Genomic DNA, 194352 nt, shown 5'->3' on the forward strand with positions numbered 1-194352 from the left:
CACCGCAGACCAGCATGATCAGCCGGAGCCTGCGGTCGCGTTCCTTGCGGATGTGCGAGGCGGCCAGGCAGTGCTCCACCACCGTCTGCGGATCCGCGCCGAAGGACTGGATCAGCGGCTTGCGGCCGCCCCCGAGCGTGCGGGCCTCCACGGCGCGGCAGAAGGCCTCGCCGAGGCTGGGCTCGAAGAGGGAGATCTTCGGGGGCTTGACCGTCGCGGGGTGGTTCTCGTTGTTGGCGGTGAGTATCTTCTCGAGCTTGCTGTCCTTGCCGCCGTCCCGGTAGGCGGCCGAGGCGAGGGCGTTGGTCGCCGCCGTCTGCCCCCCGCCGCCCAGCAGCGGAACCTGCGCTCCGGGCCTGAAGTCGAATCCGTCGTCCGCCACCGCTGCCCCACCCCCATCGCCTTGCGTCCCTGCTCTTTTGGTGCGCCGACGAGCCTATCGGCGGATCCCGCCCCATGGTCATGGGACAGGGAAATGCCGCCCACCGCAAGCTGGTTGGGTGGGCGGCCGACCCGGTGCTACGTCAATCAGCTTCCCTTCCCGGCCTGTTCGCGCACCTTTTCCGCGATCTGCGGCGGCATCGGTTCGTGCCGGGCGTACGCCCTGGCGAAGCGGCCGGTGCCGTGCGAGACGGAGCGCAGCTCGACGGCGTAGCGGCCGATCTCGATCTCCGGGATCTCGGCGCGCACCCGGGTACGCCCCGGCTCCGCCTGATCGGTGCCGACGACGCGGCCGCGGCGGCCGGCGAGGTCGCTCATGACCGGGCCGACGTACTCGTCGGGGACGACGACGGCGAGCTCGGCGACCGGTTCGAGGAGGTCGATGCGGGCCTCGGCGGCGGCCTCGCGCAGGGCGAGGGCGCCGGCCGTCTGGAAGGCGGCGTCGGAGGAGTCCACCGAGTGCGCCTTGCCGTCGAGGAGGGTGATGCGCACGTCGACCAGCGGGTAGCCGGCGGCGACCCCGCGGGCGGCCTGGGTGCGCACGCCTTTCTCCACGGACGGGATGAACTGGCGGGGCACGGCGCCGCCGACGACCTTGTCGACGAACTCGATGCCGCTGCCGGGCGGGAGCGGCTCCACCTCGATCTCGCAGACGGCGAACTGGCCGTGGCCGCCGGACTGTTTGACGTGCCGGCCGCGCCCGGCGGCCTTGGCGCCGAAGGTCTCGCGCAGGCTCACCTTGTGGGGGACGGGGTCGACCTGGACGCCGTAGCGGGTGCGCAGCCGCTCCAGGGCGACGTCCTGGTGGGCCTCGCCCAGGCACCACAGGACGACCTGGTGGGTGTGCGGGTTCTGCTCCAGCCGCATGGTCGGGTCCTCGGCGACGAGCCGGGCCAGGCCCTGGGAGAGCTTGTCCTCGTCGGCCTTGCTGTGGGCCTCGATGGCGAGGGGGAGGAGGGGGTCGGGCATGGTCCACGGCGCCATGAGGAGCGGGTCGTCCTTGGCGGAGAGGGTGTCGCCGGTCTCCGCGCGGGTGAGTTTGGCCACGCAGGCCAGGTCGCCGGCGATGCACCGGGTGAGGACGCGCTGCTGTTTGCCGAAGGGGGAGGAGAGGCTGCCGACCCGCTCGTCCACATCGTGGTCCTCGTGCCCGCGGTCGGCGAGGCCGTGCCCGCTGACGTGCACGGTCTCCTCGGCCTTCAGGGTGCCGGAGAAGACGCGTACGAGGGAGACCCGGCCGACGTAGGGGTCGGAGGAGGTCTTGACGACCTCGGCGACGAGGGAGCCGTCGGGATCGCAGGTGACGTCCGGGCGGGCCGAGCCGTCGGGGCGGGTGACGGCGACGGCGGCCCGCTCCAGGGGGGTGGGGAAGCCGCCGGTGACCAGTTCGAGGAGTTCCACGGTGCCGAGGCCCTGGCGGGCGCCGTCGGCGGCGGGGGCGGCCATCAGGACGGGGTGGAAGGTGCCGCGCGCCACCGCCCGCTCCAGGTCGTCGACGAGGGTCTTGAAGTCGATCTCCTCACCGCCGAGGTAGCGGTCCATGAGGCTCTCGTCCTCGCTCTCGGCGATGATCCCCTCGATCAGGCGCGAGCGGGCCTCGGTGATGAGGGCGAGTTCGGCCGGGTCCGGGTCGCGCTCCACGCGCTCGCCCGAGGAGTACTCGTAGACGCGCCGGGAGAGCAGGCCGAGCAGCCCGGTGACGGGGGCGTGCCCGTCGGGGCCGGCCGGGCCGTGCAGGGGGAGGTAGAGGGGGATGACCGCGTCGGGGTCGTCGGCGCCGAAGATCTCGCCGCAGACGGTGGCCATCTGCGTGTAGTCGGAGCGGGCGGCCTCCAGATGGGTCACGACGATGGCGCGCGGCATGCCGACGGCCTCGCACTCGTCCCAGACCATGCGGGTGGCGCCGTCGATGCCGTCCGAGGCCGAGACGACGAAAAGGGCCGCGTCCGCTGCGCGCAGACCGGCCCTGAGTTCCCCGACGAAGTCGGCGTATCCGGGGGTGTCCAGGATATTGATCTTGATTCCGCCCCATTCGACGGGGACGAGGGACAGCTGGACGGAGCGCTGCCGGCGGTGCTCGATCTCGTCGTAGTCGGAGACGGTGGCACCGTCCTCGACCCGGCCCGCCCGGTTGACCGCTCCAGCGGTCAGGGCGAGGGCTTCGACCAGCGTGGTCTTGCCGGATCCGCTGTGGCCGACCAGCACGACATTCCGGATGGAAGAGGGCCGGTCGGCCGTCAGTGCCCTGCCGGCGGCTCCGGCTTGGTGTGATGTGGCTCCCATGATGCTCGTGCCTCCCGGTGGTGACGGTGAGGAGGGTCGGGTGGTGTGGGGGATCGGTGTCCTGATCGGTGTCCCGGCGGCCTCCCCGGAGGAGGAATGCGGGATTCTTCGAGCTTTGCACTGGTGTCACACCACGTCCATACGTCGTTCCGGGGAGGTACCCGAAGACGCGCCCGGAGCCCGCCGGAGGCGGTCCACGGCGTGAAGTACGTCTTACGTGGCACGAACCGGTGGGTGCGCGGCGTCCGGGCGGTGGCGTGCTGGCTACGATGGGCCAGCCGGTGGCCGTGGTGGCCGTGCGGCCCAGCGACCCTCCGGGAAGGCCATGCTGAACAAGTACGCGCGTGCATTCTTCACGCGTGTTCTCACGCCATTCGCCGCTTTTCTGCTCCGGCGGGGGGTGAGCCCGGACGCGGTCACCCTGATCGGCACGGCCGGAGTGGTGGCCGGAGCGCTGTGGTTCTTCCCCCGAGGCGAGTTCTTCTGGGGCACGATCACCATCACCCTCTTCGTCTTCTCCGACCTGGTGGACGGGAACATGGCCCGCCAGGCCGGTGTCTCCAGCCGGTGGGGGGCCTTCCTCGACTCCACCCTCGACCGGGTCGCCGACGCGGCGATCTTCGGCGGCCTCGCCCTCTGGTACGCGGGCAGCGGCAACGACAACGCGCTCTGCGCGGTGGCGATCTTCTGCCTGGCCAGCGGCCAGGTGGTCTCGTACACCAAGGCGCGCGGCGAGTCGATCGGGCTGCCGGTCGCCGTGAACGGGCTCATCGAGCGGGCCGAGCGACTGGTGATCTCGCTGGTCGCGGCCGGCCTGTCCGGCCTGCAGACCTTCGGCGTGCCGTCCTGGATCGGCGTGCTGCTCCCGATCGCGCTGTGGATCGTGGCGGTGGGCTCGCTCGTCACCCTGATCCAGCGGGTCGTCACCGTGCGCCGCGAGTCGGCCGAGGCCGACGCCGCGGAGGCCGCGGCCGAAGGCGGCACGGCCTGATGGGAGCACTGCAGGACAAGCTGGTCGACTCGCTGTACGGGCTCGGCTGGGCCGGGGTCAAGAAGCTGCCCGAACCGGCCGCCGTGGCCCTGGGCCGGCGCATCGCCGACTTCGCGTGGAAGCGGCGCGGCAAGAGCGTGCTGCGCCTGGAGTCGAATCTGGCCCGGGTGGTGCCCGACGCCGGTCCGGAGCGGCTGCGCGAGCTGTCGCAGGCGGGCATGCGCTCGTACATGCGGTACTGGATGGAGTCCTTCCGGCTGCCGACCATGGACCCGAAACGGTTCAGCACGGACGTCGGGTTCACGGACGAGCACATCCTGCGCGAGGCACTCGACTCCGGCCGCGGAGTCATCGTCGCCCTGCCGCACCTCGCCAACTGGGACCTCGCCGGGGCCTGGGCCATCGGCCACATGAAGGCGCCGTTCACCACGGTCGCCGAGCGGCTCAAGCCCGAGACCCTCTACGACCGCTTCGTGGCCTACCGGGAGAGCCTGGGCATGGAGGTCCTGCCGCACAGCGGCGGCGCCGCCTTCGGCACCCTCGCCCGGCGGCTGCGCTCCGGCGGCATGGTCTGCCTGGTCGCGGACCGGGACCTGTCGGCCTCCGGCGTCGAGGTGGACTTCTTCGGTGCCACGGCGCGCATGCCGGCCGGGCCGGCGCTGCTCGCCCAGCAGACCGGGGCGGTGCTGCTCCCGGCGACCCTGCACTACGGCGACACGCCGACGATGTACGGCCGGATCCACCCCGAGGTGGAGGTGCCGAAGACCGGCACCCGGACCGAGAAGACCGCCCTCATGACCCAGGCGGTCGCGGACGCCTTCGCGTGGGGCATCGCCGAGCACCCGGAGGACTGGCACATGCTGCAGCGGCTGTGGCTGGACGACCTGGAGGAGCGCCCGTAGTGAAGATCGGCATCGTGTGCCCGTACTCGTGGGACGTGCCCGGTGGCGTCCAGTTCCACATCCGGGACCTGGCGGAGCACCTGATCCGGCTCGGCCACGAGGTGTCGGTGCTCGCTCCGGCGGACGACGACACCCCGCTGCCGCCGTACGTGATCTCGGCCGGGCGGGCGGTTCCGGTTCCGTACAACGGCTCGGTGGCCCGCCTGAACTTCGGCTTCCTGTCGGCGGCCCGGGTACGGCGCTGGCTCCACGACGGCACCTTCGACGTGATCCACATCCACGAGCCGGCCTCGCCCTCGCTGGGCCTGCTGTCCTGCTGGGCGGCGCAGGGGCCGATCGTGGCGACCTTCCACACCTCGAACCCCCGCTCCCGGGCGATGATCGCGGCGTACCCGATCCTCCAGCCGGCCCTGGAGAAGATCAACGCGCGGATCGCGGTGAGCGAGTACGCGCGGCGCACGCTGGTGGAGCACCTGGGCGGCGACGCGGTCGTCATCCCCAACGGCGTCGACGTGGACTTCTTCGCCAAGGCCGAACCCAACCCGGAGTGGTCCGGGCAGACCCTGGGCTTCATCGGCCGGATCGACGAGCCCCGCAAGGGGCTGCCGGTGCTGATGGCGGCCTTCCCGAAGATCGTGGAGGCCTGCCCGGAGGTACGGCTGCTCGTGGCGGGCCGCGGCGACGAGGAGGAGGCGGTGGCCTCCCTGCCCGCGGATCTGCGCAAGCGGGTCGAATTCCTCGGCATGGTCTCGGACGAGGACAAGGCGCGGCTGCTGCGCAGCGTCGACGTGTACGTCGCCCCGAACACCGGAGGCGAGAGCTTCGGCATCATCCTGGTCGAGGCCCTGTCGGCGGGTGCGGCCGTGCTCGCGTCGGACCTGGACGCCTTCGCGCAGGTCCTGGACCAGGGCGGCGCGGGCGACCTCTTCGCCAACGAGAACGCCGACGCCCTCGCGGCGGCGGCGATCACCCTGCTGCGGGACCCGGAGCGCCGCGCCGAGCTCAGCGCCCGCGGGTCGGCGCACGTCCGCCGCTTCGACTGGTCCACGGTCGGGGCGGACATCCTGGCGGTCTACGAGACGGTGACGGACGGCGCGGCGGCGGTGGCCACGGACGAACGCGTCCCGCTCCGCACCCGCCTCGGCTTCTCGAAGGACACCACGTCGTCCTGAGGCGTCACCACCCGGCGGAGACGACCTGGTCGGGCCGTCCGCCGGGGGCGACGGTCACCTCGTGGACCACGCCGCCCGAGGTGGTCAGGCGGATCCGGTCGGGGGCCGTCCATACGGCCTCGCGGAGCTCGTTGTCGGTGGCGTCGCCGTTGAAGTAGCCGACGGCCCAACGGCGCTCCCGGGGCCAGCTGCCCTGCTGGAGGTACACGTACCACAGCGGGTCGATCATGGCCGAGCCCTCTTCGACGACCAGGCGACGGTCGTCCCGGCCGGGGGCCGTCAGACTCTGCGTCTGTTCCTGCCCACCGGCCAGCATGGCCAGCATGGTGGCGAGGCTCATGACCATGACTCCGAGAATGGCCACCGGGAGTCCCAGGGCGAGGCGCGTCGCCGTCTTCCGTGCTCCCAGCAGGATCCCGCCGACCAGGGCGACCAGCGTCACCCAGCCCATGCCGACGAAGTGGCCGTGCACCTGGTTCATCACGACGAGCCCGCCGTTTGAACCGCCCCAGAAGGAGGCGGCCAGGGCCGCCGCCGCGAGTGCGGCGGCCACCGCGAGCAGTGCGCGTGCCGTTGTTCTGCGGTGCGACTTCATGTGTCCCGTCCCCCCGATGTTTATGGATCATGGACCTTACTGGTCCGGGAGCGGCCCGGGCCAGGGCCGATGGGGGTCGGGGGCGCGTGGAGCGGTAGGGTCGCGCAGCGTGATCGAAACCCTTGTCTGGATCGCCCTGGCTCTCGGAGTCATCGGGGTCTACCTCAGCTGGACCGCCGGCCGGCTCGACCGGCTGCACTCGCGGATGGACGCCGCGCGGGCCGCGCTCGACGCCCAGCTCGTGCGACGGGCCTCCGTCGTGCTGGAGGTGGCCACCTCCGGGGTGCTCGACCCCGCCTCCTCCCTGGTGCTGTACGAGGCCGCGCACGCCGCCCGGCAGGCCGAGGAGGACCACCGTGAGGTGGCCGAGAGCGAGCTCAGCCAGGCGCTGCGGGCGGTCTTCGCCGACGCCGACCAGGTCGACGTGCTCAAGGCGGCCCCGGGCGGGGCGGAGGCCACGGAGGAGCTGGCGGCGGCCGTCCGCCGGGTGCCGATGGCCCGGCGCTTCCTCAACGACTCGGTACGGGCCGCCCGCGCGCTGCGCAGGCATCGCAAGGTCCGCTGGTTCAGACTGGCGGGACACGCGCCCTTCCCGCTCGCCTTCGAAATGGACGACGAGCCGCCGGTGGATCTTGCGGAACGGCCGGTCTAGGCGCTCCCAAGGGCCGCGAGGGACAAATCAAGGGGCCACGGGCTCCATATTGGCCCTTGTAGTGGACTGAACCCCTGGGGTTTCCTCAGCCGAGTAGTACGAGCAGTACCCCGTCTTCCTTCCGAGTGAGGTCAATCCGTGAGCACGCTTCCCACCTCCCCCCAGTCCGCCGAGTCGGCGATCGGCACCTCGCGCGTCAAGCGCGGCATGGCCGAGCAGCTGAAGGGCGGCGTGATCATGGACGTGGTCAACGCCGAGCAGGCGAAGATCGCCGAGGACGCCGGCGCCGTGGCCGTCATGGCCCTGGAGCGGGTTCCGGCCGACATCCGCAAGGACGGCGGCGTCGCGCGCATGTCCGACCCGAACATGATCGAAGAGATCATCGAGGCCGTCTCGATCCCGGTCATGGCCAAGTCCCGCATCGGCCACTTCGTCGAGGCCCAGGTCCTGCAGTCCCTCGGCGTCGACTACATCGACGAGTCCGAGGTCCTGACCCCGGCCGACGAGGTCAACCACTCCGACAAGTGGGCGTTCACCACCCCCTTCGTCTGTGGCGCCACCAACCTGGGCGAGGCCCTGCGCCGCATCGCCGAGGGCGCGGCCATGATCCGCTCGAAGGGCGAGGCCGGCACCGGCAACGTGGTCGAGGCCGTCCGTCACCTGCGCCAGATCAAGAACGAGATCGCCCGCCTGCGCGGCTACGACAACAACGAGCTGTTCGCCGCCGCCAAGGAGCTGCGCGCCCCGTACGAGCTCGTCAAGGAAGTAGCCGAGCTCGGCAAGCTCCCGGTCGTGCTGTTCTCCGCCGGTGGCGTCGCCACCCCGGCCGACGCCGCGCTCATGCGCCAGCTCGGCGCCGAGGGCGTCTTCGTCGGCTCCGGCATCTTCAAGTCGGGCGACCCGGCCAAGCGCGCCGCCGCCATCGTGAAGGCCACCACCTTCTACGACGACCCGAAGATCATCGCGGACGCCTCCCGCAACCTGGGCGAGGCCATGGTCGGCATCAACTGCGACACCCTCCCCGAGTCCGAGCGCTACGCCAACCGCGGCTGGTAATCGGTCATGACGAACACCCCCGTGATCGGTGTCCTGGCTCTCCAGGGCGACGTACGGGAGCACCTGATCGCCCTGGCCGCGGCGGACGCCGTGGCCAGGCCGATCCGGCGTCCCGAGGAGCTCGCCGAGGTCGACGCCCTGGTGATCCCCGGCGGCGAGTCCACCACCATGTCGAAGCTCGCCGTGCTGTTCGGCATGCTGGAGCCGCTGCGCGAGCGCGTGGCAGCCGGCATGCCCGTGTACGGCACCTGCGCCGGCATGATCATGCTGGCGGACAAGCTCCTGGACGGCCGTGACGACCAGGAGACCCTGGGCGGCATCGACATGATCGTCCGCCGCAACGCGTTCGGCCGCCAGAACGAGTCCTTCGAAGCGAAGATCGACTTCGCGGGCATAGCGGGCGGCCCGGTCGAGGGCGTCTTCATCCGCGCACCCTGGGTCGAGTCGGTCGGCGCCGCCGCCGAGGTGCTCGCCACGTACGACGGCCACACCGTCGCCGTGCGCCAGGGCAACGTCCTGGCGACCTCGTTCCACCCCGAGCTGACCGGAGACGACCGCGTTCACGCGTACTTCGTCGACATGGTGCGCGCGGGGCTGTAACGGGCTCCCGGTAGGATCGGAGACGAACACTGTTGGTGACGCGAAGGAGACAGGCAGATGTCCGGCCACTCTAAATGGGCTACGACGAAGCACAAGAAGGCCGTGGTTGACGCCAAGCGCGGCAAGCTCTTCGCGAAGCTGATCAAGAACATCGAGGTCGCGGCCCGGATGGGCGGCGCCGACATCGATGGCAACCCGACGCTCTTCGACGCCATCCAGAAGGCCAAGAAGAGCTCGGTCCCGAACAAGAACATCGACTCCGCGGTCAAGCGCGGCGGCGGTCTCGAGGCCGGCGGCGCCGACTACGAGACGATCATGTACGAGGGCTACGGTCCGAACGGCGTCGCGGTGCTCATCGAGTGCCTCACCGACAACCGCAACCGTGCCGCGTCCGACGTGCGCGTCGCCATGACCCGCAACGGCGGCTCGATGGCCGACCCGGGCTCGGTCTCGTACCTGTTCAACCGCAAGGGTGTCGTCCTCCTGCCCAAGGGCGAACTCTCCGAGGACGACGTCCTGGAGACGGTCCTCGACGCCGGCGCCGAAGAGGTCAACGACCTCGGCGAGAGCTTCGAGATCATCAGCGAGGCCACCGACATGGTCGCGGTCCGCACCGCGCTCCAGGCGGCCGGCATCGACTACGACTCGGCCGACTCCAACTTCCTGCCGACCATGCAGGTCGAGCTGGACGAAGAGGGCGCGCGCAAGATCTTCAAGCTGATCGACGCGCTGGAGGACAGCGACGACGTGCAGAACGTCTTCGCCAACTTCGACGTCTCGGACGAGGTCATGGAGAAGGTCGACGCCTGAGCGGCGTCCACCGCTCACAGCACAGGGCAGCGGGCCGGCGGGGACACACCCCGTCGGCCCGCTGCTTTGTCAGTGCCACCCGATAACCTGCGAAGCTGCACGTACAGGAGAGCGAAGAAGGGGGCGGGGTGCGGGTACTAGGCGTTGACCCGGGGCTGACCCGATGCGGTGTCGGCGTGGTCGAGGGAGTGGCCGGCCGCCCCCTGACCATGCTCGGCGTGGGGGTCGTACGGACGCCCGCGGACGCCGAGTTGGGCCACCGGCTCGTCGCCGTCGAGCAGGGCATCGAGGAATGGCTCGACACGTACCGGCCCGAAGTCGTCGCCGTGGAGCGGGTGTTCAGCCAGCACAACGTCAGCACCGTGATGGGCACCGCCCAGGCGAGCGCCGTCGCGATGCTGTGCGCCGCCCGCCGCGGGATACCGGTCGCCCTGCACACCCCCAGCGAGGTCAAGGCCGCCGTCACCGGAAGCGGCCGGGCCGACAAAGCCCAGGTCGGCGCTATGGTCACCCGGTTGCTCAGGCTGGACGCACCGCCCAGACCGGCGGACGCCGCCGACGCCCTCGCCCTCGCCATCTGCCACATCTGGCGGGCCCCCGCCCAGAACCGCCTCCAGCAGGCGGTCGCCCTGCACGCCTCGAAAGGCCGTACCCGATGATCGCCTTCGTCAGCGGCCCGGTCGCCGCACTCGCCCCCACCCTGGCCGTGATCGAGGTCGGGGGAGTGGGCATGGCCGTGCAGTGCACGCCCACCACCATCTCCGGCCTGCGGGTGGGGGAGCAGGCCCGGCTGGCCACCTCCCTGGTCGTACGGGAGGACTCACTGACCCTGTACGGCTTCGCCGACGACGACGAGCGGCAGGTCTTCGAGATCCTGCAGACCGCCAGCGGGGTCGGGCCGAGGCTCGCCCAGGCGATGCTCGGCGTGCACAGCCCCGACGCGCTGCGCCTGGCCGTCTCCACCGGCGACGAGAAGGCGCTGGTGGCGGTGCCGGGCATCGGCAAGAAGGGCGCCCAGAAACTACTCCTCGAACTGAAGGGCAAGCTGGGAGCCCCGCTGGGCAGCAGCGGCCTCGTGGGCGCCCAGCGTGCCGCGGCCTCCGGGCCCGCGCCGTGGACCGAGCAGCTCTCCGCCGCCCTGATCGGCCTCGGCTACGCCTCGCGCGACGCGGAGGACGCGGTCGCGGCGGTGACCCCGCAGGCCGAGGCCGCGATCGCCGCCGGCGGTTCGGCCCCGGTCCCGCAGCTCCTGCGAGCCGCCCTCCAGTCCCTCAACCGCGCCCGCTAGCCGAGCCGCCCGGCCTCCCGGGCGGCTCCGCCCCGGACCCGGACCCGGAGCCGGACCCGGGGCCTCGGACGCGGGCGGGCCCGGAGGGGCGCGGCTCCGCCCGGGGGCGCCAGACCACCGTACGAACCGAGAAGGCAGACTGACAGCGTGAACTGGGAAGACGAGAGCGACGACCGGATCGTGGCGGCCGCCGCCGACGGCGAGGACACCGCCGTCGAGGCGGCGCTGCGTCCCAAGGACCTCGGGGAGTTCGTCGGCCAGGAGAAGGTCCGCCAGCAGCTGGACCTCGTCCTCAAGGCGGCCCGCCAGCGCGGAGCCACCGCCGACCACGTCCTGCTCTCCGGCGCGCCCGGCCTCGGCAAGACCACCCTGTCCATGATCATCGCGGCCGAGATGGGGGCGCCCATCCGGATCACCTCGGGCCCCGCCATCCAGCACGCCGGCGACCTCGCCGCGATCCTCTCCTCCCTCCAGGAGGGCGAGGTCCTCTTCCTCGACGAGATCCACCGCATGTCCCGGCCCGCCGAGGAGATGCTCTACATGGCCATGGAGGACTTCCGCGTCGACGTGATCGTCGGCAAGGGCCCCGGGGCCACCGCGATCCCGCTGGAGCTGCCGCCCTTCACCCTGGTCGGCGCCACCACCCGGGCCGGACTCCTGCCCCCGCCGCTGCGGGACCGTTTCGGCTTCACCGGGCACATGGAGTTCTACGCCCCCGAGGAGCTGGAACGCGTCATCCACCGCTCCGCCCGTCTCCTCGACGTGGAGATCGACACCGCCGGCGCCGCCGAGATCGCCGGACGCTCCCGCGGCACCCCGCGCATCGCCAACCGCCTGCTGCGCCGCGTGCGCGACTACGCCCAGGTCCGGGCGGACGGGGTGATCAACCGCGAGGTCGCCGGTACCGCCCTCCAGGTGTACGAGGTGGACGGGCGCGGCCTCGACCGACTGGATCGCGCCGTTCTCGAAGCCCTGCTCAAGCTGTTCGGCGGCGGACCCGTGGGCCTGTCCACGCTCGCCGTGGCCGTCGGTGAGGAGCGGGAGACCGTGGAGGAGGTCGCGGAGCCGTTCCTGGTCCGTGAGGGCCTGCTCGCGCGGACCCCCCGGGGGCGGGTGGCGACGCCTGCCGCATGGGCCCACCTGGGGCTCGTACCGCCGCAGCACGGCGGGAGCGGATCAAGCGGACAACAGGGCTTGTTCGGGGCCTGACGGCGCGGAGGTTCGACCCCTCAGGAACTGCGGTGCCATGCTGGGCGTTGTTCCATCGGTGCGGACTCGCCTAGACTCCGCCGATGCCGACCCTTCGGGTCGGTGTGCCCACCCCCGTAGAAAAGGCCGCCGTCCGCGTGCGGTCGTGCGAAGGATCTCCGTCCCGTGAATCTCGTGACACTCCTCCCGTTCATCGTGCTCATCGGGGCGATGTTCCTGATGACCCGCTCCGCGAAGAAGAAGCAGCAGGCAGCCGCGCAGATGCGCGACCACATGGCGCCCGGCACCGGGGTCCGCACCATCGGCGGCATGTACGCCACGGTGAAGGAGATCGGTGACGACACGGTCACTCTTGAGCTGGCCCCCGGCGTCCACGCGATCTTCGCGAAGAACGCCATCGGTGCCGTTCTGGAGGACGCGGAGTACAACCGCATCGTCCACGGCATCGACGACGACGAGGCGACCGACACGCCGGTCGTCCCGGACGACGCCTCCTCGCTGACCGAGGACGAGGCTCCCAAGCTCGACCTGGGCAAGAAGGACGAGGACGCGCCCAAGGGCGACGACGAGCCCAAGGACGGCAAGTCCGACGGCGAGGCCGGCGCGAAGTAACGCTCGGCGGGGGACCGTGGAGGCGCCCGACCGGCGACCGGCACGGTCCCCGTCTGTGACACTTCTGCGGGGGGCAGGGGTCCCCACCACACATTTCGTGGCCGTCCCCGCGCTGACCCGGCGCGGGACGGTTGGACAGGGAGAAACGACAAGGTGGCAGCACCGAAGAAGGGCCGGCGGCCCACGGGGGCTCAGGGGAGGCCGGGGCGCGCCCTGGCGGTCATCCTGATCGCGATGGTGGCGCTCACCGCGGGGATGTTCATCTCCAAGCAGACGACTCCCCGGCTGGGCATCGACCTCGCCGGCGGCACGAGCATCACGCTCAAGGCCAAGAGCGAACCCGGCAAGGAAAGCGCCGTCAACGAGACCAACATGAACACAGCGGTCGGCATCATCGACCGCCGCGTCAACGGTCTCGGCGTGTCCGAGGCGGAGGTCCAGACCCAGGGCCGCGACCACATCATCGTGAACATCCCCAAGGGGACGAACGAGCAGCAGGCGCGCGAGCAGGTCGGCACCACCGCCCAGCTGTACTTCCGCCCGGTCATCGCCTTCGCGGACGGCTCCCCGGCCGCCCCCGAGGCCACCCCGAGTGCGAGCCCCTCCGCGAGCGGCTCCGAGGCTCCCAAGGCCGGAGACGGCAAGACCAGCCCCTCCGCCGCTCCGTCGTCCAGCGCCACTTCCCAGGGCCGCGCGCTCAGTGAGGCCCTCAAGGCCCCGGCCGCCCCCACTCCCTCGCCCTCGGCGAGCGAGTCGAAGAAGGCAGACGACACCAAGGCTCCGTCGCCCTCGGCCTCCGCCTCCGCGCCGGCGACCGGCGACGACGCCGCCGCCGCGGCACTCCAGGCCAAGTTCGCGGCGCTGGACTGCACCGACGAGGCGCAGCGCGCCGCCGCCGGCAAGGGCGCCAAGCCCGAGGAGCCGATCATCGCCTGCGGCCAGCGCGGAGACGCCTGGGGCAAGTGGGTGCTCGGCCCGGCCCAGGTCAACGGCCAGGACGTGAAGGAAGCCAAGGGAGTCATCGACCCCCAGCGCGGCCAGTGGATCGTCACCATGCAGTTCACCGACAAGGGCGCCGACAAGTTCGCCAAGATCACCGGTGAGCTCGCCACCAAGCAGATGCCGCAGAACCAGTTCGCGATCGTGCTCGACGGCCAGGTCATCTCCGACCCGTCCGTGAGCCAGGCGCTGACCGGTGGCAACGCCGAGATCTCGGGCGGCTTCACCCAGCAGTCCGCGCAGGACCTGGGCAACATGCTCTCGTACGGCGCCCTGCCGCTCTCCTTCACCGAGGACAGCGTCACCACGGTCACCGCCGCGCTCGGCGGCGAGCAGCTGAAGGCCGGCCTGATCGCCGGCGCCATCGGCCTGCTCCTCGTGGTGATCTACCTGCTGGCGTACTACCGGGGCCTGGCGTTCATCGCCATCATCAGCCTCCTGGTCTCCGCGATCCTGACCTACACGATCATGGCCCTGCTCGGAAAGGGCATCGGCTTCGCGCTGAACCTGCCCGCCGTCTGCGGCGCGATCGTGGCGATCGGCATCACGGCGGACTCGTTCATCGTGTACTTCGAGCGCATCCGCGACGAGATCCGCGAGGGCCGCACCCTGCGTCCGGCCGTCGAGCGCGCCTGGCCGCGTGCCCGGCGCACGATCCTGGTCTCCGACTTCGTTTCGTTCCTGGCCGCGGCGGTGCTGTTCATCGTCACGGTGGGCAAGGTGCAGGGCTTCGCCTTCACACTGGGTCTGACGACCCTGCTCGACGTGGTCGTGGTGTTCCTCTTCACCAAGCCCGTCATGACACTGGTGGCGCGTACGAAGTTCTTCGCCAGCGGTCACCCGTGGTCCGGGCTGGACCCGAAGCGGCTGGGCGCCAAGCCTCCGCTGCGCCGGTCCCGCCGTACCGGTTCCGCCCCCGCCCCCGTCGACGCAAAGGAGGCGTGAGAGATGTCGAAGCTTGGAGATCTCGGCGCCAAGCTGTACCGCGGTGAGGTCGGCTACGACTTCGTCGGCAAGCGCTTTCTCTGGTACGGCGTTTCCATCCTGATCACCATCACGGCGATCGTCGCCCTGGCCGTCCAGGGCCTCAACATGGGTATCGAGTTCAAGGGCGGTGCCGTCTTCACCACCGCGAAGACGACCGTCTCCGTGGCCAAGGCCACGGAGGTCGCGGAGAAGGCCTCGGGCCACGACGCGATCGTCCAGGAGCTCGGCACCGGCGGCCTGCGGATCCAGATCTCGGGTGTGGACACCGACGCCGCCACCGACGTGAAGAAGCAGCTCGCCACCGATCTCAAGATCGACCAGGCCAGCATCAACGCCGACCTCGTCGGTCCCAGCTGGGGCGAGCAGATCGCCAACAAGGCCTGGACCGGTCTCGGCGTCTTCATGGTCCTCGTGGTGATCTACCTGGCCATCGCCTTCGAGTGGCGGATGGCGGTCGCGGCGCTGATCGCGCTGATCCACGACCTCACGATCACCGTCGGCGTGTACGCGCTCGTCGGCTTCGAGGTCACCCCGGGTACGGTCATCGGTCTGCTGACGATCCTCGGTTACTCCCTCTACGACACCGTCGTCGTCTTCGACGGTCTCAAGGAGGGCTCGAAGGACATCACCAAGCAGACCCGCTGGACGTACAGCGAGGTCGCCAACCGCAGCATCAACGGCACCCTGGTCCGCTCGATCAACACCACGGTCGTCGCGCTGCTCCCGGTCGCCGCGCTGCTGTTCATCGGCGGTGGCTTCCTGGGCGCCGGCATGCTGAACGACATCTCGCTCTCGCTGTTCGTCGGCCTCGCGGCCGGTGCGTACTCCTCGATCTTCATCGCGACCCCGCTGGTCGTGGACCTCAAGGAGCGCGAGCCGGCGATGAAGGCGCTCAAGAAGCGGGTGCTCGCGAAGCGGGCGGCCGCGGCGGCCAAGGGCGAGTCCCCGGACGAGGCCTACGCGGCCGAGGACGAGCCGCAGGTCGTGTCGCAGGGCCGGTCGGGGCGGCGGCGTTGACCGCGCCGCTGTCCGACGACGCGCGGACCCTGCTGCTCAGCCGGATCAAGGACGTGCCGGACTACCCGAAGCCGGGCGTGATGTTCAAGGACATCACCCCGCTGCTGGCCGACCCCGAGGCGTTCGCCGCGCTGACGGACGCGCTGGTGGAGCTGGCCGGGCGGTACGGCGCGACGAAGATCGTCGGCCTGGAGGCGCGCGGGTTCATCCTCGCGGCTCCGGTCGCGGTGCAGGCCGGTATCGGCTTCGTGCCGGTGCGCAAGGCCGGAAAGCTGCCGGGCGCCACGCTCGCGCAGTCGTACGAGCTGGAGTACGGCACCGCGGAGGTCGAGGTCCACGCCGAGGACCTGTCGGCCGGTGACCGGGTCATGGTCATCGACGACGTGCTGGCCACCGGCGGTACCGCTGAGGCCTCGCTCTCGCTGATCCGGCGGGCCGGAGCCGAGGTCGCGGGTGTGGCGGTGCTGATGGAGCTGTCGTTCCTGCCGGGCCGCGTGCGGCTGGGCGAGGCGCTGGGCGAGGCTCCGCTGGACGCGCTGATCGTGGTCTGACCTCTTCGCTTGCCGAGCGGCGGGTATCCGGGAGCTCCCGGATACCCGCCGCTTTCGTGTGCGGCGCCCGGCCGCTGCCGGGGGCGCCGCACACGGACCCCCGCCTCTCGGACGCCGGCGGGGCCGGGGCCGGATGCGGGGTGGAGGCTGGGGGAACGGGGTGGGCCAACCCTCGCTACCATGGGTTGTCCGGACCGGACACGGGCACCGGATCTTCCCCCAGGCTCCGTCCGGGGGCCCCCGTGAGGAGCGCTCTTGCCAGACGAGGTCCAGCCAATCTCCGCCGCGCAGCCCGACCCGCAGGCCGAGCAGACCACGGCGGCCCCGGCCACGCCCCCGCCGGCCCCGCCGGTCAAGCCCGCGCCGACGAAGTCCGCCGGGTCCTCCAACCGGGTGCGCGCCCGGCTCGCACGGCTCGGCGTGCAGCGCTCGAACCCGTACAACCCGGTACTGGAGCCGCTGCTCCGTATAGTCCGCAGCAACGACCCGAAGATCGAGACGTCGACGCTGCGCCAGCTGGAGCAGGCCTACCAGGTGGCCGAGCGCTGGCACCGCGGCCAGAAGCGCAAGAGCGGCGACCCGTACATCACCCACCCGCTCGCGGTGACCACCATCCTCGCCGAGCTCGGCATGGACCCCGCCACCCTGATGGCCGGTCTGCTGCACGACACCGTCGAGGACACCGAGTACGGCCTCGAAGACCTGCGCCGCGACTTCGGCGACGCGGTGGCCCTGCTCGTCGACGGCGTCACCAAGCTCGACCGGGTGAAGTTCGGCGAGGCCGCCCAGGCGGAGACCGTCCGCAAGATGGTCGTGGCCATGGCCAAGGACCCGCGCGTCCTGGTCATCAAGCTCGCCGACCGGCTGCACAACATGCGCACCATGCGCTACCTCAAGCGGGAGAAGCAGGAGAAGAAGGCCCGCGAGACCCTTGAGATCTACGCCCCGCTGGCTCACCGGCTGGGCATGAACACGATCAAGTGGGAGCTCGAAGACCTCTCCTTCGCGATCCTCTACCCGAAGATGTACGACGAGATCGTGCGCCTGGTCGCCGAGCGCGCGCCCAAGCGCGACGAGTACCTCGCCGTCGTCACCGACGAGGTGCAGGTCGACCTCAGAGCCGCCCGCATCAAGGCCACCGTGACGGGCCGCCCCAAGCACTACTACAGCGTCTACCAGAAGATGATCGTCCGCGGCCGTGACTTCGCGGAGATCTACGACCTGGTGGGCATTCGCGTCCTCGTCGACACCGTCCGGGACTGCTACGCGGCCCTGGGCACCGTGCACGCGCGATGGAACCCGGTCCCCGGCCGGTTCAAGGACTACATCGCGATGCCCAAGTTCAACATGTACCAGTCGCTCCACACGACGGTCATCGGACCCAGCGGCAAGCCCGTCGAGCTGCAGATCCGCACCTTCGACATGCACCGCCGCGCCGAGTACGGCATCGCCGCGCACTGGAAGTACAAGCAGCAGACCGTCGCCGGCACCTCCAAGGTGCGCACCGACGTCCCGCAGGCCGCCAAGGGCAGCGCCGGCCAGGACACGGTCAACGACATGGCGTGGCTGCGGCAGCTGCTCGACTGGCAGAAGGAGACCGAGGACCCGGGCGAGTTCCTCGACTCGCTGCGCTTCGACCTCTCCCGCAACGAGGTCTTCGTCTTCACGCCCAAGGGAGACGTCATAGCGCTCCCGGCCGGGGCCACCCCCGTGGACTTCGCCTTCGCGGTCCACACCGAGGTCGGCTACCGGACCATAGGGGCGCGGGTCAACGGGCGGCTCGTGCCGCTCGAATCGACCCTCGACAACGGCGACCTGGTCGAGGTCTTCACCTCCAAGGCCGAGGGCGCGGGCCCGTCCCGCGACTGGCTCGGCTTCGTCAAGTCCCCGCGGGCCCGCAACAAGATCCGCGCCTGGTTCTCCAAGGAGCGCCGCGACGAGGCCATCGAGCACGGCAAGGACGCCATCGCCCGGGCCATGCGCAAGCAGAACCTGCCGATCCAGCGCATCCTGACCGGCGACTCCCTCGTCACCCTCGCGCACGAGATGCGCTACCCCGACATCTCCTCCCTGTACGCGGCGATCGGCGAGGGCCACGTGGCCGCGCAGGGCGTCGTACAGAAGCTCGTGGCGGCCCTCGGCGGCGAAGAGGCGGCCAACGAGGACATCGAGGAGTCGATCCCGCCGGCGCGCGGCCGCAAGCGGCGCAGCAACGCCGACCCGGGCGTCGTCGTCAAGGGCGTCGACGACGTGTGGGTCAAGCTGGCCCGTTGCTGCACCCCGGTACCGGGCGACCCGATCGTCGGGTTCGTCACGCGCGGCAGCGGCGTATCGGTTCACCGCGCGGACTGCGTCAACGTGGACTCCCTCTCCCAGGAGCCCGAGCGGATGCTGGAGGTCGAGTGGGCGCCCACCCAGTCCTCGGTCTTCCTCGTCGCCATCCAGGTCGAGGCGCTGGACCGGTCCCGGCTGCTGTCGGACGTCACCCGGGTCCTCTCCGACCAGCACGTCAACATCCTGTCGGCGGCCGTCCAGACCTCGCGCGACCGCGTGGCCACCTCCCGGTTCACCTTCGAGATGGGCGACCCCAAGCACCTGGGGCACGTCCTGAAGGCCGTACGGGGCGTCGAGGGCGTCTACGACGTCTACCGCGTCACCTCGGCCCGCAGGCCGTAACGGAAAGAGCGAGGGCCCCGGTACGGAGATCCGTACCGGGGCCCTCGCCTTGTCCGCGGGCGGCCCGAGTCAGCCGCCGAACTCCTCCAGGCCCTTCAGCGCCTGGTCCAGCAGGGCCTGGCGGCCCTCCAGCTCGCGCGAGAGCTTGTCGGCCTTGGCGTTGTTGCCCGCCGCGCGCGCCGCGTCGATCTGCTCACGCAGCTTGTCGACGGCCGCCTGCAGCTGACCCGTCAGACCGGCCGCACGGGCCCGCGCCTCCGGGTTCGTACGACGCCACTCGCCCTCCTCGGCCTCCTGGATCGCCCGCTCGACCGAGTGCATCCGGCCCTCGACCTTCGGCCGGGCGTCCCGCGGCACGTGGCCGATGGCCTCCCAGCGCTCGTTGAGGGAGCGGAACGCGGCACGGGCCGCCTTCAGGTCCGTGATCGGGACGAGCTTCTCGGCCTCGTCGGCCAGCTCCTCCTTCAGCTTCAGGTTCTCGACCTGTTCGGCGTCACGCTCGGCGAAGACCTCGCTGCGGGCCGCGAAGAACACGTCCTGAGCACCGCGGAAACGGTTCCACAGATCGTCCTCGGACTCGCGCTGCGCCCGGCCTGCGGCCTTCCAGTCGGCCATCAGCTCGCGGTAGCGCGCCGCCGTCGGACCCCAGTCGGTCGACTTCGACAGCGACTCGGCCTCCGCGACCAGCTTCTCCTTGACCTTGCGGGCATCCTCGCGCTGCGCGTCCAGCGAGGCGAAGTGCGCCTTGCGGCGCTTGGAGAAGGCCGAACGGGCGTGGGAGAACCGGTGCCACAGCTCGTCGTCCGATTTGCGGTCCAGGCGCGGCAGGCCCTTCCAGATGTCCACCAGGGCGCGCAGCCGCTCACCGGCACTGCGCCACTGGTCGCTCTGCGCCAGCTGCTCGGCCTCGACGACCAGCGCGTCCTTGGCCGCACGGGCCTCGTCCGTCTGCTTGGCCTTGGCGACCTTGCGCTCCTCGCGCCGGGACTCCACGGTCGTGACCAGCTTGTCCAGCCGCACCCGCAGGGCGTCCAGGTCACCCACGGCGTGGTGCTCGTCGACCTGCGTGCGCAGGTGGTCGATCGCCGTCTGGGCGTCCTTGGCGGACAGATCAGTGGTCCGCACCCGCTTTTCGAGGAGGCCGATCTCGACCACAAGGCCCTCGTACTTGCGCTCGAAATAGGCCAGGGCCTCCTCAGGGGTGCCGGCCTGCCACGATCCGACGACCTGCTCGCCATCGGAAGTACGCACGTACACGGTGCCCGTCTCGTCGACTCGGCCCCACGGGTCGCTGCTCACAGCGCCTCCTCCACCTGATGCCTTGCGAGGGGTTCACCCCCTGGGCATCGTCCACAGTTTCCTGGGGCGGGCAGCGCCCGCCCTGCACAACGCCAACATAGGCGACCGCCGGGCCGGCTGTCCGCATCCCGCACGACGGAATATCGGCGTGCGGGCGGCGGGCCGGCCGGGCCCGGGGTCGGCGCACCACGTCAGTTCTGGGTGACCGTGCCCTTCTCGATCTTCACCTCGGTCTTGGGCGCGCCGTCCTGGCCGCCGTCGACCGTACCGGCCTTCGCGATGTCTTCGAGGACCTTCAGGCCGGCCGCGTCGATCTTGCCGAACGGCGTGTACGTCGGCGTCAGCGGGCTGTCCTTGTAGACCAGGAAGAACTGGCTGCCGCCCGAGCCGGGCTGACCCGTGTTGGCCATGGCGACCGTGCCCGCCGGGTAGACGACCTGGCCCTGCTCGTTGGCCTTGCCCAGCGAGTCCAGGTTCTCGTCCGGGATGTTGTAGCCCGGGCCGCCGCGGCCGGTGCCCTCGGGGTCACCGCACTGGAGCACGAAGATCCCGCTGGTCGTCAGCCGGTGGCACTTGGTGTTGTCGAAGTAGCCCTTGTCGGCGAGCGACTTGAACGAGTTCACCGTCTGCGGGGTCTTCGCCGCGTCCATCGCGAAGTTGATGTCACCCGCGCTGGTCTTCAGCGCGAAGGTGTACTTCGCCTTCTGGTCGATCGCCATCTCCGGCGAGGGGGACTGCTTGGGTGCGGGCTCGGACGCCGAGGCCGACGGGTTCGCGGACGGGTCCGCGGCCTGGTCCTTCTTGTCCTTGTCGAAGACACCGCCGACGATCAGGCCCACCAGGGTCGCGACGACGACGGCCACCGCCGCGCCGATCACGGCCGCGCGCTGACGCGACTTCCGCCGGGCCTCGGCCCGGCGCTTCTGCTGGCGCTCGTACTTCTCCTTGGCGAGCTGTCGCCGTCGCTGATCGCTCGTGACCACCGGGTCGTCTCCTTGTGCGTGTCTGCTACTGCTGTCCGGGCTGGGATAGGCCGTACCGTATATGGGTTCGCTGTGTAATGAGCGGCGCCGGTAGGCTCTGAGCAGCAGCATTCCTGTCTGCAGCCTCCCGCCGGACGACGATTGAGGACGAACGTGCTGATTGCCGGGTTCCCCGCAGGCGCTTGGGGCACCAACTGCTACGTGGTCGCCCCCGCCGCCGGTGAGGAGTGCGTCATCATCGACCCGGGCCATCAGGCCGCCCAGGGTGTCGAGGAGACGCTGAGGAAGCATCGGCTCAAGCCCGTCGCGGTCGTGCTGACCCATGGACACATCGATCATGTGGCCTCGGTGGTCCCGGTGTGCGGAGCACACGACGTACCGGCCTGGATCCACCCCGAGGACCGCTACATGATGAGCGACCCGGAGAAGGCCCTCGGCCGCTCCATCGGGATGCCCCTCATGGGCGAGCTGACCGTGGGGGAGCCGGACGACGTCCGCGAGCTGGCCGACGGCGCCGCCCTGAAATTGGCCGGAATGGACTTCTCCGTGGCGCACGCGCCGGGGCATACCAAGGGGTCGGTGACCTTCCGGATGCCCGAGCTGGCCGACATCCCGCCGGTCTTCTTCTCGGGTGACCTGCTCTTCGCCGGCTCCATCGGACGCACCGACCTGCCCGGCGGCTCCCACGCCGAGATGCTCGAATCGCTGGGCCGCGTGTGCCTGCCGCTCGACGACTCGACCGTGGTGCTGTCCGGCCACGGTCCCCAGACCACCATCGGCCGCGAGCGCGCGACCAACCCGTACCTCCGGGAAGTCGCCGCCGGGCTCGGAGACGGCACCGCCGCTCCACGACGAGGAATGTGACGAAAACTCCGTGGCTACTTTCAAGGCCCCCAAGGGCACGTACGACCTGATCCCGCCGGTCTCCGTGAAGTACCTGGCGGTACGCGAGGCCATCGCGGCCCCGCTCCGCAACTCCGGTTACGGCTACATCGAGACCCCCGGCTTCGAGGACGTGGGCCTCTTCGCCCGCGGCGTCGGCGAGTCCACCGACATCGTCTCCAAGGAGATGTACGCCTTCGAGACCAAGGGTGGGGCACAGCTGGCCCTGCGCCCCGAGGGCACGGCCTCGGTGCTGCGCGCGGCGCTGGAGGCCAGCCTGCACAAGAAGGGCAACCTGCCGGTCAAGCTCTGGTACTCGGGCTCGTACTACCGCTACGAGCAGCCGCAGGCCGGACGCTACCGCCACTTCTCGCAGGTCGGCGCCGAGGCGATCGGCGCCGAGGACCCGGCGCTGGACGCCGAGCTGATCATCCTGGCCGACCAGGCGTACCGCTCGCTCGGCCTGCGCGACTTCCGGATCCTGCTGAACTCGCTGGGCGACAAGGAGTGCCGCCCGGTGTACCGGGAGGCCCTGCAGTCCTTCCTGCGGGGCCTCGACCTCGACGCGGAGACCATGCGCCGCGCCGAGATCAACCCGCTGCGCGTCCTCGACGACAAGCGGTCCGACGTCCAGAAGCAGCTCGTCGGCGCCCCGGTGCTGCGCGACTACCTGTGCGACGCGTGCAAGACGTACCACGAGCAGGTCCGGGTCCTGGTGACCGCGGCCGGCGTCGCCTTCGAGGACGACGACAAGCTGGTGCGCGGCCTGGACTACTACACCCGCACCACTTTCGAGTTCGTCCACGACGGCCTGGGCATCGCGGTCGGCGGCGGCGGCCGTTACGACGGCCTGTCCGAGATGATCGGCGGACCGGCGCTGCCGTCGGTGGGCTGGGCGCTCGGCGTGGACCGCACGGTCCTCGCGCTGGAGAAGGAGGGCGTCGAGCTCGACATCCCCGCGTCGACCTCGGTGTTCGCCGTAGCGCTGGGTGAGGCCAAAGCGACCGTGTTCGGGCTCGTGACGCAGCTGCGCAAGGCGGGCGTCGCGGCGGACATGTCGTACGGCGGCAAGGGCCTCAAGGGCGCCATGAAGGACGCGAACCGCAGCGGTGCCCGCTTCGCGGTCGTGGTGGGCGAGCGGGACCTCGCCGAGGGCGTCGTCCAGCTCAAGGACATGGAGTCCGGCGAGCAGACGGCCGTGCCCGTCGACGAGCTGGTCGACACCGTCCAGGCCCGCCTCGCCTGACGGCAGCGGCACGGGAGCGCACGGGACGGGGCCGGGGATCTTTCCCCGGCCCCGTCCGTTCACAGGCTCGTACGGCACAATGACCCGTGCTTGATCACCTGGCAGATGTGGAGCGGGCGGTATGACGACACGAAGCGCGGACGCGGACACCGCCCGGGGCAGGACCGTCGGAGGAAGCCGGGCCCTGGCCCTGCTGCTCGTCATCACCGGAGCCGCGGGTCTGCTCGCCGCCTGGGTGATCACGATCGACAAGTTCAAGCTGCTGGAGGACCCGACCTTCAAGCCGGCCTGCAGCCTCAACCCGGTCGTCTCCTGCGGCAACATCATGACGAGCGACCAGGCGTCGGCCTTCGGCTTCCCGAACCCGATGCTCGGACTCGTCGCCTACGGCATCGTGATCTGCGTCGGCATGAGCATGCTGGCCGGGGCCTCGTTCCGCCCCTGGTACTGGCTGACCTTCAACGCCGGCACCCTCTTCGGCGTCGTCTTCTGCGCCTGGCTCATGTACCAGTCGCTGTACAACATCAACTCGCTCTGCCTGTGGTGCTCCCTCGCCTGGGTCGCCACGATCTTCATGTTCTGGTACGTCACCGCGCACAACGTCCGCGAGGGGCTGCTGCCCGCCCCGGGCTGGCTCAAGTCCTTCCTCGACGAGTTCACCTGGGTCCCGCCCGTCCTGCACGTCGGCGTCATCGGCATGCTGATCCTGACCCGCTGGTGGGACTTCTGGACCTCCTGAGCGCGGGCGGCCCTGTCGGTGGGCTCGCATAGGCTTCCCGTGTGGAACCAGACCTGTTCACCGCAGCTGCCGAAGAACGCCAGGAGAAGGACCCCGCGAGCTCCCCGCTCGCCGTCCGGATGCGCCCGCGCACCCTGGACGAGGTCGTCGGCCAGCAGCACCTGCTGAAGCCCGGCTCACCGCTGCGCCGGCTCGTCGGGGAAGGGGCCGGCGGCCCGGCCGGTGCGTCCTCGGTGATCCTCTGGGGCCCGCCGGGCATCGGGAAGACCACCCTGGCGTATGTGGTCAGCCAGGCCACCCAGAAGCGGTTCGTGGAACTCTCCGCGATCACGGCGGGGGTCAAAGAGGTACGGGCCGTCATCGAGGGCGCCAAGCGCGCCGCCGGCGGCTACGGCAAGGAGACCGTCCTCTTCCTCGACGAGATCCACCGCTTCAGCAAGGCGCAGCAGGACTCGCTGCTGCCCGCCGTCGAGAACCGCTGGGTGACGCTGATCGCGGCCACCACGGAGAACCCGTACTTCTCGATCATCTCCCCGCTGCTGTCGCGCTCGCTGCTCCTGACGCTGGAACCGCTGACCGACGAGGACCTGAGCGCCCTGATGCGCCGCGCCCTCGCCGAGGAGCGGGGACTGGGCGGAGCCGTCTCCCTCCCGGCGGACGCCGAGGCGCACCTGCTGCGGATCGCCGGCGGCGACGCCCGCAGGGCGCTGACCGCGCTGGAGGCGGGCGCCGGGTCGGCCATCGCCAAGGGCGAGGACGAGATCACCCTCCAGACCCTGGAGGAGGCCGTCGACCGGGCTGCGGTCCGCTACGACAAGGACGGCGACCAGCACTACGACGTGGCCAGCGCGCTGATCAAGTCGATCCGCGGCTCGGACGTGGACGCCGCGCTGCACTACCTGGCCCGGATGATCGAGGCCGGCGAGGACCCCCGGTTCATCGCGCGCCGTCTGATGATCTCCGCGAGCGAGGACATCGGCCTGGCGGACCCGACGGCCCTGCCGATCGCGGTGGCCGCCGCCCAGGCGGTGGCCATGATCGGCTTCCCGGAGGCGGCGCTGACCCTCTCGCACGCCACGATCGCGCTGGCCCTTGCCCCGAAGTCGAACACCGCCACGACCGCGATCGGCGCGGCGCTGGCCGACGTACGGGCGGGCCTGGCGGGCTCCGTCCCGCCGCACCTGCGGGACGGCCACTACAAGGGCGCGGCGAAGCTGGGGCACGCGCAGGGGTACGTGTACCCGCACGACGTGCCGGGCGCGATCGCCGCGCAGCAGTACGCGCCGGACGAGATCCAGGGCAAGCGGTACTACGAGCCGACGCGCTACGGCGCGGAGGCCCGCTACGCGGACGTGGTCGAGAAGGTCCGCGAACGGCTGCGGGGCAGCACCCCCTAGCGCTCACAGCTGCCCCGGCGTGGCCGCGCCGGGGTGGGGGCGGCGGATTCTAGGCTCCCCGCATGCGTTCGTCCCGGCCGCTCGCCGCCGTCCTCGCGCTCGCCCTCGCCGGGCCCGCGGCGGCCGGGTGCCACCACGACGACGCCGCGACGGCCCGGGCCAGCGCGGCGGCGCTGGTCGGGCGGGTGCCGCCGGCCGGTGCGGGGTTCCCGCCGGGCGCGGCCGCCGCGAAGGCGCAGCTGGCCGGGCTCAAGGTCGAGCGGGGCCGCCACTGGGAGACGTACAAGCGCGAGAACTTCGGCCGGTACTGGTCCGACGAGACCGACGCCGTCGGTGGGCGCAACGGCTGCGACACCCGTGACGACGTGCTGCGCCGGGACCTGACGGAGCTGCGCGAAGGGGACCGGAACCCGTGCGTCGTGCTGTCCGGCACGCTGCACGATCCGTACACCGGCAAGGTGCTGCCCTACACCTACCGGCGCGCCTCGCAGATCCAGACGGACCACGTGGTCGCGCTCGGCGCCGCCTGGCGGGCCGGCGCGTACGCGTGGACCCCGCGGCGCAGGCTGGAGTACGCCAACGACCTCGACGTCCTGCTCGCCGTGGACCAGCAGACCAACCACGACAAGGGGAGCAGGACGGCCGACAAGTGGCGGCGCCCGAGAAGCTCGCGCTCCAGGACATGCTGGCCACCTGCACCCCGTGAGGCCGTGAGGCCTAGTACGAGGCGGCCGAGAGCAGGGAGTGCATCGCCCGGCGCAGGCCGCAGATGTCCGCGACCGGCTCCGGGAAGTCGAAGCGGGCGTCGAAGGAGCCGGCCGGGCCGCCGGTGAAGCGGACGCGCAGGCCGAGACGGTCCAGGGAGAGCGGGACGGCGGTCATGCCGCGGGCCTCGCGGGCGCCGAGCAGGCCGCCCAGCTCGCCGAGCCGGTCGCCGTGGGCGGAGTGCAGGTGCTGGAGCAGCTCGCTCTCGTGCGCGACCATCGGGTCCGGCTCCGCCGCGGCCAGGTCGTCCGGGTCCACGTGCTCGGCGCCCCAGAGGTCGTCCACCGAGATCTCGCCGACCTCCAGGCGCAGCATCATCCAGGCCGGACGCCCGGCGTGGGGGGCGTCGAGGGACTCCCGCATGCCCAACAGCTCGCCCACCGGATGCCGCTCCGCGAGGAGCGCGGCGCAGACCGCGCGGTCGTCCCCGCGCACCGGCGTCAGCCAGCCGGCCAGCCAGGCGCGACCTCGGATACGATGTGGGACGGACACCGGCGCCACATCCGTGATCTCGATCACGGCGGTGAGGTCGTCGTCCTGGGCGTGAGCGGCTGCCCTGGCAGCCGCGGATTCCCCTGAGACAAGGAGAATCACGTCCCCGTCCGGGGTGACGGTCCGTGCGACCGGCAGCCCTGTCCCGAACTCCTCGGACTCGTGACTGTCACGAGCACCGATCAGCGTGAGGGATACTGAGGCGTTGGACTCTACGAGGGTTCGTACGCGTTCGGCTCCGGTGAGCTGCCGAACGCCTTCCCTGGGACGCGGCTGACCTTGCTTATCGTCGGCGCAAGCGGATTCTGTTTCGTCTGAATCCGAACTGCGCTGCGCACTGGGCAGGGGGATCCCATGTGGTCGAGACATTACGTCCTCCTCGCTAAGGTAAGCCTCACCTAACTTACATGGAGGTAGGTTCCCCGTGAACCAGAAGCGACCCAAGGTCAAGAAGTCGCGTGCCCTCGGCATTGCGCTGACCCCGAAGGCCGTCAAGTACTTCGAGGCCCGCCCCTACCCGCCGGGCGAGCACGGCCGTGGCCGCAAGCAGAACTCGGACTACAAGGTCCGTCTGCTGGAGAAGCAGCGTCTGCGCGCTCAGTACGACATCTCTGAGCGTCAGATGGCCCGCGCGTACGACCGCGCCAAGAAGGCCGAAGGCAAGACGGGCGAGGCGCTTGTCGTCGAGCTCGAGCGTCGCCTCGACGCCCTGGTTCTGCGTTCGGGCATCGCCCGCACCATCTACCAGGCCCGCCAGATGGTCGTTCACGGCCACATCGAGGTCAACGGCGACAAGGTCGACAAGCCGTCGTTCCGTGTCCGTCCGGACGACGTCATCACCGTGCGCGAGCGCAGCCGCGAGAAGGTTCCGTTCCAGGTTGCCCGTGAGGGTGGCTACGCAGGCGAGGGCGAGACCCCGCGCTACCTGCAGGTCAACCTGAAGGCCCTGGCCTTCCGCCTGGACCGCGACCCGAACCGCAAGGAAATCCCGGTCATCTGCGACGAGCAGCTCGTCGTCGAGTACTACGCCCGCTGATGCAGGCCTAGTCTCACCGACTGGTCAGCCCGCCGTCCCCTCCATGGGGCGGCGGGTTTTCCTTTGCCACGGCCCGCCCGCCACGGCCGCCCCGCTACGGCTGGTCCGCCGCCGCCCGGGTCGACCTCCGGGAGCCGCGCGGGCCGCCGCCCGCCCGGCCCGTCCGCCGGAGCACCCCGCCGCCGCGCTCCTGCGGATCGCTCAGCGCCCGACCGACCAGCGCCTCCCGGCTCAGCTCCCGCCCCTCGGCCTCGTACGCCGCGTAGCGCTCGGCGCCCAGCAGCTCGCCCGCCCGCTCCCGGCACATCAGCCGCGGGGCGTTGAAGTACCCCGAGCCGAACAGCTGCAGCCCCACCCCGCCCCACATCGGCTCCGCCGCGCCCTGGAGCACCGCCGCCTCCGCGGCGTTCCCCTCCGCGACCGTGACCAGCGCGAGCAGCTCCAGCGCGAGCACCAGGCCGACCAGGTCGTGGAAGAGGTGGTTGACGGCCACGCACTCGGTCAGCAGCCGCCGCGCCTCCCGCGTGCGCCCCGCGTCGAGAGCCGCGTACGCGAGGACGTACAAGGCGTACGACTTCGTCCAGCGCTCGCCGCGCTCCTCGCAGATCTCCCGGACCTCCCCGCACAGCGCGAGCGCACCCGGCAGATCGCCGAGGAACGCCAGCGCCATCCCCAACTCCACCTGGCACATCAGGACGTTGCTGTTCAGCTCGCCGGCCGCCCGGTACTGCTCCAGCGCCGACCCCAGCAGCTCCCGGGCCCGCGCCATGTCGTCCGAGACCAGCGCCAGGCAGCCCATCCGGTGCACCGCGTACGCCGCCGCCACCGGGTTCCCGCTCTGCGCCGCCCCGTCCCGGCACTCGTACAGGGCGCTCATCGAGGCCGCCGCGTCTCCCTGCAGGGCGGCGACGTAGCCCAGCACCCACAGGGCCTTCAGCCGCGAGCTCTCGTACTCCACCGCCTGGTCCACCGGCTCCAGGCTCCGCTCCAGCCAGTGCCGCCCCTCGGTCAGCCGCCCGCAGCCCGCCCAGGCGAACCACAGCGTCCCCGCCAGGTACTGCCCCAGGTGCGCCTCGTCCGGCTCGTCCAGGCAGCACTCCAGGGCGAGCCGGACGTTCGGCAGCTCCACCTCCACCAGCGCGGCCACCTCCTGCTGGCGCGGGCTGAACCAGTCCAGCTCGCACCACGTCACCAGCCCCACGTACCAGTCCCGGTGGCGCCGCCGCAGGCGCCCGGCGTCGCCCAGCGACTCCAGCCAGCCCGCCCCGTACATCCGTACGGTCTCCAGCATCCGGAACCGCACCCCGGCGGGCGTCTCCTCCCGGACCAGCAAGGACTGGGCCAGCAGCTCCCCGACCAGATCCAGCACCTCGTCCACCGGCAGATCCGGGCCCGCGCACACGTATTCGACGGCGTCGAGGTCGAACGGCCCCGCGAACACCGACAGCCGCGCCCACAGCAGCCGCTCCGCGGGCGTGCACAGCTCATGGCTCCAGCCGATGGCCGTCCGCAGCGCCCGGTGCCGGGCCAGCCCGCCGCGCGCGCCGCCCGTCAGCAGCGCGAAGCGGTCCTCCAGCCGGGCCAGCACCTGCGCGGGGGACAGCGTCCGCAGCCGGCCCGCCGCCAGCTCCAGGGCCAGCGGGATCCCGTCGAGCCGGGCGCACAGCTCCACCAGCGCGGCCCGGTTGTCCGCGGTCACCTCGAACGCCGGGTCCGCCGCGCAGGCCCGCTCCGTCAGCAGGGCCAGCGCCTCCTCCGGGACCGGCGGGGCCAGCGGGAAGGCCAGCTCCCCGTCCAGGGCCAGCGGGCGCCGGCCCGCCGCGAGGACGTGCAGGCCGGGGCAGCGCCGCAGCAGCTCCCGCACCAGGCCGGCACACTCCTCGACCAGCTGCTCGAAGCCGTCCAGGACCAGCAGCAGCCGCCGCCCGGCCAGGTGCTCGGCCAGGACGGTCCGCGGCGGGCGGGTGGTGTGGTCGGTCAGCTCCAGCGCCTCGGCGAGGGCCAGCTCCAGCAGCGCGGGGTCCCGCACGGTGGCCAGCTCGGCCAGCCAGACCCCGTCGCGGTGGCGTTGCCGCGCCCCCTCGGCGGCGGCCCGGGCCGCCGCGAGCACGAGCCGGGACTTGCCCACCCCGCCCACGCCGGTCACCGTCACGAGCCGCGAGGACTCCAGGAGCCGCCCCAGCTCGGCGAGTTCGCCACCCCGCCCGATGAACCGGCCGAGCTCCGAGGGAAGATTGCCCCCGGCGGTACTTCGAAGGGGTCCTTGTCCCATGGGACACGGAGGGTACTGGTCCGGATGCGCTGCGTTCAAGGCGGGTCCCCTCCTCCCCGATTTCCGGTACGGCCGGGGATCTCCGGCGCGATAGGGTCGGAGGGCGAATAGTCCTGCGGTTCAGGTACAGACAGAGAGCGGTGTGACGTGTCCGGTGTAGAGGTGGCCGGGATCATCGTGGCCGTCTTCTGGGCCATCCTGATCTCCTTCCTCGCCGTGGCCCTGGTGCGGCTGGCCCAGGTGCTCAGGGCGACCACCAAGCTGGTGGCCGACGTGACCGACCAGGCGGTCCCGCTGCTCGCCGACGCCTCCACCACCGTCCGCTCCGCGCGCACCCAGCTCGACCGGGTCGACGCCATCGCGAGCGACGTGCAGGAGGTCACCTCCAACGCCTCCGCACTGTCCTCAACCGTGGCCACCGCCTTCGGCGGGCCGCTGGTGAAGGTCGCGGCCTTCGGCTACGGCGTCCGCAAGGCGCTGGGCAAGGGGGATGCCGCGACGTCGGGCGGCACACCGCCGAAGGCATCCCGACGAACCGTGATCGTTGGACGTACGGTGCCGGCCGCCCGGCGCCGCAAGCAGAAGGGCTGAGACCGCCGATGTTCCGCCGAGCCTTCTGGTTCACCGCAGGCGCAGCCGCCGGCGTGTGGGCCACCACCAAGGTCAACCGCCAGCTGAAGAAGCTGACGCCGGAGAGTCTCGCCGCCCAGGCGGCCGACAAGGCCGTGGAGGCGGGACACCGCCTCAAGGATTTCGCCCTCGACGTCAAGGCGGGAATGTCCCAGCGCGAGGACGAGCTGAACGACGCACTGGGGCTCCACCAGGATCCCGACCGGCCCGACAACGTCACGGCCCTCCCCGGGCCCCGGCGGCTGCGGGCCATCGAGAACAGCAAGACCACCTACCGACCCAATTTTTCGTACGACCGGAATGAGGACCACTGATGGAGTCGGCTGAGATTCGCCGCCGCTGGCTGAGCTTCTTCGAGGAGCGCGGTCACGCCGTTGTCCCTTCGGCGTCGCTCATCGCGGACGACCCGACTCTTCTGCTGGTCAACGCGGGCATGGTGCCCTTCAAGCCGTACTTCCTCGGCGAGACCAAGCCCCCGGCCCCCCGCGCCACCAGCGTGCAGAAGTGCGTCCGGACGCCGGACATCGAAGAGGTCGGCAAGACCACCCGCCACGGCACGTTCTTCCAGATGTGCGGCAACTTCTCCTTCGGCGACTACTTCAAGGAAGGCGCCATCAAGTACGCCTGGGAGCTGCTCACCAGCTCCGTGGCGGACGGCGGCTACGGCCTTGAGCCCGAGAAGCTCTGGATCACCGTCTACCTCGACGACGACGAGGCCGAGACGATCTGGCGCGAGAAGATCGGCGTCCCCGCCGAGCGCATCCAGCGACTGGGCAAGAAGGACAACTTCTGGTCCATGGGCGTCCCGGGCCCCTGCGGCCCCTGCTCCGAGATCAACTACGACCGCGGCCCCGAGTTCGGCGTCGAGGGCGGCCCGGCCGTCAACGACGAGCGCTACGTGGAGATCTGGAACCTGGTCTTCATGCAGTACGAGCGCGGCGCCGGCGACGGGAAGGAAGACTTCCCGATCCTCGGTGACCTGCCGTCGAAGAACATCGACACCGGTCTCGGCCTCGAACGCCTCGCGATGATCCTGCAGGGCGTGCAGAACATGTACGAGACCGACACCCTGCGCGTGGTCATGGACAAGGCCACCGAGCTGACCGGCGTGCAGTACGGCGCCGCCCAGGGCACCGACGTGTCGATGCGCGTGGTCGCCGACCACATCCGCACCTCCGTCATGCTCATCGGCGACGGCGTCACCCCCGGCAACGAGGGCCGCGGCTACGTGCTGCGCCGCATCATGCGCCGCGCCATCCGCAACATGCGCCTGATGGGCGCCACCGGTCCCGTCGTCCAGGACCTCGTCGACGTCGTGATCAACACGATGGGGCAGCAGTACCCGGAGCTCGTCACCGACCGCAAGCGCATCGAGACCGTCGCCCTCGCCGAGGAAGCCGCCTTCCTCAAGGCCGTCAAGGGCGGCACCAACATCCTCGACACCGCCGTGACCGAGACCAAGGCCACCGGTGGCACGGTCCTCTCCGGCGACAAGGCGTTCCTGCTCCACGACACCTGGGGCTTCCCGATCGACCTCACCCTCGAGATGGCCGCCGAGCAGGGCCTGACCGTGGACGAGCCCGGCTTCCGCCGCCTGATGCAGGAGCAGCGCGACCGCGCCAAGGCCGACGCCAAGGCCAAGAAGACCGGCCACGCGGACATGTCCGCCTACCGGGAGATCGCCGACGGCGCCGGCGCCACCGAGTTCACCGGGTACGCCACCAACCAGGGCGAGTCCACCATCGTCGGCCTCCTGGTCAACGGCGTCTCCGCGCCCGCCGCCTCCGAGGGCGACGAGGTCGAGGTCGTCCTCGACCGCACCCCCTTCTACGCCGAGGGCGGCGGCCAGCTCGCCGACCAGGGCCGGATCAAGCTCGACTCCGGCGCCGTCATCGTCGTCCGCGACGTGCAGCAGCCGGTCCCGGGCGTCTCCGTGCACAAGGGCTCCGTCCAGGTCGGCGAGGTGACGGTGGGCGCCTCCGCGTACGCCGCCATCGACGTCCACCGCCGCCGGGCCATCGCCCGCGCCCACTCGGCCACGCACCTGACCCACCAGGCGCTGCGCGACGCCCTCGGCCCGACGGCCGCCCAGGCCGGTTCCGAGAACAGCCCGGGCCGCTTCCGCTTCGACTTCGGCTCCCCGAACGCCGTCCCCGGCTCGGTCCTCACCGACGTCGAGCAGAAGATCAACGACGTGCTGTCGCGCGAACTGGACGTCACCGCCGAGATCATGAGCATCGACGAGGCGAAGAAGCAGGGCGCCATCGCCGAGTTCGGCGAGAAGTACGGCGAGCGCGTGCGCGTCGTGACCATCGGCGACTTCTCCAAGGAGCTGTGCGGCGGTACGCACGTCGGCAACACCGCCCAGCTGGGTCTGGTGAAGCTGCTCGGCGAGTCCTCCATCGGCTCCGGCGTGCGCCGCGTCGAGGCCCTGGTGGGTGTGGACGCGTACAACTTCCTCGCCAAGGAGCACACGGTCGTCGCCCAGCTCCAGGAGCTGGTCAAGGGCCGTCCGGAGGAGCTGCCGGAGAAGATCGCCTCCATGCTCGGCAAGCTGAAGGACGCCGAGAAGGAGATCGAGAAGTTCCGCGCGGAGAAGGTCCTCCAGGCCGCCGCCGGGCTCGCCCAGAACGCGCAGGACATCAAGGGCGTCGCCCTCGTCGTCGGCCAGGTGGCGGACGGCATCGGCGCCGACGACCTGCGCAAGCTGGTCCTCGACGTCCGCGGCCGCATCCCGGGCGACCGCCCGGCCGTCGTGGCCCTGTTCACCGTGGCGAACGACCGCCCGCTGACCGTGATCGCCACCAACGAGGCCGCCCGCGAGCGCGGCCTCAAGGCGGGCGACCTGGTGCGTACGGCCGCCAAGACCCTCGGTGGCGGCGGTGGCGGCAAGCCGGACGTCGCCCAGGGCGGCGGCCAGAACCCGGCCGCCGTGCCGGAGGCCATCAGCGCCGTCGAGCGCCTCGTCGTCGAGACGGTCTGACGATGACTCTGCGCCGCGGCCGCCGGCTCGCGATCGATGTCGGTGACGCCCGCATCGGGGTCGCCTCGTGCGACCCCGACGGGGTGCTGGCCACACCGGTGGAAACCGTTCCGGGCCGGGACATCCCCTTCGCCCACCGGCGGCTGCGGCAGCTCGTCGAGGAGTACGAGCCCCTCGAAGTCGTGGTCGGCCTTCCCCGCTCGCTCAGCGGGCGGGAGGGGCCGGCCGCGGCCAAGGTGCGCGTCTTCGCGAACGAACTCGCCAAGGGCATCAAGCCGGTGACGGTCCGGCTGGTGGACGAGCGGATGACCACGGTCACCGCCGCCCAGGGGCTGCGGGCCTCCGGGAAGAACGCCAAGAAGGGCCGGTCGGTCATCGACCAGGCAGCCGCTGTGGTGATCCTTCAGAACGCTCTTGAGACCGAACGGGTATCAGGTAATCCGCCTGGTGAGTGCGTCGAAGTGGTTGTCTGATCGCGATACGGTAACGTTCCGCGCGATGAGACGGCATTCGAACAGCCGTCGCCCACCGTCAAAGAGGCGGAACCGGGTGCCACGGACGACGGAGTCCGTGGCCTCCGTCTCGCGGCTCTAGGGGACCGATGACTGAGTATGGCCGGGGCCGTGGCCCCGAAACCTGGCACCCTGAGGACCCCCTGTACGGGGACCCGGGGTGGACCGGGCACCAGACCCAGCAGGGCCAGGTGCCTTACGGCGGTGCCCCGCAGCAGGAGTACCCGCAGGAGCCGCAGTACCAGCAGGAGTACCCCCAGCATCCGCAGTACCAGCAGTACCCGGAGTACCAGCAGCAGCAACAGCAGTACCCGCAGCAGCAGTACCCGCAGGGGCAGCAGTACCCGCAGCAGGGGCAGCAGCCGCAGCAGTATCAACAGCAGGCACAGCAGCCGCAGCAGCCCCAGCAGTACCCGCAGGGCCAGTACCCGCAGCAGCAGTACGCCCAGCAGCAGCAGGCACAGCAGCCCCAGCCGCAGCAGCCCGTGTACGACAGCCAGGGCTGGGACACCGGCCAGGGCCAGTACGCGGCGCCCGCGCAGGCGGACCAGTACGCGGGCGTGGACCCCTACACCCAGCAGCCCGTGGCGGGCTACCCCGGTGAGGCCCCCGACCTCTACAGCACCGAAGACGCCTACGCGCCGCCGCAGCCCCCGGGCCGGCGTCACCTGGAGCCGGAGCCCGTCGAGGAGCCGGAAGCGGCGGAAGAGCCGGAGAAGGACCTGCCCACCGCCGACGGAGGCCGCGACGACGACGGGGCCGACGACGGCGACGGACGCCGGGGCGGCCGCTCCAAGAGCGACAAGCCCAAGAAGCGCAGCGGCACGGCCTGCCTGGTCGCCGCGGTCGTCATCCTCGGCGTGGTCGGCGGTGGCGGCTACTACGGCTACAACTACATCAAGGCCAGGTTCAGCTCCGCCGAGGACTTCGCGGGCGACGGAACCGGCGAGATCGTCGAGGTCGAGATCCCCAAGGGCTCGGGCCTCCTGCAGATGGGCCTGATCCTCAAGAAGGCGGGCGTCGTCGCCAGCGGGCAGGCGTTCGCCGACGCCGCGGCCAAGCTGCCTCCGGGCAAGGCCATCCAGGCCGGTGTCTACCCGCTCAGGAAGAAGATGTCGGCGGCGTCCGCCGTCGAGGTGATGAGCGACCCCACGAAGCTGAACGTCGTCACCGTCACTGAGGGCATGCGCAACACCGCGGTGTACGCGGCGATCGACAAGAAGCTGGGCCAGCAGGAGGGCACCACCGCCGAGATCGCCAAGCGCGAGATCAAGAACCTCGGCCTGCCGGCCTGGGCGAACAACAACCCGAAGCTCATCGACCCGCTCGAAGGCTTCCTGTACCCGGCGCGCTACGACCTCAGCAAGGACAGCACTCCCGACTCCCTGCTGAAGCAGATGGTCAAGAACGCGACCGACAAGTACGCGGAACTGGGCATCGAGGGCAAGGCCAAGGAACTGGGCCTGGAGAATCCGCTCCAGGTGGTCACGGTCGCCAGCCTCGTCAACGCCGAGGGCAAGAACCACGACGACTTCCGCAAGATGGCCGAAGTGGTCTACAACCGCCTCAAGAAGACCAACGACGTCACGAACCAGAAGCTCCAGTTCGACTCGACGTACAACTACGTCAAGAACCAGAGCGAGATCAACTTCAACCTGAAGGAAGCCCAGGCCTTCGACCACCCCTACAACACGCACTTCGTCAGGGGACTGCCCACCGGCCCGATCAACAACCCGGGCCTGGACGCGCTGACCGCTACGCTCAACCCGGACCACGGTGGCTGGATGTTCTTCGTGTCGGTCGACGGCAAGACCACGACCTTCACCAAGACCTACGAAGAGCACACGAAGCTGGCCAACGAGTTCCAGGAACGGCAGAAGCAGAAGAACGGCGGATAGCAGGACATGTCACGCATAAGGGCCGCGGTGTTGGGTTCGCCCATCGAGCACTCCCTCTCACCGGTGCTGCACCGCGCCGCTTATCAGGAGCTCGGCCTCGACGACTGGTCGTACGACCGCTTCGAGATCGACGAGGCCGCGCTCCCGCAGTTCGTGGCAGGACTCGGCCCCGAGTGGGCCGGGCTGTCCCTGACCATGCCGCTCAAGCGGGCGATCATCCCGCTGCTGGACGGCATCAGCGACACGGCCGCCTCCGTCGAGACGGTCAACACGGTCGTCTTCACCGAGGACGGCCGGCGCCTCGGCGACAACACCGACATCCCCGGGATCGTCGCCGCGCTCCACGAGCGCGGCGTCGAGAAGGTGCCCTCCGCCGCCGTTCTCGGCGCGGGGGCCACCGCCTCCTCGGCGCTCGCCGCCCTCGCGCGGATCTGCTCCGGCGAGGTCACCGCGTACGTCCGCTCGGCGGCCCGCGCCGACGAGATGCGGCAGTGGGGCGAGCGCCTCGGCGTACCCGTCCGCACGGCCGACTGGTCCGAGGCGGCCGCGGCGCTGTCCGCGCCCCTGGTGATCGCCACCACCCCGGCCGGTACCACCGACGCCCTGGCCGCGTCCGTACCCGAAGGGGCGGGCACCCTCTTCGACGTCCTGTACGACCCCTGGCCGACCGCGCTGGCCGCCGCCTGGTCGCGCCGGGGCGGCCAGGTCGTCGGCGGACTGGACCTCCTCGTCCACCAGGCCGTGCTCCAGGTCGAGCGGATGACGGGCCGGACCCCGGGCCCGCTCGCCGCCATGAGGGCCGCAGGAGAGCGGGCGCTGGCCGCCCGTTAGGCTTTGGGCCTACTTGTTCGCGGGGGGCGGCATGGACGGCATGGACGGAAACGGCACCGACGAGGTACTCGCGTCGAAGTGGGACCTCCCCTTCGTCGTCTTCGCCATGGCCAGAGTGACCTTCGGCGGCCTGCCCCTGTGGGCCAAGGCCCTGATCATCGGAATCCTCGGTTCCGTCATTCTCTGGTACGGGATCACCTGGCGGCGCGAGCGCGGCCGGCGGGCCCGCTGACGTCCCGCAACGTCCGATAGCTGGACCGGGGCCCGATAAACCCCTCCGGACATGGGAGGATCGGGTGAGGCGGGTCCGGGCCGCGCACCCGATCGCGCCGTCGCTGTACCAGGCGCGAGCATGAGGAGCATCGTTGAGCAGGTTGCGTTGGCTGACCGCAGGAGAGTCGCACGGACCGGCACTGGTCGCGACGCTGGAGGGCCTTCCCGCCGGCGTCCCGGTCACCACCGAGCTGGTGGCCGATCACCTGGCCCGGCGCCGGCTCGGCTATGGCCGCGGTGCCCGGATGAAGTTCGAACAGGACGAGATCACCTTCCTCGGCGGCGTCCGCCACGGCCTGTCCCAGGGCTCCCCGATCGCGGTCATGATCGGCAACACCGAGTGGCCCAAGTGGGAGACCGTCATGTCGGCCGACCCGGTCGACCCCTCGCTGCTCAAGGAAACCGGCCGCAATGCGCCGCTGACCCGTCCGCGCCCCGGCCACGCCGACCTCGCGGGCATGCAGAAGTACGGCTTCGACGAGGCTCGGCCCATCCTGGAGCGCGCCAGCGCCCGTGAGACCGCCGCCCGCGTCGCCCTCGGCGCCGTCGCCCGCTCCTTCATCAAGGAGGTCGCCGGCATCGAGATCGTCTCGCACGTGGTCGAACTGGCCGCGGCCAAGGCCCCGTACGGCGTCTACCCGACCCCCGCCGACGTCGACAAGCTCGACGCCGACCCGGTGCGCTGCCTCGACGCGGACGCGAGCAAGGCGATGGTCGCGGAGATCGACCAGGCCCACAAGGACGGTGACACCCTCGGCGGCGTCGTCGAGGTGCTGGCCTACGGAGTCCCGGTCGGCCTCGGCTCGCACGTCCACTGGGACCGCCGGCTCGACGCCCGCCTCGCCGCCGCCCTCATGGGCATCCAGGCCATCAAGGGCGTCGAGGTCGGCGACGGCTTCGAGCTCGCCCGCGTGCCCGGCTCCAAGGCGCACGACGAGATCGTCTCCACCCCCGAGGGCATCAAGCGCACCTCCGGCCGCTCAGGCGGCACCGAGGGTGGTCTGACCACCGGCGAACTGCTGCGCGTACGCGCCGCGATGAAGCCCATCGCGACCGTCCCGCGCGCACTGGCGACCGTCGACGTGGCCACCGGCGAGGCGACGGTGGCCCACCACCAGCGCTCCGACGTGTGCGCCGTGCCGGCCGCCGGCATCGTCGCCGAGGCCATGGTCGCCCTCGTCCTGGCCGACGCGGTCGTCGAGAAGTTCGGCGGGGACTCCGTCCCGGAGACCCGCCGCAACGTCCAGGCGTTCCTCGACAACCTGCAGATCCGGTGACGGCCGGACCGCTCGTCGTCCTCGTCGGCCCCATGGGGTCCGGCAAGTCCACGGTGGGGGCGCTGCTCGCCGAGCGGCTCGGCGTCCGCTACCGGGACACCGACGCCGACATCGTCGCGGCCCAGGGCAGGCCGATCTCCGACATCTTCGTCGACGAGGGCGAGCCGTACTTCCGTGAGCTGGAGCGGGAGGCGGTCGCCACCGCCGTCGCCGGGCACACCGGAGTCCTCGCCCTCGGCGGCGGCGCCGTCCTCGACGAGGGCACCCGCGGGCTGCTGGCCGGCCTGCCCGTCGCCTATCTGTCGATGGACGTCGAGGAAGCCGTACGGCGCGTGGGCCTCGGCGCCGCGCGCCCGCTGCTCGCCGTCAACCCGCGCCGCCAGTGGCGCGAGCTGATGGAGGCCAGGCGCCCCCTGTACACCGAAGTCGCGCGCGTCGTCGTGCCCACCGACGACCGCACACCCGAAGAGGTCGCCCAGGCGGTCCTCGACGCTCTGGAGTTGAAGGACGTATGACAGACCAGGTGACGCGGATCCACGTCGGCGCGAGCGCCGGACACGACGCGTACGACGTGCTGGTCGGGCGGCAGCTGCTCGGCGAGCTCGGCTCCCTGATCGGTACGAAGGCCCAGCGGGTCGCCGTGATCCACCCCGAGGCGCTGGCCTCGACCGGTGAGGCACTGCGCGACGACCTGGCCGAGCAGGGCTACGAGGCGGTCGCCATCCAGGTGCCGAACGCCGAGGAGGCCAAGACGGTCGAGGTGGCCGCCTACTGCTGGAAGGCCCTCGGCCAGTCCGGCTTCACCCGCACCGACGTGATCGTCGGCGTCGGCGGCGGAGCCACCACCGACCTCGCGGGCTTCGTCGCGGCCAGCTGGCTGCGCGGGGTGCGCTGGGTCGCCGTACCGACCACCGTCCTCGCGATGGTGGACGCGGCCGTCGGCGGCAAGACCGGCATCAACACCGCCGAGGGCAAGAACCTGGTGGGCGCCTTCCACCCGCCGGCCGGTGTGCTCTGCGACCTGGCGGCCCTGGACTCGCTGCCGGTCAACGACTACGTCAGCGGCCTCGCCGAGATCATCAAGGCCGGATTCATCTCCGACCCGGTGATCCTCGACCTGATCGAGGAGGACCCGGCGGCGGCCCGCACGCCCGAGGGCCCGCACACCGCCGAGCTCATCGTGCGCTCCATCCAGGTCAAGGCCGACGTGGTCTCCAGCGACCTCAAGGAGTCCGGACTCCGCGAGATCCTCAACTACGGCCACACCCTCGCGCACGCCATCGAGAAGAACGAGCGCTACAAGTGGCGGCACGGCGCGGCCGTGTCCGTCGGCATGGTCTTCGCCGCCGAGCTCGGCCGCCTCGCGGGCCGCCTCGACGACGCTACGGCCGACCGGCACAAGGCGGTCCTCGCCTCCGTCGGGCTGCCGCTGACCTACCGCGGCGACCAGTGGTCCAAGCTGCTCCAGACCATGCAGGTCGACAAGAAGTCCCGTGGCAACCTGCTGCGCTTCATCGTCCTCGACGGGCTGGCCAAGCCGACCGTCCTGGAGGGTCCCGACCCGGCGCACCTGGTCGCCGCGTACGGCGAGGTGTCGGCGTGAGCCGCCGCGTGCTCGTGCTGAACGGCCCGAACCTGGGCCGCCTCGGTTCGCGCGAGCCCGATGTGTACGGGGCCACCTCGTACGCGGGCCTGGTGGAGAGCTGCCGTTCGCTGGGCGAGGAGCTCGGCTTCGACGTCGAGGTCCGCGAGACCAACGACGAGGGCGAACTGATCCGCTGGCTGCACGAGGCGGCGGACGGGAAGATCCCCGTGGTCATCAACCCGGGGGCCTTCACGCACTACTCGTACGGCATGCGGGACGCGGCCGCGCAGCGCACGGCGCCGCTGATCGAGGTGCACATCTCGAACCCGTACGCCCGCGAGGAGTTCCGCCACACCTCGGTCATCGCCTCGGTGGCGACCGGGACCGTGGCGGGCTTCGGCATCGGTTCGTACCGGCTGGCGCTGCGCGCACTGGCGGACGAGATCTCCGCCTGACACCCTGCCTGACGATGCTGGTGGACGGCCGGACCCCGGCAGTCATATAACGTTCTCGCATCAGTCGCCGGAACGAGACGGAGTGGCAGCGGATGCAGCACGGAGTGGGGAACGGGGGCGCGGCCTGGGGGCAGCCGGGACCGCGTCCGGCGGCGCCCCCGCAGCCGCCGATACCGCCGGCGCAGGGCTGGCCGGGGTCACCCCCGCCGCAGTCTCCGCACCAGCCGCCCCACCAGCACCATCAGTCGCAGCCGGTGCCCGCCGTGCCGGAGGCCACCGGGCACATCCCGCTGCCTCCCGCGGGGCCGGGCACCGGCGGGGCGGTCCTCGCCGTCCTGCTGATCGGCCCCGCCGGCGCGGGCAAGACCACCGTGGCCCGGCACTGGGCCAGCACCCGGCCCGTACCGACCGCGCACGTGAGCCTGGACGACGTCCGGGAGTGGGTCTGCTCCGGCTTCGCGGACCCCCAGGCCGGCTGGAACGAGCACTCCGAGGCCCAGTACCGGCTCGCCCGCCGCACCTGTGGCTTCGCCGCACGCAACTACCTGGCGAACGGCATCTCCTGCATCCTGGACGACGCCGTCTTCCCCGACCGGCCCGTGGTCGGCCTCGGCGGCTGGAAGCGGCACGTGGGCCCCACGCTGCTGCCGGTGGTGCTGCTGCCCGGCCTGGAGATCGTCCTGGAGCGCAACGCGGCCCGTTCCGGCAACCGCCGGCTCTCCGACGAGGAAGTCGCGCGGATCCACGGCCGGATGGCCGGCTGGTACGGCTCCGGCCTGCCGATCATCGACAACTCCCACCTCGACGTCGAGGGCACCGCCCGCGCCCTCGACGAGGCCCTGGCCCGCGCCCTGGCCGCCCCCGGCGGCTGGCCCGGGTAGGGGGTGTCCGGCGGATCAGGGCCGGGGCCCGTCCGGACGCGCTCGCCGGGCCGGATCGGCGGGGCGCTCGTACGCTCGAAGACATGTCAGACGTGTACGCCGCCCGCAGGGACCTGCTTCGCGACCGATGCGCCGCCGCGGGGAACGCCGCCGCACTGATCACGCGTCCGGCGAACGTCCGCTACCTCTCCGGGGCGTCCCCGCTCGGCGCGGTGCTGCTCGTCGGCCCCACCGAGGACATGCTGTTCTGCGCCGGCGCGCCCACCGGCGAGGTCGACGAGGGCCGCCTCGACGACCACCTGAACGTCTCCGTCCTGGGCAGTCCCGGCGGCGACCCGGCCGTCGCGGCCGCCGACCTGGCCGCGTCCCGGCGGGCCGACTCGCTCGCCGTGGAGGAGCACCACCTCACCGTCGGCCGGCACCGGGCCCTGCGCTCCGTCGCGCCCAGACTGCGCCTCGCCGACCTCGGCACCGCCGTCGAGCAGCAGCGCCTCGTCAAGGACGAGGAGGAGATCGCCTGCCTGCGGATCGCCGCGGAGATCGCCGACCAGGCCCTCGGTGAGCTGCTGGAGTCCATCCTCGTCGGGCGCACCGAACGGCACCTCGCCCTGGAGCTGGAACGGCGGCTCGTCGACCACGGGGCGGACGGCCCCGCGTTCCCGACCTCCGTCGGCACCGGCCCGCACTCCGGCCGCTCCCGGCACCGGCCCTCCGACCGCAGGGTGGAGGAGGGTGACTTCCTCACGGTGTGCCTGGGCGCCAACTACCGCGGCTACCGCTGCGAGATCGGCCGGACCTTCGTGATCGGCACCAGCCCGGCCGACTGGCAGATCGAGCTCTACGACCTCGTCTTCACGGCCCAGCGGGCCGGGCGCGAAGCCCTGCTGCCGGGGGCCGCGTACCGGGACGTGGACCACGCCGCACGCTCCGTCCTGGACTCCGCGGGGCACTCGGAAGCCCTCGCTCCGTGGACCGGACACGGAGTGGGCCTCGAAATCGACGAGGACCCGCAGCTTGCACCTACGGCAATGGGTAAACTGGACGCTTGCGTGCCGGTCACCGTCGAACCGGGGGTTCACCTCCCGGGCCGGGGAGGTGTCCGGATCGATGACACGCTCGTCGTACGCCCCGAGGCGGACGGCGGTCCCGAGCTACTCACCATTACGACCAAGGAGCTGCTCGCGCTCTAGCCGGTTCTGCCGGGCTGTGCGCGCACCCGTGGTCTTCCAGTGCAGGAGATTCCGCAACCGTGGCTTCCACGAACGACCTCAAGAACGGCATGGTGCTGAAGCTCGACGGGGGCCAGCTCTGGTCCGTCGTCGAGTTCCAGCACGTCAAGCCCGGCAAGGGCCCGGCCTTCGTGCGCACCAAGCTCAAGAACGTGCTCTCGGGCAAGGTCGTCGACAAGACCTTCAACGCCGGCGTCAAGGTCGACACGGCCACCATCGACCGCCGCGACATGCAGTTCTCGTACATGGACGGCGACTACTTCGTCTTCATGGACATGGACACCTACGACCAGCTGATGGTCGACCGCAAGGCCGTCGGCGACGCCGCCAACTTCCTGATCGAGGGCTTCACCGCCTCCGTCGCCCAGCACGAGGGCGAGGTGCTCTACGTCGAGCTCCCGGCCGCGGTCGAGCTCAAGATCCAGCACACCGACCCGGGCGTCCAGGGCGACCGCTCCACCGGTGGCACCAAGCCCGCCACCCTGGAGACCGGCTACGAGATCCAGGTCCCGCTCTTCATCACCACGGGCGAGACGGTCAAGGTCGACACCCGCACCAGCGACTACCTCGGCCGGAAGAGCAACTAACCCGTGGCTGCTCGGAGCAATGCGCGCAAGCGCGCCTTCCAGATCCTTTTCGAGGCCGACCAGCGCGGGGTGCCCGTACGCGAGGTCCTCGCGGACTGGATCCGCCTCGCGCGGTCGGACGACCGGCAGCCGCCGGTCAGCGCCTTCACGATGGATCTCGTCGAGGGTTACGCCGAAAAGGTGAACCGCATCGATGATCTGATCATCACCTACGCCGTGGACTGGGAGCTCGACCGGATGCCGGTCGTGGACCGGAACATCGTGCGGCTCGGTGCCTACGAGCTGATCTGGGTGGACGACACCCCGGACGCCGTGGCCATCGACGAGGCCGTCCAGCTGGCCAAGGAGTTCTCGACGGACGAGTCCCCCTCGTTCGTGAACGGGCTGCTCGCCCGCTTCAAGGACCTGAAGCCGAGCCTGCGGCGCAGCGAGAGCTGACCGCACGGCCCAGCGCCGGCACCGCCATACGGAAGGGCCCGCAACGCACGCGTTGCGGGCCCTTCCGTATGGCGGTGCCGGGCAGCGGAACGAAAAAACCGGCGGGCGCCGGACCCCCGCAAGGGTCCGGCGCCCGCCGGTAAACGTTTCTGCTGGTCCGGAGGCCGGGACTCAGAGTTCCTCGTGCGCCACCGCGCGACGGGCATCCGCGTCCAGCACGCCCCAGCTGATCAGCTGCTCGGTCAGCACCGAGGGGGACTGGTCGTAGATGACGGCCAGGGTGCGCAGGTCGTCCTGGCGGATCGACAGCACCTTGCCGTTGTAGTCGCCACGCTGGCTCTGGATCGTCGCCGCGTAACGCTGCAGCGGACCGGCCTTCTCGGCCGGGACGCCGGCCAGGCGCTCCAGGTCGAGGCGCAGCTTCGGCGGCGGCTCGGCGGCCCCGCCGGGAGTCGTACCCGGCAGCAGCTCCTGCACCGGAACCCCGTAGAAGTCCGCCAGCTCGGCAAGACGCTGGACGGTCACGGCGCGGTCCCCGCGCTCGTAGGAACCGACCACCACGGCCTTCCACCGACCCTGGGACTTCTCCTCGACACCGTGGAGGGAAAGGCCCTGCTGGGTGCGGATGGCGCGGAGCTTGGCCCCGAGCTGTTTGGCGTATTCGCTGGACATAACGCTCCCGGACGCTGTGACGCTGTGACTGGTGGACACTGCGACTACGTAACTACGTGCGGCTCCGCCGCGCGGCTGGTAACTCACTGTGAGGTTACGCAGCGTTACTTGGATGCGTCAAGCCGAATGGTCTTCGTCGCCCCCCAGGGGGTCCCTCCCGGCAGCCCTGTGCGAGCCGTCCCGTACCGGCCCGGTCCGAGCCACCGGCGTCTCCCTGGTACCGTGTGAGGCGTACATCAGACGTCCTTTAAGGTCCGTCCCGTGAGGCGGAGAAGGAGGTCCTTTTCATGGACACCCAGCAGAACCCCGATTCCACGCGCCCGGTACTCGAAGCGCAGGACATCGCCCGGGTCCTGACCCGCATCGCCCACGAGATCGTCGAACGCGCCAAGGGCGCCGACGACGTGGTGCTCCTCGGCATCCCCACCCGCGGTGTCTACCTCGCCCGCCGGCTGGCCGCCAAGCTCGAAGAGATCACCGGCACGAAGATCCCGGTCGGCTCCCTCGACATCACCATGTACCGCGACGACCTGCGGATGAAGCCCGCCCGCGCGATCGGTCGCACCGAGATCCCCGGCGACGACCTCGACGGCCGCCTCGTCGTCCTCGTCGACGACGTGCTCTTCTCCGGACGCACCATCCGCGCCGCCCTCGACGCCCTCGGCGACCTCGGCCGCCCCCGCGCCGTGCAGCTCGCCGTCCTCGTCGACAGAGGCCACCGCGAACTGCCGATCCGCGCCGACTACGTCGGCAAGAACCTCCCCACGTCGCTGAGGGAGACCGTCAAGGTCCAGCTCCAGGAGGAGGACGGCCGTGACGCCGTGCTGCTCGGCCAGCGGACCGCCCAGGCCGCAGGGCAGTAGACCGTCCGAGTGACGGGCCCCGGCGGGGCCCGCGCCGAGCCCTGCCCTGCCCGCCCGCCCCCTGCAGCCCGTCTGCCCTCTCCCGACCTACGGAGCCATCCAGATGAAGCGCCACCTCATCTCGGCCGCCGACCTCACGCGCGACGACGCCGTCCTGATCCTCGACACCGCCGAGGAGATGGCCCGTGTCGCGGACCGGCCGATCAAGAAGCTGCCCACCCTGCGCGGCCTCACCGTCGTCAACCTCTTCTTCGAGGACTCGACCCGCACCCGGATCTCCTTCGAGGCGGCCGCCAAGCGGCTCTCGGCCGACGTCATCAACTTCTCCGCGAAGGGTTCGTCCGTTTCCAAGGGCGAATCCCTGAAGGACACCGCGCTGACCCTGGAGGCCATGGGCGCCGACGCGGTCGTCATCCGCCACCACGCTTCCGGTGCCCCCTACCGGCTCGCGACCTCCGGCTGGATCGACTCCGCCGTCGTCAACGCCGGCGACGGCACCCACGAGCACCCCACGCAGGCCCTGCTGGACGCCTTCACCATGCGCCGCCGCCTGGTCGGCCGCGACGCCGGCCTCGGCAAGGACCTGAACGGCCGCCGCATCACCATCGTCGGCGACGTCCTGCACAGCCGCGTGGCCCGCTCCAACGTCCACCTGCTGCACACCCTCGGCGCCGAGGTCACCCTGGTGGCCCCGCCCACGCTCGTCCCGATCGGCGTGGAGACCTGGCCCTGCGAGGTCTCGTACAACCTCGACGAGGTGCTGCCGAAGTCCGATGCGGTGATGATGCTGCGTGTGCAGCGCGAACGCATGAACGCCGCCTTCTTCCCGACCGAGCGCGAGTACTCCCGCCGGTACGGGCTCGACGGCGACCGCATGGCGAAAATGCCCGAGCACGCCATCGTGATGCACCCCGGCCCGATGAACCGCGGCATGGAGATCACCGCCCAGGTCGCCGACTCCGACCGCTGCACGGCCGTCGAGCAGGTCGCCAACGGCGTCTCCACCCGGATGGCCGTCCTGTACCTGCTGCTCGGAGGCTCCGAGCCCGCCGTCACCACCACCCCCGCCGCCGCGCGTACCGAGGAGAGCAAGTAACCATGAGCAAGATCCTTATCCGTGGCGCGAAGGTACTCGGCGGCGAGGCGCAGGACGTCCTGATCGACGGCGAGACCATCGCCGAGGTCGGGCCGAACCTCTCCGCCGAGGGTGCGACCGTCATCGAGGCCGAGGGCCAGGTCCTCCTCCCCGGCCTCGTCGACCTCCACACCCACCTGCGCGAGCCCGGCCGCGAGGACTCCGAGACCGTCCTCACCGGCACCCGCGCCGCCGCCTCCGGCGGATACACCGCCGTGTTCGCCATGGCGAACACCTTCCCGGTCGCCGACACCGCCGGCGTCGTCGAGCAGGTCTGGCGCCTGGGCAAGGAGTCCGGCTACTGCGACGTGCAGCCCATCGGCGCCGTCACCGTCGGCCTGGAGGGCAAGCAGCTCTCCGAGCTCGGCGCCATGCACGAGTCCGCCGCCAACGTCACCGTCTTCTCCGACGACGGCAAGTGCGTCGACGACGCCGTGATCATGCGCCGTGCCCTGGAGTACGTGAAGGCCTTCGGCGGCGTCGTCGCCCAGCACGCCCAGGAGCCCCGCCTCACCGAGGGCGCCCAGATGAACGAGGGCATCGTCTCCGCCGAACTCGGTCTCGGCGGCTGGCCGGCCGTCGCCGAGGAGTCGATCATCGCCCGCGACGTCCTGCTCGCCGAGCACGTCGGCTCCCGCGTCCACATCTGCCACCTCTCCACCGCCGGATCCGTCGAGATCGTCCGCTGGGCCAAGTCCCGCGGCATCGACGTCACCGCCGAGGTCACCCCGCACCACCTCCTCCTCACCGAGGAGCTCGTCCGCTCGTACAACGCCGTCTACAAGGTCAACCCGCCGCTGCGCACCGAGCGCGACGTCATGGCCCTGCGCGAGGCGCTCGCCGACGGCACGATCGACATCGTCGCCACCGACCACGCCCCGCACCCGCACGAGGACAAGGACTGCGAGTGGGCCGCCGCCGCCATGGGCATGGTCGGCCTGGAGACCGCGCTGTCCGTCGTCCAGCAGACGATGGTCGAGACCGGACTGCTCGACTGGGCGGGCGTCGCCGAGCGGATGTCCTTCGCCCCGGCGCGCATCGGCAGCCTGGCGGGCCACGGCCGTCCCGTCTCGGCAGGTGAACCCGCGAACCTGACCTTGGTCGATACCTCGTACCGTGGTGTCGTGGACCCCGCACACTTCGCCTCCCGCAGCCGCAACACGCCTTACGAGGGCCGTGAGCTGCCGGGGCGCGTCACTCATACCTTCCTGCGGGGCCGGGCAACGGTCGTGGACGGGAAACTGGCGTGACACCTGCAGTAATCCAACTGGCCGCCGAGGCCGCCGAACGACAGTCGGCGGAGGTGACCAGCTTCGGTGCCCGCATGGCGTGGGTGATCGGCCTGGCCGTCTTCGTCGCGTTCGTCTACTGGCTGATGCGGCAGGGCTGGAAATGGCGCGGCGCCCTGCAGAACGATCTGCCGGAGCTGCCCGCCGCACCCGACGGTCTTCCCGAACACCGGCTGGCCCTGACCGGCCGGTACCACGGCTCCACCACCGCCGGACAGTGGCTCGACCGGATCGTCGCCCACGGCCTGGGCCTGCGCAGCCGCGTCGAGCTCACGCTCACCGACGCGGGCCTGGACGTCGTCCGACCGGGGGCAGGCGACTTCTTCGTACCGGCCACGCAGCTGCGCGGCGCCCGCCTCGACAAGGGAATCGCGGGCAAGGTACTCACCGAGGGCGGTCTGCTCGTCGTCACCTGGGCGCACGGCGACAAGCTGATCGACTCCGGATTCCGCTCCGACCGGGCGGCCGAACACGCCGCCTGGGTCGAAGCCATCAATCTCATGAACTCATCCATCACGACGGAAGGCGCCGAACGATGACGACCTCCACCAGGGGAGCAGCCAAAGCTCCCGCCGTACTCGTCCTGGAGGACGGTCGGATCTTCCGCGGCCGCGCCTACGGCGCTGTGGGGGAGACCTTCGGCGAGGCCGTGTTCTCCACCGGCATGACCGGCTACCAGGAGACCCTCACCGACCCGTCGTACCACCGGCAGGTCGTCGTGATGACCGCCCCGCACGTGGGCAACACCGGCGTCAACGACGAGGACCCCGAGTCCTCCCGCATCTGGGTGGCCGGCTACGTCGTCCGCGACCCCGCCCGCGTCCCCTCCAACTGGCGCTCCCGGCGCTCGCTGGACGAGGAGCTCGTCAAGCAGGGCGTCGTCGGGATCTCCGGCATCGACACCCGCGCCCTGACCCGCCACCTGCGCGAGCGCGGCGCCATGCGCGTCGGCATCTTCTCGGGCGAGGCCTGGACCGGCGTCGGCGACGAGGCCCTGCTGGCCAAGGTCACGGCGCAGCCGCACATGAAGGGCGCGAACCTCTCCGCCGAGGTCGCCACCCAGGAGGCCTACGTCGTCCCCGCGATCGGCGAGAAGCGCTTCACCGTCGCCGCCGTCGACCTCGGCATCAAGGGCATGACTCCGCACCGCATGGCCGAGCGCGGCATCGAGGTGCACGTACTGCCCGCCACCGCCACGGTCGAGGACGTGTACGCGGTCGAGCCCGACGGCGTGTTCTTCTCCAACGGCCCGGGCGACCCGGCCACCGCCGACGGCCCCGTCGCCGTCATGCAGGGCGTGCTGGAGCGCAAGACCCCGCTCTTCGGCATCTGCTTCGGCAACCAGATCCTGGGCCGCGCGCTCGGCTTCGGCACCTACAAGCTGAAGTACGGCCACCGCGGCATCAACCAGCCGGTCCAGGACCGCTCCACCGGCAAGGTCGAGATCACCGCGCACAACCACGGCTTCGCCGTCGACGCGCCCCTCGACAAGGTCTCCGAGACCGCCTACGGCCGCGCCGAGGTCTCCCACGTCTGCCTGAACGACAACGTCGTCGAAGGCCTCCAGCTGCTTGACCAGCCGGCCTTCAGCGTCCAGTACCACCCCGAGGCGGCCGCCGGCCCGCACGACGCCGCGTACCTCTTCGACCGTTTCGTATCCCTGATGGAGGCCGAGCGTGCCTAAGCGCACCGATATCCAGTCCGTCCTGGTCATCGGCTCCGGCCCGATCGTCATCGGACAGGCCGCCGAGTTCGACTACTCCGGCACCCAGGCCTGCCGCATCCTCAAGGCCGAGGGCCTGCGGGTCATCCTGGTCAACTCCAACCCCGCGACGATCATGACCGACCCGGAGATCGCCGACGCCACGTACGTCGAGCCGATCACCCCCGAGTTCGTCGAGAAGATCATCGCGAAGGAGCGCCCCGACGCGCTCCTCCCGACCCTCGGCGGCCAGACCGCGCTCAACACCGCGATCTCCATGCACGAGCAGGGCGTGCTGGAGAAGTACGGCGTCGAGCTCATCGGCGCCAACGTCGAGGCCATCAACAAGGGCGAGGACCGCGACCTCTTCAAGGGCGTCGTCGAGGCCGTCAACGCCAAGATCGGCCACGGCGAGTCCGCCCGCTCGGTCATCTGCCACTCCATGGACGACGTCCTGGCCGGTGTCGAGACCCTCGGCGGCTACCCCGTCGTCGTCCGCCCCTCCTTCACCATGGGCGGCGCCGGCTCCGGCTTCGCCCACGACGAGGACGAGCTGCGCCGCATCGCCGGCCAGGGCCTCACGCTCTCCCCGACCACCGAGGTGCTCCTGGAGGAGTCCATCCTCGGCTGGAAGGAGTACGAGCTGGAGCTGATGCGCGACACCAAGGACAACGTGGTCGTCGTCTGCTCCATCGAGAACTTCGACCCGATGGGCGTCCACACCGGCGACTCGATCACCGTCGCCCCGGCGATGACGCTGACCGACCGCGAGTACCAGCGGCTGCGCGACATCGGCATCGCGATCATCCGCGAGGTCGGCGTCGACACCGGCGGCTGCAACATCCAGTTCGCGATCGACCCGGTCGACGGCCGCGTCATCGTCATCGAGATGAACCCGCGCGTCTCCCGCTCCTCGGCGCTCGCCTCGAAGGCCACCGGCTTCCCGATCGCCAAGATCGCCGCCAAGCTGGCCATCGGCTACACGCTCGACGAGGTCCCCAACGACATCACCGAGCAGACGCCGGCCTCCTTCGAGCCGTCCCTCGACTACGTCGTCGTCAAGGCCCCGCGCTTCGCCTTCGAGAAGTTCCCGCTGGCCGACGCCACCCTCACCACCACCATGAAGTCGGTCGGCGAGGCCATGGCCATCGGCCGCAACTTCACCGAGGCCCTCCAGAAGGCCCTGCGCTCCCTGGAGAAGAAGGGCTCGCAGTTCACCTTCGTCGGCCCCACCGGCGACAAGGACGAGCTCCTCGCCACCGCGGTCCGCCCGACCGACGGCCGCATCAACACCGTCATGCAGGCCATCCGCGCCGGCGCCACCCAGGAAGAGGTCTTCGAGTTCACGAAGATCGACCCCTGGTTCGTCGACCAGCTCTTCCTCATCAAGGAGATCGCGGACGAGCTCGCCGCCGCCGAGAAGCTCCAGCCCGAGCTGCTCGCCGAGGCCAAGCGCCACGGCTTCTCCGACGCGCAGATCGCCGAGATCCGCGGCCTGCGCGAGGACGTCGTCCGCGAGGTCCGGCACGCCCTCGGCGTCCGCCCGGTCTACAAGACGGTCGACACCTGCGCCGCCGAGTTCGCCGCGAAGACCCCGTACTTCTACTCCTCGTACGACGAGGAGTCCGAGGTCGCGACCCGCACCAAGCCCGCGGTGATCATCCTGGGCTCCGGCCCGAACCGCATCGGCCAGGGAATCGAGTTCGACTACTCCTGCGTCCACGCCTCCTTCGCCCTCAGCGACGCCGGCTACGAGACCGTGATGGTCAACTGCAACCCGGAGACCGTCTCCACCGACTACGACACCTCCGACCGCCTGTACTTCGAGCCGCTCACGCTCGAAGACGTGCTGGAGATCGTCCACGCGGAGTCGCTGGCCGGCCCCATCGCCGGTGTCGTCGTCCAGCTCGGCGGCCAGACCCCCCTCGGTCTCGCCCAGGCCCTCAAGGACAACGGCGTCCCCGTCGTCGGCACCCCGCCGGAGGCCATCCACGCCGCCGAGGACCGCGGCGCCTTCGGCCAGGTCCTCGCCGACGCCGGCCTGCCCGCCCCCAAGCACGGCACCGCCACCACCTTCGCGGGTGCGAAGGCGATCGCCGACGAGATCGGCTACCCGGTCCTCGTGCGCCCGTCCTACGTGCTCGGCGGCCGCGGCATGGAGATCGTCTACGACGAGGCCCGCCTCGAGTCGTACATCGCCGAGTCCACCGAGATCTCCCCGACCCGCCCCGTGCTGGTCGACCGCTTCCTCGACGACGCGATCGAGATCGACGTCGACGCCCTCTACGACGGCCACGAGCTCTACCTCGGCGGCGTCATGGAGCACATCGAGGAAGCCGGCATCCACTCCGGCGACTCGGCCTGCGCCCTGCCCCCGATCACCCTCGGCGGCTACGACATCAAGCGCCTGCGCGCCTCCACCGAGGCCATCGCCAAGGGCGTCGGCGTCCGCGGCCTGATCAACATCCAGTTCGCGATGGCCGGGGACATCCTCTACGTCCTGGAGGCCAACCCGCGCGCCTCCCGGACCGTCCCCTTCACCTCGAAGGCCACCGCGGTCCCGCTCGCGAAGGCCGCCGCCCGCATCTCGCTCGGCACCACCATCGCCGAGCTGCGCGCCGAGGGCCTGCTGCCGAAGACCGGCGACGGCGGCACCCTGCCGATCGACGCGCCGATCTCCGTCAAGGAGGCCGTCATGCCGTGGTCGCGCTTCCGCGACATCCACGGCCGCGGCGTGGACACCGTCCTCGGCCCGGAGATGCGCTCCACCGGCGAGGTCATGGGCATCGACGCCGTCTTCGGCACCGCCTACGCCAAGTCGCAGGCCGGCGCCTACGGCCCGCTGCCCACCAAGGGTCGCGCCTTCATCTCCGTCGCCAACCGCGACAAGCGCTCGATGATCTTCCCGGCGCGCGAGCTCGTCGCCCACGGCTTCGAGCTGATGGCCACCTCCGGCACCGCCGAGGTGCTGCGCCGCAACGGCATCAACGCCACCGTGGTGCGCAAGCTCAGCGAGGGCGAGGGCCCGAACGGCGAGAAGACCATCGTCCAGCTGATCCACGACGGCCAGGTCGACCTGATCGTCAACACCCCGTACGGCACCGGCGGCCGCCTCGACGGCTACGAGATCCGCACGGCGGCCGTGGCCCGCAGCGTCCCCTGCCTGACCACGGTCCAGGCGCTCGCCGCCGCCGTCCAGGGCATCGACGCGCTCAACCGCGGCGACGTGGGCGTCCGCTCCCTCCAGGAGCACGCGGAGCACCTGATCGCGGCCCGCGACTGACCCAGGCAGTACAGCCAGCCCGGACACGGGGAGGGGGACACCGGTTTCACGACGGGTGTCCCCCTCTTCACGAGCGCAGAGGGATTTTCCGACGATGTACAAAACCTTCTTCAACCTGGTCTTCAAGCGGATGGACCCGGAACAGGCCCACTACATGGCCTTCCGCTGGATCCGCCTCGCCGCCCGCACGCCCGTGCTGCGCACCTTCGCCGCGGCCGCCCTGGCCCCGCGCTACGAGGAGCTCCGCACCGAGGCCCTCGGCCTGCGCATGCACGGCCCCTTCGGCCTCGCGGCGGGCTTCGACAAGAACGCCGTCGCCATCGACGGGATGTCGATGCTCGGCTTCGACCACGTCGAGATCGGGACGGTCACGGCCGAGGCGCAGCCCGGCAACCCGAAGAAGCGGCTCTTCCGCCTCGTGCCGGACCGTGCGCTGATCAACCGCATGGGCTTCAACAACGAGGGCTCGGCGGCCGTGGCGGCCCGCCTGGCGGCCCGTGAGGCCGTCTTCAGGACCGTGGTCGGCGTCAACATCGGCAAGACGAAGGTCGTGCCCGAGGAGGAGGCCGTGGGCGACTACGTCACCTCCACCGAGCGTCTCGCCCGGCACGCCGACTACCTCGTGGTCAACGTCTCCTCGCCGAACACCCCGGGCCTGCGCAACCTCCAGGCCACCGAGTCGCTGCGCCCGCTGCTGACGGCGGTGCGCGAGGCCGCGGACCGCACCGTCACCGACCGCCGGGTGCCCCTGCTGGTCAAGATCGCCCCCGACCTGGCGGACGAGGACGTCGACGCGGTCGCCGACCTCGCCCTGGAACTGGGCCTCGACGGCATCATCGCGACGAACACCACCATCGCCCGGGAGGGCCTCGGCCTGAAGTCCTCCCCGTCCCTGGTGAAGGAGACCGGCGGACTCTCCGGCGCCCCCGTCAAGGAGCGCTCCCTGGAGGTCCTGCGCCGCCTGTATGCCCGTGTGGGGGACCGCCTGGTCCTGGTCGGGGTCGGCGGCATCGAGAACGCCGAGGACGCCTGGCAGCGGATCCTGGCCGGCGCCACGCTGATCCAGGGCTACAGCGCCTTCATCTACGAGGGCCCGTTCTACGCCCGCGCCATCCACAAGGGCCTCGCCGCGCGCCTGGCCAACAGCCCGTACGCGACGCTCGCCGAAGCGGTGGGCGCCGAGACCCGAAAGGCCACCAAGTGACTGTGACCCCGTTCGGCACCCGCCTGCGCGCGGCGATGGACTCCCGGGGCCCGCTGTGCGTGGGCATCGACCCGCACGCCGCCCTGCTGGCCCAGTGGGGCCTCCAGGACGACATCGCGGGCCTGGAGCGGTTCTCCCGTACGGTCGTCGAGGCGCTCGCCGAGTCGGTCGCGGTCTTCAAGCCGCAGGCGGCCTTCTTCGAGCGGTTCGGCTCGAAGGGCGTGGCCGTCCTGGAGCGGGCCGTCGCGGACGCCCGGGCGGCCGGGAGCCTGGTCGTCATGGATGCGAAGCGCGGCGACATCGGCTCGACCATGGCGGCGTACGCCTCGGCCTTCCTCGACCCGGCCTCGCCGCTGTTCTCGGACGCGCTCACGGTCTCCCCGTACCTGGGCTACGGCTCGCTGAAGCCGGCCGTGGACCTGGCCCGTGCATCGGGCGCCGGACTGTTCGTCCTGGCGCTCACCTCCAACCCGGAGGGCGCCGAGGTCCAGCGGGCGGTCCGCGAGGACGGCCGGACGATCGGCGCGACGATGCTGGCGCACCTGGCGGCGGAGAACGCGGGCGCCGTCCCCATGGGCTCCTTCGGCGCGGTGGTCGGTGCCACGCTGGGCGATCTGTCCACCTTCGACCTGGACATCAACGGGCCGCTGCTGGCCCCCGGCATCGGCGCGCAGGGCGCGACGGCGGCGGACCTGCCGGGCGTGTTCGGCAAGGCCGTGCGCAACGTCGTCCCGAACGTCTCGCGCGGGGTCCTGAAGCACGGCCCGGACGTCAGCGCCCTGCGCGACTCGGCGCGGCGCTTCGCCGACGAGATCCACGAGGCCGTCACCGCGTAATCGCTCACCTGCGGAGGCCGTCCGCACCTCCGCGGCACGGCCTCTCGCACTTCTTGGCGAAACTCGAACGCTCTTCATCGGACAAAACCGGGGTATTTTGTCCGTGATGTACGGTTCAGTGGAGGCTGACCAGGACTTTTCGTCCGTTCTCGCTGACTGGAGCGGTGTTGGCCGCTAGTCTCCGACCAGAGTGAACGCGCAGCGAACGAGTTCCATCGCTGTTCGGGAGCTCGCCAGGTGGGGTGCCCTCGGGTTACCCACCGGTCCGTATCCGACAGTTCGACATCCGAGGTGACGTAGGCGTGGCTCTTCCGCCCCTTACCCCTGAACAGCGCGCAGCCGCGCTCGAAAAGGCCGCCGCGGCTCGCCGGGAGCGGGCCGAGGTCAAGAATCGACTCAAGCACTCCGGTGCCTCGCTCCAAGAGGTCATCAAGACGGGCCAGGAGAACGACGTCATCGGCAAGATGAAGGTCTCCGCCCTGCTGGAGTCTCTGCCCGGCGTGGGCAAGGTGCGCGCCAAGCAGATCATGGAGCGTCTCGGCATCTCCGAGTCCCGGCGTGTCCGAGGTCTCGGTTCCAACCAGATCGCCTCTCTGGAGCGTGAGTTCGGCAGCACCGGCGCCTGAGGCGTCGACTGAAGTTCTCCCGGCGTTCTCAGGCAGTCCCGAGAAGCTGGATAATCGCTCTATGGCAGCAGAGGTTCGTCCGCGGCTGACCGTGCTCTCCGGCCCCTCAGGGGTCGGCAAGAGCACGGTCGTCGCGCATATGCGCAAGGTTCACCCCGAGGTGTGGCTCTCGGTGTCGGCCACCACCCGCAAGCCGCGGCCCGGTGAGCGACACGGAGTCCACTACTTCTTCGTCAACGACGACGAGTTCGACAAGCTGATCGCCAACGGCGAGCTGCTGGAGTGGGCCGAGTTCGCGGGCAACCGCTACGGCACACCGCGCGGCGCGGTGCTGGAGCGCCTGGACAACGGCGAGCCGGTACTGCTGGAGATCGATCTCCAGGGCGCACGACTCGTCCGCGAGTCCAAGCCCGACGCCCAGCTGGTCTTCCTGGCACCGCCGAGCTGGGACGAACTGGTCCGCCGGCTGACCGGCCGGGGTACCGAATCGGCCGAGGTCATCGAGCGTCGGCTGGCCGCCGCCAAGATCGAGCTCGCTGCCGAGTCCGAGTTCGACACCACCCTGGTCAACACCTCCGTCGAGGACGTAGCCCGTGAGCTGCTAGCCTTGATGGCAGTTGTCTGATCGTTGATCGATCTTTTTGATTCGGTCGATTCCAGGACGGCCCAATCTTTCACCCATCTTCGGAAGGTAGAGCGTGTCCTCTTCCATCACCACGCCCGAGGGCATCATCAACCCGCCGATCGACGAGCTGCTCGAGGCCACTGACTCGAAGTACAGCCTCGTGATCTACGCGGCCAAGCGTGCGCGTCAGATCAACGCGTACTACTCGCAGCTCGGTGAGGGCCTGCTGGAGTACGTCGGCCCGCTGGTGGACACCCACGTCCACGAGAAGCCGCTTTCGATCGCGCTGCGCGAGATCAACGCTGGTCTGCTGACCTCCGAGGCCATCGAGGCCCCGGCCCAGTAAGGCACCAGAAGTCCTTTCACCACAGGCCCGGCAGAACATCTGCCGGGCCTGTGGTGTGTCATGGGTGGGTACGACGACGATCAGGACCGAAGGCGGTCGGACACGTCGGACACGTCGCGCAGTCAAAAGGGGTGTGTGTGGATGGATAAGCCGAAGGTCGTACTGGGGGTCAGCGGCGGGATCGCCGCCTACAAGGCGTGCGAGCTGCTGCGCCGGCTGACCGAGTCCGGCCACGACGTGCGGGTGGTGCCCACGGCGGCCTCCCTGAACTTCGTGGGGGAGGCCACCTGGTCCGCCCTCTCCGGGAACCCGGCCTCCACCGAGGTGTGGGAATCCGTCCACGAGGTGCCGCACGTGCGCATCGGGCAGTCCGCCGACCTCGTCGTCGTCGCCCCGGCCACCGCCGACCTGCTGGCCAAGGCCGCCCACGGGCTCGCCGACGACCTGCTGACGAACACCCTGCTCACCGCCCGCTGCCCGGTGGTCTTCGCCCCCGCGATGCACACCGAGATGTGGGAGCACCCCGCCACCCAGGAGAACGTGGCCACGCTGCGCCGCCGCGGCGCCCTCGTCGTCGAGCCCGCCGTCGGCCGGCTCACCGGCAAGGACACCGGCAAGGGCCGGCTGCCCGACCCCGAGGAGATCTTCGAGGTGTGCCGCCGGGTACTCGCCCGCGGGGCGGCCGAGCCGGACCTCGCCGGGCGCCATGTGGTGATCAGCGCCGGCGGCACCCGGGAGCCGCTGGACCCGGTCCGCTTCCTCGGCAACCGCTCCTCCGGCAAGCAGGGCTACGCCCTCGCCCGTACCGCCGTGGCGCGCGGGGCCCGGGTCACCCTGGTGTCGGCCAACACCGCGCTGGCCGACCCGGCCGGGGTGGACGTCGTACGCGTGGGGACGGCCGTGCAGCTGCGGGAGGCCGTGCTCAAGGCCGCCGCGGACGCCGACGTCGTGGTGATGGCCGCCGCCGTGGCCGACTTCCGGCCCGCCGTGTACGCGGGCGGAAAGATCAAGAAGAAGGACGGGCAGGACCCGGCGCCGGTGGCGCTCGTACGCAATCCGGACGTTCTGGCGGAGATCTCGGCCGATCGTGCCAGGGCCGGACAAGTGGTCGTGGGATTCGCCGCGGAGACCGACGACGTCCTCGCGAACGGCCGGGCCAAGCTCGCCCGAAAGGGCTGTGACCTTCTCGTCGTGAACGAGGTCGGGGAAGCCCGGACCTTTGGTTCCGAGGAGAACGAAGCGGTCATCCTGGCCTCCGATGGATCTGAGACCCAGGTGCCCTATGGTCCGAAGGAAGCACTGGCCGAGGTCGTGTGGGACCAAGTGGCGGCTCGACTTTAGTCGCGACGCGCCTGCGTCGATTCCCCTTCTCCAGGTCACCTCCGTGCGTAAGAATGGGAGTGCCGCAGGTCACACGGCTCCCATAAGGCGAGACGGGTGGTCCAACAAACGTCGGCGACCGATAAACTGCATCCGGAACGTGATCGGGCGCAGCCCCCGATGCGGTTCCGCCAAATGATCAGCCAGCAGCCGCTGCAACCCCAGGGAGCGTTGTGTCCCGTCGTCTGTTCACCTCGGAGTCCGTCACCGAGGGCCACCCCGACAAGATCGCTGACCAGATCAGCGACACGATCCTCGACGCGCTCCTCAGCGAGGACCCGACCTCTCGCGTCGCCGTGGAGACCCTCATCACCACGGGTCTCGTGCACATCGCGGGAGAGGTGACGACGAAGGCCTACGCGCCGATCGCGCAGCTCGTCCGGGACAAGATCCTGGAGATCGGCTACGACTCCTCGAAGAAGGGCTTCGACGGCGCCTCCTGCGGCGTGTCGGTGTCCATCGGCGCCCAGTCCCCGGACATCGCGCAGGGTGTCGACACCGCCTACGAGAAGCGTGTCGAGGGTGACGAGGACGAGCTCGACAAGCAGGGCGCCGGCGACCAGGGCCTGATGTTCGGCTACGCCTGCGACGAGACCCCCGAGCTCATGCCGCTGCCGATCCACATCGCGCACCGGCTGTCCCGCCGGCTCTCCGAGGTCCGCAAGAACGGGACCATCCCGTACCTGCGCCCCGACGGCAAGACCCAGGTCACCATCGAGTACGACGGTGACAAGGCCGTGCGCCTGGACACCGTCGTGGTCTCCTCGCAGCACGCCTCGGACATCGACCTGGACTCGCTGCTCGCTCCCGACATCCGCGAGTTCGTCGTCGAGCACGTCCTGGCCCAGCTCGTCGAGGACGGCATCAAGCTCGACACCGAGGGCTACCGCCTCCTGGTGAACCCGACCGGCCGCTTCGAGATCGGCGGCCCGATGGGCGACGCCGGCCTCACCGGTCGCAAGATCATCATCGACACCTACGGCGGCATGGCCCGCCACGGTGGCGGCGCCTTCTCCGGCAAGGACCCGTCGAAGGTCGACCGCTCCGCCGCCTACGCCATGCGCTGGGTCGCCAAGAACGTGGTCGCCGCCGGCCTCGCCTCGCGCTGCGAGGTCCAGGTCGCGTACGCCATCGGCAAGGCCGAGCCCGTCGGCCTCTTCGTCGAGACCTTCGGCACCGCCAAGGTCGAGACGCAGAAGATCGAGGACGCGATCGGCGAGGTCTTCGACCTGCGCCCGGCCGCGATCATCCGCGACCTCGACCTGCTGCGCCCGATCTACGCCCAGACCGCCGCCTACGGCCACTTCGGCCGTGAGCTGCCGGACTTCACCTGGGAGCGCACCGACCGCGTGGACGCGCTGCGCGCGGCCGCCGGCCTGTAGCACTCCTCGTCCACGGACGATCGCCGAACGGCCCCGGACCACGTGGTCCGGGGCCGTTCGCATGCCGTGCCTGTCAGTGGACTTTGGTAAGAATGCTGATGTGAGCAGCGCGAACGATTCCCAGCCGGAGCAGCTCGCACTGATCCGGGAAATGGTGGCCGAGGCGAAGGCCAAGGCCCCCAAGGCGAAGCCGCGCACCTGGCGCGGCGCCGCCCTGGCCGACGAGCTGCCCGTCGCCCGCGTCCTCGTGAACAAGGGCGTGCTCCACCTCGACCGGACCTTCGACTACGCCGTACCCGCCGAGCTCGCCGAGGCCGCACAGCCCGGGGTCCGCGTCCGCGTCCGCTTCGGCGCGGGCTCCCACCACGTGCGCGGCGGCCGCCGCGAGGGCGGCAGCCTGATCGACGGGTTCATCGTCGAGCGCCGCGCCGAGTCCGACTACAACGGGGCCCTCGCCGCCCTCGCCCAGGTGGTCTCGCCCGAGGTGGTCCTCAGCCCCCGCATGCTCGCCCTGGCCCGGGCCGTCGCCGACCGGTACGCGGGCAGCCTCGCCGACGTGCTCCAGCTCGCCCTGCCCCCGCGCAACGCCAGGGCCGAGGCCAAGCCCTCCCCGGAGCCCCTGCCCCCGCCCGCCGCCCCCGAGCCCGCCGGCTGGGAGCGGTACGGAGCCGGCCCCGGCTTCCTGCGCGCCCTCGCCACCGGCGGCGCCCCCCGCGCCGTATGGACCGCACTGCCCGGCCCCGGCTGGGCCGACGAACTCGCCCGCGCCATGGCCGCCACCCTGGCCTCCGGACGCGGGGCGCTCGCCGTGCTCCCCGACGGGAGGACCGCCGCCCGCGTCGACGCGGCCATGACCGCCCTGCTGGGCGAAGGCCGGCACGCGCTGCTGACCGCCGAGTCGGGCCCCGAGAAGCGCTACCGCCAATGGCTCGCCGTGCACCGGGGCTCGGTGCGGGCCGTCGTCGGCACCCGGGCCGCGATGTTCGCCCCCGTACGGGACCTCGGACTGGTCGCCGTCTGGGACGACGGCGACTCCAGCCACAGCGACACCAACGCCCCCTTCCCGCACGTCCGGGAAGTACTGGAACTGCGCGCCGTCAACGACGGCTGCGGCTTCCTCGCGGGCGGTACGAGCTGCACCGTTGAGGCCGCCCAGCTCGTCGAGTCCGGCTGGGCCAGACCCCTCACGGCCGACCGCGAGACCGTACGGGCCTGCGCGCCCCGGATCCGGACCGTCGGCGACGAACTGCTCGCCCGGGACGAGGCCGCCCGGGCCGCGCGCCTGCCGAGCCTGGCCTGGGAGACCGTACGGGAAGGCCTGAAGACCGGACCCGTGCTGGTCCAGGTACCGCGGCGGGGCTATGTGCCCCGGCTGGCGTGCGAGCGCTGCCGTACCCCCGCCCGCTGCACGGCCTGCGCGGGACCGCTGGAGGCCCCCGACGAGCGGGACCTGACGTGCGGGTGGTGCGGGCGGGGCGAGCCGTCCTGGCACTGCGAGGAATGCGGATCGTTCCGGCTGCGGGCCCAGGTGGTCGGCGCCCGGCGCACCGCCGAGGAACTGGGCCGGGCCTTCCCGGCCGTGGCCGTACGGACCTCCGGGCGCGACCACGTCCTGGACGAGGTACCGGACCGGCCCGCGCTCGTCGTGTGCACCCCGGGCGCCGAACCGGTGGCGGCGGGCGCCGGGTACGCGGCCGCGCTGCTGCTCGACGGCTGGGCCATGCTGACCCGGCCCGACCTGCGGGCCGGCGAGGACGCGCTGCGGCGGTGGATCGCGGCCGCCTCCCTGGTCCGGGGCGACGGCCAGGTCGTGGTGGTCGCCGAACCGACGCTGCGGCCCGTCCAGGCGCTCGTACGGTGGGACCCGGTGGGCCACGCCGTACGGGAGCTCGCGGAGCGGTCCCAGCTCGGCTTCCCGCCGGTGTCCCGGATGGCGGCGGTGGCCGGTCGGGGCGAGGCGGTGGAGGCCTTCCTGGCCGGCGCCGGGCTGCCGCCCGACGCGGAGATCCTGGGACCGGTGCCGCTCCCGGGACGGCGCGGAGAACCCTCCCCCGGAGAGCGGGCACTGGTGCGGGTCCCGCCGGGCAGCGGAGCCGCCCTGGCGGCCGCCCTGAAGTCGGCGCAGGCCGCCCGGCTGGCGAAGGGGGTCCCGGCGGCGGAGGCCGTCCGGGTCCGGATCGACCCGCCCGACATCGGCTGAACAGGCCGCACCGACCCGGTGCGCCCGGAACCGCGGCCGAACGCCGAAACCCCCGGTGGGGCGACCCGTACGGTCGTCCCACCGGGGGCGGACTCAGGCGTGACGCGCCGGAGCGGCCGGCCGTCGGGTGTCGGCGTCCCGGCGGCGGGACGCCGCTCAGCCGTTGCGCGGACCCGGGAAGGCGGGGGCGGGGGAGCGGGGAGCCTCTCCGAGCCCCCGTACGGGAACGCCCCCGGCCGCGGCGGCGGCCTGGACCTCCTCGCGCACCGGCTGCGGCGGCATCGACCGGGCCGCCGGGACGGTCGGCAGCGGCCCCAGGGTCCGGGTGGTCGTCCCCTCGGCCAGCGGCTCCGCGGACTCGGCGGACTGCGCCCGCCGGGCCCCGTAACGGCGGTGCACGGCCTGCTTGGTGACACCGAGCGCGGAACCGACCGCGTCCCACGAGAAGCCGAGCGAGCGGTCGAAGTCCACCGCCGCGGTGACCAGCGTCTCGACGCTGTCCCGCAGCTCCTGGGCGAGCCGGACGGTCGGCGCGGGCGCCCGGCCGTAGACGACGAAGCCGGTGGAGGGACCCGACCGGCGCGGGCGGTACACGTTGCCGAGCTGGGCGGTGAGCGTACGCAGGGCATCCACCTGCCGGCGAACCCGCTCGATGTCCCTTACCAGGAGGTGCAGGCTGGCCCGGGCTTGAGCGTCGTGGGTGGCGTGGTCGGCCATGAAGAAGCCTCTCGAACCGGTGCTGAAGGGCGGATCGGGCCGCAGACACCGTTCGCACGCGGCCCGTTTTGGTCAATCTCTCTTGACCAACGCGCCACCCGTCGCCCAGGTCACGCTGTGGGGGCGTGTCGGCATATGCGAGGGGCGCGCGCATGTGCGTACGCCCCCTCAACACCACAGGTGGGCGGCCCGACCGTCGCCCCATAGACTGGTGCGCTGCTGACAGCCGAGATAGCGAGGTAGTCCCCCAGTGAAGCTCGTCTTCGCAGGCACCCCCGAGGTCGCCGTACCCGCCCTGGACGCCCTGATCGCCTCCGGGCGGCACGAGGTCGCCGCCGTCATCACCCGGCCCGACGCACCGGCCGGCCGCGGCCGCCGCCTCGTCGCCAGCCCGGTCGCCGAACGCGCCGAGGAGGCGGGCATCGAGGTGCTCAAGCCCGCCCGCCCCCGCGACCCCGACTTCCAGGCCCGGCTGCGCGAGATCGCCCCGGACTGCTGCCCGGTCGTCGCCTACGGGGCCCTGCTCCCGAAGAGCGCCCTCGACATCCCGAAGCACGGCTGGGTGAACCTGCACTTCTCGCTGCTGCCCGCCTGGCGCGGAGCCGCGCCCGTCCAGCAGTCGATCATCGCGGGCGACCAGGTCACCGGCGCCTCCACCTTCCGTATCGAGGAGGGCCTGGACACCGGCCCCGTCTACGGCATCCTCACCGAGGAGATCCGGCCCACCGACACCAGCGGCGACCTGCTCACCCGGCTCGCCTTCGCCGGGTCCGGACTCCTCGCCGCCACCATGGACGGCATCGAGGACGGCACCCTGCGCGCCGTCGAACAGCCCCACGACGGCATCTCCCACGCGCCCAAGATCACCGTGGAGGACGCCCGGATCGACTGGACCGCCCCCGCGATGCGCGCCGACCGCCTGGTGCGCGGCTGCACCCCGGCCCCGGGCGCGTGGACCGTCTTCCGCGGGGAACGGCTCAAGCTGATCTCGCTGGGCCTGGTGCCCGACCGCACGGACCTGGAGCCGGGCGCGCTGGCCCCCGCCAAGAACAACGTGTACGCGGGCACCGGCTCGCACGCCGTGGAACTGCTGTGGGTGCAGCCGCAGGGCAAGAAGCCGATGCGGGCCGCCGACTGGGCCCGCGGGGTGCGGATCGCTCCCGGCGAGCGGCTCGGCGGAGCCGACGTAGGCTGATCGGTGGAGGCGTCCGAGCACGGACGCCCCCGCCACGGCGCGCCGGCCGCGGACCCGCAAGCCCCGCGAGGCCGGCACGGCTCGCGAAGCCGGCGAAGCCCGCAGGGCCGGCACGGCTCGCAAGACCGGCGAAGCCCGCAAGGACCGCAGGACTCGTAGCACCTGAAGCACCTGAAGCACCTGAAGCACCTGAAGCACCCGAAGTACTCGTAGCACTCGTAACCCCGGAGCACCTTTCACGTGAGCGATCAGCCCCGTCAGCCCCGTCGCAAGCCCGCCCCCGCGGGCGCGGGTGGCAAGCAGGCCAAGCCGTACCGCCGGCCCCAGAAGGACCCCGTCCGGATGCTGGCCTTCGAGGTGCTGCGGGCGGTGGACGAGCGCGACGCCTACGCCAACCTCGTGCTGCCGCCGCTGCTCAGGAAGGCCCGCCAGGACGAGAACTTCCAGGCGCGCGACGCGGCGCTGGCCACCGAGCTGGTCTACGGGACGCTGCGCCGCCAGGGCACGTACGACGCCGTGATCAAGGCGTGCATCGACCGGCCGCTGCGGGAGGTGGACCCGCCCGTCCTGGACGTGCTCTCGCTCGGCGCCCACCAGCTGCTCGGCACCCGCATCCCCACGCACGCCGCCGTCTCGGCGAGCGTGGAACTGGCCCGGGTGGTGCTCGGGGACGGGCGCGCCAAGTTCGTGAACGCCGTCCTGCGGAAGATCGCCGCGCACGACCTGGACGCCTGGCTGGAGCGCGTCGCCCCGCCCTACGAGGACGACGCCGAGGAACACCTCGCGGTGTACCACTCACACCCCAGGTGGGTCGTCAGCGCCCTGTGGGACTCGCTGGGCGGCGGGCGCGCGGGCATCGAGGACCTGCTGGAGGCCGACAACGAACGGCCCGAGGTGACCCTGGTGGCCCGCCCGGGCCGGTCCACGCCGGAGGAACTGCTGGAGGCGGTCGGCGAGGACTCGGCCCTGCCCGGCCGCTGGTCGCCGTACGCCGTGCGGATGGCCGAGGGCGGCGAACCGGGCGCGCTGGAAGCGGTCCGCGAGGGCCGCGCGGGCGTGCAGGACGAGGGAAGCCAGCTGGTGGCCATGGCCCTCGCGGCCGTACCGGTCGAGGGCCGCGACGAGCGGTGGCTCGACGGCTGCGCGGGCCCGGGCGGCAAGGCGGCGCTGCTCGCGGCGCTCGCGGCGCAGCGCGGGGCGTTCCTGCTGGCCTCGGAGAAGCAGCCGCACCGGGCCCGGCTCGTGGAGCGCTCGCTCGCGGGCAACCCGGGCCCGTACCAGGTCATCGCGGCCGACGGCACCCGCCCGGCATGGCTGCCGGGCTCCTTCGACCGCGTCCTGATGGACGTCCCGTGCTCGGGCCTGGGCGCGCTGCGCCGCCGCCCGGAGGCCCGCTGGCGCCGCCGTCCGGAGGACCTGGAAGGCTTCGCGCCGCTCCAGCGAGGGCTGCTGCGCGAGGCGCTGTCGGCGGTGCGCGTGGGCGGCATCGTCGGCTACGCGACGTGCTCGCCGCACCTGGCGGAGACCCGGGTCGTCGTGGACGACGTCCTGAAGGGCCGCGGCGCGGGCGCGTCGCCGGTGTCCGCGGAACTGATCGACGCGAGGCCCTTCATGTCGGGCGTCCCGGCCCTGGGCGACGGCCCGGACGTCCAGCTGTGGCCCCACCTGCACGGCACGGACGCGATGTACCTGGCGCTGCTGAGGCGGACGGCGTAGCGGGAGCGACGGCTGAGCCCGAGTGACACCTGGGCGGCCGGGGTCGGGAGGTACGGCGTGGGCTCCGGCGCGCGGGCCCGGCTGGGCGGTGGCTCCGGCGTGCGGGAGCCGGACGGGCGGGGTCGGTTGGTGGGGCGGTGCTCCGGAGGGGCTGTTCCGCTGGGGCGGTGGCCAGAGTGGCGTATGGGGGTTTCCCGTCAGTCTCATCGTCTCTCCGTGTCGGGCCGGTCCCTCAAGGGCGCTCGTTCCTCGCGTCGCTTCGCGATGGCCTTCGGCCACCCTTGACCGACCGTCCCGCCCCGGAAATCCGAAGACTGCCGAGAAGCCCCCAAAAGAACGAGCCGGTCCAGGCTCTAAGGGACGGGGTAGTCGGAGATGCCCTGCCCGGTCGGGGGTGGGGACGACCGACAGGCGGGGCCCATGGCAGCGGCCTGCCGGGTCGGGTGAGGCGCGCCACATCGCTACGCGCTCCCCATCTCTCAGCGTCTCCAGTCCGTCTTGGGCTGGACATAGGCCGCCCACGGTCTCAATCCGACACTCGACCTGCGTCCGACGACCGGCCGGGGCTGGGCATAAGCCGCCCACGACCCCGGTCCCCCCCGTCGACGCGCGTCCGACGGCCGTCCGGGGCCGGGCACAAGCCGCCCACCACCCCTTCGCTTCTCCCAGACTGCGACCGACGGCCGATTTCGTGCTGAAGAGAGCTGCTGAGAGAGACTGACGGCCGGTACCTCGCCTATTCCGTCGTGGAACCGGGTCAGTGAGACCACGACACCACAAACCCACCCCCAAACAGGGGTAATTGGGGCAAGCTGGCGGCCTTCTGGGCTCCCCACATGCGCTGACCTGTATCCACGACGAAATAGCCGCAGTCCCACGTCTTTTCACCCCGGGCGACGGCCAGACGCAGCCAAAGAGGAACGTCCGAGCGTCCTGGGCGGCCTATGGCCAGCCGCAGACGGTCGTCGGCCGCCGTCAGGGAGAAGCGCGTGGATGGTGGGCGGCCTATGTCCAGCCCTGGACGGTCGTCGGACGCAGGTCGCGGGTGGGATCAGGGCCTTGGGCGGCCTATGTCCAGCCGAGGACGGTCGTCGGACGCTGAGAGGTGGGGAGCGCGTAGCGATGTGGTGCGCTACCCCCGGTCCGGGCCGGGGTCTGGATGGGCCCCGCCTCGGGAACGTCCCTACCCCCGTCCGGGCAGGGGGTCTCTGACTACCCCGTCCCTTAGAGCCTGGACCGGCTCGTTCTTTTGGGGGCTTCTCGGCAGTCTTCGGATTTCCGGGGCGGGACGGTCGGTCAAGGGTGGCCGCAAGGCCATCGCGAAGCGACGCGACGAAGGAGCGCCCTTGAGGGACCGGCCCGACACGGAGAGACGATGAGACTGACGGGAAACCCCCATACACATCACTGACCGCCGCCCGAGCGGCTCCCGCCCTCTGGTGCTCCTGCCGAGCTTTCTGGCTCCGGTCGGGTTGCTTCGGCGTACCGCAACTGCTGCCGTGCGTCCCGGTTCCGGCCGTGCGGCTGCCGCCGTGCGTCCCGGCTTCGGTCGGCCGGTTGCCGCCATGGGAGCCCCCGCCGCGTCACCCGGCCCGGCCCCGGCTTCCGTCGCGTCCTCCACGCCGCCCCGCGGCGCCAGGGTGCGGCCGGATCCTGTTCCCCCGGGGCGCTTTCGTACCACCGGGTCCCGGCTGTACCGGGCCCGGTCGTTCCGTCCTGCCCCGGGTGGGGAGACTTGCGGGGTCGTGGCCGGAACCCGGTGGGGGCATGGCAGGCTTGGGGCATGGCCGCTCAGATTTATCCCAGCATCCTGTCCGCCGACTTCGCCCGACTCGCCGAGGAGGCGAAGGCCGTCGAGGGGGCCGACTGGCTGCATGTCGACGTCATGGACAACCACTTCGTCCCGAACCTGACCCTCGGTATGCCGATCGTGGAATCCCTGAGCAGGGCCACGGACATCCCGCTGGACCTCCACCTGATGATCGAGAACCCGGACCGCTGGGCTCCCCAGTACGTGGAGGCCGGCGCGGGTTCGGTCACCTTCCACGCCGAGGCCGCCGCCGCGCCCGTGCGGCTCGCGCGGGAGATCCGGGCCAAGGGGGCGCGCGCCTCGATGGCGCTCAAGCCCGCGACGCCGATCGAACAGTACGAGGACATCCTCCCCGAGCTCGACATGCTGCTGATCATGACGGTCGAGCCGGGCTTCGGCGGCCAGCCCTTTCTCGACATCATGCTCCCGAAGATCCGCCGTACCCGGGAGCTGATCGCCAAGCACGGTCTGGAGCTGTGGCTCCAGGTCGACGGCGGGGTCTCGGCCTCGACCATCGAGCGGTGTGCCGAGGCCGGCGCGGACGTCTTCGTGGCGGGCAGCGCGGTCTACGGGGCGGTCGACCCGGCCGCCGCCGTGCGTACGCTGCGTGAGCAGGCGGGTACGGCGATCGCGGCCGCGCCGTGGGCTTGCGACCACTGAACCAAGGGTTGATGAACAGCTCGGTGAACGGGAGCTGTCCAGGCTGATCAACGGCCGTCGGATCTGACAGGATGAACGGCGAGTCGAGAGTGTGAACAGCAGTGAGGAGAACGCGGTGTCTGCAATGTCGGCGGGACGGTCAGCCCTGCGGATGGGACCCGCGGAGCTGGTGCAGGCGGCGGCCATGGCGCGCCGCTTCTACCTGGAGGGCAAGTCCAAGATCCAGATCGCCGAGGAGTTCGGCGTGAGCCGCTTCAAGGTGGCCAGGGTCCTGGAGACCGCCCTCGAACGTGACCTCGTACGGATCGAGATCCGGGTTCCGGCCGAGCTCGATGCCGAGCGGTCGGACGCGCTCCGGGCCCGGTACGGGCTCCGGCACGCCGTCGTCGTGGAGTCGCCCGCCGACGCCACCGAGGACGCGCCCGACCCGGAGAACCTGGGCGCGGTCGCCGCCGATCTGCTGGGCGAGCTGGTCAACGAGGGCGACGTACTGGGCCTGGCGTGGGGGCGGTCGACCATTCACATGGCCGCCTCGCTGCACAGGCTGCCGCAGTGCACCGTGGTGCAGCTGACCGGCGTGTACGACGCGGGGACCGCTGAGCGCGGTTCGGTCGAGGCCGTACGCCGGGCCGCCCAGGTCTCGGGCGGTGACGCGCACCCGATCTACGCGCCGATGCTGCTGCCCGATCCGGCGACCGCGGCCGCGCTGCGCAGCCAGACGGGGATCGCGCGGGCCTTCGAGTACTTCGACAAGGTGACGGTCGCGGCCGTGTCGATCGGTTCGTGGGAGCCGGGCATCTCGACCGTGCACGACATGCTGACCGACGAGGAGCGGGAGCACTACGCCTCGCTGGGTGTGGCGGCGGAGATGTCCGCGCATCTGTTCGACTCCGAGGGGCGTCGTGTCGGCCGGGACCTCGGTGAGCGGTGCATCACCGTGGAGGCGGACCGCCTGCGGCGGATCCCCGAGGTCGTGGCGATCGCGGGCGGGCTGCGCAAGGCCTCCGCGATCGGGGCCGTACTGAGGTCGGGGCTGGTGACCAGTCTCGTCACGGACACGGCGGTCGCCGACTACCTCCTCACTGAGTCGGCCCCAGGGCTGCGTCCGGCGTTGGACCGGGCCGACCCGGACGACTGATGCGGTCTGACCGGGCCTGACGGGCGTCGGCGGCCGTTGTCGTGGCCGCCGGTGCGGATGGTGCTGGAATTGAGATCCGAACGGCGGGCCGCGCGGCGGCCCGCTGGGCGCATACTGGTTCCAATGACAAAGTCAGCAGTACCTCGCCGCCATTTGCCGTCCAGCCCGTTCAAGGCCCCCGTGGAACAGCCCATCCGGCAGTTCAACGTCGGCGACCGGGTTACTCACGACGAGCACGGCCTCGGCCGTGTCGTCGGAATCGAGGAGGGGATCGCTGTTCTCGTCGACTTCGGTTCGGTCCAGAAGCGAATCCTGAGTCCCTACACCAAGATGGCCGCCCTCTGAGGCCAGCAGGCGATTCGCTAGCGAATCGGATATTTGGCACGATCGGTGCATGATCTTTCGGAACGTGCCCCGATCGTTGCTGCGTTTGCTGGGGGCCCTGTTCCTGTGTGCCGCGCTGGTCGGTGCGGTGGGTTGCGGCGGGCAGCAGCCCGTGCCTTCCGCCGCCGCCAGCGCGAGTGTCTCCGCCGTCCCGGAGTGGGCGAAGGGGATGCGCACCGTACGGGCCGACGGGCTGCCGCAGCAGGCCCGTGACGTGCTGGCGCTCATCGACAAGGGCGGGCCGTACGCCTACCGGCAGGACGGCACGGTCTTCGGGAACTTCGAGAAGGTCCTGCCCAGGCAGAAGCGTGGCTACTACCACGAGTACACCGTGCGGACGCCGGGAGAGCGTGATCGCGGAGCCCGGCGGATCGTGACGGGTGAGGGTGGGGAGTTCTTCTACACGGACGACCACTACGACACCTTCAAGGCGGTTCTCCGATGAGCCTGGACCCGCAGCCGCTCGCCCCGGCACTGGAGGCCGCCGCAGCCGCGGGCCGTACGGTCGTACGGCTGGACCTGAGCGGTGTACGGGGCAAGGCCGAGCTGATGCGGCGGTGCGGGGATGCCTTGCGGCTGCCGGAGTGGGTCGGCGGGAACTGGGACGCGCTGGCCGATGCGCTGCGGGACCTGTCGTGGGTGCCGGGTGCGGGTGCGGGTGCGGGTGCCGGTGCGGGTCCCGGTGCCGGGGGGTGGCTGTTGGCCGTCAGCCAGTGGCGTGGGTACGCCGGGGCGCGGCCGGGGGAGTGGGAGACGTTCGTCGAGGTGCTGGAGGAAGCGGTGGGCTTCTGGCGGGAGCCGGGGCCGGAGCCGGGGCCGGAGCTGGTGGTGGTGCTGGCCGACACCGACACCGGGCCCGGGCCGGTTGCCGGGGCTCCGCCCCGGACCCCGCGCCTCAAACGCCGGCGGGGCTGAAGTATCGGGGCTCCGCCCCGGACCCCGCGCCTCAAACGCCGGCGGGGCTGGTCGTGTGCGGCGGGGCTGAAGAATCGGGGCTCCGCCCCCGGCCCCGCGCCTCAAGCGCCGGCGGGGCTGGTCGTGTGCGGCGGGGCTGGTTGTGGCGGCGGGGGCGGGCCGGGGGCTCGCCCCCGCTTGGGTCAGGGCTTGGGAGGGGTCGGGATCCAGGGTGGGGTCTGGCCCCAGGACCAGACCGGGATCTTGGCCGCGTCGACCGGGGGCGGGTTGGGGCCCGAGTAGATCAGGGCCATGCGGGTGCCCCACTCGATGTAGTAGGCGAACACTCCGCGGAATTCCGGGTCCGTCGGGAGGCCGACCTCGTCGGCCGTGTCCATCAGCAGGTCCACCCAGCGGCGGCGCTGCCGCTCGGTGATCGCCCGGCCCAGGTGCTTGGTGGCCATGTGCTGGTGGCCGCCGTGGTGGGCGGTGTAGTCCGCGGGGCCGCCGAAGACCTCCGACAGCCAGACCGCGACGTGCTGCGGGTGTTCCGAGTCCATGCCGGCGAAGACCGGGGCCAGGATCTCGTCCTGCAGGGCGTGGGTGTAGAAGGCGTCCGTGAGGCGGCTCATCGCCTCCGCTCCGCCCATCCACTCGTAGATGGTGGGTGTGGTGCTCATCGTTCTCAGGCGGCCTTTCCCGTGCCCACGACGCCCGTCACGAGGTAGTGCTGCATCTCCTCGATGGCCGTCACGTACGGACGGATCGCGTTGAAGAACGCCGGGAAGTGCTCGCCCTTGCGGAAGCCGCCCAGGTGGTCCTCGATCGAGGTCCAGCGGATCCGGAGGATGTAGCGCTCCTTCTCCTCCTCGCAGCGGGCCAGTTCGTAGTCGATGCACTGGGGCGAAGCGGCCAGGGACTCGGCGGCCCGGGCGTACGCGTCCTCGAAGGCCGACTGGTCGTCCAATGCGATCCGGTAGCGGATGTATTCGACGGTGGTGGTCATGGGTGCGTGCCTCTCCCTGGGTGTAGGTCGTCGCCAGCCTTACGCGATCACGCGCCGCCGTGGGGCGAAATCGTCATTCGGACTCCGACTTCATGGAGTCGGTCGGTTCGGAGACGTCGGGGCCCTGGTTGCGGACCCGCTGGACCTCGTCCAGGGAGTCGCGCAGCTCGGTCAGCCACTCGTCCGTGTTGCGGCCGACGAGCCGCACGCACCAGGCGAGGGCGTCGGCCCGGCTGCGGGCCACGCCGCCGGCCACCAGGGTGTCGAGGACCTGGCGTTCGGACTGGCGCAGGCGGGTCATCACCGGGACGGCGAGGTGGGTGAAGAGGGTCGTCTCCTCACCCACCCGCACGCCCCAGGCGACCTTCCGGCGGTAGAGCTCCTCGGCCTCGCGGGCCACCTCGATGCGCTGTTCGCGGGTGCGTTCGCGGAACTCCTTGACCGTTTCGGCCGCCGGTACGACGCCGACGACCGTGATCTCCTCGCGGTCGAGGGTGACCGAGTCCAGGGACTCGTAGACATCGACCGGCAGGCGCTCGGCGAACCACGCGCGGAGCTGTTCGCTCTGTTCGGCTGTAATCATGTAATCAACGTTGCATCCGTTGTGGCCTTGATCGCAAGGCTCGCGCTGTTCGCTCTCAGCCCATCGAGCGGTAGCGGTGGATCAGGGAGACGGCCATCGCCCCCTCGCCCACGCCCGAGGCGACCCGTTTCACCGAGTGGGCGCGGACGTCGCCCGCCGCGAAGACGCCGGGGACGCTCGTCTCCAGGGGGTAGGGGGCGCGCTCCAGGCTCCACTCGGCCGGGAGTTCGCCGCCGTTCGAGATCAGGTCCGAGCCGGTGAGGACGAAGCCGTACTCGTCCCGTTCGACGACGCCCGCGAGCCAGTCGGTGTGCGGGCGGGCGCCGATGAAGGTGAACATGAAGCGGGCCGGGATCTCGGTGTCCCCGCCCGTGTCCGCGTCGTGGAGGGTGAGGCGTTCGAGGTGTTCCTCGCCGTCCAGCCGGACCACCGTCGTGCGGACCTTCACCTCGATGTTCGGGGTGCGGTCGATCTCGTCGATCAGGTACCGGGACATGCTCGCGTCCAGCGAGGCCGCGCGGACCAGGATCGTCACGCGGGCGGCGTACTTGGCGAAGTGCACCGCCGCCTGGCCCGCGGAATTGGCCCCGCCGACGATGAACACGTGCTGCGAGATGCAGGCCGAGCTCTCCGTGGTGGCCGCGCCGTAGTAGAGGCCGGCCCCCTCGAAGCGGTCCGCCCCGGGGGCGTCGAGGCGGTTGTACGAGACCCCGGTGGCCAGCAGGACGGTCTCGGCGGAGATCTCCGTGCCGTCCGCCAGGGTCAGGATCTTGGCCGGGTCGTCCCGGGTCAGCGAGACGACCTCCACCGGGTGCAGGATCTCGGCGCCGAACCGGGAGGCCTGGATGGTGGCCCGGCGGGTCAGGTCGCCGCCCGAGAGGCCCGAGGGGAAGCCGAGGTAGTTCTCGATCAGGCTGGAGGTGCCCGCCTGGCCGCCCGGGGCGCGGGAGTCCAGCATGAGGGTGGAGAGGCCCTCCGAGGCCGAGTAGACGCCGGCCGCCAGACCCGCCGGGCCCGCACCGACGATGACGCACTCGTAGTGCGGCCGGGAGGCGGTGGTGGCCAGGCCCAGGCGCTGGGCGAGCTGGGTGTCGGTCGGGGACGAGAGCACCGAACCGTCCGGGAAGCGGACGAGGGGGAGCGCCGCGTCGGGCTGGGCGGCGATCAGGGTCAGCGCCTCGGGGTCCCGCTCGACGTTGAGGAAGCGGAACGGCTGGCCGTTGCGGGTGAAGAAGTCCCGGACGGCGTGGGTGCCGGGGGAGACCAGGTGGCCGGCGACGATGATCCCGTCGTACGCCGGACGGTAGGTGGCCAGCCAGTCCGACAGCAGGTCGTCGAGGACAGGGAAGAGCCGCTCGTGCGGCGGGTCCCAGGGCTTGAGCAGGTAGTAGTCCAGCCGGACCCGGTTGATGGCGGTGATCGCGGCGTCGGTCTCCGCGTAGGCCGTCAGCAGGACGCGGCGGGCGTCCGGGAAGCGGCTGACCGCCTCCAGCAGGAACTCGACGCCGGTCACGTCCGGCATGCGCTGGTCCACGAGGAACAGCGCCGGGTCGTGGCCGCGTTCGTCGAGCGAGTCCAGGATCTTCAGGGCGTCGGCGGCCGAGGAGGCGCCGAGCACCCGGTACCGGTCGCCGTAGGCGCTGCGCAGGTCGCGGCGGACGGCGCGCAGCACCTGAGGGTCGTCGTCGACGGCGAGGATGACGGGCTTCCTGTGCTCCGCGCGTTCGGCGGCCGCGGCCGTCGAGGTGGCGGAGGCCGTCGAGGTGGCGGTGGTCGCGGCGGAACTCTCCCGGGCCGCGCTCATGCCGGGTCCAGCATCAGCTGGTCGGCGTAGCACCAGGCCCAGTCCTCGCCGGGCTCGTGGGAGGCCGCGATCGCGTGCTCGGTGGTCCGGTAGTGCCGGGTGGCGTGACGGTTCCTCGACGAGTCGCAGCATCCGACGTGCCCGCAACTGAGGCACATCCGCAGGTGCACCCAGGTGTCGCCGGCGATGAGGCACTCCTCGCAGCCCACGGCCGTGGGTTTCACCGGACGTATCTGATCGATGTGTGTGCACAACAGGTCCATCGTCATCGTCCCCGTCCCTCTCCTCGTGCTCTTGCCCGTGCTGTCGCCCGCGCTGTCGCCCGTTCGACGCGGCTCGTACGCCCGTGATTCACGGCGCGTCCAGACCATAGGGCGGAGCCACCGGAACGGTTCATCGATTCGGCCGAAGTCAGGTAGTCCTGAAGCTACTTCCTGATGTCGCCGACGACTTCCTGAGGTGCCGCCACGACCTGTCCCGCTACCTCACGAAGTCGCATACCAGCGCTTTGACGAAGCCCCTGGGCGCGGCCAGTGTGGGGGACGCCAACGACAACAGGCGGCGCCTGGAGGAATACGTGAGCAGAAAGATTCTGGTCATTGTCTCCGAACACGGTTACTGGGCCGAGGAACTGATAGGCCCCGTGTCGAAGTTCGACGAGCGGGGCTACGAGGTCATATTCGCCACGCCGACCGGAAAGCGTGCACACGCTCTTCCGCCGAGCCTCGACGCGAACTACATCGATCCCCCGCTGGGGCGCTCGGTCACCACCGAGGAGAACGCCCGGCTGGGGCGGGAGTTCGAGCAGTCGAGCCGGCTGGACTCGCCGCTCGACATCGAGGCGTGGGTCCCCGAGCGTCCGTACACGAGCGACGAGGGCTACCTGCACAAGCTGGAGCAGTACCACCGCGATCTCGACAAACTCGACGCCGACATCGCCGGGTACGACGCGGTCCTCATCGTCGGCGGCAGCGGCCCGATCGTCGACCTCGCCAACAACGAGCGCGTGCACGCCCTGATCCTGGCCTTCGAGAAGGCCGGCAAGGTCGTCGCCGCCGAGTGCTACGGCGTCGCCTGCCTGGCCTTCGCCCGGGACTGGGGCGACCGCAGGAGCATCATCCGGGGCAAGCACGTGACCGGCCACTGCAAGGAGTACGACTACAAGGACGGCACCGGATTCCTCGGTACCGACTTCAACATGGGGCCGCCGCCGTATCCGCTGGAGTACATCCTGCGCGACGCGACGGGCCCGCGCGGCGCGTACCACGGGAATTTCGGCAAGCCGGTGTCGGTCATCGTCGATTTCCCCTTCGTCACCGGACGTTCCACCCCCGACTCCTATCTCACGGGGCAGAAGATCGTGGAAGTCCTGGAGGACGGTCTCACCCGATACGGCTGGTGATCCCGGAGGGTGCAGGGAAATCGGAGAGTCGAGGGGGAATTCATGGAAGCCACTCCCGGACGGGAAAGGCTGATCGAGCAGTTCAAGGCCGACGGTCTGCATGTGATGTTCGGAAATCCGGGGACGGTGGAACAGGGATTCCTCGACGCGGTGGACGCGGCGGCGGACTTCCACTACGTCCTCGCCCTCCAGGAGACCGTGGCCGCCGGCATCGCCGACGGGTACGCCCGGGCGACCGGCGGCGCGGCCCTGCTCCAGCTGCACTCCGGAGTCGGCCTGGGCAACGGCATCGGCATGCTCTACCAGTCGCTGCGCGGCCACACCCCGCTCGTCGTGGTCGCCGGTGACGCCGGGGTGCGCTACGACGCCATGGACGCGCAGATGGCGTGCGATCTGGTGGCGATGGCCAGGCCGGTGACCAAGTACGCGACCCGGGTCACCGACCCGCGGTCCCTGCTCCGTACCGTCCGGCGGGCCGTGAAGATCGCGCTCACCCCGCCCCGGGGGCCCGTGTTCGTGGCGCTGCCCATGGACGTGCTGGACGAGCTCAACTCCGAGCCCGTCCTGCCCTCCACGGAGGTGTTGACCGACGTGTCGCCCTCACCGGCCTCGGTGGGGCGGGCGGCCGAGCTGCTCGCCTCCGCCGAGCGGCCGATCGTCCTGGTCGGGGACGGGGTCGCGCTCTCCGGGGCGCAGCACGAGCTGGTCGCCGTCGCCGAGCTGCTGGGCGCCGACGTGTACGAGGTCGACTCGTCCGAGGTGAACATCGCGGCCTCGCACCCGCTGCGCCGCGGCCAGACCGGGCACATGTTCGGCCCGCACAGCAAGGAGATCGTCGGGGACGCGGACGGGGTGCTGATCGTCGGCACCTATGTCTTCCCGGAGGTGTTCCCCGAGCTGGACAGCCCGTTCCGGGCGGGCGCCAAGGTCGTCCACATCGACCTCAACGCCTACGAGATCGCCAAGAACCACCCGGTGGACCTGGGCCTGGCCGCGGACCCCAGGCAGGCGCTGCGCGCGCTGGCCGGCGTACTGGAGCGGCGCCTCGGCCCGCACCGGCGGGCCGCCGCCGCCGCGCGTCTCGACGTACGGACCCGGGAGCGCGCCCGGGAGGCCCGTACGGCGGTGGAGGACGGCACGCCGATGGCCGTCTTCCTGAAGACCCTGGCCGAGCGCACCGGCGGGGACCTGATCGTCTTCGACGAGGCGCTGACCACCTCGCCGCTGGTCACCCGGTACCTGCCGGCGGAACGGCCCGGCGACTACCACCTCACGCGGGGAGGCTCGCTCGGCGTGGGCTTCCCGGGCGCGGTCGGGGCCAAGCTGGCCCGGCCGGAGCGGCTGGTGGTGGGCTTCGCGGGCGACGGCGGGTCCATGTACACGTACCAGGCGCTGTGGACGGCGGCCCGCCACGGCATCGACGCCAAGTTCGTGGTGTGCAACAACCGCAAGTACCGGCTGCTGGACGACAACATCGCCCAGTACTGGCGGGAGCGGGACATCCCGGAGCACGGCTTCCCGGGCTCCTTCGACCTCTCCCACCCCGAGATCGACTTCGCCGGGCTGGCCCGGTCGCTCGGTGCCGGCGGGATGCGCGTGGAGAAGCCGGACGAGGCGGTCGCCGCCGTGGGCCGGATGCTGTCCCACCCCGGACCGTTCCTCGTCGACATCCAGATCTGACAGCCATCCGAACGCAAGGCCCCGTACGGACAGGAGGAGACCGCATGCCCGCCGAGCGGCAGCTGACCGAGGACGCGATCCGCAGTTTCGCCGAGAACTGGTACGTGGCGCTGGACCAGCACGTGGGTCTGGACGACGTGCTCGCCCTGATCACCGAGGACCTGGAGTTCAAGGTCCCCGAGGACACCTTCCTCGGACACGAGGGGTTCGGCCGCTGGTACGCGGCCGTCACCCACCGCTTCTTCGACGAGGTGCACACCGTCACGAAGGTGGAGCCCGTCATCGAGGGCGACCGGGCCGTCGTCCGGGTCCTCGTCAACTGGCAGGCCAAGATCTGGGACCCGCCGGCCGCCCGCAGCCAGTGGCTCGGCTTCGACGCCGACCAGACCTGGACGGTCGTGGCCGGTCCGGACGGACCGCTGATCAAGCAGTACACCGTCAACGACCTGGCGCCGATGCCCGGTTCCGGCTCGCTCTGAGCGCCGGCGAAGGAGAAGCGACGATGACCGAAGTGACACGGGAGCGGGTCGAGGCGGCCTACGCCGCCCTCGGCTCCGGCGACCGGGCGCGCATCCTGGAGTACTACTCCGAGGACCTGCGCTGGCTGGTGCCGGGCAGCCATCCGCTGGCCGGCTGGTACGAGAGCCTGGACGCCTTCCTGGAGCTGATGGGGCAGACCCACAAGCTCACGGGCGGCACCTTCCGGATGGACATCCAGGCGGTCCTCGTCGGCGAGGACTGCAGTGCCGACGTGTGCCGCAACGTGGCCCTGCGGGACGGCGCGGACGAGACGAGCACCTCCCCGTACGAGCGGATGGACTATCCGGTCTTCCACTTCATGCGGTGGCGGGGCGGCCGGATCGTCGAGGGCCGGGACGGTCTCTTCGGGGACTCGGCGACCGCCTTCAGCCAGTTCTGGGCGCCGTTCGCGCCGGACGGAACCCGCAGGGACCGATAGGGGGATGAGCGCGATGGACACGCACGAGACCCACACCGAGATCCTTCGGAAGTACTACGAGTACGCCAATGCCGGGGACTGGGACCGCTGGTGCGACCTGTTCGCCGACGACCAGGTGATGGACGAGCAGCTCGCCGGCCACATCGAGGGCCTGGAACTCCTGCGCTCGATGATGAAGGGCATGGGCACGATGTACCGGGTCTTCCGGAACGAGCCCGTTCATTTCATCGTCGACGGCGAGAAGGCCGCGGCCGTCTCGCACCTGACCGCGGTCAGCGCCTCCGGCGAGGCCATCGAGGCCGAGGTCATGAACTTCTTCCGGATCGTCGACGGAAAGATCGCCTACATGGCGAACTACCACGACACGGTCCCCTTCCAGGTGCTGGGCCAGGACTGAGGGGGACCCATGAGCGTCGAAGAGTACGACTACATCGTCGTGGGCTCCGGCACCGCCGGCAGCGTCCTGGCGGACCGGCTCTCCGAGGACCCGGAGGTCTCCGTCCTCGTCCTGGAGGCGGGCGGCGCCCGCATCCCGCCCGAGGTGGACGACCCGTCCTCCTGGTACAAGCTCCTCGGCGGGCCGGTGGACTGGGGCTACACCAGCACCCCGCAGCCCGGACTCGACGGCCGGCGTACGTACGAGCCGCGCGGCAAGGCCCCCGGCGGGAGCAGCAACCTCTACATCATGATGCACATCCGGGGCCACGCCTCGGACTTCGACAACTGGGCCTACCAGGGTGCCGCCGGCTGGTCCCACGAGGACGTACTGCCCTACTTCGCCCTGCTGGAGAGCCAGGAGGACGCCACCGCCGCCACCACGGGCACCCGCGGCAGGCAGCGGATCACCAACGCCGGGCGCCACGGCCCCAACCCGGTCTCCCGCGCCTTCATCGACGCCGCCGTCGAGCTGGGCCACCAGGAGATCGAGGACTTCAACACCGACGGCCCCCGGCGCGGCCTCTTCGGCACCGGCTGGCACCACATCGACGTGGCCGACGGGCGCCGCCAGGGCGTCCTCGCCGCCTACCTGGAGCCGGCGCTGCGGCGCCCCAACCTGACCCTGCGCACCAACGCGCAGAGCACCCGGCTGCTGTTCGGCGGGGACACCTGCACGGGCGTCGAGTACGTCCAGCTGAAGGCCCCCGCCGACGTCCCCGGCAGGACCGTCCGGGACGGCCACAGCGGCGTCGCGACGCCCGGGCTCCACACCGTACGGGCCCGCCGCGAGGTGATCGTGGCGGCCGGGGCGATCGAGTCCCCGAAGCTGCTGCTGCTCTCCGGCATCGGCCACCCCGAGCAGCTGCGCGAGCACGGCATCGGGGTCACCGCGGCCCTGCCCGGGGTCGGCGAGAACTTCCACAACCACGTCCTGACCGGGCTGATGGCCGAGGTCACCCAGGAGCTCCCGCCGGCGGCGCAGAACCTCTCGGAGAGCGCTCTATTCCTGTCCTCGCAGCCCGGGCTGCCCGCCCCCGACCTGCAGATCGCCTTCGTCCACGTGCCGTTCGACGTGATCGTCGGCCAGGACCACCCCGACACGGTGTCCATCCTGCCGGGCGTCGTACGGCCCGTCTCGCGCGGCTGGATCAAGCTGGCGAGCGCCGACCCGCTGGCCCACCCGCTGATCAACCCGAACTACCTGGGCGACCGGTGGGACCTGGAACGGATGGTGCAGGGCGTCAAGATCGCCCGGGAGATCTTCGCGACCTCCGCCTTCTCGCCCTGGTACAAGCAGGAGCTCCAGCCCGGCCCCGGCTACGCGAGCGACGAAGAGCTGCGGACCTTCGTGAGGCAGAAGGCGGAGAGCTACCACCACCAGGCCGGCTCCTGCCGCATGGGCATCGACGACCTCTCCGTCGTCGACCCCGAGCTGCGGGTGCACGGCGTACGGAACCTGCGCGTGGTCGACGCGAGCGTGATGCCCGCGGTCCCGTCCGGCAACTGCCACACCGCCATCGCGATGATCGCCGAGCGCGCGGCGGACTTCCTGAAGGGGGTCTCCCGTGTCTGACGGGGTCCTGCGCGAAGGCGCACTGTCCGGGACCCGGATCGCGGTCCTGGTCGAGAGCGACTACTACGAGCCGGAGATCTTCTACTACCAGCGCCGCTTCGCCGAGGAGGGCGCCGAGGTCGACTTCCTGACCCGGCTGTGGGGCAACGACTCCATCACCTTCACCGGACACGAGTACCGGGCGCCCTTCACCGCCACGCAGTCCCTGGAGGGGCTGAGCGACGCGGAGCTGCGCCGGTACGCGGCGCTCATCGTGCCGTCCGGCATGGTGGCCGACCGGCTGCGCTACACCGAGGACGTGGACGTCCTCGCCCCGGCGACCGAGCTGCTGCGCCGGGCCTTCGAGGAGCCGACGGTCCTCAAGGGGATCATCTGCCACGGCATGTGGCTGGCCTCCTCGATCCCGGACAAGATCCGCGGCCGCAAGGTGGTCTGCCACAACAACCTCATCGGTGACGTCCGGAACATGGGCGGCGAGTACGTCGACGAGGACGTGGTGGTCGACGGGGACCTGGTCACCGGCCGCACCGGAGCCCACCACCACCTGTTCGCCCGCCGGATCATCGAACTGATCGCGGCCGGCCGGGGCCGGGGAGCCGGCTGATGGCCGCCGGGCTGCGATGGTCCCACGTGGGCCTGAACTGCGGGGACCAGAAGACCACCGAGGAGTTCTACACCCGGTACTTCGGCTTCACCCGGGCCCGGGTGGTCGACCTCGGGGAGACGCAGATCGTGTTCCTGCGCAAGGGGGACGCGTACCTGGAGCTCTTCGCGGCCGGCGACACCGAACCGGCCCGCCCGGCGAACGGCGACGGCCCGCAGGCCCCCGGCCGGATGCGCCACCTGGCCTTCCAGACCGACAGCGTGGACGCGTTCCTGGCCGAGCTGGGGGACGCGGCGGAAGTGACCCTGGGACCAATGGACTTCGACGACTTCATCTGCGGCTGGCGGACCGTGTGGGTCCGCGATCCCGACGGGGTCGTCGTCGAGGTCAGCCAGGGATACGAGGACGACGGCTCTCACGACAAGGACGGTGCGTGACCCATGGCTGACGCCGTGACCTTCTCCTTCTCCGACACGATCGCGGGATACGTCACCCGCTTCGACTCCGGGACCCGGCTGCTGAGGCTGAAGACCTCCGACGGGCGCGAGTTCGACGTCTCACTCGCCGGTGACCCCAGCGCCGAGCTCGTCCGCAACCTCGACGAGCCCTACATCGACGCCTCCGGGCACATCGACGAGATGCTCTCGCCCGGCCGGTTCCTCTTCGTCTACGGGGTCCACTACCCGGAGAGCGGCGGGAGCTTCGACGCCAAGCGCCTGGTCTTCCTCGGCCGCGGGTCCGAGGACTACCGCTTCGAGGAGCCCAGCTGGTGGATCAAGCAGATCGAATCGCTGGCCGACTTCTACAAGCGGGCGCAGTTCGGCGACGGGCCGGTGGACTTCACCGAGTACCGCACCGAGATCCGGCTCGGCGGTGACAAGACCGCCAGCCACGTCCAGGAGACCGACACGATCTCCCGCCTGGTCTACGGCATGGCCTCGGCCTACCTGCTGACCGGCAAGGACGAGTACCTGGAGGTCGCCGAGCGCGGCACCGAGTACCTGCGCAAGCACATGCGGGTCGTGGACAGCGAGGAGGACGTGGTCTTCTGGTACCACGGCATCAGCGTCGACGGGGACAGCGAGCGCAAGCTCTTCACCTCGGAGTTCTCCGACGACTACGACGCGATCCCGATGTACGAGCAGATCTACGCGCTGGCCGGCCCCATCCAGACGTACCGGGTCACCGGTGACGTCCGGATCAAGAACGACGCGGACGCCACCATCCGGCTGTTCGACAAGTTCTTCTTCGACCCGGAGCAGGGCGGCTACTACTCGCACATCGACCCGATCCTCTTCAGCGCGGACCACGAGTCCCTCGGCGAGAACGCCGAGCGCAAGAACTGGAACTCGGTCGGCGACCACGCGCCCGCCTACCTCATCAACCTGTACCTGGCGACCGGCGTCCAGAAGTACGCCGACTTCCTCGAGTACACCTTCGACACCATCGCGGACAAGTTCCCGGACTACAAGAACAGCCCCTTCGTCCAGGAGCGCTTCTTCCGCGACTGGTCGCACGACACCGCGCACAGCTGGCAGCAGAACCGCGCGGTGGTCGGCCACAACCTGAAGATCGCCTGGAACCTGATGCGGATGAACTCGCTGAAGGCCAAGCCGGAGTACGAGCAGCTCGCCAAGAAGATCGGCGAGATCATGCCGGCGGTCGGCAGCGACGTGCAGCGCGGCGGCTGGTACGACGTCGTCGAGCGGATCAAGGGCGGCGACCAGGAGGCGTACCGGTTCGCGTGGCACGACCGCAAGGCCTGGTGGCAGCAGGAGCAGGCGATCCTCGCCTACCTCATCCTGAACGGCACGGTCGGCGGCGACGCGAACCTGCGCGAGGCCCGCCAGGCCCAGGCCTTCTACAACACCTTCTTCCTCGACCACGACGAGGGAGCCGTCTACTTCAACGTGCTCGCCAGCGGTACGCCGTACCTGCTCGGCACCGAGCGGCTCAAGGGCAGCCACTCGATGTCCATGTACCACTCGGCGGAGCTCTGCTACCTCTCCGCCGTCTACAACAACCTGCTCATCAACGGCCGGGAGATGGACTTCCACTTCCAGCCCGACCCGACGAACCTGCCCGACCGCATCCTGCGCGTCTCGCCCGACCTGCTTCCCGCCGGTTCGGTGCGGATCGCGTCCGTGGAGATCGACGAGAAGCCGTACACCGACTTCGACGCCGATGCCCTCACCGTACGGCTGCCCGACGTGCAGAGCCGGGTGAAGGTCAAGGTCCGGCTGCGTCCGGTCGCCAAGAAGTAGCGCTCAACGGGGGGCGCCCCAACCAGAGGGGAATGCAATGACTCTCAACGTCAAGGAACGCCGGAACAAGACGGGCACCGTGCTCGTCGCCACCGGCGAGATCAACAGCGAGACATCCGGCTCGCTGCTCCAGGCCCTGCTGCCGCTGGTCCGCGAGGGCAAGCCGCTGAAGATCGACCTCACGGCGGTCACCTACGTCTCCAGCGCGGGCCTGCGCACCCTGCTCGTGGTCTACCGGGAGGCGCAGCACGCCGGCGTCGCGGTCACCCTCTACGGGGTGAGCGAGGAAGTCCGGTTCGTCATGTCGGCCACCGGGTTCCTCGACTTCTTCGAGACCGGCGAGGCCGTCGCGGCGGCGGCCAAGGCCAAGGCGAAGGCCAAGGCAGCGCGATGACCGAGACCCGGTCCGAGCAGGTGCTGCGCGTCGACGCGTACCCGACCCACGAGGTGGGCGGGTACCGCGTCCGCGCCGGCAAACCGTTCCCCTTCGGGGCCAACGTGGTCCCCGGCGGGGTCAGCTTCTCCGTCTTCTCCGACCAGGCGACCACCATGACCCTGGTCATCTTCAAGCGCGGAGAACCCGAGCCGATGGCCGAACTGGAGTTCCCCGAGGAATTCCGCACCGGCAGCGTCTTCGCCATGACCGTCTTCGGCCTCGACCACGAGAACATCGAGTACGGATACCGGGCCGACGGCCCCTACGACCCGGTCACCGGCCACCGCTTCGACGCCCGGCAGGTGCTCTCCGACCCGTACGCCCGGCTGATCGCCGGCCGTGACGTGTGGGGCGTGGAGCCGGACCGCAGCCGCGGATACCAGTACCGCTCCCGCGTCTGCCTCCAGGACTTCGACTGGGGCGACGACACCCCGCTGGGCATCCCCGCCGAGGACCTCGTCGTCTACGAGACCCACGTACGCGGCTTCACCCGGCACCCCTCCTCGCAGGTCACCGCACCCGGCACCTTCGCGGGGCTGCGCGAGAAGATCCCGTACCTGAAGGAACTCGGGGTCAACTGCATCGAACTGCTGCCGGTGTTCGAGTTCGACGAGAGCGACAACCCGCGCACCAACCCGGAGACGGGCGAACAGCTCTTCGACTACTGGGGCTACAACACCGTCTCGTTCTTCGCGCCCAAGGCCGGCTACGCGGCCACCGGACGCTACGGCATGCAGGGCGACGAGTTCCGCACCCTGATCAAGGACCTGCACGCGGCCGGCATCGAGGTCATCCTCGACGTCGTCTTCAACCACACCGCCGAGGGCAACGAGCAGGGCCCGACGATCTCCTTCAAGGGGCTCGACAACGCCACGTACTACATGCTCACGCCCGAGGGGTACTACTTCAACTTCAGCGGCACCGGCAACACCGTCAACTGCAACCACCCCGTCGTGCGCAACTACGTGCTCGACTGCCTGCGCCACTGGGTCGCCGACTACCACATCGACGGCTTCCGCTTCGACCTCGCGGCCATCCTCGGCCGGGCCCTGGACGGCACCCCGCTGCCCAACCCGCCGCTGCTGGAACTGCTCGCCTACGACCCGGTCCTGCGGCACACCAAGCTCATCGCCGAGGCGTGGGACGCCGGCGGCCTCTACGAGGTCGGCAACTTCCCGGCGTACGGCCGATGGGCCGAGTGGAACGGCAAGTACCGCGACACCGTACGCAGCTTCCTCAAGGGCGACCCCGGTGTCACCGGCGAACTGGCCACCCGGATCGCCGGCTCGCCCGACCTGTACGCCACCCGCGGCACCGCGGCCTCGGTCAACTTCCTGACCGCGCACGACGGGTTCACCCTCGCCGACCTGGTCTCCTACAACGACAAGCACAACGACGCCAACGGCGAGAACAACAACGACGGTGCCAACGACAACAACAGCTGGAACTGCGGCGCCGAGGGACCCACCGACGACCCGGAGATCAACGCGCTGCGCACCCGGCAGATGAAGAACGCCCTCGCGATCCTCTTCACCAGCCAGGGCATCCCGATGCTCCTGGCCGGGGACGAGGTCGCACGCACCCAGCAGGGCAACAACAACACCTACTGCCAGGACAACGAGCTCTCCTGGTTCGACTGGGACCAGGTCGACGACAACGCCGAACTGCTTCGGTTCACACGGGAGATGATCGCCTTCCGCAAGCACCACCGCGAGCTGCGCTCCACCGCCCACCCCACCGGCCAGGTCCGCGAGCACCTGGGCCTGCCGGACATCAGCTGGCACGGGGAGCGGGCCTGGCAGCCCGACTGGTCGTCCGAGAGCCGGCTGATCGCGGTGGCCCGCTGCGGCACCGGGGACGACGACGTGGTGTACGTGGCCATGAACGCCCACTGGGAGCCGCACGACCTGGAACTGCCCGCCCTGCCGGGAGGCCGCAGCTGGCACCTGTTCGCCGACACCGGGGCCGAAGCACCGTACGACATCCGCACCCCCGGAGCCGAGCAGGAGCTGGACAACGCCGGGAAGTACCTGATCGGCCCGCGCTCGGTGGTGATCCTGGTGGGCCGCACGAACGATCCCGACGACCTCGACACGCCCTGACCGAAGGAGACCTGACATGCCGCTTTCCGTGTCCCTGAGCATCGAGGGCGACACCACCGTGATCGAACTGACGGGCGAGCTGGACGCCAAGACCGCGCCGGACTTCCACCGGACCATCGAGAAGGCCGCCGGGCACGGCACCACCACCGTCGAGATCAGGATGGCCGGCGTCGGCTACATGGCCAGCGCCGGACTGCGCTCCCTGGTCTTCGCCCAGCAGAAGGTCGCGAACGACGTCACCATCAAAGTGGTCGGAGCCATCGAGCCCGTGTCCCGGACCATCCGGACCGCGGGGCTCGACCGGAGCATCCTGCTCTCCGATGAGTGAGCACCGTGACTGACATGGTCGAACTGGCGAGGAAGTCCTGCGTGCTGGAAGTGCCCGCAACGGTGGGGGCACTGGGCGAAATCGCCGCGTTCGTACTGCGGCTGGCCGGAGCGGCGGGCTTGGACAAGGGCGCCACCTACCGACTCCGGCTGGCCGTGGACGAACTGGCCACGAACGTCGTGATGCACGGGTACCGGGGCGGCGACGGACGGATCACCGTCCGCGGCCGCTCCGGCCCGGGCGGGGTGCAGATCGTCATCGAGGACTCCGCACCCCCCTTCGACCCCGTCGAAGGCCGCCTGCCGCCCGCCCCCGGGGTCCCTCCCGAGGAGCGGCGGATCGGCGGCCTCGGCATCCACCTGGCACTGACCAGCGTGGACGAGTTCGGCTACGCGCACAGGGACGGCCGCAACACCAGCACCCTGACTGTGAAGGCTGAGGGGACGGACCCATGCCCTCCACGACCGTGATCATCCTCGACGCGTACCCGCCACCGCCGCCCGAGCTGCTCGACGCTCTGCGGACGATGGACGCGGCACTCGTCACCCGCTCCCTGACGGAGCTGCGCGAAGGCGCACTGGAACTGCTGCCCGTCGCGGACGTGCTGCTCGCCCCGGCCGAGTCCGACGGGGAGGCCGTACGGATGGCCGTACGCCGGCTGCGCCGCTGGGCCGGGGCCCCCATCGTGGTCGTCTGGACCGTGACGGAGTTCGCCGCCCTGGAGGAGCACGTACGGATCGGGCACGACTACCTCGTACCGCCCTTCCTGCCCGCCCTCGTCGGGGCCCGGCTGCACAGCTGCTCGGAGCGCGCCGGACTCGGCCGCACCCTGCGGGAGGCCGACGCCCGCGCCGAACTCATGGGCTACGAGAAGGAACTGGAGATCGGCCGGGAGATCCAGGCGGGCTTCCTGCCCGAATCGATGCCCGTCCCCGACGGCTGGGAGATCGACGTGCGGTTCCGTCCCGCCCGGCAGGTCGCCGGTGACTTCTACGACGTCTTCGAGCTCTCCCGCGGCCGCCGGCTCGCCTTCGTTGTCGCCGACGTCTGCGACAAGGGGGTCGGAGCAGCGCTGTTCATGGCGCTCATCCGCTCCCTGCTGCGGCACACCGCGCAGAACAGCGGCCTGCAGCACCTGGTCGCCGGACGCGCCGGCGGCAGCCGGCGGATCCCGGTCGTCGGCGCCACCCCGCTGCTCAACGCGGTCACCGCCACCAACGGCTACCTCACCCGCAACCACCTGCGGCAGGGCTACTTCGCCACCCTGTTCTTCGGGGTGCTCGACCCGCTCACCGGCAGCCTCGTCTACATCAACGGCGGCCACAACCCGCCCCTCCTGCTGCCCGCCGACGGCAGCCCGCCCGTCGCCCTCCACATCACCGGCCCGGCCGTCGGCATCCTGCCCGACTGCGTCTACACCCTCGGCTACGCCCAGCTCGACCCGGGCGACACCCTGTTCGCGTTCACCGACGGAGTCCCCGAGGCCCGCTGTCCGAACGGCAGCTTCCTCGGCGACGACCGGATGCTGGAACTGCTCGCCGGACCACCGGTCAGCGGCAAGGACGTGGTCGACCGGATGGACCTGGCGGTACGCGAGCACACCGGCACCGCCGAACAGCACGACGACGTCACCATGCTGGCCCTGCACCGGCCACGCGCGGCGCGGGGGCCGCGCGCGGGCGGCACCGGCACCCGGGTGGTGGCCTAGATGACCCGCACCGTCGTCGTGCACTCGCACCGCGGTGGGACGGGAAAGTCCTCGGTACTGGCGAACCTCGCGCTGCTCCTCGCGGCCGAGGGACGCCGGGTGGGGGTGGTCGACACCGATATCCAGTCACCCACCCTGGACCTGCTGTTCCGGCTGGGACCCGGCCCCTCCCTGACCGACTACCTGCTCGGCCGCTGCGAGATCGAGGCCACCGCCCAGCAGGCGGGCGCCGTTCCCGGCCAGGGGGCCCTGTACGTCGTACCGGCCCGGACCGGGACGGCCGCCCTGCGCGAGATCATGGGCGGGGGCTACGACGTGGGCCTGCTGCCGGAGGGCTTCGACCGGCTGGCCGCGCACCACGCCCTCGACGTGCTGCTGCTCGACACCCACGCCGGGCTCAACAACGAGTCGGTGACCGCCATGGCGAGCGCCGACGTACTGATGATCATGGCTCGGGCCGACCGGATCGACCTCTCCGGGGTCGAGGAGACCATCGCCCTCGCCGGTCGCCTGACCTGCCGGCGGACCCTGGTACTGAGCATGGCCCCCGAAGGCATCGACCGGGACGCGGCCCGCCGGCGCTCCGAGGCGGTCTACGGAGCGCCGCTGGCCGGAATCCTTCCCTACTCGCCGGAAATGGCGGCTCTGTACGGGGAACGCATATTTGCCGAAGCCCACCCCGACCACCCCCTGGTCGGTGAATTCCGCACCATCATCTCGGCGTTGGACGCACGTGACGAAGTATCGCGGGCCTGACGTCGTCCCCCTTACGCCCCCTGCGGGTGGCGTGTTGAATCGGCAGCGAATCCAGAACAAGGAGAGAATCATGAAGATTCTCGTCGTCATGACGGCCAAAGCCACACTGCATCTGCTCGACGGTGAACAGCACCCCTCGGGATTCTGGGCCGAGGAATTCGTCGTGCCCTTCTCGCTCTTCGAAGCGGCCGGCCACGACGTGGACGTGGCGACGATCGGAGGCAGGGCGCCGACGGTCGACCAGACGAGCGTCGACCCCCAGTTCCTCCAGTGGGTCCGTCCCCAGGGTTCGCCGGACGAGGACGCGGCCAACGCCGCCGAGTACGTCCGGGTCATCGCGAACACCCCCCAGCTGAGAGCCCCCATCGCGCTGGAGACCCTCACCGAGAAGGACATCGCGGACTACGACGGCGTGTACGTCAGCGGCGGCCACGGAGCCATCGGCGACCTGCCCAAGTCCGACGAGCTCGCCCAGATCCTGCGCTGGGTCATCGCCCAGGACAAGCCGCTCGCCACCGTGTGCCACGGCCACACCTCGCTGCTCGCGCTGCGCGACGGCGAGGGGCGCTGGCCCTTCGAGGGCTACCGGATGACGGCCTTCTCGCACAGCGAGGAACTGGTCACCAACATGGCCGGCCGGCTCCCGCTGATCCTGGAGGTCGAACTGACCCGGCTCGGCGCCCGCTACGAGAAGGCCGAAGCCATCTGGGACTCGCACGTGGTCGTCGACCGCAAGCTGACGACCGGCCAGAACCCCTACTCCTCCAAGGCCCTCGCCGAGACCTTCTTACGGCAGCTCGCGAAGGGCTAGTACCGCCCCCCGCACCCGACACCGGAAGGCAGCCATGACCAAGCGTGAGCTGAGCGGCCAGCCCCTCGCCAACCCCGGGAAACTGTTCATCGGCGGCGCCTGGGTCCCGGCCCAGGACGGCCGTACCGAACCGGACATCAGTCCCGTGGACGGGCAGGAGATCGTACCGGTGGCCCAGGCCGCCGCCGCCGACGCGGACGCGGCCGTCGCCGCCGCCCGCCACGCGTACGAGGAAGGCCCCTGGAGCAGACTCTCCGCCCAGGAGCGCGCGCTGCGGCTGAACCGGGTCGGTGAGCTCATCGAGCGCGACCTGGAGGAGATCGCCCTGCTGGAGACCGTGGACATGGGCAAGCCGTTCGCGTTCTCCAGTACGGTCGACGCCCCCATGGCCGCCCAGCTCATGCACTACTACGCCGGGGCCGTGACCCGGGTCGACGGCTCCTCGCGCGCCCCGGCCGGCGGCCAGCTCGCCTACACCCTGCGCGAACCGCTGGGCGTGGTCTGCGCCATCACCCCGTTCAACTTCCCGCTGCTGCTGTCGATGACGAAGATCGCGCCGGCGCTCGCGGCGGGCAACACGGTGGTCCACAAGCCCTCCCCGGCCACCCCGCTGACCGCCCTGAAGATCGCCGAGCTCTTCCAGGAGGCGGAGATCCCCGACGGGGTGCTGAACGTCATCACCGGTCCGGGCGTGGAACTGGGCGAGACCCTCACCGGCCACCCCGACATCGACAAGATCGCCTTCACCGGCTCCACCTCGGTCGGCCAGACGATCATCCGCAAGGCGGCCGGCACGCTGAAGAAGGTGACGATGGAACTCGGCGGCAAGTCCGCCAACATCGTCTTCGCCGACGCCGACCTCGACGCGGCCGAGGAACTGGCCTTCTTCGGCATCTACTACAACAAGGGCGAGATCTGCACCGCCGGGTCCCGGCTGCTGCTGCAGCGCCCCGTCCACGACGAGATGGTCGAACGCCTGGTTCGCCGGGCCGCCGGCCTCAAGCCCGGCGACCCGCGCGACCCGGCCACCCTCTTCGGGCCGCTGGCCCACCGCGGACAGTTCGACAAGGTCAGCTCGTACATCGAGGTCGGCGAGAAGGAAGGCGCGATCCTGCGCACCGGCGGCAGCGGCTGGACCCCCGAGGGCGCCTCCAGCCAGGGCCTGTACTTCCTGCCGACGATCTTCACCGGCGTCGACAACGGCATGCGGATCGCCCAGGAGGAGATCTTCGGCCCGGTCCTGTCGATCATCCCCTTCGACACCGAGGAGGACGCCGTACGCATCGCCAACGACAGCGCGTACGGCCTCGCCGCCGGCGTCCACACCAAGGACCTGCGGCGCGCCCACCGGGTCGCCTCGCAGATCAAGGCCGGCACGGTCTGGGTCAATTGCTACAACCAGTACGACCCGGCCGTGCCCTACGGCGGCTACAAGGCCTCCGGCTACGGACGCGAATGCGGCCCCGAGTCGCTGGAGAGCTACACCCAGACCAAGTCGGTCTGGATCGGCATGGACTGAGAGCGCTACCGAGACCGACCGAGACCTCCATTCCCGAGGAGCGGCAATGCGGACAGGCATCATCGGCACCGGGCGGATCGGCTCGACCCTGGCCAGGATCCTCGTGGCGGCAGGCCACCAGGTCGTCCTCGCCAATGCCCGGGGCCCGCAGACCCTCGGCCCCCTCGTGGCCGAGCTGGGCCGGGCGGCCTCGGCGGCGCACCCCGCCGAGGCCGCCGACCGGGCCGAACTCCTGGTGCTGATGGTGCCCTTCGAACGCGTCCGCGGCCTGCTCCCGCCGTACGCCGTGCAGGACAAGGTGCTGGTGGACGCCACGAACGCGTTCGGCGGGACCGGCACCCCCGCCGACCTCGGCGGGCGCGGCTCCAGCGACCTGGTCGCCGAGTGGTACCCGGACGCCCAGATCGTGAAATCCCTGAACACCATGCATTTCGAAACCCTCGCCGTCGCCGGCACCGCGCCCGGAGAGCGCCTGGCACATTTCACCGCGGGCGACGACGTGAAAGCCAAGGAAATCGTCGCGGGAATCATCACGGATCTGGGATTCGCACCCGTGGACACCGGCCCGTTGCACTCCGGAGGAATTCTCCAACAGCCCGGCGGGCCCCTTTTCAACCGGCCGCTCACGGAAGCGCAGGCGCTGGCATGGATATCACACTGAATGTGAACGGAAGACCCGAGCAGTTCTCGGCGCAGCCGAACGAACTGCTCGTGGAACGGCTCCGCGACGGCCTCGGGCTGACCGGCACCAAGGTCGGCTGCGACACCGGCCAGTGCGGCACCTGCGTCGTCCGCCTCGACGGCAGGTCCGTCAAGAGCTGCCTGGTCCTGACCGCCTCCGCCGCCGGCGGCGAGGTGGCCACCATCGAGGGCGAGACCACCCGCGGCGGTGAACTGTCCGGCCTCCAGGAGGCACTGCGCCAGGAGCACGGCACCCAGTGCGGCTTCTGCACCCCCGGCATGGTCATGGCCCTCGGTGAACTCGTCGAGAACACCGCGGACCGCGAGGCGCCGACCGAGCCCGAGATCCGCGAGTGGCTCACCGGCAACCTGTGCCGCTGCACCGGCTACCACAGCGTCGTACGGGGTGTGCAGCGCGCCTGCGCGACCGCCCGCTCCGCCGCCGGACAGGAGGTGTGAGGGACATGACCGCAGTGACGGGGGAGGCCCCGGCCACGGGGAGCGGCGTCCTCGGACAGCCGCTGGACAGCCGCGAGGATCCGCAGCTGCTGCGCGGCGAGGCCACGTACGTGGCGGACATCGACCTGCCGGGCACCGCCCACATGGCCATCCTGGGCAGCCCGGTGGCGCACGCGAGGATCCTGTCCATCGAGACCAAGGCCGCCGAGCAGCTGCCCGGCGTGCTCAAGGTGGCCACCGCCGCCGACTTCACCGACGTCATGCCGCTGCCCTGCATCTGGATCCCCGGCGGCGTCGAGAGCCACTTCCCGCCCCACCCCTACGGACTTCCCGGCGCCCGCCCGGTCCTCACCGGCGACACCGTCCGGCACGTGGGCGACCCCATCGCCGTGGTCGTCGCCGAGACCCCGCGCCAGGCCACCGCGGCGCTCGCCGCGATCTCCGTCGAGTACGAGCCGCTGCCCGTGGTCACCCGCGCCGACGAGGCGCTCGCCGAGGGCGCGCCCCAGCTGCACGAGGCCGTCCCCGGGAACCTGAACGCGTACTGGACCTGCGGCGACAAGGACCGTACCGACGCGGCCATCGCCGCAGCCGAGGTCACCGTCGAGCTCGACCTGGTCAACCAGCGCACCATCAACAGCCCCATCGAGCCGCGCGGCGCGGTCGGCGACTACAACCCCGTCACCGGCGAGTACACGCTCTACGCCACCACGCAGGGCCCGCACAACCACCGCTTCCTGCTCTCCGCACTGGTCCTCGGCATCCCCTTCAACAAGCTCCGGGTGATCGCCCCGACCGTCGGCGGCAGCTTCGGCACCAAGGGGTACCTGTACCCCGACATGCCCCTGGTGCTGCTGCTGTCCAAGGCGCTCGGCCGCCCCGTGAAGTGGGTGGACACCCGCACCGGGCTGATGAACTCCACCGTCCAGGGCCGCGACCACCGCCAGCACGTGACGCTCGCCGGCACCCGCGACGGCCGGATCACCGCCGTGCGCTGCACCAGCTACGCCAACCTCGGCGCGTACCCCTCCACGATCGGCCCCGGTGTCGCCACCGCCCTGATGGGCCGCTCCATCAGCGGCATGTACGACATCGACGCCGCCTTCTGCGAGGTCTACGCCGCCTTCACCAACACCGTCCCGCTCGGCGCCCAGCGCGGCAGCGGGCGGGCCGAGGCCGCCTTCCTCATGGAGCGCCTCGTCGACCGGTACGCCGGCGAGATCGGCATGGACCCGGCGGCCGTCCGCCGCAAGAACCTGGTGCCGAAGGAGAAGTTCCCGTACGACAACGGCCTCGGCTGGACCTACGACTCCGGGGACTACCGGCTGAACTTCGACAAGGCCGTCGAGCTGTCGGGCTACGCCGACATGCCCGCCCGCAAGGCCGAGGCCCGCACCCGCGGCAAGCGCCTCGGGGTCGGCCTCGCCACCTACGTCGCGATCTGCGGCGTCGGCCCCTCCACCCGGATGTCCCAGGAGGGCATGCTCGGCGGCACCTGGGAGAGCGCGAACATCCGCGTCCACCCGACCGGCGAGGTCACCGTCATCGTGGGCTCCGCCTCCACGGGCCAGAGCCACGGCACGGTCTTCGCACAGGTCGCCGCCGACGAGCTCGGCATCGACCCGGACACCGTCCAGGTCCTGGAGGGCGACACCCAGAAGGCCCCGTACGGGCAGGGCACCTACGGTTCCCGCTCCTACAGCATGGCCGCGCCCGCCGTCGCCCTCACCGCCCGCAAGATCAAGAGCAAGCTGATCCGGGCCGGCGCCGTCTTCCTGGGGATCCCCGAGGACAAGGTGGTCTACGCGGGCGGCGGCGTCCACGAAGAGGGCAACGAACAGAACGCCAAGACCTTCGCCGAGCTGGCGATGTCCATGTGGTACGGCTGGGGGCTGCCCGCGGAGATCGAGCCCGCGCTCGACGAGACCACCCACTTCGACCCGCCGGAGTTCAACTACCCGTTCGGGACGCATGTCGCCGTCGTCGAGATCGACGAACTGACCGGCGAGACGGAGGTGGTGGCCTACACCGCCGTCGACGACGCCGGCCACATCGGCAACCCCAAGATCGTCCTCGGCCAGATCGAGGGCAGCATCACGCACGGCCTGGGCCAGGCGCTGATGGAGGCCGCCGTCTACGACGAACAGGGCCTGCTCATCAGCTCCGACCTGACCACCTACGCCCTGCCGCGCGCCGCCGACGTGCCGTTCTTCACGCTCGACAAGACCGTCACGCCCAGCCCGAACAACCCGCTCGGCGCCAAGGGCGCCGGCGAGATCGCCACCGTCCCGCCCGCCGCCGCCGTCGTCAACGCCGTCGTCGACGCCCTCGCCGACCTGGGCGTCCAGCACATCGACATGCCCCTCACACCCGAGAAGGTCTGGCGCCGCCTGAGAGGGGAAGCGCAGTGATCCTCACCGAGTTCGACTACGTCCGGCCCGCCGGCCTCGACGAGGCACTGACCCTGCTGTCCGGGACGCGCGGCGCCCGGGTCCTGGCCGGAGGCCAGAGCCTGCTGCCCGACCTGCGCGCGGGAGCCGACCGCGCCGCGCTGCTGGTCGACATCCGGCAGCTGGCGGAGCTGCGCGGCGTCACGCGCACGCCCGACGGCACCCGGCTGCGGATCGGGGCCCTGACCACGCTCGCCGAGCTCGCCGCCGACCCGCTGGTGCTCGGGCAGGCCCCGGAGCTGGCCGCCGCGGCCCGCGCCAACGGCGACCCCCAGGTCCGCAACCTCGGTACCGTCGGCGGCAACCTCGTCGCCACCGGGCGGGCCACCGACCTGCCCGTCGCCGCCATGGCCGCCGACGCCGTGGCCGAACTGGCCGGCCCCGGCGGGCGGTCCACCGTACCGGCCGAGGAGCTCGCGGCCGGACCCGTACCCGCCGGTACGGTCCTCACCGCACTGCTGGTGCCCGCCGCCGGGCCGGCCGCCGCCTTCGAGAAGACCGCCGACCGGGCCACCCGCTACCCGGTCTGCGCCACAGCCGTACGCGTCACCCCCGGCGGGCCGCGCATCGCCGTCACCGGGGCCACCTCCCGCGCACTGCGGCTGCGCGGCGTCGAGGACCGGCTGCGCGGGGGTCCGTACGGCACGGAGGCCGTGCTCGCGGCCTTCCGCGCCGAACCCAGGGAGCTCTTCGTCCCCGGGCGCGGCACCTCGGCCGAGTACCTCGGTCATCTCGTGGGGGTCCTCACGGCACGAGCCTTGCAGAGGGCCGAGCAGGCTCTCGCCCGATAGCCCGAGACGTGCACGCCACGGGGCCCGCCGCGGGCCCCATCACGGGGGAGTTGAGTGACGCAGTGGCCGACACATCCGAGACGACCACGGGGGTAACCGTGCACCCAGCCGCGCCCGCGGCCAGTGCGCCAAGAGGCTCCGGCTTCTGGGTGGTGGGCGCGGTCCTGGTCCTGCTGATGCTCTCCTCCTCCGTGCCCTCCGCCCTCTACGTGCTCTACCAGCAGGAGTGGGGGCTGTCCTCCGGCACCATCACGGTCGTCTTCGCCCTGTACGCGGTCACCGTGCTGGCCGGGCTCCTGCTGTTCGGCTCGCTCTCCGACACCCTGGGCCGGCGCCCGGTCCTGGGCGGTGCGCTGATCCTGGCCATGGTCTCGATGGTCCTGTTCGCCGGGGCCCAGGGCCTCGGACTGCTGCTGGCCGCCCGCGCCGTCCAGGGGCTCGCCGTGGGCCTGGCCACCGGGGCGATGGGCGCGGCGCTGCTGGAGCTCAGCCCCGCGTCCAGACCCGCCCTCGGCGCCCAGGTCAACAGCGCGGGCCCCACCGTGGGCATCGGGCTCGGCGGGCTCGGGGCCGGACTCCTCGTCCAGTTCGCGCCCGCGCCGACCGTGCTGAGCTACCTGCTGCTGGTCGGCGCGTTCGCCGTGACCCTGGTGGGCGTGGTCCGGATGCGGGAGAGCGCTCCCGGCGCCGGCGGCCGCTTCCGGGTGGTCCCGCACCGGATCCGGGTACCGGCGGACGCCCGGGGCCGCTTCACCGTCCTCGTCCTGACCATCGTCGCCGTCTGGTCGGTGGGCGGCTTCTACCTCTCCCTCGGCCCGCACCTGGCGCTGTCGCTGCTGGAGTCCACCAACTACCTCGTCGGCGGGGCCACGGTCGCCCTGCTCGCGGGCGCCGCCACCGCCGCCCAGCTGATGCTCGGCCGCACCGAGGCGCTGCGCACCGCCGTGCTCGGCCTGTTCGGCCTCCTCGCCGGACTCGGGCTGGTGCTGCTCGCGCTGGGGATCCGCTCGGCGGCCGTTTTCCTCGTGGCCACGGCCGTCCTCGGCAGCGGCTGGGGGGCCGCCTTCCTCGGTTCCTTCCGCGCGCTGAGCACCCTCGCGCAGCCGGCGCACCGCGGCGAACTGACCGCCGCCGTATACGTCTTCGCGTACCTCGCGATGAGCGTGCCGGCGGTCCTCGCCGGGATGCTCACCAACATCCACGGGTTGCACCGGACTTCGGTCGGCTTCATGGCCGCGGTGGCCGGCGTGTGCGCGCTGGCCCTGCTGGCCACCCTGCGACTGGCCGCCCGTACCCGGGCCGAGGGGAGGACCGCGTGAGCGCGGCGGACATGACGGGCCCACGACTGCGGTCGGCCCTGCGCGGACTGGAGATCTTCGCCGGGATCACCGAGGAGCAGCTGGACTGGCTGGTCTCGGTGTCCGAGCCCCGGATCCTGGCCGACGGCGACGTCCTCTTCCGGGACGGCGAGGAGGCCACCGGCTTCCACGTCCTGCTCTCCGGCGGGCTGGTCGTCACCAAGGTCGTCGACGGCCGGGAGGAGGTGCTCACCCGGCACTCGACCGAGGAGGAGAGCGCCGCCGCCGAGGAGCACGACGGCAAGCCGTCCGCCGCGCACCGGTTCACCGGCGAACTGCCCCTGCTGACCGACGGCTCCTACGTGGCCACCGCGGCCGCCAGCGGCCCGTCGACCACGGTGGTGGCCTACCCGAAGCCGGTCTTCTTCGAGATGCTCACCCGCTGCCACGGCGTGGCCGCCGTGCTGATCCCGGTACTGGCCTGGCGGATCAAGTCCTCCGAGGTGCAGGCCCGCAAGCGGGCCACCGTGGAGGCGCTCGGCACCCTGGCCGCCGGGCTCGCCCACGAGCTGAACAACCCGGCGGCGGCCGTGGCGCGGGCCGCGCAGGAGCTGGCCCCCGCCCTGGACCGGCTCACGCGTACCGCCCAGGCCTGGGGCGCGGCCGCCTCGGGCGCGGAGCGCTCGCTGCTCGACCGGCTCGCCGACGAGTTGGACAAGCTGCCGCCGCCGGCGGCCACCGACCCGTTCGCCCAGGCCGACGCCGAGGAGGAGATCGCCGACTGGGCCGAGGAGGCGGGTACCGAACGGCCGGGCCTGCTCGGATCCGGGGTCGCGGACCTCGGACTCGATCTGGCCTGGCTGCTGGAGCGGCTGGAAGGCGTGGGAGAGCCGGCCCTGGCCCCGGCCCTGGACCACCTGGCGGCGCTGCTGGAGATCCGCTCGCTCGCGGCGGAGCTCCGGGCCGCGGGCCCCAGGATCTCCCAGCTCGTCTCCGCCACCCGCGATTACGCCAACCTCGACCGGGCGCCCGAACAGCGCTTCCGGGTGACCGAGGGGCTGGAGAACACGCTGGTCGTCCTGCGTGCCAAGCTCGCCGGCATCAGCATCGTGCGTGAGTACGAGCCCGGACTGCCCGAACTGACGGGCTATCCGAGCGAGTTGAACCAGGTGTGGACCAACCTGGTCGACAACGCGGCCGAGGCCATGGAGGGCTCCGGCGTCCTGACCCTGCGCGCCCGTGCCGAGGGCGTCTGCATGGTCGTGGAGATCGCCGACACCGGCCGCGGCATCCCGGCGGAATCCCTGCCGCGGATCTTCGAACCCTTCTACACCACCAAGGACGTGGGCAAGGGCACGGGCCTGGGGCTGCACCTCAGCTACCGCATCGTGACCCAGCGCCACCACGGGTCGATCGCCGCGCGCTCGCGCCCCGGCGAGACGCGGATGGTCGTTCGGCTGCCGTTCGCCGGCAGTGCCCAGTCCTGTGCCCCACCTGCGACAACACCCGAAACGGCACCCATCGTGGGGACCTCTCCCAGTTGAAACGGAGTCGACATGGCCAAGTACGACATCTCCAAGCTGCACCCGGTGTTCGTCCGTCAGATGGAGGCGCTGGCCGCCCTGGACATCGAGGCGGTGATGAAGAACTACACCGACGACGCCGTGCTGCTGCGCTTCGAGGGGGTCTCGGTGGGGATCGAAGCCGTTCGCGAGACGTTCACCGGCTATCTCACGGTGAAGCCCACGCTCGTGGAACTCCAGGAGTACATCGAGACCGAAGACACCATCTTCTACCGGGCGATCATGAACCTGAACGGTGAACCGGAGCACGCGTTCGGGACACTTGTCGTCCGCGATGGCCGAATCTGGCGCCAGACAGCCGGATTCGGCGGCTGACGGCCGAAATCTGGGTAGCGTGTGCGGGGAGGGCGCCGCCGCGCCCTCCCCGTATGTGTGGCCCGGCACGTGCGCGCGAGCCGCATATATGCAGGAAATGGCAAAGGGGAGGCAATGGAAAACGAAACCGGGCGGATCGAGGCATTCAGTGACGGTGTATTCGCCGTCATCATCACGATCCTTGTTCTGGAATTAAAGGTTCCGGAAGAAACCGGGTCCGACTTCTGGCACGGAGTCCGGGAACAGTGGCCCCATTACGCCGCCTACGTCGTGAGTTTCCTCATCATCGGCGTGATGTGGGTGAACCACCACACCATCTTCAGTCACCTCAGGAGGGTGGACCGCCCCCTGTTGTTCCTGAATCTCCTGGTGCTGATGGTGGTATCGGTGGTCCCCTACACCACCAATGTCCTCGCCGAACACCTCATGGAGGAAGGCGGCTCCGCCAACGCGGCAGCGGTCCTCTACAGCGGCGTCACCGTGGCCTACGCCCTGGCGTTCCTGGCCTTCTGGTGGTACGTCACCCGGGTCGGCCACCTCTTCCACGAGCAGGTCGACAAGGAGGGCGCACGCGCCACGCGGGTGCGCTTCGGCCTCGGTGCCATCGCGTACCCCCTCACCGTGCTCCTGGCCTTCTACTCCGCACCACTCACACTTGTCGCCCACTTCCTGATCGCGATCTACTATGCGGCGAACCAGATCCCCATCCCCCTCGTGGTAGAGGAAGAGCGGCTCGAAACTGCCAGCGACCTCAGGAAGTAGCCGCCAGGGCCTACGGCCGTTCTGCACGGTCAAGTAGGGTATTGGATCTAGCTGGTCGCGGGGGAGGCCCAGATGGCTCGCGTAGTTCTTCCGGAGGATTCCACGACGGAAATCTCCGAATTGATCGACGTACTGATCTCTCTGCTCTTCGAATCATTACCCCGGCGGGACCAGCGAAACTGGGCCCGCGTTTATCTGAACGGCCTGGTGCGAACCACCGGGAAGAAAACAATTCGTAACATCGCCGGAACAGGGGCCAGTTCCGTCGAGCAGAGCCTGCAGCAGTTCATCAGCAAGTCCCCCTGGGACTGGACCCCGGTCCGCCGCTCCCTCGCCCAGCACCTCGAACGCACCGCACAGCGCCCGCTGGCCTGGGTGCTCCAGCCCATGGTCATAGAGAAGGCGGGGGACCGCTCCGTCGGCGTCGGCCGGCAGTTCGTCCCCCAGCTCGGCCGCACCGCCAACTGCCAGCAGGCGAGCGGAATCTGGCTCGCCTCCAGCGAGGCCAGCTTCCCGGTCGAATGGACCCTCACCCTCCCCGGGCCCTGGACCAGCGAACTCCTGCGCCGCCGCCGGGCCGGCATCCCCGACACGGCCCGCTCCCTCACCCCCGCCCAGGACGCCGTACACGCCGTCCAGCGGATGGCCGCAAGCTGGCAACTCCAGCGCAGGCCCGTGGTGATGGAGGTCGCCAACTGCGATCTCCCGCAGAGCATCGAGTCCTTCACCCTCCAGGACATCCCCTTCGTCTTCAAGGTCGACGGCTCGCTGCCCGTCTCCTTCGGCGGTGCCGGCCGGTACAAACCCGGGCCGCACACCGCCCCCGCCCGTGAACTCATCGACTCCCTGCGCTCCCAGCGCCGCGTCGTCGAATGGACCCGGCACGGCCGGGCCGAGGGCGCGGTCACCCTGCTCACCTCGGCCTCGATCTTCGCCACCCCCTGCGAGGACCGCCCCGTGCCCGCGCCGCCCACCCCGCTGCTGCTGGTCGGAGCCTGGACCGAAACCGCGCTGCTGCCCTCCGAGTTCTGGATCACCAACATCGGGGACCGGCCGCTCGCCCAGCTCTTCCTGCTCGCCAAACTGACCGACCGCGTCTCCCTCGACTTCGCCGAGACCTGCGAACCCGTGGGCATCCGGGACTTCGAGGGCCGCTCCTTCCGTGGCTGGCACCACCACGCCACCCTCGCCAGCGTGGCCCACGCCGCGAAACTCCTCGGCGCGCGCCCGCGGCTGCCCGACGGATACCCCGGACCCACCCGGTCGGCCGCCGTGACCGCGGCACCGCCCAGACAGGCCACGGCCCGGCCGGCGACCCCGGCCCTCCTGCCGCCCCGCCCGCACCTGCCCGGACAGACCCCGCACCTGCCCGGACAGACCCCGCGCCGCGAGTACATCCGCTGATGCTCGACATCGCCGAAGAGCTACGCGCGTGGTGCGCCGCGCAGCGCGAGTTCGCACTGGCCACCGTCGTCGCCGTCAGTGGGAGCGCTCCCCGCGGCCCCGGCGCCTCCCTCGCCGTCGACGCCAAGGGCACCGCGCTCGGCTCCATCTCCGGAGGGTGCGTCGAGTCCGCCGTGCACGAGCTGTGCCTCGACGCCCTCGCCTCCGGCGAAGGCGGCCTGCACCGCTTCGGCTACAGCGACGACGACGCCTTCGCCGTAGGCCTGACCTGCGGTGGAGTCCTCGACGTCCTGGTCACCCCGGTGCGCGGCCGCGACCCGGTCCGGCCCGTCCTCGGCTCGGTGCTCGACGCCGCCGCCACCGGGACCCGGGCCGCCCTCGCCCGGGTCGTGCGCGGACCGGCGCCCCAACTGGGCCGGGCGCTGGCCGTCCACGCCGACGGCTCCTACGAGGGCGGGCTGGCCGGCGGCCCCGACCTGGACCGGGCCGCCGCCCGGCAGGTACGGGCGCTGCTGCTGGCCGGGCGCACCGGCACCGCCGAGCTCGGGACGGCCGGCGGGCTCTGCGGGCAGCCCCTGACCCTGCTCGTCGAATCGGCCGCCGAACCGCCCCGGCTGCTCGTCTACGGAGCCATCGACTTCGCCGCCGCCCTCGCCCGGATCGGCGCCTTCCTCGGCCACCGGGTCACCGTGTGCGACGCCCGGCCCGTCTTCGCGACCCCGGCCCGCTTCCCCGACGCCGACGAGGTGGTCGTCGACTGGCCGCACCGCCACCTGGCCGCCGAATGGGCCGCGGGCCGACTGGACCCCCGTACCGCGGTCTGCGTCCTCACCCACGACGCCAAGTTCGACGTACCGCTGCTGGAACTGGCCCTGCGGCTGCCCCTGGGCTACGTCGGGGCCATGGGATCGCGGCGCACCCACGCCGAACGCGAGAGACGGTTGCGGGCCGAGGGCGTCACGGACTCCGCCCTGGCCCGCTTGCGCTCACCCATCGGACTCGACCTCGGCGGCGCCACCCCGGAGGAGACCGCGCTGGCCATCGCCGCCGAGTTCACGGCCGTCCGGCACGGCGGATCGGTGCTCCCGCTGGCCCGGCGCCACGGCCCCGTCCACCGCCGGAGCCGGCCCGCCGGGACCAAGGTCCCGTAGGAAAAGACCACCCGGCCCGGTATGTCCTGGACGATCAGCCCGGACGGCGTGAACGCCAGGCCGTGGGAGAATGAAGTACGTGCGTTTCCCCGGCTGTCCTGCCGGGGCGTAGACGGATCCTTCGATCGACTGGGATGTTCAGCACGTGCGTTTCCTCAATGACCTGAAGCCGCCGTACGACCTGACGTACGACGATGTGTTCATGGTGCCGAGCCGCTCCGCGGTCGGTTCCCGTCAGGGTGTCGACCTGTCCTCGCCCGACGGAACCGGCACCACCATTCCCCTCGTCGTGGCCAACATGACCGCCATCGCGGGCCGCCGGATGGCCGAGACGGTCGCCCGCCGCGGCGGAATCGTCGTCATCCCGCAGGACATCCCGATCGAGATCGTCACCGATGTCATCTCCTGGGTGAAGACCCGCCACCTCGTGCTCGACACCCCGATCACGCTGGCGCCCACCCAGACGGTCGCCGACGCGCTGTCCCTGCTGCCCAAGCGCGCCCACGGCGCCGGTGTCGTCGTCGACGCCGAGGGCCGCCCGGTCGGCGTCGTCACCGACCACGACCTGACCGGTGTCGACCGCTTCACCCAGCTCTCCGAGGTCATGTCGAAGGAGCTGCTGCTCATCGACGCCGACATGGACGCCCGCGAGGCCTTCAACCAGCTCGACGCCGGCCACCGCAAGATGGCCCCGGCCGTCGACAAGGACGGCAAGCTCGTCGGCATCCTCACCCGCAAGGGCGCCCTGCGCGCGACGCTCTACACCCCGGCCACCGACGCGAACGGCAAGCTGCGCATCGCGGCCGCCGTCGGCATCAACGGCGACTTCGTGGCCAAGGCCAAGCAGCTGCTCGACGCGGGCGTGGACACGCTCGTCATCGACACGGCGCACGGCCACCAGGAGTCGATGATCAACGCGATCAAGGCCATCCGCGCCCTGGACCCGCAGGTCCCGATCGTGGCGGGCAACATCGTCGCCGCCGAGGGCGTCAAGGACCTCATCGACGCCGGCGCGGACATCATCAAGGTCGGTGTGGGCCCCGGCGCCATGTGCACCACCCGCATGATGACCGGCGTGGGCCGCCCGCAGTTCTCCGCGGTGCTGGAGTGCGCGGCCGAGGCGAAGAAGTACGGCAAGCACGTGTGGGCCGACGGCGGTGTCCGTCACCCGCGCGACGTGGCGATGGCGCTGGCCGCCGGCGCGTCCAACGTGATGATCGGCTCCTGGTTCGCCGGTACGTACGAGTCCCCGGGCGACCTCCAGCAGTCCGCCGACGGCCGCCTGTACAAGGAGTCCTTCGGCATGGCCTCCGCCCGCGCGGTGCAGAACCGCACGAGCGAGGAGTCGGCCTACGACCGTGCCCGCAAGGGCCTGTTCGAGGAGGGCATCTCCACCTCGCGCATGTTCCTCGACCCGGCCCGCCCGGGTGTCGAGGACCTGATCGACTCGATCATCGCGGGCGTCCGCTCCTCGTGCACCTACGCCGGTGCCGGCTCCCTCGCGGAGTTCGAGGAGAAGGCCGTGGTCGGCATCCAGTCCGCCGCCGGTTACGCCGAGGGCAAGCCGCTGCACGCCAGCTGGAGCTAGTTCCTCCCGTCGTCCGTGGCCCCGGACCGTTCCCTGGCGGACGGTCCGGGGCCACGTGCGTCTCCGCACGCTCGCGCCGCGGCCCGTTCTGCACGGGCCGAGCGTCAGGCCGGAGCCCGGGTGAGCTTGGCGGCCACGGCGTCGAGGACCCAGTCCAGCCCGGTGGTGAAGGACGACTCGGCGTCCACGTCCGCGCCGTCGTACACGGCCTTGCTCAGCGCCGGGAAGCGGCCCGTGGCCAGCATGCTCGTCATGTACGGGCCACGGGCACGCTGCCAGTCCTGCTTGGACAGGCCCGTGACCCGCTCGGCCCGCAGGTTCGCGATCTCGCGCCTGATCGCACCGGTGCAGTAGGCGCCGACCGTCTCCACGGCGCGCATGGCGGTGTCGATGCCGGCGAGGCCGTCGAAGGCGGCCAGCGTGGCCTCGGCCACGGCGAGCCCGTTCGGGCCCAGGGACGGACGGCCGCCGAGCAGGTCGGCCAGCCATTCGTGCCGGAGCGCGGTCCGCCGGGTGCCGTGGGCGAGGAGCCGCAGCGCCTCCCGCCAGTCGCCGGGCCGCTCTTCGGGGAGGATCTCGGCCTGGACCTCGTCCACCATGAGGTCGAACAGCTCCTCCTTGGTGGCGATGTACCCGTACAGCCGCATCGGGCCGGCGTTCAGCCGGGCGGCGACCTTGCGCAGCGACACCGCCTCCAGCCCGCCCTCGTCGGCCAGCGCGACCGCGGCGGCGACGATCCGCTCCCGGTCGAGCGGCACGGGGCGAGTCGGCGGCTCCGGCCGGTCCCAGACAGTCATGCGCACACCGTACCTCTTGCGGTGCGCCGTATCGAGAAAATACAGTGTATCGACATGAGACATCGCATCGCCGTGGTCGGGAGCGGCCCGGCCGGCCTCACCTTCGCCCGCGTCCTGCACCGGCACGGACACCCCGTCACCGTCCTCGAACGCGATACCGCCCCCGACGCCCGTCCCCCGGGCGGCACTCTGGACCTGCACGAGGGGCTGGGCCAGCTCGCACTGGACAAGGCGGGGCTGCTGGCACAGTTCCAGGCGCTGTCCCGCCCCGAGGGGCAGGCCATGCGCATCCTGGACACGGACGGCACCGTCCTGCGCGACTGGCGGCCCCGTCCGGACGACCGGGCCCATCCCGAGATCGACCGGGGGCAGCTCCGCGACCTGCTGCTCGGCCCTCTCGACGTCCGATGGGGGCGGGGTGTGACGCGGGTGGCGCCGGGGACCCGGGACGGCGTACCGGTCCATTTCACGGACGGACGGCAGGAGACGTTCGACCTCGTGGTCGGCGCGGACGGCGCCTGGTCCCGGACCCGCCCCGCCGTCTCGCCGGTGACACCGCACTACACCGGCGTCACCCTGGTCGAGACCTCCCTGGCCGACGTCGACACCCGCCACCCCGGCCTCGCCCGCCTGATCGGCGACGGTTCCCTGGCCGTGTACGGCGTGAACCGAGCCCTCGTCGCCCAGCGCGGCAGCGGCGGCCACGTCAAGGTCTACGCCCAGTTCCGCGCACCGCTGGACCGGGACGCGAACCGGGACCCGGCCGACGCCGAGGCCGTGCGATCGAGCCTGCTCGCCCTGTTCGACGGCTGGGCCGCTCCGGTCCTCGACCTCCTCCGCCACGGCACCGCTTTCGCCCGCCGCCCCCTCCACGTCCTGCCCGTGTCCCACACCTGGCCGCACGTCCGCGGGGTGACGCTGCTGGGCGACGCCGCCCATCTGATGCCCCCGCTGGGGGCGGGCGCGAACCTCGCGATGCTGGAGGGCGCCGAACTCGCCGAGGCCGTCGCCGCCGCCGGCCCCGGAGACCTGGACGGCGCGGTCCGCGCCTTCGAGGAACGGATGTGGGCACGGGCCGGCCGGTGGGCGAGGATCACGGCGGACGGTCTGGAACGCCTCGTGAGCCCGGATCCCGCCGAAGCCCTCGCCCTCTTCGACGAGGTCCAGTCGTCCTGACCGCCGAGCGCGGGACCCGCCACACCGGGCGCGGGACCACCGCCCGCCGACGGGCCTTCAGGGCCGCGGAGCCCGGTGGCCCGACGGGGAACTGTGCACGCCCACGCGGTACTTGGGGATGCGCAGGGTGACCTTCATGCCGGCCCCGACGCCCGTCTCCATCACCGGACCGTACTCGTCCCCGTACACCTGCCGGATCCGCTCGTCGACATTGGGCAGCCCGATCCCGGAGGAACCGCCATGCTCCCCGGCCAGGATCCGGCGCAGCAGGGCCGGATCCATCCCGACCCCGTTGTCCTCCACGGTGATCACCGCCTCCGCACCCGCGTCCCGGGCCGTGATCGTGATCCGGCACTCCTCGGTGGAGTCCTCCAGCCCGTGCTTGACGGCGTTCTCCACCAGGGGCTGCAGGCACAGGAAGGGCAGCGCCACCGGCAGCACCTCCGGCGCCACCTGCAGGGTCACCTTCAGCCGGTCGCCGAACCGGGCACCGGCCAGCGCCAGATACTGCTGCACCGACCGCAACTCGTCGGCGAGCGTGGTGAAATCGCCGTGCCGCCGGAAGGAGTACCGGGTGAAGTCCGCGAACTCCAGCAGCAGCTCCCGGGCCCGCTCCGGATCGGTCCGGACGAACGAGGCTATCGCCGCCAGGGAGTTGAAGATGAAATGCGGGGAGATCTGCGCCCGCAGCGCCTTGATCTCCGCCTCCATCAACCGCGTCCGCGACCGGTCCAGCTCGGACAGCTCCAGCTGCACGGACACCCACCGCGCGACCTCCGTCGCGGCCCGCACCAGCACCGCCGACTCCCGCGAGCCGTAGGCCACCAGCGCGCCCAGCATCCCGTCCTCGCCGGTGAGCGGGGCCACCACCGCCCACTTCAGCGGACAGTCGGGCCGCTGGCACTCGGTCCGCACGCTCTGGCTGCGCCCCGACGCCAGCATCACCGCCACCCGGGCCATGGCCCGGCGCTGATGATGGTCGGCGCCCGGACCGTCCCAGGCCAGCACCGACTCCCGGTCGGTGAGACACAGCGCCTCCGTCCCCAGCAGCGACCGCAGCCGCCGGGCGGCCTTGCGGGCGGCGTCCTCGGTCAGCCCGGCCCGCAGCGGGGGAGCGGCCAGCGAAGCCGTGTGCAGGGTGTGGAAGGTGGCCCGCTCCACCGGCGTCCCCAGGTCCATACCGGCCGCCCGCTCCCCGGAGCGGGCGTGCCGGCGCCCTGCCGCCCAACCCGCGCCCACCAGCAGCACCGCGGCCGCCACCACCAGCACGGCCACCACCGCCGGTGCCACCCCGCTCACCGCGGACCCCCGGCCCGCTCCCCGGCCACGACCTCCGGCAGGTGCAGCCGGGCCAGCGTGGCCGCCGTCCCCGCCGGGACCCGCGACCGGGTGGCCAGCGACACCGCCACCATCGTCAGGAACCCGAGCGGCACCGACCACGCCGCCGGCCACGCCAGCAGCGTGTGCGTCCAGCCCGGCGGCGCCAGATCCGCCCTCGTCGCCAGCACCGCGCCCAGCGCCGCCCCGCCCCCCGTGACCAGCCCGGCCACCGCACCCGGCGGGGTCAGCCCGCGCCACCAGATGCCCAGCACCAGCAGCGGACAGAACGAGGACGCGGACACGGCGAAGGCCAGGCCCACCGCGTCCGCCACCGGCACCTGCGTCGCCGCAGCGCTCCCGGCCAGCGGCACCAGGATCGCCACGACCGCCGCCGAGCGGAAGCTGCGCACCCCGCGCGCCGGCAGCACGTCCTGGTGCAGCACCCCGGCCACCGCCATGGTCAGCCCCGACGCCGTCGACAGGAACGCCGCGAAGGCACCCCCGGCCAGCAGCGCACCCAGCAGCTCGCCCAGCACCCCGCCGAGCATCCGCCCGGGCAGCACCAGCACCGCCGCGTCCGCGTCGCCGGTCAGGGCGAGCTCGGGGGTGTAGATCCGGCCCAGGGCCCCGTACACCGGCGGCAGCAGGTAGAAGACGCCGACCAGCGCGAGCACGACCAGCGTGGTGCGCCGGGCGGTCCGCCCGTCCGGGCTGGTGTAGAACCGCACCGCGACGTGCGGCAGGCCCATCGTGCCGAGGAAGGTCGCCAGGATCAGCCCGTAGGTGGCGTACAGCCGGTACGCGCGCCCGCCCGAGGTCGGCACCGACGAGGTGGACACACCGGGTCGCGCCTCGGCCCGGGTGTCCGGAACGGGCGTGTCCGGATCGAACTCCAGCCGCGCGTGCGCCCGTACGGAATGCTCACCGGCGGCCAGGGTCAGCGGCGCCGACACGTAGCCGCGCCCGTCCACCTGCCCGGTCACCGTCACCGGCAGCGGACGCGCCACCGACAGCCGCACGTCCTGCGCGACCGTCACCGAGGTGTGCTCCCGGAAGACGGCCGGCGCGTCGAAGGTGGCCCGTGGCGCCCCGTCCCCGACCCAGGCCCCGATCAGGAAGAACGCCGGAACCAGCAGGGCCGTGAGCTTCAGCCAGTACTGGAAGGCCTGCACGAAGGTGACCGAGCGCATCCCGCCGCACGCCACCGCCACCGTCACCACGAACGCGACGACCAGCCCGCCGACCCAGTACGGGGCTCCGGTCAGGATCTCCAGCGTCAGCCCGGCCCCCTGCAACTGCGGCAGCAGGTACAGCCAGCCGACCCCGACCACGAACAGCACCGCGATACGGCGCACCACCCGCGACTCCAGCCGCGCCTGCGCGAAGTCGGGCAGCGTGTACGCGCCGGACCGGCGCAGCGGGGCCGCCACCAGGACCAGCAGCACCACATAGCCGGCGGTGTAGCCCACCGGGTACCAGAGCATCTCGGGCCCCTGGAGCAGCACCAGCCCCGCGACGCCCAGGAAGGACGCGGCGGACAGGTACTCGCCGCTGATGGCCGCTGCGTTCAGGCGGGGCCCCACGGTGCGCGAGGCGACGTAGAAGTCGGAGGTGGTCCGGGACATCCGCAGGCCCAGCGCGCCGACCAGGACCGTGACCAGGACGACGACGGCGACCGCGGTCAGCGCGTACGTCTGGTTCACCGGGCGGTCCTTCGGGCAGGGGAGGAGTGTCCGGAGTCTACGCACGCCCCTGACCGGGCGACAGGCACGATTCGGACCCGCCCGAGCCGTCGGATCCGCCGCGCCGGACCGCCCCGTCAGACGGCCGGGTCGCGGTGCTCCGCGCAGTCGCGCAGGGCGATCTCCAGCTCCACGTACGACTCCTCCGCGCGCCGGAACGCCAGCGTCAGGGCCGCCTCCGCACGCGGCGGCACCTGCTCGCGGACCCCCTCACGGGCCTCGTACAGGATGTCGGCCCAGCGGGCGGCCGCACTGCGCAGCCGGGCCAGCAGCACCTCGGCCTCGGCGGGCCCGGCGGGCCGGGCCCGGGGCAGCCCGCTCAGGGCGTCGACCAGCGCCTGGATCTCGGACATCTCGCTCCTCCCGCGCCGGAAGATCCACGATAAGAGAGGGGTGCGGGCGGCGACGCCCGAACGGACGGCGGTGCGGCCGACGGTTCCGGCGGATCGCCGTACGCCCCTCCCGGCGCGACGAACGGCGCTCCCGAGCGCCGGACGGTCAGGGGCGAAGGCCCCGAACGCCCCCGTCGACGCTGCCGACTTGGCGGCCCGGGGGCGGCCCGACGGTGCCCGGGAAGCGGCCGGTTTCAGCCGGCCGCCTGCCGCATCAGCAGATCCCGCAGCTCCCGCGCGTGCCTGCGGCTCACCTGGAGCTCCGCGGACCCGACCCGGACGCTGGTGGTCCCGGCCTCCAGCCGGAGCTCGTCGATCCGCGCCAGCGCCACCAGATGACGGCGGTGGATCCGTACGAAACCGCGCGCCGCCCAGCGCTCCTCCAGCGTGGACACGGGGATGCGGACCAGGTGGCTGCCCTCGTCGGTGTGCAGGCGGGCGTAGTCGCCCTGCGCCTCCACGTAGGAGATGTCCGCGATCGCCACGAAGCGGGTCACCCCGCCCAGTTCGACGGCGATCTGCTCCGGCCCGCGGTCGGCGACGGTGACCCCGGCGGCCGGCCGTCTCGGCCCCGCCGCGGTGCCGCCCGCCACCGGGGCGTCGGCGGCCCCCACCGCGGCCGCCGGACCCTCCTCGGACCGGCCCAGCTGCTCGCAGGCCCGCCGGACGGCCTCGGCCAGCCGCTCCGGGCGCACCGGCTTGAGTACGTAGTCCACGGCCTTCAGGTCGAAGGCCTGTACGGCGAACCCCTCGTGCGCGGTGACGAACACGATCAGCGGCGGCCGCGCGAACCCGGCCAGCAGCCGGGCGATGTCCAGCCCGGTCAGCCCCGCCATGTGGATGTCCAGGAACACCACGTCGATGCCGTCGGCCCCGTCGGGGCCGGACTCCAGCGCCCGGGTGACCCGGCGCAGCGCCTCGGTGGCGTCCGAGGCACCCTCCGCGCTGCGCACCCGGGGGTCCGAGCGCAGCAGGTAGAGGAGTTCCTCCAGGAGCGGCTTCTCGTCGTCGACGGCCAGTACGCGCAGCATGCGGCCGAGTCTAGAGAGGACTCGGCCGGGGCGGAACGGAAAGGGGCGCGGCCCCCGCCCAGGGGGGATGTGGGCGAGGGCCGCGCGAACGGGGGTGGGGGGAGAAGGGAACGCGGGGAGGGGCGGGGACTACTGGACGGTGATGAGCTTGCCGTCGGGGGAGACGGCGTACCAGGTGCCGCCCACGCCCTGGCCGTTGATGTCGCCGGGCTTCTTGTCACCGGTGAAGGTGTAGACGGGCCAGCAGTCGATCGCCTGCTGCTTCATGCCGTCGGGGCGGTCCAGTACGGAGTAGCCCTTCTCCACGATGCCCTTGGCGTTGGCCTTGTCCACCGGGGGCACCACCGGCCACTTGGCCACGCAGTCACCGGTGCAGTTGGAGGCCATGGGCCAGGCGGTGTCCTTCTTGAACCGGTAGACCGTCATCCCCTTGCCGTCGACGATGTGGTCGCCGAGCTTCGCGTCCTTCGCGACCGACAGCCCCGGGGCCGCCTCGGCGGCGCCACCCGCCTCGGCCCCGCCGGCGGGCGGGGCGGCCGGGGCCGCCGGGGCGGCCGGCGCCGCCGCCTTGGCGGCCTTCTTGCCGTCCGCCGCGAGCGCGAACCACACCCCGCCGACGCCCTGGCCGTTGACGTCGCCCGCCTTCGCGTCCTTGCTGTAGCGGTACGCGGGCCAGCCGCCCACCGTCAGCTGCTTGCTGCCGTCGCTGCGCACGACCTCGCCCAGCACCGCCGGGTCAATGCCCGCGGCGGCGATGGCGTCGCCCGCGGCGACCACCGGCCAGGTCTTCTCGCAGTCGCCGTCGCAGTTCGACTTCGGCGGCTTGGCGGTGTCCTTGTCGAAGCGGTAGAGGGTGAGCCCCGCGCTGTCGGTGAGGACCGGGCCGAGCTTGTCGTTCTGGGCGACCGCCAGCTGCCCGGCCGGCTTGGCGTTCGAGGCGCCGGCGGCAGCCGCGCCACCTGCGGCGTCCGCCGCGGGTGCCGCGCCGTCGGAGCCGTAGGCGTTGTCGGCGGCGGCCGGGGCCTTGCCGTAGTCCTGAGCGGCGGCCGCGGCCCCGACCGGCTTGGTGGTGTCGGCGGCCTTGTCTTCCGCAGGGCCGCAGGCCGTCGCCGCGAGGACGACGACGATCGCGGCCGCGGCCAGGGTGGTTCCGCGCTTCATGCCCATCTGATCTCTCCCACGTGTGGTGTCTGTCGCGTCCGCCACCGTGGTGGCGTCAACTGTGCTCAGGACACGGGCCGGTGGGAGAGATCTGTTCACCCTGTCAGGTGTGGGCTGTTTCACTCACCCCGCGCCGAACCCGGTGCGCCGCAGAGCCGTGGCCACAGCGAGGCCGAGAACCTGGTGTCCGCCGTCGTTGGGGTGCAGTCCGTCCGCCAGATGCTCGGGACCGAGCAGGTCACGGCCCGGGAGCACGGCGAGCCGGTCGTCCCCGGCGGCGATCCGGTCGCGGGCCGCGCGCTCCATCGCGTCGCGCAGGGCGCCGAGGGTGGCGCCGAGTCTGTTCGGGGTGCGTTCGGCGTCGGGCCGCAGGACGGGGGAGATCAGCAGGATCGGGGTCCGCGGGTGCCCCTGGCGGACCAGTTCGAGGAACGCGCGGGTGGTCTCGTACAGCAGGGGTGCCGAAAAGGGCACCCGCGACCAGCAGTTGGTGCCGAAGGCGAGGGTGAGGACGTCGGCGGGCAGGCCCGCGAGCTGTTCGGCGGTGGCCAGCTCGCCGCGTGCGGCCCCCGCGTACCCGAGGTTGACGGTGTCCCAGCCGAGCGCCCGGCCGGTGACGGCGGGCCAGCCGTGGGCGGGACGGGTGGACCACCAGCCCTCGGTGATGGAGTCGCCGTGCACCACCCAGCGCGGGGCGGCCGGCGCCGGGGTGAGCGGGCCGCCGATCCCGCGCAGCCCGAGGATCAGCGGGGACTGGGTTTCGGGCGGGTGGATGGTGAAGGGGCCGGTGCCGCCGCCCAGGCCGATCCGTACGACGGCCTCCGCGGCCGGGTCGGTGAACACCTCGGTGACCACCCCGTGCCGGTCCCACAGCGCGAAGCCGTGCGCGAGGTCGCGCAGCGCGTCGGTGGGTCCGGGCACGGTCGCCCGGTAGCGGATCTCCACGGCCCGCGCGGTCTCGGTGGTGAACTCCAGCCGGACGCCGATGGGCAGGGTGGAGCGTTCGCCGGTGTCCCAGGGCAGCCGCATGGTGTCGGCCGGGTCGGCTCGGACCGGCCGACCCCGGTCCAGCCAGGCGACCCCGCGCAGGAAGGGCAGGGCGTCCTGCCACGGGGTGGGCTCGTCGGGGTGGCGCTGCAGCCCGGCCGGCCACGTGGATCCCGTCGGCCCTGCCGGCTCCATCGGCCCTGCCGGACCCATCGGCCCTGCCGGACCCATCGGCAGTCCTGCTCCGTCCAGCCCCGCTGGTCCCGGTGGTGTCACTGGTCGCCTCCCATCGTCGGGTACGGGAAATTCACGCCGACCCCGCCGTCCACCACGAGCGTCTGCCCCGTGACGTACGAGGACAGCCGTGAGGCCAGGAAGTACAGGGCGGCCGCGATGTCCGCGGTCTCGGCGACCCGGCCCAGCGGGGCGTTCTCCGCGTTGCGCCGCCGCCCCTCGTCACCCAGCAGGGCGGCGACCCGCGGGGTCCACACCACCCCCGGTGCCACCGCGTTCACCCGTACCCCGCTCGGGCCCAGTTCCACCGCCGCGGAGCGCATCAATGCCATCAGGGCGGCCTTGGCGGCCCCGTACGCGGCGTGCAGCGGGGCGGCGGTGAGCCCGGAGACGGAGGACACGAAGACCAGCGGTCCGCCCCCGGCCGCCGCGACGGCCTCGCCGCCGTACTGGACGGTGAGCCAGGCGTGCCGCAGGACGACGTCGAAGTGCCAGTCCCAGCCGGCGTCGTCCAGCTCGGACAGCCCCGCGTAGCGGGCCGCGCCCACGATGTCGACGACCCCGCCCACCGGGCCGCCGAGCAGCCCCGGAGCCTCCCGGAACAGGTCGCGCACGCCGTCGCGCGAGGTCACGTCGCAGCGGTACGGAAGCCCCCCGGTCTCGGCGGCGACGGCCGCGGCCCGCTCCCCGTCGACGTCCACGCACAGCACCCGGGCGCCGCCCGCGGCCAGCGCGTGGGCGCTCTGGCGCCCGATGCCGTTGCCGGCGCCGAGCAGGACCAGGCGTCGGCCGTCGAGGCGGTGCAGGGCCGCGTAGTCGGGCACGGGCGAGGAGTCGAGCGGTCCGGTGCTCACGCGCCGGCCGTCCGGGGCACGTACCGGGCGAGTTCCGGAATGACCTCCTTGCCGAGGATCTCGATCGTCCGCAGGATCTCCCGGTGCGGGTCCTGCACGGGCTTGGGCGTCACCATCCGGCGCGGGAAGCGGAACCGCTCGGAGGCGTACTCGAAGTACTCCTCCCGCCACATTCCGGTCACGATCCCGATCGCCTCGCGCCAGTCCTCCCGGGACCGCTCCCGGTCCACCCCGAAGGCGGCCTGTTCCATGGGCGTGGAGCGCCCGGTGCCCCACTCAACCCGGCCCCCGGACAGTACGTCCACGGTGGCGACCTTCTCCGCGATGCGCTGCGGCGGGGTGAAGCCGAAGGGGGTCAGGGTCACCCCGAAGCCGAGCCGGATCCGCTCGGTCAGGGCGGCGAGGTGCCCGAGCAGCACCTCGGGGGCCGGACAGTGCGAGCGGCCCTCGCGGAAGTGGTGCTCGACCGCCCAGACCGTGCGGAAGCCCATCCGGTCGGCGAGCCGGATCTGCTCCACGGCCTCCCGGTAGGCCCGTTGCTCCGCGTCGCGCTGGCCGTGCGGATGGGACCCGGGCCAGGGTCTCGGCACGTCGATCTCGTAGAGCACGTCCAGATCCATGGCGGCACGCTGCGGCAGATCTGACGAAGTGTCAAGAAAAGCGGCCCGGAGGGGTTGCGCAGCGATCGATCATCCACACGCAACAAACGACTGTCAGTGACAGATCCGCGCAATGATCGTGCGCCAATGTGCAAGGATGGTGCATTACGGGCGGTATCACTCAGCTCGTAGGCTCACTCGCTGTACGTGGAGTGGCGTGGACCGCCTGCTCGGCGGTTCCCCATGCCCAGGCTGGCTCCTGCCCGCCCGCTCCGGACCGCTGCGGTCGAAGCCTTATCCCCACCCGCAGTGTCAAAGGAGTCACACGTGCTCGAAACCGGCCAGGCGCCACCGCTCACGTCCGAGCCCAGTAGGCCCGTCCACCCGCTGATGCGCCGCAAGCCCGTCGAGCAGCTCGTCGCCGAGGGCGGCCAGGGCGAGGGCGGCTCGCTGCGCCGCTCGCTGACCATGTGGCAGCTGACGATGATCAGCATCGGCGCCACCCTGGGCACCGGCATCTTCGTCGTCCTCGGCACCGCGACCCCCAAGGCCGGCCCCGCCGTGACGATCTCCTTCGTCATCGCGGGCCTCACCGCCCTGTTCTCGGCGCTCTCCTACGCGGAGCTGGCCGGATCGGTCCCGGTCTCCGGGTCCTCGTACTCGTACTCCTACGCCACCATGGGCGAGCTCATCGCCTGGATCTGCGGCTGGTGCCTGGTCCTGGAGTACGGCGTGTCCGTCGCGGCCGTCGCCGTCGGCTGGGGTGAGTACCTCAACGAACTGCTCGACGGGACGATAGGCGTCACCATCCCCGACGCGGTCTCCGCACCCCTCGGCGACGGCGGCTTCATCAACCTGCCGGCGCTGGTCGTGGTCCTCCTCGCCATGGTCTTCCTGATGCGCGGCGCCAAGGAGAGCGCCCGGGTCAACTCGATCATGGTCGGCGTGAAGATCGTCACCCTGCTGCTCTTCATCGGCATCGGCTTCATGGGCATCAAGGCCGGCAACTACGCCCCGCTCGCCCCGCTCGGCGTCACCGGCATCAGCGCCGCCGCCTCCACGCTCTTCTTCTCGTACATCGGCTTCGACGCCGCCTCCACCGCCGGTGAAGAGGCCAAGAACCCCAAGCGCGACCTGCCCCGCGCGATCATGCTCTCGCTGCTGATCGTCACCGTGCTGTACGTCCTCGTCGCCTTCGTCGCCGTCGGCGCCATGCCGTGGCAGGACTTCGAGGGCACCGAGGCCGCGCTCGCGCAGATCATGACCGACGTCTCCGGCCACACCTTCTGGGGCGTCGTCCTCGCCGCCGGTGCCGTCGTCGCCATCGCCTCCGTCGTCTTCGCCGTGCTCTACGGCCAGACCCGCATCCTCTTCGCCATGTCCCGCGACGGCCTCGTTCCCAAGGTCTTCGCCAAGGTCAACCCGAAGACCGGCGCCCCCCGCGCCAACGTCGTGATCGTGTCCCTCTTCTGCGGCGCCCTCGCGGCCTTCATCCCGCTCGGCAAGCTCGCCGACGCCACCAGCATCGGCACCCTCTTCGCCTTCGGCCTGGTCAACGTCGCCGTCATCATCCTGCGCCGGACCCGCCCGGACATGCCGCGCACCTTCAAGGTCGCGCTGTTCCCCGTCACGCCGATCCTCGGCGTCATCGCCTGCGGCTACATGATGTTCAGCCTCGATACCGCCACGTGGATCGTCTTCGGTGGCTGGATGATCGCAGGCCTCGTGTTCTACTTCCTGTACGGCATCCGCCGCTCCCGACTGGCCACAGCAGAGAAGTGATCCACCCGCAGTGCGACTGAACGATCTCGACGAACGCATCGTGCACGCCCTCGCCGAGGACGCCCGGCGTTCCTACGCGGACATCGGCTCCGAGGTCGGTCTCTCGGCCCCCGCCGTGAAGCGGCGCGTGGACCGGCTGCGCGCCGAAGGCGCCATCACCGGCTTCACGGTCCGGGTGGACCCGGCCGCCATGGGCTGGGAGACCGAGGGCTTCATCGAGATCTACTGCCGCCACAACACCTCGCCGGACGACATCCGGCGAGGGTTGGAGCGGTACCCCGAGGTGGTGGCCGCGTCGACCGTCACCGGCGACGCGGACGCCCTCGTCCAGGTCTTCGCCTCGGACATGCGCCACTTCGAGAGGGTCCTGGAACGCATCGCGGGCGAGCCCTTCGTGGAACGCACCAAGTCCGTGCTCGTCCTCTCCCCGCTGCTGCGCCGCTTCACCTCCGGCGCCCCCGCCTGAGATCCCCGGTCCCCGGCGCTCACGCCCGCGGGGTACGAAGCCCCAGGAAGAGCGGACTGCGGCGCAGGGTGAAGCCCATCGACCCGTAGAGCCGAACGGCTCCGGTGTTGGACGCCGCCGCGTGCAGGAACGGGCGGTCCCCGCGCCCTCGTATCTCCGCCGCGACCGCGCGTATCAGCCGGTCGGCCAGACCCCGGCCCCGGTGGTCCGGGCGCGTGCACACCGCGCTGATCTCCGACCAGCCCTCCGGCCGCATCCGCTCCCCGGCCATCGCGACCAGCCGGCCCTCGTGGCGGATCCCGAGGTAGGTGCCCAGCTCGACCGTCCGGTCCAGGAACGGGCCGGGCCGGGTCAGCTCCACCAGCTCCAGCATCTCCGGTACATCGGCGGGCCCCAGCGGCACCGCCTCCGGCGCGGCCCCGGCCCGGACCTCCCGCCCGTCCAGCTGCACACCCGGAATCGTCGCCAGCGTCTCCCACCCCGGCGGAGGGGTCAGCAGCCCCGTCACCCACACCTCCTCACCGGGACCGGCCAGCGCGGCCAGATCCGCCCACGCGCGCGGGTCCCCCGGATCGGCGAGCGCCGAGAACGGGGACGCGTCCAGCACGTAGCGGGCCGCCAGGCCCGCGGGCCCGAACTCGGCGAAACCGCGGTGCGGCCCGGTCAGCGCGGCCCAGACCGGATTGTCGAGTACTTCACTGCCGCACAGCGTGCCGCTCTCGGGGGACATGGGTGCGGGGCTCCTTCCGTGGGGCGACGGCGTCCGGGTCGTGACCGCCTTCTTGACGGCCCCCGGCGCCGCCACGAGACTGCGGGGGACGGCCATGACGGACAGCGCCCGCCACCGGAAGCCTAACCAGCACCGGACGGGGACGGCCGAGGACAGGACGGGGGTGGGCGGCGGTGACGGCGGTGGAAACGGCCAGGACGGCGGACGCGGACCCCGACACGCACGCCCGGACCCTGCGGCGCCGGTGGCTCACCCGGCGCCTGCACATCGACCTCCTGAGGGTGTGCAGCGCATTCGGCGCTCGCGGCTGACCCCCACCGGATACGAGTGACCCGGACCGGGCGCGCGCACCGCGCCGCCCGTTGTCCTCCACCCCAGGAGAGTCATGTCGCACACCGTCCTGCCCCGCACCCCGCTGCCCCGCACCGGCCCGGCGCCCGCCCCGCGCGGCCGCATCGGAGCCGGGTTCTCCCCCGTACCGCACCGCTACCACCTCTACCTCCGCGCCGGCTGTCCCCGCTCCCTGCGCGTCACCGACACCCTCGCCGACCTGGGCCTCACCCACTCCGTCACCGCCACCGTCCTCGGCGGGGACCCCGGGGCGGCCGATCACACCGCGCTGCGCCTGGCCTACGAGGCCACCGGCCACCACTTCGACGGCGCCCTGACCGTGCCGGCCCTCGTCGACACCTGGAGCGGCCGCGTCGTCTCCGACCACACCCCCGACATCCTCGACGACCTGCGGTTCCTGGCCGCCCACCCGGCCTTCCGCGCGGGCTCGTAGCAGGGGCGGCGCACGGGCCCGCGCAACGAATCGCCGCGTCGGTGGTGGAACACGCAACGATTCGATGCGCGGAGCGCAACGCTCACGTCTTGTCCGGATCGAACGCGCAAACGTACCGTTTGATGACCCCCTTCCCGCCTGTCACAGAGGTAGCCCATGCCCCCGCTGCGCACCGCCCTCCTCCAGAGCTCCGGCGTTCTCGGCGACACCGCCGAGAACCTCAAGGCGCTCGACGAGGCGGCGGCGCGCGCCGCACAGAGCGGGGCCGGGCTCCTCGTGACCTCGGAGATGTTCCTGACCGGCTACGCGCTGGACCTCCAGGACATCCCCGGCCTCGCCGAACCGGCCGACGGCGCCATTGCCCAGGCCATCGGCGAGATCGCCCGCCGCCACGGGATCGCCGTCCTCTACGGCTACCCGGAGGGCGCGGACGGCGTCGTCTACAACGCCGCCCAGCTCATCGGCCCCGACGGCGCGGCGCTGGCGAACTACCGCAAGACCCACCTCTTCGGCTGCTTCGAACAGGACGCCTTCACCCCCGGCGACACCCCCGTCGTCCAGGCGGACCTGAACGGCCTCCGCATCGGCATCATGATCTGCTACGACGTGGAGTTCCCCGAGAACGTCCGGGCGCACGCGCTCGCCGGCACCGACCTCCTCCTGGTGCCGACCGCGCAGATGCACCCGTTCCAGTTCGTCGCCGAACAGCTGGTCCCCGTAAGGGCCTTCGAGAACCAGATGTACATCGCGTACGTCAACCGCACCGGCCCGGAGGGCGAGTTCGAGTTCGTCGGACTCAGCTGTCTGGCGAGCCCCGACGGGGTCACCCGGACCCGGGCCGGCCGCGGCGAGGAGCTGGTGTTCGGCGAGGCCGACCCCGAGCTGCTGTCGGCCTCGCGCGAGAACAACCCGTACCTGCGCGACCGCCGACCCGGGCTCTACGCCTCCCTCGTCTAAGCCCCCTCTTCCCCCAGCCCTGCCGCAAGGAGACGTGCCCCCATGACGTCCACGGTGCCCACCACCGCCGTCCCGCACAGCGACGGACAGCCGCCGATCACCATGTTCGGCCCGGACTTCCCGTACGCGTACGACGACTTCCTCGCCCACCCGGCCGGCCTCGGCCAGATACCGGCGACCGAGCTCGGCACCGAGGTCGCCGTCATCGGCGGCGGGCTGTCCGGCATCATCTCCGCCTACGAGCTGATGAAGATGGGCCTCAAGCCCGTCGTCTACGAGGCCGACCAGATCGGCGGCCGCCTGCGCACCGTCGGCTTCGAGGGCGCCGAGACCGAGGGCCTCACCGCCGAGATGGGCGCCATGCGCTTCCCGCCCTCCTCCACGGCCCTGCAGCACTACATCGACCTCGTCGGCCTGGTCACGGAGCCCTTCCCGAACCCGCTGGCCGAGGCCACCCCCTCCACGGTCGTCGACCTCAAGGGCGAGACCCACTACGCCGAGACCATCGCCGACCTCCCGCAGGTCTACCGCGACGTCGCCGAGGCCTGGAACGCCTGCCTCGACGAGGGCGCCGACTTCTCCGACATGAACACCGCGATGCGCGAGCGGGACGTCCCGCGCATCCGCGAGATCTGGGCCAAGCTCGTCGAGAAGCTCGACGACGAGACCTTCTACGGCTTCCTCTGCAAGTCCGAGGCCTTCAAGTCCTTCCGCAAGCGGGAGATCTTCGGCCAGGTCGGCTTCGGCACGGGCGGCTGGGACACCGACTTCCCGAACTCCATCCTGGAGATCCTGCGCGTCGTCTACACCGAGGCCGACGACCACCACCGCGGCATCGTGGGCGGCTCGCAGCAGCTGCCGCTGCGCCTGTGGGAGCGCGAGCCGGAGAAGATCGTGCACTGGGCCCAGGGCACCTCGCTGTCCTCCCTGCACGACGGCACCCCGCGCCCGGCGGTCACCCGCCTGCACCGCACCGCCGGCAACCGCATCACGGTCACCGACTCCTCCGGCGACATCCGCACCTACCGCGCCGCGATCTTCACGGCCCAGTCCTGGATGCTGCTGTCGAAGATCGAGTGCGACGACACGCTGTTCCCGATCGACCACTGGACGGCGATCGAGCGCACCCACTACATGGAGTCGTCCAAGCTGTTCGTCCCCGTCGACCGGCCGTTCTGGCTGGACAAGGACGAGGAGACCGGCCGCGACGTCATGTCGATGACGCTGACCGACCGCATGACCCGCGGCACCTACCTGCTGGACAACGGTCCGGACAAGCCCGCCGTCATCTGCCTCTCGTACACCTGGTGCGACGACAGCCTCAAGTGGCTGCCGCTCTCCGCGAACGAGCGGATGGAGGTCATGCTGAAGTCCCTCGGCGAGATCTACCCCAAGGTCGACATCCGCCGCCACATCATCGGCAACCCGGTCACCGTGTCCTGGGAGGACGAGCCCTACTTCATGGGCGCGTTCAAGGCCAACCTCCCGGGCCACTACCGCTACCAGCGACGCCTGTTCACCCACTTCATGCAGGACCGCCTCCCCGAGGACAAGCGCGGCATCTTCCTCGCGGGCGACGACATCTCCTGGACGGCCGGCTGGGCCGAGGGCGCGGTCCAGACCGCCCTCAACGCCGTCTGGGGCGTCATGCACCACCTCGGTGGCTCCACGGACGCCACCAACCCCGGCCCGGGCGACCGCTACGACGACATCGCCCCGGTCGAACTCCCGGAGGACTGACCCTCCCGGCCCCTGATCACGGGCCGCCGCCCCGCGAACGTCAGCGCGCGGGACGGCGGCCCGTTCTCATACCCGCCGCCCCCGGACCGGCCGGGCGCGTTCCGCGCCGGGGCGCCCTTCGCGCCGAACCCGTCATCGGCGCCGTGCGATGCCGTCGAACACGTCGATCAGGTCCTCGATCTCCTGCCCGCGCGAGGTCACCGCCCAGTCGTCCGTGTACCCGGCCCGCATGAGCTCCTGGGACAGGAACTCCAGCATCGTGTCCGCGGCGAAGTCACCGGGAGCCGTGGCGGACACGGCGATCTCCGTCGCCTCCGGATGCCACGCCGTGAGGTCCAGGAGGGACCGGTAAAGCCTCGGGCCGCCCCGGAACCAGCCGGGGACGGTGCGGTTCTGCTCGCTCATTCTTCCTGCCATTGGGCAGAGCCTAGTGAAGGCGGCCGCGGCGGCCCCCAGGAGGTACCGCCGGACCGCGCCGCCGGCGCGCACACGCGGGCGTCTCAGCCCCGCGGGGTCAGCAGGCAGCGGCCGACCAGGCCCACGCCCGCGTCCAGGGAATCGGCGAACTCCTCGGCCAGCTCCGGCACCCGGCGCAGCGTCCACAGCAGGCGGGCCGCGGACCAGGCCCCGGCGCGGGCGCGCTCCAGACTCCACGAGCCGACCAGGTGGGTCAGCGGGTCGGCGATCTCCAGCAGGTCGGGGCCCGGCATCAGATCCTCCCGGATGTGCTCCTCCAGGGAGACCAGGGTGTCGCCCACCCGGTCGAAGTCCGCCTCCAGGGCCCGCGGTTCGCAGTTCAGCTCACCGCACGTGGCCACCACCGCCAGCGCCAGATCATGGCCGATGTGCGCGTTGATCCCGGCCAGCGCGTGCTGCAGCGGGCGGATCCCGGGGTGGCGCCGGTACTGCAGCAGGGGGCGCCAGCAGGCCGGGGCCCGGTCCGCCTCGACCGCCGTCAGGTACCGCTCCGCGAACCGCACGCTGAGGGTCTGCGCCTGCCGCGGCGCCGGGAAGGCACCGTGCTCGATCCGCCGGTGCAGGGTCTCCGTCACCGTCAGGTAGACCCGGTTGAAGACGGCGACACCGTCCTGCGGCGGGAGCCGCTCCTCCAGGGCGCGCATCCGCGCCAGCACCGCTTCCATGGGGGCAGAGTCGCAGGCGCCGACGCGGATCCGGGGAACTTGGCCGTACGCTTCCCCGGTTCGGGCGAAACACCGTCAACGGGGCTTGTCCTGGCCGTCCCCGGAGTCGTCGGCGCCGGCGTCGTAGCCGGAGGTGCCCGCGTCGAGCAGGGGCTCCTGCTTCAGGTGCGCGGGCGCGAGGAACCGCAGCGCGTGGTAGCCGGTGATCACCACGATCGTGCCCAGCGCGATGCCGCCCAGCTCGAAGGTGTCGGTGATCTGCAGCTTCACACCGCCGATCCCGATGATGATGCCCGCCGCGGCCGGCACCAGGTTCAGCGGATTGCGCAGGTCCACCCCGCCGTTGATCCAGATCTGGGCGCCGAGCAGGCCGATCATCCCGTAGAGGATGACCGTGATGCCGCCGAGCACCCCGCCCGGGATCGCGGCGACGATCGCGCCGAACTTGGGGCACAGCCCGAAGAGCAGCGCGAAGCCCGCCGCCGCCCAGTAGGCCGCCGTGGAGTAGACCCGGGTGGCCGCCATGACACCGATGTTCTCGGAGTAGGTCGTGTTCGGCGGGCCGCCGACCGCGGTGGACAGCATCGACGCGGCGCCGTCCGCCGCGATCGCCGTCCCCAGCTTGTCGTCGAGCGGATCGCCCGTCATCTCGCCGACGGCCTTGATGTGCCCGGCGTTCTCGGCGATCAGCGCGATCACGACCGGCAGGGCGATCAGGATCGCCGACCACTCGAAGGCGGGTGCGTGGAAGGACGGGAACCCGATCCAGTCGGCCTTCGCGACCGCGGAGAGGTCGAGCCTCCAGTGGTCGACGGCCGCCTCCCCGCCCACCGTCGAGTGGATCTTGCCGAAGAGCAGGTCGGAGATCCAGGAGATCCCGTACCCGAAGAGCAGCCCGAGGAAGATCGCGATGCGCGACCAGAAACCGCGCAGGCAGACCACGGCCGCCCCCGTGAACAGCATCGTCAGCAGTGCCGTCCACTGGTCCTGCGGCCAGTACGTGCTCGCCGTCACCGGCGCCAGGTTGAAGCCGATCAGCATCACCACCGCACCCGTCACGATGGGCGGCATCGCCGTGTGGATGACGCGGGCGCCGAACCGCTGGACCACCAGGCCCGCCAGGAACAGCGCCACGCCGACGACGAAGACGGCGCCCGTGACCACCGCACTGTCCCCGCCCGCGGCCCGGATCGCCGCCGCGACGCCGACGAACGACAGCGAGCAGCCCAGGTACGACGGCACCCGGCCGCGCGTCGCCAGGAGGAAGATCACCGTCGCGACGCCCGACATCATGATGGCCAGGTTCGGATCCAGGCCCATCAGGACCGGCGCGACGAAACTCGCCCCGAACATCGCCACGACGTGCTGCGCACCCAGCCCGGCGGTCCGCGGCCACGACAGCCGCTCCTCCGGCCGGACCACCGCCCCGGGGGCGGGAGTCCGCCCGTCTCCGTGCAGGGTCCAGCCCACGCCGAGGCCCATGTTCCACTCCTCTTCTCCGGACGATCGCCGCCCGTACCGGCCGCTCACACATCGAGGCCGCAGCGCACGGGGTACGTGACGCTGCGGCCGGTCGACATATTACGGCCGGGTTTGGGCAGGTTCGTCGAGGCCGGTGGGTCCGGACTTCGCCGTCGCCCCGCCGAGATCGCCCCCAGCCTGCCCCACCACGGGCCCCTGGCGCAGTACCGCGGCACCCGCCACCAGCGCGAACGCCAGCAGCGTGACCAGTCCGAAGGACACCACCAGCGAGGTCGCGTCCGCCACCGCGCCGATCGCCGACGGCGCGATCAGCCCCGACGTGTACGTGATCGTCGCGACACCGGCAATGGCCTGCGCCGGCGCCGGGCCGCTGCGCCCCGCCGCCGCGAAGGCCAGCGGGACCACCACCGCGATCCCGAGCCCGATCAGCCCGAACCCGGCCAGAGCGCCCGCCGGATGCCGGACCCCGACCACGAGCAGCCCGCCCGCGGTGGCCACCACCCCGCCCGCCCGCACCGTGCGCACCGCCCCGAACCGGTCCACCACCCGGTCCCCGACCAGCCGGGCCAGGGCCATGGTCAGCGCGAACGCCGTGGTGGAGGCCGCCGCCAGACCCGCGTCCGTGTGCAGGACGTCCCGCAGGTAGACCGCCGACCAGTCCAGGCTCGCGCCCTCGGCGAAGACCGCGCAGAACCCGACGGCCCCGATCAGCAGCGCCGACTTCGGCGGCAGCGCGAAGTGCGGCGGCGCCTGCGCCTCCTCGTCGGCCCTCAGGTCCAGCACGCCCTGTACGGCGAACAGCCCGGCCGCCGTCAGCACCAGCGCGGCGACCAGATGGTGCAGCCGGGCGTCGGCCCCGGCATGCGCGGCGACGGTACCCGCGGCCGAGCCGAGCAGCGCGCCCACGCTCCACATGCCGTGCAGCGAGGACATGATCGAGCGGCCCAGCCGGTTCTCCGTCTCCACGCCCAGCGCGTTCATCGCCACGTCCGACATGCCGGCGGTGGCTCCGTAGACGAAGAGCACGAAGCAGAGGGTGGGCAGATTCGGGGCGAGGCTCGGCAGGATCAGCGACAGGGTCCAGAGCGAGAGCAGGACCCGCAGCGCCGTGCGGGCGCCGAGCCAGTGGTTGATCCGGCCCGCCAGCGGCATGGCGAGGGCCGCGCCCACGGCGGGGGCGGCGAGGGCCAGCCCCAGGGTGCCCGCGCTGAGCTGGGCGTGCTCCTGGATCCAGGGGATACGGGTGGCGAAGGAGCCGGTGACGGCACCGTGGGTGCAGAAGACGGCGGCGATGGCATAGCGGGCATGGCGCAGGCGCGCCGGGCTGAGGTCGGTGTCCCCGGTCATGACGATTAAACTATCAGGGACCCTGCCTGATAAATAACGGGCCCGACTCCTTAGGATGGGCGCCGTGACTCCTGCCCCCACCCCCACCCAGGTGCCGTCCCCCGCCTCGCCCAGCACGGCCCGGGCCATCAACGACCGCCTGGCCCTGCAACTCCTCCAGGAATCCGGGCCGCTGACGGCCACCCAGCTCAAGACCATGACCGGCCTCTCCCGGCCCTCCGTCGCCGACCTCGTCGACCGGCTCACCGAAGCCGGACTCATCGAGGTCGCCGGCGAATCCGGCGAACAGCGCCGCGGCCCCAACGCCAAGCTGTACGGGATCGTCGCCGACCGCGCCCACCTCGCCGCCCTCGACGTCCGCACCGACCGGGTCACCGCCGTCGTCACCGACCTCCTCGGCCGCCCCCTCGCCGAAGCCGCCCTGCCCGTCGGCGCCCCCGAGGACGCGGTGGCCGCCCTGCTGCGCACCGCCCGCGAGGCCGGCGCCGCCGAACTGCACACCGTCGTCGTCGGCGCCCCGGGCCTCGTCGCTCCGGCCACCGGCGAACTCCGCGACACCAGCGGCCTCCCGGCCTGGCACCGGGACCTGGTCACCGCCCTGCAGCGGAGCCTGCCCGCCGTGGTCGTCGTCGAGAACGAGACCAACCTCGCCGCCCTCGCCGAGCAGCGCCTGGGCGTGGCCCGCGACCTGGACTCCTTCGTCCTGCTGTGGCTCGGCGCGGGCGTGGGCGCGGCCGTGGTCCTGGACGGCCGGCTGCGCCGGGGCGCCTCCGGCGGGGCGGGCGAGATCGGCTTCCTCCCGGTGCCGGGCACCGGCGGCCTGCCCTCGGCCGCGGACTGCGAGGGCGGGTTCCACGCCCTGGTGGGCCGCGAGGCCGTGACCGCGCTGGCGCACGCCCACGGCTTCACGGGCCCGGCGGAGGAGGCTGTGGCCGGAGCCGCGGGTGAGGCCTTCCTCGACGCCCTGGCCGACCGGCTCGCGCTGGGCGCGGCGGCCGCCGCCGCGATCCTGGACCCGGGCTGCGTGGTCCTGGCGGGCGAACTGGGCCGCGCAGGCGGCCCCGCCCTGGCCGCCCGGGTCGCCGACCGCGTGGCGAAGCTGACTCCGGTCCCGACGGAGATCCGGGCTACGGTGCTGGGCGACCCGGCGGTGCTGTCGGGAGCCGAACTCGCAGCACGCGAGGCCGCACAGAAGGCGCTGTTCGGAGGCTAGCCCGAGAGCCCCACCCCGCCGGGTGCCCCGGCGGGGCGGGGTCCGGGAGGCACGGCGGGGGCGTCGGCTGGCGGGGGTGGCTGGCCGGGGTCGGGCAAGTGCGGCGGGGCTCTGGCTGGCGGGAGTCGGCTGCCCGGTAGCAGGAATGCGGGCGGTGATTCGGTGTGCGGGAGCCGCTCGTTCGGTGGTCAGGGATGTGTATGGGGGTTTCCCGTCAGTCTCATCGTCTCTCCGTGTCGGGCCGGTCCCTCAAGGGCGCTCGTTCCTCGCGTCGCTTCGCGATGGCCTTCGGCCACCCTTGACCGACCGTCCCGCCCCGGAAATCCGAAGACTGCCGAGAAGCCCCCAAAAGAACGAGCCGGTCCAAGCTTTAAGGGACGGGGCGGCCAGAGACCCCCTGCCTGGACGGGGGCGGGGACGCCCGAGAGGCGGGGCCCATCCAGACCCGGGCCCGGATCGGGGGAGGCGCGTCCAATCGCTACGCGCTCCTGACGTCTCAGCGTCCGACGACCGTCCTGGGCTGGGCATAGGCCGCCCACCACTCACGGGTCTCTCGATGACGGCGTCCGACGACCGTCTGCGGTTGGTCATGGGGCGCACACGACCCTTGGGCGCTCCCTTTGGTGGCGGCCGACCGTCGGCACGCCCGCCCAGGCGCATTGAGGGTCCTCTTTGGCTGCGTCTGGCCGTCGTCCGGGGTGAAAAGGCGTGGGACTGCGGCTATTTCGTCGTGGATACAGGTCAGCGCACATGGGTGGCCCAGAAGGCCGCTAATTTGCCCCAATTGCCCCTGTTTGGTGGTGGGTTTGCGGTGTCGTGGTCTCGCTGACCCGGTTCCACGACGGAATACCGGAGCTGTCAGCCGTGAGTCCCTCTCGACGGCTCTCATCAGCCCCTAACTGCCCGCCGGACGCAGTCTGGGAGAAGCAAATGGGTGGTGGGCGGCTTGCGTCCAGGCCCGGCCGGTCGTCGGACGCAGGTCGTGCGTCGGATCGAGGTCGTGGGCGGCTTGTGGCGGGCCCCGGCCGGTCGTCGGTCGCAGGTCGAGCGCCGGATCGAGGCTGTGGGCGGCCTATGTCCAGCCCAGGACGGTCGTCGGACGCTGTGAGATGGGGAGCGCGTAGCGATGTGGTGCGCTTCCCCCGACCCGGGCCGGGGGCTGGATGGGCCCCGTCTGTCGGGTCGTCCTCACCCCCGTCCGGGCAGGGGGTCTCTGGCCGCCCCGTCCTGATCCTTGAGTGCCCGGCTCGTTCTTTTGGGGGCTTCTCGGCAGTCTTCGGATTTCCGGGGCGGGACGGTCGGTCAAGGGTGGCCGAAGGCCATCGCGAAGCGACGCGACGAAGGAGCGCCCTTGAGGGACCGGCCCGACACGGAGAGACGATGAGACTGACGGGAAACCCCCATACACATCCCTGACCACCGAACGAGCAGCTCCCGCACACCGGAGCCCCCGCCCCGCCTTCCCCGGCCCCGCCCCGCCCGGAGCTCCCCCCTACCGCCCCCGCCGCGCAGCGGATGCCGCGGACGATGCGAATTCCGCGAACGTTTTACGGCCCACCGCGTGGGACGGGGTCAGGTTGCCGCCGCGCTTGAAGCCCGCGTAGGCCTTGCCCGCCAGGGGGAGGGGGATCACCCGGCGGTGGCGGCCCGTCGCGGTCAGGTAGGTGCGGGCCAGGTCCGGCAGGGTGTGGATCTCCGGGCCGCCCATGTCCGGGACCCGGCCCGACGGGGTGGGGACCGCCAGTTCCGCCAGGCGGTCCGCGACCTCCCCGACGGCGATCGGCTGGACCCGTACCCCGCTCGGCACCGGGACGAGCGGCAGCTTCGCCGCCGTGTCCACCAGCTGTGCCACCAGGTCGTGGAACTGCGTCGTGCGCAGGATGGTCAGGCCCAGCCCGGACGCCTCCAGCAGCCGCTCGACCCGCAGCTTCGTCCGGTAGTAGCCGAGCGGCACCACGTCCACCCCGACGATGGAGATGTAGACGATGTTGGTGACGGTCCCCGCCCGCCGGGCCGCGTCGATGAGGTGCCGGGTGGCGGTGTCGTCGCCCTTGCCCCCGCCGCGGGTGTTGCTCGCGCAGTGCACGACCACCTCAGCGCCCGCCATCGCCGCGTCCAGCCCGCTGCCCTCCGACAGATCGACCGGGTACTGCGGGGAGTGCCGGCTCAGTGCGCGGACCTCGTGGCCCGCGTTCCGGAGCCGGTCCACGACCAGTACGCCGAGGGTGCCGGTGCCACCGGTGACGAGGATGGTGCTCATGGGTCCGCCTTTCGCCGATGTGGTTCCTTCAGCAGCGGAGACCGGACGGCTCTCAGGAATGTGACAGCTGCCGCTGGAGGAATTCCAGCTTCTCCGGGTTGAGTACCGTGCTGACCTCGCTGACCAGCCCGTTCTCGAATTCCACCAGAAGAACGGCCGTCCCGCCGAAGAGCAGCGCCGGGACCCCGTTGATCTCCGCGACGCTGACCGGCAGGTCTCCGGCGAATTTCTTGAGCACCCCGATCGCGAACCTGGCCACCTTCTCCCGCCCCAGGATCGGCCGCAGCGCGGCGTTGACCACGCCTCCGCCGTCCGAGACGAACCGGACGTCGGCCGTGAGGAGCCCCTCCAGCCGGGCCAGGTCCCCGCCGCGCGCCGCCGTCATGAAGGTTTCCACGAGGCTCTGCCACCGTTCGGGGTCCGGTTCGAAGCGCCGCTCGGGCTCGGCCGCGCGTTCGGCGGCGACCCGGCCGGCGGCCCGCCGGTAGAGCTGGCGGCAGTTGGCCTCGGTGAGGTCCAGGAGGCCGGCGATCTCCCGGTGGCTGTAGGCGAAGGCCTCGCGCAGTACGTAGACGGCCCGTTCCACCGGCGTGAGTTGCTCCAGCAGCACCAGCAGGGCCATGGACACGCTGTCCCGCTGCTCCGCGGACTCCAGCGGGCCGAGTGTGCCGTCCCCGGTGAGGACCGGCTCCGGGAGCCAGGGGCCGACGTACGCCTCGCGCCGCACCCGTGCCGAGGTGAGGGTGTTGAGGCACAGGTTCGTGACGACCTTGGCGAGCCAGGCACCGGGGTGCTCGATCCCCTCGCGGTCCGCGGACGCCCAGCGCAGGTACGCCTCCTGCACGGTGTCCTCGGCCTCCGCGGCGGAGCCGAGCATGCGGTAGGCGATGCCGAACATCCGCGGCCGGTTCTCCTCGAAGTCCGCGTCGGACGCGGTGGTGTGTGTGATCACCGCAGCAGCGTACGAGGCGCGGGCGCGCGGCACGAGAGAGGACCCGGTGGCCGCCGGGCCACCGGGTCCTCACGTTCGCTCGTGCGTCAGGGTGCCGGGGTCAGCAGGCGCCCTGGTCCTTCCAGACACCCCAGTCACCGGTGGTGCCGGGCTCTTCGTTCTGGGTCCACCACTGGGCCTTCCAGTTGCGGCCCTTGTGGGAGACGACGTTGCCGCTGTTGTAGACCGTGCCCGCCACGTACGCCGGGTTGGTGCAGGTCCCGCCCGGGGGCGTGGTCGGCGGGGTCGTGGGCGGAGTGGTGGGGGGTGTGGTCGGGGGAGTGGTGGGCGGCTGGGTGCCACCGCCGGGCTGGACCGTCGTCGTTCCGCGGGCCAGGTCGCCGGCGAGGGCGTAGGTGGTGCCGGAGATCTTCACCGTCCAGTTGGAGGGCGTGGACACCGGCAGGTAGTAGTTGAACGCCAGGTCGACGGAGGCGCCGGGGGTCAGGGTCTGCCAGGCCGGGAGCTTCAGGGAGACCCGCTGGAAGTCGCCCTTGAGGCCGCCGACGTTGGTGCCGGTGTGGCCGCTGCTGATGACGGTCGTGCCGAAGCCGGACTGGTCGGAGGCGTTGTTCGGGGCCGAGGTGCCGTAGTCGAACTGGAACTCGGTGCCGCCGGGCAGCGTGGCGTTCGTGTTGTTGGTGATCTTCAGCTTCGGGGTGAGCGGGTAGTTGGAGTCACCCAGCTTGAACTCGGTGAACTCCGTCCTGATGTCCACGGCCTGGGTCGGCAGGGCGGTGGCGCCCGCCTTCTTCGCGCCGTAGGGGGAGGCCGACTTGAACTTCTGGTACATCGTGTCGGTGAGCGTGTCGCCCATCTCGTACTGGCCCTTGGCCGCGTTGTAGGCGTAGTCGCCGGCGAGTTCCCAGACCATCGTGCCGCCGATGCCCTTGTTCACGACGTAGTCGGCCTTGGCGGCCACCGACTGCTCGTCCTCCGTGGAGAGGAAGACCTTCTTCTGCGCGTTCCACAGCCACGGCGCCACCAGGGTGGAGTCGTACTTGCGGACGTAGGTGCCGGTCAGGGTGGTGTTCGCGGGGAAGCCGTATGTGGTGACGTAGTCGCCTACGACGCCCTTCTCCAGGTTCTTGGCGTGCCACATCGGGTTGGAGCCCGCCGGGGACTCGGCCCCGTTGGTGTCCTTGTCGTGCCACAGGTTGTCGATGCCGACCGCGCCGTCACCGCACTTGGTCAGGCCCGCGCCGGCCGGGCAGGTGGTCGCGGGGGCCTTGCCCCACAGGCCGTCGGTGCCGCCCTGCACGTTCTTGAAGCCGCGGGTGTAGTAGGGCAGGCCGATGTTGATCCGGCCGCCCGGCATCGAGCCGCGGAAGTAGTGATAGGCCCAGTCGGTGTTGAGGTAGCCGATGCCGCCGTACTGGGAGGTGGAGTACACGCCGGCGGCGGCGAGTTCGCCGTCCTTGCCGTCGTCGAAGAGCGAGGCGTTGGGGCCGACGTACTCGTTCCAGGCGCCGTGCAGGTCGTAGGACATGATGTTGACGTAGTCCAGGTACTTCTGGACCTGGAAGGTCTCCATGCCCCGCAGCAGGTAGCCGGAGGAGGGGGCGGCGACGGAGAGCAGGTAGTGCTTTCCGTCGGCGGCGCCCGCGCGGTCGAGCTTCTCGCGCAGGGACTTCATCAGGGCCGCGTAGCCCTGGACGAGGCCGGGGCGGCGGGCGTTGGCCAGCTGCCAGTCCAGCGGGTTGCCGGCGTCCTTCATGGTGGTCGGGTACTCGTAGTCGATGTCGACGCCGTTGAAGCCGTACTTCCGGATGAACTCGACGGAGGAGTCGGCGAAGGTGTCGATGCCTGCCTGGTTGACCGAGCCGTCGGCGTTGGTGGCCATCGAGTAGAAGCCGCCGGAGGCGACGCGGTTGCCGTCGTCGCCGAAGTAGCCGCCGGTCTCCGCCCAGCCGCCGACCGAGATCAGCGTCTTGACGTTCGGGTACTGCTTCTTGAACTTCGTCAGCTGGTTGAAGTGGCCCTTGTACGGGAGGGCCGGGTCCATCTCGGCGCCGGCGACGCCGGGCCAGGTCATCCCGGTGGCGGCGTTGTTCACGCCGTCCGAGCCGACGGAGATCTTGTTGTCGGCGCCCACGTGGGCGAAGGCGTAGTTCAGGTGGGTGACCTTGGACCACGGGATGTTGTTGGCGAGGTAGGCGGGGGCGCCGTCCTTGCCGGTGCGCCAGCCGGTGAAATATCCGATGACGCGGCGCTGGTGGTCCGCGCCCATCTTCTCGCGGCCTTCGGAGTCGTAGACCGAGCAGTAGGGGACGTCGACGCCGGCGGTCTTGTACAGCCCGTCTGGGCGACAGCCCTCGTTGTCGGCCGCGTGCGAGACGCCCGCCGAGAGCCCGCCCACCAGGAGTCCGGCGATTGCGGCGCCGGATGCCAGGAGCAGGGCTCTCGTACGTGTGGGGGACGGCATTGTGCCTCCTGGGGAGGGGAGGTTGCAGGACACAACTGGACACAACATGAAGCAACAGGACTGGTGCAGAAGCGTGTTGGCCCGTGACGTGCGCACATCTGACGGGCTGTTCCCGGGAGGATGAAGGGAACGTTAAGAGGACTAGACCACCTCGTCAATAGGTCTGGACCAACCCCGCCCGACTTGACGAAGTCCGCACCGGTACCGAACCCCCTGTGAGCCAGGCCACACCACATCGCCCGCATGGTGGCCGATCGGGCATGGCAGACTGGCTGGAGTACCAGTAGCAGCGCACTCCGGGGTCGGTGTAATTCCGAACCGGCGGTTATAGTCCGCGACCCGTCCGCAGCCAGCGGCCGGTTGACCAGGTGAGATTCCTGGACCGACGGTTAAAGTCCGGATGGGAGGCAGTGCGCGGCGGGCCAGTCACCGGTACGCCGCCGTCGGCGGTTCGTCGGCATATCCCTGCGGATATGCCAGGTCGAACCGTTTTTCCGGCCTCGGCGTCCCCTGTGCGCTGTACCGCTTCATCTGTCGTATCCCGACAGGCCCCGGAGTCCGTGCCCGATGAGGCAGGAGGACCCGGTGGCGACACACGCCGCGCACGCAGTACCCGACGCGGACACCCGTGCCATGCGCCGAGCCGTCGAGCTCGCGGCCCGCGGGCTCGGCTCCACCAGCCCCAACCCGGTCGTCGGCTGCGTCATCACGGACGCCACGGGCGCGATCGTCGGCGAGGGCTGGCACGAACGGGCCGGCGGCCCGCACGCCGAGGTCCACGCACTGCGCGCCGCGGGCGGGGCCGCACGCGGCGGCACCGCCTACGTCACCCTCGAACCCTGCAACCACACCGGCCGTACGGGACCCTGCGCCCAGGCCCTCGCCGGCGCCGGCGTCACCCGCGTGGTCTACGCCGTCTCCGACCCGAACCCGCAGGCCAGCGGCGGTTCCGCCACCCTGCGCGCGGCCGGGATCGACACCACGGCCGGACTCCTCGCGGCCGAGGCCGAGGCGGGCAACGCCGCCTGGCTGACCTCCGTACGCCTGGGCCGGCCGCACGTCACCTGGAAGTACGCCGCCACCCTCGACGGCCGCAGCGCCGCCGCGGACGGCACCAGCCGCTGGATCAGCTCCGCCGAGTCCCGCGCCGACGTCCACCGGCTGCGCGCCGAGAGCGACGCCGTCCTCGTCGGCGGCGGCACCCTGCGCGCCGACGACCCGCACCTCGCCGTCCGCGGCGTCGAAGGCGCCACGCAGCCGCTGCGGATCGCCCTCGACACCCGCGCCACGATCCCGGCGACCGCCCGCATCCTCGACGACGCCGCGCCCACCCTGCTCGTCGTCGGCGAGGACGCCGACACCCGGCACCTGCCCGGCGTCGAACTGCTCCGGCTGCCCCTGCACGACGGCCGCATCGGCGTCACGGACCTCCTCACCCACCTCGACCGGCGCGGTGTGCGCTCCGTCCTGCTGGAAGGCGGGCCCACGCTGGCCGGCGCCTTCCTCGAAGGCGGCACCGTCGACCGTGTCATCGGCTACATCGCCCCGGCCCTCCTCGGCGCGGGCCCCGCGGCCCTCGCCGACGCCGGGATCACGAACATCTCCGGTGCGCGGCGCCTCGACATCACCGAGGCAGTCCGCATCGGCCCCGATCTCCGCATCACCGCAGTCCCCGTCCCCGCCACCACCGCCACCAAGGAGCACTGAGTGTTCACCGGAATCGTCGAAGAACTGGGCGAGGTCACCGCTGTCGAGCAGCTGGAGGAAGCCTCCCGCTTCCGGCTGCGCGGCCCCCTCGTCACCGAGGGCGCCAAGCACGGTGACTCCATCGCGGTCAACGGCGTCTGCCTCACCGTCGTGGAGACCGAGGACGGCGAGTTCACCGCCGACGTCATGCAGGAGACCCTGAACCGCTCCAGCCTCGGCGCCCTGGCCAAGGGCTCCCGGGTCAACCTGGAGCGCCCGATGGCCCTCGGCGGCCGGCTCGGCGGCCACCTGGTCCAGGGACACGTGGACGGCACCGGCGAGATCATCTCCCGGACCCCCTCGGAACACTGGGAGATCGTCAAGGTCGCGCTCCCGCAGAACCTCTCCCGCTACGTCGTCGAGAAGGGCTCCATCACGGTCGACGGCGTCAGCCTCACCGTGGTCGAGGCCGCCGCCGACTGGTTCACCATCAGCCTCATCCCCACCACCCTCGCGCTGACCACGCTCGGCATCAAGCAGAGCGGCGACCCGGTCAACCTGGAGGTCGACGTCCTCGCGAAGTACGTCGAGCGCCTGCTGGCCGCCGGCGTGAACCCGCTGCACGCGGCAGGAGACGAACGGTGAGCGCCCTGACCTGGCTCAACGCGGAGGCCTTCACGGTCTTCGGCCAGAAGGTCATCTGGTCCGACATGATCGGCAACCTGATGGGCCTCGCCGCGCTCGCCCTCGGCTGGCGCCGCTCCATCTGGACCTGGCCCGCCCAGCTCCTCTCCGGCCTGATCCTCATCGCCGCCTACGCCTCCGCACACCTCGCGGGCGGCGTCGGCAAGCAGCTCCTCGTCATCGGCGTGGCCGTCTTCGGCTGGATCGCCTGGCAGCGCGGCAGGCAGCAGGCCCAGGACGGCTCCATCGCCGTACGCACCGCCACCTGGACCGAGCGCGGACTGCTGCTCGGCGGAGCGGCCCTCGGCACCCTCGCCGTCGGCGGCCTCTTCACGCTCTACCCGTCGCTGTCCTGGAGTCCCTGGGCCGACGCCTACATCTTCGTCGGCACCATCGTCGCGATGGTCGCCCAGGCCCGCGGCCTCGTCGAGTTCTGGTTCGCCTGGCTCCTCGTCGACCTGGTCGGCGTCCCCCTCGCCTTCAACAACGGACTGGCCTTCTCCGGCCTCGTCTACGTCGTGTACTTCGCCCTCGTGATCTGGGGCGCCTACGACTGGTACCAGCGCTCGCGCACCACCACCCCCGCCCCGGCCCCGGAAGGAGCAACGGCATGACCAGCCTCAAGCCCGTGCCCGACATCCCCGAAGAGACCTTCCGCCTCGACCCCGTCGAGCAGGCGATCCGCGACATCGCGGCGGGCCGTCCCGTCGTCGTCGTCGACGACGAGGACCGCGAGAACGAGGGCGACCTCGTCATCGCCGCCGAGAAGGCCACCCCCGAGATCGTCGCCTTCATGATGAGCGAGTGCCGCGGCCTGATCTGCGCCCCCATGGAGGGCCCCGAGCTGGACCGGCTCGAACTCCCGCAGATGGTCCAGAACAACACCGAGTCCATGCAGACCGCCTTCACGGTCTCCGTCGACGCGAGCGCCGCCCACGGCGTCTCCACCGGCATCTCGGCCGCCGACCGCGCCACCACCCTGCGACTGCTCGCCGACGGGGTCTCCGAGCCCGGCGACTTCGTCCGCCCCGGCCACATCTTCCCGCTGCGCGCCAAGCCGGGCGGCGTCCTCGTCCGCAACGGCCACACCGAGGCCGCCGTGGACCTCGCCCGCCTCGCCGGCCTGCGCCCGGCCGGCGCCATCGTGGAGATCGCCGGCGAGGACGGCGTCATGCTGCGCCTGCCCGAGCTGATCCCCTTCGCCCGCAAGCACGGCCTGACGATCATCTCCATCGAGGACCTGATCGCCTACCGCCGTTCCGCCGAGCCCACCGTGCGCCGCGAGGCCGAGGTCAGCCTGCCGACCGCGTTCGGCGAGTTCACCGCCTACGGCTACCGCTCCACCGTCGACGGCGTCGAGCACGTCGCCCTCGTCCACGGCGAGATCGGCGACGGCGCCGACATGCTGGTCCGCGTGCACTCCGAGTGCCTGACCGGCGACATCTTCGCCTCCCAGCGCTGCGACTGCGGCCCCCAGCTGCACGCCTCCATGGAACGCATCAAGGCCGAGGGCCGCGGCATCGTCGTCTACCTGCGCGGCCATGAGGGCCGCGGCATCGGACTCCTGTCCAAGCTGCGCGCGTACGAGCTCCAGGAGCGCGGCCGTGACACCCTCGACGCCAACCTGGAACTCGGCCTGCCCGCCGACGCCCGCGACTACGGCGCAGGCGCCCAGATCCTCGCCGACCTCGGCGTGCACAGCGTCCGGCTCATGACCAACAACCCCGAGAAGTCCGACGCCCTCGTCCGGCACGGCATCACGGTCACCAGCCGGGAGTCCATGCCGATGGAGGCCGGCGAGCACAACCTGCGGTACCTGCGCACCAAGCGGGACCGGATGGGCCACGACCTGCCCTGGCTGGACGGGCCCGTGACCACCTCCGCCTGCGGCAACCAGTAGGCACGCACCACCACCACCACCCGTACGTACATCCACCATCCCCACCACGAACCACCGAGGAGCAGAGCTGTGAGCGGCAAGGGCGCACCTGAACTGAGCGTGAAGAACTGCGGAGACCTCCGAGTCGCCGTGATCGCGGCCCAGTGGCACGAGAAGGTCATGGACGGACTGGTCGACGGAGCCCTGCGGGCCCTGCACGAGCTGGGCATCGACGAGCCCACCCTGCTCCGCGTCCCCGGCAGCTTCGAGCTCCCGGTCGTGGCGAAGGTACTGGCCGGTCGCGGTTACGACGCCATCGTCGCCCTCGGAGTGGTCATCCGCGGCGGCACGCCGCACTTCGATTACGTCTGCCAGGGCGTCACCCAGGGCCTGGTGCAGGTGTCGATCGACACCGGAGTCCCGGTCGGCTTCGGAGTACTGACCTGTGACAACGACGAGCAGGCACTGGACCGCGCCGGACTCGAAGGGTCGAACGAGGACAAGGGGCACGAAGCGGTCACCGCCGCCGTCTCCACCGCCATGACCCTGCGGACCGTCAGCGAACCCTGGCGCTAGTCCAAGGAGTGAACCCCCGCACCGGGGGACCCGGGTCAGCCCGTACTCTAAGGGCATCATGGCTGACAAGACTCCCAAGACCTTCGAGGAGCTCTTCACCGAGCTCCAGCGCAAGGCCGCCGAAGGCGACCCCAGCACCTCACGCACCGCCGAGCTCGTCCACAAGGGCGTCCATGCCATCGGCAAGAAGGTCGTCGAAGAGGCCGCCGAGGTCTGGATGGCCGCCGAGTACGAAGGCAAGGAAGCCGCCGCCGAGGAGATCTCCCAGCTGCTCTACCACGTCCAGGTGATGATGGTGGCGCGCGGGATCTCCCTCGACGACGTCTACGCCCACCTCTGAGTCCCGGCACGCACACCCGTCCGCACATCCGTAATCCACGCACCAAAGGAAGCCCCATGCTGCGCATCGCCGTCCCCAACAAGGGTTCACTCTCCGGACCGGCGTCGGCGATGCTCCATGAGGCCGGCTACCGGATGCGCAAGGAGTCCAAGGAGCTCGTGGTCGTCGACCCCGAGAACGAGGTGGAGTTCTTCTACCTCCGCCCCAAGGACATCGCGATCTACGTCTCCTCCGGCAAGCTGGACATCGGCATCACCGGCCGCGACCTGCTGCTCGACTCCGGCGCCAGCGCCGAGGAGATCCTGCCGCTGAACTTCGGCCGCTCCACCTTCCGCTACGCCACCACCCCCGGCACGGCGAAGGGCCCCGAGGACTTCGGCGGGATGACGATCGCGACCTCGTACGAGGGAATCGTCGCCAAGCACCTCGCCGACCAGGGCATCGACGCCTCCGTCGTGCACCTCGACGGCGCGGTCGAGACCGCCATCCAGCTCGGCGTCGCGCAGATCATCGCGGACGTCGTCGAGACCGGCACCAGCCTGCGCAACGCCGGCCTGGAGGTCATCGGCGAGCCGATCCTCACCTCCGAGGCCGTCGTCATCCGCGGCAACGGCGCCGACGCCGGCGACCCGCAGGTCCAGCAGTTCCTGCGCCGCCTGCAGGGCGTCCTGGTGGCCCGCAGCTACGTGATGATGGACTACGACTGCCGCGCCGAGCACCTGGAGCGCGCGGTCGCCCTCACCCCGGGCCTGGAGTCGCCGACCGTCTCCCCGCTGCACAACGAGGGCTGGGTCGCCGTCCGGGCGATGGTCCCCGCCAAGGAAGCCCAGCGGATCATGGACGACCTGTACGAGCTCGGCGCGCGCGCGATCCTCACCACGTCGATCCACGCCTGCCGCCTCTGAGGACCGGCGTGCCCGACCGGCACGCCGCCTCCCGAACCGCACCACGCCACCTCCAGAAGGCACCGCACCATGGCCGAGTCCGCCGCCCAGCCCGTCACGCCCGACCTGCCGGTCACCTTCCGGCCGACCCGCACCCGGGTCGTCCTGCTGGGCGTCGGGATCGCCATGTTCGCCACCATCACGGCGATCGCCCTGCTGCTGGAGAACCTCGGCCCGGGTGAGCGGGCCAGCTTCGTCTTCACCGCCGTCCTGCTGAGCTCCGTACTCGTCCTGCTCAGCCGCCCCAAGGTGGTCGCGGACGAGACCGGCGTCACGGTCGTCAACCTGACCACCACCCGCCGCCTGGAGTGGGCCCAGATCCTGCGGGTCAACCTCCGCCCCGGCGACCCGTGGGTCTTCCTCGACCTCAGCGACGGCACCAGCCTGCCCGCCCTCGGCATCCAGCCCGGCATCGCCAGGCAGCAGGCGATCGGCGACGCCCGCGCCCTGCGCGCCCTGGCCGAAACCCGCGGAACGGGCGCCCACGACCACTGAGTCGGCCCATCTCACGGCTGCGTACCGTTGCGGCCGGGATCTCAATGACTACCCTGGTGGCGGGGCGCAGCTGTGCGCCCTCCCACCGGCCCCGGGACCTCGTGGCCCGTGGGCACCTGCGACTTGAGGAGTGACTCCCTCCAGCAATGGACGGATCGTCCGGTAGTACCCGCGCCGCCCTCCCCTCGGAGGCGGCGGCATGACCACCCCGCTACTTCTGCTCGCGGCGGCCTTCGCCCTCATCCTCGCCAACGGTTTCTTCGTGGCCGCCGAGTTCGGCCTCGTCACCGTGGAGCGACCCGAGGCCGAACGCGCCGCAGCCGACGGAGACCGCCGTGCCCGCACGGTGGTCAAGGCCCTGCGGGAGCTGTCCTTCCAGCTCTCGGGCACCCAGCTCGGCATCACCATCACCTCCCTCGTGGTCGGCATGCTCGCCGAGCCCGCCCTCGCCGCACTGCTGGCCGGGCCGCTCGCCGCGACCGGCCTGCCGAAGGGAGCCGTCCCCGGCGTCGCCGTCGTCATCGGCATGCTGCTCGCCTCCGCCGTCCAGATGGTCGTGGGCGAGCTCGTCCCGAAGAACTGGGCGGTCTCCCGGCCGCTCCAGGTGGCCCGCTTCGTCGCCGGCCCGCAGCACGCCTTCTCCCGCGCCTTCCGCCCGGTCATCGCCGCCCTCAACGCGGTCGCCAACCGACTCGTGCGGGCGCTCGGCGTGGAACCGACCGAGGAGATGGCCTCCGCCCGGACCCCCGGCGAGCTGCTCTCCCTGGTCCGCCATTCGGCGCAGGCCGGCGCCCTCGAACAGGACACCGCCGACCTCTTCGTACGGACCCTGTCGCTGGGCGAGCTCACGGCCCAGCACGTCATGACCCCCCGCGTGAGGGTCAGCGCCCTGATGCACACGGCCACCGCGGCCGACGTCCTCAACCTGACCCGCGCCACGGGCCTGTCCCGCTTCCCGGTCTACCGCGATCGCATCGACGAGGTCACCGGCGTCGTCCACCTGAAGGACGCCCTCGCCGTGCCCGAGTCCGAACGCGACCGCACCAGCGTGAGCCGGATCTGCGTCGCCCCGCTGCTGGTACCCGGCTCCCTGCCGGTGCAGCCGCTGCTGGAGCGCCTGCGCAGCGAGCAGCCGATGGCCGTGGTCGTCGACGAGTACGGCGGCACCGCCGGCGTCGTCACCCTGGAGGACATCGTCGAGGAACTCGTCGGCGAGGTCCGCGACGAGCACGACTTCGCCGAGGACGAGACCCCCGAACTGGCCGCCGTACCGGCCGAGGACGGCCGCCCCTCGTGGGAGGCCGACGGCAGCTGCCGGGTGCAGACCCTGCGCCGGATAGGCCTGGACGTACCCGAAGGCCCGTACGAGACCGTCGCCGGCCTCGTCGCCGACCTGCTCGGCCGGATCCCCGCCCCCGGGGACCGCGCGGAACTCCCCGGCTGGAAGCTGTCCGTCCGCCGGGTCGGCCGCAACCGCGCCGAGCGGGTCCGCCTCGTCCGGCTGGCGGCGGTGCCCGCCGCCGGCACGTACCGGCCCGCCTCCGCGGCCGACGGCACGTCCGCGCTCGAACCGCAGCGGGCCGAGCTGGAAGGCGCCACCCGGTGAACGCACTCCAGCTTCTGTTCGCCCTGCTGCTGGTCCTCGCCAACGGCTTCTTCGTCGGCGCCGAGTTCGCGCTCGTCTCCGTACGGCGCAGCCAGATCGAGCCCCTCGCGGCCGACTCCAAGCGGGCCCGCCAGGTGCTCCACGGCCTGGAGAACCTGCCCCGCATGATGGCCGCGGCGCAGTTCGGCATCACCATGTGCTCGCTCACCCTCGGCGCGGTCGCCGAGCCCACCGTGGCCCGGCTGCTGGAGCCCGTCTTCCACGCCGTCCACGTACCGCAGGGCCTGGTCCACCCCCTCGGCTACGCGCTCGCGCTCACCGCCGTGGTCTTCCTGCACCTGGTCATCGGCGAGATGGTGCCGAAGAACCTGGCGATGGCCGCCCCGGAGAGGACCGCGCTCTGGTTCAGCCCCGGCCTGGTCGCCTTCGCCCGCCTGTGCGGGCCGGTCACCACCGCGCTCGGCGCCTGCGCCAAGCTCGTCCTGAAGGTCTTCAAGGTGGAGCCCAAGGACGAGGTCGAGGCCGTCTACACCTCCGCCCAGCTGGGCCGGCTCCTCAAGGACTCCCGGCAGGCCGGGCTCCTCGAACCGGTGGAGCAGGAGCGGCTGGAGGACGCGCTGGAACTGGGCAGCCGCCCCGTCACCGACGTCCTCCTCGGCCCGGACCGGCTGGTCACGGTCGGCCCGGAGGTGACCCCGCGGCAGATCGAGCAGCTGACCGTGCGCACCGGCTACTCCCGGTTCCCCGTCCGTGCCGACAGCGGCGCCTTCATGGGCTACCTGCACGTCAAGGACGTACTGGACCTGGAGGACCGGGAGCGGGCCGTCCCCCAGCGGGTCTGGCGCCGCATGACCACGCTGTGCGCCACCGTCCCGCTGGACGACGCGCTCGGCGTCATGCGCCGGGACGCCACCCACCTCGCGCAGGTGGCGGACCAGGGGGGCCGGGTCCTCGGACTGGTCGCCCTGGAGGACGTCCTGGAAATGCTGGTCGGCGAGGTCCGCGACCCCTCCCACCGCTCCTACGTCCGCGGCGCCTGACGCCGGATCCCGGTCCGGCCCGCGCACAGGCCCGGGGGAACGCCCCGCACCGCCACCCCGACCCGTCGGCTAGAGAGCCGGCGGGTCGGGCCGTTCCTGCGGGCCGCGGCCCGACAGGACCTCCCCGTACGCCTGCATCAGGTCCGGCAGCCGCAGCGTTGCCAGGTCGTCCCGTGACGGCTCACCCGCGAAGCCCGCCAGCCGCAGGTCCCGGTACGCGCAGCTCTTCTCGTACAGGGTCCGCAGGAAGCGGCCGTTGCCGAGCTCGTCGATCCAGCCCTGCTCCACCACGTGGCCGCTGATGCTGCGCAGCTCCTCCAGCGCCTCCTCGTCCCAGTGGTCCCCGTTCGCGTCCGCCAGCACCCCGCCGATCGCCGTCAGTTCCGGCGGCCGGTAGCTGGGGAAGTCCACCCGGGTGGTGAAGCGCGAGGACAGCCCCGGATTGGCGGCCAGCAGCCGGTCCATCCCGGCCGGGTAGCCCGCCAGGATCACCACCAGGTGGTCCCGGTTGTCCTCGGCCCGCTTCAGGAGCACCTGCAGGGCCTCGTCGCCGTACGCGTCGCCCTTGCTGTAGCCCGAGTTCGACAGCGAGTACGCCTCGTCCACGAACAGCACCCCGCCGATCGCGGAATCGATCAGCTCGTTCGCCTTCACCGCCGTCTGCCCGAGGAACTCGCCCACGAGGTCCGCCCGCTGGGCCTCCACCAGATGATCGCCGCCGAGCAGCCCCAGCGCGTAGAAGACCCGGCCGAGGATCCGGGCCACCGTCGTCTTGCCCGTACCGGAGGGCCCCGAGAACACGAAATGCCGCTTCGGCGGCTGCACCGGCAGGCCCTGGCCCGCCCGCAGCCGCGCCATGTGCAGCTGCGCCGAGAGCGCCTTCACCTGCCGCTTGACCGGCTCCAGGCCCACCATCCGCTCCAGCTCCGCCAGCGCCTCGGCGAGCGCCGCCGGGTCCGCCGGGCCGGCCGGCAGCCCGTCGGCCGTGCCCTGCGGCGGCACCGGCACCTTGCGCCGGGCCCCTTCCACCCGTCCCGCCGGGGGAGTGGCCGGGGGAAGCGGATCGGGCTCCGTCTGGCCGTCCGCCGCGATGTCCTGGACGGGCCCGCCGCCCAGCGCGACCGCCGCGAAGTCCCCGCCGGCCGGGGACGGGCCGTGCCCGCTGTAGCCCCCGTAGGCGGCGTACCCCGCCAGGCCCGCGAGATCGGCCACGCCGTCGGTGTCGTCGCCGTCCTCGATGGCCGTCAGCCGGGCCGCCGTGTCCATGAACGCGGGATCCACCCGGTGCACCGCCCGGTACAGCGGCAGCGCCGCCGCCGTGCGCCCGGTGCCCTCGCGCGCCCGTGCCAGCCAGTACCGCAGCTCCTTGCGCTGCGGCTGCTCGCTGCGGCACCGCATCAGCGCCGCCGCCAGCATCGGCTCCGCCTGCCCGTACATCTCCAGCCGGACCCGCGCCATCCCGCCGAACAGCCCGGCCTCGATGCCCAGCAGCGGGTCGCCGACCAGCGGCTCGGTGTGCCGGACCAGCTGCTCCCAGTCCTTGACCAGATAGGCCCGGCAGGCGTGCAGGAACCGTACCTGCGCATCGGTGTCCACCGGGGGCAGCGCGGCCAGCGCCTGGTCCAGCTCGGGCACGTGGCGGCCGTCCAGCCAGTGCGAGGCGTGGGCGAGGAGCAGGTCCCGCCGGCTCTCCAGCACCGGCTGCACCCACCAGCCCAGCCAGTACCAGGAGTTCAGCGTCCGCCGGTGCCGGGCGCGCTGCTCGCCGAACCGGTCCCGGTGGGCGTACATGCGAAGTAACGCGTTGCCGGTGTCGACCCGGAGCGCGTGCAGGCCCAGCCAGGCGTCCGCCATGGTGGGGTCCAGCCGTACGGCCGCCCGGAACTCCTCCTCGGCCTGCGGATAGGCGCCCATGGTGCAGGCGTCGACCCCGCGCAGCCAGGCGAGTTCGGCCGGGGCGTGCATGTTGCCCGGCGTGCCGAAATCCATCACGTCCCCCACAAGCCTGCCCCCGTGGTGCGCGGCAACCTCCGTGACGAGCACATGAGTTGCCCACTGCGCCGATGAAATCAGGGCTGCATCGTACCTGCGGTCACGCACCTTACGTAGGGCGCGACGAGCCCGGTTCCGGCGTGCGCCCCTGGGGCGTCCGGTGACTCAGGGTGAAGGATCGGGGAGGGCCGGCCTCGCGTGACACCGCCGGAGGAGGGGTTCACGGGCAGAACGAAGCCCCCGATCACGGGGGAACAACCGGGGGCTCCGTGTCCGCGGAAGCCGGTTTGGGCCCCGCATTGAGAACGTAAGGCCGCCACGGGCCCCAGGTCAAGCGGGTCGGCAGGGCCCCGGCGGAGGCGGATTTCCGGGGGCGTTCAGGCCCGGGGGAGTTCGTCACTCCTGGTGACGGAAGTGGAGGTTCCTGCCGTCGCAGGGGCCCCGGAAGACCACTCGTATCCCGTACCACTCTGGCGCACCAGGGTGTCGGCGAAGGGGCGCGAAGGGTCGTTGGAGAAGTGCGCGCGCTCCGCGCGCTCCCATCCGTCCCAGAAGTCGGAAAGTTCACGCCCGTCCCGGTTCCGGCCCCGCTGCCAGGACTGCTCCCGCGGCGTCTCCATCCACAGCAGCCGCGCCAGCCGCGGCCGCAGCGCCGCCCGCCCCGCTCCGACCCCCTCGACCAGCAGCACCGGAGCCGGCTCCAGCACCCGCTCCGGCCCGAACCGGCGCGCCACCCAGTCGTACGGGGCCCAGTGCGCGGGCCGCCCGGCCGCCAGCGGCTCCAGCACCTGCGTGCGCAGCCGCTCCTCCCAGCCGAACAGCTCCTCGTGGGTGGCCACGTCGTCCAGGTGCAGCACGGGTGCCCCCAGAGCCTCGGCGAGCCGCCCCGCGAAGGTGCTCTTCCCGGATCCGGCGTGACCGTCGATCCCGATCAGGCGCACCGGACCGAGGGAGGGCGGCAGGGCCGCGAGCTCCCGCGCGAGTGACTCAAGTGACTGCTGTGGCTCCACCCGACCAGCGTAGACAAGCCCGACACGACCCGTGGCTTCCGGTCGCCGCCGCCGGGAACTGGAAGGGTGATGCCGGATGCCACCCGAGCGCCACCGAAGTGCCGACCCACCCTGGGGGAACACGCGATGACCGAACCCACGCCGCGCAGGGCCGTACTCGTCGCCGCACTCGCGGTCGCCACCGCGGCCACGGCCACCGCCGCCACCGTCTCCGGCGGCGGTGCCCCGGCCGCCGCCGCTCCCGCCCCGCGGCCACCGGGCCGCACCGTCGACAACCGCTTCTGGTACTCCTACGGCCACTGGCTCGCCGGTACCCACCGGGGCACCGTCGCCGTCGGGGGATCCCGCCCCGGCCTGGAGATCGGTACGGCCGTCGGCCGCACCGAGTACGCCGACCCGCACACCGGCCGCAAGAGCACCTGGGAGTACGCCACCTGGACCTCCCCGCTCCACCGCTCCACCGTGCCCGCCACCGAGGCCATCGCCTCCTGGAACGCCCGGACCCCGGCCGGCACCTGGATCCAGATCGAACTGCGCGGCACCTACACCGACGCCACCACCACCCCCTGGTACGTGATGGGCCGCTGGGCCTCCGGCGACGGCGACATCCGCCGCACCTCCGTGGACGGCCAGAGCGACGGGAGGTCCACCGTCTGGACCGACACCCTGGCCCTCGACGCCCCGGCCGCGACCGCCGGTCTGCGGATCGCGGCCTGGCAGCTGCGCCTCACCCTCCACCGCAGGCCCGGCGCCGAGCGCGGTCCCACCGTCTGGCTCGCGGGCGCCATGGTCTCCGACGTCCCCGACCGCTTCACCGTCCCGGCCTCCACGCCCTCCCGTACCGCCCGCGAACTGAAGGTCCCGCGCTACTCGCAGGAGGTCCACGCCGGCCGGTACCCCCAGTACGACAACGGCGGCGAGGCCTGGTGCAGCCCCACCTCCTCACAGATGATCATCGAGTACTGGGGTGGCAGGGCCGCCGCCTCCGCACTGACCTGGGTCGACCCGAAGTACTCGGACCCGCAGATCTGCCACGCGGCCCGCTCCACCTACGACGCCGCCTACAAGGGCTGCGGCAACTGGCCCTTCAACGCCGCCTACGCCGCCACCTACCGCGGGCTGGCCGGAGTCGTCACCCGCCTCACCTCCCTGGCCGACCTGGAAACCCTGGTCCGGGCCGGCATCCCCGCCATCACCTCCCAGTCCTTCCGCCCCGACGAGCTCACGGGCGCGGGCTACGGCACCGCGGGCCACCTGATGACCGTCATCGGTTTCACCGCCGCCGGAGACGTGATCGCGAACGACCCCAACTCGCGCGACAACACCGCCGTGCGCCGCGTCTACAAGCGCGCCGAGTGGGAGACGATCTGGCTGCGCACCAAGCGCACGGGAGCCTCCGGCAAGGTCGCGTCGGGCTCCGGCGGCATCTGTTACCTCTATGCGCCGGCCCTTCCGAGCCGGGCGCAGTTCCGGGCGCTGAGGGCGGTGGGGGTGCTGTGAGAAAGCCGCGGAATTCCCCGTTGACCAAGCGGCACGGGTAAGTGGAACATAGTGGGGTAAATGGCACATAAAGGCTTCTCAGTAGGAGGCGGCCCGCCATGACCACCCATCCCAGCATCGAACACCACCCCGACCTCGCCGAGATGCGTACCCGGTTCGAGCGGGTGACCAGCACTCCCCGGGCGCAGGCCGTCGAAGCACTGGCCCTGATCACGGGCCTGTACCTGGCCGCCTCGCCGTGGATCGCAGGATTCAGCGGCCTCACCCCGCTGGCCATCAACAACCTGATCGCCGGCCTGGCCTTCTGCCTGTGCATGAGCGGTCTGGGCTCCGCCTACGAGCGCACCCATGCGATGGCGTGGACGGCGGTCGCCCTCGGTGCGTGGACGATCATCGCCCCGTGGGCCATCGCCGGTGAGATGGACACGACGCGAACGGTGGTCAGCAACGTGATCGCCGGAGGTGTCGCCCTGTGCCTCGGCCTCGCGATGGCGGGCATGGCGAGCCGGGACCGCGAGTCCCGCGCCTGACAGGGACGCCGGAGGAAGTGCCGCAGGAAGCACCGGAGGAGGCGCCGGGGGAAGCATCGGATGAAGCATCGGATGAAGGAACGCGCCGGGTCCCGACCGAGCAGGCCGGGACCCGGCCGCCTGCCGCAGAGGCCCGGGCGGGAGCGGATCCCTGTCCTTATATGTCTATGTTTGCGTGACGCAGACCACCCCTGGCGTCCCTACCGCGAAACGTGCGAACGCTGGCACATTGGACGCCATGACTGCCGACAGCTCCGCCCCCATCGCCGCCCCCCGGGACCTCGTCCGGACCGGAGGCCCCAAGGACGACTCCACCTGGCTGGAGCACGTGCTCGGCTGGACCCTGGTGGTCGTCGTCGCCATGTTCGTCACCCAGGTCGGCTGGCTCTGACCCCGTCCCGGCCGGGGATCACCCGGGGCTCAGCAGCGCGGCGGCCGCTGTGACGAAGGCCACCGAGGCCTGCTTGGCCGAGTGCCGCCGCGCGTCCAGTTCGGCCCGGCTGGTGGCCTTGCGCAACGCGTACGTGGCATCCGCCGCCTGCTGGGCGGGGCCGGCCAGCCCGGGGACCAGTACCTGAAGGCGGATGTGCGGCGCGGTGATCGCGGCCCGGGTGTCGTGCGACCTCGTCTGCGCCTCCAGCTGATGCTCGGCGCCCGCGTCGGACAAGGCCAGGCGCTCCCGGTGGAACATCGCCGAGCGGTGGGCGTCCAGCGCCGCCGCGAACTCGGTGACGGCGCCGAGCTGGTCCTGGCGATGGCTGTCGGCGCGCTGCTCGATGCGCGCGGCGCGTGCCGACCGGTGCTGGAGGAGCCCGGCGGTCAGAGCGCCGGCGAGGGTGCCGAGTACGGCAACGATCGAAGACCACAGGGACATCGGGTGTCGGGTCCTCTCGGGTGGTCGGTTCGACGGTGAAGCCAAGACACCTTCCAGGGTGGGCGTCCTGGGGCGCTTCGAGGCTAGGGCTGTATTTGATCAGCGGTCAACTGCGTCCGCATCCAGGCCGACAGCAGACTCGCATGGACGAACTCATGCCCCCCGTATGCACGTTGTCGGCCGACACTCGCGTACCTGCTCACCGGGAACGAAATCGCCGAACACATGAGCACGGCACGGGAGTTGACCCCCTACTGCTTCGAGAGCAGGCGCGCCCACCACCGAACCGTCGCCCAGGACTCCGCGGCCGAGCCGGTCGCCCGGGGCCGGCGGCGACACCGACCACCCCCGGCGCTGAGCGCTCCGCCCCATCCTCGACGGCTACGTACGCCACGCCGGGCACCCCGCGCCGCCCACCGCACCCTCGCCGAAGGAGCGCCCGGATGCCGCATTCCCTCCCCCCCCCAGGTCGCCAGGTCGCCCGGGTTGCCCTCGTGGGCCGGCTCTCCGGTGCCGGAGGGGCCGCCCTGGACTGGATCGGCCGGCCGGGCGCCCCGGACCGGCCCGATCGCGCCGAGCTCGGGGGGCTGCTGGTGCGGTGGCCGCGCGCGACACTGAAGATGTGAGAGGAGTTCGTCCCGGAGTGTCCGGCACCTCCCGGCCCCGGGGAGCCGTTCGATCCGCTTGGTGATCTTGCCCCGGTGACGGGAAGCCCCTGATCGGGCATACTCAAGCCGCCGCAGCCGCTGAACAGCCCCTTCCGTAACCCGGAAGGGCAACATCGGCTGTGAGATTTCAGAGACCCGGCGGCGCGTCCCACACCTCACGCGTCGCCGCCGTGCCCGACCAGGGAGGAGAGCGCCGCCATGACTGACCGCGCCCCGCAGCCGGTGGACCGACAGCTGCCCACCGAGGAGTCCCGGGACCTCCTCGCCCTCGTACGCGAGATCGCGCAGCGGGAGATCCGCCCCAAGGCAGCCGAGGAGGAGGACTCCGGCCGGTTCCCGCGGGAGGTCTTCACCCTGCTCTCCGAGGCCGGCCTGCTCGGCCTTCCGTACCCCGGAGAATTCGGCGGCGGCGACCAGCCCTACGAGGTCTACCTCCAGGTCCTGGAGGAGCTGGCCGCGGCCCGCCTGACCGTCGGCCTCGGCGTCAGCGTGCACTCCCTGGCCTGCCACGGCCTCGGCGGCTACGGCACCAAGGAACAGCAGAGCGCCCACCTGCCCGCGATGCTCGGCGGCGGCCTGCTGGGCGCCTACTGCCTCTCCGAGCCGGCCGCCGGATCGGACGCCGCCTCGCTCACCACCAAGGCGGTCCGCGACGGCGACGACTGGATCATCACCGGCACCAAGGCCTGGATCACCCACGGCGGGGTCGCCGACTTCTACACCGTCCTCGCGCGCACCGGCGCCGAGGGCCCCAAGGGCATCACGGCCTTCCTGGTCCCCGGGGACGCGGAGGGCCTGACCGCGGCCGTGCCCGAGAAGAAGATGGGCATGAAGGGCTCGCCCACCGCCCAGCTGCACTTCGACGGCGTACGGGTCTCCGACGCCCGCCGCATCGGCGAGGAGGGGCAGGGCTTCAGCATCGCCCTGGCCGCTCTGGACGCCGGGCGACTGGGCATCGCCGCCTGCGCCATCGGCGTCGCCCAGGCCGCCCTTGACGAGGCCCTGACGTACGCCCTGGACCGCAAGCAGTTCGGGCACCCGATCGCGGACTTCCAGGGACTGCGCTTCATGCTCGCCGACATGGCCACCAAGATCGAGGCGGGCCGGGCGCTCTACCTCGCGGCGGCGCGGCTGCGTGACGCGGGCAAGCCGTTCTCCCGCCAGGCGGCCATGGCCAAGCTGTTCTGCACGGACGCGGCGATGGCCGTCACCACGGACGCGGTGCAGGTCCTCGGCGGCTACGGCTACACGGCGGACTTCCCCGTCGAGCGGCTGATGAGGGAGGCGAAGGTGCTCCAGATCGTCGAGGGCACCAACCAGATCCAGCGCATGGTCATCGCCCGCCACCTGGCGGGCCCGGAGACGCGCTGACCGAGGTCAGTACAACCCACTGCTGGTGGTGGGCCAGACCGGGGAGGACGTGAGCCGCGACCACTCCGGGTCACGCCGGCCGGGCAGCGTCCGGCCGGCATCGGCCCACCGCGCCAGCAGATCCCGGTAGATCGGCGGGTCGGGCACCTGCTGCGCCTGCTCACGCGGACGCTGAACCGATTCTTCGAAGCCCGGCGCCGCCGGGCGACGCCTTCGGCCCGTTGAAGACTGAAGCATGGTCATACCCGGCCAACGCGGAACCGAAGGGCCGGGTAATCGCCCCCGGGGTACGGCTATCCGTTCGAGGTGTCGCCGAACGGCGGCGTACCGGGCGCGCCGCCGCCGGAAGGCGGGGGCCGGCGTCCGGGGTCGGAACGTGGGGCGGCGGCTGCGGTGCGGCCGATCCGCGCGGGCGGCTCCGGAAGGCGCGGCGGGGGCTTCGGCGTGCGGGAGATGGGCGGCCGGAGCCGAAATGCAGGGCGGTGGTCGGCAGGTGGGGCCGGTGCGGCCGGGTCGGGACCTGTGGCGGTGGCGCTGCAGAGCGGGAGCTGCTCGGGCGGTGGTCAGTGATGTGTATGGGGGTTTCCCGTCAGTCTCATCGTCTCTCCGTGTCGGGCCGGTCCCTCAAGGGCGCTCCTTCGTCGCGTCGCTTCGCGATGGCCTTGCGGCCACCCTTGACCGACCGTCCCGCCCCGGAAATCCGAAGACTGCCGAGAAGCCCCCAAAAGAACGAGCCGGTCCAGGCTCTAAGGGACGGGGCGGCCAGAGACCCCCTGCCCGGACGGGGGCAGGGACACCCGACAGGCGGGGCCCATCCAGCCCCCGGCCCGTGTCGGGGGAAGCGCCCCAAATCGCTACGCGCTCCCCATCTCTCAGCGTCTCCAGTCCGTCCTGGGCTGGACATAGGCCGCCCACGACCTCGATCCGGCGCTCGACCTGCGTCCGACGACCGGCCGGGGCCCGCCACAAGCCGCCCACGACCTCGATCCGACGCACGACCCGCGACCGACGACCGGCCGGGGCCTGGGTACAAGCCGCCCACCACCCAGTGATTCCTCGTTCACGGCGGCGGACGGCCGTCCGTGGCGGGTCATAGGCCGCCCACCATCCGTCGGTTTCTCATTGACGGCGTCCGACGGCCGTCTGCGCGGTCATAGGCCACCGAGGACTCTCGGATGCTCCTCTTTGCCGGCGGCCGACGGCCGGTGCGCCCGCCCGGGCGCGTTGAGGGTCCTCTTTGACTGCGTCTGACTGCCGTCCGGAGGTGAAAAGGCGTGGGACTGCGGCTATTTCGTCGTGGATACAGGTCAGCGCACATGGGCGACCCAAAGGGTCGTTGGTTTGCCCCAATTGCCCCTGTCTGGGGGTTGGTTTCTGGTGTCGTGTTGGCGCTGACCCGATTCCACGACGGAATAGCGGAGGTGTCAGCCGCCAGTCCCCCTCAGAGACTCTCATCAGCCCCCAACCGGCCGCCGGTCGCAGTCTCGGAGGAGCGCGTAGCGATTTGAGGCGGCTCAATGCCCAGCGTCGGCCGGTCGTCGGACGCAAGTCGGGCATCGGGCCGGGCTGGTGGGCGGCTTGTGTCCAGGCCCCGGACGGTCGTCGGTCGCAGGTCGAGAGTCGGATCGAGGTCGTGGGCGGCCTATGCCCAGCCCAAGACGGTCGTCGGACGCCGAGACTGGGGAGTCAGTGGGGGTGGTGGGCGGCCTATGTCCAGCCCAGGACGGGGTGGAGACGCTGAGACGTGAGGAGCGCGTAGCGATTGGACGCGCCTCCCCTGATCCGGGTCTCGGTCTGGATGGGCCCCGCCTCGGGAGCGTCCCCACCCCAGTCCGGGCAGGGGGTCTCTGGCCGCCCCGTCCTGATCCTTGAGTGCCCGGCTCGTTCTTTTGGGGGCTTCTCGGCAGTCTTCGGATTTCCGGGGCGGGACGGTCGGTCAAGGGTGGCCGTCAGGCCATCGCGAAGCGACGCGACGACGAAGGAGGAGCGCCCTTGAGGGACCGGCACGACACGGAGAGACGATGAGACTGACGGGAAACCCCCATACGCCACTCTGGCCACCGAATGAGCAGCTTCTGCCTTCCGAAGCCACCGCTCCAGGACCCGGCTCCGGTCGCCTGACTCCCGTATGCCGGAGCCGCCACGCCTTCCCGGTCCCGTCCGCCTGGTTCCTGTCTGCCGGAGCCGCCGCCGCGCCTTCCTGAAGTCAGCCGCTCTGCTTCCGCCCCCGGTGCTTCTGCCGCACTGTCCGGTCCCGGCCGTCCGGCTTCCGCCCCCGGTGCCCCCGCCGCACGGTCCGGTCCCGGTCGCCCGGCTTCGCCCCGGTGCCCCCGCCACACCATCCGGTCCCGCCCGCTCGGCCCCGCCCCCGCCCCGCCCCGCCCCCCGCCTTCGGCGGGCTCGGCACGGTGCGCCGGGGTGTCAGAGCGTGCCAGAAGGGTGGCCTCGGGGCTGGTTTCTGACGTACCGTCATATTCGCCCGAGCCGCCACCCGAAGCTGCCCCAGGAGGTTCGCCATGCCCGCCGACCGGCCCGTCGCGCTCGACGAGTACCCCATCCACCAGGCCCCCTTGTCGATGAAGCATGTGGTCAGCGGCGACCGAAACGCCTACGACCGCTGCATCTTCCACGTCTTCGACCACGCCGGCCGCGCCGTCCTGATACTCGGCCTCGGGGTCTACCCCAACGCCGGGGTCATCGACGCCTACGCCACCCTCCGCGTCGGCGACGAGCTGCTCGCCGTCCGGGCCTCCGACGCCCTCACCGACGACCGGATGAACCTCTCGGTGGGACCGCTGTCCATCACCGTCGACGTGCCGCTCAAGCGGCTCACGCTCCGCTGCGCTCCCGATCCGGCCGACCCGCACGGGCTCTCGTACGACATCACCTGGACCGCCGAGTTCCCTGCCGTCTGGGAGCCGCACCACGTCCAGCGGCGCGGTGACCGCCTCATGCTGGAAGGCCGCCGCTTCGTCCAGGCCGGCCAGGTCACCGGGAGCATCCGGGCCAAGGGCGAGGAGTTCACCCTCACGCCGGGGGAGTGGACCGGCACCCGCGACCGGAGTTGGGGCGTGCGGCCGATTCCCGGCGAGGAGGGGGGCCGCGCTGCCGAGGAGTACCGCCCCGAGGGCTTTCACTGGCTGTGGATCCCGGTCCGCTTCGAGGACCGCTTCGTCATGGTCATCGCCCAGGAGGACGCCGACGGCCACCGCACCCTGAACGAGGCCGTGCAGGTCTTCCCCGAGGGCAGTGGACGCCGTGACGTCCAACTCGGCTGGCCGCACACCGACATCCGCTACCGGCCCGGCAGCCGGCACCCCGAGCGGGCCGTCGTGCACCTGACCGATCCCGCCGACCGCAAGCCCCTCGAACTGGGCGTGGAGATCCTGAACTCCTCCCCGCTCGCCGTCGGCGCCGGCTACCCGCCCGCCGGTGACTGGCAGCACGGCACCTGGCAGGGCCGCGGCTGGAGCGACCGCCGCGTCTACGACCTCTCCGACCCCGCGGCCCATCCGATGGCCGCCTACGGGGTGACCGACCACTCGGCCCGCTTCACCCTCGACGGGCGGATCGGCCACGGCATCTTCGAGCACGGCAGCTTCGGGCGACACGACCCGAGCGGATTCGCCGACTACTCCTCCGTCGCCCAGTAGGAAAGGGGATCGACCATGGCCACCGCACCACGTCCGCGCACCTCCACCCGGGAGCCCGAGGAGCTCGGCCGCCGCCTCGCCGCCTGGCTGGGCGCCAGGCTCCCCGGCGCGCGCGTCACCAACGTCCGCGTCCCCGGATCCAACGGGATGTCCAGCGAGACCCTGCTGTTCGACATAGAGCACCCCGACACCCCGCTGCGGGCCTGCGCGCTGCGCCTCGCCGCTGACCCGGCCGCCTACACCGTCTTCCCGACGTACGACATGCCGCGCCAGCACCGCGTGATGAGTCTGGTGGCCGAGCACACGGACCTGCCCGTCCCGCGCGTGCAGTGGCTGGAAGAGGATCCGGGGCCGCTGGGGGCGCCGTTCTTCGTGATGGCCCGCGCGGAGGGCCGGGTGCCGCCCGACGTCATGCCCTACACCTACGAGGGCAACTGGCTGCACGCCGCCACCGACGCCGAGCGTGCCGCCCTCCAGGAGGCGAGCGTCTCGCTGCTGGCCCGGCTGCACGACCAGTTCCCGTCCAAGGAGGCGGAGTTCCTCCTCCCCGACGGCGAGGGCACCCCGCTGCGCCGGCACGTGGACGCCCAACGGGCCTACTACTCCTGGGTGGTGGGCGGGCTCGCCCCGTCCCCGCTCATCGAGCGGGCGTTCGCCCGTCTGGAGGAGCTGTGGCCGCGGGACGAGGGCCCCGCCGTGCTCAACTGGGGCGACGCCCGGATCGGCAACGTCATCTACGACGGCTTCACACCGGTGGCCGTACTGGACTGGGAGATGGCGGCGTACGCCCCGCGCGAGGTGGACCTCGGCTGGACCGTCTACCTGCACCGGTTCTTCCAGGACCTCACGGTCGGTTTCGGCCAGCCAGGCCTGCCGGACTTCCTGCGCCGCGAGGACCTGGAGCGCCGGTACGCCGAACTCACCGGCCACACCCCGCGGGACATGGAGTTCCACACCCTCTACGCGGCCCTGCGGCACGGGATCGTGATGCTGCGCATCGCCTACCGGCAGGCCCACTTCGGCGAGGTCGAGGTCCCGGCGGACCCGGACAGCCTGATCCTGCACCACGCCGCCCTGACGGCCATGGTGCAGGGAACGTACTGGCAGGGGTAGGGGAGCGGCGCGGCCGTCAGGCCGCCTGCGCGTGCTGCTGCCGCGTCTGCGCCTGCGGCCGCGGCAGCACGGGGCTCACCACGCGGACCGGGCGCGAGCCCGGACCGCCGACGTGGGAGAAGGGCTGAGTGCGCCAGTCCAGGCCCTGGGGCAGGGCCGGCAGGACGACGGATTCGAGGTCCTGCACCTCCACCTGCTGGATCATGCCGACGGTGGGCAGCGCGTCGCTCGCGGGCCGCCCGGTGCCCGCGCACACGGTGAGGCCGAAGGGGTTCCACGGGGTCAGGCAGAGGGCGTGCTGCGGCAGGTACTCCTCGTCCGCGACGAGGGCGATCGACTGGCCGCAGTCGGGGCAGATCGCGTGGTGGATCTCGAATCCCTCGGTCTCGTCGAGGTAGTCGCCGTCCCCGCCGTCGTCCGGGTAGGTGCCGTCCGCGGATTCGAGCGGTTCCAGGGGCTCCGGTTCGGTGCGACCGGTGCGCTTGGTGTTCTGCATGGATGTATTCCCCCTTGGGTGGGCCGGGCGGGCAGGTTCTTCGGCCTCGGCCACAGCAAGCAATTCCCGTCGAGCGTCACGAGTAACCACAACGGACCGGCCTCCACCTGCATACCCCTGTGGCCTTGGTCACATGCCTGCCGCAGATGCCTCCAGTGGGCGGACACCACTGGGCCTGGAGTGCCCTTGGGCCGTAAGTTGAGCGGCTATGAGCGCAATGGAGGAGCTGGACCGCCAGATCGTGGATCTGCTCGTGCGGGACGGGCGGATGAGCTACACGGATCTGGGCAAGGCCACGGGACTGTCCACGTCGGCAGTCCATCAGCGAGTACGACGTCTGGAGCAGCGCGGGGTCATCCGCGGCTATGCGGCCGTGGTCGATCCGGAGGCCGTCGGCCTGCCGCTGACCGCGTTCATCTCGGTCAAGCCCTTCGACCCTAGTGCCCCGGACGACATCGCGGACCGGCTGGCCGGCGTCCCCGAGATCGAGGCCTGCCACAGCGTCGCGGGCGATGAGAACTACATCCTGAAGGTGCGCGTCGCCACCCCCCTGGAGCTGGAAGACCTCCTGGGCCGCCTGCGGGCCCTCGCCCACGTCTCGACGCGCACGACGGTCGTCCTGTCCACCCCCTACGAGGCGCGCCCGCCCCGCGTCTGAACCGCGCCCGCCCCGCGCCCGCCCCGTGTCCGGGCGGGGACCGAGAGGGGACCCGGTGGTCGGGCCGGGGTGGGCGACGCGGGACACTGGTCGGCATGACTGACCGCACCGCCCACTCCGCCGAGGCCGCCGGAGCACCGACCAGGACCGTTCTCCTCCGCGGGGGCGAGGTGCACAGCCCCGCCGACCCCTTCGCCACCGCGATGGTCGTCGAGCGCGGCCGTATCGCCTGGGTCGGTTCGGAGGGCGCCGCCGACGCCTTCGCGCAGGGCGTGGACGAGGTCGTCGACCTGGGCGGCGCGCTCGTCACGCCGGCCTTCACCGACGCCCACGTGCACACCACCTCCGCGGGTCTGGCCCTCACCGGGCTGGACCTCACCGGCGCGCGCACCCTGTCGGCCGCGCTGGACCTGGTACGCGCGTACGCCGCGAGCCGGCCGGCCGACCGGGTGCTGCTCGGGCACGGCTGGGACGCCTCCCGCTGGCCCGAGCGCCGGGCCCCGTACCGCGCCGAACTCGACGAGGCCACCGGTGGCCGCCCGCTCTACCTCAGCCGCGTCGACGTGCACTCGGCCGTGGTCACCACGGCCCTGCTCGCCCTCGTCCCGGGGGTCCGGCCCGACGGCGACCGGCCGCTGACCGCCGACGACCACCACGCCGTGCGGCGGGCCGCGCTGGCCGCCGTCACCCCCGCCCAGCGCGCCGAGGCGCAGCGGGCCGCCCTCGACCGGGCCGCCTCGCTGGGCATCGGCTCCGTCCACGAGTGCGGCGGGCCCGAGATCTCCTCGCCCGAGGACTTCACGGGGCTGCTCGCCCTGGCCGCCGAGCGGCCCGGGCCGCGCGTCTTCGGGTACTGGGCCGACCGGGACCTCGGGCTGGCCAGGGAGCTGGGAGCCGTCGGAGCCGCCGGGGACCTGTTCGTGGACGGGGCCCTCGGCTCGCACACGGCCTGCCTGCACGCCCCGTACGCGGACGCCGCGCACACCGGTACCGGATACCTCGACGTGCGCGCCGTCACCGAGCACGTGGCGGCCTGTACCGAGGAGGGGCTCCAGGCCGGATTCCACGCCATCGGGGACGCCGCGATCACCGCCGTCGTCGAGGGCGTGCGGGCGGCCGCCGAGAAGGTGGGCCTGGCCCGTGTCCGCGCCGCCCGGCACCGGGTGGAGCACGCGGAGATGATGACCCCCGCCACCATCGCCGCCTTCGCGGAGCTGGGGCTGACCGCTTCCGTGCAGCCCGCGTTCGACGCGGCCTGGGGCGGCGAGGACGGTATGTACGCCGACCGGCTCGGCGCCGGGCGGGCCCGTACCCTCAACCCGTACGCGGCCATGCTCAAGGCCGGTGTCCCTCTGGCCTTCGGCTCGGACGCGCCGGTCACCCCGCTCGACCCGTGGGGCACCGTCCGCGCGGCCGCCTTCCACCGCACCCCCGAGCACAGGATCTCCGTACGGGCCGCCTTCACCGCCCACACCCGGGGCGGCTGGCGGGCGCTGGGCCGGGACGACGCGGGTGTCCTCGTCCCCGGCGCGCCCGCCGACTACGCGGTCTGGCAGACGGGTGACCTGGTCGTCCAGGCCCCCGACGACCGGGTCGCCCGCTGGTCCACCGACCCCCGCTCGGGTACCCCCGGACTGCCCGACCTGAGCCCCGGATCGGCACTGCCGGTGTGCCTCGCCACGGTCGTCGGCGGGCGGGAGGTATTCGTACGCCCACAGGGGTGATCCGGCGGGCCTCGGTTCGGTACGGGCGGTCGGACCCGGATAGGTTCGGCCGGGTCCACCACAGGAAGTCCGTGCCGGACGACTCCGTCTGCGCAGCGCGCCCGCGCCTCGGGGGCGAGGGAAGGTTTCGCCGGGCGGCGGGTGGCCCCGGGTCGGGGTCCGCGGTCCAGTAGACAACGGTCACGGCGGCCCGCAGCCAGCGGGTGTCTGACCGGCCCGAAGGACCACGGGCCCCGGCCACTGTTCTAAAGTCATCCTCTGCGACCAGACGTACAGGACGTGCAAGCGCACAAAAGGGGACTCAGTGAGCGACGGCGGACAGCGGACCTACGGACCGCTCGGTACGGCCTTGGTGATCATTCCGACCTACAACGAGGCGGAGAACATCGGGCTGATCGTCGGGCGTGTGCGCGCGGCCGTGCCCGAGGCCCACATCCTCGTCGCGGACGACAACAGCCCGGACGGCACCGGCAAGCTCGCCGACGAGCTGGCGGCCGGCGACGACCACGTCCACGTGCTGCACCGCAAGGGCAAGGAGGGGCTGGGCGCCGCCTACCTGGCCGGCTTCCTCTGGGCCCTGGAGCAGGGCTACGGGGTGATCGTCGAGATGGACGCCGACGGCTCCCACCAGCCCGAGGAGCTGCCCCGCCTGCTGACCGCGCTGGCCGGCGCGGACCTGGTCCTGGGCTCCCGCTGGGTGCCGGGCGGGCGGGTGGTGAACTGGCCCAAGAGCCGGGAGTTCCTTTCGCGCGGCGGTTCCACCTACTCCCGGCTGATGCTGAACCTCCCGATGCGGGACGTGACCGGCGGCTACCGGGCCTTCCGCCGGGAGACCCTGGAAGGACTGGGGCTGGACGAGGTGGCCTCGGCGGGCTACTGCTTCCAGGTCGACCTGGCGCGCAGGGCGGTGCAGAAGGGCTTCCGTGTGGTGGAGGTCCCCATCACGTTCGTCGAGCGTGAGTTCGGCGACAGCAAGATGAGCAAGGACATCCTCGTCGAGGCGCTGTGGCGGGTCACCCAGTGGGGTATCAAGGCCCAGGCCTCCAAGCTGCTGGGCGGCGACAAGGGTGGCGAGAAGGGCAGTGACAAGGACGGCGGCAAGGGCGGCGGCCCGGGCACCCCTTAAGGGATGTCCGGTACCTCCGGCTGAGGCCGCTTTTACACGGCCCCAGGCACACTGGGTGGTATGACGACCGGTATTTCCACGGCCCCCCGGCGGCGCTCGCCCGCCCGTACGTTCCTCCCCCTGGCGATCGCCGCCTGGCTGATCCTGGAGATCTGGCTGCTCACCGTGGTCGCGGACGTGGCCGGCGGGCTCGCCGTGGCGGCGCTGCTCGCGGGCGGCATCGTCCTGGGCGCGGTGGTCATCAAGCGCGCCGGGCGGCGTGCCTTCAAGAACCTCGCGAGCACCTTCCAGCAGGCCCAGCAGGGGCAGCAGCCCACTCCGCAGCAGCCCGGCCAGGGCAACGGCCTCACGATGCTCGCCGGCCTGCTCCTGATGCTGCCCGGCCTGCTCTCCGACGTGGCGGGCCTGTTCCTGCTGCTGCCGCCCGTCCGGGCCTGGATCGGCCGCAGGGCGAGCCGCTCCCTGGAACGGAAGATGGCCTCGGCTCCGGCCGGCAGCTTCGGGGACGCCTTCCAGCAGGCCCGGATCCACTACCCCGACGGCAAGGTCGTCCAGGGCGAGGTCATCCGCGAGGACCGCCCGGGGCAGCAGGACGGCCCGGATGCCGCGTTCCGGCCGCCGCTGACCCCGTAAGGCCTCCCCGTGAGGCCCCGGAGACAAGCCGAGGGGCCCCGCCACACACTGTGTGGCGGGGCCCCTCGGCTTGTGTATCCGTCCGGCTGTCAGGCGGACTTGCGGCTGTCCCGCGGATGCACGGCAATGTTCATGGCGCCGGAACGCAGGACTGCAAGCCTTTCGGCCAGCACTTCCTCCAGCTCCTCGCGGGTGCGTCGCTCCATGAGCATGTCCCAGTGCGTTCGCGCAGGCTTGCCCTTCTTCTCTTCGGGCCCATCCCCGTCCACCAGGAGTGCCATGGCGCCGCACGCCTTGCACTCCCACTCCGGCGGAATTTCTGCCTCAACCGAGAACGGCATCTCAAATCGATGTCCGTTCTGGCATGCGTACTCCACCGCCTGGCGCGGGGCCAGATCGATGCCGCGGTCCGTCTCGTAGCTGGTAACCACGAGGCGCGTACCGCGGAGAGCTCGCTCACTCATGAATCGTGCCTCCCGGGCTTGTCGCCCACAGGACAGGTGTCGCTGTCGTCGTCATCCGGTCAACGTCCGGTCGGCGGTATAGATTCCCGCTCCGGGTCGTGCGTCGCCCGTCGTGCCGCCCCTTGTTGTACCCACCAGTGCCCGTTTTGTCACATCTGGCAGCAGATGTCACCCAACGTCCACGCATATTGAGCGCGCAGTAACGGTCCGCCTGGCAGGCCAAAGGCGTACACTACCGGCCCTTTGCTTCAACGTCTAAATTCGTTCGGAATTCGTTCGTAGATCCGGGCGGGGCGCACTCGCGGACCCGCGCTCAGATCCGCTCCGGTACAGGATTGCCTGCCGCCTCCACCGCGCGCCGCACCGGCACTCGCGCCAGCAGCACGAATCCAAGTGCGAAGAAGACCACCAGGGAGATGATCGCGTCCCGGTAGCTGCCCGTGAGCTGGTACGTCAGGCCGAACACCAGCGGCCCCACCCAGCTCAGGCCCCGGTCGCTCATCTCGTACGCCGAGAAGTACTCGGCCTCCTTGCCCGCGGGCACCAGGTGCGAGAACAGCGAGCGCGACAGGGCCTGGCTGCCTCCCAGCACCAGCCCGATCATCGCGGCGAGCGCGAAGAACCACACCGGGGTCCGCGCCGGCAGGAAGTATCCGGCCGCCAGGGTCACCGCCCACGCGGCCAGCGAGCCCAGGATCGTCCGCTTGGCTCCGTAGGTCCGGGCGAGGCGGCCCATGCCCAGTGCGCCGGCCACCGCCAGGACCTGCACCAGCAGCACCGCCCCGATCAGCGTGGACTGCTCCAGCTTCAGCTCCTCCGAGCCGTAGACGGAGGCCTGGGAGATCACGGTCTGCACGCCGTCGTTGTAGATCAGGTACGCGAGCAGGAACGACAGCGTCAGCGGGTAGCGCCGCATGTCCTTCAGCGTGGCGACGAGCTGCTTCCAGCCGCTGACGGCCGGAGCCGCCCCCGGCTCCCGCACCACGGCCCGGTCCCGCAGCCGGCGCAGCGGGATCAGCGCGAACGCCCCCCACCACAGGCCCGCGGAAGCCAGGCAGATCCGGATGGCCATCCCCTCGGAGAGACCGAAGGAGTCGTGCCCCATGTAGAGCACCAGGTTCACCACCAGCATCACGGACCCGGCCGTGTAGCCGAAGGCCCATCCCCGTGAGGAGACGGTGTCCCGCTCGTCGGGGGTGGAGATCTGCGGCAGATAGGCGTTGTACAGCACCATCGACACGGACAGGGAGGCGTTCGCCACCACGAGCAGCAGGCCGCCCAGCAGGTAGCGCTCCCCGCCGAGGAAGAACATTCCGGCCGTCGCCGCGGCGCCCGTGTAGGCGGCCGCCGCCAGCAGCGGCTTCTTGCGTCCGGTCCGGTCGGCGACGGCACCCACCAGCGGCATCAGCAGGACGGCCAGGATCACCGAGGCCGAGACCGAGTAGGCGAAGAAGGATCCGGCGCGCACCGGGATGCCCAGCGGGTGCACGAAGCCCTCGGCGTCCGCGGCGGCCTTGGCCACAGCGGTCAGGTAGGGCCCGAGGAACACGGTCAGCACGCTCGCCGAGTAGACCGAGACGGCGAAGTCGTAGAAGTACCAGCCCCGCTGCTCGCGCTTGCGCTCGGCGGCCGCGGCGGTCGCGTCCGCCGGGGCGGCCCCGGCTCTGCCGTCCTCCGACCCGGGTTCCGCTTCCTCGGTCCTGCTGCGCTCTTCCGCACTCATGCGGTGTCCCCCTCGCTGGTCCCGTTCCGCAGCGGCGTCCCGGCCCCGGCGGGAGGCGATGGGCGAAGTCAGGCCCAGGCCCCGCGCCGGTCCAGCACCGTGCGCAAGATGTCGATCCGGTCGGTCATGATGCCATCGACACCCAGGTCGAGGAGAGCCTCCATACGTTCCGGTTCGTTCACGGTCCAGACGTGTACCTGGAGTCCCCGCTCGTGCGCGGTCCGTACGAACCGGCGGTCGACCACGCGGATTCCGGCGTGGGTCTCCGGAACCTGCGCCGCCACCGCGCCCACGCGCAGCGCCGCGGGAATGGCGTACGAGCGCAGCCGCAGGCCGAGCACTCCGCGGACTCCGTAGGAGGTCGCCAGCCGGGGCCCGGCGATCCGCTGGGCGCGGGCCACCCGGCTCTCCGAGAAGGAGCCCACGCAGACCCGGTCCCAGATCCCGGCCCGGGCGATCAGGTTGACCAGCGGGTGCAGTGCCGACTCGGCCTTGACGTCGATGTTCCAGCGGGCGTCCGGGAACTCCTCCAGCAGCTCCTCGAAGAGCGGCAGGGGCTCGGTGCCCGCCACCCGGGCCTCGCGGACCTGCTTCCAGGACAGCTCCGCGATCCGGCCCCGGCCGTCGGTGACCCGGTCCAGCGTGGAGTCGTGGAAGGCGACGAGCTTTCCGTCGGCCGTGGCGTGCACATCGGTCTCGAAGTAGCGGTAGCCCGCCCCGGCGGCCCGGCGGAAGGCGGCGGCGGTGTTCTCCAGCCCGTCCGCGGCGCCGCCCCGGTGGGCGAAGGGGATCGGAGCCGGGTGGTCCAGATACGGATGGCGAAGGCGTACGTGCGTCACGGCGGCAGTATGCCCTCTGTTACCGGTGGGGAGCGCGCGGCCCGATGGCCGAGCGGTGAACGGCGCGCCGCCACGGCCGCGTGGTCCGCACCGCCGGGCGTCCGGGCGCTCGGCGGCCGGGCCTCCGGGAACCGCGGCCCCTGGCCCGGGTGGCCCCCGGCGTGACAGGCTGTGGGGGCGGAAGCAATCCAATACGGGCCGCGCCCGGCGTCGGGCGGGGCCAATTCGACGAAGGTGGACCGGACAGCATGGCCGAATGGACCTCAGCGGTCGGTGCCGCACAGCTCGCCCGTCTGATCACCTCCCAGCAGGAGCGGCCCGGTGTCCCCGGGGCCCGGAAGCCGCCCGCCTACCGGACCCTCGCCGACGGCATCCGCCTCCTCGTCCTCGAAGGCCGCGTCCCGGTCGCCGCCCGGCTGCCCGCCGAGCGCGAACTGGCCGTCGCCCTCTCCCTCAGCCGCACCACCGTCGCCGCCGCCTACGAGGCCCTGCGCGGCGAGGGGTTCCTGGAGTCCCGCCGCGGCTCCGGCAGCTGGACCTCCGTCCCGGCCGGGAACCCGCTGCCCGCCCGGGGCCTGGAGCCGCTGCCGCCCGAGTCCCTCGGCTCGATGATCGACCTCGGCTGCGCCGCGCTCCCGGCCCCCGAGCCCTGGCTCACCAAGGCCGTCCAGGGCGCGCTGGAGGAGCTGCCGCCGTACGCGCACACCCATGGGGACTATCCGGCGGGTCTGCCCGCGCTGCGCCGGATGCTCGCCGACCGCTACACCGAGCAGGGCATCCCCACCATGCCCGAGCAGATCATGGTCACCACCGGGGCGATGGGTGCCATCGACGCCATCTGCAGTCTTTTCGCCGGGCGCGGGGAGCGGATCGCCGTCGAGTCCCCCTCGTACGCCAACATCCTCCAGCTGATGCGCGCCGCCGGGGTCCGCCTGGTGCCGGTCGCCATGGCCGACGGCCTCAGGGGCTGGGACATGGACGTCTGGCGGCAGGTGCTGCGCGATTCGGCCCCCCGCCTCGCCTACGTGGTCGCCGACTTCCACAACCCGACGGGCGCGCTGGCCTCCGAGGACCAGCGCCGCGCGATGGTGGAGGCCGCCCGCTCGGCCGGCACCGTCCTGGTGGCCGACGAGACCATGCTGGAGCTCCAGCTCGACCCGGCCCTGGAGATGCCCCGGCCGGTGTGCTCCTTCGACCCGGCCGGCAGCACGGTCATCACCGTCGGCTCCGCCAGCAAGGCCTTCTGGGCGGGCATGCGGATCGGCTGGGTCCGCGCCGCCCCCGACGTGATCCGCAGCCTGGTCGCCGCCCGCGCCTACGCCGACCTCGGCACGCCGGTGCTGGAACAGCTCGCGGTGAACTGGCTGATGCGGACCGGGGGCTGGCAGGAGGCCGTCGGGCTCCGCCGCGAGCAGGCCCGGGAGAACCGCGACGCGCTGGTCGCCGCGGTCCGCCGGGAGCTGCCGGGCTGGGAGTTCGAGGTCCCGCAGGGCGGGCTGACCCTGTGGGCCCGTGCGGGCGGGCTCTCCGGCTCGCGGCTGGCCGAGGTGGGGGAGCGGGTGGGCGTACGGGTCCCCTCGGGGCCCCGGTTCGGCGTGGACGGGGCCTTCGAGGGCTATGTCCGGCTGCCGTTCACCGTGGGCGGGCCGGTGGCCGACGAGGCCGCCTCCCGGCTGGCGGCGGCGGCCCGGCTGGTCGGCACCGGCGCGGGCGGCAGCGGCGCGGAGCCGCCGCGCACCTTCGTGGCGTAGCCCGCAGGACCCGCGCCCGGCCCCGCCGCAAACCGCCTACGAAGCCTCGGCCGGTACCTCCGGAATCCCCGGGGCGTCCAGAGCCGGGCCCTGCACCGGCGGCTGCCCCTGGAGCGTCTTGCCCGGCGCGCCCTGATCCCGCCGACCGCCCCCGCCGGGCGCGAGCCGCCCCGGCAGCAGCTCCAGCACGGCCTGGCGGTACGCCGGGTGCGTGGCCTCGTCGTACGGGTCAGGGGTGGCGGGCACCTGCAGCCGGTGCACCGGTCCGGTGCCGAGCCGGGCGTACCCGCGCCCCGGCGGCACCTGCGCCGTCGGGGTGGTGTGCGGCGGCAGTCCCAGTACGTCGGCGATCTGCTGGATCGCGGCGGGCCCGAGCACGACACGGGCGCGGGTGTGCTGCCAGATGGCGTCGTGCAGCAGTTCCAGGTGCCCGAACTGCTCGGCCACCACGACGGTGACGTGCGCGGGCCGGCCGTGCCGCAGCGGTACCTGCAGCTGGGTCAGCAGGTCGGGGCCGCCTTCGGCGACGGCGAGGTGGGCCAGCACGCTCGGCTGGTCCAGCAGGATCCACAGGGGCCGCCGGGTGTCCTCGGGCGCGGGCCGTCCGGCCTCCCGGGCCCGGTGGGTGGCGATGAGCCGCCGTTCGGTCTCCTGCGCGGCCCATTCCAGGGTGGCCTGTGCCCCGGTCGGCCCGCATTCCACGGCGAGGACGCCGCAGCGGCCGGAGAGGCAGGAGTACTCGCCGCTGCCGCCGCCGTCGACGATCAGTACGTCGCCCCCGTGCCGCAGGGCCTGCAGAGCGATGTTGCGCAGCAGGGTGGAGGTGCCGCTGCCGGGCTGGCCGACGGCGAGCAGGTGGGGTTCGGAGGATCGGGGTCCGGTGCGCCAGATCACCGGTGGTACGTCCCGGGGCTCGTCGCCCTCCAGGACGGGCAGGGTGCGCTGCACGCCGCCGGCGTCGGTGAATCCGAGCACGGTCTCGCCGGGGGAGGTGACGAACGGCTGGGCGGCGATGCCCGTCGGCAGCGCCGCCAGCACCCTCAGGTCGAGCTGGTTGCCCTCCTCGTCCCAGTCGAAGAGATACTCCCGTCCGCGCCCGGACTTGGCGTGCAGCAGTGCCTCGATCCGGGCCCGTGAGGTGGCCTCGCCGTCGGTGAAGTAGGCCGGGTAGCGGATGTGGAGCCGGGTGATGCGGCCCGCCTCGTCGAACTCGTAGCCGCTGAGGGCCTTGTCCCACTCCCCGCCGTGGGCGAAGAGCGGACTTGGGTCCTCCGGGATGGAGAAGTACGGCACGAGGGCTTCGTAGAGGGAGCCGAGCCGTTCGGTCTCGGCATCGCTGGGTCCGGTCTTCGCCGGGGTGCGGTCGCGTCCGTGCCAGGCCGCCGCCGCCATGAGGGTGAGCAGGGCGAGGAGGGGGCCGTAGGGGACGAGTGCGACGACGAGGACGCAGGCGGCGCCCAGGAACAGCGCGGGACCACGCTTGTCCTTGGGGGTCTGCGACCACCGGCGCCGTCCGGACGCGGCCAGGATGCGCAGGCCGCGTCCGATGACGAGGAGCGGATGGAGGACGTCCGTGGCACTGTCGGCGGCCGTGCGAGCGAGGTCGCGGCCCCGGGCCAGCGACGTGGTGCCGCTGCTGAGGATGCGGGGAAGTGGGCGCCGGGCCACGGGCGTCTCCTGGAGTTGTCGGTGTGGCGGTGTTCCGGGTGCTGCTGGTGTCGCTGCGTGAGGGGCGGGCCAGGGGGTGTCCCCTAGAGCTTGATCCCGCCGAGCAGGCTCGCGAGGCTCGCCGTGCTCGCCGTGATGCTCGGGGCGATGGCGGAGCCGGCGAGGAAGAAGCCGAAGAGCGAGCAGACGAACGCGTGCGTCAGCTTCATCCCGTCCTTCTTGAAGAAGAGGAAGCAGATGATGCCGAGCAGGACCACGCCTGAGATGGACAGGACCATGAGGTTTCTCCTGGTTGGTGGGGACAGTCACCATCAGTTGTTCCAGGCTCACAGGAAGTATCAATGCGACAAAAGGTGCATACGGGTGAATCCGCGGGTTTTTCACTTGACCGGCTCAGTCCGGCTGGCGCGCCCGGCGCGCGGCGGGTCGAGGGTGATCATTGCCTCGGCCCGGCCCGGACATGTGCAGGCCAGGGCGCTACTCTGGCGATTCACCCGTACGGACGCAGCGCCGTGCACCCCCCTGCCCGCCCGGCCCCCGGCCGGGTCTTCGGCGTCGTGACGGGCGGGGCGGACCATGTCAGCAACGAGTGAAAGGCGGTACGAACCATGAGCGAGCACGCAGCGGAGGGCTCCGGTTCCCAGGACGTCCCCGACGAGGACGTCATCGAGCTGGCCACCAAGATCTTCGACCTCGCCCGCCAGGGCGAGACCGAGGCGCTCACCGCCTACCTGGACGCCGGGGTCCCGGCGAACCTCACCAACGACCGCGGCGACACCCTCGTCATGCTCGCCGCCTACCACGGCCACGCAGACACCGTGTCGGCCCTGCTGGCCCGCGGCGCCGAGGCGGACCGCGCCAACGACCGCGGCCAGACCCCGCTCGCCGGCGCGGTCTTCAAGGGCGAGGAGGCCGTCATCCGCGCGCTGCTCGCCGGCGGGGCCGACCCGAAGGCCGGAACCCCCTCCGCCGTGGACACGGCGCGCATGTTCGCCAAGGCCGACCTGCTGGAACTTTTCGGAGCCGAGTAGTCCGGTTTTGCCTGGGATCTGGCCGGGCCCGGACGCTTCCCCAGCTCACAGGTTGGTCACGGCGGCCATAAATGTGGTCGCGGTGCACAAACCGGCTGGGTCATCATGGCGTCGGATTCGATTCGCGAGCACGGGGGACGGGCAGAAGCGGGCGAGCGAGAACACGAAGGGTGTGCGAGGCCGGCCCGGCCTCCATGATCACGAAGCACCGACGAGAGTGAGAAGGCAATGGTCTACATCGAGCGGAACAAGACGGCGGACGTCCTCACATGCTGTTACGCGGCCCTGTGAATCCCGATTCCCGGTTGCGTCCCCAGCTTGATTTGAGGCCATTCCCATGTTCGAACCAGTCATAGCGCCGAGCGGTACCCTGCTCGGGCTCCTCCAGCGGGGCCGTGGCGACGGCACGCTGCACGCACTCGCGGCGCCCAGGGCGGAGGCCCTGGAGGCCCTCAACCAGTGCGTGCTCCGCGATCCGCGCCAGGACTGGCAGGTCGAGAACCGCTCCCTGTACTACGCCCGGCTGTACCTGGACCTCGCCGGTCCCCTGGGCGAGATCGAGGCTCACCTCTTCAGCGCCGACGACCTCGTCGACGAAGAGGACCACCGCACGGGCCTCGCCCTGTCCGTCCTGGGCCACCTGGCCTCCTACGGCCGCGACGACGCGCTCATGCTGCTGCGCCGCTACGCCGCCTCGGGGGCGAACTGGGCCTGGGCACTCGACGAGCTGGCCCTGCGTGACGACGACGAAGGCCTGCGGTCCCTGGCCGCGGCCGTCCTCGCCCGCTTCCCCGCCACGGCGGAGGGCGAGGCGCGGCTGGCCGCCGCCGTCCGCGACGCCTACGAGCCCCGCCCGTGGAGCCTGTGGGAGGAGATCCCCCAGTACGGAGAGCGCCTGCGCGCCGCCCGTCAGCAGGGCTCCTTCGACCGCTGGCAGCGCCAGATGACCCCCAGCGGCCCCCGGCCCGGCTGGGGCGTCCAGGCCGTCTTCGACTGGGCCGCCGACGGACTGCGCCGCGGCACCCCGCTGCACGTCCCCGCGGCCCGCTGCCTGGCCGCCGTGGCCCAGCCCGAGGACCGCTCCGCCATCCTCGCGGCCGCCGCCGGCGCGGACGGCGAGGCCGCCCGGGCCACCGCCCTGCACCACCTGGTCCTCGCCGAGCCGGACAACCCGGCCGTGCTGGACCTCATCGAAGCCGCTGCCGACGAGCCCGCCGTGGCCGCCTTCGAGCGCATGTGCGGCCCCGAGGCCGTCGAACGGGCCCGACGCTGGGTCCACCGCCCCGACGCGCTGGGCGAGGCCGCCGCGGCCACCCTGGCCGCCCGCGGCGGAGCCGAGGACGCGGGCCTGGTGCTCGGCGCCCTGCGCTCCACCGTGCGCGGCGCGGGCCCGGACACCCGGCGCCTGTTCGCCCTGGTGGACGGGGCCGGACGGCTCGCCATCGGCTGCGCGGCCCCCGTGCTGCGCCACGTCTACCGCGAGACCGCCTCGTCCCACCTGCGCGGCCGGGCCGCACGGGCCCTGGCCAGCACCGACCCCTCCTTCGCGGCGGGCTTCGCCGTCGAATGCCTCTGGGACTGCGAGGAGACCACCCGCGAGGTGGCGGCCCGCCACGCCGAGACGGCCGACGCCCGCGTCGCCCCGCGCCTGCGCCGCCTGGCCGCGGATCCGGCGGAGGAGGAGGACGTCCAGTCGGCCGTCCGCAGCCGCATCGCCCCGGAATCGGCCGTGTAGACCCGCCGGCAGCCCCACGACGCCACTCGGCCCGGCCCCCTGACAAGAGGGGGCCGGGCCGAGTGCTGTGACGGCGCGCGGCCGCGCAGCGCGATCAGGGCGAAAGGGTGGCCGGTGGGCTGGGGGTTCGGGTGGGGCGCCCCATTTCCTTCTCCTTCAGGTAGGCCTCCCGGAAGTCGACCGAGCAGGACGGGACCCATTCGTTCGGCAGGACTCCGAAGGCGAGTCCCCACTTCTCCTCCCACCACGGCTGGAAGTACGCCCACGTCAACACGAGTGTGTGTCCCGGGGGGACCGCCTTCGGGTTGACCTCGAGGGTGCGTCTGCCATCGCTGCTCGACACACCGGCCGCGGGATCGTCCTTCGGGCCGCGGACCCAGCCCTTGACCGCCTTGCACTCGAGTTCCGGCAGCAGCTCGGGCACGACGGTCGGGACCCCCAGTTCCTTCAGCCGGGCGGCCAGGGCCGGGAGCTGCTCCTGCCGGGGCGCATCGAACCGCAGCGACCCGTCCGGCTCCTTCGTGATCCTGGGCGCGTCCGAGGCCGAACGGCTCGGCGTGCCGGCCGGCAGGGAGCCGGTGCGGGTGCTGCCCGTGAGGGTCATGACGGCGACCACGGTGGCCGTGGCGACGCCCACCGCGAGCGGAATGCCGTACCGCCGGGCGAAGGACCGGGCGGGGGGCGCGGGCTCGATCTCCGGGAGACGGGCCAGGAGCGCTGCCTTCAGCCGCTCCTCGAAGCCACTGGGGCTGCTGTTCATCGGGCTGCCTCCATCTGGCGTGCGGTCATGGAGCCCGGGGCGCCCAGGGCGCGCCGGGCCCGGTGCAGGCGGACGCGGACCGTCGCCTGGGTGACGCCGAGGGCCTGGGCGGCCTCGGCCGGGGTGAGCTGGTCGAGCACGACCAGGTCGAGGGCGGCGCGCAGCGGCTCGGACAGGGCGGCGTGGCGCTCCGCGAGCTCCCTGAACGCGCGCTGGGCGTCGATCCGCTCCTCCAGCGCCGCCACGTCCTCGTCGTCGAGCAGGCGCCGCCCGCTCAGCCGCGCCAGCGCCCCGCTCTCGCGCGCCAGCCCGCGGGCATGGCCCGACAGGACGTTGCGGGCTATTCCGAACACCCAGGCGACCGGCGCTCCCCTGTCGGGCCGGTAGCCGCGGGCCGAGCTCATCGCGGCGAGGAAGATGTCGGCCGTCAGATCGGCCGCCAGGTGCGGGTCGGCGACCCGCCGCGTGACGAAGCCGAGCACAGCGTCGATGTGTTCCTCGTAGAACGCCGCGAACCCCTCGGGCGTGGTGAGGTCCGGTGGTCCGGTCTCGTGTCGTGGGCTGAGCACCCGGTTCCTCCCTGCGCGGGGGACCCGGTCGGCCCCCTCACCCCGTACTTGGCCGAAGCCCCCGCGAACGTTTCACCGGGACCTCACGAACCTGACCGGCACCCCCGGCCGGGCCTGTGCCGCCGCGTCCAGGGCCGGGCCCGGCGGGACCACGCCCACCACCGGGTAGCCGCCCGTCACCGGGTGATCGGCCAGGAACACCACCGGCAGCCCGTCCGGCGGCACCTGGACCGCGCCCAGCACCATGCCCTCGCTCGGCAGCTCGCCCGCCCGGGCGCGGACCAGCGCGGGGCCCGCCTCCGTCCGCAGCCCGATCCGGTTCGACCTGGCCGACACCCGGAACGCCGCCCGCCACAGCCCGGCCAGCGAAGCCTCCGTGAACCAGTCCGACCGCGGCCCCGGCCGCAGCGGGAGCAGCAGCTCCGAAGGGGGCCCGGGCAGGCCGCAGGCATCCGCCCCGGGGGCCGGATCCGGGCCGGCCGTGCCCACCGGCAGCAGCATCCCGGCGGACAGGACCGGCGGCCCCAGCCCGGACAGCAGGTCCGTGGAGCGACTGCCCAGGACCGCCGGGACGGCCAGGCCTCCCCGCACCGCGACGTAGCCGCGCACTCCCGACTCCGCCCGGCCCACCTCCAGCTCCGCCCCGGCCGGGAGCCGGACCGGCGCTCCCCAGGCCACCGGGCGACCGGAGACCCGTACCGGACAGGGCGCGCCCGTGACCGCCACGGTGGTCGCAGCCAGGGCCCGCAGCCCGACCCCGTCCAGGGTCGTCTCCAGCGCCGCCGCGTCCGCCGCGTTGCCGACCAGCCGGTTGGCCAGCGCGTACGCCGCGGTGTCCAGGGCCCCCGAGCGCGGGACCCCCAGATGCGCGTATCCCGGCCGGCCCCGGTCCTGGACCGTCGTCAGCGCCCCCGGCCGCACTACCAGCAGCCCCTCAGCCACGGCCGCCGCCCTCCTCCGCCGTGAACCGCACCCGGACCCCGGGCGCGAACAGCGCCGCCGGTTCCCGCCGCGGGTCCCACAGGACCGCGTCCGTGGAGCCGATCAGCTGCCAGCCGCCGGGGGAGGAGCGCGGGTACACCCCCGCGTACTCCCCGGCCAGCGCCAGCGAGCCCGCGGGGACGGCCGTACGGGGCGTCGCGCGGCGGGGGACGTGGAACCGCTCCGGCAGCCCCGTCAGATAGCCGAATCCCGGCGCGAAACCGCAGAAGGCCACCCGGAACTCGGTGGCGGCGACGATCCCCGGGACCTCCCGCGGGGCCACCCCCCACACCCGGGCCACCTCCACCAGGTCCGGGCCGTCGTACCGCACCGGGACGGTGACCTGCGGCCCCTGCGTCGCGGCGAGCGGCGGCACCCGCCACCGCGCGATCCGGGCGGCCAGGGCGGCCGGGTCCTGTACGCCGTCCAGCAGTACGGTCCGCGCGGCCGGCACGAGGTCCCGTACGGGCCCCAGCTCGCCCGCGTCCCGGCGGCGCAGCAGCTCGGCGTGGAGCGCGGCGACCTCGTCCGCCGAGTCCAGTTCGACCAGCAGCGCCGCACCGCCCACCACGAGGGTCCTCACGCGAAGGCCTCCACCCGGACCCCGGCCGCGCCCAGCGCCTCCCGGACCCGGCGGGCGAGCCCGGCCGCCCCCGGCGTGTCCCCGTGCAGGCACAGCGAGCGCGCGGCCACGGAGACCGGCGACCCGTCGGCCGCCGTCACCGCCCCCTCGGCCGCCATCCGGACGGCCCGCGCCACGACCGCGTCCGGGTCGTGCAGCACGGCGTCCGGCTCGCCCCGGGGGACCAGCGTCCCGGCCGGTGTGTAGGCGCGGTCGGCGAAGGCCTCCGGTACGGGGGCCAGCCCGGCCTCCCGGGCGGCGGCGAGCAGCAGGGCCCCGGGCAGCCCCAGCACCGGCAGGCCCCCCGTGGCACCGGACCCGGCCGCCAGCCGGACGCCCGCCACCACGGCGGCGGCCTGGCCGGCGTCGTGCACGGTGCGGTTGTAGAGCGCGCCGTGCGGTTTCACGTAGGACACCCGGGAACCGGCCGCCCGCGCGAACACCTCCAGCGCCCCGATCTGGTACGCCACCTCGTCGGCGAGCTCACCGGGCGGCACGTCCATGGAGCGCCGCCCGAAGCCGGCCAGATCGCGGTAGGACACCTGCGCGCCGATCCGCACGCCCCGCTCCGCGGCCAGCTCGCAGACCCGGCGCATGATGGACGGGTCGCCGGCGTGGAAGCCGCAGGCCACATTGGCGCTCGTGACGACGGAGAGCAGGGCCTCGTCGTCGGTGAGCGTCCAGCGCCCGAAGCCCTCGCCGAGATCGGCGTTGAGGTCGATCACAGGAGCGGATGCGATCATGGAATCCATGCGCTGAGCGTAGAGCAGGGGGCCGGGGGACGATCCGGCCGAACCATGCCGTTTGGGATGTTGTCAGTAACAGGACCTAGTCTTTGTCCGTGACTCTCCCCGCCCCGGCGAAGACCCTTCCGTCCCCGGCGCCGGGCCCGGCCGCCGACGAGGGCCTGGCCCGGCGGCTGCGCGCCCTCGCCTGCACCGCCCCGCTGCACGACCTCGACGTACGCAAGGCCAATCTGGCCGGCGAGTACGGGGTCTACGCGATGGCGGAGGTCGCGCTGGCCGCGATCGACCTGGTCACGCTCAACATGGACTTCGACACGGGCGCCGACCACGAGCAGATAGTGGCCAGGCTGCTGCCGCGCGTCGCGGCCCAGGCCCCGGCCCGCCCGGCGGCCGAGCACGAGCGGGTGGCCCGCTGGGTGCTGGAGAACCTGATCAACGTCGGCAGCGTGGACCGCGGTTTCCGCGCGATCTACGGCACCTTCGGCCCCGACGGCGTCTACGTGCGCCGGGACTACGACTTCAAGCTCATCGAAGAGGTCCCCGGCCACGGCGGCGTGGTCTACCTGCGCACCACCGACGAGGCCGTCAACGTCCTGGTCGGCGCCCTCGACACCGACGTCACCAGCGCCCAGATCGCCGCCGAGGTCAAGCTGGAGGTGCTGATCAGCCGCGGGCGGCTGGCCGACGCCCAGCTCGCCGCCGAACAGGCCCGCTACCGGACCGTCCAGTACGCCGAGACCCTGCGCCGCACCCTGGACGCGACGCGCCGCAACGTCCGGGCGGTCGACTGGCTCCAGGCCGTGCCCGACATGATCGCCGAGGCCCTGGACCACGTCGCCGACCGCTACCGCCACGAGAACGCGATCCTGACCAACATCCGCAAGGCGCGCGACGAGGCGGAGGAGCCGGAGAACAAGCGGCGCGCCGCCGAACTCGTCGACATCGTCAAGGACTGCATCCGCCGCCACACCCAGCTCCAGTCCCGGCTGCTGGACGCCGGCCCGCTGTTCCGCGCCGAGCAGGACCGCCAGGCCTTCGCGGCCCCGGCGCCCCGGTCCGGCATCGACCTGTACGGCCAGCTCGTCGCCCCGCTCCTGCCGCTCCCCCTGGAACAGGCGAGCCGGGTGACCGCCGCCTTCTTCGCCTCCGGCGCGGGGCTGCGCACGCCCGTCTCGGTGCGCGTGGCCGACCTGGTCGAGATCCTGCTCACCCCGCCGGTGGAGCGCGAGCACCTCGGCGCGGAGATGCCCGAGCCGGACCTCATCGCCACCCCGGACGACAGCCGCTTCAGCGAGGAGCAGCTCGCCGCCGCGATGGAGCTGCTGGACCTCCCGCACGATGCCCCGCGCCGGCTGTCCGGGCTCCTCGCGGAGGCCCGCCGCAGCGACCCGGAACTGCCCTACCTGGTGGCCCTGCTGGCCGTGCACGCGGCGAGCCCGGCCGTCGGCACGGCCTACCGGCAGGGGGAGGAGCGGCTGCTCTTCGCGGTGGACGACGGCACGCAGCTCGACGACCACGAATTCGGCGGCGCCGACCTCATCGTCGGCACCGCCCTCCTGGACGCCGCAGGCATGGCCGCCGACCGCGCGGAGGCGTCGTGACCACCGATCCAGTTCCGCCGGCTCCGGATTCAGCCCCGCCGGCGTTTGAGGCGCGGGTCCGGGCGGAGCCCGGTGCCCGGCGGAGCCGGGTTTCCTGGGGCGCTGCCCCAGACCCCGTGCCTCAAACGCCGACGGGGCTGAATCGGCCGGAGCCGCCTGGTCCGCACACCGGCCCCGCCGGCAGCAGCCGTACCGCCCGAACCACCCGCACCGCCGAGGAGATCCACCCGTGAGCGACCACCACGCCGAGCACCCCGCGTGGAGCGAGCCCGTGCAGACGGCCCCGGCCGCGCCGGTCCAGGCCGCCGCGCCGGTGACCCCCGCCGACGCCGCCGACGCGGCCCGGCTCGTCGCCTTCGGGCTCCAGCCCAAGCTGCTTCCCGCCCGGGACGCCGAGTACGCGGAGCTGCTCCGCCGCTACCGCGAGAACCCCGCCTTCGGCCGGCTCGCCGACGCCGTCGCCACCGGCCTCGGCCTCGTCGTCCTGGAGGTGTCCCCGCGCGCCGGCATGGCGGTGGCCGCCGACGAGGACTCCGTCTTCGCCGTCCGGATGGGCGACTACGCCCGCCGCACCGCCGCCGACTCCGCCGACCGCTTCCTGCACGGCCTCGCCCACCTCGCCGTCGCCGCCCTGGCCTTCCCCCGCCCCGAGGACCTCGCCGACGACGGCTACATCGGCCGCATCACCGTCAACGGCGTCGACGCATTCGTCCGGCAGACCTGCCGCCGCCTGGAGGAGCGCGCCGAGGAGCTCGGCGAGAACACCGACCCGGCCTCCGACGCCCCCGGCCTGGAGGCCGCCTGGCGCGTCTACGCCCGCCGCAGCGCGACCGGCGCCACCAAGGACGCCCGCCGCCTCGCCGGCTCCACCACCGGCATCGTCGGCAAGGCCGCCGCCTTCCTCACCGACTCCGGTTTCCTCCAGCGCACCGGCGACGAGGCCGGCGGCACCTACCGCACCACCCCCCGCTACCAGCTCCAGGTCCGTGACATGGCGGGCAGCGCGGCGATGGCCGAGCTCCTGGAACTCGGCGTGGTCCCCGTCAGCGACGGCTCCGCCACCCTGCTGCCGCCGCCCGAGGGCGACGACCTGGACCTGGCCGCCGACGCCGGGCTCCCGTTCCACGCCTGAGCCCCCGCCCCCGTACCTCCCTCACCCAGACACCACGAGAGTCCGCCGCCATGTACGAGCTGTCCCGGATCCGTCTCTACTCCATCGGGCCCGCCGGTGCGCGCTACGCCGACACCGTGCTCGACCTGCGCGGAGTCGGCGAGCCGGTGCCCCACCCGGCGCCGGCCCAGGCGGAGTTCTTCGAGGACGAGCCCACCGGGCCGCCGCGCCGCCCCGCGCCCGCCGGCGTGCTCTTCCTGGAGAACGGCGGCGGCAAGTCCGTCCTCCTCAAGCTGATCTTCTCGGTGATGCTCCCGGGCCACCGCAACACCCTCGGCGGCGCCAGCTCCGGCGTCCTGCGCAAGTTCCTGCTCGCCGACGACTGCGGGCACGTCGCCCTGGAGTGGCAGCACACCCAGACCGGCGAGTGCGTGGTCGTCGGCAAGGTCAGCGAGTGGCGCGGCCGCCAGGTCTCCAACGACCCGCGCAAGTTCGCCGAGGCCTGGTACTCCTTCCGGCCCGGGCCGGGCCTGAGCCTCGACAGCCTGCCCGTCGCCGAGGCCACCTCCGTGCGCCCGCCCGTCGAAGGCGCCTCCGGGGCCCAGGGCCGCCGCCGCACGATGAAGGGCTTCCGTGACTCCCTCACCGAGGCGGGCAAGGCGTACCCGCACCTGGAGGTGTACTTCGAGGAGATCCACGACCGCTGGAACGAGCACCTCACCGAACTCGGCCTCGACCCCGAACTCTTCCGCTACCAGCGTGAGATGAACGCCGACGAGGGCGAGGCCGCCGGCCTCTTCGCGGTCAAGAAGGACTCCGACTTCACCGACCTCCTGCTGCGCGCCGTCACCGACACCCGCGACACGGACGGACTCGCCGACCTCGTCCACGGCTTCGGCAACAAGCTCGGCCGCCGCGCCGAGCTCATGGCCGAACGGGACTTCACCGCCGGTTCGGTGGACCTGCTCACCCGCATCGTCGAGGCCGCCGGAGCCCGCTCCCGGCTGCGCGACGTCCACGCGGGCGCGGAACGCCGCACGCGCACCCTCGCCCGGCGGCTCTCCGCCCGCGCCGCCGAGGAGCGCGGCCGGGCCGCCGACCTCGCCCAGCAGGTCACCGGCGCGGCCCACCAGGTCACCGCCGCGGAATCCGCGCGCACCCGCAGCGCGGCCGTCTCCGCCGAACTCGCCTACCGGCACGCCTCGCTGGCCCTGACCGTCGCCGACAAGGCCGCCGCGGCCCAGCGCCGCGAACTCCTCGAAGCCCGCACGCTCCACTCCGCCTGGCAGGCCGCCGAGAACGTGCTGCGCCACCGGGCCGCCGCCGACCGCTCCGCCCGCGTCGCCGCCGCGATCCTGGAGGCCGAGCGGGACGCCGCCCCGGCGCTGGCCGCCCGCGCCACGGCCGCCGGCGAGCTCGTCCGGGCCCTGCACACCGCCGCCGAGCACGGCGAACGGCTCGCCAACGAGGAGGAGGAGCGTTCCGCCGCCCTCCAGGACACCGGCGAGGCCGCCCACCGCGACGCCACCGCCGCCGCCACGGCCGCCCAGCGGGCCCGCAGCGAGGCCGAGCACCTGCGCTCGCGCCTCGCCGAGGTCCAGCAGGAGACCGCCGAGGCCGTACGCGCCGGCTGGCTCGACGACACCGCCCCCGACGCCGACCCGGCCCGCGCCGCCCTCGCCGCCACCGATGCCGAGAAGACCGCCGTGGCCGCCTGGGACGAGTCCCGGGAAGCCGCCCGGGCCGCTGCCGAAGCCGCCCGCGAGGCCGCTGCCGCGGAGTCCCGCGCCGAGCTCACCGCCGCCCGCGCGGCGGACGCCGCCGACGCGGCCGAGGCCGCGCACGACGCGGAGCACCGGGCGGCGGCCTCCCTCGCCACCGCCCCGCGCCTGGCGGATCTGCTGGGGCTGCCGTCGGTCCCCGACGCCTTCCTCCCGCACCCGCGCGCGGGTGCGCAGGCCGACGCCGCCGTCGGAGCCACGGCCTCCGGCGCGGTCGGGCGCCCGGGAGCCGCCGGCACCACGGCCCCGGGCCACACCGGGACCGCCGGGGGCGAGGGTCTGACCGTCGCCGACCTCGACCGCAACGCCGACGACCTCCGCACCCTGCTCACGGACGGGGTCGCCGCGGCCGAGCGCCAGCTCTTCGAGCTGCGCACCGCGGCCGCCGACGACGCCCGGATCCTCGGCGCCCTCGGCGACGGCGGCCTGCTGCCCCCGGGCCCGGACGTCCTGGCCACCGTGGAGTACCTCGGTGAGCACGGCATCCCCGCCCTCCCCGGCTGGCGCTACCTCGCCCAGTCCGTGGACCCCGCCGACCACGCCGCCGTGCTCGCCGCCCGCCCCGAACTCGTCGACGGCGTCGTCATCACCGACCCCGACACCCACGGCCGGGCCCGCGAGGTCCTCGCCGGCGCCGCCCTGCTGCCCCGCTCCACCGTCGCCGTCGGCACGGCCGCCGCCCTGCTGGCCCCGCTGCCGCCGGCCGGCGACGGAGCCGACTCCGGGGTGTTCCTCGTACCGCCGAACCCGGCCATGCACGACGAGCACGCCGCCGACGAGGAGCGCCAGGCCCTGCGTGCCCGGGCGGCCGCCCGCGACACCGAGATCCGCGACCTCGCCGCCCGCCTCGGCGGTGACCGCGAGCTCGCCGCCCGCCTCGGTTCCTGGCGCACCGGCTGCCCGCCCGGCCGCCTCACCGAACTCGCGGAGGCGGCCGCCGCCGCCCGGATGTTCGCCGAGGAGGCCGACGCCGAGCTCGCGGAGGCCCGTACCGTACGCGCCGAGGCCGACGAGGCCGCCGCCGACGCGGCCCGGGTCCGCGAGGAGCGCCAGGACACCGCCCAGCGCGCCCGCCGTGCCGCCGACGCCCTCGCCGGGCTCGCCTTCCGGCTGCGCGAGCGCGCCGGCTGGCAGGCCCGCCTGCGTGAACTCGCCGACGACGCCGCCGAGTCCGAGGCCCGCGCCGAGGTCTGCCTGGACCGGGCCCGCGCCGCCGACGAGGACCGCCGCGCCGCCCAGCGCGCCGCCGACGACGCCCGCCGCACCGCCCGCGCCCTGCGCGCCGAACGCGCCGAGATCGCCGGTGCCCCCGACCAGCTGCCCGACGGCGAAGGCGACGGCCCCCGGGCACCGCTGCCCGACCTGCGCGAGGCCTACCGCGCGGCCTCCCAGCTCTACGAGAAGGTGGGCGTCGGCGCCGACCTGCGTGCCGAACAGGCCCGCGCCGAGAGCGACGAGAGCGCCGCCCTCGCCGAACTCGACCGCCTCACCAACAAGGTCCGTACCCGGGCCGCCCAGCTCCTCGAAGGCACCGACGGGGCCGACGGCCCGTCCCGGCAGGCGGCGGCCGCCCGCGCCGAGTCCCTCGTACAGATGCTGGAGACCCGGGCGTCCACCGCCAGCGAGCAGCTCGGCCGACTGCGCGGCGAGGCCGAACGGCACGCCCCCACCGAGGGGGAGGCGCACACCGAACTCCCCGAGGAGCTCGTCCCCGAGGACGTCGAACAGGCCCAGGCCCTGCTGCGCACGGCCACCGCCCAGCTCGCCGCCCACACCGCGGCGGTGGAGAGCGCCCGGGCCGCCCACGCCGACCTGCTGCGCGCCCACCGCACCGCCGAGGACGGCGCCGGCGGCTTCGACGAGACCGCGGCGATGCTGCGGGACCTGCTGCGCGACCACACCCACCAGGACGACGAGCAGGAGCCGGTGCCCCACGCGGGCACCCTGGAGGAGGCCCGCCAGTCCGCCACCGAGGCCCGCCGCTCCCTGCGCGGCTGCTCGGCCGACCTCTCGGCCGCCGAGTCCTCGGTGCGTGAGGCGAGCGACATCCTGGTCCGGCACGCCAACGCCACCCGCTACGAGCAGGTACGCACCCCCGCGCGCCAGCAGATCCGGGAACTGCCGGCCTCCGCCCTGCCCGAGCACGCGGCGGCCTGGGCCGCGGCCTTCGCGCCCCGGCTGCGCGTCCTCACCGACGAACTGGCCCAGCTGGAGCGCAACCGCGACAGCATCGTCGACCGCCTGCGCGGCCTCGTCGAATCGGCCCTGGCCACGCTCCGCTCCGCGCAGCGGCTCTCGCAGCTCCCGGAGGGCCTCGGCGAGTGGTCGGGCCAGGAGTTCCTGCGGATCCGCTTCGAGGAGCCGGACCAGGCCACCCTCACCGAGCGCCTCGGCGAGGTCATCGACGAGGCGACCCGCGCGGCCGTGAAGAAGAACAGCACCGCCTCCTTCGGCGAGGGCCGTCGTGACGGCATGTCGCTGCTGCTGAGGGGTGTGCAGGCGGCCCTGGAGCCCAAGGGGATCTCGGTGGAGATCCTCAAGCCGGACGCGGTGCTGCGCGCCGAGCGGGTGCCGGTGGGGCAGATGGGCGACGTGTTCTCCGGCGGGCAGCTGCTGACCGCCGCGATCGCGCTGTACTGCACGATGGCGGCGCTGCGCAGCAACGACCGCGGCCGCGACAAGCACCGGCACGCGGGCACGCTGTTCCTCGACAACCCGATCGGCCGCGCCAACGCCACGTACCTGCTGGAGCTCCAGCGGGCCGTCTCCGACGCCCTCGGCGTCCAACTGCTCTACACGACCGGCCTGTTCGACACCACGGCCCTGGCCGAGTTCCCGCTGGTGATCCGCCTGCGGAACGACGCGGACCTGCGGGCGGGCCTGAAGTACATCAGCGTCGAGGAACACCTGCGCCCGGGTCTGCCGCAGCAGTCCGCCGAGGCGGAGGCCATCCACGGCGAGATCACGGCCACCCGGATGTTCCGGCGCAGCGGAGTCTCCTGACGCGCGGTCAGCCGGGCGCGGTCGGTCGGGCGCGGTCGGCCGCACGCGGGTACCCCGGCCGCAGGCGCCCGCGCGCGGGTTCCCGGCGCGCCGGATCCCCGCTCGGGGGCTCCCCGCGCGCGACCTCCCGCCGCGTGGGCGTCAGCGCGCGGGATAGCGTCCGGAGGCCGCCAGAGGGCCGTCCTCGCGGGGTATTCGGCCCGCGGAGGCCTCCCGGGCCGTCCGGGAGGCCCGCCGGGCCTCCCGGCGGCGGCCGCGCGCCGTGCTGCTCGGCTCCGACAGGACCCCGTACCGCTGGTTCCAGGTCTGCCGGGTGATCCACACGTCCAGCACGCCCCAGGTGGCCACGATCGTCCCGGCTATCGCGCCGAGCCCCATCGGGAGGGCCAGCCACGACCCGGTCAGGGTCAGGAAGAACGTGATCGTCGCCTGCGTCAGGGTCACGGCCACGATCAGCACCGCCCGCACCGCGGAGGTCCGTACCGAATCCGGCATCCGGCGCCGCCGGGCCGGCTCCTCGACCCACAGTCCCCGCCCGGCCGCACCGGCACCCGGGCCCGCACTCACACCGCCGCCCTCGTCACTGCTCATGGTCCGCTCACTCCCCACCGCGCGGTCCGTCATGCCTGCTCGCCATGGCTACTTGCCACGTGACTCGTCTGCCCGCCACGTCCGCCCCTCACGTCCGTCGCGGCACATCCCCTCGAACAGTCAGACGTACGAAGGCGCCGAGAGATTCCCGAATCGCGGATACCCTCACGGGCCGGAATGATCGCGGAACGAACAATTCCAGCCATCCATCGGGTTGCGGGAACTGACGCCCCACCAAGTGTCATCTGCCACATATCGGGCCGCACTTGACCGGAAGTGTCGGACAACTGGTGATCTTCCTCCCGGGGGCAGGCCGAAAACGTCCGGACACGCCTTCGAAGCTGCCCCCCAGCAGTAGTAGGCTCACGCCGTTTAAATGACGGAACACCGACCCCCGGTAACGGGGTTGACCTGGGGGAGGCTGGGGAGGCCATGCGCTTTCGCGGGAAGTCCATCCGCCGGAAGATCGTGGCGTTGCTCCTTGTGCCGCTCGTCTCCCTGACCGCACTCTGGGGCTTCGCCACGGTCATCACCGGCCGTGAGGCGATCCAACTCTTCGACGTGGCCTACGTCATCGACAAGGTCGGCTACCCCGTCGAGGACGTCGTCCGGGTCATCCAGAAGGAACGGCGCCAGACCCTGGTCGTCCTCGGCGACCCCCGGGCCGCCGCCGCCACGGCCGAACTCACCAAGCGCCGCGCCGAGACCGACCTGGCCATCGAGCAGATCAGCGTCAGCGCCCGCGACGCCAAGGTCATCGACGAGCTGAGCCCGCAGAGCGCCCAGCGCCTGCGCTCGATCGTCGCCGCCTTCCAGGGCCTCGGCACCATGCGCCGTTCCGTCGACCAGAACGCCCTGGACCCCACGCAGGCCCTCGATCTCTACAACCGGCTGGTCGACCCCTGCTACGACTTCCTCATGAACCTCCACGGCCTGGACAACGTGGAGGTCGACAAGGAGGGCCGCGCCCTCGTCGGCATCAGCCGCGCCCGCGAACTGCTCTCCCGCGAGGACGCCGTCATCGCCTCCGCCCTCGCCGCGCGCAACGTCGCCGCTCCCGACGTCCGCCACGTCTCCGACTTCGCCGCCAACCGCGCCCTGCTCTACGAGTTCAACCTCGTGACGCTCCCCGCCGAGGACCGGGAGCTCTTCGAGCAGTACTGGAAGGACCCCGCGACCAAGCCCCTGCGCGACGCCGAGGAGCGCTTCATAGCCGGCGGCGCCGTCAACAAGCCGCGCAGCGTCACCGCCGCCCAGTGGGACGAGGCCTCCACCAAGGTCCTCGAAGACCTGGCGACCATGGACACCGAGGCCGGCAACCGCTACCAGGAGCGCATCGAGCCCGTCGCCACGGACGTCATGGTCCAGGCCGCCGCCGCCGGCATCCTCGGCTTCCTCGCCCTGGTCTTCTCCCTGGTCCTGTCCGTACGCATCGGCCGCGACCTCGTCCGCGACCTGTCCCGGCTGCGCAAGGAGGCCCACGAGGCCTCCGGCGTCCGGCTGCCCAGCGTGATGCGCCGCCTCGCCGCGGGCGAGCCCGTGGACGTCGAGACCGAGGCACCCCACCTCGAATACGAGAAGGACGAGGTCGGCCAGGTCGGCCAGGCCCTCAACACCCTCCAGCGCGCCGCCGTCGAGGCCGCCGTCAAGCAGGCCGACCTGCGCCGCGGAGTCTCCGAGGTGTTCGTCAACCTGGCCCGCCGCAACCAGGTGCTGCTGCACCGCCAGCTGACCCTCCTCGACACCATGGAACGCCGTACCGAGGACACCGAGGAGCTGGCCGACCTCTTCCGCCTCGACCACATGACCACCCGCATGCGCCGCCACGCCGAGGGCCTCGTGATCCTCTCCGGCGCCGCGCCCTCCCGCCAGTGGCGCAAGCCCGTCCAGCTGATGGACGTCGTACGCGCCGCCGTCGCCGAGGTCGAGGACTACGAGCGCATCGAGGTGCGCCGGCTCACCCGCCTGGGCATCGTCGGCCCGGCAGTCGCCGACGTCACCCATCTCATCGCCGAACTCCTCGAGAACGCCACCGTGTTCTCACCGCCGCACACCGCGGTCCAGGTGCACGGCGAGCGCGTCGCCAACGGCTTCACCCTGGAGATCCACGACCGCGGCCTCGGCATGACCCCCGAAGCGCTGCTCGACGCGAACCTCCGGCTCGCCGAGACCCCCGAGTTCGAGCTCTCCGACACCGACCGCCTCGGCCTGTTCGTCGTCAGCCGCCTCGCACAGCGCCACAGCGTCAAGGTCGTCCTCCAGCCCAGCCCGTACGGGGGCACCACCGCGGTGCTCTTCCTGCCCGCGGCCCTGCTCACCGACGCGCCCGAGACCAACGGCGCGGGCACGCGGTTCGACGGCGCCCGCGCCGCCGCCAAGCCCCTGCGGTCCGACAAGGCCGGCCACCTCGGCCGTGCCGGGTCCGAGCGGCCCACGCCCGCCGCCATGCAGCGCGCGACGTCCGGCCGCCAGCTGCCCGCCGCCGAACTGCGCGGACCGGTCGAGCTGGAGGCCCCGCTTCCGGCCGTCGGCCTGGACGGCCTGGACCGGCTCGACGGCCTCGACGACGCCGCGGTCCTCGGCGACGCCCCCACGGCGATCACGAGCCGCACCGGCGCCGCCGGCCGCCCGGTCATGGCCACGCTCGACGACGAGACCCCGCCGAACGGCATCCCGCGCAGCGCCCTCCTGGGCCTGCGCCCGGCGGACCGGCCGCACACCGACCGGCACGCGGAGCGCGGCGGCCCCCGCAAGGGCGACCGCGACCGCGAGTCGCTCGCGCCCACCGGCCCGGTCCGGCTGGACACCCAGCGCGTGGAGGCCCCGCGTCAGGACGGCCCCCGCTCCCAGGGCGCCGTGCCGCTGCCGCGGCGCCGCCCGACCCCGACTCTGGTCGCCGAGCACGGCCGCCGGGTGGAGCCCCGTCCGGTGTCCGTGGTCCCGCAGCCCGCCCCGGCCTCAGCGGCCGGACCCGACACCGGACCCGATGCGGGGGCCGCCGCACCCGGCCCCGGCATCGGCGGGCTGCCCCGCCGGGTCCGCCAGGCGAGCCTGGCGCCCCAGCTCAAGAAGTCCCCGTCCGCCGCCCCCGCCGTTGACCAGGTGGCCGACCGCGACGCGGATGACGTACGTACGCGCATGTCCGCACTCCAGCGTGGCTGGACGGCGGGCCGCAACCAGCACGCACAGCAGAGCTCCGAGACCGAGGCGGGCACGTCCGCCGCCGACGGTCCCGCGAACGAGAACGAAGGGGACGGTCGATGACCGCACCGCAGACCGGCAACGACACCAGGGGCCGCGGCTCCGGCCCGCTCAACTGGCTCCTGGACGAGCTCGTCGACCGGGTCGGCTCCATCCGCAAGGCGGTGGTCCTCTCCGGCGACGGCCTGCCCACCGGCAGCTCCAAGGACCTGACCCGCGAGGACAGCGAGCACCTGGCGGCGGTCGCCTCCGGCTTCCACAGCCTGGCCAAGGGCGTCGGCCGGCACTTCGACTCCGGCCGGGTCCGCCAGACCGTGGTCGAGCTCGACGAGGCCTTCCTCTTCGTCATGGCCGCGGGCGACGGCAGCTGCCTGGCCGTCCTGGCCGACGCCGACTCCGACGTCGGGCAGGTGGCGTACGAGATGACGCTGATGGTCAAGCGCGTCGGCGACCACCTGGCGACCGCCCCGCGCACCGGGCTGCCAGCCGGAGGGTGAGTCGTAAGGCATGAGCGATTCAGGCCAGGACCACCCCGCCGACGCGACCGTCGGCCTCACCGCCGACGACCCGTCCCACTCCGACCCCGACCACGCGCACTGGTTCGACGACGACGCGGGGCCCGTCGTCCGCCCGTACGCCATGACCCGCGGCCGGACCAGCCACGCGGGCCAGCACCGACTCGACCTGATCGCGCTCGTCGTCGCCGAACCGGCGGCCGACGATCCGGTCTGGGACATGACCCTCTCCCCGGAACACGCCCACATCCTCGGGCTGTGCCGGGGCCGACCACAGTCGGTCGCCGAACTCGCGGCCGATCTCGACCTCGCGGTCGGGGTCGTCCGTGTCCTGATCGGCGACCTGGTCGACGAGGAACTGGTCCACGTGACCAGGCCGGTACCACCGGCAGAACTGCCCGATGAATCCATTCTGCGTGAGGTGATCGATGGCCTTCGGGCGCTTTAGCCGCACCGGTGCCATGCACGCGGTGTCGCCGGTCGAGCCGCTGACCTTGAAGATCCTGGTCGCGGGCGGCTTCGGGGTGGGCAAGACCACCCTGGTCAGCGCGGTGAGCGAAATCAGACCCCTGCGCACCGAGGAACGGCTCTCCGAGCCGGGCGTCGGTGTCGACGACACCGGGGGAGTGGAGGGCAAGAGCACCACCACCGTCGCCATGGACTTCGGGCGCATCACGCTCCGCGAGGACCTGGTGCTGTACCTGTTCGGCACGCCGGGACAGGACCGTTTCTGGTTCCTGTGGGACGAGCTGGCGCAGGGTTCGCTGGGCGCCGTCGTCCTCGCGGACACCCGCCGCCTGGCCGACTGCTTCGCCGCCATCGACTACTTCGAGCGGCGCGCGATCCCGTTCGTCGTCGCCGTCAACTGCTTCGACGGAGCCGACCGGCACCCCGTGGTGACCGTACGGACGGCGCTGGACCTCGACCCCGGGGTACCGGTGCTGCTGTGCGACGCACGGGACCGGGAATCCGTGAAGGACGTGCTGGTGGGGGTCGTGGAACACGCGATGTCCCTGGCGCGCGAGCGGCGCCGGAGCCTGTCCGCGGGCGCCTGACATCCGCGTGCCCCCCGACATGGAGGCGGCCCGTACCCCCGCCGACTGGGGTACGGGCCGCAGCTCTCACGGGGGGATTCGGGACCCGGTCGCGGAGCGGGACTGTGGAGCGAGTGTGAACCTGCCGCCGGGGGCCGTCAAGCGTTCGGACGACACCGGCGGTTCAGCGCACGGCGACGACGGCCGACCCGTGCCCGAACAGCCCCTGGTTCGCGGTGATCCCGGCCCGCGCGCCGGGCACCTGGCGCGCGCCGGCCGTACCGCGCAACTGCCAGGTCAACTCGCACACCTGCGCGATCGCCTGCGCCGGCACCGCCTCCCCGAAGGAGGCCAGCCCGCCACTGGTGTTGACCGGGATCCGGCCGCCCAGAGCCGTCGCCCCCTCCCGTACGAGCTTCGCCCCCTCACCCTCCCCGCACAGCCCGATGTCCTCGTACCACTCCAGCTCCAGGGCCGTGGACAGGTCGTACACCTCGGCGAGCGAGAGATCCTCCGGGCCGAGCCCCGCCTCCTCGTAGGCGGCGCGAGCGATCGAGGACCTGAAGGACCCGGCTGCCGGCGCGACCGCCACCGCCGAGTCGGTGGCGATGTCCGGCAGGTCCAGCACCGTCCGCGGATAGGTGGGTGTCACCGTCGAGACGGCCCGGATCCGCACCGGATCGGCCACGCCGCGCGCACGGGCGAACTCCATGCTGGTGAGTACCAGGGCCGCGCCTCCGTCGGAGGTGGCGCAGATGTCGAGCAGCCGGAGCGGATCGGCGACCACCGCCGAGTCCGCGACCTCCTCCGCGGTGACCTTCTTGCGGTAGCGGGCGTGCGGGTTGAGCAGCCCGGCCGCCGCGTTCTTCACCTTGACCTGGGCGAAGTCCTCCAGGGTGTCCCCGTGGAGGGCCATCCGGCGGCGGGCGTAGAGCGCGAAGTAGGCGGGGTTGGTGGCGCCGAGCACGCGGAACCGCAGCCAGTCCGGATCGTCGGGCCGGTCGCCGCCCGCCGGTGCGAAGAACCCCTTGGGTGCGGCGTCCGCGCCGACCACGAGCACCACGTCGGCCAGGCCGGCCAGGATCTGCGCGCGGGCGGCTCCGACGGCCTGGGCGCCGGACGCGCAGGCGGCGTACACACTGGTGACCCGCGCGCCCTGCCAGCCGAGGGCCCGGGCGAAGGTGGCGCCCGCCACGTAGCCCGGATATCCGGAGCGTACGGTGTCGGCGCCGACGACCGACTGCACCTGTGTCCAGTCCAGTCCGGCGTCGGCCAGCGCGGCCCGCGCGGCGGCCCGCCCGTACTCGACGAAACTGCGGCCCCACTTGCCCCAGGGGTGCATACCGGCCCCGAGGACGGCGATGTCGGCGCTCATTCGGCGCCTCCCACCGGCCGGAAGTGCCAGGTGGTCCGGACGGTCCCGGCGGCTTCGGCGGTCCCGCCGGTCCCGCCGGTCCCCGCGTCCTCGTTCAGTACGCCCCCGACCACCTCGACCTCCATCCCGACGGCGAGATCGGCGACCCCCACCCCGGGTGCGGCCTGCCCCAGCACCACCATCCGCTCGGCCTCCAGCTCCACCGCGACCAGCGTGTACGGCTCCCAGGGCACGGCCGGGTCGGACACGTACGGCGCGGGAGGCCGGTAGCGCCCGTCGGTGTAGGACCAGACCCGGCCGCGCGGCGACAGCGGCACCTCGGCGAGCTCGCCGCCGCCGGGGCAGTGCGGATTGCGGCAGTACGCGTCCTCGCGCGGGAAGAACACCGCGGTACAGGCCGAGCACCGGGTGCCGAGCAGCCGGAACCCGCCGCTGTCCGGCGCGTCCTCGGTGAACCACCCACTCACGACGGGTGTGCGTGTGCGTGCCACGATGCCCCTCCCTGGTCCCTGGTCAGTGATCTGACGGATCGTCAGGAGTCTGCCACGGGGGGAGTGCCCTGACACGGGTTCTCGGCAAGCCACTTCTGCGCGATCTCGCCCAACTCCGCGTCGCGCCCGGCCAGCATCATCCGGATCATCTGCGCGTCCCCGCGCAGCGACCACGCCGGATGCCCGAAGGTGGCCGGATTGTTCCCCTCGATCAGGAAGTGCGCGGGCCAGGCGGTCCCGTACCCGATCAGCGGCAGGGCCGCGAGGTATCGCCTGCGGCCGCGCGCCAGCCCGTAGGCGGTCACGGCCAGACCGGTGAGGGTGCCGGTGAGGTGGATCCAGCGGGTGGCGGCGCGCGAGTGCATCGCGACGTAGTACGGCCAGAATTCCTCGTACGAGGTGAAAGTCATGCGGGCACGGTACTCACGGCCGGACGGCTGCGACAGGGACAGGGGCCGGAACGGGGGGCGGGGACCGGGACGGGGCAGGGGCCGCGGCATACGTCCCGCAACGGCCCTCATCCACACAACCCTTGGCATACCATCGCCGGATGCCGGCACACCTGAAGGACTCGCACTGCTCCACCTGCGGAGCCCCGTACGCCACCTCCGAGTGGCCCCGCACCTGCGCGGCCTGCGGGGCGACCGCCTACCGCAACCCGCTCCCGGTGGCCGTCACCCTCCTGCCCGTCGAGGACGCGGACGGCACCGGCCTCGTGGTGATCACCCGCACCATCGAACCGGCCCTCGGTGGCGTCGCCCTCCCCGGCGGCTTCATCGACTTCGGCGAGGACTGGCGCGACGCGGTGGTCCGCGAGCTCTACGAGGAGACCGGCATCGCGGCCCCGGCCTCCGAGGTCGTCCTGGCCGACGCCCTCAGCTCCCCGGCGGGCCACCTCCTCCTCTTCGGCCTCCTCCCGCCCCGCCCGGCGGCAGAACTCCCCGCCTCGAAGCCGACGGACGAGACCACGGGCTGGCACGTCCTGCGCACCCCGTCGGTGCTGGCCTTCCCCCTGCACACCCAGGCGGCGGCGTCCTGGTTCGCCGGGAAGTACGCCTGAGTCCGACGCCGCCCGGCCGCGGACGCGGCCGGGCGGGGCGGGTCGGGGTCAGTGCCAGTTGCTGATCTGCACGTCGCGCGGGTGCGGCGCACCGGAGCCCGTCTCCACCAGGGACTTCAGGCTCATCAGGAAGATCGCCCACTTGGTGCTGCAGTGGTTCATGAACTCGACCGGCTCGCGCCAGCCCGCGTGCGCGAACATGAGGACCGTCCACGCGCCCTCCTGGGTCAGCTCGAAGCTCACCGTGGTACCGATCCACTCGGCCGGACCGTCCACGACCTCCCACAGCACCCGGGTGTCGGGGCGCAGGTCGAGCACCTTCATGTCGAAGCCGCCGAGGTCGCCGAACCGGAACTGCAGGACGTCCTCGCCGTTCCCGCTCGTGTCGGTCGTCCACCACGCGGCCAGGCCCTCGACCGTGGTGAGCGCTTCATAGACCTTCTCCGGGGGTGCGGTGATGCCTACCCGGTGCAGGATGTCCACCATCTCGCTCTCCTCATTCCTCCGTGTCGGTTCCCCGTCGTTCCCCATGCTGCTTCTGTGCGTCCTTGGCCCGCTGGATCGCTTCGGCAAGGCTCTTGACGCGCCGCAGGCGCGCGTCCCACATCTCGCCGACGGAGTTCAGCTGCGCCACGGCACGGGCCAGCTGCGCCTCGTCCACCCGGTAGCGCTTCTCCCGCCCCGCCGGCGCGGACCGGACCAGTCCGACCCGGTCGAGCACGGCCAGGTGCTTGGTCACGGCCTGCCGGGTCACCGGCAGGTGCGCGCTGAGGGTCGTCGCCGTCCCCTGGCCGTCGGCCAGCAGGAGGTCGATCATGCGGCGGCGGGTCGGGTCGCCTATCGCGGACCAGAGGTCGTCGTCGACGGCGGTGCTCATCGCGCGGCCGCCAGCCGTTCGGCGGTCGCGACCAGGCGCGGCAGGTAGAAGTCCCAGCCCTGCCGGTGGTCGTCGTAGTGGGCTTCGAGCACGGCGGCCTCCCAGCCCCGCTCGCGGTAGCCGCTCTCGCGGAAGCGGACGGTGGTGCCCTCGCCGGTGGGGACCAGCTCGAAGGTCACCAGCAGCGAGTTGCCCGGACCCGCCGTCTCCGTCTCCGTCTCGTCGTAGGTCCAGCGGAACGAGAACATCCGGGGCGGGTCGGCCTCCACGACCGTGAACGGCGCGGACTGGTGCCCGCCGTTGTCCTGGTCCGTCCACGTGAGACTGCCCGTCGCGCCCGCGGCCGGCTCGAACGCGGTGTCGGCGCTCCACCACTCCCGGATGTGCTCGGGGCTGCTGAGCACCTCGAACACCACCTCGGGCGACGCGTCGACGTGCAGTTCGCGCTCGATGCTCCCGTACTCCATGGCCGCCTCCATCTTTCGCAACCTTCGGTTGCATATCAAGCTAGCCCACTCCCGGTGGATACGCAACCGATGGTTGCGTATCCATCGGGAGTGGCAGCGGCGCCACCCCGGGCCGCGCGCGGCCCCGGTCTCGTACGTCGACGGTCCCGTGCGCCGACGGGCTCCGCGTGCCTACAGGCCCCGTACGGTCACTCCCTCCACCGGGTTGCCCGCCTCGTCCTCCACCACCACCGCGTCCCCCAGCCACCGCACCGTGTACCGCTCCACCTCACCCGCCTCGAAGCCCGGCCCCGGATCCCGGATCACCACCCCGCCCCCCGTACGCCCCCGGGCCGGAGCCCACACCTCCAGCCGCACCCCGCCGCCGGAGGCGCCACGCACCGGCAGCACCGCCCCCGCCCGCGCCAGCACCGGGATCCGGCCCTGCGGCGCGTCCAGCAGGATCTGGCCCGGCCCCTCGTACGCCGCCCCCGTCGCCGTGTCGTACCAGCGTCCCCGCGGCAGCCGCACCGCCCGCCGGTCCGCCCCGCACTCCAGCACCGGCGCCACCAGCAGCGCGTCGCCCAGCAGGAACGCGTCCTCGCAGTCCCGCAACCGCCGCTCCTCCGGCGTCCCCCACCACACCGGTCGCACGTACGGCGCCCCCGTGCGCCGCGCCAGATGGGCCAGCGTCACGAAGTACGGCCGCAGCCGCTCCCGTTCCGCCATCACCGCCGCCGCCTGCTGCGCCACCTCCGGCCCGAACTCCCACGGCTCCCGCCGCCCCGCCCAGATCGCCGAGTGCGTCCGGAACAGCGGCAGATAGGCCCCCAGTTGCAGCCACCGCACGTACAACTCCGGTGACGGTGAACCCCCGAACCCGCCGACGTCCGGACCCGAGTACGGCACCCCGCACAGCCCGAGCCCCAACACCAGCGCCAACGAGGCCCGCAGCCCCTCCCAGCTGGACTCCACGTCCCCCGACCAGGTGCCCCCGTACCGCTGCATCCCCGCCCACCCCGACCGCGAGAACAGGAACGGCCGCTCGGCCGGCCGCAGCCGCACCAGCCCCTCCCACCCCGCCCGCGCCATCCCCAGCGCGTACACGTTGTGCCCCTCGCGGTGGTCACCGCCCGCCCCGTCCAGCGCGTGCCGCGCCGACCTCGGCAGCGTCGTGTCCCCGAACGGCGCGAAGGACACCGGCTCGTTCATGTCGTGCCAGAAACCGGCGAAGCCCTGCGCCAGGCGCTCCTCGTACAGCCCGCCCCACCACTCCCGCACCGCCGGATCCGTGAAATCCGGGTACGCGCACTCACCCGGCCACACCTCACCGCGCACCTCCCCGCCCCGGGCGTCCCGCACGAAGGCCCCGCCCGCCCCCACCGTCAGCCCGGACGCGTGCACCCCGTCGCCCGCCTTCACCGCCGGGTCCACGATCGACACGAGCCGCACCCCCAGCTCCTCCAACTCCCGCGACAGCTCCGGCAGATCGGGGAAGCGCCCCTCGTCCACCGTGAACACCCGGTGCCCGTCGTAGTGATCGATGTCCAGGTGTACGGCCGACAGCGCGAGCCCGCGCGACGCGTACCCCGCGACCACCCGCCGCACCTCCTGCGCACTCCCGAAGCCCCACCGCGCGTGCTGGTACCCCAGCGCCCACTCCGGCGGCACCGCAGCCGCCCCCGTCAGCCCCGCCCACCCCTGCAACACCCGCGCCGGCGTCCCCACCAGCACCCAGCACCGCAGCGGCCCGCCTTCCATCCGCAGCTCACTCGCCCCCGGCCGGTCCGCCCCCGAACCCGCGCCCTCCTCACCCTCACGCAGCACCACCCGCCCGTCCCACGAGTTGTCGTGGAACACCAGATGCGTCCCCGCGTCCGCGACCACCATCTGCACCGGCATCGTCAGGTACAGCGGATCGACCCCCGGCCCGAAGCCCCCCTTCGGATCCGTGTTCCACAACCGGTACGCCCCGTCGCGCAGCCGCGGCCCCGCCGCCCGCCCGCCCAGCCCGAAGAACCGCGCGTCCGCCGGCACCTCGCTCCGCTGCAGCCACCGCGCCGCCCCCATCCGCGGATCCACCGGCTCCCACCACCGCGGCGGAGCCTCCCGCCGCAGCACCGCCCCGCCCGGCGTACGCACCTCCAGCGCCCCGTGCCGTGACACCGCCACCGTCACCCGCTCCGACACCACCCGCCAGCCGCCACCGGTGTCCGGCTCCAGCACGGCCCGCGGATCCGGCTCGGGCCCCTCGCCCACCACCGCGTACGAGGGCGTCGGCCCGGCCCCGTCCCAGCTCCAGAACACCGCGCCGCCCACCGTCACCCGTACCACCAGCTCGGAACGCGCGAACCGCAGCACACCCCCGCCCGGCCGGGCCTCCGTACCCGTCAGCAGCCCGGGGACGCGCGCCCGCTCCGCGCCCCGGCGCGGAAGCCCCACCGCGTCCGAGCGCCGGTGGCGCCAGGCCGAGCGCCAGGCGCGCCGACCGCGCTCCGTACCGATGTCTTTCACCGCACGTACCAGATCACGACCGTTCATGCCGCTCACCCTGCCACCGGCCCCCGGCCGAGGGGACGGCGTTCAACTGTCGTTCACCCGGCAGCGGCACCCCGGTGCCGATCACCCGACCCGCCAGGACAGCCCTGGTGCAGCGGACGATCACATGGCATGGTCCCTGTGAGCCGCCGCGCCCACACCCCCGCGCGATGGCACCGTACGCACACGAAGCGCGAGCCGCAGACTTGACCGGGAGCCGACCCATGACCTCAGCCACGCAGCCGGAACCCCTCTGGGCACCGGGCCCCGACCGGATCGCCGCGGCCCGGATCACCGCCTTCCAGGCCTGGGCCGCCGAGCGCCACGGAGCCCCCGCCGACGGCGGCTACCCGGCTCTGCACCGCTGGTCCGTCGACGAGCTCGACACCTTCTGGCAGGCCGTCGCCGAATGGTTCGACGTCCGCTTCACCACCCCGTACGCATCCGTCCTCGCCGACCGCTCCATGCCCGGCGCACGCTGGTTCACCGGAGCCACCCTCAACTACGCCGAGCACGCCCTGCGCGCCGCCGAGGACCCGGCCCGCGCGGACGAACCCGCCCTCCTGTACGTGGACGAGACCCACGAGGTCGTCCCCGTCGCCTGGGCCGAGCTCCGCCGCCAGGTCGGGTCGCTCGCGGCCGAACTGCGCACCCTCGGCGTACGCCCCGGCGACCGGGTCAGCGGCTACCTCCCCAACATCCCCGAGGCCACCGTCGCCCTCCTCGCCACCGCCGCCGTCGGCGGCGTCTGGACCTCCTGCGCCCCCGACTTCGGAGCACGCAGCGTCCTCGACCGCTTCCAGCAGGTCGAGCCCGTCGTCCTGTTCACCGTGGACGGCTACCGCTACGGCGGCAAGGAGCACGACCGCCGCGACACCGTCGCCGAGCTCCGCGCCGACCTCCCCTCCCTGCGCGCCGTCGTGCACATCCCGCTCCTCGGCACGCCCGCCCCCGCCGGCGCCCTCGACTGGTCCGCCCTGACCTCGGGCGACACCGAGCCCGTCTTCGAACCGGTCCCCTTCGACCACCCCCTGTGGGTGCTGTACTCCTCCGGCACGACCGGCCTCCCCAAGGCCATCGTCCAGTCCCAGGGCGGCATCCTCCTCGAACACCTCAAGCAGCTCGGCCTGCACTGCGACCTCGGCCCCGGGGACCGGTTCTTCTGGTACACCTCCACCGGCTGGATGATGTGGAACTTCCTCGTCTCCGGCCTGCTCACCGGCACGACCGTCGTCCTCTACGACGGCAGCCCCGGCTACCCCGACACCGGCGCCCAGTGGCGCATCGCCGAGCGCACGAAGGCCACCCTCTACGGCACCTCCGCCGCCTACGTCATGGCCTGCCGCAAGGCCGAGGTCCACCCGGCCCGCGACTTCGACCTGTCCGCCGTGAAGTGCGTGGCCACCACCGGCTCCCCGCTCCCGCCCGACGGCTTCCGCTGGCTCCACGACGAGGTCGCCGAGGACCTGTGGATCGCCTCCGTCAGCGGCGGCACCGACGTGTGCAGCTGCTTCGCGGGCGCCGTCCCCACCCTCCCGGTCCACATCGGCGAACTCCAGGCCGCCTGCCTCGGCACCGACCTCCAGGCCTGGGACCCCTCGGGCAAGCCGGTCACCGGCGAGGTCGGCGAACTCGTCGTCACCAACCCCATGCCGTCCATGCCGATCCACTTCTGGAACGACCCCGACGGCAGCCGCTACCGCGACAGCTACTTCGAGATGTTCCCCGGCGTCTGGCGCCACGGTGACTGGATCACCATCACCGACCACGGCTCGGTGATCATCCACGGCCGCTCCGACTCCACGCTCAACCGGCAGGGCGTCCGCATGGGCTCGGCCGACATCTACGAGGCCGTGGAACGCCTCCCCGAGATCAAGGAATCCCTGGTCATCGGCCTGGAGGAGCCGAACGGCGGCTACTGGATGCCTTTGTTCGTGCATCTCGTCCCCGGCGCGACCCTCGACGACGACCTGCGCGCCCGGATCAAGGCGACGATCCGCGAGGAGCTCTCCCCGCGCCACGTCCCCGACGAGGTCATCGAGGTCCCCGCGATCCCGCACACCCTCACCGGAAAGCGCATCGAGGTCCCCGTCAAGCGCCTCCTCCAGGGCACGCCCTTGGCCAAGGCGGTCAACCCGGGATCCGTCGACAACCTCGACCTCCTCCACTTCTACGAGGAGCTGGCCCGCACCCGCACCCGCGGCTGAGGCCACTGTCAGTGGCGATGATTACTCTGAGTGAGCAAGTGTTTGCGACACTCAGGGGGAGTCATGCCACGCAAGAACGACACCGGTACGACCACGGGCACGCACCGGACCCGCACCACCCACCGGCGCCGCCTGCTGCGCCGCGAGGTCCCCGGCACCGTCGGCCTGCTGGCCGACGCCGGGGACTTCGCGGCCATGTGCGGATACCGGAGCTTCGCCTTCGACCACCCCGCCGACTACGCCGACTACCTCCACGACGTGGACGGCCTGCTCAGGTCCCTCGCGGCCCAGGGCATCCACACCAGCGTCGCCCTCTTCGACCCCGAGGAGTACGCGGAGTTCTGCGGGGAGACCGGCCTCGACCCGGACACCGCCGGAACCCGCGCCCGCTTCACCGCCGAGCTCGCCGGCAGCGGCGCCCTCCTGCCGTACGCCGGCCAGACCATCGACGAACTGGTCCCGCTCCTCGTCGACGAGGCCGTCCGCCAGGCCACCTGGGAGTACGCCACCGGCGTCCTCGCCGAGGTCGGCCAGTGCGCGGACTGCGGCGAGGACATCGGCCACGCCTCCTTCGACCGTGCGGCCGACGCGCTCAAACGCCTCGTGGCCGGAGCCGGACCCGGCCATCACCACTTCGTCTGCAGCATCCCCACCGAGGCCCAGCAGCTCGTCGCCGTCCTGCACGCCGACACCACCGACGGCGACCCGGACACCCCGCCCCGCATCGAGGGCCGGGAAGGCCTCGACTTCGTGACGGTCCTCGCCGCGGGACTCGCCCTCGGCGGCCCCGGGGGACTGGTGGTGCGCACCACCGGAGAGGGCCGCCGGGACCGGGTCCACGGCTGGCGCCTGGACCGCGGCCGGCTCACCGCCCTGTCGGCCGCGGCCGTCTTCAACGCCTACTGCACCGACGCCGACACCGGAGACCCCGTCGCCCCCGAATCGGGAGTCGAGTACTGCCCCGGCTACGAGGTCGACGCGCCCGGACCGCACCACTGACCGGCCCGCAACGGACCGAGGGGCCCTCGCCACCGGCGAAGGCCCCTCGAAACCACACCGCACCGTCCGGCTACTCGCCGGACAGCACCGCCTGCGCGGCCACACGGGCCTCCTCGGCGCTGTCCGCGGCACGGGCCGCCGCCGCGGCACGCTCGCACTGGGCCAGCGTGTACTTGGCGAGCGTCGCCCGCACATAGGGAATCGAAGCGGCACCCATGGAAAGAGAGGTGACACCCAGACCGGTCAGCACACAGGCCAGGAGCGGATCCGAAGCGGCCTCGCCACAGACACCGCAGCTCTTGCCCTCCGCCCGGGCGGCATCAGCCGCCATGGCGATCAGGTCGAGCAGTGCCGGCTGCCACGGGTCCTGGAGCCGCGAGACGGCGCCGACCTGACGGTCGGCGGCGAAGGCGTACTGGGCCAGGTCGTTCGTGCCCAGCGACAGGAACTCGACTTCCTGAAGGATGGAACGTGCCCGCAGCGCGGCGGAGGGGATCTCCACCATCGCACCGAACTTCGCCTTCAGACCGGCCTCCCGGCAGGCGTCCGCGAAGGCCTTGGCATCGATCCGGTCGGCGACCATCGGCGCCATGACCTCAAGGTAGACCGGCAGCCCCTCCGCAGCCTTGGCCAGCGCGGTGAGCTGCGTACGCAGCACGTCCGGGTGGTCGAGCAGCGAGCGCAGCCCGCGCACACCCAGCGCCGGGTTGGGCTCGTCGCCCGGCGTCAGGAAGTCCAGCGGCTTGTCGGCGCCCGCGTCGAGCACCCGCACGACGACACGGCCCTCGGGGAAGGCCTCGAGCACCTTGCGGTAGGACTCGACCTGCTTCTCCTCGGACGGGGCCTTCTTGCTGTCGTCCAGGAAGAGGAACTCGGTGCGGAACAGTCCCACACCCTCCGCTCCGGCCTCGACGGCAGCCGGCACGTCCGCGGGACCGCCGACATTGGCCAGCAGCGGCATCTTGTGACCGTCGGAGGTCGCACCCGGACCGGACGAGGCGGCCAGGGCCGCCTTGCGCTCGGCGGCCGCGGCCTCCAGCTCGGCCCGCTTCTGCGGCGACGGGTCCACGAACAGGTCGCCCGTGCTGCCGTCCACCGCGATCACGGTGCCCTCGGCGATCTCACCGGCACCGGGCAGCGCCACGATCGCCGGCACGCCCAGCGCACGCGCGAGGATCGCGCTGTGGCTGGTCGGCCCGCCCTCCTCGGTCACGAAACCGAGGACGAGCGCCGGGTCGAGCAGCGCCGTGTCGGCGGGCGCCAGGTCTCGCGCGATCAGTACGTACGGCTCGTCACTGTCGGGCACGCCCGGCATCGGCACACCCAGCAGCCGCGCCACGATGCGGTTGCGTACGTCGTCCAGGTCGGCCACCCGGCCAGCCATGTACTCGCCGGCTCCCGCGAGCAGGTCGCGGTATGCGGCGAACGCGTCGTACACACCGCGCTCCGCGGTGCTGCCGACGGCGATCCGCCGGTCGACGTCCGCCATCAGCTCGGGGTCCTCGGCGATCATCGCCTGGGCCTCCAGCACGTGCTGGGCCTCGCCACCGGCCAGCTGGCCACGCGCGATCAGATCGGCCGCCACGGCACTCACGGCCTGACGGGCGCGCCCCTGTTCGCGCGCCGCCTCGTCCGCGGTGATCTGCCTGGCCGGCGGCTCCAGAACCGCCGTGCCCATGTGCCGCACCTCGCCGATCGCCACCCCGTGGCTCACGCCGACGCCTCGCAGCGTTGTCTCCATTTCACCCGTCTCCGATTGAGCGGCGGGCCCGGGCCCGCCGCGGTGGATGTCCGACCGCTCGTACCGGCGGACGTGTCACTGCCAGCTGAAGAGAACTTCGTCAGCCTTCACGTCGCCGGATTCGACGACATCGGAGAGGGATTCGGCGGTCGCCTCCAGCGCCACGACGGGGCAGATCGGCGACTTGCCGGCCGCCTCGACGGCAGCGGGGTTCCAGCGGATGACGGCCTGGCCGCGGGTCACGGTGTCGCCCTTGTTCACGAGGAGCTCGAAGCCCTCGCCGTTGAGCTGAACCGTGTCGATGCCGAGGTGCGTGAGTACACCGTGACCCTCACCGTCGACGACCACGTACGCGTGCGGGTGCAGGGAGACGACCACACCGTCGACGGGGGACACCGCCTCAGCCGGCTCGCGCACGGGATCGATAGCGGTGCCGGGTCCCACCATCGCGCCGGAGAACACCGGATCGGGCACTGCCGCGAGTCCGATGGCACGCCCGGCAAGTGGGGACGTCACGCTGGTCATGGGGGCCTCCCAGGGGTGGGGCTCTTCGTGTCGCCGTCACTGCCTGTCGCGAACGGCGTACTCTTCAGAAGGATATGGCACAAGATGTTCGGGTTCGCCCGATGTTGATCCTGGT

General features: G+C 72.0%; 181 protein-coding genes and 1 riboswitch (1 of these 182 running past the window's edge). Of the genes, 126 read left to right on the forward strand and 55 right to left on the reverse strand.

From position 1 onward, the window contains the following. Both Sspor_RS33110 and Sspor_RS33115 read right to left on the reverse strand, forming a co-directional pair. Window positions 1-382, reverse strand: the 5' end (the start) of a protein-coding gene (locus Sspor_RS33110; RefSeq protein WP_202202374.1) for an AbeC-like domain-containing protein. It extends 1283 nt beyond the left edge of the window; 382 of the gene's 1665 nt are visible here — the first part of the coding sequence; its start codon is at window positions 380-382; its stop codon lies off the left edge, out of view. A 146-nt stretch (window positions 383-528) separates the two neighbouring features. Next, complete coding sequence (locus tag Sspor_RS33115) at window positions 529-2724, reverse strand: elongation factor G-like protein EF-G2 (protein ID WP_202202375.1); 2196 nt, start codon at window positions 2722-2724, stop codon at window positions 529-531. A gap of 325 nt (window positions 2725-3049) precedes the next feature. Between Sspor_RS33115 and pgsA the strand changes: the two genes are divergently transcribed. From pgsA to Sspor_RS33130, 3 genes are read left to right on the forward strand one after another with little or no spacing between them, the layout of a single operon-like run. After that, complete coding sequence (gene pgsA, locus Sspor_RS33120; protein ID WP_202202376.1) at window positions 3050-3715, forward strand: phosphatidylinositol phosphate synthase; 666 nt, start codon at window positions 3050-3052, stop codon at window positions 3713-3715. Beyond that, window positions 3715-4617, forward strand: coding sequence for a phosphatidylinositol mannoside acyltransferase (locus tag Sspor_RS33125; protein ID WP_202202377.1), 903 nt, complete (start codon window positions 3715-3717; stop codon window positions 4615-4617). Before pgsA ends, Sspor_RS33125 begins: the two co-directional genes overlap by 1 nt. Then, the gene (locus Sspor_RS33130; RefSeq protein WP_202202378.1) at window positions 4617-5789 is read left to right on the forward strand and encodes a glycosyltransferase family 4 protein; all 1173 of its coding nucleotides are present in this window, start codon (window positions 4617-4619) and stop codon (window positions 5787-5789) included. Before Sspor_RS33125 ends, Sspor_RS33130 begins: the two co-directional genes overlap by 1 nt. A 4-nt stretch (window positions 5790-5793) precedes the next feature. Here Sspor_RS33130 and Sspor_RS33135 read toward each other — a convergent pair whose 3' ends face one another. Then, window positions 5794-6384 (reverse strand): hypothetical protein, encoded by a 591-nt coding sequence (locus Sspor_RS33135; protein WP_202202379.1) that lies wholly within the window; start codon window positions 6382-6384, stop codon window positions 5794-5796. Between the two features lie 109 nt (window positions 6385-6493). Here Sspor_RS33135 and Sspor_RS33140 point away from each other — a divergent pair, with 109 nt between their 5' ends. The 12 genes from Sspor_RS33140 to Sspor_RS33195 all read left to right on the forward strand — a co-directional run bounded on the left by Sspor_RS33140 (window position 6494) and on the right by Sspor_RS33195 (window position 18841). Continuing rightward, window positions 6494-7036, forward strand: coding sequence for a LemA family protein (locus Sspor_RS33140; RefSeq protein ID WP_202202380.1), 543 nt, complete (start codon window positions 6494-6496; stop codon window positions 7034-7036). Window positions 7037-7174: 138 nt separating this feature from the next. Beyond that, complete coding sequence (gene pdxS / locus Sspor_RS33145; RefSeq protein ID WP_030010552.1) at window positions 7175-8092, forward strand: pyridoxal 5'-phosphate synthase lyase subunit PdxS; 918 nt, start codon at window positions 7175-7177, stop codon at window positions 8090-8092. Between the two features lie 6 nt (window positions 8093-8098). Beyond that, window positions 8099-8692, forward strand: coding sequence for a pyridoxal 5'-phosphate synthase glutaminase subunit PdxT (gene pdxT, locus Sspor_RS33150; protein WP_202202381.1), 594 nt, complete (start codon window positions 8099-8101; stop codon window positions 8690-8692). A 57-nt stretch (window positions 8693-8749) separates the two neighbouring features. Then, on the forward strand, window positions 8750-9502 hold the full coding sequence (locus Sspor_RS33155; RefSeq protein ID WP_030765687.1) for a YebC/PmpR family DNA-binding transcriptional regulator: 753 nt from the start codon (window positions 8750-8752) through the stop codon (window positions 9500-9502). A 128-nt stretch (window positions 9503-9630) separates the two neighbouring features. Continuing rightward, window positions 9631-10161: a crossover junction endodeoxyribonuclease RuvC gene (ruvC, locus tag Sspor_RS33160; protein ID WP_202202382.1), complete on the forward strand. Its 531-nt coding sequence runs from the start codon at window positions 9631-9633 to the stop codon at window positions 10159-10161. Continuing rightward, a complete protein-coding gene (gene ruvA / locus Sspor_RS33165; protein ID WP_202202383.1) occupies window positions 10158-10790 on the forward strand; it encodes a Holliday junction branch migration protein RuvA in 633 nt (210 codons plus the stop codon). The genes ruvC and ruvA overlap by 4 nt, the downstream gene beginning before the upstream one ends. A gap of 147 nt (window positions 10791-10937) precedes the next feature. Further along, window positions 10938-11999, forward strand: coding sequence for a Holliday junction branch migration DNA helicase RuvB (gene ruvB, locus Sspor_RS33170; RefSeq protein WP_030723602.1), 1062 nt, complete (start codon window positions 10938-10940; stop codon window positions 11997-11999). 165 nt (window positions 12000-12164) lie between these two features. Continuing rightward, a complete protein-coding gene (gene yajC, locus Sspor_RS33175) occupies window positions 12165-12611 on the forward strand; it encodes a preprotein translocase subunit YajC (protein WP_202202384.1) in 447 nt (148 codons plus the stop codon). A 153-nt stretch (window positions 12612-12764) separates the two neighbouring features. Then, window positions 12765-14555 (forward strand): protein translocase subunit SecD, encoded by a 1791-nt coding sequence (gene secD / locus Sspor_RS33180; RefSeq protein ID WP_202202385.1) that lies wholly within the window; start codon window positions 12765-12767, stop codon window positions 14553-14555. Window positions 14556-14558: 3 nt separating this feature from the next. Further along, a complete protein-coding gene (gene secF, locus Sspor_RS33185; protein ID WP_202202386.1) occupies window positions 14559-15614 on the forward strand; it encodes a protein translocase subunit SecF in 1056 nt (351 codons plus the stop codon). Beyond that, complete coding sequence (locus Sspor_RS33190; protein WP_237404131.1) at window positions 15611-16165, forward strand: adenine phosphoribosyltransferase; 555 nt, start codon at window positions 15611-15613, stop codon at window positions 16163-16165. Before secF ends, Sspor_RS33190 begins: the two co-directional genes overlap by 4 nt. A gap of 255 nt (window positions 16166-16420) precedes the next feature. Continuing rightward, window positions 16421-18841: a RelA/SpoT family protein gene (locus Sspor_RS33195; RefSeq protein WP_202202387.1), complete on the forward strand. Its 2421-nt coding sequence runs from the start codon at window positions 16421-16423 to the stop codon at window positions 18839-18841. 69 nt (window positions 18842-18910) lie between these two features. Here the strand turns inward: Sspor_RS33195 and Sspor_RS33200 are convergent, their stop codons facing one another. Together Sspor_RS33200 and Sspor_RS33205 are read right to left on the reverse strand one after the other, a co-directional pair. Then, entirely contained in the window at window positions 18911-20140 is a 1230-nt protein-coding gene (locus Sspor_RS33200; RefSeq protein WP_202202388.1) for a DUF349 domain-containing protein, read from the reverse strand. Window positions 20141-20331: 191 nt separating this feature from the next. Beyond that, window positions 20332-21123: a peptidylprolyl isomerase gene (locus Sspor_RS33205; protein ID WP_202202389.1), complete on the reverse strand. Its 792-nt coding sequence runs from the start codon at window positions 21121-21123 to the stop codon at window positions 20332-20334. A 153-nt stretch (window positions 21124-21276) separates the two neighbouring features. Between Sspor_RS33205 and Sspor_RS33210 the strand changes: the two genes are divergently transcribed. The 5 genes from Sspor_RS33210 (at window position 21277) to Sspor_RS33230 (ending at window position 26220) form a co-directional block, all read left to right on the forward strand. Continuing rightward, entirely contained in the window at window positions 21277-21987 is a 711-nt protein-coding gene (locus tag Sspor_RS33210; RefSeq protein WP_202202390.1) for an MBL fold metallo-hydrolase, read from the forward strand. Window positions 21988-21997: 10 nt separating this feature from the next. Further along, entirely contained in the window at window positions 21998-23251 is a 1254-nt protein-coding gene (gene hisS / locus Sspor_RS33215) for a histidine--tRNA ligase (protein ID WP_202202391.1), read from the forward strand. Between the two features lie 121 nt (window positions 23252-23372). Next, the gene (locus Sspor_RS33220) at window positions 23373-23990 is read left to right on the forward strand and encodes a vitamin K epoxide reductase family protein (protein ID WP_202202392.1); all 618 of its coding nucleotides are present in this window, start codon (window positions 23373-23375) and stop codon (window positions 23988-23990) included. Window positions 23991-24031: 41 nt separating this feature from the next. Further along, the gene (locus tag Sspor_RS33225) at window positions 24032-25387 is read left to right on the forward strand and encodes a replication-associated recombination protein A (protein ID WP_202202393.1); all 1356 of its coding nucleotides are present in this window, start codon (window positions 24032-24034) and stop codon (window positions 25385-25387) included. A gap of 62 nt (window positions 25388-25449) precedes the next feature. Further along, window positions 25450-26220, forward strand: coding sequence for an HNH endonuclease family protein (locus tag Sspor_RS33230; RefSeq protein ID WP_202202394.1), 771 nt, complete (start codon window positions 25450-25452; stop codon window positions 26218-26220). Here the strand turns inward: Sspor_RS33230 and Sspor_RS33235 are convergent. After that, entirely contained in the window at window positions 26105-26746 is a 642-nt protein-coding gene (locus Sspor_RS33235; RefSeq protein WP_417837726.1) for a DUF2470 domain-containing protein, read from the reverse strand. The genes Sspor_RS33230 and Sspor_RS33235 overlap by 116 nt on opposite strands. A 322-nt stretch (window positions 26747-27068) precedes the next feature. Between Sspor_RS33235 and rpsD the strand changes: the two genes are divergently transcribed. Then, a complete protein-coding gene (gene rpsD / locus Sspor_RS33240) occupies window positions 27069-27680 on the forward strand; it encodes a 30S ribosomal protein S4 (RefSeq protein ID WP_008740451.1) in 612 nt (203 codons plus the stop codon). 94 nt (window positions 27681-27774) lie between these two features. On the opposite strand, the gene Sspor_RS33245 is transcribed toward rpsD, so the two are convergent. Continuing rightward, window positions 27775-29952 carry an ATP-binding protein gene (locus Sspor_RS33245; RefSeq protein ID WP_202202395.1) on the reverse strand — a complete coding sequence of 726 codons (2178 nt, stop codon included), beginning with the start codon at window positions 29950-29952 and terminating at the stop codon, window positions 27775-27777. Between the two features lie 147 nt (window positions 29953-30099). Here Sspor_RS33245 and Sspor_RS33250 point away from each other — a divergent pair, with 147 nt between their 5' ends. The 15 genes from Sspor_RS33250 (at window position 30100) to nusB (ending at window position 43531) form a co-directional block, all read left to right on the forward strand. Then, window positions 30100-30543, forward strand: coding sequence for a DUF948 domain-containing protein (locus Sspor_RS33250; RefSeq protein WP_189740255.1), 444 nt, complete (start codon window positions 30100-30102; stop codon window positions 30541-30543). Between the two features lie 8 nt (window positions 30544-30551). Beyond that, on the forward strand, window positions 30552-30896 hold the full coding sequence (locus Sspor_RS33255; protein WP_202202396.1) for a DUF6167 family protein: 345 nt from the start codon (window positions 30552-30554) through the stop codon (window positions 30894-30896). Further along, window positions 30896-33565, forward strand: coding sequence for an alanine--tRNA ligase (alaS, locus tag Sspor_RS33260; RefSeq protein ID WP_202202397.1), 2670 nt, complete (start codon window positions 30896-30898; stop codon window positions 33563-33565). The genes Sspor_RS33255 and alaS overlap by 1 nt, the downstream gene beginning before the upstream one ends. 2 nt (window positions 33566-33567) lie before the next feature. Beyond that, complete coding sequence (ruvX, locus tag Sspor_RS33265; RefSeq protein ID WP_030387206.1) at window positions 33568-34038, forward strand: Holliday junction resolvase RuvX; 471 nt, start codon at window positions 33568-33570, stop codon at window positions 34036-34038. Window positions 34039-34166: 128 nt separating this feature from the next. Further along, window positions 34167-35975: an endolytic transglycosylase MltG gene (mltG, locus tag Sspor_RS33270; protein WP_202202398.1), complete on the forward strand. Its 1809-nt coding sequence runs from the start codon at window positions 34167-34169 to the stop codon at window positions 35973-35975. A gap of 6 nt (window positions 35976-35981) precedes the next feature. Beyond that, window positions 35982-36806 (forward strand): shikimate dehydrogenase, encoded by an 825-nt coding sequence (locus Sspor_RS33275; RefSeq protein ID WP_202202399.1) that lies wholly within the window; start codon window positions 35982-35984, stop codon window positions 36804-36806. Window positions 36807-36837: 31 nt separating this feature from the next. Then, entirely contained in the window at window positions 36838-37038 is a 201-nt protein-coding gene (locus Sspor_RS33280) for a hypothetical protein (RefSeq protein WP_202202400.1), read from the forward strand. Window positions 37039-37171: 133 nt separating this feature from the next. Then, complete coding sequence (gene aroC / locus Sspor_RS33285) at window positions 37172-38356, forward strand: chorismate synthase (protein ID WP_202202401.1); 1185 nt, start codon at window positions 37172-37174, stop codon at window positions 38354-38356. Next, entirely contained in the window at window positions 38353-38871 is a 519-nt protein-coding gene (locus tag Sspor_RS33290) for a shikimate kinase (RefSeq protein ID WP_202202402.1), read from the forward strand. The genes aroC and Sspor_RS33290 overlap by 4 nt, the downstream gene beginning before the upstream one ends. Further along, the gene (aroB, locus tag Sspor_RS33295) at window positions 38868-39959 is read left to right on the forward strand and encodes a 3-dehydroquinate synthase (RefSeq protein WP_202202403.1); all 1092 of its coding nucleotides are present in this window, start codon (window positions 38868-38870) and stop codon (window positions 39957-39959) included. Before Sspor_RS33290 ends, aroB begins: the two co-directional genes overlap by 4 nt. Continuing rightward, complete coding sequence (aroQ, locus tag Sspor_RS33300) at window positions 39956-40396, forward strand: type II 3-dehydroquinate dehydratase (RefSeq protein WP_202202404.1); 441 nt, start codon at window positions 39956-39958, stop codon at window positions 40394-40396. The genes aroB and aroQ overlap by 4 nt, the downstream gene beginning before the upstream one ends. Window positions 40397-40488: 92 nt before the next feature. Beyond that, entirely contained in the window at window positions 40489-41277 is a 789-nt protein-coding gene (locus Sspor_RS33305) for an AAA family ATPase (RefSeq protein WP_202202405.1), read from the forward strand. A gap of 83 nt (window positions 41278-41360) precedes the next feature. After that, entirely contained in the window at window positions 41361-42467 is a 1107-nt protein-coding gene (locus Sspor_RS33310) for an aminopeptidase P family protein (RefSeq protein ID WP_202202406.1), read from the forward strand. A 59-nt stretch (window positions 42468-42526) separates the two neighbouring features. Next, a complete protein-coding gene (gene efp / locus Sspor_RS33315; protein ID WP_030706328.1) occupies window positions 42527-43093 on the forward strand; it encodes an elongation factor P in 567 nt (188 codons plus the stop codon). A 3-nt stretch (window positions 43094-43096) separates the two neighbouring features. Continuing rightward, window positions 43097-43531, forward strand: a complete 435-nt coding sequence (nusB, locus tag Sspor_RS33320; protein ID WP_202202407.1) for a transcription antitermination factor NusB — start codon at window positions 43097-43099, stop codon at window positions 43529-43531. 171 nt (window positions 43532-43702) lie between these two features. Here the strand turns inward: nusB and bldD are convergent, their stop codons facing one another. Then, complete coding sequence (gene bldD, locus Sspor_RS33325; RefSeq protein ID WP_030008755.1) at window positions 43703-44203, reverse strand: transcriptional regulator BldD; 501 nt, start codon at window positions 44201-44203, stop codon at window positions 43703-43705. Window positions 44204-44490: 287 nt separating this feature from the next. Here bldD and pyrR point away from each other — a divergent pair, with 287 nt between their 5' ends. From pyrR to Sspor_RS33395, 14 genes are all read left to right on the forward strand, one after another. Further along, window positions 44491-45066: a bifunctional pyr operon transcriptional regulator/uracil phosphoribosyltransferase PyrR gene (pyrR, locus tag Sspor_RS33330; RefSeq protein ID WP_202202408.1), complete on the forward strand. Its 576-nt coding sequence runs from the start codon at window positions 44491-44493 to the stop codon at window positions 45064-45066. Window positions 45067-45169: 103 nt separating this feature from the next. Beyond that, entirely contained in the window at window positions 45170-46162 is a 993-nt protein-coding gene (locus tag Sspor_RS33335) for an aspartate carbamoyltransferase catalytic subunit (RefSeq protein ID WP_202202409.1), read from the forward strand. Window positions 46163-46164: 2 nt separating this feature from the next. Continuing rightward, window positions 46165-47451 (forward strand): dihydroorotase, encoded by a 1287-nt coding sequence (locus tag Sspor_RS33340; RefSeq protein WP_202202410.1) that lies wholly within the window; start codon window positions 46165-46167, stop codon window positions 47449-47451. Further along, entirely contained in the window at window positions 47448-48029 is a 582-nt protein-coding gene (locus Sspor_RS33345) for a PH-like domain-containing protein (protein WP_202202411.1), read from the forward strand. Before Sspor_RS33340 ends, Sspor_RS33345 begins: the two co-directional genes overlap by 4 nt. Further along, complete coding sequence (gene carA / locus Sspor_RS33350) at window positions 48026-49174, forward strand: glutamine-hydrolyzing carbamoyl-phosphate synthase small subunit (RefSeq protein ID WP_202202412.1); 1149 nt, start codon at window positions 48026-48028, stop codon at window positions 49172-49174. Before Sspor_RS33345 ends, carA begins: the two co-directional genes overlap by 4 nt. Beyond that, window positions 49167-52475: a carbamoyl-phosphate synthase large subunit gene (gene carB / locus Sspor_RS33355; RefSeq protein WP_202202413.1), complete on the forward strand. Its 3309-nt coding sequence runs from the start codon at window positions 49167-49169 to the stop codon at window positions 52473-52475. The genes carA and carB overlap by 8 nt, the downstream gene beginning before the upstream one ends. A 94-nt stretch (window positions 52476-52569) precedes the next feature. After that, window positions 52570-53679, forward strand: coding sequence for a quinone-dependent dihydroorotate dehydrogenase (locus Sspor_RS33360; protein ID WP_202202414.1), 1110 nt, complete (start codon window positions 52570-52572; stop codon window positions 53677-53679). Then, a complete protein-coding gene (pyrF, locus tag Sspor_RS33365) occupies window positions 53676-54515 on the forward strand; it encodes an orotidine-5'-phosphate decarboxylase (protein WP_202202415.1) in 840 nt (279 codons plus the stop codon). Before Sspor_RS33360 ends, pyrF begins: the two co-directional genes overlap by 4 nt. A gap of 302 nt (window positions 54516-54817) precedes the next feature. Further along, entirely contained in the window at window positions 54818-55141 is a 324-nt protein-coding gene (locus tag Sspor_RS33370; RefSeq protein ID WP_030008746.1) for an integration host factor, read from the forward strand. Between the two features lie 61 nt (window positions 55142-55202). Next, window positions 55203-55766: a guanylate kinase gene (gmk, locus tag Sspor_RS33375; protein WP_030008745.1), complete on the forward strand. Its 564-nt coding sequence runs from the start codon at window positions 55203-55205 to the stop codon at window positions 55764-55766. A 73-nt stretch (window positions 55767-55839) separates the two neighbouring features. Beyond that, complete coding sequence (rpoZ, locus tag Sspor_RS33380) at window positions 55840-56112, forward strand: DNA-directed RNA polymerase subunit omega (RefSeq protein ID WP_202202416.1); 273 nt, start codon at window positions 55840-55842, stop codon at window positions 56110-56112. Between the two features lie 141 nt (window positions 56113-56253). Beyond that, window positions 56254-57453: a bifunctional phosphopantothenoylcysteine decarboxylase/phosphopantothenate--cysteine ligase CoaBC gene (gene coaBC, locus Sspor_RS33385; protein ID WP_202202417.1), complete on the forward strand. Its 1200-nt coding sequence runs from the start codon at window positions 56254-56256 to the stop codon at window positions 57451-57453. A 212-nt stretch (window positions 57454-57665) separates the two neighbouring features. Next, the gene (gene metK / locus Sspor_RS33390; protein WP_202202418.1) at window positions 57666-58874 is read left to right on the forward strand and encodes a methionine adenosyltransferase; all 1209 of its coding nucleotides are present in this window, start codon (window positions 57666-57668) and stop codon (window positions 58872-58874) included. Window positions 58875-58935: 61 nt separating this feature from the next. Continuing rightward, a complete protein-coding gene (locus Sspor_RS33395; protein ID WP_272934853.1) occupies window positions 58936-61074 on the forward strand; it encodes a primosomal protein N' in 2139 nt (712 codons plus the stop codon). 156 nt (window positions 61075-61230) lie between these two features. Here Sspor_RS33395 and Sspor_RS33400 read toward each other — a convergent pair whose 3' ends face one another. Further along, window positions 61231-61791 carry a hypothetical protein gene (locus Sspor_RS33400; protein ID WP_237404133.1) on the reverse strand — a complete coding sequence of 187 codons (561 nt, stop codon included), beginning with the start codon at window positions 61789-61791 and terminating at the stop codon, window positions 61231-61233. Window positions 61792-62041: 250 nt separating this feature from the next. Between Sspor_RS33400 and fmt the strand changes: the two genes are divergently transcribed. The 7 genes from fmt to Sspor_RS33435 all read left to right on the forward strand — a co-directional run bounded on the left by fmt (window position 62042) and on the right by Sspor_RS33435 (window position 69609). Then, window positions 62042-62986 (forward strand): methionyl-tRNA formyltransferase, encoded by a 945-nt coding sequence (gene fmt, locus Sspor_RS33405; protein WP_202202420.1) that lies wholly within the window; start codon window positions 62042-62044, stop codon window positions 62984-62986. 240 nt (window positions 62987-63226) lie between these two features. Continuing rightward, window positions 63227-64702 (forward strand): RsmB/NOP family class I SAM-dependent RNA methyltransferase, encoded by a 1476-nt coding sequence (locus tag Sspor_RS33410; RefSeq protein ID WP_202202421.1) that lies wholly within the window; start codon window positions 63227-63229, stop codon window positions 64700-64702. Between the two features lie 1783 nt (window positions 64703-66485). Then, window positions 66486-67172: a ribulose-phosphate 3-epimerase gene (gene rpe / locus Sspor_RS33415; protein ID WP_202202422.1), complete on the forward strand. Its 687-nt coding sequence runs from the start codon at window positions 66486-66488 to the stop codon at window positions 67170-67172. Window positions 67173-67296: 124 nt separating this feature from the next. Continuing rightward, entirely contained in the window at window positions 67297-68310 is a 1014-nt protein-coding gene (locus Sspor_RS33420; protein WP_030729529.1) for a sugar-binding transcriptional regulator, read from the forward strand. Between the two features lie 123 nt (window positions 68311-68433). Beyond that, window positions 68434-68655: a CarD family transcriptional regulator gene (locus tag Sspor_RS33425; RefSeq protein WP_030012151.1), complete on the forward strand. Its 222-nt coding sequence runs from the start codon at window positions 68434-68436 to the stop codon at window positions 68653-68655. A 49-nt stretch (window positions 68656-68704) separates the two neighbouring features. Then, window positions 68705-69139, forward strand: coding sequence for a guanyl-specific ribonuclease (locus Sspor_RS33430; protein ID WP_202202423.1), 435 nt, complete (start codon window positions 68705-68707; stop codon window positions 69137-69139). Beyond that, entirely contained in the window at window positions 69136-69609 is a 474-nt protein-coding gene (locus tag Sspor_RS33435) for a barstar family protein (protein WP_202202424.1), read from the forward strand. Before Sspor_RS33430 ends, Sspor_RS33435 begins: the two co-directional genes overlap by 4 nt. Before the next feature lie 182 nt (window positions 69610-69791). On the opposite strand, the gene Sspor_RS41355 is transcribed toward Sspor_RS33435, so the two are convergent. The 5 genes from Sspor_RS41355 to Sspor_RS33455 form a co-directional block, all read right to left on the reverse strand. Further along, on the reverse strand, window positions 69792-70268 hold the full coding sequence (locus Sspor_RS41355) for a group II truncated hemoglobin (RefSeq protein WP_308295807.1): 477 nt from the start codon (window positions 70266-70268) through the stop codon (window positions 69792-69794). Between the two features lie 5 nt (window positions 70269-70273). Further along, a complete protein-coding gene (locus Sspor_RS41360) occupies window positions 70274-70594 on the reverse strand; it encodes a putative quinol monooxygenase (protein ID WP_308295806.1) in 321 nt (106 codons plus the stop codon). Between the two features lie 73 nt (window positions 70595-70667). After that, window positions 70668-71177 (reverse strand): ATP-binding transcription factor AbmR, encoded by a 510-nt coding sequence (gene abmR, locus Sspor_RS33445; protein WP_202202425.1) that lies wholly within the window; start codon window positions 71175-71177, stop codon window positions 70668-70670. Between the two features lie 55 nt (window positions 71178-71232). Next, window positions 71233-72981 (reverse strand): FAD-dependent oxidoreductase, encoded by a 1749-nt coding sequence (locus Sspor_RS33450; RefSeq protein WP_237404134.1) that lies wholly within the window; start codon window positions 72979-72981, stop codon window positions 71233-71235. Continuing rightward, window positions 72978-73244: a UBP-type zinc finger domain-containing protein gene (locus tag Sspor_RS33455; protein ID WP_033226151.1), complete on the reverse strand. Its 267-nt coding sequence runs from the start codon at window positions 73242-73244 to the stop codon at window positions 72978-72980. Before Sspor_RS33455 ends, Sspor_RS33450 begins: the two co-directional genes overlap by 4 nt. Window positions 73245-73558: 314 nt before the next feature. On the opposite strand from Sspor_RS33455, the gene Sspor_RS33460 reads away from it, so the two are divergent. From Sspor_RS33460 to Sspor_RS33595, 28 genes are all read left to right on the forward strand, one after another. Further along, on the forward strand, window positions 73559-74383 hold the full coding sequence (locus Sspor_RS33460; RefSeq protein WP_202202426.1) for a type 1 glutamine amidotransferase domain-containing protein: 825 nt from the start codon (window positions 73559-73561) through the stop codon (window positions 74381-74383). A gap of 42 nt (window positions 74384-74425) precedes the next feature. Next, the gene (locus tag Sspor_RS33465) at window positions 74426-76063 is read left to right on the forward strand and encodes a thiamine pyrophosphate-binding protein (RefSeq protein ID WP_202202427.1); all 1638 of its coding nucleotides are present in this window, start codon (window positions 74426-74428) and stop codon (window positions 76061-76063) included. A gap of 44 nt (window positions 76064-76107) precedes the next feature. Then, window positions 76108-76542 (forward strand): nuclear transport factor 2 family protein, encoded by a 435-nt coding sequence (locus Sspor_RS33470; RefSeq protein ID WP_030008816.1) that lies wholly within the window; start codon window positions 76108-76110, stop codon window positions 76540-76542. Between the two features lie 23 nt (window positions 76543-76565). Further along, window positions 76566-77021 (forward strand): nuclear transport factor 2 family protein, encoded by a 456-nt coding sequence (locus tag Sspor_RS33475; protein WP_030008817.1) that lies wholly within the window; start codon window positions 76566-76568, stop codon window positions 77019-77021. A gap of 13 nt (window positions 77022-77034) precedes the next feature. After that, on the forward strand, window positions 77035-77418 hold the full coding sequence (locus Sspor_RS33480) for a nuclear transport factor 2 family protein (protein ID WP_237404135.1): 384 nt from the start codon (window positions 77035-77037) through the stop codon (window positions 77416-77418). Between the two features lie 9 nt (window positions 77419-77427). After that, window positions 77428-79032 (forward strand): GMC family oxidoreductase, encoded by a 1605-nt coding sequence (locus tag Sspor_RS33485; protein ID WP_202202429.1) that lies wholly within the window; start codon window positions 77428-77430, stop codon window positions 79030-79032. Continuing rightward, entirely contained in the window at window positions 79025-79636 is a 612-nt protein-coding gene (locus Sspor_RS33490; protein WP_202202430.1) for a DJ-1/PfpI family protein, read from the forward strand. Before Sspor_RS33485 ends, Sspor_RS33490 begins: the two co-directional genes overlap by 8 nt. Next, window positions 79636-80073: a VOC family protein gene (locus Sspor_RS33495; RefSeq protein ID WP_202202431.1), complete on the forward strand. Its 438-nt coding sequence runs from the start codon at window positions 79636-79638 to the stop codon at window positions 80071-80073. The genes Sspor_RS33490 and Sspor_RS33495 overlap by 1 nt, the downstream gene beginning before the upstream one ends. A gap of 3 nt (window positions 80074-80076) precedes the next feature. Continuing rightward, window positions 80077-81900, forward strand: a complete 1824-nt coding sequence (locus Sspor_RS33500; RefSeq protein WP_202202432.1) for an AGE family epimerase/isomerase — start codon at window positions 80077-80079, stop codon at window positions 81898-81900. A gap of 37 nt (window positions 81901-81937) precedes the next feature. Further along, window positions 81938-82294, forward strand: a complete 357-nt coding sequence (locus Sspor_RS33505; protein ID WP_202202433.1) for an STAS domain-containing protein — start codon at window positions 81938-81940, stop codon at window positions 82292-82294. Continuing rightward, a complete protein-coding gene (gene glgX, locus Sspor_RS33510; protein ID WP_237404136.1) occupies window positions 82291-84438 on the forward strand; it encodes a glycogen debranching protein GlgX in 2148 nt (715 codons plus the stop codon). The genes Sspor_RS33505 and glgX overlap by 4 nt, the downstream gene beginning before the upstream one ends. Before the next feature lie 16 nt (window positions 84439-84454). Continuing rightward, window positions 84455-84766: an STAS domain-containing protein gene (locus Sspor_RS33515; RefSeq protein ID WP_202202434.1), complete on the forward strand. Its 312-nt coding sequence runs from the start codon at window positions 84455-84457 to the stop codon at window positions 84764-84766. A 14-nt stretch (window positions 84767-84780) separates the two neighbouring features. Beyond that, the gene (locus Sspor_RS33520) at window positions 84781-85236 is read left to right on the forward strand and encodes an ATP-binding protein (RefSeq protein ID WP_237404420.1); all 456 of its coding nucleotides are present in this window, start codon (window positions 84781-84783) and stop codon (window positions 85234-85236) included. Next, entirely contained in the window at window positions 85218-86474 is a 1257-nt protein-coding gene (locus Sspor_RS33525; RefSeq protein ID WP_202202435.1) for a PP2C family protein-serine/threonine phosphatase, read from the forward strand. Before Sspor_RS33520 ends, Sspor_RS33525 begins: the two co-directional genes overlap by 19 nt. Further along, the gene (locus Sspor_RS33530; protein WP_202202436.1) at window positions 86475-87230 is read left to right on the forward strand and encodes a MinD/ParA family ATP-binding protein; all 756 of its coding nucleotides are present in this window, start codon (window positions 86475-86477) and stop codon (window positions 87228-87230) included. A gap of 70 nt (window positions 87231-87300) precedes the next feature. After that, the gene (locus Sspor_RS33535) at window positions 87301-88041 is read left to right on the forward strand and encodes a type 1 glutamine amidotransferase domain-containing protein (protein WP_202202437.1); all 741 of its coding nucleotides are present in this window, start codon (window positions 87301-87303) and stop codon (window positions 88039-88041) included. Between the two features lie 34 nt (window positions 88042-88075). Continuing rightward, the gene (locus tag Sspor_RS33540; RefSeq protein WP_202202438.1) at window positions 88076-89560 is read left to right on the forward strand and encodes an aldehyde dehydrogenase family protein; all 1485 of its coding nucleotides are present in this window, start codon (window positions 88076-88078) and stop codon (window positions 89558-89560) included. A 46-nt stretch (window positions 89561-89606) separates the two neighbouring features. Further along, window positions 89607-90221, forward strand: a complete 615-nt coding sequence (locus Sspor_RS33545; protein ID WP_202202439.1) for an NADPH-dependent F420 reductase — start codon at window positions 89607-89609, stop codon at window positions 90219-90221. A gap of 2 nt (window positions 90222-90223) precedes the next feature. Further along, the gene (locus tag Sspor_RS33550) at window positions 90224-90700 is read left to right on the forward strand and encodes a (2Fe-2S)-binding protein (RefSeq protein ID WP_308295805.1); all 477 of its coding nucleotides are present in this window, start codon (window positions 90224-90226) and stop codon (window positions 90698-90700) included. Between the two features lie 5 nt (window positions 90701-90705). Beyond that, window positions 90706-93111: a xanthine dehydrogenase family protein molybdopterin-binding subunit gene (locus Sspor_RS33555; protein WP_202202441.1), complete on the forward strand. Its 2406-nt coding sequence runs from the start codon at window positions 90706-90708 to the stop codon at window positions 93109-93111. Beyond that, window positions 93108-93941, forward strand: coding sequence for an FAD binding domain-containing protein (locus tag Sspor_RS33560; RefSeq protein ID WP_202202442.1), 834 nt, complete (start codon window positions 93108-93110; stop codon window positions 93939-93941). Before Sspor_RS33555 ends, Sspor_RS33560 begins: the two co-directional genes overlap by 4 nt. A gap of 62 nt (window positions 93942-94003) precedes the next feature. After that, window positions 94004-95260, forward strand: coding sequence for an MFS transporter (locus Sspor_RS33565; protein WP_202202443.1), 1257 nt, complete (start codon window positions 94004-94006; stop codon window positions 95258-95260). Further along, entirely contained in the window at window positions 95257-96783 is a 1527-nt protein-coding gene (locus Sspor_RS33570; protein ID WP_202202444.1) for an ATP-binding protein, read from the forward strand. Before Sspor_RS33565 ends, Sspor_RS33570 begins: the two co-directional genes overlap by 4 nt. Before the next feature lie 12 nt (window positions 96784-96795). Then, window positions 96796-97137, forward strand: a complete 342-nt coding sequence (locus Sspor_RS33575; RefSeq protein WP_030656331.1) for a nuclear transport factor 2 family protein — start codon at window positions 96796-96798, stop codon at window positions 97135-97137. A gap of 114 nt (window positions 97138-97251) precedes the next feature. Further along, on the forward strand, window positions 97252-97899 hold the full coding sequence (locus tag Sspor_RS33580) for a TMEM175 family protein (protein WP_237404137.1): 648 nt from the start codon (window positions 97252-97254) through the stop codon (window positions 97897-97899). Window positions 97900-97971: 72 nt separating this feature from the next. Then, a complete protein-coding gene (locus tag Sspor_RS33585) occupies window positions 97972-99303 on the forward strand; it encodes an IS701 family transposase (RefSeq protein ID WP_202202445.1) in 1332 nt (443 codons plus the stop codon). After that, the gene (locus Sspor_RS33590) at window positions 99303-100454 is read left to right on the forward strand and encodes an XdhC family protein (RefSeq protein ID WP_202202446.1); all 1152 of its coding nucleotides are present in this window, start codon (window positions 99303-99305) and stop codon (window positions 100452-100454) included. The genes Sspor_RS33585 and Sspor_RS33590 overlap by 1 nt, the downstream gene beginning before the upstream one ends. Before the next feature lie 145 nt (window positions 100455-100599). After that, window positions 100600-102042 carry a GuaB1 family IMP dehydrogenase-related protein gene (locus tag Sspor_RS33595; protein WP_202202447.1) on the forward strand — a complete coding sequence of 481 codons (1443 nt, stop codon included), beginning with the start codon at window positions 100600-100602 and terminating at the stop codon, window positions 102040-102042. Between the two features lie 104 nt (window positions 102043-102146). Here Sspor_RS33595 and Sspor_RS33600 read toward each other — a convergent pair whose 3' ends face one another. Next, window positions 102147-102839 carry a TetR/AcrR family transcriptional regulator gene (locus tag Sspor_RS33600; RefSeq protein ID WP_202202448.1) on the reverse strand — a complete coding sequence of 231 codons (693 nt, stop codon included), beginning with the start codon at window positions 102837-102839 and terminating at the stop codon, window positions 102147-102149. 54 nt (window positions 102840-102893) lie between these two features. Between Sspor_RS33600 and Sspor_RS33605 the strand changes: the two genes are divergently transcribed. Beyond that, a complete protein-coding gene (locus tag Sspor_RS33605; protein WP_202202449.1) occupies window positions 102894-104015 on the forward strand; it encodes an FAD-dependent oxidoreductase in 1122 nt (373 codons plus the stop codon). A 57-nt stretch (window positions 104016-104072) separates the two neighbouring features. Here Sspor_RS33605 and Sspor_RS33610 read toward each other — a convergent pair whose 3' ends face one another. The 8 genes from Sspor_RS33610 to Sspor_RS33645 form a co-directional block, all read right to left on the reverse strand. Further along, complete coding sequence (locus Sspor_RS33610) at window positions 104073-105314, reverse strand: sensor histidine kinase (protein ID WP_202202450.1); 1242 nt, start codon at window positions 105312-105314, stop codon at window positions 104073-104075. Beyond that, window positions 105311-107038, reverse strand: coding sequence for a sodium/solute symporter (locus Sspor_RS33615; protein ID WP_202202451.1), 1728 nt, complete (start codon window positions 107036-107038; stop codon window positions 105311-105313). The genes Sspor_RS33610 and Sspor_RS33615 overlap by 4 nt, the downstream gene beginning before the upstream one ends. Before the next feature lie 116 nt (window positions 107039-107154). Then, the gene (locus Sspor_RS33620; RefSeq protein ID WP_030729645.1) at window positions 107155-107430 is read right to left on the reverse strand and encodes a hypothetical protein; all 276 of its coding nucleotides are present in this window, start codon (window positions 107428-107430) and stop codon (window positions 107155-107157) included. Window positions 107431-107663: 233 nt separating this feature from the next. Beyond that, on the reverse strand, window positions 107664-108500 hold the full coding sequence (locus Sspor_RS33625) for a LytR/AlgR family response regulator transcription factor (protein WP_202202452.1): 837 nt from the start codon (window positions 108498-108500) through the stop codon (window positions 107664-107666). A 129-nt stretch (window positions 108501-108629) separates the two neighbouring features. Next, window positions 108630-109667 carry an SCO0930 family lipoprotein gene (locus tag Sspor_RS33630; RefSeq protein WP_202202453.1) on the reverse strand — a complete coding sequence of 346 codons (1038 nt, stop codon included), beginning with the start codon at window positions 109665-109667 and terminating at the stop codon, window positions 108630-108632. A 117-nt stretch (window positions 109668-109784) separates the two neighbouring features. Then, entirely contained in the window at window positions 109785-110843 is a 1059-nt protein-coding gene (locus tag Sspor_RS33635) for a GDSL-type esterase/lipase family protein (RefSeq protein ID WP_202202454.1), read from the reverse strand. A 77-nt stretch (window positions 110844-110920) separates the two neighbouring features. After that, window positions 110921-111736, reverse strand: a complete 816-nt coding sequence (locus Sspor_RS33640) for an SDR family NAD(P)-dependent oxidoreductase (RefSeq protein WP_202202455.1) — start codon at window positions 111734-111736, stop codon at window positions 110921-110923. Beyond that, window positions 111733-112356, reverse strand: a complete 624-nt coding sequence (locus Sspor_RS33645) for an LLM class flavin-dependent oxidoreductase (RefSeq protein WP_237404138.1) — start codon at window positions 112354-112356, stop codon at window positions 111733-111735. Before Sspor_RS33645 ends, Sspor_RS33640 begins: the two co-directional genes overlap by 4 nt. A 306-nt stretch (window positions 112357-112662) precedes the next feature. On the opposite strand from Sspor_RS33645, the gene Sspor_RS33650 reads away from it, so the two are divergent. Next, on the forward strand, window positions 112663-114117 hold the full coding sequence (locus Sspor_RS33650) for an amino acid transporter (RefSeq protein ID WP_202202456.1): 1455 nt from the start codon (window positions 112663-112665) through the stop codon (window positions 114115-114117). Window positions 114118-114127: 10 nt separating this feature from the next. Beyond that, window positions 114128-114583 carry an Lrp/AsnC family transcriptional regulator gene (locus Sspor_RS33655; protein WP_030388502.1) on the forward strand — a complete coding sequence of 152 codons (456 nt, stop codon included), beginning with the start codon at window positions 114128-114130 and terminating at the stop codon, window positions 114581-114583. A gap of 19 nt (window positions 114584-114602) precedes the next feature. Here Sspor_RS33655 and Sspor_RS33660 read toward each other — a convergent pair whose 3' ends face one another. Further along, the gene (locus Sspor_RS33660; RefSeq protein WP_202202457.1) at window positions 114603-115313 is read right to left on the reverse strand and encodes a GNAT family N-acetyltransferase; all 711 of its coding nucleotides are present in this window, start codon (window positions 115311-115313) and stop codon (window positions 114603-114605) included. Window positions 115314-115698: 385 nt separating this feature from the next. On the opposite strand from Sspor_RS33660, the gene Sspor_RS33665 reads away from it, so the two are divergent. The 3 genes from Sspor_RS33665 to Sspor_RS33675 all read left to right on the forward strand — a co-directional run bounded on the left by Sspor_RS33665 (window position 115699) and on the right by Sspor_RS33675 (window position 118794). Next, entirely contained in the window at window positions 115699-116097 is a 399-nt protein-coding gene (locus Sspor_RS33665) for a glutathione S-transferase family protein (RefSeq protein ID WP_202202458.1), read from the forward strand. 156 nt (window positions 116098-116253) lie between these two features. After that, entirely contained in the window at window positions 116254-117054 is an 801-nt protein-coding gene (locus Sspor_RS33670; protein WP_202202459.1) for a carbon-nitrogen hydrolase family protein, read from the forward strand. 42 nt (window positions 117055-117096) lie between these two features. Continuing rightward, window positions 117097-118794 (forward strand): flavin monoamine oxidase family protein, encoded by a 1698-nt coding sequence (locus tag Sspor_RS33675; protein ID WP_202202460.1) that lies wholly within the window; start codon window positions 117097-117099, stop codon window positions 118792-118794. Between the two features lie 132 nt (window positions 118795-118926). Here Sspor_RS33675 and Sspor_RS33680 read toward each other — a convergent pair whose 3' ends face one another. The 4 genes from Sspor_RS33680 to Sspor_RS33695 all read right to left on the reverse strand — a co-directional run bounded on the left by Sspor_RS33680 (window position 118927) and on the right by Sspor_RS33695 (window position 122765). Then, window positions 118927-119211 carry a hypothetical protein gene (locus Sspor_RS33680; RefSeq protein ID WP_202202461.1) on the reverse strand — a complete coding sequence of 95 codons (285 nt, stop codon included), beginning with the start codon at window positions 119209-119211 and terminating at the stop codon, window positions 118927-118929. Window positions 119212-119294: 83 nt separating this feature from the next. Further along, window positions 119295-119936, reverse strand: a complete 642-nt coding sequence (locus Sspor_RS33685; RefSeq protein ID WP_202202462.1) for a DUF5995 family protein — start codon at window positions 119934-119936, stop codon at window positions 119295-119297. Window positions 119937-120011: 75 nt separating this feature from the next. Continuing rightward, entirely contained in the window at window positions 120012-121418 is a 1407-nt protein-coding gene (locus tag Sspor_RS33690) for a uracil-xanthine permease family protein (protein ID WP_202202463.1), read from the reverse strand. Window positions 121419-121517: 99 nt separating this feature from the next. Beyond that, window positions 121518-122765: an MFS transporter gene (locus Sspor_RS33695; protein WP_202202464.1), complete on the reverse strand. Its 1248-nt coding sequence runs from the start codon at window positions 122763-122765 to the stop codon at window positions 121518-121520. 55 nt (window positions 122766-122820) lie between these two features. Here Sspor_RS33695 and Sspor_RS33700 point away from each other — a divergent pair, with 55 nt between their 5' ends. Next, window positions 122821-123978 carry an ROK family transcriptional regulator gene (locus Sspor_RS33700; RefSeq protein ID WP_202202465.1) on the forward strand — a complete coding sequence of 386 codons (1158 nt, stop codon included), beginning with the start codon at window positions 122821-122823 and terminating at the stop codon, window positions 123976-123978. A 1492-nt stretch (window positions 123979-125470) separates the two neighbouring features. Here Sspor_RS33700 and Sspor_RS33705 read toward each other — a convergent pair. The 3 genes from Sspor_RS33705 to Sspor_RS33715 form a co-directional block, all read right to left on the reverse strand. Then, window positions 125471-126238 carry an SDR family oxidoreductase gene (locus Sspor_RS33705; protein WP_202202466.1) on the reverse strand — a complete coding sequence of 256 codons (768 nt, stop codon included), beginning with the start codon at window positions 126236-126238 and terminating at the stop codon, window positions 125471-125473. Window positions 126239-126290: 52 nt separating this feature from the next. After that, on the reverse strand, window positions 126291-127190 hold the full coding sequence (locus tag Sspor_RS33710; protein WP_272934854.1) for an RNA polymerase sigma-70 factor: 900 nt from the start codon (window positions 127188-127190) through the stop codon (window positions 126291-126293). Window positions 127191-127290: 100 nt separating this feature from the next. Beyond that, window positions 127291-129654: a chitinase C-terminal domain-containing protein gene (locus Sspor_RS33715; RefSeq protein ID WP_202202467.1), complete on the reverse strand. Its 2364-nt coding sequence runs from the start codon at window positions 129652-129654 to the stop codon at window positions 127291-127293. 287 nt (window positions 129655-129941) lie between these two features. Then, a riboswitch (FMN riboswitch) is annotated at window positions 129942-130072 on the forward strand. Between the two features lie 149 nt (window positions 130073-130221). Here Sspor_RS33715 and ribD point away from each other — a divergent pair. From ribD to Sspor_RS33765, 10 genes are all read left to right on the forward strand, one after another. Further along, window positions 130222-131361 carry a bifunctional diaminohydroxyphosphoribosylaminopyrimidine deaminase/5-amino-6-(5-phosphoribosylamino)uracil reductase RibD gene (gene ribD, locus Sspor_RS33720; RefSeq protein ID WP_202202468.1) on the forward strand — a complete coding sequence of 380 codons (1140 nt, stop codon included), beginning with the start codon at window positions 130222-130224 and terminating at the stop codon, window positions 131359-131361. Further along, window positions 131362-131985, forward strand: coding sequence for a riboflavin synthase (locus tag Sspor_RS33725; RefSeq protein ID WP_202202469.1), 624 nt, complete (start codon window positions 131362-131364; stop codon window positions 131983-131985). After that, the gene (locus Sspor_RS33730) at window positions 131982-132638 is read left to right on the forward strand and encodes a nicotinamide mononucleotide transporter family protein (RefSeq protein WP_202202470.1); all 657 of its coding nucleotides are present in this window, start codon (window positions 131982-131984) and stop codon (window positions 132636-132638) included. The genes Sspor_RS33725 and Sspor_RS33730 overlap by 4 nt, the downstream gene beginning before the upstream one ends. Then, window positions 132635-133924 (forward strand): bifunctional 3,4-dihydroxy-2-butanone-4-phosphate synthase/GTP cyclohydrolase II, encoded by a 1290-nt coding sequence (locus Sspor_RS33735; protein ID WP_202202471.1) that lies wholly within the window; start codon window positions 132635-132637, stop codon window positions 133922-133924. Before Sspor_RS33730 ends, Sspor_RS33735 begins: the two co-directional genes overlap by 4 nt. A gap of 69 nt (window positions 133925-133993) precedes the next feature. Continuing rightward, window positions 133994-134479 (forward strand): 6,7-dimethyl-8-ribityllumazine synthase, encoded by a 486-nt coding sequence (gene ribH / locus Sspor_RS33740; protein ID WP_007262951.1) that lies wholly within the window; start codon window positions 133994-133996, stop codon window positions 134477-134479. Window positions 134480-134537: 58 nt separating this feature from the next. Next, complete coding sequence (locus Sspor_RS33745) at window positions 134538-134819, forward strand: phosphoribosyl-ATP diphosphatase (protein ID WP_030774590.1); 282 nt, start codon at window positions 134538-134540, stop codon at window positions 134817-134819. A 56-nt stretch (window positions 134820-134875) separates the two neighbouring features. Beyond that, a complete protein-coding gene (gene hisG, locus Sspor_RS33750) occupies window positions 134876-135724 on the forward strand; it encodes an ATP phosphoribosyltransferase (protein ID WP_202202472.1) in 849 nt (282 codons plus the stop codon). Window positions 135725-135793: 69 nt separating this feature from the next. Further along, on the forward strand, window positions 135794-136258 hold the full coding sequence (locus tag Sspor_RS33755; protein WP_202202473.1) for a PH domain-containing protein: 465 nt from the start codon (window positions 135794-135796) through the stop codon (window positions 136256-136258). 199 nt (window positions 136259-136457) lie between these two features. Next, window positions 136458-137864: a hemolysin family protein gene (locus Sspor_RS33760; protein ID WP_202202474.1), complete on the forward strand. Its 1407-nt coding sequence runs from the start codon at window positions 136458-136460 to the stop codon at window positions 137862-137864. Continuing rightward, window positions 137861-138904: a hemolysin family protein gene (locus Sspor_RS33765; RefSeq protein ID WP_202202475.1), complete on the forward strand. Its 1044-nt coding sequence runs from the start codon at window positions 137861-137863 to the stop codon at window positions 138902-138904. Before Sspor_RS33760 ends, Sspor_RS33765 begins: the two co-directional genes overlap by 4 nt. Before the next feature lie 69 nt (window positions 138905-138973). Here Sspor_RS33765 and Sspor_RS33770 read toward each other — a convergent pair whose 3' ends face one another. Together Sspor_RS33770 and Sspor_RS33775 are read right to left on the reverse strand one after the other, a co-directional pair. Next, window positions 138974-140893 (reverse strand): AAA family ATPase, encoded by a 1920-nt coding sequence (locus Sspor_RS33770; RefSeq protein WP_202202476.1) that lies wholly within the window; start codon window positions 140891-140893, stop codon window positions 138974-138976. Between the two features lie 380 nt (window positions 140894-141273). After that, a complete protein-coding gene (locus tag Sspor_RS33775) occupies window positions 141274-141906 on the reverse strand; it encodes a uridine kinase family protein (RefSeq protein WP_202202477.1) in 633 nt (210 codons plus the stop codon). A 126-nt stretch (window positions 141907-142032) separates the two neighbouring features. Between Sspor_RS33775 and Sspor_RS33780 the strand changes: the two genes are divergently transcribed. From Sspor_RS33780 to Sspor_RS33790, 3 genes are all read left to right on the forward strand, one after another. After that, window positions 142033-143406 (forward strand): C39 family peptidase, encoded by a 1374-nt coding sequence (locus Sspor_RS33780; protein ID WP_202202478.1) that lies wholly within the window; start codon window positions 142033-142035, stop codon window positions 143404-143406. A gap of 98 nt (window positions 143407-143504) precedes the next feature. Continuing rightward, window positions 143505-143936 (forward strand): SPW repeat protein, encoded by a 432-nt coding sequence (locus tag Sspor_RS33785; RefSeq protein ID WP_202202479.1) that lies wholly within the window; start codon window positions 143505-143507, stop codon window positions 143934-143936. Window positions 143937-144174: 238 nt separating this feature from the next. Continuing rightward, the gene (locus tag Sspor_RS33790) at window positions 144175-144327 is read left to right on the forward strand and encodes an SCO1431 family membrane protein (RefSeq protein WP_202202480.1); all 153 of its coding nucleotides are present in this window, start codon (window positions 144175-144177) and stop codon (window positions 144325-144327) included. Between the two features lie 18 nt (window positions 144328-144345). On the opposite strand, the gene kilB is transcribed toward Sspor_RS33790, so the two are convergent. Beyond that, the gene (gene kilB / locus Sspor_RS33795; RefSeq protein WP_202202481.1) at window positions 144346-144810 is read right to left on the reverse strand and encodes a plasmid transfer protein KilB; all 465 of its coding nucleotides are present in this window, start codon (window positions 144808-144810) and stop codon (window positions 144346-144348) included. A gap of 443 nt (window positions 144811-145253) precedes the next feature. On the opposite strand from kilB, the gene Sspor_RS33800 reads away from it, so the two are divergent. The 4 genes from Sspor_RS33800 to Sspor_RS33815 all read left to right on the forward strand — a co-directional run bounded on the left by Sspor_RS33800 (window position 145254) and on the right by Sspor_RS33815 (window position 151615). Further along, complete coding sequence (locus Sspor_RS33800; RefSeq protein ID WP_202202482.1) at window positions 145254-145436, forward strand: hypothetical protein; 183 nt, start codon at window positions 145254-145256, stop codon at window positions 145434-145436. A gap of 240 nt (window positions 145437-145676) precedes the next feature. Beyond that, window positions 145677-146849 carry an acyl-CoA dehydrogenase family protein gene (locus Sspor_RS33805; RefSeq protein WP_202202483.1) on the forward strand — a complete coding sequence of 391 codons (1173 nt, stop codon included), beginning with the start codon at window positions 145677-145679 and terminating at the stop codon, window positions 146847-146849. A gap of 2516 nt (window positions 146850-149365) precedes the next feature. Further along, window positions 149366-150502 (forward strand): Rv3169 family protein, encoded by a 1137-nt coding sequence (locus Sspor_RS33810; protein WP_202202484.1) that lies wholly within the window; start codon window positions 149366-149368, stop codon window positions 150500-150502. Between the two features lie 15 nt (window positions 150503-150517). Then, on the forward strand, window positions 150518-151615 hold the full coding sequence (locus Sspor_RS33815) for a phosphotransferase family protein (protein WP_202202485.1): 1098 nt from the start codon (window positions 150518-150520) through the stop codon (window positions 151613-151615). A 16-nt stretch (window positions 151616-151631) separates the two neighbouring features. Here Sspor_RS33815 and Sspor_RS33820 read toward each other — a convergent pair whose 3' ends face one another. Then, window positions 151632-152111 carry a hypothetical protein gene (locus Sspor_RS33820; RefSeq protein WP_202202486.1) on the reverse strand — a complete coding sequence of 160 codons (480 nt, stop codon included), beginning with the start codon at window positions 152109-152111 and terminating at the stop codon, window positions 151632-151634. Between the two features lie 217 nt (window positions 152112-152328). On the opposite strand from Sspor_RS33820, the gene Sspor_RS33825 reads away from it, so the two are divergent. The 4 genes from Sspor_RS33825 to fxsA all read left to right on the forward strand — a co-directional run bounded on the left by Sspor_RS33825 (window position 152329) and on the right by fxsA (window position 156252). Next, complete coding sequence (locus Sspor_RS33825; RefSeq protein ID WP_030011705.1) at window positions 152329-152769, forward strand: Lrp/AsnC family transcriptional regulator; 441 nt, start codon at window positions 152329-152331, stop codon at window positions 152767-152769. A 95-nt stretch (window positions 152770-152864) separates the two neighbouring features. Next, on the forward strand, window positions 152865-154493 hold the full coding sequence (locus tag Sspor_RS33830; protein WP_202202487.1) for an amidohydrolase: 1629 nt from the start codon (window positions 152865-152867) through the stop codon (window positions 154491-154493). 304 nt (window positions 154494-154797) lie between these two features. Continuing rightward, entirely contained in the window at window positions 154798-155619 is an 822-nt protein-coding gene (locus Sspor_RS33835; protein ID WP_202202488.1) for a polyprenol monophosphomannose synthase, read from the forward strand. A 60-nt stretch (window positions 155620-155679) separates the two neighbouring features. Beyond that, the gene (gene fxsA / locus Sspor_RS33840) at window positions 155680-156252 is read left to right on the forward strand and encodes an FxsA family membrane protein (RefSeq protein ID WP_202202489.1); all 573 of its coding nucleotides are present in this window, start codon (window positions 155680-155682) and stop codon (window positions 156250-156252) included. Window positions 156253-156341: 89 nt separating this feature from the next. On the opposite strand, the gene Sspor_RS33845 is transcribed toward fxsA, so the two are convergent. The 3 genes from Sspor_RS33845 to Sspor_RS33855 all read right to left on the reverse strand — a co-directional run bounded on the left by Sspor_RS33845 (window position 156342) and on the right by Sspor_RS33855 (window position 159278). Next, window positions 156342-156716 carry an RNA polymerase-binding protein RbpA gene (locus Sspor_RS33845; protein ID WP_007262928.1) on the reverse strand — a complete coding sequence of 125 codons (375 nt, stop codon included), beginning with the start codon at window positions 156714-156716 and terminating at the stop codon, window positions 156342-156344. Between the two features lie 313 nt (window positions 156717-157029). Beyond that, window positions 157030-158439, reverse strand: a complete 1410-nt coding sequence (locus tag Sspor_RS33850; protein ID WP_202202490.1) for an MFS transporter — start codon at window positions 158437-158439, stop codon at window positions 157030-157032. A 68-nt stretch (window positions 158440-158507) separates the two neighbouring features. Continuing rightward, entirely contained in the window at window positions 158508-159278 is a 771-nt protein-coding gene (locus Sspor_RS33855) for a glycerophosphodiester phosphodiesterase family protein (RefSeq protein WP_202202491.1), read from the reverse strand. Between the two features lie 248 nt (window positions 159279-159526). Here Sspor_RS33855 and Sspor_RS33860 point away from each other — a divergent pair, with 248 nt between their 5' ends. Further along, window positions 159527-161029 carry an SCO1417 family PLP biosynthesis transcription factor gene (locus Sspor_RS33860; RefSeq protein WP_202202492.1) on the forward strand — a complete coding sequence of 501 codons (1503 nt, stop codon included), beginning with the start codon at window positions 159527-159529 and terminating at the stop codon, window positions 161027-161029. A 36-nt stretch (window positions 161030-161065) separates the two neighbouring features. Here Sspor_RS33860 and Sspor_RS33865 read toward each other — a convergent pair whose 3' ends face one another. Next, window positions 161066-162697: an ATP-binding protein gene (locus tag Sspor_RS33865; RefSeq protein WP_202202493.1), complete on the reverse strand. Its 1632-nt coding sequence runs from the start codon at window positions 162695-162697 to the stop codon at window positions 161066-161068. 83 nt (window positions 162698-162780) lie between these two features. Beyond that, window positions 162781-162975 (reverse strand): hypothetical protein, encoded by a 195-nt coding sequence (locus Sspor_RS33870; protein WP_030031218.1) that lies wholly within the window; start codon window positions 162973-162975, stop codon window positions 162781-162783. A gap of 330 nt (window positions 162976-163305) precedes the next feature. On the opposite strand from Sspor_RS33870, the gene Sspor_RS33875 reads away from it, so the two are divergent. Further along, complete coding sequence (locus Sspor_RS33875) at window positions 163306-163728, forward strand: ankyrin repeat domain-containing protein (RefSeq protein WP_202202494.1); 423 nt, start codon at window positions 163306-163308, stop codon at window positions 163726-163728. A 337-nt stretch (window positions 163729-164065) separates the two neighbouring features. Further along, complete coding sequence (locus tag Sspor_RS33880; RefSeq protein WP_202202495.1) at window positions 164066-165463, forward strand: HEAT repeat domain-containing protein; 1398 nt, start codon at window positions 164066-164068, stop codon at window positions 165461-165463. A 94-nt stretch (window positions 165464-165557) separates the two neighbouring features. On the opposite strand, the gene Sspor_RS33885 is transcribed toward Sspor_RS33880, so the two are convergent. The 5 genes from Sspor_RS33885 to Sspor_RS33905 all read right to left on the reverse strand — a co-directional run bounded on the left by Sspor_RS33885 (window position 165558) and on the right by Sspor_RS33905 (window position 169147). Next, window positions 165558-166223: a hypothetical protein gene (locus Sspor_RS33885; RefSeq protein WP_202202496.1), complete on the reverse strand. Its 666-nt coding sequence runs from the start codon at window positions 166221-166223 to the stop codon at window positions 165558-165560. After that, entirely contained in the window at window positions 166220-166792 is a 573-nt protein-coding gene (locus Sspor_RS33890) for an RNA polymerase sigma factor (protein ID WP_202202497.1), read from the reverse strand. The genes Sspor_RS33885 and Sspor_RS33890 overlap by 4 nt, the downstream gene beginning before the upstream one ends. Window positions 166793-166864: 72 nt before the next feature. After that, on the reverse strand, window positions 166865-167734 hold the full coding sequence (locus tag Sspor_RS33895; protein ID WP_237404139.1) for a 5-oxoprolinase subunit C family protein: 870 nt from the start codon (window positions 167732-167734) through the stop codon (window positions 166865-166867). Then, window positions 167727-168356 carry a 5-oxoprolinase subunit B family protein gene (locus Sspor_RS33900; RefSeq protein WP_202202498.1) on the reverse strand — a complete coding sequence of 210 codons (630 nt, stop codon included), beginning with the start codon at window positions 168354-168356 and terminating at the stop codon, window positions 167727-167729. The genes Sspor_RS33895 and Sspor_RS33900 overlap by 8 nt, the downstream gene beginning before the upstream one ends. Further along, window positions 168353-169147, reverse strand: a complete 795-nt coding sequence (locus Sspor_RS33905) for a LamB/YcsF family protein (RefSeq protein WP_202202499.1) — start codon at window positions 169145-169147, stop codon at window positions 168353-168355. The genes Sspor_RS33900 and Sspor_RS33905 overlap by 4 nt, the downstream gene beginning before the upstream one ends. An 89-nt stretch (window positions 169148-169236) precedes the next feature. Here Sspor_RS33905 and Sspor_RS33910 point away from each other — a divergent pair, with 89 nt between their 5' ends. The 3 genes from Sspor_RS33910 to Sspor_RS33920 all read left to right on the forward strand — a co-directional run bounded on the left by Sspor_RS33910 (window position 169237) and on the right by Sspor_RS33920 (window position 176637). Further along, on the forward strand, window positions 169237-170742 hold the full coding sequence (locus tag Sspor_RS33910) for a hypothetical protein (protein WP_237404140.1): 1506 nt from the start codon (window positions 169237-169239) through the stop codon (window positions 170740-170742). Window positions 170743-170971: 229 nt separating this feature from the next. After that, the gene (locus Sspor_RS33915) at window positions 170972-171874 is read left to right on the forward strand and encodes a hypothetical protein (protein ID WP_202202501.1); all 903 of its coding nucleotides are present in this window, start codon (window positions 170972-170974) and stop codon (window positions 171872-171874) included. A 50-nt stretch (window positions 171875-171924) separates the two neighbouring features. Next, the gene (locus Sspor_RS33920) at window positions 171925-176637 is read left to right on the forward strand and encodes a hypothetical protein (RefSeq protein WP_202202502.1); all 4713 of its coding nucleotides are present in this window, start codon (window positions 171925-171927) and stop codon (window positions 176635-176637) included. Between the two features lie 141 nt (window positions 176638-176778). Here the strand turns inward: Sspor_RS33920 and Sspor_RS33925 are convergent, their stop codons facing one another. Next, complete coding sequence (locus Sspor_RS33925; protein ID WP_237404141.1) at window positions 176779-177228, reverse strand: hypothetical protein; 450 nt, start codon at window positions 177226-177228, stop codon at window positions 176779-176781. A 432-nt stretch (window positions 177229-177660) separates the two neighbouring features. Here Sspor_RS33925 and Sspor_RS33930 point away from each other — a divergent pair, with 432 nt between their 5' ends. From Sspor_RS33930 to Sspor_RS33945, 4 genes are read left to right on the forward strand one after another with little or no spacing between them, the layout of a single operon-like run. Continuing rightward, on the forward strand, window positions 177661-180492 hold the full coding sequence (locus tag Sspor_RS33930) for a sensor histidine kinase (protein WP_202202503.1): 2832 nt from the start codon (window positions 177661-177663) through the stop codon (window positions 180490-180492). Further along, entirely contained in the window at window positions 180489-180926 is a 438-nt protein-coding gene (locus tag Sspor_RS33935) for a roadblock/LC7 domain-containing protein (protein ID WP_030016314.1), read from the forward strand. The genes Sspor_RS33930 and Sspor_RS33935 overlap by 4 nt, the downstream gene beginning before the upstream one ends. Window positions 180927-180936: 10 nt before the next feature. Next, window positions 180937-181392 carry a DUF742 domain-containing protein gene (locus Sspor_RS33940; protein ID WP_202202504.1) on the forward strand — a complete coding sequence of 152 codons (456 nt, stop codon included), beginning with the start codon at window positions 180937-180939 and terminating at the stop codon, window positions 181390-181392. Beyond that, the gene (locus Sspor_RS33945; RefSeq protein ID WP_030016310.1) at window positions 181373-181999 is read left to right on the forward strand and encodes a GTP-binding protein; all 627 of its coding nucleotides are present in this window, start codon (window positions 181373-181375) and stop codon (window positions 181997-181999) included. The genes Sspor_RS33940 and Sspor_RS33945 overlap by 20 nt, the downstream gene beginning before the upstream one ends. 163 nt (window positions 182000-182162) lie before the next feature. On the opposite strand, the gene Sspor_RS33950 is transcribed toward Sspor_RS33945, so the two are convergent. The 3 genes from Sspor_RS33950 to Sspor_RS33960 are packed head-to-tail and all read right to left on the reverse strand — an operon-like array spanning window position 182163 to window position 184254. Next, window positions 182163-183353, reverse strand: a complete 1191-nt coding sequence (locus Sspor_RS33950) for a lipid-transfer protein (RefSeq protein WP_202202505.1) — start codon at window positions 183351-183353, stop codon at window positions 182163-182165. Beyond that, window positions 183350-183844 carry a Zn-ribbon domain-containing OB-fold protein gene (locus tag Sspor_RS33955; protein WP_202202506.1) on the reverse strand — a complete coding sequence of 165 codons (495 nt, stop codon included), beginning with the start codon at window positions 183842-183844 and terminating at the stop codon, window positions 183350-183352. Before Sspor_RS33955 ends, Sspor_RS33950 begins: the two co-directional genes overlap by 4 nt. Before the next feature lie 41 nt (window positions 183845-183885). Further along, window positions 183886-184254, reverse strand: a complete 369-nt coding sequence (locus Sspor_RS33960; protein WP_202202507.1) for an Mpo1-like protein — start codon at window positions 184252-184254, stop codon at window positions 183886-183888. Between the two features lie 140 nt (window positions 184255-184394). On the opposite strand from Sspor_RS33960, the gene Sspor_RS33965 reads away from it, so the two are divergent. Then, window positions 184395-184904, forward strand: coding sequence for an NUDIX domain-containing protein (locus Sspor_RS33965; protein WP_202202508.1), 510 nt, complete (start codon window positions 184395-184397; stop codon window positions 184902-184904). Between the two features lie 48 nt (window positions 184905-184952). Here the strand turns inward: Sspor_RS33965 and Sspor_RS33970 are convergent, their stop codons facing one another. The 4 genes from Sspor_RS33970 to Sspor_RS33985 form a co-directional block, all read right to left on the reverse strand. Beyond that, window positions 184953-185390: an SRPBCC family protein gene (locus tag Sspor_RS33970; RefSeq protein ID WP_202202509.1), complete on the reverse strand. Its 438-nt coding sequence runs from the start codon at window positions 185388-185390 to the stop codon at window positions 184953-184955. Window positions 185391-185400: 10 nt separating this feature from the next. Beyond that, window positions 185401-185781, reverse strand: a complete 381-nt coding sequence (locus Sspor_RS33975) for an ArsR/SmtB family transcription factor (RefSeq protein WP_202202510.1) — start codon at window positions 185779-185781, stop codon at window positions 185401-185403. Beyond that, window positions 185778-186248, reverse strand: coding sequence for an SRPBCC domain-containing protein (locus Sspor_RS33980; protein ID WP_202202511.1), 471 nt, complete (start codon window positions 186246-186248; stop codon window positions 185778-185780). The genes Sspor_RS33975 and Sspor_RS33980 overlap by 4 nt, the downstream gene beginning before the upstream one ends. 171 nt (window positions 186249-186419) lie before the next feature. After that, complete coding sequence (locus Sspor_RS33985; RefSeq protein WP_202202512.1) at window positions 186420-188768, reverse strand: glycoside hydrolase family 31 protein; 2349 nt, start codon at window positions 188766-188768, stop codon at window positions 186420-186422. Between the two features lie 221 nt (window positions 188769-188989). On the opposite strand from Sspor_RS33985, the gene Sspor_RS33990 reads away from it, so the two are divergent. Beyond that, window positions 188990-190972 carry an acetoacetate--CoA ligase gene (locus tag Sspor_RS33990; protein WP_202202513.1) on the forward strand — a complete coding sequence of 661 codons (1983 nt, stop codon included), beginning with the start codon at window positions 188990-188992 and terminating at the stop codon, window positions 190970-190972. Window positions 190973-191035: 63 nt separating this feature from the next. Continuing rightward, complete coding sequence (locus Sspor_RS33995; protein WP_237404142.1) at window positions 191036-191971, forward strand: DUF8829 domain-containing protein; 936 nt, start codon at window positions 191036-191038, stop codon at window positions 191969-191971. Window positions 191972-192041: 70 nt separating this feature from the next. Here Sspor_RS33995 and ptsP read toward each other — a convergent pair whose 3' ends face one another. Both ptsP and Sspor_RS34005 read right to left on the reverse strand, forming a co-directional pair. Continuing rightward, window positions 192042-193712, reverse strand: coding sequence for a phosphoenolpyruvate--protein phosphotransferase (gene ptsP, locus Sspor_RS34000; protein ID WP_202202514.1), 1671 nt, complete (start codon window positions 193710-193712; stop codon window positions 192042-192044). Between the two features lie 75 nt (window positions 193713-193787). Beyond that, window positions 193788-194237: a PTS sugar transporter subunit IIA gene (locus Sspor_RS34005; protein ID WP_202202516.1), complete on the reverse strand. Its 450-nt coding sequence runs from the start codon at window positions 194235-194237 to the stop codon at window positions 193788-193790. Window positions 194238-194352 lie beyond the last annotated feature (115 nt).

Source organism: Streptomyces spororaveus, assembly GCF_016755875.1.
In the GTDB taxonomy this organism is placed as follows: Bacteria; Actinomycetota; Actinomycetes; order Streptomycetales; family Streptomycetaceae; genus Streptomyces; species Streptomyces spororaveus.

Excerpts from the sequence above, each read along its gene's own strand:
- Sspor_RS33115 (WP_202202375.1), bottom strand. The coding sequence starts at position 2,724 with ATGGGAGCCACATCACACCAAGCCGGAGCCGCCGGCAGGGCACTGACG.
- pgsA (WP_202202376.1), top strand. The coding sequence starts at position 3,050 with ATGCTGAACAAGTACGCGCGTGCATTCTTCACGCGTGTTCTCACGCCA.
- Sspor_RS33125 (WP_202202377.1), top strand. The coding sequence starts at position 3,715 with ATGGGAGCACTGCAGGACAAGCTGGTCGACTCGCTGTACGGGCTCGGC.
- Sspor_RS33135 (WP_202202379.1), bottom strand. The coding sequence starts at position 6,384 with ATGAAGTCGCACCGCAGAACAACGGCACGCGCACTGCTCGCGGTGGCC.
- pdxT (WP_202202381.1), top strand. The coding sequence starts at position 8,099 with ATGACGAACACCCCCGTGATCGGTGTCCTGGCTCTCCAGGGCGACGTA.
- Sspor_RS33155 (WP_030765687.1), top strand. The coding sequence starts at position 8,750 with ATGTCCGGCCACTCTAAATGGGCTACGACGAAGCACAAGAAGGCCGTG.
- ruvA (WP_202202383.1), top strand. The coding sequence starts at position 10,158 with ATGATCGCCTTCGTCAGCGGCCCGGTCGCCGCACTCGCCCCCACCCTG.
- secF (WP_202202386.1), top strand. The coding sequence starts at position 14,559 with ATGTCGAAGCTTGGAGATCTCGGCGCCAAGCTGTACCGCGGTGAGGTC.
- Sspor_RS33220 (WP_202202392.1), top strand. The coding sequence starts at position 23,373 with ATGACGACACGAAGCGCGGACGCGGACACCGCCCGGGGCAGGACCGTC.
- Sspor_RS33230 (WP_202202394.1), top strand. The coding sequence starts at position 25,450 with ATGCGTTCGTCCCGGCCGCTCGCCGCCGTCCTCGCGCTCGCCCTCGCC.
- Sspor_RS33245 (WP_202202395.1), bottom strand. The coding sequence starts at position 29,952 with ATGGGACAAGGACCCCTTCGAAGTACCGCCGGGGGCAATCTTCCCTCG.
- Sspor_RS33255 (WP_202202396.1), top strand. The coding sequence starts at position 30,552 with ATGTTCCGCCGAGCCTTCTGGTTCACCGCAGGCGCAGCCGCCGGCGTG.
- alaS (WP_202202397.1), top strand. The coding sequence starts at position 30,896 with ATGGAGTCGGCTGAGATTCGCCGCCGCTGGCTGAGCTTCTTCGAGGAG.
- ruvX (WP_030387206.1), top strand. The coding sequence starts at position 33,568 with ATGACTCTGCGCCGCGGCCGCCGGCTCGCGATCGATGTCGGTGACGCC.
- mltG (WP_202202398.1), top strand. The coding sequence starts at position 34,167 with ATGACTGAGTATGGCCGGGGCCGTGGCCCCGAAACCTGGCACCCTGAG.
- Sspor_RS33275 (WP_202202399.1), top strand. The coding sequence starts at position 35,982 with ATGTCACGCATAAGGGCCGCGGTGTTGGGTTCGCCCATCGAGCACTCC.
- Sspor_RS33280 (WP_202202400.1), top strand. The coding sequence starts at position 36,838 with ATGGACGGCATGGACGGAAACGGCACCGACGAGGTACTCGCGTCGAAG.
- aroB (WP_202202403.1), top strand. The coding sequence starts at position 38,868 with ATGACAGACCAGGTGACGCGGATCCACGTCGGCGCGAGCGCCGGACAC.
- Sspor_RS33305 (WP_202202405.1), top strand. The coding sequence starts at position 40,489 with ATGCAGCACGGAGTGGGGAACGGGGGCGCGGCCTGGGGGCAGCCGGGA.
- Sspor_RS33310 (WP_202202406.1), top strand. The coding sequence starts at position 41,361 with ATGTCAGACGTGTACGCCGCCCGCAGGGACCTGCTTCGCGACCGATGC.
- bldD (WP_030008755.1), bottom strand. The coding sequence starts at position 44,203 with ATGTCCAGCGAATACGCCAAACAGCTCGGGGCCAAGCTCCGCGCCATC.
- pyrR (WP_202202408.1), top strand. The coding sequence starts at position 44,491 with ATGGACACCCAGCAGAACCCCGATTCCACGCGCCCGGTACTCGAAGCG.
- Sspor_RS33335 (WP_202202409.1), top strand. The coding sequence starts at position 45,170 with ATGAAGCGCCACCTCATCTCGGCCGCCGACCTCACGCGCGACGACGCC.
- Sspor_RS33340 (WP_202202410.1), top strand. The coding sequence starts at position 46,165 with ATGAGCAAGATCCTTATCCGTGGCGCGAAGGTACTCGGCGGCGAGGCG.
- carA (WP_202202412.1), top strand. The coding sequence starts at position 48,026 with ATGACGACCTCCACCAGGGGAGCAGCCAAAGCTCCCGCCGTACTCGTC.
- Sspor_RS33360 (WP_202202414.1), top strand. The coding sequence starts at position 52,570 with ATGTACAAAACCTTCTTCAACCTGGTCTTCAAGCGGATGGACCCGGAA.
- gmk (WP_030008745.1), top strand. The coding sequence starts at position 55,203 with ATGGCAGCAGAGGTTCGTCCGCGGCTGACCGTGCTCTCCGGCCCCTCA.
- coaBC (WP_202202417.1), top strand. The coding sequence starts at position 56,254 with ATGGATAAGCCGAAGGTCGTACTGGGGGTCAGCGGCGGGATCGCCGCC.
- Sspor_RS33395 (WP_272934853.1), top strand. The coding sequence starts at position 58,936 with ATGCCGTGCCTGTCAGTGGACTTTGGTAAGAATGCTGATGTGAGCAGC.
- Sspor_RS33400 (WP_237404133.1), bottom strand. The coding sequence starts at position 61,791 with ATGGCCGACCACGCCACCCACGACGCTCAAGCCCGGGCCAGCCTGCAC.
- rpe (WP_202202422.1), top strand. The coding sequence starts at position 66,486 with ATGGCCGCTCAGATTTATCCCAGCATCCTGTCCGCCGACTTCGCCCGA.
- Sspor_RS33420 (WP_030729529.1), top strand. The coding sequence starts at position 67,297 with ATGTCGGCGGGACGGTCAGCCCTGCGGATGGGACCCGCGGAGCTGGTG.
- Sspor_RS33425 (WP_030012151.1), top strand. The coding sequence starts at position 68,434 with ATGACAAAGTCAGCAGTACCTCGCCGCCATTTGCCGTCCAGCCCGTTC.
- Sspor_RS33430 (WP_202202423.1), top strand. The coding sequence starts at position 68,705 with ATGATCTTTCGGAACGTGCCCCGATCGTTGCTGCGTTTGCTGGGGGCC.
- Sspor_RS33435 (WP_202202424.1), top strand. The coding sequence starts at position 69,136 with ATGAGCCTGGACCCGCAGCCGCTCGCCCCGGCACTGGAGGCCGCCGCA.
- Sspor_RS41355 (WP_308295807.1), bottom strand. The coding sequence starts at position 70,268 with ATGAGCACCACACCCACCATCTACGAGTGGATGGGCGGAGCGGAGGCG.
- Sspor_RS41360 (WP_308295806.1), bottom strand. The coding sequence starts at position 70,594 with ATGACCACCACCGTCGAATACATCCGCTACCGGATCGCATTGGACGAC.
- abmR (WP_202202425.1), bottom strand. The coding sequence starts at position 71,177 with ATGATTACAGCCGAACAGAGCGAACAGCTCCGCGCGTGGTTCGCCGAG.
- Sspor_RS33450 (WP_237404134.1), bottom strand. The coding sequence starts at position 72,981 with ATGAGCGCGGCCCGGGAGAGTTCCGCCGCGACCACCGCCACCTCGACG.
- Sspor_RS33455 (WP_033226151.1), bottom strand. The coding sequence starts at position 73,244 with ATGGACCTGTTGTGCACACACATCGATCAGATACGTCCGGTGAAACCC.
- Sspor_RS33465 (WP_202202427.1), top strand. The coding sequence starts at position 74,426 with ATGGAAGCCACTCCCGGACGGGAAAGGCTGATCGAGCAGTTCAAGGCC.
- Sspor_RS33470 (WP_030008816.1), top strand. The coding sequence starts at position 76,108 with ATGCCCGCCGAGCGGCAGCTGACCGAGGACGCGATCCGCAGTTTCGCC.
- Sspor_RS33475 (WP_030008817.1), top strand. The coding sequence starts at position 76,566 with ATGACCGAAGTGACACGGGAGCGGGTCGAGGCGGCCTACGCCGCCCTC.
- Sspor_RS33480 (WP_237404135.1), top strand. The coding sequence starts at position 77,035 with ATGGACACGCACGAGACCCACACCGAGATCCTTCGGAAGTACTACGAG.
- Sspor_RS33485 (WP_202202429.1), top strand. The coding sequence starts at position 77,428 with ATGAGCGTCGAAGAGTACGACTACATCGTCGTGGGCTCCGGCACCGCC.
- Sspor_RS33495 (WP_202202431.1), top strand. The coding sequence starts at position 79,636 with ATGGCCGCCGGGCTGCGATGGTCCCACGTGGGCCTGAACTGCGGGGAC.
- Sspor_RS33500 (WP_202202432.1), top strand. The coding sequence starts at position 80,077 with ATGGCTGACGCCGTGACCTTCTCCTTCTCCGACACGATCGCGGGATAC.
- Sspor_RS33505 (WP_202202433.1), top strand. The coding sequence starts at position 81,938 with ATGACTCTCAACGTCAAGGAACGCCGGAACAAGACGGGCACCGTGCTC.
- glgX (WP_237404136.1), top strand. The coding sequence starts at position 82,291 with ATGACCGAGACCCGGTCCGAGCAGGTGCTGCGCGTCGACGCGTACCCG.
- Sspor_RS33515 (WP_202202434.1), top strand. The coding sequence starts at position 84,455 with ATGCCGCTTTCCGTGTCCCTGAGCATCGAGGGCGACACCACCGTGATC.
- Sspor_RS33520 (WP_237404420.1), top strand. The coding sequence starts at position 84,781 with ATGGTCGAACTGGCGAGGAAGTCCTGCGTGCTGGAAGTGCCCGCAACG.
- Sspor_RS33525 (WP_202202435.1), top strand. The coding sequence starts at position 85,218 with ATGCCCTCCACGACCGTGATCATCCTCGACGCGTACCCGCCACCGCCG.
- Sspor_RS33530 (WP_202202436.1), top strand. The coding sequence starts at position 86,475 with ATGACCCGCACCGTCGTCGTGCACTCGCACCGCGGTGGGACGGGAAAG.
- Sspor_RS33535 (WP_202202437.1), top strand. The coding sequence starts at position 87,301 with ATGAAGATTCTCGTCGTCATGACGGCCAAAGCCACACTGCATCTGCTC.
- Sspor_RS33540 (WP_202202438.1), top strand. The coding sequence starts at position 88,076 with ATGACCAAGCGTGAGCTGAGCGGCCAGCCCCTCGCCAACCCCGGGAAA.
- Sspor_RS33545 (WP_202202439.1), top strand. The coding sequence starts at position 89,607 with ATGCGGACAGGCATCATCGGCACCGGGCGGATCGGCTCGACCCTGGCC.
- Sspor_RS33555 (WP_202202441.1), top strand. The coding sequence starts at position 90,706 with ATGACCGCAGTGACGGGGGAGGCCCCGGCCACGGGGAGCGGCGTCCTC.
- Sspor_RS33575 (WP_030656331.1), top strand. The coding sequence starts at position 96,796 with ATGGCCAAGTACGACATCTCCAAGCTGCACCCGGTGTTCGTCCGTCAG.
- Sspor_RS33580 (WP_237404137.1), top strand. The coding sequence starts at position 97,252 with ATGGAAAACGAAACCGGGCGGATCGAGGCATTCAGTGACGGTGTATTC.
- Sspor_RS33585 (WP_202202445.1), top strand. The coding sequence starts at position 97,972 with ATGGCTCGCGTAGTTCTTCCGGAGGATTCCACGACGGAAATCTCCGAA.
- Sspor_RS33590 (WP_202202446.1), top strand. The coding sequence starts at position 99,303 with ATGCTCGACATCGCCGAAGAGCTACGCGCGTGGTGCGCCGCGCAGCGC.
- Sspor_RS33600 (WP_202202448.1), bottom strand. The coding sequence starts at position 102,839 with ATGACTGTCTGGGACCGGCCGGAGCCGCCGACTCGCCCCGTGCCGCTC.
- Sspor_RS33605 (WP_202202449.1), top strand. The coding sequence starts at position 102,894 with ATGAGACATCGCATCGCCGTGGTCGGGAGCGGCCCGGCCGGCCTCACC.
- Sspor_RS33620 (WP_030729645.1), bottom strand. The coding sequence starts at position 107,430 with ATGTCCGAGATCCAGGCGCTGGTCGACGCCCTGAGCGGGCTGCCCCGG.
- Sspor_RS33625 (WP_202202452.1), bottom strand. The coding sequence starts at position 108,500 with ATGCTGCGCGTACTGGCCGTCGACGACGAGAAGCCGCTCCTGGAGGAA.
- Sspor_RS33630 (WP_202202453.1), bottom strand. The coding sequence starts at position 109,667 with ATGGGCATGAAGCGCGGAACCACCCTGGCCGCGGCCGCGATCGTCGTC.
- Sspor_RS33635 (WP_202202454.1), bottom strand. The coding sequence starts at position 110,843 with ATGGAGCCGGCAGGGCCGACGGGATCCACGTGGCCGGCCGGGCTGCAG.
- Sspor_RS33645 (WP_237404138.1), bottom strand. The coding sequence starts at position 112,356 with ATGGATCTGGACGTGCTCTACGAGATCGACGTGCCGAGACCCTGGCCC.
- Sspor_RS33660 (WP_202202457.1), bottom strand. The coding sequence starts at position 115,313 with ATGTCCCCCGAGAGCGGCACGCTGTGCGGCAGTGAAGTACTCGACAAT.
- Sspor_RS33665 (WP_202202458.1), top strand. The coding sequence starts at position 115,699 with ATGTCGCACACCGTCCTGCCCCGCACCCCGCTGCCCCGCACCGGCCCG.
- Sspor_RS33670 (WP_202202459.1), top strand. The coding sequence starts at position 116,254 with ATGCCCCCGCTGCGCACCGCCCTCCTCCAGAGCTCCGGCGTTCTCGGC.
- Sspor_RS33675 (WP_202202460.1), top strand. The coding sequence starts at position 117,097 with ATGACGTCCACGGTGCCCACCACCGCCGTCCCGCACAGCGACGGACAG.
- Sspor_RS33680 (WP_202202461.1), bottom strand. The coding sequence starts at position 119,211 with ATGGCAGGAAGAATGAGCGAGCAGAACCGCACCGTCCCCGGCTGGTTC.
- Sspor_RS33685 (WP_202202462.1), bottom strand. The coding sequence starts at position 119,936 with ATGGAAGCGGTGCTGGCGCGGATGCGCGCCCTGGAGGAGCGGCTCCCG.
- Sspor_RS33690 (WP_202202463.1), bottom strand. The coding sequence starts at position 121,418 with ATGGGCCTCGGCGTGGGCTGGACCCTGCACGGAGACGGGCGGACTCCC.
- Sspor_RS33695 (WP_202202464.1), bottom strand. The coding sequence starts at position 122,765 with ATGACCGGGGACACCGACCTCAGCCCGGCGCGCCTGCGCCATGCCCGC.
- Sspor_RS33700 (WP_202202465.1), top strand. The coding sequence starts at position 122,821 with ATGGGCGCCGTGACTCCTGCCCCCACCCCCACCCAGGTGCCGTCCCCC.
- Sspor_RS33705 (WP_202202466.1), bottom strand. The coding sequence starts at position 126,238 with ATGAGCACCATCCTCGTCACCGGTGGCACCGGCACCCTCGGCGTACTG.
- Sspor_RS33715 (WP_202202467.1), bottom strand. The coding sequence starts at position 129,654 with ATGCCGTCCCCCACACGTACGAGAGCCCTGCTCCTGGCATCCGGCGCC.
- ribD (WP_202202468.1), top strand. The coding sequence starts at position 130,222 with ATGAGGCAGGAGGACCCGGTGGCGACACACGCCGCGCACGCAGTACCC.
- Sspor_RS33735 (WP_202202471.1), top strand. The coding sequence starts at position 132,635 with ATGACCAGCCTCAAGCCCGTGCCCGACATCCCCGAAGAGACCTTCCGC.
- Sspor_RS33745 (WP_030774590.1), top strand. The coding sequence starts at position 134,538 with ATGGCTGACAAGACTCCCAAGACCTTCGAGGAGCTCTTCACCGAGCTC.
- hisG (WP_202202472.1), top strand. The coding sequence starts at position 134,876 with ATGCTGCGCATCGCCGTCCCCAACAAGGGTTCACTCTCCGGACCGGCG.
- Sspor_RS33755 (WP_202202473.1), top strand. The coding sequence starts at position 135,794 with ATGGCCGAGTCCGCCGCCCAGCCCGTCACGCCCGACCTGCCGGTCACC.
- Sspor_RS33760 (WP_202202474.1), top strand. The coding sequence starts at position 136,458 with ATGACCACCCCGCTACTTCTGCTCGCGGCGGCCTTCGCCCTCATCCTC.
- Sspor_RS33770 (WP_202202476.1), bottom strand. The coding sequence starts at position 140,893 with ATGGATTTCGGCACGCCGGGCAACATGCACGCCCCGGCCGAACTCGCC.
- Sspor_RS33780 (WP_202202478.1), top strand. The coding sequence starts at position 142,033 with ATGACCGAACCCACGCCGCGCAGGGCCGTACTCGTCGCCGCACTCGCG.
- Sspor_RS33785 (WP_202202479.1), top strand. The coding sequence starts at position 143,505 with ATGACCACCCATCCCAGCATCGAACACCACCCCGACCTCGCCGAGATG.
- Sspor_RS33790 (WP_202202480.1), top strand. The coding sequence starts at position 144,175 with ATGACTGCCGACAGCTCCGCCCCCATCGCCGCCCCCCGGGACCTCGTC.
- kilB (WP_202202481.1), bottom strand. The coding sequence starts at position 144,810 with ATGTCCCTGTGGTCTTCGATCGTTGCCGTACTCGGCACCCTCGCCGGC.
- Sspor_RS33800 (WP_202202482.1), top strand. The coding sequence starts at position 145,254 with ATGCCGCATTCCCTCCCCCCCCCAGGTCGCCAGGTCGCCCGGGTTGCC.
- Sspor_RS33805 (WP_202202483.1), top strand. The coding sequence starts at position 145,677 with ATGACTGACCGCGCCCCGCAGCCGGTGGACCGACAGCTGCCCACCGAG.
- Sspor_RS33810 (WP_202202484.1), top strand. The coding sequence starts at position 149,366 with ATGCCCGCCGACCGGCCCGTCGCGCTCGACGAGTACCCCATCCACCAG.
- Sspor_RS33815 (WP_202202485.1), top strand. The coding sequence starts at position 150,518 with ATGGCCACCGCACCACGTCCGCGCACCTCCACCCGGGAGCCCGAGGAG.
- Sspor_RS33820 (WP_202202486.1), bottom strand. The coding sequence starts at position 152,111 with ATGCAGAACACCAAGCGCACCGGTCGCACCGAACCGGAGCCCCTGGAA.
- Sspor_RS33825 (WP_030011705.1), top strand. The coding sequence starts at position 152,329 with ATGGAGGAGCTGGACCGCCAGATCGTGGATCTGCTCGTGCGGGACGGG.
- Sspor_RS33830 (WP_202202487.1), top strand. The coding sequence starts at position 152,865 with ATGACTGACCGCACCGCCCACTCCGCCGAGGCCGCCGGAGCACCGACC.
- fxsA (WP_202202489.1), top strand. The coding sequence starts at position 155,680 with ATGACGACCGGTATTTCCACGGCCCCCCGGCGGCGCTCGCCCGCCCGT.
- Sspor_RS33845 (WP_007262928.1), bottom strand. The coding sequence starts at position 156,716 with ATGAGTGAGCGAGCTCTCCGCGGTACGCGCCTCGTGGTTACCAGCTAC.
- Sspor_RS33850 (WP_202202490.1), bottom strand. The coding sequence starts at position 158,439 with ATGAGTGCGGAAGAGCGCAGCAGGACCGAGGAAGCGGAACCCGGGTCG.
- Sspor_RS33860 (WP_202202492.1), top strand. The coding sequence starts at position 159,527 with ATGGCCGAATGGACCTCAGCGGTCGGTGCCGCACAGCTCGCCCGTCTG.
- Sspor_RS33870 (WP_030031218.1), bottom strand. The coding sequence starts at position 162,975 with ATGGTCCTGTCCATCTCAGGCGTGGTCCTGCTCGGCATCATCTGCTTC.
- Sspor_RS33875 (WP_202202494.1), top strand. The coding sequence starts at position 163,306 with ATGAGCGAGCACGCAGCGGAGGGCTCCGGTTCCCAGGACGTCCCCGAC.
- Sspor_RS33880 (WP_202202495.1), top strand. The coding sequence starts at position 164,066 with ATGTTCGAACCAGTCATAGCGCCGAGCGGTACCCTGCTCGGGCTCCTC.
- Sspor_RS33885 (WP_202202496.1), bottom strand. The coding sequence starts at position 166,223 with ATGAACAGCAGCCCCAGTGGCTTCGAGGAGCGGCTGAAGGCAGCGCTC.
- Sspor_RS33905 (WP_202202499.1), bottom strand. The coding sequence starts at position 169,147 with ATGGATTCCATGATCGCATCCGCTCCTGTGATCGACCTCAACGCCGAT.
- Sspor_RS33920 (WP_202202502.1), top strand. The coding sequence starts at position 171,925 with ATGTACGAGCTGTCCCGGATCCGTCTCTACTCCATCGGGCCCGCCGGT.
- Sspor_RS33925 (WP_237404141.1), bottom strand. The coding sequence starts at position 177,228 with ATGAGCAGTGACGAGGGCGGCGGTGTGAGTGCGGGCCCGGGTGCCGGT.
- Sspor_RS33930 (WP_202202503.1), top strand. The coding sequence starts at position 177,661 with ATGCGCTTTCGCGGGAAGTCCATCCGCCGGAAGATCGTGGCGTTGCTC.
- Sspor_RS33935 (WP_030016314.1), top strand. The coding sequence starts at position 180,489 with ATGACCGCACCGCAGACCGGCAACGACACCAGGGGCCGCGGCTCCGGC.
- Sspor_RS33940 (WP_202202504.1), top strand. The coding sequence starts at position 180,937 with ATGAGCGATTCAGGCCAGGACCACCCCGCCGACGCGACCGTCGGCCTC.
- Sspor_RS33945 (WP_030016310.1), top strand. The coding sequence starts at position 181,373 with ATGGCCTTCGGGCGCTTTAGCCGCACCGGTGCCATGCACGCGGTGTCG.
- Sspor_RS33950 (WP_202202505.1), bottom strand. The coding sequence starts at position 183,353 with ATGAGCGCCGACATCGCCGTCCTCGGGGCCGGTATGCACCCCTGGGGC.
- Sspor_RS33960 (WP_202202507.1), bottom strand. The coding sequence starts at position 184,254 with ATGACTTTCACCTCGTACGAGGAATTCTGGCCGTACTACGTCGCGATG.
- Sspor_RS33965 (WP_202202508.1), top strand. The coding sequence starts at position 184,395 with ATGCCGGCACACCTGAAGGACTCGCACTGCTCCACCTGCGGAGCCCCG.
- Sspor_RS33970 (WP_202202509.1), bottom strand. The coding sequence starts at position 185,390 with ATGGTGGACATCCTGCACCGGGTAGGCATCACCGCACCCCCGGAGAAG.
- Sspor_RS33975 (WP_202202510.1), bottom strand. The coding sequence starts at position 185,781 with ATGAGCACCGCCGTCGACGACGACCTCTGGTCCGCGATAGGCGACCCG.
- Sspor_RS33980 (WP_202202511.1), bottom strand. The coding sequence starts at position 186,248 with ATGGAGTACGGGAGCATCGAGCGCGAACTGCACGTCGACGCGTCGCCC.
- Sspor_RS33985 (WP_202202512.1), bottom strand. The coding sequence starts at position 188,768 with ATGAACGGTCGTGATCTGGTACGTGCGGTGAAAGACATCGGTACGGAG.
- Sspor_RS33990 (WP_202202513.1), top strand. The coding sequence starts at position 188,990 with ATGACCTCAGCCACGCAGCCGGAACCCCTCTGGGCACCGGGCCCCGAC.
- Sspor_RS33995 (WP_237404142.1), top strand. The coding sequence starts at position 191,036 with ATGCCACGCAAGAACGACACCGGTACGACCACGGGCACGCACCGGACC.
- ptsP (WP_202202514.1), bottom strand. The coding sequence starts at position 193,712 with ATGGAGACAACGCTGCGAGGCGTCGGCGTGAGCCACGGGGTGGCGATC.
- Sspor_RS34005 (WP_202202516.1), bottom strand. The coding sequence starts at position 194,237 with ATGACCAGCGTGACGTCCCCACTTGCCGGGCGTGCCATCGGACTCGCG.